The organism is Thermococcus sp. 4557 (assembly GCF_000221185.1).
GTDB lineage: Archaea > Methanobacteriota_B > Thermococci > Thermococcales > Thermococcaceae > Thermococcus.
Window position 1 is genome coordinate 224,791 of record NC_015865.1, and the last position, 221,342, is coordinate 446,132.

The window sequence follows — 221,342 nt, forward strand, 5'->3', positions numbered from 1 at the left end:
CCATCTGAGCGAGCCTGGCTTTATGGTACAGGTGCTTCCCAGGCCTTACAGGCACGACCCTGATGAGTCCCGCTCCCTGCGCTTTTTCCTTAGCCTGATGAACCTCAGCGGGGGTTTGGGGCTTGGACGGAAAGAGATAGACGATGCCGTCGCCATCTACGCGCGGGGCGAGGGAGGGGTTCACGAGCTGTTCATGTACCTCTACGTTTACCTGCTGGGCAGGGAACTCTTTCACGGCCTTTACAGGGGGTACTCGGAGGTTGAGGAGGAACTTCAGACGATACGGGGAAGGGTCCTTCTCTCCCGCCTGGCCAGGAGGCCCCCACTGGGTCGGGACGTTCCCGTGAGGCACGCGGTCCTCGACGTGGACACGCCCCTGAACAGGGTCCTGAGGGCGGCCCTGGAGGTGGTCGTGGAGGTTTCGGCGTGGGAGGGTGTGGCGAGGTCGGCCGAGGCTCTGGTGAGGTACTTTGCCGACGTCGGTCCTCTCCGGCAGGACGACATTAAGCGTGTCTCGTTCAACCCCCTGAACGAGAGGTTCAGGCCGATATTTCACCTGGCCACGATGATACTGATGGGCTTTGGAAAGCTCCCCGGGAAAGGCCTGATGGTGCCGGGAATATTCATAGAGATGGACCGCCTGTTCGAGGACCTTGTTTATCACACCGTCCTTACCGCCATCTCCGGAAGGGGAAGGGTTCACAGGCAACACCCCCTGCCGCCCATCGTCAGGGACGCGGAGGAGATAGGGGCCCGGACCGGTGCCGTCTTCACCTTCGGCCCGCCAAGACCTGACATCTTCGTCCAGATGCCCGAGGGCCGGTGCATTCTGGAGGTGAAGTACCGGAACCTGAGTGTAAAGATGGGCGACACCTGGTGGCGCAAGCTCGTCAGAAGTAGTAGCGAACTCTACCAGGTTTACTCCTACTCCCGCATCTCCGGGGGAGGGGCGCTCCTAGTGTACCCTCGTCTTATGGGCCAGTACAACGGGTGGCTTCCGGACATGTTTGATGAGAGCATCGAGACCTTCAGCTTCTTTGACGGCACTCCCTTGGGGATAGTGGGCTACGAGCTGTCGCGCATTGGCAGGGAGGTGCTCATAGCGCGCAGGGGAGTAGTCATCGACGGAAAAATCGCGGGGAACGTTAGGAGCCTCCTAGAGTCGGTATGCGCGTTGAAGGGGGAAAGGGTTTAAAGTTTGGCACGTTAGTTTCCTCTGATGGACATGGACCAGCGGAAAACCTCCGCGCTCATCATGCTCACCCTCATGGTTACCTTCGCCCTCATCCAGTCCTCAACCGTCCACGGCGGCACGACGGCCCTTAACTTCGAGTGGTACTTCTTCCTCTCCGCACTCTTCCTCTTCGGTGCCGCAGGTTACATCGTCAAGCTGGCCATCGAGGGCCGTCTCAACACCCGCAGCGCGAGGAAGGGGAAGAGAAACATCTTCGCAGACATGATAACGTTCCTGGCGCTGATGGTCGCGGTTTATCTGCTCTTCTTCAACAGGAGGCCTGAGAAGCTGGTGGAGGGCAAAGAAGTGGGTAGGACCCTCGAGGGGGTCTGGTACAACGTCACATCGGGCGATTTCGTGGTGGTGTGGAGGCAGTTCCCGGGCTGGGCCTACCTGATTCCAGTCCTTCTCTTCGTGGCCATAGTCCTCACGGCCAGACATGTCAAGAAAAAGCGGCCCGTTCCGGAGGTCAAGTTCGAGCCTGAGCTTACCTACGACGCCATCGAGGGAACGCCCGCTGAGAAGGTTATTCGAATGTACAAGAACGTTGTCGAGGGCCTCGTGGAAAAGGGATATCCCTACCGGAAGAGCTGGACCCACTGGGAGCACGAGGAGAAGCTGAGGGAGATATTCCCCGACCTCAAGGACCTGGACGTTCTTACCCGGCTCTTCGAGAAAGCCAGATACGCCGAAAGATTGAGTGATGGGGACGTCGCTGTCGCCCGCGAGAGCTACGACAGACTCATGGAGTTCCTCAGGTAGCGGGTAGCTTTAAAAGGGGCCGCGGTTAGAACCACCTAACTGAAAAGTGAGGGTGATGCTGATGCCGATATTTGAGACCCAGGAGGAGACCCCGAAAATAAAGGAGCGCCTTCACCGCGTCGGGATTACCAACCTGCGGAGCGTTGCGAAGATAAACTGGAAGGGAAAGGTTTACACGTTCCTCCCGCTCTTCGAGATAACCATCGACGTCCCGGAGGAGAAGAAGGGAATCCACATGAGCCGGCTGGTCGAGAGCATAACCGAGGCCATGAGCGAGGCCGTTGAGGAGGAGGTCATGGAGGCCCATCCCTCGCTCGAGGAGCTCGGGAAGGCGATAATCGGCCGCCTGGAGGGCAAGCACCCGCACAAGCGCGCCGAGGTCTGGATAAGAACCCACCTCATCATCCCGCGGGAAACCCCTGCGAGCGGAAGGACCACCTACGAGCCCTACGACGTCGAAGTCGGCGTCATAAAGCACTACGACGGCTCCTTCGAGAAGGTCCTCCGCGTCAAGGTCATCGGAAACACCGCCTGCCCCCACGCGATGGCCAACAACAACGGGAAGACCCACATACAGAGGGCCGTAGGCGAGCTTGAGGTCAGGACTGCTTTTGATGAGGAGATAGCGCTGGAGGACATGATTGACGTTGTCGAGAGTTCGTTCAGCCATCCGACCTACACCCTGCTGAAGACGATAGACGAGAATGCAGTGGTCCAGGGAATGCACGCCAACCCGAAGTTCGTCGAGGACGTCGCGCGCGAGATATTCGCCAAGGCCAAGGAGCGCTTCAACGGGAGGATACACGTGAGGGTCATCAGCAACGAGAGCATCCACAAGCACGATGTGATAGCGGAGACGTGGAGCTAGGTCCGAAATTTATTTATCGTCCATCCCCCTAAATTTTGATGGTGAGAGAATGGGTGTGACGCTCATAGATTTGCTCCATCGCATCGACGAAATAGAAAAGTTTCTGAAAGATCTCGTGGAGGTCAACCTCCAGCTTATTGAAGAGACCGAGCCGGAGGAGTGGGAAAAAGAGGCCATCAAAGAACGTAGAACTGACGAGTTCCTTGAGTGGGACGTGGTAAAGGATGGGCTTTGAGAACAGGTTCTGATAAGCAAGAAAGCCCTGAAAGAACTCCAGGGTATCCCACAACACGGGAAGGAGTTGATAAAGGACAGGATATCCAAGCTGTCTTTCTTCCCTCTGGCCCGACTGGATGTTCAAAAGCTCAAGGGATATGGGAACGTTTACCGCCTGCGCGTTGGACAGTATCGAGTAATCTTCGAGTACCTGAAAGAAGATAGAGTTGTCAAAATCCTAAAAGTAGGCAAGAGGGAGAACGTTTACGGGGATGACCTATAGAAGAAGACGTGGAGCTGAAGGTTCGAAATTCAATATCGGTTTCCCATTTTTCGGGAGCCGAACTTCTTCCGAAATGATAAAACATTTTGTTAAACAATTTCGCCAATCATGGTATAACTCGGTTATTAACTTGAAGTAATTCGCTCCCTTATTTGCACTATGTCTCTTCTATGTTCATCATGGTCGATTTTTTGAAATCTGCACCTTAACTTCGAAGTAAAAGTTAAATATTAGTTGGAGGTATTATCGATCGCCCGGTTGGGTGTATTGACTGCCCCTCGGGCAGGAGGGTCGGCAAACCCCTGCCACAGGGTAATTTTGATAACCACCCCTTAAAATTTTTGCGCTTCTTCTTGGAGTACAGCGGCCCATAACGGGACAGAACAGGTTTTAGTGGGGGGTAACCCCTGAGGGCTACCCCCCGGCCCGGGATAGAGGCCGGCCCGTATCGGCCGGCAGGGTGCGTATCGCCGCCACGTTTATTAATCTTTCGATTCTATAGCCTCCGTGGTCAAAATGAAAGTAATACGGGACACGATTCACGGAGACATATCACTGGATGGTTTCACACTGAGGCTCGTCGATACCCCCGAGTTCCAGAGACTCCGGAGAATAACCCAGCTCGGCTTAGCTTTCCTCGCATACCCCTCGGCCAGGCACACGCGCTTCGAGCACTCGCTGGGAACTTTCTATCTTGCGAAAAGGATAGCCGAGCACAACCCCGAAATCGAGGAAGGCGCCGTTTACGCGGCCCTGCTCCACGACCTCGGCCACTATCCCTTCAGCCACACGCTCGAGGCCCTCTACCCGCGGCACGAGGAGAATACGAAGTGGTTCATAAGGCATGGTGAAATCGGGGACGTGATCGGGGAGCACTATTCCGTGGGGGAGTTCTTCAAGCTCCTCAAGCACCCCCTCGTGAGCGGAGACATAGACGCCGACAGGATGGATTACCTGGTGCGGGACGCATACTACACCGGCGTGGCCTACGGGTTGGTTGACCTCGACAGGCTCGTGAGGAATCTGCTGTGGAGGGACGGCATGCTCGTCGTTGGGGAGAAGGGTGTAATGGCCGCCCAGAGCCTTCTCCTGGCGAGGAGCATGATGTATCCCACCGTTTACCAGCACCACGTCTCGAAGATAGCGAGTGCCATGCTCGTAACGGCCGTTGAGCTCGAGGGGATTCCCTTCGAGGAAATACGCACCATGGACGAGGTTGATCTGATGGCAAGGCTCAGGGCGAGTGAGAGGGCGGAGGTTCGGGAGCTCGTTCGGGCGGTGGACGACAGGAGGCTCTACAAGCGCGTTCTCTACAGCGCCAGCGACCCCGGGGTGGACTCTGTCGCCGAACTCCGGAGGGAGCTTGGGGCCGAGTTTGGACACCTCGCCATCGTTGACTATCCCCCCAAACCCAAGTTCGAGGAGAAGAACGCCTTCGTGGAGACCGAAACCGGACTGAAGCGCCTCAGTGAGGTCTCGCCTCTCGTCCGTTCCCTCGTTGAACTGAAGGACACCCACTGGCGCTGGGGAGTCTACGCGAGGACGGACGTGAGGGAGGAGGTTGAAAGGTTTCTGGGGGCTTTCTTTGATTGAGAGTGATTTTTTCATCCAAAACCCTTAAGTAGTTTGAACGTATCCTCGAGCCGCCGCTTCTCAACCGGGAAAAGCTTTATAACCGCACCTTTTAAGTGAGAGGTGAACAAGCTCATCAGGTTAGAAGGTGGTGTAAATGGGAAGAAGGGAAGAGATGGTTGCGAAGATTAAAGAGCTCATGACCCAGCCCGAGAGGATCAGGAACATGGGTATTGCCGCTCACATTGACCACGGTAAGACGACGCTGAGCGACAACCTGCTCGCCGGCGCTGGAATGATTAGCGAGGAGCTCGCCGGAAAGCAGCTCGTCCTCGATTTCGACGAGCAGGAGCAGGCGAGAGGTATCACCATCAACGCGGCCAACGTTTCGATGGTTCACAACTACGAGGGCCAGGACTACCTCATCAACCTCATCGACACCCCGGGTCACGTTGACTTCGGTGGTGACGTTACCAGGGCCATGCGTGCCATCGACGGTGCCATCATCGTCGTTGACGCCGTTGAGGGTGTCATGCCCCAGACCGAGACCGTTCTCAGGCAGGCCCTGAGGGAGTATGTCAAGCCGGTTCTCTTCATCAACAAGGTTGACCGTCTCATCAAGGAGCTCAAGCTCGGTCCGAACGACATCCTCCAGAGGTTCGCCAAGATCATCACCGACGTCAACAGGCTCATCAAGAAGTACGCCCCGGACGAGTTCAAGAACCAGTGGTTCGTCAAGGTCGAGGACGGTAGCGTTGCCTTCGGTAGCGCTTACTACAACTGGGCCCTCAGCGTCCCCTACATGAAGAAGACCGGCGTTTCCTTCAAGGACATCGTCGAGCTCACCAACAGCGGCGACCTCAAGACCCTCAGGCAGAAGGCCCCGCTCCACGTCGTCGTCCTCGATATGGTCGTCAAGCACCTGCCGAACCCGCTCGAAGCCCAGAAGTACAGGATCCCGCACCTCTGGAGGGGCGACGTCGAGAGCGAGGTCGGCCAGGCCATGATGAAGTGCGACCCGAAGGGCAAGATGGTCATGGTCGTCACCAAGATCATCCTCGACAAGCACGCCGGTGAGGTTTCAACCGGCCGTGTCTGGAGCGGTACGGTTAAGACCGGCCAGGAGGTCTACCTCATCAACGCCAAGAGGAAGGCCAGGATCCAGCAGGTCGGTATCTACATGGGTCCCGAGAGGGTCAACATGGAGGCCGTTCCGGCCGGTAACATCGTCGCCGTCACCGGACTGCGCGACGCCATGGCCGGTGAGACCGTCTCCCAGGAGCAGATCGAGCCGTTTGAGGCCCTCCACTACGCCAGCGAGCCGGTCGTTACCGTCGCCATCGAGGCCAAGAACGTCAAGGACCTTCCGAAGCTCATCGAGGCGCTCAGGCAGCTCGCCAAGGAGGACCCGACCCTCCACGTCAAGATCGACGAGGAGACCGGCCAGCACCTCCTCAGCGGTATGGGTGAGCTCCACCTCGAGGTCAAGCTCGTCAAGCTCAAGGAGGACTGGAAGCTCGACGTCGATGTCAGCCCGCCGATCGTCGTCTACCGCGAGAGCGTCAGCAAGATCAGCCCGATAGTCGAAGGAAAGAGCCCGAACAAGCACAACAGGTTCTACATCACCGTGGAGCCGCTTCCGGACCAGATATACGAGGCCATCCACGAGGGACTTATCCCCGAGGGCAGGCCGAAGGACCCGAAGGCCGTCGCCAAGAAGCTCGCCGAGCTCGGCATGGACTACGAGGTCGCCAAGGGTATAGTTGACATATACCACGGCAACATATTCCTCGACAACACCAAGGGTATCCAGTACCTCAACGAGGTCATGGACCTCCTCGTCGACGGATTCCACCAGGCCATGGACGAGGGTCCGCTCGCCAAGGAGCCGGTCATGAAGGTTATGGTCAGGCTCCACGACGCCAAGATCCACGAGGACAACGTCCACCGCGGTCCGGCCCAGATATACCCGGCCATCAGGAGTGCCATCCAGTGCGCCATGATGAAGGCCCAGCCGATCCTCTACGAGCCCTACCAGAAGGTCATCATCAACGTGCCCTACGAGTACATGGGCGCCGTCAGCAGGGAGATCAACCAGAGGCGCGGCCAGCTCATCGACATGAGGCAGGAGGGCGAGGTCATGATCATCATCTCGGAGGCCCCGGTCGCCGAGATGTTCGGATTCGCCGGAGCCATCCGTGGCGCCACCAGCGGAAGGGCCCTCTGGAGCACCGAGCACGCCGGCTTCAAGAGGGTTCCGGGAGAGCTGGCCACCAACATCATCAGGCAGATCAGGCAGAGGAAGGGTCTCGACCCGAACCCGCCGAGGGAGCAGGACGTCTGCCCGCAGCAGTGAGGGCTTTCCGCCCTCTGAACTTTTCTCTTGTCTTGCATTGGACTTTTGGAAGGCTGATTGGTCTTTTCCAAGATGCACATCACTTTCGGCGTTTTTCGCGAAACTCTTAAATAGTTGAAGCACGAGTATTATACTCATGAGTAGACAAACTTTCGTGGACCGGAAGCGGGAGCTCGAGTTTCTGGAGAAGAGATACCGCAGTGACAAAGCCGAACTGCTCATTATATACGGCCGCAGGAGAATTGGAAAGACCGAGCTGCTCCTCCAGTTCGCCCGGGACAAACCCCATGTTTATTTCCTCGCAACAGAAAAGCCGTACCATGAGAATCTCCGAGAGCTTCAAAAGCTCCTCGCGGAATTCCTCGGCGATGAATTATTCAGCAGAATCTCTTTCCACGATATTGACGAGCTTCTGATGGCCTTCGCCGAGAGGGTACGTGATGAACGCGTTGTCCTGGTGATTGACGAGTTTCCCCTGCTTATAGAACGCTACCGGCCGGTTCTCTCGCTCCTTCAGAGGACATGGGACTTGAAGCTCTCGAAGGGCAGAATAATGCTGATTCTCTGCGGTTCGAGTGTTTCGGCAATGGAAACGGAGGTTTTGGGTTACAAAAGCCCACTCTACGGAAGACGGACCGGGCAGTGGCGCTTAACGGAGATTCCCTTCTTCCACATCGGTGAGTTTCTTCCTGGCTATTCGATCGAAGACCTCGTGAAGGTCTGGGGTGTGGTGGGAGGGATTCCGGCTTACCTCCTGAAGTTTGAGCCTGAAAAGGGCTTTAACGAAAACGTCGTTGACAACGTCCTCTCAAAGGGTGCCTTTCTCTACGAAGAGGCCGAGATACTCCTGAGGGAAGAGCTCAGGGAGCCGGCCAACTACTTCGCGATACTCGAGGCGATAGCGGGTGGGAGGAACAGATTTGGGGAGATTGTGAACGCAACTGGGCTCGATAAAAGCCTCGTCTCCAAGTACCTGAGCGTCCTTCAGAGGCTTGGAATAGTCCGGAGGGAAGTTTCCGTCACCTCAACTGCCAAAGAAGCAAGCAAAAGAGGACTCTATTCCATAGACGACAACTACTTCTCCTTCTGGTTCAGGTATGTCCTCCCGAACAGGAGCTACCTTGAGGCCGGACTGGCGGAGGACGTCTGGGAGCGTTCGCTGAAGGATTTCAACGCCTATATGGGTTCGGCCTTCGAACGACTTATTGGAAGTCCGGAGGTTTTCATCGAGCTCACTGGCTTCCACTTCACGAAACTCGGTCGCTGGTGGCACAGGGGAGAGGAGATTGACCTCCTCGCGTTGAACGAGCGTGAGAAAAAGGCTTTGTTCGTTGAGGTGAAGTGGAAAAACCTTAGCGAGAGGGAAGCGCGGGGGATTTTGAAGGACCTGGAGAGGAAGGGTGAGTTGGTTGGCCTCGAAGACTGGAAAAAGCACTGGGGGCTGGTTGCCAGGAAAGTTGACGGAAAGGAAAGGTTAAACGCCGAAGGCTGGCGGGTTTGGGATTTGGGTGATTTTGAAGTGCATTCCCGAAAATTAACAAATTCCCGTCCAAAACCCATTAGTTAAGTTTTTAAACCCGCTTCGTAAGTTAAGCACGGAACTCGTGAGGCCTCCCCGATAAACGGCGGGTTTCCCGCCCGAGGGGGCCGAGGTTCGAAAGATTTAAAAAGCCATCCTAGTCAATCGGACTAGACCAAAGTTTGGAGGTGTATGGAAATGGCTAAGGAGAAGCCGCACATTAACATTGTCTTTATCGGACACGTCGACCACGGAAAGAGCACCACCGTTGGAAGGCTCCTGTTCGACAGCCAGAACATCCCGGAGAACATCATCCAGAAGTTCGAGCAGATGGGTGAGAAGGGTAAGTCCTTCAAGTTCGCTTGGGTCATGGACAGGCTCAAGGAGGAGCGCGAGAGGGGTATCACCATCGACGTCGCCCACACCAAGTTCGAGACCCCGCACAGGTACATCACCATCATCGACGCTCCGGGTCACAGGGACTTCGTTAAGAACATGATCACCGGTGCCAGCCAGGCTGACGCCGCCGTTCTCGTCGTCGCCGTCACCGACGGTGTCATGCCGCAGACCAAGGAGCACGCCTTCCTCGCCAAGACCCTCGGTATCAACCACGTCATCGTCTCCATCAACAAGATGGACATGGTCAACTACGACGAGAAGAAGTTCAAGCAGGTCGCCGAGCAGGTTAAGAAGCTCCTCATGATGCTCGGCTACAAGAACGTCCAGGTCATCCCGACCAGCGCTTGGGAGGGCGACAACATCGTCAAGAAGAGCGACAAGATGCCCTGGTACAACGGCCCGACCCTCTTCGAGGCCCTCGACCAGATACCGGAGCCGCCGAAGCCGACCGACAAGCCGCTCCGCATCCCGATCCAGGACGTCTACTCCATTAAGGGTGTCGGTACCGTCCCGGTCGGCCGTGTCGAGACCGGTGTCCTCAAGGTCGGTGACGTCGTCATCTTCGAGCCGGCCAGCACCATCTTCCACAAGGCCATCCAGGGTGAGGTCAAGAGCATCGAGATGCACCACGAGTCCATGCAGGAGGCCCTTCCGGGTGACAACATCGGTTTCAACGTCCGTGGCGTTGGTAAGAACGACATAAAGCGCGGTGACGTTGCCGGACACACCAACAACCCGCCGACCGTCGTCAGGCCGAAGGACACCTTCAAGGCCCAGATCATCGTCCTCAACCACCCGACCGCCATCACCGTCGGCTACACCCCGGTCCTCCACGCTCACACCCTCCAGGTCGCCGTCAGGTTCGAGCAGCTCCTCGCCAAGCTCGACCCGAGGACCGGTAACATCGTCGAGGAGAACCCGCAGTTCATCAAGACCGGTGACTCCGCCATCGTCATCCTCAGGCCGACCAAGCCGATGGTCATCGAGCCGGTCAAGGAGATCCCGCAGATGGGCAGGTTCGCCATCCGTGACATGGGCCAGACCGTCGCTGCCGGTATGGTCATCTCCGTTCAGAAGGCCGAGTGAAGGCCTTCCCTGACCTTTCCTTTACTTCCTTAAGCCTTAGGAGGGACGGAAATGCAGAAGGCAAGGATTAAGCTCGCGAGCACGGACATTAAGGCCCTCAACGAGGTCACCGACCAGATCAAGCAGATCGCCGAGAGGACCGGCGTCAGGATGAGCGGACCTATCCCGCTCCCGACCAAGAGGATAAGGATCACCACCAGGAAGAGCCCGGACGGAGAGGGCACCGCCACCTTTGACAGGTTCGAGCTCCGCGTTCACAAGAGGCTCGTTGACATTGAGGCCGACGAAAGGGCCATGCGCCAGATCATGCGCATCCGCGTCCCTGAGGACGTCACCATCGAGATCGAGCTCATCTCCTGATTCCTCTCCTTTATGCGCCGGGGTAGCCTAGCCTGGGAAGGCGCTGGCCTGGAGAGCCAGTGGGCTCTGCCCACCAGGGTTCAAATCCCTGCCCCGGCGCCACCAAACTTTGCCTGCGCAAAGTTTGATCAAAGTTTGTATGTCCCTTTTGAACCCGTAATTCTTCAAGTGTTTTCAATTCAAATTGCCGTTTCCCATGTTTCACTGCCCTCGCGCTCTTCGAGCGCCTAAAATTGAGAAACCCGCTAAAAATGCAAAATTCTCCACTGAAAACCTACATTAGTGAGCCAATTTAAAGGACATACTAACTCATCCATACTCGTTTTCTAAAAGTTGTTCCCCGACAAATTTTGCTCTCTTAAAACTGGTTCGTCTAAACCTCTCTAAGCTTTTTCCACACCTCGTTGTACTGGAGTGCTAGCCAGTACTCTCTCAGTTTTCTCTGAGCACGTATGTAATCTGGATAATAGTCCCTCACAAGCGCCCAAAATGCTCGGGAGTGCTTTTGGAACCTGAGGTGGGCCACCTCGTGGATTATGATGTAGTCCCTGAGCTCCTCCGGCAACGCCATAAGCATAAGGTTAAAGCTTAGATTTCCCTTCTCGGAGCAGCTCGCCCACTTCGTCTTCTGGAAGCGGATGTAGATTTTCCGGTACTTTACCCCAAAGACTGATGAGAAGAGTCTCACCTTGAATTCCAGCTCTTCTTTCAGCTGACTTTTCAGCCATCTTTTTAGGGTTCCCAAATCGTTGTTTGGCAAGAGAACCACGTGAAACTTTGGATTAACCCAGAACTCCTTCGACTCGATGAGTTCGTAGAACTCACCGTCGAGTAGGAGCTTATTGGAAAGCGGAAGGAACTTTATCTTGGCTTCTTCGATTTCCCTTAGCTTCTTCTCTATCCACTCTCTCTTTCTCTTCATCAGATCCTCGACATCTGCGTTTGGTGGGATTACTACCTTAACCTCCCCAAGGGGGCTTATCTCGATGCGGGGATACTTAACATCCCTCAGAATCACGCGATACTCTATCCCCACCTTTTGAGCACCTCTAGGAGCTCGTTGCGCGTCTTGATGATATCGTCACATTTTCCCTTATATTCCCCTACGATAAATAGCATAATTCTCCGCGAGATTTCGCTGACGATCTCAGTTTTCTCCGTCCAACGGGTGAACCTAAGCGCCTCCGTCTCCTTGAGCAACTTTCTGACCCCTTCGATAAGCTCTCGGGTGTTGCCCTTTACGTGCCTCTTGAGCACCATCAGGAGGGCGTATTCGAGCTCGTTCAAACCGAGCTCTCTCTGCTCCTGTGAGCGCTTTTCTATTTCCTCGGCTATTCCAAGGAGCTCATCATAGAGCTTCTCGATTTCTTCCTTCTTGTGCCTCCAGGCTTCGATTATCCTTTCAACTTGTTCAATCAGATCCTCGCTTAAAGGCCCCTTGTGGGTGTTTACGTAGTGTCTGACTGAGAACAGGAGGTTAGTAAACGCCTTCCGCTTATCCCTCTCCCTCATTACTTTCCTGAGGAACTCCTCGTCAATTTCGATTACTGGGAAGTCGGCCTTTATCTCCTCTATGTCAACGGTCTCCTGTATGAATCTGAGCGCCTCCTCGAAGAATTCGTCGGCTTTGAGTTCAACTTCCGGCGGGATACCGTCAACCTTCGATCTGTATGCATAGTAGACCTCCGTGAGCCATTTGAAGGCCTCCCTGAACTCATCTCTGTCCTCCCTGAGGAGCTTGTAGTGGTGCCTTATCTCCCTGTACAGCCTCTGGAACTCCTCGCCCTTGTTGTTTCTGAACAGCGTCTCGACTGCGTTCATTATGGTCCCCCTATCCCGCCTCGGCTCAAGATCATCAAAGTACCCCATGGCCTTGGCGATCTTTTTCCCGAGCTCTTTCTTTATCTTCTCGACGCTGTAGGCGGCCCCTTCGATATCAACCTCGTCGTAGATTTCCAGCGCTCTCTTCAACTCCTTGAATATGCCCACGTAATCTATAACGAGGCCGAAGGGCTTGATGTTCTCACCGTTCTTGATGAAGGGCCTGTTGGTCCTCGCTATCGCCTGAAGGAGTCTGTGCTCCTTGAGGGGCTTGTCTAGATACATGGTTTGAAGAATCGGGGCGTCAAAGCCCGTGAGGAGCATATCGGTAACTATCAGAATCTTTGGGATTTCCTTGTTCCTGAAATCCTCACGAATCCTCTCGCGGATTTCGGCCATATCTTTTCCGGGAAAGCGCTCTTCAAGCTCTTTTTGATATTCCTTGATAACCTTGTCATCGTCCCGATTGAAAGTCATCACGACCTCGGTGTATTCCCTTGGCAAATACTTGTCGAGAGCACGCTTGTATAAGACGCAGGACTCCCTATCAACCGCTACCACCATTGCCTTAAACGGCTCCACGCTCTCCTTGTAGTGCCTTGCTATGTCCTCGGCTATCATTTCGATCCTCTTCGGGTTTTTCAGGAACACCTTTATCGCGTTGAGCCTCTTCTTGAGCTTCTCCTCAACCCTCCCGCGGTACTCCTCCGGGATTTCCTCCAGCTTCGATGAGAGAAACGCCTCAAGGAGCTCCCTCTTTAGGTGAACGTCCTCCTCAAGCCTCGCCTGATAGGCTATCTTCACGGTAAATCCGTCCTCTATGGACTGCGTTATGAAGTACCTGTCGAGGTAGGGCCTGTCCTTATGGCCGAAGGTGGCATAGGTGTCGCGCCCTTTCTTCGCTATTGGCGTTCCTGTAAAGGCGAAGAAGGACGCGCTTTTGAGTATCGAGCGCATGGTTGAAGCGAGCTCGCCGTACTGGGTTCTGTGGCCTTCATCTATCAGAACCACGACGTCCCTGCGGTTCATTATCGTCTTTCTTCTCCGGCTTTCCCTCTTGAGTCCCTCCAGCACGTCGTTGAGGTCCTCAGCGCGGAACTTGTGGATGAGCGTGATGAATATTCCCCTCTTCCCATCGGCGTGGGTTAGGACTTCCTTGAGCTTCTCGATTGAACCTACCACTTCAAAGCTCAGGCCCACGGCCTTAAGCTCGCCGCTCAGCTGTCTCTCAAGTTCCCTCCTGTCAACGACGAAGAAAATCGTGGGATTGCCGAGCAGGCGCTTGATTTTATATGCGGAGAATATCATGGTCAGCGTCTTCCCGCTTCCCTGCCAGTGCCAGATTAAACCCCTGTTCCTCTCGGTTTCCCCCTTAGCGTAGCCGACGGCGATGTTTACTATCTCCCTGACTGCTCTGTACTGCATGTACCTCGGCAGAACCTTCGTGAAGGCTCCGCCGCTCTCACGGTAGAAGGTGAAGTATCGGAGGACGTCAAGGAGAGTCCCAGGTTTTAAAAGCTCAACCAGGTTATCCAATTCGTCAAAGCTCTCTCCCTTCCATTCGTATACCGGGACGCTCCCGAGCCACGGTACTATGGGGAAATAGACGGGTTTATCTCCAACCGCGATGCCGATCTGCACGTACTTGAAGAGCTCGGGCATTTCCCTCTCGTAGTTCTTAATCTGCTCGTAGGCCTTTTTCCAGCTCACGTCCAGCCTTTTGCACTCGATTATAACCAGCGGGATGCCGTTGACGTAGAGGATTAGGTCGGGTATCTTGGTCTTAAACGGATAGCCGACCTGGTTGGCGACGAGGAACTCGTTGTTTCCGAGATTTTCGTAGTCTATGAGCATCAACCTTTTAGGCTCGCCCGTTTCTTCATCCTTCACGGGGACGCCGTTTTTGAGATAGTCGAGAACCCTGCGGGAACCTTCAACGCCAAAGTGAGCAGTCTTAAGGAGGTTTATTGCCTCCTCCGCTTCCCTTTCGCTAACTCCGTTTATCCTCACTATCGCATTCTTTGCCCTTGAGATTAAGAGGGGCTCGTTTTCGTCTTCGAGGACCTCGATGCCCCTCTTATACTTCCAGCCCTTCGATTCCAGCCGCTTGATGATGGGCTTTTCGCACTGAAGATATTCGGGGGTTTCATTCAATGAAAGGCACCTCCCGGGCGAACTCTCCAATCAGCACGGGGGCAAGTTCATAGCTTAGCCCCCACAGTGAGAGGAACTCCTTGAACTTATAGACCGAGCCAATGGGCACGAGGACAACTCCTGGAGCGAGCTCCATTGAGTTCGTCTGCTTTAGCAACCCCAGGTTTCCATTTCTGCCCCGATACGCGTAGAGGAAACGCATCTTTTCGCTCTGGGGAAGGGACGAGTAGGAGAATCTGAAAAGAAAGTAGCCATTGGCGTTGAGACGTTCATGAAGAAACTTGCCGTTGAGTAGAGAGTACCCCTCGACCAGGAGGGCAAAGCCAACGAGGTTGTTCTCGTCAAAAAGCTCCTCAAGAAGAAAGCCCTTTACATCCACCTCTTCAGGCGAAAAACCGTTCTCCTCCAGAAGGCGCTTAAACTCGAAGGAAATCTCAAAGGGATTGCCCTTTTTTACGATTACAGCAATATCCACATCGTTTGGTTTTTCTTTTCCTTTAACCGAAGAGCCGTAAAGAAGGATATCCCAGACGTCTGGATTTTCGGAAGCAAACTCCTTCGCTATCTCACTCAACCTTTTCCTTAAGTCTGATAACATCGCTCTTCACCGCTATCAGAAGCCTGTCATCGACCCGCCTCGTGTATGTGTCCCTGTAATATGGGAAGTAATGACTCAGAACGCTGTACAGGTCGGGATAGCGCAGTTTTAGCAGTCTAAACCTCTCCCTGTGGTTGTCCGGCAGAACCCTGAGGTCACGCCAGAGGATGTAATCGCATATTGCCACGAGGGATTTAAAGTACATCATGAACGCGGCGTTGGTGAGGCCTTCCTTAAACAGCAACTCGGCGCTCTGAAAATACTCATCGATGTTATCTTTTAGATCTTCAAGTCTTCCCATACTATCACGTTTATGGATAAACGCGGAAGGGCTATAAAAGGCTTTTTGTTTATCGATAAACAGAAAAGCCGAGAAAAAGCTGATTTGTTTATCGATAAACAAAACCGGCATGAAAGCCTTGATTTTGAAACAGTGTCTATATAAACATGAGGAGCATCAGCATCGGATGGTGATGCCTGTGATAAGCATGGGGACGAACCTCTTGGGGTTGGGGATACTGGTAGCCGTGGGCATAATATTCCTGAGTAGGATTCTCGATTTGTTGAAGGATTATGCTGGAGTTATCGTGGCGCTGGTTGGTTTGGCCATGATATTCGCTCCTGAGTTTCTGATGTCGCAGAGTTTGATTGTGGGTGTGTTTTTGGTAATTGCCGGGATTGCGTTGGCTACTAGTTAGTACTTTACTCTCCTCCTTCCTGTCAGCAAATCCCTCATCAGCCCGCGCTTAACGCGCTCAAGCTTCTCCCTTCTCCGCCTGAGGAGTTCGAGCTTTCTGTCAACTGTGGAGAGGATTTCGGCGATTTGTTTTTGTTCGGAGAGAGGTGGGAGGGGGAGTTTAAGTCTCTTTATGGTTCCTGCATAGAGTGCGGGTAATGTGGTGCTAGAACGTGCTGCGTTTATCTGCCATGGGATAATCTTAGAATCGTTGATAATACGTTCAAGGTACTCAGGCCAGAGTATCTCTGGGTTAACTCTTATTATTGCAAGATTTGTGTGAATAATGCCTTTTTCTACCCCCTCAGGAACTACTATTGCCTTCCCAACGGTTCCACGTATTGTTAATAGAATATCACCTGGCTTAACTTCCATACTCTTTAGCTGTTTGAATTTTTCTGGGGAGATGTAAATGTTGCCGAGCGAAAAGTCTCTCCTTAGAACATTATCTTGGGTGTATACTTTGATCCCTCTATCTGTCAACTCACTTTTTCTAAGTTGGCTTCCAAAGGGCCCAGTTTTTATCTTCTGGGCAATCTCCCCCAACCTAACAACCTGCCACTCTTCCGGAATCTCGCCCAGCTCGGTCTTCTTGAACCGCTCGTGCTTGATGCCCTTCGTTAAAAGCCTCTGCATGAGGCCATTCTTTAGGCGCTCCGTCCGCTCGATGGCTTCGTCGGTTTTCTCGATGGCATTGTCAACGGTGCGCAAAATCTCGGCGATTTTCTTCTGCTCGGGGAGGGGTGGGAGAAACAATAGTAATCGTTTCAGTTCGCTGTTTTTTATTCCCCCAATCATGCCATGGAATGCTTGTTGAATCTGTACTTGAGCAAATGGGGAGTACATAAAATAAAATAAGAACAAGTTATGAAGTGTATTGAAGTCTTTTGGCCTCAGAAGATAGACATGTTCATTTATGGCAACCTCTGAGTAACCTTTTATGTCCTCAACGAACGCGACTTTACCTGTTGTTGCTCCATCCTTAACAAGTAAGATATCCCCAACTTTGACCTTTCCTTTTCTAAGCTGAGCAAAGAACTCCTTGGGAATGAATTTCATATTTTCCCATTTAATTCTGCCATCAGAACCAATGTGTTCTCCACCAATGCTTGGAACTTCTCCCGCTTCTTGGCCTCCGCCTTTTGGTCGTTTTCCGCTTTCAAAGTGGACTACTTCTCCAAGCCCCACAACCACCCAATCCTCAGGAATCTCGCCGATTGGAGTTTTCTTGAACTTGATTTCAGCATTCATTTTAGTCACCATATATGTTTTCAATTTCTGACTTTAGGAGGTTTTTCAACGTGTCCAACAACATACGGGCGTCGCCTTTGTTAATAGGTCTTGCATGATGGATAAGGTCATTTCGTTTGCCATTTAGGTTTTTAATAGTGTTATATATATTCCCCTCAATAATGCCATGGAGTTCAAGTACCTCTAGTTTTTTATGTAGTTCCCACTGATCTAACTTCTCTTTACGATTCTTTGAGAGTTTTTTGTCTACCCATAACCTTCTCCAAAATCTAGAAATAAGTCGTTCTAGTCCTACCCATCCCATAATAAAAGACTGATTAAACTCTGATTCGAGATAGTGGGAATATGCTTCAAGAAAGAGGATAAGGATTGTAGTCAAATCTTCATCCGTATAAACTGTTTCTGCATAACCAACTGCCTTTTTAATTGCATCAACCCCAAGGATAGGTCGCGTGTGTGGAGCTGAAATAATTGATCGGTGAATATACTTATAAATTGGCTGTGATTCATCAGATGGAATATATGACCTGAAAATGTAAAACCTTGGGGGCTTTCTGGGATAGTACACCTCTTTTAGGTCGGAATATCGTGTTGCAAAAAAATTTGCATTTCCTACAAAGATGGTTAATAAACTGGTAATCAGATTTATTACCTTCCTCGCTTCCTCTCGTGATCGTGTTAGGACTAAAATCATTCCATTGTTTTTAATTTCAATCTCTATCTCTCCAATTTTGAATTTCTCGCTAGGGCTTGGAGAGATTATTGGTTTCAATAGCACGTGTTCGTGAAAGTTTCTCATTGGCTTCTCAAACACCCAGACTGGTGGATATAAGTATGCTGCATATCCAACAATTTCAATGCTGTCAGAAAAAGATCTGGACTCTTTGTTGTTCTCCTTTGGAGCTGTTTTAGCCAGTGACATGGCACTATCAAGGAGTTCTCTAAGTTCTTCAAGAAGCTTTTTTTGATCCAATTCTGCAATATTGCCAAAGAAGACATCAATTTGGCCATCAGGGGGCAAGAATACTGTACGTTTTGTGAAGTACATCCCAACAGTGAAAGGTTCCACCATAACGGTTCCAAAAAGAGGCGAATAACGGTAGCTATATAAAAATAGGCTAAGAAACTTAGCAAATACATCAGCATATGTTAAATTTTCACCATCTGAAAAACCTATGTTGGTCCCAGCGGGTAGTTCTTCAACTGTGAAAATGTCAAATTTTTTGAGATAATCCTTGAAGTCACTTGGAAATTCTTTTTTCCACCATCCCTCACTATTTAGTACTTCGTTTATTCTATATAAGAACTCATGACCTAAGTAGGGGCCATGAACTATTACCTCCTTGTCATCTCTCTCTGGATCATGGGTAGTTACTATTATTTGCCACTCACAGGGTTTGCTCATCCAGAACACCTCTATTTGGCAGGGATACCTGAATGGTTCAAGATATACTAGCTTCATTAGATTAAGTGGATCTTCTAAATCCTCTTTCTTGATGTCGTCTAAGTTCTTAATGCTGTTTAACATGGGATATTCTTCTCTTACAGAATCAATGAGGGAGATGAACCATTCTTTTACTTGGTTTAGTTCTTTTTCATAGGATGATTTTTCCATCGTACCACCTCAATACCCCAGCTCCCTCAAATACCCCTCAATCTTCTCATCCACCTTGGCCAGCTCCTCGTTAATCCCCTTCAGCTCTTCCCACTCGGCCTTAACGTCAATCTCCTCCTCCTCTTCCATCGGGAAGACGTAGAGGGTGACGTTGAGGTTGTAGTCGTTCTCCTTTATCTCGTCCAGCTCAACGACGCGGGCAAAGCCGTCAGCGTCCTCGAACTTCTCAAAAGCTTTGACGATTTTCCTGATGTGCTCCTCGCCGAGGCGGTTGAGCTTCCTAACCTCCGGGTGCTTTTCGTATTCCTGGGATGCGTTGATGAAGAGGACTTTATTCTTTCTGTTCTCTGGCTTGTTCCTGTTGAATACCATTATCGCACCCGGCGCGCCGGTGTTGTAGAACAGCTTTTCGGGGAGGAGAATAACGGCCTCAAGCAGGTCGTCCTTGAGTATCTTCGCCCTTATCTTCTTCTCGGCCCCGCCCCTGAAGAGCGCGCCGTTGTCTATGACGATGCCGACCCTTCCATCATCTTTGGCGCTCGCGAGCATATGCTGGATCCACGCCCAGTCCGCGGAGTTGTTGGGCGGATAGCCGTACTTGAAGCGCTCCTCCTTAAACTCGGCCTTCTTGAGGGTCGCCTCGCCGTAGCCGTCCTGATTCCAGGGCGGGTTGGCTATAACCACATCGAAGCGTTTGAGCCTTTCGCCCTCCTTAAACTGTGGTCTCAGAAGTGTATCACCAACGGCAAGCTTCGGCGACTTAATGCCGTGGAGTATCATGTTCATCTCGGCTAAAGCGTAGGTGGTCGGGTTTACCTCCTGGCCGTAGAGGAAGAGCTTTTTGGCCTCATCCGCTCCTCGATGCTCCTTGACGTAGAGATAAGCCCCGATGAGCATGCCTCCGGAGCCCATCGCGGGGTCGTAAACCTCCTCGCCTGGTTCGGGCTTAAGGATCTCAACGAGGAGCCTGATGACTTCTCTTGGAGTGTAAACCTCGCCCTCCTTGGCCTTCTGCGGGGCAAAGTAGCGGAGAATCCACTCGTAGGCGTCACCAAGAACATCGGGGGAGGCGTTCTTTAAGTCAAGCCCGCTGAAGAGCTCGAAGAGCTGCCTGAGTATCTCGGCATTGTCCCTGTGGAGCATGAACTCCATGAAGTCGAACCTGTCAACGACTCCCCTGAGGTTGGGGTTCAGCTCGGCGAGCTTCTTGAGGGCCTGCGAGAGGTTCTGGGGAAGGCTCTCGATGTCCTTCTCGCGGAGCTTCCTCCAGAGGTATTCGGGTGGATAGTTGATGGTGTACGCTTCCCTGTCCTTGAGGGCAAGCTCTTCGGCGGTCTTCCTGTCCAAGCCTTCGTTCATGAGCTTCTGGGTATATTCCTCAAACTCCTTCTCCCACTCGTCGCTTAGTCTCTTCAAGAACAGCAGGAGGAGGATGTACTTGTAATCCACGCGTGTTCTGATTAAATCCGCGGCCTTCTTAAGAACCCTCTCAAGCTCCTCGCGGGTCAGACCTTTGTTTTCTTGAGCTGGTGAGTTGATAAAATCCGTGAGCTTCCTCTCCATGATTCACACCAACGGGAGGATACTCTCCCAGGTTCTTATATTTAACTCCTGGAAGAAGCAAAGAAAAGAGGGGCCTCAAACCCCAGCCCCGATGTCCTCCGCGATGTCCGGGAGGTCGAGGGCCATGAGCTTGGCCTTGGTCGGGATTCCGTCCCTGCTCCAGCCGCGGGCCTGATAGTACTCGTCGAGCATCCTGTCGAGCTCCCAGGGCGGGACGTGGAGGCCCTTGCTGACGCCCTCCGGAATCGGCTCCCACATGATTCTGTACGGCAGGGTGTCGTCCTTCCTGCTGAAGCCCTCGCGGACGTTGAAGGCCCTGGCGATGTTCATTATCCTCTCGCCGATGACCATCAGCTCGGCCTCGCCGATGTTCATGCCGGTGATGGCCTCGACGAGCGGCGGGAAGCCTTCGAGGAAGTACATGTGCCTTGAGAACTTGCACGTTCCGGTGGCGTCGTAGACCGCCATGAGGTTCTCGTGGAAGGCAATCTCGAATCCCTTGTTCTCGCCCTTGGTTCTGTCAACGCCGTCGAACTTCCACCACTTGCCGACCAGCTCGGTTCCGTAGGCGCCGCTGGTGAGGTGGTCGGCACCGCGGACGTTCACGGCGAAGGCGAGGGCCATTCCCTTTATACCGCGGACGTCGTAGGCGGGCGGCTCCATGCCCTTGACGTGCATGGCGAACTTCTCGCTGCCCTTGCCGAGCCTCTCGCTGGCCCTCTTGACACCGTCGGCGAGGAGCTTTCCGAGGTTGCCCTCGCGGTAGGCCATCTTCCTGAGGGCCTCGACGGCGGCCTCGCCGTTGCCGAAGGTGAGCTCGATGCCGTCGGTATCCTCCTTGGTGAGCAATCCGCGCTCGTAGGCCTCCATGGCCCAGGCGATGGTGACACCGGCTGAGATGGTGTCGAGGCCGAGCTGGTCGGCGAGGTAGTTGAGGTAGGCAACGGTCTCGAAGTCGTCGAGCTCAAGGACGCCGCCGAAGGAGTAGAGGGTCTCGTACTCGGGACCGTCCACCATGAAGGTGCCCCACTTCTCGCTCTCCACCCTGACGTACTGGCTGCACGGCTTGTTGCACATCGGGCACGGCTTCCTTCCCGCGCGGTACTTCGGCGCCCAGAAGTACGGGTCGATTCCGATGTGCTCCCTGCCCTCCTCCTTGGCCTTCTCGTAGGCCTTCTTGAAGAAGCCCATCTGCCAGTTCCTGGTCGGGAAGGTACCGCGCTCGCGGTTCATCCAGTCGAGGAACTCACCGCTTCCGTAGTCCATGTCCGCCTTGGTGGCCGGGTGGTCCTTGAAGACGAGGGCCCACTCCTTCAGGAGCTCGCGGAACTTCTCGGGGCTGGCTATCGGAGCCTTCTTGCTGCCCTTCACAAGGATACCCTTGAGCTTCTTGCTTCCGAGGACGGCACCGGGTCCTCCACGGGCAGCCTGCCTGTCATCGGTCTCGATCGTCGAGATGAGGCTGAGTCTCTCGCCCGCGGGGCCGATGAACGCGGTCGCATAGCCGGGGTACTCCTCCTTGGCCTTGGACCTTGCCTCGCCGGTGGTGAGGCCCCAGTAGCCGTCGGCGGGAACGATCTTGACTTCATCGTCGTTGATGATGAGCATGACGGGTTCGTCGCTCTTGCCCTCGATGATGAGCATGTCGTAGCCTGCCCTCTTGAGCTGGACGCCCATCTCGGCACCGGCCATGGCCCTTCCGTAGCCGCCGGTGAGCGGGCTCTTGAAGTTGAATGCGGTCTTGGAGCCGGTTCCAATGCCGGTATCAACGAACAGACCGGGCGTGATTATCATCTTGTTCTCGGGCCCGAGGGGGTCCGCGCCCGCAGGGACCTCGTCGTAGAGAACCCTGGTTCCAAAGCCAACGCCGCCGAGGTACTTCCTCGGGAACTCCTCGGGGAGGGGCTCAACCTTGACCTCCTTTGTGGTCAGGTTGACCCTCAGAATCCTGCCCCAGTAGCCACCTTTTGCCTCCATCTCAGAATCACCTCGAAAGATTTTCGGGTTGGAGGATATAAGGTCTTCGCAAAAGGAAGCGTTTCACAGTATATGTTAAGTTAAGTTCAATTGTTAACCACCGGCGAACCGCCTCCGACACAACGGACCAAAAGTTTGTCCGATGGAACAGGAAGTTCCATGAATGGACTTAAATGGGCGGGGTTTAAACGGTCGATGGAACGCCACCGTTCGGTTGGGCAGGACATTTCAACGGGAACGCAGAAGAGGGGGTTCACTTCTTGAAGACCCTCACGTCAACGACGACGTGCCAGACCCCGGGGGCGTAGCGCTTGATGACCAGCTCGTTGAGCTTCTCGGCCTCGTAGCCGTGCTCTCTCGCGATTTCCCTGAACGTCCTGAATGGCTCCTCCGGCATCAGCCTCTCGGGCACCGTGTTGTGGTAGTGGATCACCGCCTCGTCTTTGGCTATGCTCAAGGCCTTGGGGATGAACTCGTGGGTCGTGACGACGTAGCCCATCAGAATCCTGTCCGCTATGTTCTCCCCCGGAAAGTCGCGGTTGTCGATGTTGTATGCCGTCATCCTGTCCTGGACTCTGTTCAGCTCGATGTTCTCTACGAGGAACTGGAACGTGTACGGGCTCTTCTCTATTGCGATGACCCTGGCTTTCCCGTGGACTGCCATCGGGAGGCTGAGGTGTCCGATCCCGGCGAACATGTCCACCACGAGCTCGCCGGGCCTCGCGACCTTCGCCATTCTAACGCGCTCCTTGACGTTGGCCGGGGAGAACATGACCTTGGCAACGTCGAGCTTGTATCTGATTCCGTTCTCAACGTGCACCGTCACCGTATCGCTCCCGTAGAGAACCTCGTAGTTCGTCTCGCGGAACTCGCCGCCGATCCTGCCCTTCCTCAGGACGGTTTTGACCCCGATTACCTGGGCATAGACCTCGGCGATGCGGTGCTTGTACGGCTCAAGCTCCTGCCTGAGCGGCAGAATGAGCACATCGCCTATCTGGACCCAGTGCTTGGGGAGCATCTCAACTAACTCCTCGGGGAGTTCGCGGGACAGAATCTCCCTGATGCGGGGTTTTATGAGTCTGGTGCTTCTCATCGCCCTTACTCAGCAGGGAAACCTTAAAAAGCCTTCTCCCGTCATTTCGGCAAAAAGCGAGGAGAAAGCCTTAAAAAGCGGAACGACGAATTTAACACGAGAAATCCTCCGGAGGTAGATGAGGAGTATGGATGAAGAACCTTCAAGTAGTTGGTTCTCCCGCCTGTTTAAGTCACGTGAGAAACCCGTATTTCTTGAGCAGAAGCTCAGCAGGGAGGCATACGAGAACTACAGGGAGCTTTTGATGAAGGCCAGGCCCGAAGTGAACGGCTCGAAGCTCACCCTGAGGCTGTCCAACGGAACGGTTGAGCTCGAGGACGGCGTTCTGAGGGTGAAGGCCAGGAACAAAAAGACCGCAGAGAAGATACTGAGGAACCTCCACCACTACGAGCAGCCGCCAAGCATCTGGCCGGCGTACGGGCTGAGCTACTCGCTCAAGAGGAAGAGGGGCACCGTACTCTGATTTCCTTCTCCCCTTGTTCGACCTTCTTTCCCCAAAGATTTAAATGTCTGGTTAGCCTTAACCCTCCAAGCGGATGACGACCCTTGCCCAGTCTGATGGGTGATGACGTCGGTATTAGCTGACGCAGGGGCGGAGAGGTTCGCGGGCCGATGACCCGCCCCCCTTCCTGGAGGGAACGGAATGGCCGGAAATGATGGAAGCAACGGGAACGATGGTCTCATCGAGTTCTACGCCAGCGAGGCCTTAACCTGCCCGAGGAGGATATACTTCAGGCTCAAGGGCTACCCCGAGAGGTGGCCGGAGTTCGTAAAGGTGAGGCTGAACCAGGGTATAAACACCCACAACGTCCTCGGTGAGATTCTGCAGAAACGCTTCGGCTTCGAGCTTGAGAAGCACCTCGTTCTCAGGTCCAGGAGGCTCGGTTTCGAGATACACGGCAGGATAGACGCCATAGGGGATTTCCCGATAGAGATAAAGGGCAAGACCAGCCTCCCCAGCAAACCCTACGACTATCACATGGCCCAGCTCAACATCTACATGCGCTGGGCCGAGGCGGAGTATGGCTACCTCTACTACATAAAGCTCCACGAGGAGCCGATGAAGGTCATAAGCAAGATCGACTTCTCGCGGTTCCCCATAGTAAAGGGGCCGAACTTCAGGGCCTTCGAAGTTCCCTACGACGGCAAGCTCTTCCGCGAGACCCTCAGGCACTTCTACTCCGTCAAGAAGGCCTACGAAAGGGGAAAGCCCCCCAGGGGGGAGTACTCCTACCTGTGCAGGTTCTGTCCCTACCGCTACCTGTGCTATCCCGACGAGGAGTGAGCCCTTTGTGATTGGGAACCGCAAAGGTTGTGGAAATTTTGTGGTTACTAACCACAAAAATTTGGGGGATATTTGGGGTTGAAGACCACAAAGCTATCCCCTTTTCACCGCCCACTTGAGCCCCCCATCCACGGCGGCCTCTATCTCTCCCCTGTTGTATAGCTCCGCTATGAAGGCCCTGACCGGGACGAGGTTGAGGGCGAGCTTCTGGGGCGTTATTTCGACGCCGTAGTGCCTCATTATCCTGAAGGCCAGCTCGTCCATTGAGGCCGGTTTTTTCAGGAGCTCTAAAATGAGGGACTCGGTTTCCTCCACCCGCCCGAGGTTAAACTCAAGCAGTTCCTCCGCTTCTTCCCCTTCAACCGGCCTGCCGTGCGATGGGATCAGCAGGTAGCCTTTTTCTACGTAATTCTGTAGTTCTTTAATTGAAGCTTTGAATAGGTCCGGGTCGACCAGGTAGGGCAGGCCGACCGAGGTTATGACCCGCTCTCCGAAGAAGGCGTCCCCCGCGTAGAGGACACCGCCCGCTTCGTCCGCAAAACCCGTCATGCCGGGGGAATGTCCGTTCAGCTTCACAGACTTGAGACCGAAGGGCTCGTCACCCCACTCGAAAACCGCGTGAACCTTGACCTCCTCTGGGAACTGGAAGACGAGGAACCCGTTCGGAGCCTTTGAGCCGAAGGTGAGCAGTTCCCTGTTCAGCGGACTCTCGGCTATCGAGAACTCGAAGCGGTGCATGAACAGGGGAGCGTCGATCCTCGGCGCAACCGATATGTGGTCCGCGTGGCCGTGCGTCGCGAGCTGGGCCTTTATTTCGACCCCGAGCTTTCGGGCTTCTCTTTTCAGGTCCTTGTGCCTGCCCTTTCCGTGGCCGGGGTCGATCAGAAGGGCCCCATCCTCGAGAACCTTTATCAGGGTGGATGGACTGCCCGGGTACAGGTAGAGGGAATCTCCGAGCTTCCTCAGGGCCATGTTACCACCGCGGAAGTTAGGAAGGGGAGAATAAAAGGCCATCGATGGAATGGAAAAAGCAGGAAAAGGGAGAGGCCTCAGACGTGCCTCGGGTAGAGGGTCTTCTTGCCCTCGTCCTTGGCCCTCTTGACGGCCTTCTCAACGAGGGTCTTGATCTCGGCCTCAAGGGCCTCGTAGAACTCCGGGTTGACCCTCATCTCGGGGTCGATGGCCTTAATGGCCTCCTTAACCTTGCTCTTAACAATCATCTCAGCCATTTCATACACCTCCTTTCAACGGGGCCGCTTTGGGCGGCCGCCAATAATCATACCTCCTTGGGGTTTATAACCCTTCCTGCGGTTCCCAGGGTGGTGTACCTATCCCCTCCGGAGAGGTGCCACCGGGTGCACACTCCAAAATGTTAAATGCTCTATGGAGATAGTGGTTACGGTGGTGGCATGAAAAATCGAAGGCTCGTCCTCATCGACGGCGAGCACTATCCAGACGTTACCGCGTGGGCTGTGGAAAGGCTCGGCGGCGTCTGCTGCGCCGTCTTTCTGGGCGGAAGCGAGAAGATTGGGGACGTTCGGGACATCGAGGAGAGGCTCGGGATTCCGGTGTACTACGCGGGGGACTATCTTTCTGCCCTCGCCAGGGCTCTCAGGGAGAACGACGTTTGCGAGGTCGTTGACCTGAGCGACGAGCCCGTTCTGAACTACGAGGACAGGTTCAGGATTGCATCCCTGTGCATGCTCCACGGTGTGACCTACAGGGGAGCGGACTTCACGTTCACCCCCAGACCGCTGAAGAGGACCAGAAAGCCGAGCCTTGCAGTCATAGGGACGGGGAAGAGGGTCGGCAAGACCGCGGTCAGCGGCTTCATAGCCAGGACCCTCAAGGAGATAGCCAACCCCGTCATAGTCACGATGGGCCGCGGGGGCCCCGAGGAGCCGGAGCTTATAGAGGGGGACAGGTTCGAGATAACCCCCGAGTTCCTGGTCAAGCTGGCGGGGGAGGGGAAGCACGCCGCCTCTGACCACTTTGAGAACGCGCTCACCTCACGCGTGGTGACCATAGGGTGCCGCCGCTGCGGGGGAGGCATGGCGGGGTTTTCCTTCTTCGATGTTGTGGACGAGGGGGTTAAGCTGGCCGAGAGCCTGCCGAACGACCTCATAATCCTCGAGGGCAGCGGGGCAACGTTTCCAGCCTACCGTGCGGATGGGTACGTCCTCATGGTCAGCGCCACCCAGAAGCCCGACTTCATAGGCGGCTACTTCGGCCCCTTCAGGCTCTCCCTGGCGGACATAGTCGTCGTCACGATGGCCGACTTGGTACCCCCGGAGCGGCTGAGGGAGCTTGAGGGGATCATCAGGGAGACGAACACCGACGCGGACGTGCATCTGACCGCGTTCAGACCGAGGCCCCTGAGGGACGTTTCCGGGAAGAGGCTGGCCCTCGTGATGACATCTGCGCTGGCCCTCGAAGGGGCGAGGAGGTACATCGAGGACATGGGGGCGGACGTTGTCCACACCTCTGACAACCTGTCGAGGAGACCGGCACTGAGAAAGGACCTGGAGGGATTCGCGGGCATCGACGCGGTGGCCGTCGAGCTCAAGGCCGCCGCCGTGGATGTTGTTACTAGGTGGGCACTTGAGAGGGGAATCGAGGTTATCTACCTGGACAACGAGCCGGTCAACATCGATGGGAAGGACCTGAGAGGTGCCGTTTTGAGGCTCGGCCGCTCGGTACTGGAGGGGAGAGGATGATAATCGTAACCGACCCCGAGAGCAGGGCCAGGCTCCCTTTCTCGAGGGGAATTCTCACGCGTTCCATAACCCTCGCAGGCGTTGATGTTGGTATCGCCTACAGTATAGCCACGGAGGTTCAGAAGGAGCTGAATTCCAGGAAGGCCAAGTTCGTCACCACGGAGGAGATACGGGAACTGACGTACAGGAGGCTCATTGACCACGGCCTTAAAGAAGCGGCGAAGCGCTACCTGTTCTGGCGCCAGCTCCGCCGCCTGAAGGTGCCGATAACAATTCTCCTCGGCGGGGCAACGGGCGTCGGGAAGTCAACGATAGCGACCGAACTGGCGTTCCGCCTCGGCATAAGGAGCGTCATAGGAACGGACACGATAAGGGAGGTCATGAGGAAGATAATAGCGCCGGAACTTCTCCCGGATCTACACACGTCGTCCTTCCTCGCATGGAAGGCCGCCGGCAGGGTGAAGGGAAAGGACTCTCCCCTGATCAGAGGCTTCGAGGAGCAGGTTCGTCACGTTTCCGTTGGTCTCAAGGCGGTTCTTGAGAGGGCCCACAAGGAGGGCTTCAACACGGTCATCGAGGGCATACACCTGGTTCCCGGCTACGTGGAGCTCAACGACAGGGACTTCATGTACGTGATAACTGTGGGGGGCAAGCGGGACCTGGAGGCCAGATTCTACGAAAGGGCGCGCTACAGCAAGAGGCCGGCCGAGTACTACCTCGAGCACATAGACGCCATCATGGAGATACAGGACTTCATCGTGGAGATGGCGAGGGAGCACGGTGTCCGGGTGATAAACAACGTCGAGCTGGAGCACACTGTGGACGTTATAATGGAGGATATAATGGAGCGGCTGATGAGGAAGGTGGGAAAGGACGTCAGCGGGTGAACGGCCCCTTTATCTTCCATATTCCAAGGAGCCTTCCGCTCCCCCACGTGGCCTGAACCTCAAAGACGACTATCATTCCGGGATATACGTCTATAAGGTTGAAGCTGTTCCCGAAGGGGTTTCTGTGGAGCTCCCAGCTTATCGAGCCCGCGTTGACCACAGGTGTTTTCTCAACCTTGACCGCGAAGGAGTTGCCCCCGTGGCCGGTCAGCACGAGGTTGGCTTCTCCGTGCGTTAAGGTTCTCAGCACGTCGCCGGCGTCTTCTAGGAATCCCACCTCCCTGCTCCGCGGAATCGGGATGATGTTGTGGTGCAGAACGACCACCGTAAAGCTCTCGCGATACTCCTCGAGGTGCCTCGCTATTTTCCGCTGGCCTATCCGCCCGACGACCCCTATGGGAGTCTCGTACTGGGCGCTTATCACGGGAAGGAACGTGAAGCCCTTCATCTCCACGATTTCCGGTTCGCCGAAGTACTCCAGGAACAGGTCGTAGCCGAGGTAGGTTATGTCGTTGTGGCCGGGAACTACGAGCGTTTCCGCCCTGATCTTCTCGTAGAACTCGTAGGCCTTCTCGTAGTAGCGCTCTATCCCCATATCCACGACGTCGCCGTTGTGGATCACTATATCAGGCCTCAGCTTTTCGTTTATTGTGCGCACCGCGTTTTTGAGTACCTTTCTCCTGAAGTACATCCTGTCCGAGACGTTGCTCTCGCTCATCTGGACTATCCTGAGCAGGCGCTCCCCGCGGGGCACGAATATCTTCGGCTTTATGGGCCTGTGCTCCTTCCGCACCTCATCCCCTGTCACGCGTTTTATCGTAACCTCAATCCTGCCGTCGTCGTGGATGGTGATGATGTTGTAGCTGTTCACGTCCCCCTTCCTCGTCTTCCTGCAGGATGTGCACCCCGCGTTGTCAACCACCATATCCTCTATGCGGTAGACGTTGGGCACGTGCTTGTGGCCGCAGGTGTAGAGGCTGACCTCGTGCCGAAGGAGGAGGTCGAGGACGTCGCCGGCGTTGTACAGAACGTTTCTCTCCCTCCCGGTGTCGGGCAGCGGGACGAGGTGATGGTGCGCGGCGACGATTTTGAACTTCTTCTCGGAGTATTCCTCGAGCTTCGCCTTGAGCCACCGGAACTTGTGACCTCCCACCCTGCCGTCGCTCAGGTCGGGTATGGTCGAGTCAACCCAGATAACGACCCCGTCGCGAAACTCGTAAACGCCGTTCAGCGGCCCTATGAACTTCTCAAACAGTTCATAGCCAACGTTCCTGACATCGTGGTTGCCGGGGATGACGACGAGCGGCTTCTTTATTTTTCCAAGCTCGTACGATGCCCGCTCATACTCCTCGCGGAGGCCCTGGTTGGTCACGTCGCCGGTGTGTATCACGAAGTCGAAGTCCCCGCGGTTCACGTCGTTGACTATGAGGTCGTAGGCGTAGCCCTTGTAGGCGCTCTCGCCGGTTATGTGTGTGTCGCTTATGTGCGCTATCCGTATCATAACCATCACTCGGCCGCTATTGCTGTCTCAAGTCTTCTCCTGCTGGCGGTGAGGAGGTCGCTCAGGCTGAATATGCCGACTATCTCCCCGTTCTCCCTGATGAGCATGTGCTTGACCCCTTTCTTGGCCATCAGGTCGAGGACGTCCCTCACGGGTGTGTTCGCGTCAACGGTTATCAGCTCCCGGCTCATTATCTCCCTGACGGGGGTGCCGTTCGACAGCCCCGGGATGACGACACGTCGGATTATGTCGCTCTTCGTGAAGAACCCGACCACCCTGTTCTCTTCGACGACAACGAGGGAGCCTATGTCGAACTCCACCATTACCTCGCAGGCCCGCTTTACGCTGTCGTTCGGAGAAACGCCTATCAGCTTCCTTGTCATGTAAACCTTAATCGGGGCATCCCCCTCTACCATATTCCCACCCAAAATAAAAGTGGGACGGCATCGTATATAACGTTTCACAGGTGAACGGTCTCAACGTCGAAGCCGTCCTCACCAAGCCTGACGTAGAACGCGGTTCCGTTTGGGATTACCCGGTAGTCCGCGGGGTGGTACAGCTCGAAGGTTGAGGACGTCACCGCGAAGAGGTCCTCACCTTCAATGAGGAGCAGCCTGCCGTAGTCGTAGTTCAGCTGGTTCTCGGCATATTTCTCGCTCATGCTGGCGGTTATGAACGCGGAGAAGCTTCCCCCGGAATCCTGAAACAGGGTGACGGTGTTAAAGAGGGACTTCATCGTCCCGTTGATGATCCGGTACTGCTCCAGAACGTCCTCGAGCGACGGGCTGGGGAGCCTCCTGCACAGGTAGGTGGCGAAGGCGTAGGTGTCGGAAACGTTCCCCAGCTCCTTCCCGTCCAGTTCGGCGAGCTCCATAATTCTCTCCTTGTCAAGGTCGCCGTTGTGAAGCAGCCAGAACGTGAAGCCGTGTCTGGACGAGAATGCAAACGGGTGGACGTTGAAAAGGTTCCTGGCCCCCTGACTGGCCGCCCTCGTGTGAGCCATCAGCACGGTGAAGCCCTCAAGCTCCTCCCTAAGGGAGCCTATGGCGGCGGCGTCTTCAAATATGGGCCTCAGCGAGCGGTAGTGCTTCACCGAACCGTCCTTCAGGAGGACGTATCCCCATCCATCCCTGTGCTGCCTCCCCCTTCCCCTCCGCTCCTTGTACGGGTCATGCTCCGAAGACTTGACCAGGGCATCCAGCAGCGGACGAATCCGCTTCCCGTCACCTGCTGCAAACATTACGCGGCACATAGTCCCACCGGAGCAACTTGAACCCACCGCCCAAAAGCTTTTAGGTCCGGGAGAAGAGCACTAAAGAGGTCGGGGGTATGGGCATGGAGGGGCTTACCAAGGCCGTGGCCAGCGTCAGGAGGAAAATTCGTTCACACAGGGAACTCTACGCCAAGAACGAGGAGGCTGTGAAGCAGCACCTCATAGGGGAGGTCTTTCAGGCACTGGGATGGGACTGGAACAACCCCGAGGAGGTCAGGCCTGAGGAGCGGACGGAGGACGGGAGGGCGGACTACGCGCTCATCCTCAACGGCGAGGTCTTTGCCTACGTCGAGGCCAAGAACCTCGGGGTCAACATAATCAAGCGGGACGAGCCCCTCCGCCAGCTGGCGCGCTACTGCTTCAACTCCGGCGTTAAATACGGCATCCTCACGAACGGTGCCGTGTGGATAGCGGTGAAGGCCTTTGAAGAGGGCTCACGCCTGAGGGACAGGGTCCTCGTCACCGTCAACATCGAGGAGGAGCCCCTTGAGAAGGCCGTGCTGAAGCTGTCCATTCTCTCGAAGTCCAGGATAACCGAGATGGAGAGGGTGGCCTCCCTTCTGAGGGCGCTTGAGCTGAGCTTTCTGGGGCTCAGAGGGGAGGGCTACCCCGAGGATATGCTGATCGAGTACCTGACGTCGCGGGAGGGCATGAACACGGTTCCCGTTGGGGAGCTGAAGGGGGACGAGACGCCCAAAGCGGCCTATGTCTATGACGGCGGATGGAAGCTCCTTCCCCTCCAGGAGAGGAGCATCAAGGGGGTTCTTCTCTCCGTCCTGCTGTACCTCGAGAAGCGCGCCCAGGGGTACGAGCGGGAGGAGATACGGAGGGCCTACGAGCACATCAAGAGGATGTCGCTCAGCCCCGAGACCGCCCTGGGTGTGCTCAAAAAGCTCGAGGAAGAGGAAAAGCTGAGGATATCGGTTGAGATTTGATGGGCTCAGACCACCTTCCAGAGCTCGTCGCTCTCGGGTCTCTCGAGGGGCCTCTCTTCGCCGTTCTCAACGATGACCCTGACGCCGGGGTCTTCCACGAACTCCCCTATGACTGAGGCGTTTATGCCCTTCTCTCCAAGGGCGTTCAGGATCTCATCCACGCCATCCCTCGGGGCGGCTATCATCAGGGCCCCGGAGCTTATCAGGGCGAGGGGGTTTAGGCCGTAGAACTCGCAGATTTTCAGTGTTTCCTCCCTTATCGGAATCCGCTCCGCGTAAACACGGAAGCCTATCCCCGCGGCATCCGCCATCTCGTGAAGGCCGTTCGCTATTCCCCCCTCCGTCGGGTCGTGCATGGCGTGAACGCCGACCTCGTTGGCCGTGAGGGCATCCTCCACGACGCTTATCATCTCGATGAACCCCTTTGCCCTCTCGACGAACTCCCTTCCGAAGGCCCTCTCAAGCTCCCCCGCCCTCTCGCTCGCTATTATCGACGTTCCCTCGAGGCCGGCCCACTTGGTGAGTATTATCGCGTCCCCGGGCTTCGAGCCGTTCGACGTCACGAGCTTTTCCCTCGGCACCTCCCCGAGCATCGTTCCGACGACTATCGGCCTGTCGAGGTCCGGCGTCACCTCCGTGTGGCCGCCCACTATGGCGACGCCGAGTTTTGCGGCGCTCCTGTGGAGCTCCCCCATTATTCCAGAGAGTATGGACTCGTCGGAGTTCTCTGGGAGGAGGATTGAAACGAGGAACCACTTCGGCCTGGCCCCGAAGGTGGCCACGTCGTTGGCGTTGACGTGAACCGCGTAGAAGCCTATACCCTCCCCGGCACCGGTTATGGGGTCGGTCGATGCAACTAGAACCGTCTCTCCGAAGTCTATCGCGGCCGCATCCACCCCGAGGTCGGCCCCGATTATCACCCTCTCTCCCTCGGCCCCGAGGCGGTTAAAAACAAGCTCTCTGAGCTTTTCCGGTGGAATTTTACCCGCAGGCAGCATCTTGATCCCCCTGAATTCCGCTGTGTCTGTACGACATAACAGGTGAATGCTTAAAGACTTTGCCCGGGGATGCGTGGTTTCAGAACACGCGGATTGTCGGGTGAAGCAGTGAGAATATGAAAGAACGGGAAGGCAGCCCTCACGGCTGCCAGCGTCCGGCACGGTCCGGGAAAAGGATGTGCTCCCTGAACTTGCCTTTTCCGTGGGCGTACATCTGGAGCAGCTCCTGCCTGATCTGTGCCATCAGGGCATCGATAACATCGTATTCCTTGTTCTCGATGGCGGTTCTGAGCTGGTCAACGAGGGTCTCTATCTTGGTGACGTTCATTCCCGACTTCTCCATGATCCTGAGCTGTATCTCCACGCGGTGCAGGAACACCCTCGCCATCACAGCGGTGTCGATCCTCACCCTGTTCTGCCACTCCTTCGAGGCCATCCTTATGACGAACTCAGCGTGCGCCTTTGCGGCCGTCGCCTGCCCGTAGGCCTTTCCGTACTCACCGTCGTCATAGGCTTCCCTTGCTCTCTCAAGCTCCCTCTTGGAGAGGTCCAGCATCTTCTCAGCGACCCGGTCTATCTGGGGCGGCAGGGTAACGTTCGCGAGCAGCTCCTCGGCGGAGGCAATGCGCTCCTCGCTCATGTTGATGGCCTCCATCGCCATCTCAGGGGTTATATTTACATCGACCTCTGTGACGTTGGCCCCGACGCGGTTCTCGAACCTCTCCCTGAGCCTCTCTGCCATCTCCCTCATGACGTGGCTCCTTATGATGGTCATGTTCTTGGGGTGGGCCTCTATCTTCATCATGACCCTGGTTATGTTGGTGGTGTCGTTGGCGAAGATTATCACCCCGTGAACCTTCACGGCCTTCCTGAGGGCGACCTTGATCGCGGCGGTGTCGTTGCCGGGAACCACTATCACGTTGTTCTCAAACTTTATCCTGAGCTTGGCGGTTGCGTTTCCCATGACCGCCAGGTTGGTCTCGTACCTGTTCCTGCCCCACCAGCGCTCGACGGTGATGTTGAGCTCTCCGAGGTCATCCAGGTACCTATCGACGACGGCATCGGGTCCGCCTATTATTATAACATTATCCGGGCCGTAGCTCATCACGCTCGCCGTGACGTTCGGGTCATAGACCCCCCAGGGAGTCGTCACAACCACCGCGCCGGTTATGTTGGCGAGGTACTGGGCCAGTGTGCAGTCAGCCTCGTTGTCACTGACTAGTATGACTGTCACGCTGGTATCTGCGGCCGACACGTGGCCGAAGGAGGCGGTCGTCGCCACCATCATCAAACCAAAGAGCAATGCAATAGCTTTTTTCCACACCATGGGGCTTCACCTCGCTTTTCTTTTTGAAGACTGTCGTATTTAAGCTTTTTTCACGAAATCGTAGTCTTAGATTCATGTTTGTTCAGCATAGTCCCTCTTTACGGGCTTTTTCATAGTTTATCGTTAAACAACGTTAGCCAACGTTTATTTAAGTTTACAGAGGTACAAAAGCCGGTGGTTTTGGCTGTGGGGGGTGTGGAGGAGAATAAACAGAAAAAAGAATCACGGGGCGACGTAGTAGTACTCGCCCATCTCCTTCTGCTCCCTGTCCTTGACGCTGTTCTCCTTGTTGGCCCTGGGCCTGCCTGTGTCCGGGTCGCGTCTGAAGGTTATGCCGACCCCCGCGAGGAAGCGGTTCATTCCCTCGCGCATCCCGGTGGGCGGCAGTGCCTTACCGTGCTTTCCAGGTTCGCCCTCGAAGACCATAAGCCTGTCGCTGATGTAGTCTATCATGAGAACGTCGTGCTCGACGACGAGGGCGGTCTTGCCCTCTTTCTCCATCAGGTGCCTTATCGCCCTCGAAACCGCCAGCCTCTGTTCGACGTCGAGGTAGGCGGAGGGCTCGTCGAGCAGGTACAGGTCCGCGTCGCGGATGAGGGCCGCGGTTATTGCAACCCTCTGAAGCTCACCGCCCGACAGCTCGTTCACCTGCTTGTCGTAGAGGTCCGGAACGCCGAGCGGGTTCAGGAGCTCGGTCTTGTAGAAGCTGTTGAGGAGCTTCCCGGCGTTTATCTTGCTCAGGAGATCGTAAACGGTTCCCTCGTAGTCGACCTTGATGTACTGCGGCTTGTAGGAGACCTTCAGCTCCCAGTCGACCTCCCCCTCTGTGGGCTTCTCGACGCCCGCGAGCATCTTCACGAAGGTGGTCTTACCGATTCCGTTGGGGCCGACGATGCTCACGACTTCGCCCATGTAGAGCGTTCCGGGCTCGGCCTCGAGCCTGAAGCCGCCGTAGTCCTTCACCAGCCTCGGGTACTCAACCAGTATCTCGCCCTCCTGGCTCTTCCTCTCGCTGGATTTGGTGAACCTTATCTCCTGGGGCCTGAAGCGGACGTTTTCGTCCTTCAGGTAGCCGCGCAGGAACTCGTTTATTCCGTTGCGCGTACCCTTCGGCTGGGAGAATATACCGTAGGCGCCGGGCTTACCGTAGACGACGTGGATGACGTCGCTGAGGTAATCCAGGACCGCCAGGTCGTGCTCAACGGTGAGAACCGCCTTGCCCGAATCGGCCAGCTTCCTGATTATCCTGGCCACTTTGAGCCTCTGCTTTATATCGAGGTAGCTGGACGGCTCATCGAAGAAGTAGAAGTGCGCGTCCCTGAGTATCGCCGCGGCTATGGCCACGCGCTGAAGCTCACCGCCGGAGAGGTGTTTTATGTCCCTGTCGAGGACGTTCTCCAGCTCGAGCTCCCTTACGACCTCCTCGAACTTGCCCGCCTCGTCGGCCCTCTTGAGCAGGTCCCGAACCTTGCCCTTAACGGCCTTGGGGATTAAGTCCACGTACTGGGGCTTGACCACAGGTTTAATCTGCCGGTTCTTGAGCTTTTCGAAGTAGTTCTGGAGCTCGTTGCCGCGGAATGCCCTGATAACGTTGTCCCAGTCCTCGTTGTCGCCGCACAGGTTCGGCAGGAGCTGGCCGGCGAGTATCTTAACCGCGGTGGTCTTACCGGTTCCGTTCGGTCCGAGGATACCGACCACCATGCCGTCCTTGACGACCGGGAGCCTGTAGAGGACGAAGGCGTTTACACCGTAGCGGTGGACGCAGCCCTCCTCAAGCTCCTCCGGGAGGTTCACAATGGTTATCGCGTTGAACGGACACTTGTGGACACAGATTCCGCAGCCGGTACAGCTCGCCTCCTGGATCACCGGACGGTAGCTCTCCTCGTCTATGATTATCGCCTCCCCGCCCATTCGATTGACCGGGCAGACGCGCTCGCACAGGAAGTTGCCGCATTTGTCCGGATTACACCTGTCGTAATCGATGACCGCTATCCTCATCACTCACCACCGGGTTAGGCTGAGGGAGAGGGTTTTAAAGGGTTGCGGGATGGTGACCCTCCTGTCGTTCGCCCCATCTTATCCAGTGGGTAGGAGTTTCATAACGGTGGACATGCCCGCTACTTTTTTAGCCGTTCTTTCCAATTTATCTCCATGTCCCTCTTCGAGACGCTCAAGCCCCTCAAGTCCGAGATAGCGAGGGTTCACGTTTTTCCTCCCGCGGAGGGCGAGTTCGGGGATTTTCGGTTCAGCAACCCCGAGGTAAACGCCCTCCTCGAAGAACTCGGCTTCACCTTATACCGTCATCAGGTCGAGGCCCTCGAGAGGCTCTACTCGGGAAAAAACGTCGTCGTGACGACGCCAACGGCCAGCGGCAAGAGCGAGATCTTCAGGCTGGCCATCTTTGACTCCTACCTCTCCAACCCCCGCGCGACGTACCTGCTCATATACCCCACGAGGGCCCTCATAAACAACCAGCTCGAAAAGTTCTCGCTCCAAAACCTTGTCTTCTACCGCCTCACCGGAAAGCACGTGAGCGCGAGAATCCTGACCGGAGACGTCCCCTGGGAGGAGAGGAGGGAGCTCCTCCGCGAGAAGCCGAGGGTTATCTTCACGACCCCGGACATGCTCCACTACAACATTCTGCGGAGATGGCGGGACTACGAGTGGCTCCTCAGGAACCTCCGCTACCTGGTCGTTGACGAGCTCCACGTTTACAGGGGCGTCTTCGGGAGCAACGCGGCCTATCTCTTCCGCCGCCTAGACTTCAGGCTCAGGCGCCTCGGGGCGAAGCCCCAGATCATAGCGCTCTCGGCAACGCTGAGGAACCCAAAGGAGTTCGCGGAGAAGCTCTTCAGGAAGGAATTCGAGCCGGTAAGCGGTGCCACGAATCCGTTCCCACGGAGGTACCTGGTCCTCTTCGAGCCGAGGAACCTCGACGAGAGGCAGCTGATAAGGAGTGCCATCGAGAGACTCGTCGGTGAGAACATCAAGACGCTGGTCTTCTTCGACAGCAGAAGGGGGACCGAAAAGCTCCTTCGCTTCCTTCTCAGCTCGCCGGTCTTTCACAGAACGAGCACCTACAAGGGGACCCTGCCCAAGAACGTCCGCTGGGAGATAGAGCGGGACTTCAAGGAGGGCAAACTGCTTGTCCTGCTTACAACCAACGCCCTCGAGCTCGGCATAGACATCGGCGACCTCGATGCCGTCATCAACTACGGCATCCCTCCCGACGGGCTTTTCTCCCTCATCCAGCGCTTCGGCCGGGCCGGAAGGAAGGCCGACAGGGAGGCCCTCAACGCCATAGTCCTCAGAAAGAACGGCCTCGACTACTATTACAGGGAGCACTTCGACGAGCTCGTTGAGAGGCTCGAGCGGGGAATAATCGAGTACATGCCCGTTAACCTGGAGAACGACCGCATAGCCGAGAAGCACATCCACTACCTCCTCACCGAGCTGGGAATAGTAGACTGGGACGAGCTTGACGAATTCGAGAGGAAGATAGCCGAGAGGCTCGTCATCGAGAGGAAGGCAGACCTGAAGAACAATCCGCTCACCTGCAAGCTCGAGATTCGCCTGAGGAAGCCGGCCTTCAGCTACTCGTCACTGAGGACGGCGAGCGATGAGACGTTCTTCCTCGTCAAGGACGAGCCCTGGATACGGGGCAAGCTGATGGAGAAGTCCTCGCTCAGGGAGTTGCTCAACTTCATCAACTGGCTCAAGCTCAAGGGCTACATCATCGAGGAGGTCGATGCCGACGAGTACCACCGCTCGCTCCTCCCGGGGATGGCTTACTTCTCACGGGGAGAGCTCTACATGGCCAGGGACAGGCTCTCCCTCGGAAAGTTCCACTTCGTCTTCGCAAGGCAACTTAACCGCTTCTGGGACGTGGAAACCTTCGTGGCCAAGAGGGAGGAAGTCGAGATACTGGAGAGCAGGGAGGAGAAAACCTACAGGGGAGTCGAGATAGGCCTCGGTCGGCTGAGGGTCAGGCACGTCTACACCGGATTCGCCGTCAAAGGGGCCGATACTGGGAACTACGTCGGTGAGCTGATCAGGTTGAAGGAGGACGGCATCCTGCGCGGCGAGATACACTCCCCGATGACAGGCGAGAGGATCGAGGCCGAGGAGGACTTCTCGATCCTCAACTGGGAGAAGTTCGCGAAGGTCGAGTTCGAGGAACCCTACATCAGGGAGTTTGAGACCGATGGAATATGGCTCGTTTTCCCAGATTCGATAAGGGAAGTCACGAGCGAGGAGTTCAGGGAGTTCTTCGATGTGGCCGCCGAGAAGGGCTTTGAGGACCCTGCCTTTACCCTTTACACCAACCTCGACCGGAGGAAGCTCTTCCCGCTCTACCTCGGGACGACCACCCACGTCATAAGGAAGGCCATCGGTGACGCCCTCCAGAGGCTCGGAATCAGCGATGAAGAGCTGGCCTTCGCGGTGAAGAAGATGGTCGACAGCAAGGACGGAATCGGCTCGGCGCTCCACGCGATAGAGCACAATCTCATAAAGATAGCCCCCATCTTCACCTACGTGGATTCGAGGGAGCTCGGCGGCTACAGCTACGCGAGCTTCCCGGGCTTACCCCACGTCGGAAGGCCGGTCGTGTTCATCTACGACGGCAACGAAGGGGGAGCAGGCCTCGCACCGATAATCTACGAGAACGTCGAGAGGCTGATGGAGAAAAGCCTTGAGCATCTCCGCTCCTGTCCCTGCCAGGACGGCTGTCCCGTTTGCACGCTCTCCCCGAAGTGCGGGACCTTCAACGAGTTTCTTGACAAATGGGCCGCGATAAGGGTCTGGGAGAGGGTTCTGGGAGGGTCTCCCTCTGGGAGCAGGGATGACTGACTTGGATTTTTACATGGGATGTAATTTACACCCCGTGTAATTTACATGGTATGTAAAAACTCAGAGGCTCCCATCAAACGAACTCATGAAGAGCCTCCTGAGCCGGACCCTTCCCCTCGTCCTCTCCGTCAAGAGCCCCATCAGCCCCTCGGCTTCGCCTTTCCTCGTTTCGACGGTGAACATCACTAGCTCGCCGTAGTCCTCTCCAACGACTTTTCCTCCGGAATTCTCAACGGTCTCCCTGACGAGGTGAAAGAGGCCGTAGGGGAAGGTGACCTGGAAGTGCTCCGTCTCGTAGACTTCAATAATTCCTGCATTTTCAATGGCCAGACTGGCGGCGTCGCTGTAGGCCTTAACCAGACCGCCGTAGCCGAGCTTTATGCCGCCGAAGTAGCGGGTAACAACGACGACAACGTTGCTTAATCCCCTGTTCTGGATAACCTTGAGTACTGGCTTTCCCGCACTGCCCTTTGGCTCCCCGTCGTCATCGTAGCGAACCGCGAAGCTCTTTCCGTCGTTGATGAGGTAAGCCGAAACGTTGTGCGTCGCGTCGCTGTGATGGGCCTTGATTTTTGCGATGAACTCCTTGGCCTCTTCCTCCGTCTTCGCCGGCGAGGCGTAGCCTATGAAGACCGACTTTTTAATCACCAGCTCAGCAGTTCCGACTCCCTTAAGCGTTCTGTAGTCCATAGCTCACCCTCTGAGCGTAGCTATGAGCTTTTTTTCGTCGAGGAGCATGCCTATGGCGTCCTTAACGTCCCTTACCACCACATCGCTGGCGAGAAGGGCGTCGGTTGTCGCTCCCTCCGGCCCTATCACGCAGAAAGCCAGCTCCGCGCTCTCAAGCATGGCCACGTCGTTGTTTCCGTTGCCAACCGCTATGTAGGGTTCGTAGCCCCTCGCGATTTCTGCCTTCTCGGCACCGCTCGAAACCCTCTCTATCCTCACGGGAAGCCCTTCAAACTCCTCCTCCAGCGTCCCAAAGGTATCCGCGCTCAGAACTACGACCGTGTACTTGTCCGCGAGCCTTTCGAGGAGGTGTTTAACTTCGTCGTCGATCCTTCCGCCCTCCGCCAGGGTGCCGTTCAGGTCAAAAAGTACCGCATTTATCTCCAGGTTCCTGTAGTTCGGAATCTCCATACCTTTTCACCATCACAGGTTGGAGTGTAAGGTTTTTAAGGCTTGGAGTCAAACTTGGAGTGTTCAAGAAGGTGGAGTTAAAGGCTTGACTACTTGGGGGTAGAAGTTATGAACATGCTCCAGCGGCGCCTTGAAGACCCAGAGGTGCTCGTAAGGCTGAACGCGTTCTTCCTCAGCTACTTTGGATGGGTTGCCTTCGGCGTTCTGTACGGTATCATCGGGCGCTGGAGCCTGGACCTAACACCACAGTTTCTCCGGCTCCCCCTCACGTCGCGGGATCTGGTCGTCGGCCTGGTGGAGTTCACAAAGAGCCTCCCACCCCTCTATGCACTCTTCACCGTCGTGTACTATCTCGGCTTTGCCGGTTCCATAGCCCTTATCGTCGCATATCTCCTTCTGTATCTGAGGGATTTGGAGGCGTCCGACCGGCTACTTGCCAGGTACCTGATGGCGTATGCCGTCGCGGGCTCGATATACCTGATAGCCCACATCTACGCCCCGCATATAGTCTACAACCTGCCGGGTTACATATCGGATAACACCCTGCTCACGAGGCAGGAGTTCGTCCTTCCTTCCCTTCACAACACGTTCATTATGATAAACATAATAACCCTGTGGAAATACAGGAAGCGCCTCGGGGCGAGGGCCGTAATCCTCGTGAACGCCCTCATTCCTTTCGCAACGGTGTTCCTGGGGCACCATTGGGTCTACGATGTCCTTGCGGGCTTCCTCCTCGGCGTTGCAGTGTCAAAGGTCTCCTGGGAATGGAGCGCAAGGATATCAGAGGTCATATACCGGTGGGAGGTTTCCTCGCTCCAGAGGGTCACGGTCTTCAACTTCCTCCTCGCGGTCATAGTCCTGATAGTCGCGGCCGATCCCGCCAGGGCCCTGGCCATCTTCGGGGGGCTCCTCGGTGCCCCCTGAGAAAAGCTTATAAACTCCCCGCTGGTCTTTAACATCGGGTGCCGGGGTAGCCTAGCTCGGCAGGGCGGCGGACTCGTAATCCGCAGGTCGCGGGTTCAAATCCCGCTCCCGGCTCCACAATGCTCCTTCCCGTTTCTCCGGCCAGTTCTTGAGTGAACGCCTTGCCAAAATAGCGTCCTCAATAAAACGGCTCCTATTATACGTTGCAGCCGGCGAGATCATAACGGTCAAGCCCTGACAGAGCCCGATCATCCAGAGGGTCACCACAGAACCAGGCCGCTCTTTACCGTAATTGAGACCCTGGTCTGTTGAGTGCCGGGGGCCGGGACCAGCACCAGGTAGAGCGGGCCCTTCTCAGGGAATCTCCAGATCTTCTCGATGCTGGTTGTGTCCTCCGCTCTGAAGAAGCACAGAGGACTTTCTCCGGATTTAAGCATTTCAACGCCTGTTTCATCGGTAATGCAGATCGTCACCGGTTGTGTGGATTTTATCGAAAAGTATATGGTGCTCCACTGGTGGCCACTGAGCGTGTAGAGATAATACTCCCCCGGATTCAGCATGACGTCCCCCTGAAACCCGTGAGAGCCCCCCCACACCGCGGCGACCATAAGCACAGCTGCCACGATCATGAGGGAGAAACCGAGGGCTTCCATTTTTTTCAGGGTCGGGGGCCTCACGGTTATCGCGGCCATCCTCATTCCCCCACATTTATAAATAGCTGCGGCCCTATTTAAATATTGTGACTCAAAGTCTTAATTTTGACTAGTTTTGTTACTAATCCCCCCAACTTTTGCTGTTTTATCACGTACTTGGACAAAATCCAGGATGTTGGAGCACCACAGCTGGAGTATTGCCACCAGCGGTCGGCTTCAGGTGCCACTGTGAGGTTTATAAAGCCGGAGAACCAAAACTTGGGTATGCGGCGCGAAGCTCTGGGGACCGCCCTGGCGCTCTCGGGGATGGTGATATACGGACTTGAGCCGGTTGTTATAAAATCCAACCCAACCAGTCCGATCAGCTTCGCCGCTCTCTCTGCCATGGTTGCGTCTCTCGTTCTCTGGATAGCGGTCGGCTGGAGTGGGGGGCTGGATGAGATCCGTGAAAATCCCTCGGGAATAAAACCGGCGTTTCTGGTGGGGTTCTTCGGAACTGCGCTCGCCTATCTTGCGTACTCCTTTGGCGCCCGGATGAGCACCGCAATAAACGCCGCCCTCATAACGAGGAGCGAGGTGCTGTGGTCGTTCCTTCTCGCGTGGCTCCTCCTGGGGGAGAGGATAACGAAGCGCCTTGTGGCGTATTCCTTCGTTATCCTGGCGGGCCTGGTTCTTATCATGGTTCCTGGACATTCGGTTGAGCTCAGGCTGGGCGACCTTCTGCTTCTCCTCGTGCCCCTCTTCTGGCAGCTGGGCCACGTTATAGCCAAGAGGCTTCCCTACAGCCCTCAGACCATAGCGGCCCTGCGCAACACCTTCGGCTTCCTCCTTCTCCTGCCCCTGGCGGCTGCGTCTGGACTTGAGTTCTCAGACTTTGTAATCGCCGAGGGTCTGGTGATAGCGGCTGGCCAGCTCGTGTGGTACGGATCGATAAAGCGCATCAACCTCTCCAAGGCAACGGCCATAATAACCCCGGCCCCTGCGGTTGCGATAGGCGTCAGTGTACTGCTGGGGGAGACGCTGACCTTCTATCACGTCGTTGGTTTCGCTCTCATAACCGCCGGAACCCTGGAGGCGATAAAGGTTAAAAGTGCAATCAAAACCGAAGGTACGCCCTGATGAAGCGGAACACGTCCCTGACCCCGAAGCGGCCCTCCCTCGAGGGGTCGTATATCATGCCCACAGGAACTTCCTTTATCATGGCACCCATCTTTGCGGCCTTCAGGAGCATCTCCGTCTCGACCTCGTAGCGGTCGCTCTCTATTTCCGGAAGGAACTCCCGTCTGTAGGCCCTGAACCCGCTCTGGGTGTCGTAGACATAGCGCCCCAGTTTGAGGCGTATAAGCCGTGTCGTCAGGATGTTGCTGATTCTCCTGTGCAGCGGCCTTTTTCCAGCCTCCTCGACCTTCCTTGCCCCTATCACCAGATCGGCCTCACCGCGGACTATGGGCTCGACGAGCTTTATTATCTCCTCCGGCCTGTGCTGTCCGTCGGCGTCGATGAAAACTATCACGTCCCCCGAGGCCTCCTCAACGCCCCTTCTCATTGCGCAGCCCTTGCCGCAGTTCCTCTCGAGTCTGATCGCCTTTATCCTGGGGTCCTTCTCGGAAAACGCCCGTGCTACATTGTAAGTCCCATCGCTTGAGCCGTCGTCCACGACCACTACCTCGTCGATAAAGTCTGGCATCCTATCTAAAACGCTGGGAAGGCGCTTTTCTTCGTTGTACGCTGGAATCACAACGCTTACCCGTTTTCCATCCAGCATTCAATCCTCCTCTCTCAGTTTCTCAAGGGCACGTGCGGCCTTTTTCCTGAAGTCGTCCTTATCGAGGAACTCCCAGTAGTGCTCCCTGCCCGGAAACGCGCCGCCCTTAACCTCCTCCAGGTAGTTCTCAATAGCAAGGCGCATCATCCCGCCGATGTCGGCGTACTTCTTGACGAAGGGTGGGGTCTCTTCGTAGATGCCGAGAAGGTCATGCCAGACGAGAACCTGGCCGTCTACCCACGGTCCGGCGCCAATGCCGATCGTGGGGATTGATATCTCCTCGGTCACGAGTTTCGCCACGTCCGCCAGGGTGAACTCGAGGACAACCGCGAAAGCCCCAGCCCTCTCCAGCGCCTTGGCGTCGCGGAGTATCTCCTCAATCTCCTCCTCGGTCTCTCCCATCAGCCTGTATCCTCCGAACCTCAGATAGCGTTGCGGGGTAAGCCCGGTGTGCCCCATGACGGGTATCCCCATGCGCACGAGCTTTCTGACGAGCTTCCTGTGGTCGTAGCCGCCCTCAATCTTGACGGCATCCGCACCGGCCTGTACCAGTCTAACCGCGTTCCTCAGGCCCTCGTCGGTGTCTATCTCGTAGCTCGCAAAGGGCATGTCCGCCAGAACGAGCGCCCTCTTGACTGCCTTCGAGACCGCCCTGGTGTGGAAGACCATCTGCTCCATAGAAACGTTCAGCGTGTTCCCCTCGCCGTAAACGACCATTCCGAGGGAATCGCCGATGAAGATGATGTCCATCCCTGCCCTGTCTGCTATCAGTGCGGACGGGTAATCGTAGGCGGTTATCATCGCGATCTTTTCCTTCCCCTTCATCTCGATAATCCTTCGCGCCGTTATCTCCCTCATGTTCTCCACCTCTGAAGGGTTGGACTGCGGTCTAATTAACGGTTTCGTTTCGATGGGTGGATTTATTAAGCACCCCGGCAACCTTAATAATGAGAGAGTATGGTGAAAGTGGGATATGATTTTGAGCCGGTGAAGGTTGGAGGAAAGCCAGCTTCCGAGCTAATCAGGGAGATGAGAGACGAGAGGGAAAGGCTGCTCATGGGAATGGAGGTGAACGATATGAGAACTTGGGAGCACTACGAGCACACGGCGGACGTGGGCATCCGCGGCTACGGTGAGAGCCTTGAGGAAGCCTTCGAGGCCGTCGCGCTGGCGCTCTTTGACGTGATGGTTGATGTGAGAAAGGTCGAGAGCAGAGAATGCCGTGAGGTCGAGGCCGATGGTGAGGACCTGATGGCGCTCCTCTACAACTTCCTTGAGGAGCTTCTCGTGCTCCACGACATGGAGGGTCTGGTCTTTGGAGACGTTGACGTTGAGATAGAGAATGCTGGAGAAGGCTACCGGCTCAGGGCGAAGGCCTGCGGCGAGGTTCTCGATTACGAGAAGCACGAACCGAAGGAAGAGGTGAAGGCGATAACCTACCACGAGATGAAGATAGAGCAGCTGCCAGATGGGAGATGGATGGCGCAGCTGGTTCCGGATATCTGAGGTGGTTCCATGAGCGCGAGGGACAGAGTTAAGGAGACCAATCCGGCCTTTTACGAGCGCTATTCGATGCTCGAAGACACGGACGAGTTCTGGGAGTTCATAATCCGACCCCTGCGGCAGAGCATAAGGGTGAACACCCTCAAGGCTCCGCTTGATGTGGTCGTTGAGAGGCTTGAGGAGGAGTTCGAGCTTGAACCGGTTCCCTGGGTCCGCGAGGGCTTCTTCATCAACGTTGACAACCTCGCGAAGGTACCAGAGCACAGTCTTGGCCTGATCTTCGGCCAGGAAGCGAGCTCCATGATACCCCCTGTTGTCCTCAACCCCAAACCGGGCGAGCTGGTTCTCGACATGGCCGCGGCCCCGGGCTCGAAGACGGGTCAGATGGCCCAGTATATGGAAAACGAAGGCTGCATAATTGCCAACGACCCCAAAATAAGCAGGGCGAACGTCCTCATAGCGAACCTCAACAGGATGGGGGTTTTGAACACCCGCGTGAGTGTGAAGGACGGCGTTTACTTTGCCCGCTTTGAGAATCTCTTTGACAGGGTCCTGCTGGACGCCCCGTGCTCTTCGGTCGGAATGATACGGAAGAAATGGAGGTTCCTGACGGAGTGGCGCATGAAGGAGGTTGTCAGATACATGAACATCCAGAAGAGGCTCATCATGGCGGCTTACAGGGCGCTCAAGCCCGGCGGAACGCTGGTTTACTCCACCTGCACCATAGACCCCATGGAGAACGAGGAGGTCGTCGATTACCTGCTCAGGAAAACCGACGCGAGGCTCGAGCCGATAGATTTGCCGGTGAAAACCAGCGAGCCGGTCCTTGAGTGGGAGGGGAGAACCTACTCCGAGGAGCTGAGAAAGGCCCTCCGCATACACCCCAACGACAACGACACCGAGGCCTTCTTCATCGCGAAGATAGTCAAGCCGGAGGGAGGGGCATGAGTGACAATCCGAGGGCGGAGATAGGGCAGACGAATGACGCCGAACTCGTCAAAAGGCTTCTCATCGAAAACTATGGGTATGCACCGGAGCTTGTCTATGAGATACGAGGGAGGTATCACAAGGTCTACGCATGGAAGCCCTGCCCCATTGAACTCAGGGGCCCCGATAGAAACGGGGTGTACTTCGGCAGGGTGGAGAGCGACGGGATAAGGCTGAGCATCGAGGGTTCCTTCCTCGTTGGCCCAAATGCCACGAAGAACGTCGTTGAGCTGGACGACGAGAGGGCGAAGCGGTATCTGTCCGGCGAGAGCGTGGAGATCGGTGATAAGGAGCTCCATGGGTGGGTGATAGTCAAGTGGCGCTCCTACTACCTCGGCTCGGCCAAGGCCAAGGAGGGCAGGCTCATCAACTACGTGCCGAAGGAGAGGCGGTTAAGGATTGAGTAACATTTCCGTTCCTCGAAAGCTTAAAATAATTTTAGGCCCACCTAAGGAGGGGGTGAGAGGATGGTTCCGCTGAAGAGGATTGACAAAATCCGGTGGGAGATTCCCAAGTTCGACAAGCGCATGAGAGTTCCGGGCAGGGTTTACGCTGACGACCAGCTCATCGAGAAGATGCGCGGGGACAGGACGCTGGAGCAGGCCGCGAACGTCGCAATGCTCCCCGGCATCTACAAGTACTCCATCGTCATGCCCGACGGCCATCAGGGCTATGGCTTCCCGATTGGAGGAGTAGCGGCCTTCGACGTGAAGGAGGGTGTGATAAGCCCCGGAGGGGTCGGATACGACATTAACTGCCTTGCTCCTGGCTCAAAAGTCCTCACGGAGCATGGATACTGGGTTAAAGTCGAGGAGATGCCCGGGAAGTTCAAGCTCCAGGGGCTGAGGGTCTACGACGTTGATGAGGGACACAACGATTTCTCAGAGGTCGCCTTCGTTGCCGAGAGGGACGTTGAAGAGAACGAGCTCGCGGTGAGAATCGTCACCGAGTCAGGGAAGGTCATCGAGGGCAGCGAGGACCACCCGGTTTTAACTCCACAGGGATACGTCTATCTCGGCAACGTCAGGGAGGGCGACGAAGTTCTCGTTTACCCGTTCGAAGGTGTTGAGTTCGAGGAGAGAAGAGGTGTTCTCCTGAGCGAGGAGGATTTTGAGGACGAGGACGGGCAAATAGTGAAGTTCCTGCGCGAGAAAAATCTACTACCGCTCCGCTGGGAGGACCCGAGGATAGGAACCCTCGCGAGAATCCTCGGCTTCGCTTTCGGCGACGGCCACCTCGGCGAGATGGACGGCAGGCTCTACCTGAGCTTCTACGGGAAGGAAGGAACGCTGAGGGAGCTGAAGAAGGACCTTGAGAGGCTCGGCGTAAACGCCAACCTCTACGTGCGCGAGAGGGACTACCGCATCGAGACGGTGAGCGGTGAGTATGAGGGCAGGAGCGTCTCGGCCGAGCTGAGGGTCACCTCAAGGAGCTTTGCCCTGCTCATGGAGAAGCTCGGAATGCCGAGGGGTAAGAAGGCGGATAAGGCTTACAGCGTCCCCGAGTGGATTAAGAGCGCTCCGCTCTGGGTGAAAAGGAACTTCCTTGTCGGACTCTTCGCGGCTGATGGAAGCATCGTCGAGTTCAAGGGCAACACCCCTCTACCGATAAACCTCACCCAGTCGAAAGCAGAAAAGCTTGAGGAAAACCTCAGGGAGTTCATGAATGAGGTAACCGAACTCCTCGCAGAGTTCGGTGTCAAGACGACGGTTTACATGGTCAAGTCGAGGAAGGGCGTAACCTACAGACTAGCCCTCGTTGGCGAGGAGAGCATCAGGAACTTCCTCGGGAGGATAAACTACGAGTACGACCTCGAGAAGAAGGCCAAAGGCTTAGTTGCATACGCCTACCTGAAGTTTAAGGAGCGCGTTAGGGCCGAGAGGAAGAGAGCGGCCGAGGTAGCAAGGAAAGTTTACGCGGAAACTGGAAGCGTGACGAAGGCCCACGAGGCTGTCAAGGACGTTGTCAACAAACGCTTCGTCGAGAGGGCAATTTACGAGGGCGATAAAGAACCGCGCGTTCCCAAGGATTTCCCGACCTTCGAGGAGTTCGCGCGCGAGAGGGGCTACGAGGGAGGCTTCGTCGCTGAGAAGGTCCTCAAGGTCGAGAGTGTCAGGCCGGGTTATGAGAAGTTCTACGACATCGGTGTCTACCACAGAGCTCATAACTTCATAGCCAACGGCGTCGTAGTTCACAACTGCGGCGTTCGCCTTATCCGCACGAACCTCACCGAGAAGGAAGTGAGGCCGAGGATAAAGGAGCTCGTTGACACGCTCTTCAAGAACGTGCCGAGCGGGCTGGGAAGCAAGGGCCGTGTGAGACTCCACTGGACTCAGCTTGACGATGTTCTCGCCGACGGTGCCAAGTGGGCCGTCGATAACGGCTACGGCTGGAAGGAGGATTTAGAACACCTCGAAGAAGGCGGGAGAATGGAGGGCGCCGACCCAAACGCGGTCAGCCAGAAGGCGAAGCAGAGGGGTGCCCCGCAGCTCGGCTCCCTCGGCTCCGGAAACCACTTCCTTGAGGTCCAGGTCGTCGATAAGGTCTTTGATGAGAAGATAGCGGAAGCGTATGGCCTCTACGAAGGGCAGGTCGTCGTCATGGTTCACACCGGAAGCAGGGGACTCGGCCACCAGGTGGCGAGCGACTACCTCAGGATAATGGAGAAGGCCAACAGGAAGTACGGGGTGCCGTGGCCCGACCGTGAGCTCGTGAGTGTTCCCTTCCAGACAGAGGAGGGACAGAGGTACTTCAGCGCGATGAAAGCGGCCGCCAACTTTGCCTGGGCTAACAGGCAGATGATAACCCACTGGGTCAGGGAGTCCTTTGAAGAGGTCTTCAAGAGGAAGGCCGAAGACATGGAGATGAGCATCGTCTACGACGTCGCCCACAACATAGCCAAGGTCGAGGAGCACGAGGTTGATGGGAAGAAGGTCAAGGTGGTCGTCCACAGGAAGGGAGCGACGAGGGCGTTCCCAGCAGGCCATCCGGACGTGCCGAGGGCCTACCGTGACGTCGGCCAGCCGGTTCTGATTCCGGGCTCGATGGGAACGGCGAGCTACGTCCTGGCCGGTGCGGAGGGTTCAATGAAGGAGACCTTCGGCAGCTCCTGCCACGGTGCGGGGAGGCTGATGAGCAGGCACGCCGCAACCAGGCAGTACCGCGGCGATAGGCTTAGAAATGAGCTCCTCCAGAGGGGAATCTACGTCCGTGCGGCCTCGCTCCGTGTCGTTGCCGAGGAGGCTCCGGGAGCCTACAAGAGCGTTGACAACGTCGTCAACGTCGTCCACCAGGCTGGCATAGCGAACCTCGTGGCGAGAATGCGCCCGATGGGCGTCGCCAAGGGCTGATTTCGATTTTCTCAATTTTCCCGGTTCTTTCAATTTACAAAATAAAAAAGCAAAAGTCAATTGATGTCACTGGTCATGAACCTGACGTAGGCGAAAGCGAAGGGCAGGAAGAGCATGACCAGCAGTATCGCCAGGTTGTTGAAGCCGTAGGTGAAGGAGTCCCCCAGGGGGAGGTAGTAGTTGAGGAATCTGTCGCCGCCGAAGATGTACTGGACAAGCTGGGTGTAGTGGTGTGCTGGGTTCAGGAAGTGGAGTCTCGTCATCCATGTGATCACCGTTTCCCGCCAGACCTCGTGGGCACTCGTTCCCCACGGCGGCTCGGGCCCCGCGAACTTGGGCGCCACAATCTCCACCACGATGCCGTAGAAAACCGTCAGGAAAATCGCCAGACCGACAGCGGCAAGCATCGAGGTCTCGGGCTTTTTGAAGAGCGTTGAGAACAGCACTCCAATTGACAGGAATACCAGCGTGTAAAGCATCGTTGCCAGAATCGCCAGGGATCCCCTGAGGAGCGAGTCCCCGTCAATGGGTATTCCCAGTATGAGCATCACGGCGATGATGGCAACGTAGACCACCAGGTTGGTCAGTACTATCAGGGTTCCCATTCCAAGGAACTTGCCGTTGATGACCTCGTCCCTGTAAACTGGATGGCCGAGGAGAACCTTGGCCGTTCCGGTTTCAATCTCCCTGTTTATTGCGTCTGATCCGAGGGCGGCGCCGAGAACAGCCCCGATGACGGTGATTATCATCATGTTTACCATGAAAAGCATCGCGAGGGGGGTCATGTAAACCTCCCCCTTGGCCCCCCACAGGCCGAGCTCGTTGGATTCGACGCCTGGAACGCCCATCTGGATCAGGTAGTCCTTTATGCCGTAAACCGCGAGGCCAAAAATGAGGAGGTAGAGGCCCATGATGACGATGAACCTCTTGCTCTTCACCGAGGTGTAGAGCTCCTTGAGGGCTATGTTCCAGGCGGGGTTCATCTCCTACCAACCCTCCTCATCAGCCATATCACGATTCCGAAGACGACCACGAGCAGGAGGATTCCGAGATAAGCGCTGCTTGAGCCCTGCGTAACCCTGACCGTTATCACGGTTTCTGCCTTTGCTTGGTCGCCGGTGGCGGTTACGGTTATGGTGTACGTTCCTGCGGGGGCGGATTTGGGGACCTTGATCCTCAGCTCAAACTGGCTGGGTCCTTCGCTGATCACCATGTTGCTTTCCCGGATGGGACCGAGGCGGGGTATCGTGTCGGGAACCGCCTCAACTTCCCAGCCGCTGGGCGCCTGGGCGGTTATCTTGATGTTGGTGACCGTGGTCCCCATGCTGTCAATCCACACCGTGGTGGCCGTTGAGCCTCCTGCCTTGACCGTGAGCGTGGGGTAATCAGCGTTGAGGGAGAGTGCGGCGGGGTTCTCGACTTTGATCACAACTGGAATTTCAACCCGGGTTCCCTTCCCGGTGATGATGAGTTTGGCGTTTATTTCGCCGGATACTACGTTGAACGGGGCGATAACAACGAGGTACGCGCTGGTGCTTCCGCCGGGTTCTGCCTTCAGGGTTCCGATGGGGGTTGCGCCGCTGGGGTCCTGGCTGATCACGTAGCTCCATTCGGGTTCGAGGCCCTCCAGCGTGACACGGTACTCGTCCTCTTTGGAGCCGAGGTTGGTTATCGTGATCTCCGTACTGGCACTCGCCCCTGCTGTCACGGTAAGAACGTCGTTCTGGAGCTTGGCCTCGAAGTAGTAGGGCGCCTTTGTTAGGGCTATATTGAGGGTTTTCTCCTCGCCATCGCCGAGCTTGACATTTTCGACCTTCGAAACGGCTCCCGGGGCGCCGGCAATGAGCCTGTAGTCCCCTGCGGGGAGCTCAATCATCATGCTGCCTGTGGAGGATGTTGTAACGTTCTTTCCGCCGATGCTCACCCATCCCTTCAGGGGGTTTCCGCTCTCGTCGGTCAGGATCACCGTCAGTTTTGCGGGCTGGCCGAGGTACGTCTTGTATACGTGAACCGTCAGGCCGTATTCCCTTCCGTTTATGGTGAAGCTCAGCCTGTGGTCGCCGAGGGTCGCGTTCCTCGGTATCTCGATGAGCAGGGTGGCGCTGAAGGTTCCCGAAACGGTAAAGCTCCTGAGTCTGTACTGACCGTCCGTCAGATACATCGTCCACCCTGCCGGGAGGGCCATCTGCTGGAACTCCACGGTGCCGCTCCCCGTGAATGTTATCGGAATCGTGAGTTTCTGCCCCGCCTCCACGTCCAAGCTTAGATATGGAACCGAGATGTCAACGCCGGCGGTCTCTATCTGGACGCTTCCCGGGAAATCCCCAATGCAAAATCTGAGGGTTCCACTGCCTGCAGGCTCGATGTGAAGGCTGACCGGTACCGAACCCTTCGGGGGAAGCGTTATCTCCTCGACCTCGACTCCCCCGTACAGGAAGCTCGCCCTCCACCCTTCCGGCATCGAGGTAACCTTGAGGCTCAGGCGGAGCTCCGAGTTTGAGGAGCTCGTTATCGTTATCGGTACATCAACGGGCCCGGAGACCCTTATCTTTCCGTAGGGGTAAAACACCGAGTACTCCATGCTGACCGTTTCCGAGGCGGGTTCCGCGGCGTACACCTTTATCTCCTTTCCGTCGTACTCCAGGGCTATAAGGTCGACGACGGCGCTTCCGTTCACTTCCAGGGTTCTCGCAACGCCGTTTACGGAGACGTCGACGGTCTTGTTGCCCACCGCGGTAACGAGGACAACGTTCCCATCAAAGACTGCCTTGGCACCTACCTTGGGCTTTAGAGATGTAACGAAGTCGGGCTTAACTGATACGATTATGAAGCCGCCCTGTGCGGTGTAGCTCCCGATGAGTATCTTGATGCCGTCGCGCTCTATTTCGGTTCCAAATGCGAAGGGTTTCAGCTCCAGTATCCTGCTCCCGTTCCTCAGCATCAGGTAGTAGCTCCCGTCGGCGGCCTGGACCACCGTTATCGTGTAGTTCCCAACCGAGATCATCTGTCCCGCGGAGATCCTGTCCTCGAACACGGTCACGTAAGGCTGAGCCGCAACGAGTGAGGACAGAAGGACGAACGAAAGCAGAACCACCAGGAGTTTTCTCATTCCCCATCCCTCCCGTAGATGGTCCGGAGGAAAACGTCCTCCAGGCTGGGTTCTTCAATATCAAGCTTCAGGATCGTGAGGCCTTTTTCGGAGAGGTATCTGGAGAGGTCTTCCCTTATGTCGGTTCTGGCGAATATTATCGCCCTGTTCGGCTGAATCACCTCCACCCTCGTGATCTCGGGATGCTCTATCTCCGGCAGCGGCTCCTTGGTCTCAACCTTTATCTCGTAGCCCTCAAGCTCCATGAACTGCCTCTTTATCTCCCCGAGGGTTCCGACGGCCTTCAGCTTCCCCTTCACTATTATACCGACCCTGTCGCTGAGCTCCTCGACCTCGCTGAGCACGTGGGATGAAAAGAAGACGGTCCTGCCCTCGGCTTTTGCCTCCCTGATGAGCCTCTTGACGAGGTGAGCCCCCTCCGGGTCGAGGCCGCTCGTCGGCTCGTCGAGGATGAGCAGTTCGGGGTCGTTTATGAAGGTCTGGGCTATCAGGAGTCTCTGTTTCATGCCCTTGGAGAAGGTCTTCGCCTTTCTGTAGCGGACATCCCAGAGACCGACCATTTTCAGGAGCTCGGTTATCCGTTTCTCCTTCTCCGCGTTCGACATCCTGTAAAAGTTGGCGAAGAACTCTAGGTTTTTCCACGCGGTGAGTTCACCGTACACCGTTGCGTTCTCCGGGAGGTATCCTATGCGCTCTTTTATCCCGATGGGATTCTTGGACATGTCGATTCCCAGTATCTCCACCCTTCCTGTATCTGGGATTTTCATGCCCAGCATGCTGAGTATTGTGGTCGTTTTTCCGGCACCGTTCGGCCCTAAAAAGCCGAACACCTCCCCTCGTTGAACCTCAAAACTTAGACCATCAACCGCCCGGAACTTCCCGTACGATTTGGTAAGGTTCTCAACCAGTATCGCCTGAGTGGGCATATTGAGCACCCCTTTTAGGAGTAAGATCCTGATAATCCCAAGTGTAAGTGGGGGTCATGGTTTTAAACTTTATCGTCCTTCATGGAATGGGGATTCACATGGGTGAGCTGACGCACGTTGATGAAAAGGGTGTTAAGATGGTGGAGGTTGGCCATAAGACGGAAGTTTTTAGGAAGGCCACCGCCAGGGGCAGGATAAAGCTGAAGCCCGAAACCATCGAGCTGATAAAATCCGGGAAGACGAAGAAGGGCAACGTTATAGCCACCGCCCAGATAGCGGGAATCCTGGCCGTTAAGAAAACGCCCGAGCTGATTCCGCTCTGCCACCCGATACCCCTCACGGGGGTTGATATATCCTTCGAGTTCGGCGATGACTACATAGAGGCGACCTGCGAGGTTCGCGCCACCTACAAGACGGGGGTTGAGATGGAGGCCCTCACCGGTGTTACCGTCGCCCTGCTGACGATATGGGACATGGTCAAGGCCGTTGAGAAGGACGAGAACGGCCAGTACCCGTTCACGAGGATCGAGGGCATTCACGTGGTCGAGAAGGTAAAGGGGGCAGGTTAGTCCCTGCAGTAGCCCAGGACGAAGTACTCCAGCACCTTCGAGAGGTCATCGAGGAGGAAACCGAGGAAGAACAGCAGGAACGTTCCGAGCGGGTATTCCTCGAAGTAGTTCCAGACGAGCCACCACACGGCACCCCAGATGATGATGCGGGGCACCTCTATAACCACCATCGATTTCCTGGAGACCTCCCTCAGAAGGAAGCGCTTGAGCCCGTTCTCATCGCGGGCGATGTAACACCCTGTATCCGACCATTTCTTTTCATGGAGCCTTTTGGTGTGCCTTGCCAGGAACAGCCGCCTCTTCGGAAACTTCAGCACGTAAACGTAGTCCCCGTAGCTCGAGGCTATGAACGACTCTATGGCGAGTTCGATATCGATGTCCCTCTGAAACTCCGAGACGTATGCCCCTTTCCGGCGGAACCCATCAACTATATCTTCCGGTTTGAACTTGTCGAGTTTGAGGACCCTTATGTGATAGCTCGGGCTCAGGAGCCTATCGATCATCGCTATTCTCACCTACAGACATTGTTGTAATATTACTTCACAAATTTATAAATTTTGCCGTTTTCGAGCTTCAGGTAACTTTTTTAGTCCTTTGCCCATTTCCTTAGCGATGACGCTCAAGCTGAACCCCGAGGCTAAAGCGATATACCGCTCAATCCGGGAGGAGATAAAGAGACGGTTAGTCCTTCCAGGGAGTTCGGCCTTTCTCGAGGGATTCGAACCTACCTCCGAGGAGAAGGAGATTCTCCGCAGGCAGGACTATTTTCGGAAAAACCTCCCCAAAATCCGGCCCGAGCTGAGGGAGCAGATAGCTAAAGTCAAGCCGATAAAGTTCCGCCGCGACTACCTCCACGACAGGATTCTCATAGTTGACGAAAGCGAGCTCGAAAGGGCCCAGAGCCTGGGGCTCTGCGAGGTCTCGACAAGTTTGGAAGAGGGGGAGGGCTACGCCCTGGTGCTCAGCACCGTCGGCTACGGGATTGACGTCGAGCTAACGCCGTCCCAGATAGCCCCGGAGCTCTACATCATGCCCCTATGGGAGAATCGGGAAACGCTTGAGGCCCTATCTAAAATCGGCGAGCTAACCGGAGAGGGCAGCGTCGCCTCGGAGATACTCCATGGGCTGAACGAACTCGGAGAGGTCATGAAAAAGCAGAAGCTCCTCGACGGTCTTGAGGAGCTGGTTGCAGAGAAAGAGCACGAGCTTAACGAGGAAATAGCAGAGAAACTTGAAAAGTTCAGCCTGACGTTGAGTGGGAAAGAGTTGCTCGACTTCCTCGGGGAGCTCAAGGCCGGGAATTATGAGGCGATATTCAGGCACTTCGGCGAGGTCGAGGGCGAGATTCTGGATTTAATAAACGCGGCCGAAAACGAGCTGAGCGAAAAGCTTGGCATCACCGTTGAGCTCTTCTCCCGGGAGGAGCTGTATCCGGTGACCGTGCCCCCGGAGAGGATAGAGATGCTCCGCGAGGAGCTCGAAAGGGAGCTTAAGGTCGAGCTGTACCTCAGAAGCAGGGAAGTGCTTGAGAGAATCATGCCCCTCCTCCCCAAGCTCAAGGAGGAACTCGGCCGCGTCCACGAGCTTGACTTCCTGCTGGCCGTGAGGAACTTCACCGAGGGCTTTTCCTTCCCGGAGCTCTGGAAGGGCGGAATAGCATTCGTCAACGGGCGGCATCTCGTCATTGAAAACCCCCAGCCGGTCAGCTATGCAGTCGGGAAAAGGCCCGATGGGTTCCCAGTACCGGGAGCCGAAGATATACACGGCGAGAGTGTGGTCATCCTCACCGGTGCCAACAGCGGTGGAAAGACCAGCCTCTTGGAACTGATGACGCAGATAACCGTTCTCGCCCACATGGGATTCCCTGTTCCTGCCGAAAAGGCCTGGATCGAGCCTCTTGATGAGCTGTTCTTCTTCAGGAGGAAGAGGAGTGCCTACGGTGCCGGTGCCTTTGAGACGGCCCTGCGCTCCTTTGTCAGGGCCCTTCGCGGAGAGGGTAGAAAGCTCATCCTTATAGACGAGTTCGAGGCCATAACCGAGCCCGGCGCAGCTGTCAAGATAATTGGCGAACTTTTGAAGATAGCCCATGAAAAGGGCTTCTACGTTGTCATAGTGTCGCACCTGGGAGAGGACCTCAGGAAGGAGCTTCCCTTCGCCAGGGTCGATGGAATAGAGGCCAAAGGCCTGGACGAGAAGCTCAACCTCATTGTCGACCGGCAGCCCGTCTTCGGAAAGCTCGGCAGGAGCACGCCGGAGCTCATCGTTGAAAGCCTTTCGAGAAAGAAGCGCGGAAAGGAGAGGGAGATATTCGAGAGGGTTCTATGGGCATTCAGGCAGGAGTGAGTTCTGCACTTTGTCCTACCCGACCCAGCTCCGCTCCCGGTACCTTCCCCTGCTCTCGATTTCTTCTATCTTCACCCTGATTTCTTCCGCCCTCTCCTCGCCCCTGACCTCGGCGTAGCCTTCCAAAACCGCCTCAAACCCTTTCTCGAACCACGTGTAGTGCGTGCTCTCCATGGCGCGCCTGAGTAGGTGCAGGTCAACGCCCTGGGCCTCCAGGGTGGGGTCGAAGTCCGCCAAACCAAAGTCTATCAGGTAAACCTTTCCGCCTCTGAGTATCATGTTGCTGGTGGTAAGGTCGCCGTGCACTACCCCCGCCTCGTGAAGCTTTCCAATCTGCCTCCCAATCTCGCGGCAGAGGGGAAGCCTCTCCTCCATCGGCAGCCTCTCCAGAAGCTCCTTCAGTCTCTCACCATCGATGAACTCCATGGCTATCTTCATGTCCCTTGTATCAACCTCATAGACGTGGGGGCAGTTCACACCGAACTCCTTCGCCCGGTGGAGAACCCTGGCTTCCCTAACCGTTCTCTCCTTTCTCAGCCGTTCGTCTATCTCCTTTATCCGGTAGCGCTTTGGAATTCTGTGCTTGATGATCACCGTTTCACCGGGAAGGAGTTCCGCCCCGAAATACTCGCCGAATCCTGAGATGTATATCTTGGCCTCCGCGCCCTGCTTTATCATCCTCACCTCGTCCACCCGCCCTCAGTTGTGCGCGGAGGTTTTAGGCCTTTCCCCCATTTCAAGGACACATTTTTGTCATTTCTTCAAAATTTTCTGTGTTAATTGAAATTTTTGACCCAAAAACTTATATGCAGTGCTGACGAAGCGTTTCTGCAAAAAGGAATTTGATAGGAGGAATGTCAAATGGCACAGCTTAGCGGACAGCCGGTTGTTATTCTGCCTGAGGGAACCCAGAGGTACGTTGGTAGGGATGCTCAGAGGCTCAACATTCTGGCTGCTAGGATAATCGCGGAGACCGTCAGGACCACCCTCGGTCCGAAGGGTATGGACAAGATGCTCGTCGACAGCCTCGGTGACGTCGTTGTCACCAACGATGGAGCCACTATTCTTGACAGGATAGACCTCCAGCACCCGGCTGCGAAGATGATGGTTGAGGTTGCGAAGACTCAGGACAAGGAGGCTGGCGATGGAACCACCACCGCCGTCGTCATCGCTGGTGAGCTTCTCAGGAAGGCCGAGGAGCTTCTTGACCAGAACATTCACCCCAGCATCATCGTTAAGGGTTACACCATGGCCGCCGAGAAGGCCCAGGAGATACTCGAGGACATCGCCATAGAGGTCACCCCTGACGACGAGGAGACCCTCATGAAGATAGCCATGACCTCAATCACCGGCAAGAACGCCGAGAGCCACAAGGAGCTCTTTGCGAAGCTCGCCGTTGACGCCGTCAGGCAGGTCGCCGAGAAGAAGGACGGGAAGTTCACCGTGGACATCGACAACATCAAGATCGAGAAGAAGGCCGGCGAGAGCGTTGAGGAGAGCGAGCTCGTTCGCGGCGTTGTTATCGACAAGGAGCGCGTCCACCCCAGGATGCCGAAGAGGGTCGAGGGTGCCAAGATCGCCCTCATCAACGAGGCCCTTGAGGTCAAGAAGACCGAGACCGACGCCAAGATAAACATCACCAGCCCGGACCAGCTCATGAGCTTCCTCGAGCAGGAGGAGAAGATGCTCAAGGAGATGGTGGACAAGATCGCCGCCACCGGTGCGAACGTTCTCTTCGTCCAGAAGGGCATCGATGACCTTGCCCAGCACTACCTTGCCAAGTACGGCATCCTCGCCGTCAGGCGCGTCAAGAAGAGCGACATGGAGAAGCTCGCCAAGGCCACCGGCGCCAAGGTCGTTACCAACGTTAAGGACCTCACCGCCGAGGACCTCGGCCACGCCGACCTCGTTGAGGAGCGCAAGATAGCCGGCGAGAGCATGATTTTCGTCGAGGGCTGCAAGAACCCGAAGGCCGTCACCATACTCATCAGGGGCGGCACCGAGCACGTCATCGACGAGGTTGAGCGCGCCCTTGAGGACGCCATCAAGGTCGTCAAGGACGTCATGGAGGACGGCTACGTTCTTCCGGCCGGTGGTGCTCCGGAGATCGAGCTGAGCATCAGGCTAGACGAGTACGCTAAGGAAGTCGGCGGCAAGGAGGCCCTCGCCATCGAGAACTTCGCCGAGGCCCTCAAGATAATCCCGAAGACCCTCGCCGAGAACGCTGGTCTCGACACCGTCGAGATGCTCGTTAAAGTCATCAGCGAGCACAAGAACAAGGGTAAGGCCATAGGCATCGACGTCTTTGAGGGAGAGCCGGCTGACATGCTCGCCAATGGTATCATCGAGCCGCTCCGCGTCAAGAAGCAGGCCATCAAGAGCGCCAGTGAGGCTGCCATAATGATCCTCAGGATCGACGACGTCATCGCCGCCAAGGTCAGCAAGCCCGAGGGCGGCCAGGGCGGCGGAATGCCCGGTATGGGCGGAATGGGCGGCATGGACATGGGCATGTGATGCCCTCTATTCTCTTTCCTTATACTCAATCTTGTACCAAAAGGTTTTATTTGTAGATTCGCCTCTCCTTATGGGAGTGAGAGTTCACCGGAGGTGAGAGAATGGGGCTTGGTTTGTGGCTCAGAACTGGTCTGCTGATGGCCGCCCTGACCGGGTTACTGATGGCCATCGGCTACGCTTTTGGGGGCCCCAGTGCGGCTTTCATGATGTTCCTGTTCTCGCTGGCGTTCAACTTCATCACCTACTGGTACAGCGATAAAATAGTGCTTAGCTGGTACCGCGCGAGGATAGTTGACGAGTTTGAGGCCCCTGAGCTCTACGCTATAGTCAAAAAGCTCGCCGAGAACGCGGGCCTGCCGATGCCGAGGGTTGCCATAATCCCCAGCGAGACGCCCAACGCGTTCGCCACTGGGAGAGACCCTAAGCACGCGGTCGTCGCCGTGACCACTGGCCTGCTCAGAATCCTCGACAGGGACGAGCTTGAGGGAGTAATCGGCCACGAGCTTACTCATATAAAGAACCGGGACATGCTCATCGGAACCTTCGCGGCAGCACTCGCCGGTGCCATCGTCCAGCTCGCCTACTGGGCCCGCTGGATAGCCATCTTCGGCGGCTTCGGAAGGGACGAGGACGACGCGGGCAACGTGCTCACTGCGATACTCATAGCCGTCCTCGCCCCGATAGCGGCGATGCTCATCCAGGCCGCCGTGAGCCGGTCGAGGGAGTTCCTCGCTGACGAGGGCGGAGCGAAGATAAGCGGCAAGCCCTGGGCGCTCGCGAGCGCGCTGATGAAGATAGAGCGCGCCGTCAGCTATCGGCCGATGAGGGAAGGAAACCCGGCGACGGCCCACATGTTCATAGTGAACCCGTTCAAGGGGACGAGCATAGCGAGCCTGTTCTCCACTCACCCGCCCACCGAGGCGAGGATCGAGAGGCTCAGGAAAATAGCGGAGGAGATGGGCTACGCCCCCACTTTCTGATTTAATTTTTGCATAATTGCCTAATCCTGCAATTCTCTATTTATGTGATCGACCCTGTTGATAACTGTCGGTTGCACTTCTCAATCAGCAAGCATTTAAACGTTAGTGCACACTTCTTAACGGTGATGGATATGAAAGCCGTAAAGGCAACCCTTCTCTACGACGGTCTGGGGAACATTCTGAAGGACGTCTACGTCGTTTTTGATAAGGACATCGTGGACGTAACGAAGGATAAGCCAAAGGGAGCGGAGATAATAGCCGAAGGTGTTGTTACTCCCGCCTTCATAGACGGCCACAGCCACATAGGAATGGACAGGTATGGGGAACCCTACCAGGAGGGCGAGGCCAACGAGGAGATGGACGCGGTTCTGCCGCTCGTCGATGCGCTCTACTCCATCTACATGGACGACAAGGCATTCAGGCACTCCATCGAGTTCGGCGTGCTCTACTCCTCCGTCCTGCCGGGGAGCGGGAACATCATCGGCGGAAAAGCAGTTTTCATAAAGAACTACGGGCGCGACATAGAGGACGCCTTCATCCAGTACGCGGGCGTTAAGGCGGCCTTCGGCTACAACCCGCGCTCGACCACGAGCTGGAAGGGAACCAGGCCGAGTACTAGGATGGGTGCCATAGGAATCCTTCTCAACTGGCTCATCAAGACCCAGAAGACAATAAAGCTCATCGAGAAGGGCAAGAAGGAACCTGAGGAAGTCGAACCCACCGTTGAAGCCCTGATTCCGGTTCTCAAGGGAGAACTCCCGCTCCGCGTCCACGTCCACAAGGAGGACGACATAGCGGCTTTGCTTATGATAAAGCGGAAGTTCGGACTCAGGATAACCATCGAGCACGCAGGAGATGTCCACAGCAGGGAGACCTTCGAGAAGATTAAAGCCGAGGGCGTTCCTGTGATTTATGGTCCCTTCGACAGCCACCCCTACAAGGTCGAGCTGAAGCACGAGGACTGGAAGAACGCCCGCTATCTGCTTGAGGTCAGGCCCCTCTTCGGCCTCATGAGCGACCACCCCGTTACGCTCCAGGCGAATCTCTACTTACAGCTCCGGCACTTCATAAGGCTCGGCATGAGCAAGGCAGAGGCGATAAAGGTCATAACCCACAACAACGCGAAAATCCTCGGCGTTGACGACAGGCTTGGAAGCATAGAGAAGGGCAAGTGGGCCTCGCTCGTTGTCTGGAACGGGGACCCGTTCAACCTTGAAAACTACCCGACGCACGTCTTCGCGGAGGGAGAGCTGATTCACGAGGCGGATTGGTGATTTGAAGGTTTTTCCAGTTTTTGTTTTTACTGGTTTATTGTTCTTTCAGAGGTTAACACCCCTCGTCATCGCGCCATCTATGACAACTGTCGAGCCGAGCATGTACTCCGCCTCTTCGCTCAGGAGGAAGGCCACCAGAGAGCCGAGTTCGCTCCACCTCCCGGTTCTGTGAAGGGGCGTTCTGCCAAGCACCTCCCGCTTCCAGGTCTCCTCGAAGGGTTCTCCCCTCGCCTTGGCAACTGCCTTAAGGTTCTCCCTCGCGCCGGGCGTGTCGAAGCTGCCGAGCAGAACGCTGTATGCCCTTATCCCCCTCTTCCCGTAGGTTCTCGAAACGCTCTTCGCCAGCTGAACCAGGCCGGCCCTCGTGACGTCCGCCAGAATCAGCGGCGGCATTGGCTCCTTTATCGAGACGGAGTTGAGATAGATGAGGACACCCTTCATCTTCCTCTCAAGCCACGCCTGGACGAGGAGCGTCGTTAGATATCCCGGGGCGACCGTGTGGAGGGCGGAAGCCTCTATCCAGTCGATGTAGCTCGCCTCGTGCAGGAGGCAGGGTTCACAGCGGACGTTCCCCGCGTTCCAGACGAGGGCATCAACCCCTCCAAGGAGCTCCCAGCTCTCCTTCACGAGGTTTTCAATGTCGCGCTGGTCAAAAAGGTTGGTTCTAACTGAATAAACCTCACCATAGCTTGAAAGCTCATCCAGAGCCTTCTTCAGGTTCTCCTCACTCCGGGAGCTTATAACGACCCTCGCGTTCCTCTTCAGCAGCTCCTTTGCAACGTTGAAGCCTATGCCGCGGGATGATGCTGTGACGATGACGCCGAGGCCGTTCAGGTCTATCTTCACCTGCATGTGGGAGAGTTGGGGCTGAAGAATAAAACGCTTTCCCAAAACTTTATACGTCCACCTTCGAAGTGCCAACCATGACGGAGCCAAAGAACATTGTGCTGAAGGAGAGCGAAGAGGTTGAGGGAACTCCAATTGAAGGCCCCTGGCTGGACGAGGTCTCAAGCCTTGAGGAAGTTCTCGACTACTACGAGCGCATAGGCTTCCAGGCAACGCACCTAGGGAAGGCAATAGAAATCTGGCGGAAGGTCGAGGAGAAGCGCGCCAGCGGCGAGGAAGTCCGCGTTTTCCTCGGCTACACCTCCAACATTATCTCCTCGGGCCTGCGCGAGCTGGTCGCGTGGCTTGTAAAGGAAGGCAAGGTTGACGTCATAGTGACAACCGCGGGAGGAATCGAGGAGGACTTCATAAAAGCCCTCAAGCCCTTTATCCTGGGCGACTGGCAGGTGAACGACGCCCTGATGCGCGAGAAGGGCATAAACAGGATTGGCAACATCTTCGTGCCCAACGACCGCTACATAGAGTTCGAGAAGTACATGATTCCCTTCTTCGAGCGGGTTCTTGAGATGGAGCGCGAAGCTGGAAAGCCCCTAACGGCGAGCGAGTTCATCTACGAGATGGGCCGCTACATGGACGAGAAGCTGGGGAAGGAGAAGGAGCGCTCGGTTATTTACTGGGCCTACAAGCGGAACGTCCCGATTTTCTGCCCGGCCATCACCGACGGCTCGATAGGTGACATGCTCTACTTCTTCAAGGAGGAGCGCGGAGATAGAGAGCTGATAATTGACATAGCCAACGACATCGTGAAGCTCAACAACTTAGCGGTTACCGCCAAGGAGACCGCCTCGATAATCCTCGGCGGCTCTCTGCCGAAGCACGCGATAATAAACGCCAACCTCTTCCGCGGAGGGACCGACTACGCGATTTACGTCACGACGGCAATTCCGTGGGACGGCTCACTGAGCGGTGCGCCGCCGAGCGAGGGTGTAAGCTGGGGCAAGATAAGGGCGAAGGCCGATTACGTAGAGATTTGGGCAGATGCTACGCTCGTCTTCCCGCTGCTGGTGTGGAAGGTGATGAGGGGCTGATGCTCTTTTCTTTCCAATCTCTCTGACCTTCCTTCTTGTCTGTGCTGTGCTCCTCAAGTGCTGCAAAATGCTTTTATTTGTGCATGCAGTATGTGCATCAGGGGTGGAATCTTGACGCTGACGTTTGATGAAGTCCTTAAGCGCCCCAAAAGGGGCAGCGTTGGTGAAGCCATCGCCGAACTTAAAAATCTTCTCGGGGACAAGGTTTCGACCAAGCCGGCTGACCTCTTTTCGTACAGCCACGACTACTGGCTCATAACCTTCCACTGGCTGCTGAAGGGTAAAGTTCCAGCGCTTCCCGATGCGGTGGTGTTTCCGGAGAGCGAGGAAGACGTTGTGAAAGCAGTTAGAGTGGCTCACGAAAAGGGCGTTCCTCTCTACCCATACGGCGGCGGCTCTGGAGTTCTGGGGGGAACAGTGCCTGAGTACGGGGGCATAGTGGTTGACCTGAAGCGTCTTAGGGGCCTGAGGCTTTATGGGGATGACCTTATGGTCGAGGCTGGGGCTGGAGTCAACGGCTATTACATCGAGGAGTACCTCAACAGACGGGGCTACACACTCGGCCACTTTCCGCAGTCGCTCTATCCCTCAACAGTGGGCGGCTGGGTTGCCACCAAGGCTATAGGCCAGTTCTCGACCAGATACGGCGGCATCGAGGATATGGTGCTTGGCCTGAGGGCGGTAATTCCGCCGGGAAAGCTCATCGAGCTCAAACCACACCCAAGGACGGCAACGGGCCCGGACCTGCGGAAGCTCTTCGTTGGGAGCGAGGGAATATTCGGCATCGTGACGAGGGTGTGGCTCAAAGTTCGTCCCTACCCTGAGGAGCGCTTTCTGCTCTCCTTTGCATCGGAGAGCCTTGAGGAGGCTCTGGACTCCGTCAGGCGGATACTCCACCGCGGTGCGAGGCCGGCAGTGGTGAGGATATACGACCGGGTCGAAACGAAGAGGCACTTCTACAAATTCGAAGAGCTGTACGGAAAGATAGGGACGATCATCATAGTCGAGGGGGACTCCAGGCTGGCAAGGACCGAGAAGGAAATCGTCGAGGGGGAGTTCAAAGGGGTGCCTGCCGGGGAGGAACCCGTGAGGCACTGGCTGGAAACGAGGTTCAACGTGAAGGAGATATCCGAGTTCGCGCCGATCGGAGTGGTCATAGACACGATAGAGGTTGCGGTAAACTGGGGCAGGGCTGCGGAACTTTATGAGAACGTCATCAGGGCCATGAAGTCCGTGAAGGGCACGCTGATGGCTTCCGCCCACGCTTCGCACTTTTACGACCAGGGGGTCTGCTTCTACTTCACCTTTGCGGGCGTTCCCCCGAGGGGCAGAAGCGCGGGGGAGTTCTACAACGCGGTCTGGGATGCCGCAATGAGGGCCACGCTCGATAGCGGGGGCACTATAAGCCACCACCACGGGATAGGCCGTCACAGGCGAGGATGGCTCGCGGAGGAGCTGGGAGATGCCTACGAGGTGCTGAGGAAGGTTAAGCTCGCGATAGATGAGAAGGATGTTATGAACCCCGGCAATATGGTGATGTGAATGCCCGGAAAGTGGGACTGGCTCAAGGACGAAATCGGCCTCTCGAACCTTCTTACAGGCGGGAGGATGATCTTCAAGGTTGTTCAGGGGAAGCTCTCGGCGGATGACCTGACCAAGTGCGCCCTCTGTCCCAACATGTGCCGCCACGCCTGTCCAGTTTCGATAGTTGAAGGGCGCGAAACGACCTCCCCCGCGGGAAAGGCGCGGATCGCGCTCATGATACGCGAGGGACGGCTCGAACTGAACCTCGACAACCTGGAGCCCCTGTACACCTGCCTCGGCTGCGACCTGTGCACCCTCTACTGTCCGTTTGAATTCTCGGTCGCCGACCTCATCCGGCCGGTGAAGGAAGAGGCCGTGAGTAGGGGTGTGGTGTTCGAAGAGTTCAGGAAAGTTTTTGAAAACCTCGAAACGTCGGGGGACGTCTACGGGAACGCTGATTCGGGTGCTGACGGTTCAGGGAAAGTCCTCTACTTCAGGGGCTGCACCGTGAGGAACGAGAGGCCGGAACTGGCCGAAAAGACCCTGACCCTCCTCGATAAGCTCGGTTATGAAGCCTTCACCATAAGCGAGACCTGCTGCGGCCTCCCGGCGTACAACCTTGGCAATACGGAGCTGTTTAAGAAGGTCGCCGAGAGAACCGCGGAGAGGCTCAACGCAACCGGTGCAGAGCTGATAGTCACCTCGTGCCCCTCTTGTGCCTACACCTTCCGCGTCCTCTACCCCAAATACGGGATAAAGCTCAAACCTCGGGTTCTACACATAACGGAGCTCCTTGGCGAGGTCATCGGCGGTCTGAAGCTGAAAGGGGCTGAAGCCGTGACCTACCACAACCCCTGCAAGCTCGCGATGCATCTCGGGCGGAGAGGGCTCCTCAAGAGCCTGCTGGAGAATGTGGAAGGGCTTGAAATCAGAGAGCCGCGCAGGGAGCTCTTCTGCTGCGGTCACGGTGGGAGTGCCGTCTCAAGACTGAAGCCGGAGCTCGCCGAGGAAATTGCCGCGGAGAGGAGGGAGCAGCTCAGGGACGGCGCGGCCAGAGTCGTGACGGCCTGCCCGAGCTGTGAGCTGGCTCTCAACGGTGATGGTCTGGAGGTTCTCGATATAGTCGAGTTCCTGCTGGAGATGATGGAAGAATGAGCCTCGAATCAAAGGTTCGGAAGGTCCTTGGGAGGTTTCCTTACAGAATCACCTTCGAGATCAGGGACGGCGTGGTCTTTCTCGACGGGGAAGTGGAGGCTTACGAGGAATGGGTCGAGATCGGGCTTGCAGTGGGGAGCATTAAGGGCGTTGAGGGCGTGGTGAACAGGATAAAATGGAAGGACTACCCGGAGGAGGAGCTCAGGCGTAAGGAAGAGCGGAGGAGGAAACTCTACGAGGAAAACAAGGGTAGAATTATCGGCGAGTACGACGTCGTCATAATCGGGGGCGGTGTTACCGGGACGGCGATAGCGAGGGAGCTCTCAAAGTACCGTCTGAAGGTCGCCCTCCTCGAAAAGGCCACCGACGTTTCTGTGGGGGCATCAAAGGCGAACAACGGGATGATACACCCCGGAGTGGCCCCGAAGCGCGGCACGCTGAAGGCCAAACTCAACGTCAGGGGAAACGCGATGTATGACGAGCTTGCAAGGGATTTGGGGGTCAAGTTCAAGCGTGTCGAAAGCCTCTGGCTGATAACCCCGCGGACACTCCAGAAGTACAGGAGATACCTCCCGGGGCCGTTCTACAAATTCGTCTCGGCCTACATCTTCCCGTACCTCGTGAAGCTCAAGGGCATGCTGAACGGCGTTAAAGGAATACGCATAATCAGAGGCGAGGAGATATGGAAACTGGAACCCAAGGCCACGAGGGAGGCCTGGGCCGCGGTTTACGTGCCGTCAACGGGAATACTTGACCCCTATGACCTCGTCGTGGCCCTGGCGGAAAACGCGATTGCCAACGGGGTTGAAATACACCTCGAGACAGAGGTGGTGGGCTTCATCAGGGAGGGGGAGACCATTAAGGGCGTCGTTACGAACAGGGGGACTTTTCTAGCTAGGTACGTCGTGAACGCCGCCGGCGTTTTCGCTGATGAGATAGCCGAGCTTGCAGGCTCGAGGGAGTACACCATACACCCGAGGAAGGGCGTGATCCTTCTCTTCGACAAAGAGCTTGAGGGATGGGTGAACCACTGCGTCACCGAGCTCAGGTTTCCTGCGCCGGCCCACACCAAGGGCGGTGGCATAAACCCCACCGTTCACGGAAACATCCTCTGGGGGCCGACTGCAGTGGAGGTGCCAGATAAAACCGACACGTCAGTCCATCCCGAGGAGATCGAAGAGATACTCGAGCGCTACAGGGAGATATACCCGGACTTTCCGAGGCACAGGATAATTCGCTACTTTGCCGGGGTCAGGGCGCCGACCTTCACTGAGGACTTCATAATAAGGCCCGCCAAGTGGGTGAAGAACCTCCTCCACGTCGCTGGGATACAGTCTCCCGGACTCGCGTCAGCACCTGCGATAGCGGAGTACGCCGTCGAGCAGCTGCGCTCGATGGGACTCATTCTGGAGCCGAAGCCCGACTTCAACCCGCACAGGGAACCGATCCCTCGTGCGAGCGAGATGAGCCTTGAGGAACTCGATAGGAGGATAAAGGAAGATCCGCGCTGGGGCAACATCGTGTGCACCTGCGAGATGGTCTCAGAGGCTGAAATAGTGGAGGCGATACGCCGGGGCGCGAGAACCCTTGACGCCATCAAGAGACGTACGAGGCTCGGAATGGGAACGTGCCAGGGCGGTTACTGCACGCTGAGAGCGGCGGAGATACTGTCAAGGGAGCTGGGAGTTCCGATTTCCCAGGTCGTCAAGGAGAACAGTGGAAGGCTCTTCAACGGCACCGTTAGGGGTGAGGAACCGTGAAGGACGTCGTTGTGATCGGCGGAGGGCCGAGCGGGATGGCCGCGGCGGTTAAGCTCGCCGGTAAGGGCTACGATGTCGCGCTCATCGAACGAAAGGAAGAACTTGGAGGTATCCTCGACCAGTGCATCCACGACGGCTTCGGGACCAAAATATTTGGAAAGGCCCTCTCCGGACCGGAGTTTGCGGGCCACTTTATGGATGAAGTTAGCAAACTTGACCTTGAGGTCCACCTGAACACGTACGTCAAATCCGTAAACGCCGGGGGAGACGTCAAGGAGCTTGTGACGGTGAGCCCGCGAGGTGTCGAGCGCATAAAGGCCCGCTCGATAGTGTACGCCATAGGCTGCAGGGAGAGGCACCCCTTCGAGATAAAGGTCGGTGGGACGAGGCCCGCTGGTATTTACACGGCCGGAATGGTGCAGAGGCTTGTGAACCTCTACGGAATCCTGCCCGGGAAGAAGGTCCTCATGGTCGGCGGCGGGGACGTTGGCATGATCGTCGCCAGGCATCTTTACCTGGAGGGGGTTGAGTCTATAACCGTCGTCTTTCCGGAGGAGTTCTTCGTTGGGCTCCCGAGAAACGTCCAGCAGTGCATCCTCGACTTCAACATACCTTTCAGGCCCAGGACTGTGGTGAAGGAGATAGTTGGGAAGGAGCGCGTTGAGGGAGCTATCCTTGTGAAAGTGGACGAGAACTGGAGGCCCATACCCGGCACCGAGGAGTTCTACCCCTGCGACACGGTGATATTCTCCATTGGCCTCGTACCCTATGCCAAGAAGATGAGGGCAATTGGGGCCGAGATAGACCCGAGAACCAGAGGTCCGGTCGTGAACGAGTTCTTCGAGACGACCGTGCAGGGAGTCTTTGCCGCCGGCAACCTCGTCCAGATATTTGACTACGTTGACGACGCCGTTGAGAGCGCTTACATCGCGGCAGACGGCGTTGAGAAGTACCTGGCGGGCGGGGGACGGCTTGATAATCCAGTACCTTTCAAGCCCGGGAGCAACGTCCGGACGCTGACACCCCACCGGCTGGAATGGGAGGACGAGAGACCGGTGGTTGCTTTTCTCAGGCCTGCTGTCGAAGGCCGCGCGTGGATAATCGTCAGGGGCGGGAATGGAGAGATCCTGAAGAAGGAGTTCCGGCAGTATGTGAGGCCCTCAACGCTTGAGCGGATTGAGATCCCCCGGGAAGCTATCAGCGGGGCGGAAGAGGTGTATGTGGATGTCGCGAGAGTATGAGGTTCTCTGCATTCGGTGCCCCAAGGGGTGCAGGCTGAGGATCACGGTCGAGGGGAACGAGGTCCACGTCTCGGGCTTCGCCTGCCTTGAGGGAAAGAGGTTCGGGGAGGAGGAAGTGAGGAACCCGAGGCGGGTTGTCACGACGACCGTTAGGATACTCAACGCCCGCTATCCACGCCTTCCGGTGAGAACGGCAGAACCCGTGCCCAAGGACAGAATTCGAGACGTTATAGATGCCCTCAAAGGGCTCGTTGTGGAGGCCCCGGTGAGGCGCGGTCAGGTTATCGTGAAGGATGTTGCTGGAACCGGTGTTGATGTGATAGCGGAGAGGGATATGGAGGCGGTTGGATGAATTACTACCTCATCCTCGACGTTGGGACGACGAACGTTAAGGCCTACGCTTTTTCTGAGGAGGGGGAGAAGCTCCTGGAGAAGAGCATGAGAACGCGGCCCGTTTATCCAGAACCTGGCTGGGCCGAACTCGACCCCGAAGAGCTCATTGAAACGGTCAGGCGGCTCATAGACGGGGTTACTTCTTCCCTTGGGATGCCAGGGGGAATGGCCATCACCAACCAGCGGAGCTCCACCGTCGTGTGGGACGACGAAGGAGCGCTCCACAACATGATAACCTGGCAGGACACGAGGACCAGAGATATCGTGGAGGCCTTTTCCCGCAACTTCCTCGTTCGCTTTGGTAGGGCTATCGGAAAGGTCTTCTACGGACTCTCCCGCATCGTTCCCGGAATAGCCAGCCTACCAAAGGGAGCCTATATAATCACCCTGGCCCATGTGGGCTTCGGCACTTCCCACTCCTCGATGCACCTACGCTGGCTAATGGACAACGTCCTCGAGGTTCGGAGAGCCCTGGAACGCGGTGAAGCGAAGTTCGGCACGATGGACAGCTGGATAGCGTGGAACCTGACGGGGAAGCACGTGACGGACTACACGAACGCATCCGCGACAGGCCTCTTTGACCCATTCTACCTCAAGTGGAGCGACAACATCATGGGCATCGTGGGAATTCCCAAGAAAATCCTTCCCGCCCTCCAGCCGAACGACCTCCCAGTGGGGGAAACGGACTACGGTGTGCCCCTCCTCACGATGGTGGCGGATCAGCAGGCGGCCCTTTACCGTGCGGGCGTTGAGCCGGGGAGCGCGAAGATGACCCACGGAACAGGGACCTTCGTCGATCTGAACGTTGGAGAGAAACCCAAACCCGCATCGCCTGGCCTCTACCCAATGGTCGCCCTTAAAACCCGGGAAAAGACGCTCTACCTCCTTGAGGGAATAATAAACGCCTCCGGTTCGGCCGTTGACTGGCTGCTGAAAGTGGGGCTCGTCGAGGACTACTCCGAGATCAGCGGTGCGTTTAAAGACCCCGCCCTTCCAAGGGTGCTTTTCATACCTGCCTTCGCCGGCCTCTCGACGCCCTATCTGAGGCCTGACTTCAGGGGAGCGCTCCTCAACCTGTCGTTCAGCGTAAGGAAGGAAGACATCATCAAGGCGCTCATAGCGGGGATAGCGATGAGGGTCGCGGAGGTTATAGCCGCCATGGAATCGGGAACCCGGGTTGAGATTGGCTCCCTGACCTCCGACGGGGGTGCTTCGCAGATCGACCCGCTCCTGCAGCTGATAGCCGACTTCAGCGGGAAGAGAATAGTCCGACCGGTGGAGCTCAACGGCTCCGCGCAGGGAACCTTCATGATAGCACGGGCGGTTGCGGAGGGAAGGGACGTTCTGAGCGCGTGGGAGAAACCTATGGTGGAGAGGGTCTTCGAACCGAGCGGGGAGAAACACGAGGACTTCAGAAGGCTGTGGGAGGAGTTCATGGGAAGGCTGCTTTGAGGGTTCTGTTTTGATTTATGAGGGAATAGTTTGTGCTCCTACTGCAAACTATTTTTAAATCTCTTTGCAGTAAGAGTGCAAAATCTTTATAAATATCTTTGCACTATAAATGCACATGCTTGAGGTACAGAACCCATGGTGGATTGGTGAACCCGACAGGGACTGGGAGCTCTTTGAAAAGCTCACCTACAGAATCAGGCCGAAATGGCTCGACGGGCTCTCATTGGAGCCTTTTTCTGTCAACTTCGTTGTCGGCCCGAGAAGGGTCGGGAAGACCATGGGAATAAAGCTCCTCATTAGGGAACTCCTCAAAAAAGTCCACACTCCCTACGCCGTCTTTTACTTCAGCTGTGACGTGCTTGAGGGCTACAAAGAGCTTTTGGAGGTTCTAAAAGACTATCTAAGGCTGAAGAGACGAAAAAGCGTTAAAACGGCCTTTATATTCCTCGACGAGGTCAGCCTCGTGGATGACTGGTGGCGTGCCTTGAAGTTCCTCATAGACAGAGGCGAGTTGAGGAGCGACGTCATCACGGTGACCGGCTCGATTTCCCTGACGGTAGGCAGGCATTTTGAGACCTTCGGCGGCAGAAGGGGGAACGGAAGAACGATTGAGGTCATGCCGCTGAGTTTTCACGAATACTACAACCTTTTCTACGACGAGTTCTTCCCCTCAAAGGGGGAAGAGGTCTTCGAGAACTACATTGAGACCGGAGGATACTTGGCATACCTGAACGGAACGCTGAAAGTCGAGGAGCTCGTGGGCTTCCTGAAGGCCGACTTGAAAGCTTTAGACCGCTCGACCGACCTTGCGAGGGACGTTATGGGTGCGATACTTGATAAGGCTCCCTCACCCACATCCTTCAACGCGATAGCGAAGGTAGTTGGAATCTCCCCCCACACCACGAGGGATTACGTTGAGCTCTTCGAGGCCTTCCACGTCCTTCTGCAGGTTCTCTACCTCGGCGGCGACGGGAAGGTCTACCCTCGGAAGGAAAGGAAGCTGATTCTCCGCGACCCGCTCATCGTGAGGGCCATGGAGCTATGGACGAGAAGGAGGGTTGATAAAGCGGTTCTCTACGAGTGGCTCGTCCAGGAGCACCTGTACAGGAAGTTCGGGGAGGTTTACTACTACAGGAACTCCTACGAGGTTGATGCAATCGCTGGAAACCTGAAGGTCGAGGTGAAATCGGGGGAGAGAAGGGGGAGGTATCCGAGGGACGTTAGAGTCCTGAATGGCCCGGAGGTTCCGGGGTTCCTCTACCACCTCCGCTGATTATGCAGATGACTGCCAGCGATTTAATGATGGCCCGGCATGTACTTCCTCTTTCTTGCCTCGACGGCCTTCCTCCCGAGGAATTCCCTCTCCACCCACTCAAGAATTGCCCGATGCTTAGCGATTATTCCGACGGGCTCGTCCCCTACTCCTCCGTATATGGATCCGGCGAACCTATTCACCGTACCGCACACTCCCACCCCTCAAACTTCACCCTCAAAAGAAATAAGCCTTTCGAAGTCCTCTAAATCCCATACCAGCCAGCCTTCGGCACTCAAAGCTTCCTTCCCGTTTACCTTCTTTGCCACAAGACCGTAGCTCTTCTCGTAGTCCTTTAAACCAACGAGCTCTGCTTTCCTCTCCAGATCTTTTAAAATGCCCCTCGCCTCTCTTTTGCTCAGCTCTTTCCATTTTGCCTCAACAAAGAGCGCCTTTCTTTCCCGCTCGTTCAAAGCCACGAGGTCAATTTCCTCTCCCTTCCTCCACCATTTTCCAACCTTTGTGAACTTGAAGGGCAGCTTTTCCGCCCGGTTCAGCTCAATTAGGAACTGTCTTGCAATTTTCTCAAAAATTGGGCCAAGGTAGTGGTTATATGCCCCTCGTATCTCATTCACGTCAAATATGCCCTCCTCCATGAGTGAGAGGTTCGGGTAAACAAAGCGGAACCAGAAGGCGAGAAAGTTGTCCGCAACGTAGTAGCGGCCCAGCTTGGAGTTTGGTTTTTCCGTGATGGGAACTTCCCTCACTACTAACCCGGTCTCGATTAAGTTCCTGAGGTATGGGGTTATCTCCGAGTGCTTCATCCCCGTGAAGTCCCTTATCTCCTTCGGCGTCGTTTTGCCGAGGGCTATTGCCTCAAGTATCCTCCTGTACGTCCTCGTCTCCGTGAACTCGTACCTCAGCAGGAAATCCACCTCGTCGCGGAAGAAGCTCACTGGGTTCTTCAGCTCCCCCTCAAGCCACTCCCAGAAGGGAAGCCTGACCTGAGCTATGTAGAAGGGAATCCCGTCCGTCATGCCGTAGACCTCTACAAGCTCCTTCCAACTGGCATTCGGGAAGAATTCTCTTAGGTGAAAGAACTTTAGGGGTTTGAGCTTCATTGAACCAGTTCTCCTGCCATAGAGGGGACTCTTGTAGCTGAGAACCTTCTCGGTCATTATGCTCACCGAAGAGCCAAGGAGAATTAGCTTCGTGTTTGAATTCGAAAGATCTGTATCAATAACTCTCTGAAACTCGCTTAGAACTCTAGGGTCTTCTTTTATCAAGTTCGGAAACTCGTCAATGACGATGACCTTCCCTCTTAGGGTGTGGAGGAGGGCCTCCCAGCTTCCACGGGCGTATCTCGCCTCTGGAAAAACCCTCTCTGCGGTCTCCTGAAAGTGCCTCAGGTTATCTCCTTCAATGGCCAAGTAGTAAACGTGGGGAACGTCTTTCACTGCTTCGAGGACAAGACGGGTCTTCCCAACGCGCCTTCTTCCATAGATGACGATTAGCTCGAAATTCTCGCTTGAGAGCCGTTCTCTCAGTGCCTTAAGCTCCTCATTCCTATTTACGAACTTGGTCATGTGATAATCACCGTTATGATAATGGTAATTATCACTTTAAGCCTTTCGTTTACAGGAGTTCTAAAACCCTCTCTTCCCCACCCGGCAGCACCAGCGGCCTCGACAGGTGCTTTCTCGCGTCGGGCGGCACTTCGTAGATTTTCCTCTCCAGCTCGCGCGGGACTTCAACCGGGATGAGCTTCTTCGGCATTCTATAACCACAGCGCTTGCATTTCAGGTAGTCGCCCTTGCTCTTCATCGTTCCACCACAGCGCGGACACTTAGGCTTCTGGTACTCGATTTTGGGGACGAGCTTTACCGGGTAGAACTTTTCGAGGTTGAGCGTCAGAACGCCATCGTGCTCCTTAACTCCCCCGGCCGCGATGATTTCATCGCCGGGCAGGAGCTTCCTCACGTAGTTCCTGAACTTCTTGGTCGGCTCGAAGGCAGCAACGCGTATCTTCCCTGTCTCGTCCTCAAGCTCAAAGAACACGTGCCTCCCGCGCTCCCAGTAGGGCTTAACCACCGTTCCCCTAACCACCGCGCTGTCGTATAGCTTCAGCTCACCGATTTTTTTGTATGTAAGATGGTCGTCGGTGTTCTGGTTCGTTTTGAATAGCTGGTAAAACGCAACCGGCTCCCCAAACTCGACCCGCTCGAAGGTCTGGAGAACTTTCCCTCTGTCAATCCCCCTGATGCCAACCAGAACGGGATCCTTGCCGTGGGGTGTTATGAGGACGCTCCTCTTGTGGGGGTCAACATTGTCGTAGGTGAAGGGATAGCTCCAGCGGTCGGCGGTGAAAACACTCTTCGAATCGACCTTTCTCGGAGTTCCCCAATTGTCTGGCTCCCTGTAAGCCAGCAGTTCGTAGGTGAAGCGTTCAAGGGGATAGCCTATCGCCGCGAGGGAGCCTATTATGCCCCTCCCGACCTTGAACTTGAAGTACTCTGCCCCAACTTCCTTTGCGACCCTTTCAGCCTCCTCGATCGTAACGTGCTCCCTCAAAGCCCTCAACGAGAACTCGCGGAGCTCTTCTGGAATATCCCCTTCGAAGAAGACAACGCCGGGGTTAGTGTTCTCGTGAGTGAAGTCAGAAAGCTGGTTTACGTAGAAAAGGACGGTATCTTTGATTTCGGGGATAACTTTCTCATCGACTTCAAAGGTTATCGCCACTGCCCCATTGCCGCGGGTCTTGTACGGGATATTTGGGTTGAGCCTGATCAAGCGGGGAAGGTCTATGGGCTCCGCTAGGCGGGAAAGCTCGCGGTATAGGAGGGCACCGAGGTACGTGGTGCACATGCCGTTGGGTGAGTCGGTGTCGTCGATTCCGATGTGAAGGAGCATGGTTGAAGAAAAGGGAATGGGGTTTAAAAATCAACCGCCGAAGAGCCAGAGCACCGCATCCGGGAAGCGCCTCGACCAGTAGTACTCGTTGTGTGTGGCTCCCTCGTCCTCGATGACGAGAAGGTTTTCGCCCTCCACGTAGCCCCTTTCCTTCAGTGCCTCCACCATCTTTCTGTTGGTCTCTATCATCTCGCTCGGGTCGCCCCCCTCGAGGGTTCCCCAGTCGATGTAGATTTTCTCCGGGCCCTTCGGGGCGTTCCTCACGAAGTCATAGATCTCCGGGTTGAACCAGAAGGCTGAACTCATGGCTCCAACGTAGCGGAAGGTCTCAGGGTATTTGAAGCCGGCGTATATCGAGATGAGTCCTCCGAGGGAGGAGCCCATTATCCCTGTCTCGTTCGGGAGGGTTCTGTAATGGGAGTCGATGTAGGGCTTAAGCGTTTCGACGATGAAGCGGACGTAGGCGTCTCCTTCCCCGCCCCCTCCGTAGGCCTCGTTCCTCCACGGCGAGTACTCGTCTATCCTCCTCTCGCCGCCATTGTCTATGCCGACAACTATGATCGAGAAGTTTCTCTCCCGGAAGAGTTTCTCCAGGGTCTCGTCCACCCTCCATTCGCCGGCAAAGGAGGTCGCCCGGTCAAAGAGGTTCTGGCCGTCGTGCATGTAGAGGACGGGGTATCTCCTGTCGCTCTTTCCGTAGTCTGGAGGCAGATAGACCCATATCCTCCTCGTCCTGTTGAGCTGGGGCATGAACATCTTGAAAGTCGTCACGTTCCCGACTATCGTGTGCGTGCCGACTCCGGCTTCCTCCACGTAATCGCGCCAGTGGTAAACCGTGAACTCGTACCTCCCGCTTTCCTCCAGCACCATGGCCCTGTTCGGAAGCTCCTCGCCGTTTCTGCCCTTCTCAACGGTCTCCCACGAGCCGCGGGTGAACTTGAACTCGATCTTGGTTCCTCTCCTGAACGCCAGCGTTATCTCCCACTTCCCGTCGTCGCGCTTTCTGAGCCTGTAGTTTTCGTCACCCGGATTCCAGCCGTTGAAGTCACCTGCGATATACACCGCGTCATTTTCCGGCGTGTAGTCGGGAACCGAGACGATGAACGTGACCGTGACCACATTGGGGGTTTCCGCAGCGGGGGAGGTCGTTTCGTTGTCCCCCTCGGGTACTTCAGTGCTTGGTGTTTCTGTTGTTGAAGTGGAGTTCGTTGACGTCGGAGTGCTCCGGGGAGAATCGGTGGTCTCGCGGGTATGGAAAGTGGTGCTTTCGTTGGACTGTTCTGAGGTCGTCTGCGTGGCTCCGCCGCCGTTGAGACATCCCACGGAGAGGACGAGCATTCCAGCTAGCAGCACAACGAGGAGTCTGGTTGGACCTTCCGTTACCACCAGTTTCACCCTCAGGATGGTGGGTGGGGCGTCCTTATATCCTTACCGAACTGTTAGGGTTAAATAGGTGCGGTTTTCTCAGCGAGGGCGAGATGACGATCGTGCCGGGGGATGGAGCACTGTCCCAAGGCCCTCGAACCTTCGTACGTCCTGATGTTCGAGCCTGCGGAGCTGAGGAGCAAGGGAGATTGATCAGCTAAAGCAGTCCGGAGAAGAAAAATATCAAACCCGAATCAAACGGGTTCTCCTCCCTAGGTTTTACTGTTCGTTGGACTTTCATCTATTGAACCCTGTTCCCTGAACCGCTCGTACATCAGCACATCAACGAAGCCTTCTCCCGGGACGTACTGGTGCTTCCTCCAGCGGCCGGCGAGGGTGAAGCCGTTCTTCTCGAGGACCCTTATCGATGCGATGTTTGTCTCGAAGACGTGGGCGTAGACCTTCCGCAGGTTGAGCCAGTCGAAGGCGTATTCAAGGGCGAGCTTTACGGCCTCGCTGGCATAGCCATGGCCCCAGTGCCTCTTGGCCAGGAAGTATCCCAGCTCCGCCCTGCCGTTGTGGTGGTCTATCCTGTGCAGCCCCACAAGTCCCACGAGGGAGCGCGAGGAGTTCTCCATGATCGCGAATACCTTTTCGTGCTTCTTCTCCCGCCTCAGAGCCTCGTACCACTCCAGTTCGTCCTCGTAGAAAAATATCTCCTCCGGGAACGAGAGGTACTTCCTGACGTCGCGGTCGTTGTACCAGAGCCAGACCTGCCGCAGGTCGTCCTTCAGAAGCATGCCTATCGACACGAGACTCCCCCTGAGTATGATCGGCCTCATAGCGACACCTTAACTTTATATAAGCCGTTTGCGTATTTAAGGGTGATGGACAGGGAAAGGCTCATACGGACGGTTGAGGCGATACTCAGGGGCACGGGGTACAAAACGGCGCGTATGGAGTTTAAGGGCTCGTGCTTTGACATAGTGGCGAGCAGGTTATTCCTCCTGCTCTTCATAAAGGTGGCCACCAACATAGATGCCGTCACCGGGGAGCAGGCGGAGGATTTAAAGAGGCTGGCCCGCTTCTTCAAGGCTTCGCCCCTGATCGTCGGCCTAAAGACGAAAAACGCCGAGCTTGAGGAGGGTGTCGTTTACGAGAGGTTTGGAATATACGCCCTCAGACCCGAGACCCTCTACGATGTTCTTGTCGAGAACGAGATGCCGGCCATATTCGCCGAGCGCGGCGGCTTTTATGTGAGGATAAACGGCGGCCTATTGAGGAAGCTGAGGGAGAAGTACGGGTACTCAATAAACGAGCTGGCGCAGCTCCTCGGCGTCTCCAGAAAGAGCCTCACCAACTACGAGCGCGGTGAGCAGGCGGTCTCGCTTGAGGTCGCCATCCGCCTTGAGGAGCTCTTTGACGAGCCCCTTGCGGAGCCCATCGACGTTCTCCACTCAACAGTTGAGGCCAACCTCGACGTTACCCCGGAGACACCGCTTGAGAGGGAGATATTCGACCGCCTCAAGGAGCTGGGCCTCGGCGTTGTCAAGGTCAAGAAGGCCCCATTCAACGCCGTCTCGAGGGAGGACGAGTTCAGGATCCTGACTGGCATAGACGAGCGCAAGACCCGCTCCACAGTCAAGCGCGCCGAGATGGTGGCGGAGGTTGGCAGGATAATAAACAGCGACGGTGTTTTCATACTCGAGAAGACCCGGACCGAGGTCGTTGGGGAGGTTCCCCTTATTCCGAAGGAAAGCCTCGACGAGGTGAGGGACGCCGACGAGCTCATAGACCTCATAGAGGAGCTGAAGAAGGAAATAAAGAAGCAGCTCTTCGGCTGATCGCGTTCCGGTGTCCCTTCAGCTGAACAGCACCTTTCTCCAGGTCTCCCGCAGTTTGGGCACGTACTCCCCCGGTGATGCTATGAGGACGGCCCAGCGCGGCGTCTGGCGCCTCTTCAGGGCGTTGGCCAGGGGCGTAACCCGGGTCAGTGGCTGGATGCTTCCGTCGTCCAGGAGGACGTTTATCTCCGTTGCCTTAAGCCTCGGTTCACTGAGCATGAGGTCAGCTATGCTGAACTCCAGGATGACCTCGCCCTCCCTCGCGCCAACCGCATCGGCGAGTGCCCTTTCTATCTCCTGCCTCCTTTTGACGTTCCTGTACGCTGTCAGCAGCTCCCTCTTTTCCTCGGTACTCAGTTCGTCGGCGTTTGCCAGAACCGCGGCCTTGTAAAGCTCCCTGTACTTCACGCGCCGCACCATCTCCGCGGGGAAGCCCTCGAGATCCTCCAGCTCCACAAGAACGCGGCAGTCGGTCATCCTCCAGAAGTCCCAGAGGTGGCCCTCCTCCAGGGCGAACTCCAGAGCTCTGGTGAGCATACCTTCAGCTATCTTCACGGTGTGGTGGAAGTAAACGCGGGAGTACATGAGGGAGCGGGCGACCATCATGCCCTCAACAGCCTCGATGCCCTTCTCATCGACAACGAGCTCGCCCTCGTGGATCCGGAGAACCTTCATGAGCCTCTCCAGGTCGATTATGCCGTGGGCGACGCCGGTGTAGTGCGCGTCCCTGACAAGGTAGTCGAGCTGATCAACGTCAACATCTCCGTGCAGCATCTGGCCGAGATAGCGCTTTTCGTGTTTGCCGAGGATGAGGTTAGCCACGTCCGCAGGTTCGAAGTCGTAGCCGTAATCCTCGATTATCTCGGGAATCCGGCCGCCGTTCTCGCTCTCGGTTATGTTAACCTTGCCGAGAACTATATCCTGTCCGAGTCGCATGTGGTCGTGCTCTTTAACGTAGTGCTTGTATATGCTCTCAAATGTGTGGCTGAAGGGCCCGTGCCCGATGTCGTGAAGCAGGGCCCCGACCTGGAGGAGCATGCTTTCATCCTCGCTTAGGCTAACTTCCGCGGCGAGTCTTCGGGCTATGCTCCACGCGCCGAGGGAGTGCTCGAACCTGCTGTGGTTGGCACCTGGGTAAACGAGGTACGCGAGGCCGAGCTGTCTTATATTCCTAAGGCGCTGGAACTCGGGGGTTTTAACGAGGTCAAGGATGAGTCCCGTGAGCTTCATGCTGCCATGGATACCGTCGTGAATAATTTTTCCATTCATCGCTATCACCGCTGAAGATTTGAGAACAGGCTTAAATAAATTTTCGGCATTGTGACAACGATGGAATAAAATAGTGGAAGGGGGCGCTCAGAGGTCTTTTCCAACTATGTATATTCTCTTGGTTTTTCCGAGCCTCCTCGGGAGGTCCGCCCTGAGCTTCTCCAGCGGAACCGCCACTATCTCCAGTTCCGCCTGCCGGGACTCTTCCACCTCGTACCGAACGGGATTGTTGGCCTCGTAGAGCAGTTCTCTGACTTCGTCCTCTATCCCCGCGGGCTTCTTCTCCCCATATGCGATGCGTATCGTGGCCTTTGGTTTCGGGTTCTCCGGTGAGAGCGGGTGGTAGATTATCACGAAGTCGAGGAGGTCCGGATGGTCGTACACTATTTCCATCACCTGATCGATGTGGAGCTTCGCTCCAGCGAGGGTCACGACGTCCTTGATACGGATGATGTTCCTGACCTCGCCGTTCTCTATCCTCGCCAGGTCGCCGATGTCATAGTTGAAGAGCGGCAGTCCGGTGAGTTCACCGTCCCGCATCACCTTGGTTATGTAGATGCGCTTGTAGTCATCGTAGCTGTCCCCGTTGTCCTTGAGGACCACTATGGATTCCCCGAAGCTGAACTTCGTGGCCTTCTTCTTTGTGATGACGCGGTAGCCGGTTACCGCATCCTCCGTTGAACCGAAGTTGTCTATTATCACCGCGTTCTCAAACAGTTCCAGAGTTGCCCTTGCGAGCTCGGGGGTCAGGGTTTCGCCGCCAACGACTATGGTCTGTATGTCCTTCTTTATGGACTCGGGCAGGGTAAGGCCAAGGTTGTATGCCGTCGCTGTGAGGCAGAAGAGGGAGGTTGGCTTTATGTCCTGAAGCTCGCGCAGGAGCATCTCCCTGTCCAGGAGGTACTGGATGGGCACCTGGTAGTAGGCGGTTTTTGCATTGATGGCCTCGAACCCGCCAAAAGCAAACATGCCGGATGACGAGGGGAGCGGAGGGAAGAACGACGCGATTCTGTCGCCCCTATCCATGTACTCCCTTATCCACGGCTCGAGCTGGCGCCCGCTCCTCATACGGTCGTCCCGGGTGTAGGGCACCCTCTTGGGACGGCCAGTGGTTCCGCTGGTTCTCATCACGGTGTAGAAAATCTTGGGATCCTGAATGTAGTCGGGCCATATCTCGGAGGTTCGGTAAAGGTCGTGGGGTTCGATGGTCACCCGGTCCGTCAATTCCGCCAGGTCTTCGGGCGTTATTTCCTCCGCGTTCACCCCCAAGAACTTTTCTTTCCAAAATTTCGTCGTTTCCAGGGCCTTCTCCAGGGTGTACCTGAGGTCCTCTACCCCACTCCTGTCAACCCTGCCAACTATTAATCCCATTTAACATCCACCCAATTACACGTGCACTTTTTCCTATTTAATGTTTGGCATTTATTTAATTACATTGAGACGGCATTGGATTTGAAAAAGCTTTTATACTGTTTGGTTAAAACATTCAGCATGAACTATGAAATCCTGTTGGAGAACCTACAGGAACACCCACTAGGTGTTAAGGAAACTTGGATGAGGGAATACCTGAGGGAGATATTTGAGTTTCATTTTGAGAGAACTGCCTACTGGAGGAACGTTGCTGAAAGGCTGAAGCCAGACCTCGATGAGATATTCCAGGGAACCATAGCGGAGGCCTTTGAGAGGATATTCAATCTGGGCCTCGCGGTGGATGAGGACTACCTCCGCGCCAACTGGCTTGAATTCGTTCCCGAGGGATACAGCGGCAGGATACGCTTCTACCAGTCCTCCGGGACCACCCGTGAGAGGGCCATCGGGCACTGGGACGCCCGCTACACGGATGCCCTTCACGCGTACCTGCGTGCGGCCCTGGATGAGATCTACGGGCTGGCGGACGTTTACCGTGGTGACCACCAGATGCGCGCCATCTCCCACGGCCCCTACGGCTGGTACCAGGATGAGATAAGCCAGCTCGTCTGGAGCTACGGAGGAGTCCTCTACTTCATAGGCATGGAAACCGATGGTCTGAAAAAGGTCCTCCGCGAGAAGGGGCAGGAGGCCGTGCTGAAGATCCTGGATCCCCTGGTAAGGTACACAAAGCGCGTCATGGAAGCGGACAGGATAAATACTGTTCGCTCGGCCCCGCCGTTGATGTCCCTCTTTGAGCCATACAGCGAGTCCATTGAGACCGCGATAATAAGCGGAGTTGGGATAAACAGGGATTTCTTCGAGTACCTCTCGAACACCTTCGACGGCACAAAACTCATTCCCCTCTACGGCTACTACCTCTTTGGTGACCTCGTTGGAATCTTCCGACGCGGGGAGTTCTGGTACTACCCCAACTACCCCACAACCATAGTGTTTCCCATGAAAGTGGTGGACGGAACGCACAGGATAGTCCGGTACGGGGAGAGGGGAAGGGTAGCATTTATAATCGCCAGACCTGAAGTTTTAGTTGTCAAATTTGAGGATGAGACAGCACTCCGCGTTCCACCTGAGAGACCGTTTAGATGGGACGGGTTCGGTGAGCCCAGCAGATAGATGGGGTGAGGTTGTTGGATGGCATCCATACACTCCTGCTCGTAGAGGCCGCACTGGTGCTGATCGCGGACGCCGTGGCCGTAACATGGATATTCAAGATATACCTGCGCAACAGGAGAAAATCTGCCCTGGCGTTCTCGATAGCGTGGGTATTCGATTTCTTAACGATCCTCTTTACCGTGCAGCAGAGCGTTACCATCCAGCTGGCTGGACTCCTGTGCCTCTCGACGTTCGCGGGCTTCATTTTCTACGGCTCCGTGAAGTTCCTTGAGGAGGAGTCCATAAACGCCAGACACAAAACCCTCGCTGTCCTTTCCGCCATGCCCGTCGCGTTTATGGTGTACATCCTCGGTGTGTACGCATACACAGGGGACGCCTTCTGGACGGCCACGACCGCAGCGGCGCTTGGGATAAGTGGGGTCTTCGTGGTGGCGGGCGGACTGCTGCTGATGGAAGTTGAGGAGATTTACAAGAGCGCCATCAAATACCTCTCCATCAGCATAATTCTGTTTGGGATTCACCTCATCCCTGCGGCCCTCTTCGGCCTTTACACCTGGTACGAAGCGATAGGCTTCACGTTCTCGTCCATACTGATAGTCTTCATGGTATGGGCAATGGTCAAGCTGACATCATCCAAGACGTTCCTGCCCTCAAAAGAAACGGTTCCCCAGCAGCCCGACCTTAAACCCGGCACCCTCCTTGTGGGGATCAACGAATACAAGAAGCTCAAGGAGAAACTCCGCGAGATGCCCGTGCTCGCCTTCGTCAGGGACGTCTCGGATATACCGGAGGGGTGGGAGTGCTACTTCGTGACCACCATCCCATTCCAGGGCACCTTCAAGAACACAATAAATCCCACCAACCTCGCGAGGATGACCGAGATCTCCTACCAGTACCTTGAGACCTTCGCGAGGTCAGGGAAGCACGGCGTCATAGTGATCGACTGCTTTGAGTACCTTACAGTGTACAACTCTTGGGAGAGCCTCATGAAGTTCATCTCCAAACTGAGGGACTTCACCATCGTGAACAACGGCACCCTGGTGGTTGTCCTGGAGAAGGAAAGCCTAGAACCGAGGCTTTACTTCCAGCTGCGGAAGCTGATAGAGTGAGGCAGCTTTATATACCCTCTTTTTCAACTTATCAATGCCCCCGCGCGAGGACCCTCCAGAACAGTGATGGTGGGTGCGATGCGGGGGCTACAGCCCGGTCTTACAGCGAGGTCCCCGCGGGAGGGCCTTCCGCGTTACGGAGCACGATGGCCGCGGGAAACCCAGACCGGGCACAGACGGCCCGCCTGGGTTAGCCCGCCTGAGCCCGCCGTCTGGCATCGATGAGGGCGGGAGTTACGGGCGGGCCATAGCATCGTAACATCCCGTGGAGTAAGGTTTATTAGGTTCTTGTGGTAGTTCTACGGGGGATATGTGTGGCAGATCAGAAGAAAAACCCCGGGGACGAAGAGGAAGAAAAAATCAGGGACGTTCTCCCGTGGGGAAAATCGAATTTTCTGAGTGATGTTATTGCGGAACGGAAAAGGGAGCGCAGCGAGGCCATTGAGATAGTGGAGAACCTCGTTGATCCAAACGGCCTCCCCGATGAGGTTAAGCCCATAATAAAAAAGCCGGATAAAAAGGAGCTGATTGGGGAGTGAGGGCTTTCAGTACAGCACCACTTCGATGGTCTCCCCCTCGAGATACCCCTCGCTGTCCTCGGGGATTTCGATATACCCGTTGCTCTCCACGAGCGAGCTTATTATCCCGCTGCCCTTCTTCTTGATGGGTCTGGCTTCCCCGTTCTCGTACCACACCTTCACGAACTCGTAGCGCCCGAGCTGGCTCGAAACGCGCTCGGTGAGCCTCGCCCGGATCCTGACCTCATAGTTCCTGGCCCCAACCAGCTTCGCGAGGGCGTGCTTGACGTAGAGATGGAACTGGGCGAAGACGGCTACCGGATAACCGCTCATGATGAAGACCCTCTCGCCGTAGCCCACCGGCCTCCCGGGCTTTATCGTCGTGCCGTGGAAGAGCAGCTTGACGAAGCGGTGGGCGAAGTCCTTATCCCCGAAGGCGGAGCCGCCCGTGACGAGGACGAGGTCGCACTCTCCCCTTGCCCGTTCTATCGCAGATCTGATGGCATCTTCATCGTCCGGGACGACGCCGTAGAAAACCGGCTCGCCGAAGTACTGCCGCACCAGTCCTGTGAGCATGACCGAGTTGCTCTCAACAATCTTCCCAGCCTTCAGTGCGTCTTCATCGAACTCCTCGATGAGCTCGTCGCCCGTAATTATTATCCCGACGCGGGGCTTTCTCTTGACCTTCACGCTCCTGAAGCCGATGCTCTTGAGGAGCGCCAGGTCCTGGGGCCTTAAAACCTGTCCCTTTTGGAGGACAACCTCCCCCTTCCTCACGTCCTCGCCGGCGAAGGCCACGTTCTGTCCCGGAGCGACAGGTCTGAGAACCCTTATGACGTTCCCATCGCGCTCCGCCATCTCCTGCATAAGAACCGCGTTGGCCCCCTCAGGCATCTTCGAGCCGGTCATGAGCTTCACAGCCGTTCCGGGCTCAACTTTCGCCCCGCTCTCCTCCCCCGCGACTATCTCGTCCACGACGCTGAGTTCAACCGGGCTGTACTCCCTTGCCGGGAACGTGTCCTCCGCCCGGAGGGCATAGCCGTCGACGGCCGAGCGGTCGAAGGGCGGGCTGTCTATGGGGGAAACGACGTCTTCAGCCAGAACCCGTCCGAGGGCCTCGGAGAGGGGAACCTTCTCGGTTTCATAAATCTCGCTCAGGTCGTCGAGGAGGAGCTTTAATGCCTCTCTGTAGGGAGTGAGAGTCTTGAACTCCTTCATTTTCATACCCCCACTGTTTCTAGAAACTCAACACGCTTGAAGTCTGAATCAAATGTAGCTATCCTCTGGATGCCATAGCTTTTACAGGTCAGAGTTATTTGGGCATCGGAGGGCAGAAGATTGTATTTTTCCATGATGACCCTAAGTTCCCTTGTCTGCTGAACGTCTTGGAGTATCACAATGCCCACTTCGCTGAGAAGGCCATCGAGCACGTTCAGAACTGGCTCAAAGGGTTTCCATCCATTTTTTCTAATGAACTTTCGTAGACTGTGCTTGCCCTTTATTCCAAACTTTTCACGTCCGAATGCCATTGCGAGGGCTCCAAGAGATTCCCTGTATACGAGCATTGAGGTAACCTTGGTATCTCCGCTCAAAAGAATCATCTCGGCCGCGTCAGCATCTTTCCCGTTGAGGATGTACTCGACGATGACAGAAGTGTCGATGAAGATGACGTCTTTCAAAGCTCTTCAGCCTCCGCAATGGCCCATTTTATCGTTTTCTCCTCAAACGTTCCAAGTGCACCCCTAAAGTGCCTTAGCCTCTCAAGTTTTTTGGCCTCCGTTTGCATTGGTTGTTTCCCTGGCTCGTTGAGATTTTCCATCTTCATCACCACCCATTATCTTTGTATGATCGAATATTAACCTTACTCCCTCCCGTGCTTGAGTACGTGGCCGGCCTCTTTGAGGATGATTTTGATCCCAGTCCTTGCCGCGCCGAGACTGCCGGGCAGGCAGAAGACGGCCATGGTTCTGCCGGAGCTCCTGATTATTCCCGCGGTTGCCCTCGTCATGACCGCGGCTGTGCCTATCTCCTCGTAGCTGAGGAGTCTAAAAACCTCGCCGAAGCCCGTCAGTTCCTTATCGAGGAGGGGCCTGATGCTCTCTATCGTCACGTCCCTGCTTGTTATTCCGGTTCCGCCGGAGGTTACCAGGACCTCCGCCCCCGCTCTGAAGGCCTCGACAACGGCACCGATTATCGCCATCTTCTCGTCGGGAACGACCGCGTAGTAAACCTTCTCATGTCCAGCCTTCTCCAGCTCCTCCACGAGGAACTTCCCGCTCTTGTCCTCCTTCTCACCCCTGCTCGCGGTGTCGCTGACCGTTATGACCGCGAACTTAAACTTCTTTGGAGCCTTTCTCTTGTGTTCCTCCGCTCCCATATTACCACCCGATTAAGCTTGTTCCTGAACTTAATAACCTTTCAGCAAACGGAAGCGTTTAACGGGAAGGGTTATATCTTGAGAGGCTGAGGAGGAAGTCATGGAGTTCAAACACTTCATCCAGCCATTCGACGAGCCGCTGCTGGCATTAAGCAACGCACCCCACAGAGGGGGCCTAACGAAAGCAAATGGTTTCTTTTTCATGATGGTTCACAAGAACTACTCCGGCGACTACAAAGCCGACTGCCTCGCCTTCGAGCGGGAGAGCGGCCTAAAGAACTTCGTTGGCTTTATGACGGCCGCGGAGGTGGGTAAGGTTCTCTCTGTTGCAAGGAGCGGGAGTGTTACGGCCTATGTCACGGCCGGGATAACAAACCCTGCGATAGCCGGCGATGTGCCGCCTCCCTGGAAGCCGGGGACGATAAACATCGCCCTCGTCATCCGGGAAGGCCTGACCGTCGGCGCGATGGCGAACGCAATAATGACTGCCACCGAGGCGAAGACGTACACCCTGCTGAGCCTCGGATACAACGCCACCGGAACGACGAGCGACGGCATCGGCGTCTTCGCTTTTGAAGGGGAGAAGGAGTGGGCGGGAACGGCGACGGAGCTTGGAATGGGCATAGGAAAAGCGGTAAGGGAAGCCCTCGCTGAGAGTCTGAGGAAGTGGGAGAGGACGAGAAGCGTTAAATAGTCTCGCTTCCTATTAGGAGCGGTGAGAGAATGGAGGACGTTGAGAGCCAGGTCGAGAGGCTGTTCCTTGACGCACAGAACCTCCTGTTGAAAATGAAGCTGAAGGAGATTCGGAAGGGCAGGGTTACCCTTGAGGAGGTAGAAAAAGTTGTTCAGGAGGAGCTGAAGGTCGAAGAGGACGTAGAGGATATAACGGAGATAATCCGCCAGATGAGGGAGAGAGACTATGAGTTCGAGTACTGACGTAGTGCTGGACACAAGCGTCCTCGTTAAGGGATTTCTACCGCCGTTGCGCCGAAAACACGATGAGATTTACTACAGGCAACTTTCCGTTCATCTGAAAGCCAAGGAACTGCTGAAGAAAGCTCAGAACGGAGAGTTCATACTTCATGAACCCGTCATAGCGCTCGTAGAAACTTCAACTGTGTTGTGGAGGCTCTCAAAAAGTGAAAGAATAGTCGACGTTGGCGTTGAGTTCCTCGAAACTTACTCAATCTTCTACTCCGACGTTTACCTCATGGAAGACGCGATGAAACTGGGCAGAGAAACCGGGGCCAGCGGTTTCGACGTTCTCTTCCTCGCCTGCGCGAAGAAGGTAAACGCCAAACTGATAACCGACGACAAAAAGATGTACGAGAAGGCCGTAAAAGCGGGAATAGAAGCGGAACTCCTCAGGGAGCTCACTTCATCTCCATGAGCCTTCTGTACAGCTCCTCCACTTTTTCGCTAACGTCCTCCGGCGAGAATCCGGCCTTTATTGCCAGCCACGTGGCTCCTCCAGCCCCTACTCCCTCCTTAACGTAACCGCGCTCATAGTCCCTCAGTCCTTTAAACTCGCTCTTCGAGAAGTCCAAATCGGCGGCGTAGCTTATAATCCCGATTTCCTTTGCAGTCTCGATGAAGGTCGCGCTCTTGTCATTCACGACCCACTTGGTTGTGGCAATCATGAACCTGCTCAAGTCCTCGCCGAGGGCCTTCAAGAGCGCTGAAACGGCCAGCATCTGAGTTCCACCTGCTAAAACGATGTCCCTCCTAAAGCCGAGCGCGATACCGATTACCGTCGCCATCATCGGGTCGCCGAACTGCCTGAGGGCTTCGAGGGGGTTGTCCCTCAGCTGACCCCTTTCGATTCCGGCCCTACTGAAGGCTTCACCGATTACCTTCTCCTTCAAACTCTGCGGGTTGTCCGGAGATGCGGAGCTGGTCTTGGCGTCGTAGCCGAGCGCCCAGAGAACCGCTTGAGCTGTCGTCGTTCCTCCTGGCGTGGACTCCCCGATTACGAGTTCCTTTATTGGGGTTTTGTTCAGCTCCTCGCCGAAGAGCTTGGCGCGCTTGATTATCTCCCCGAACTCCGGCAGTGCAGGTTCTTTTCTGAAGTCCTTCCCAACGGCGTCGCTGATGTGGACGTGAGGGAGGAGTGGAGCTAAATACGTTCCTCCCCTGACGATTAGGATGGGAAAGTCTGCGAGCTCTTTGGCTGCTTTCGTGATTATAGCCGGCGTGGGATGCCCTTCCGGTGTTACGGGGATTACGTCAATCGTCAGGGGCTTCTCGTGGAAGAGGTATTCGGCATCGGCCACCGGCGTGAGCTTCGTCAGTTCTGGCGTCGCTCCGGCAACGCTTATCCCCGGAACGGTGCTTATCTCAGTATTTCCCAAAACGAGGAGGAAGAGGCTCTCCATTCCAACCACCGCTGGAGTTTTTATCCAGGGGTTTATATGCCCTTCGGGTCACCAGCGTCCTTCCCATTCCTCATACTGCCACGGCTCTTCAAGCTCCTTTGGCTCCTTTCTGCGTTTTCCCTTTATCCATCCCACGACCGCCATAATGATTATCAGGGGCACTATGACGACCAGCAGTGCTGCGGAGAACACCAGAATGCCCAGTATAACCAGGACGACGATTATCATGATCGCTAGGAACGCCAGAATACCAACTATCGACGAGCCTATTCCCGGCCCGTCTCCACCAGTTTTCATGCTATCACCGTTGGAACTACTCCCCTTTCCTTAAATCTCTTTTCGTTTCTTGGGCCTTAAAATCCGTGCCATTCTCTCGGCCAGCTCAATCTCCTCCCGCGTGTTCACGTTCAGAGCCAAGAGCGGGTTGCTCAGCTCGAAGAAGCGCTCTCCCTCTACCCCAACGGCGTTCAAACCGACTATTGCATATCCCTTATACACCACAGGATTCAGGTCGCGCGGGATTTTTTCGATGGACAGAACCCCGGTCAGGCTCGTCCTTCCATCGAAGGCCCCTGAGATCTGCGCTATGTCGCCCGCCTTCACGAAGGGCAGGTCTGCGGAGACGCTGACGAAGGGCCCGAACTCGTGGAGGAGCCACCCAACGTCTTCAACATAACCCTTTCCCGGTGTTTCTACGAAGGGAATTCCCTCGCGGAGGCACAGCTCCTTAGTCTTCGGCGTGTTCCGGGAGAGGGCAACGGTTGTTTCACCGACATTTTCCGCCTCATGGTAGATGCGGAGGATCATTGGCACTCCGCCGACCATTAAAACTGGTTTTTCTCGTCCCATTCTGCTCGAACGCCCACCGGCCATGATGACTATCATCGGAACCCCCTCTTAACTCATCTGCCAGACCACCACAATTCCCAGGAGCGCTCCAGCCCGCGTTATCTCCGCCACAGCCCCAATGCAGTCACCGTTAAGCCCGCCAAAGTTCTTCAGCGAGATGTGAATAACGTAAGCCCCAGTCAAGGGGCCAGTGAGGGACGCTAAGGAGCGTGGTTCGGTGTAAGCTATTGGGATGAGCAAGAGGAAGTAAAGGGCCGTTCCAAGAACCAGTTGCTTTCGATTCACCCGCTCCATGAAGTACGCTCCGAGTCCCTGACCGAGGGGCTTCTTCGTCGCTAGAGCGAGGAGCATGGCGAACTTGGAGTTCAGCTCCGCCAGGAAGAGGGCATAGAAAGGAACGAGCTGGAGGGAATAGACCTGGAGGAAAAGAACCATCACGACCGCAAAAACTCCCGCTATCCCGGTGTTCAGATCCTTCATTGCCTTAATCTTCCTCTCGCGGTCGCCCTTGGCCATTATCCCGTCCGCCCAGTCCGCCAGGCCGTCGAGGTGGAGGAGCCCTATCGTGAAGTATAGAGCAAGAAGGGCCAAAACGTTCCCGAGGGGAAGGTTAAGGTAGAGAACCGCGGTTGGAAGGGCCGAGCTTAGGAGGGCAACCAGTGGGAGTGCCCAGAGCTCTCCCCGGGCCTTCTCGAAGTCTCCCCTAACCGGCAGTCTGGTGAAAAAGGGAACGAGGTTCTTCATGGCTGCTCCCCCTCTGATTCGAAGAGTCTCGTCATACAGCCCGCTATGAAGCCGCCGACCGCGTCGTCGAGGAACGGTGGGAGCTCCGCCAAAATCCCCGGTTTCCGCGTGTCGTAGTAGAAGAAGTTGAAGAGAGCCATCTTGCCGCCGATTAGCTCGGCTATGGAAATCCCAATCAGCTCGTCGGCCACTAAATTGACCGGATCGCCCTCAACCTTGAAGTTCTCCTCAAGCAGGAACGCCGCCGTTAGGAGTGCCTGGACGTTGATGTCACCAAGATAGTGGAGCATCAGCTCCCTAAGTTTCTCCCGAACTTCTTCTCGTTCGTCACCGATGTAAAGTTCCAGCGCGGTGTCGAGCATCGCGTCGAGTGTTATCCCCTTTGATTCGAGAATCTGAAAGAACTCCACCATACCCTTTTCCACCGTTTCAGTCTTCAACCACCAAACCTATAAACCCTCTGGACTTTTTATCCATTATGCTCTTAAGGCTGGAGAACCTCAAAAGGGTGGGCGAGCTTTACATAAACCCGACCAACCTCAAGGTCGCCCCGTTAGCCCTTCGCGACTGGAGGGACTTTCTAAGTCTGGATGAGAGGACCTACGGGGTCTATGCGAGAACGATATACAACCCCCAGGAGCGTTTTCTGGTGGTAAATTCAGATGATATGGGCCCTTTAATGAGACTGGAGGCTCTCTACTGGGAGTTTCTGATGGAGGCGGAGTACTTTTGCGGCACCGAGAATCTGGACTATCAGCTCCGGATCGGGGAGTTTGATGGCCTTCCCTTCGCCAACGGCTGGGTCGGTTCGGGAGTGGTGCTCGTAGGGGAGGCACCGGGAAGGAGGGGCTGCGGGAAGACGGGGATATGCTTCTACCGCGACGCATCGGGAATGCTCCTGAGGAAGACCCTCTTCAGCCTCGGCATTAACCCCGACTTCCTCTACATAACCAACGTCCTCAAGTGTAACCCTCCGCAAAACAGGCTCCGTGGAGTCCCTGAGGGGGCCTATGAACTGCTCGCAATGGAGATCGAGGCGATTAAGCCAGGGGCCATCTTCGCCATTGGCAGAACCGCCGAGAAGACCCTCAAAGAGCTTGGATTCGAGGTTGAGTACTTAAAACACCCGGCCTGGTACGTGCGCCGGGGCCTGAGGGAACCGAGTGAGGAGATACTCGCCGAGTACGCTAAAATCAGGGAGGCCATGGGAGAATGGAGGTCCTAATCGTTTTTCTCCTTGCGCTCCTCTGGGACCTGCTCCTCGGCGAGCCGCCGGCGTTAGTCCACCCCGTCGTCTGGTTCGGACGGTTAGTGGGGTTTTTTGACGGACGCTGGGAGCGAAAAGGTCCTCTTCCCGACTTCTTAGCCGGAACACTGGCCGCTCTGGTCGCCCTCCTCTTTGCCATTGCCCTCTCGCTCCTTCCGTTCTACCTACCCTTCCCGCTCAACTATGCTTTGGCCGTTTACCTCCTCAAGAGCTCCTTTGCGATAAAGAGCCTCCACGAGCACGTTTCGAGAACCGTAACTGAGAACATCGAGGAAAAGAGGAATGCCGTCTCGATGATAGTGAGCAGGGATACAAAGAGCCTTGACGAGGCGCACCTCAACTCGGCAGCGATAGAGAGCCTCGCCGAGAACCTGAACGACTCTGTTGTGGCTCCCCTTTTCTACTTCCTCCTCTTTGGCCTCCCGGGAGCTCTGCTCTACCGTGCCGCTAACACGCTCGACGCGATGCTCGGTTACCGGAACGAGCGCTACGAGTTCTTCGGCAAGTTCTCGGCGAGGTTCGACGACCTCCTCAACTTCGTCCCGGCCCGCTTGACGGTTCTCCTCTACCTCCCGTTCGGCGGACGGAGGGTTTTGAAGTATTACCGCCTCGCGAGGTTCAAGCTCAACTCCGACAAGCCGATGGCTGCCATGAGCGCCCTCCTCGGCGTCTGGCTAGAGAAGCCCGGCGTGTATCATTTTCCCGGCAGAGCTCCGGAGAACAACGATATACGGAAGGCCCTGAAGGTTTACTGGTTAGTCGTTGCCGAATGGGTGATTATCGTCTCTCTACTCCTTGCAACGGAGGTGTTTCCATGCTTGAACCCGTGAAGTTCTCAACTTACCACGGCGGGAGCAGGGAAGAAGGTCTGCTCGACTTCTCGGCCTCGCTGAATCCCTATCCGCCCGAGTGGCTCGAGGAGATGTTCCGGAGGGCAAAGGAGATAAGCACCCGCTACTCCTACTATGAGAGGCTTGAGAAGGAACTGGCCGAGCTAGTCGGTGAACCCCTGACGGTAACGGCTGGAATCACCGAGGCGCTCTACCTCCTCGGAATACTCGCGCTCCGTGGGAGGAAGGTGGTAATCCCCCGCCATACATACGGCGAGTACGAGAGGGCTGCGAGGATTTTTGGAGCGGAGGTCATTAAAGGCCCGAACGAGCCTGAAAAGCTCGCGGAGCTTGTTGGGAGAGACTCGGTGGTTTTCTTCTGCAACCCCAACAACCCCGACGGGAGGTTTTATAGAATTAAGGAGCTCAAACCCCTCCTCGATGCGGTTGAGGAGGGAAAAGCCCTCCTTGTCCTCGATGAGGCTTTCATAGACTTTGTGGAGAGACCTGAAAGCCCGGAAGGAGGAAACATCGTCAGGCTTAGAACCTTCACCAAGAGCTACGGTCTGCCGGGAATAAGGGTCGGCTACGTCCTGGGCTTTCCAGAGGCGTTTAGGAGTGTTAGAATGCCGTGGAGCATAGGTTCAGTGGGTCTGGCCTTCCTTGAATTCCTAATCAAGGACGGCTTCGAACACCTGAGGAAAACGATGCCCCAAATCTGGCGTGAGAAGAAAAGGCTGGAACAGGCCCTCGACGTGAAAAGCGACGCCAACTTCTTCATCAAGCGCGTTGGTGATGCAGGGGAAGCCGTGGAGAGACTTAAAGAACGTGGAATCCTCGTCAGGAGCTGTGAGAGCTTCGGCCTGCCCGAGTTCGTTCGCTTTTCGGTTAGAAAGCCGGAGGAGAATGATATTTTAATTGCAGGGTTCAGGCGTGTTTTAAACGGCCTTTGACAGTGCGTGCTGTGGAAACACGAGGGCAACGGTTAAATAATTCTGTGGACTATGTAGGATACGGGACACAACAAAGAATGGTGTCTCCGTTGAGAAAATACATATCCTCCGCGCTGATCCTCCTGCTCACCCTGCTCCTGATAGCATCGATAAACCAGATACCTACAAGGCTTTACGGCACCCCTGAAAGGATCTCTGCAGGCAATGGCTCCGGAATCGCCGGCGTTGAGAACCTTTTGGGGGTGAGCACTCCCGAGCAGTCCACAGAGAAATCGGCGATGAAAAACGGTACCCTTGACCTCTCCCGGTTCTACCCATGGCTGAACGGCAGTTCCCGTGGGGCATCCCCGAGAAACGTCTCCTTCAATCTTAGTAATGAGTACAACAACATGAGCTATCCTTTCAACTCCAGCGGCACGGGTATTCTCACAGAGCCCGAGTCCATAGATCTCCGCAGGAACAGCTTCTGCAGGGGAGACACCAAGAGAATCGTCATGACCGTGAGCGGGGCAGCCCACACCGCGTACCTCAGGGGCGGTGTCTATGCCACGTACCTGAACGGAACGTGGTATCGCCTGAACGAGACCCCCGTGACTGAAAACCGGGGCGTGCTGCCGCTCCCCACCGTAGAGCACACGAAGGTGTCTGACAACATCACGGTGGTTCTGGCGTCCCCGATAATCACGGGCAACCTTCTGACCGCCCTTTATACTGAAGAAGTAAGCGCGCCGGGTGATCTGAGATACTACCCTGAAAGCCACCTGTTCGGAACCTCCGGGGTCGTCTGGAACTATTCCTTCAAGACCGTGCATTATATATTCCCGGATACCGCCCTGGAGGGAGCGAAAACCACTGTTTCTACTCAGTACCTCCAGACTCCGAACGTGAGTGAGAGGGTCTTGGAGCTAGCCCGCAACATAACCGAGGGAATCGAAGGTGACTACCTGAAGGCGAGGGCGATAGAGAGCTATCTTCGCACGCACTACGAATTTGACATGAACGCGCCCCCCGCCCCCGAAGGTATCGACCCCCTCGAATGGTTTCTGTTTCATTCGAAGAGAGGGGTCTGCATTGACTTCAACACGGCCTTCGTGGTTCTGGCCAGACTGAACGGAATCCCCGCGAGGCTGGTTACGGGATATCTGATAAAAGAAACCCCCGCCGAGCAGGCTGTGCATCCGATACAGGCCCACGCGTGGGCGGAGGTGCCCTTTGAGGGTATTGGATGGGTTACGTTTGATGCCACTGCACCCGCGGGCGGCCTCTTGGGACAGGGCAACGAAACCGCGGGGGTGGGCGAATCGCAGAAACCGGAGAACCAGAGCCTTCCCGGTCCGGATTTCGACATCCTGATCAAGCCGGACCCCGTTGTCACCGATGTCAACAGGTCTTTTCAGGTCTACGTCACCGTGATTCCTCGTGGCCTTGGAGAAGTAAACGGTTGCAAACCGGAACTTAGCGTCAAAATTAGCATGGATGGATTGTATTCGGTCAGCTCCACGATTGCGCCGAACATCACGAAACCATTCCGCATGAGTGGAATTCCAGAGCCGGGCACGTATCATCCAACGGTCAAAGTCACCCTCTCGTACTGCGGTACCGTGAGCGGGACGAAATCGAAAACGTTCACCGTTATAGTTCGGGGCGGGAAGTTCTCACTGACGGCAGAACCTGAAAACCTCACCCTCGTGACGGGGGAGCTCGGCAGGTTAAAGATATACGTCACGGGAGACGGGTACTTTGGGAGGGTTGACCTGAACGTCGAGTATCCAGGCAGGTACAGGCTCCTGAAGGAGTCGGGAATCCCCGACTTTGAATCCGACCTCCTCTTAACGGCACCCTCGAGGCCAGGTGACTACACCGTCAAAATAACCGGAACCTCAGGCGACACAGCGGTCGTCCTTCAGGTCCCACTGCGAGTTCTCGGGCGCACCCGGACAAGGATAACGGATTATCCGGTTGAGATACTAAAGAACCAGCCCTTCTGGGTGAACGGAACCGTAACCGACGAGAACGGAGGGCCCGTTGACGGCCCGGTGTACGTGACCCTCAACGAGAGCAAGGCCTCCCCAGGTGTGGTGGTCGGTAGGGGCGCCTCTGTAAACGGACGCTTCAGCATTGAGTGCTCCGCTCCTTATGACCTTCCCCCTGGAAACTATCAGATAGTGGCCCACTTCGAGGGAAACGATTACTACCTCCCGTCCAACAGCGACCCTGGGGTAATCGTCAGGGACAGAACAGCTATTCAGGTTGAGGGGCAGATAGTGACGAAGACCGGGAAGTTCGAACTCGGGGGAAAGCTCGTTGATTCCGCAGGGAACGGCGTTCCCAACGCCACGATTGGGGTCAGCCTGGATGGAACCTTTCACATCAACGTTACCACAGATTCCGCAGGCGTCTTCACGGTCCCCCTGCTTCTGGAAACGCCTGGGGAACATCATGTTCTAATATCGTACGGGGGAAGCAGGTACTATCTGGGTGCGGAGGCGACGGTAAACATCACCGCGGTCGAGCTCAATGCAACCGTTCCTGATAGGTGGATAATAGGCTGGAACGTCACGATCAACGGCTCGATTCTGGGCGTCGACTCCGGCAGCGTGTCCCTTTCGACCCCCATGGGCCGTTTCACCAGTGTCCTGAAAGGGGGACGCTTTAACTTTACAGTTCCAGTAAACGTTTCCCCGGGGATTTACAACGTTTTCTTTGCCTACGAAGACGTTCTTCTGGAGAACATCCCCGTGACAATTGCCTCCCCCACCAACATAACCGTGGAATTCGGCGAGATGCGGGAGGGGGAGAACGCCACGATCGCGGTCAGGCTCGTGGATGCGTTCGGCAATCCTGTCCCTGGAAGGATTGTCACCCTCAACCTCTTCGGCAACCACAGCGCCAGGACGGACATGAACGGCACTGCCCGCTTCACGGTTCGGCCGAGTGAAAGCGGGGGGCATAGGGCCAGTGCGGTCTTTGAAGGGGACAAGTTTTACCTTCCATCTACCGCTGAGTTCGAGGTTTCCGTGGCCGGACGGCCGCCTTACACCCTTATCCTCACGGGACTCATCATGCTGCCCGTCGGAGTGCTCGTCTACCGGAGGCGGGAGGATATCGCGGCGCTTAAGATTGGAATTACCTCCGCACTCAGGGGGCTGAAAAAAAGGCGCTACTCCCCAATCCTTCATCCCGACAGAAGGCCGCCGGTTTACGGCGAGGGCGAGAAAATCACCGTCACGAGCGATGTTCCCGTTGAGCTTTTCGTCGACGGCAAGCCCGCTGGAACTGGGAATAGATTCGAACTGGTGTTGCCCCGGGGGGTTCACGAACTTCTCGCAAAGGGGGAGAGAGTTAAGGGATGGCTCAAAGTGTGGGTTGTGGACTACAGGGAGGAGATAATGAGGCTCTACGACAGATGCTTCCTCGAACTCGCCAGGAGAAAGGGACTGGGAGGCAGGGACCTCGCCCCGGAGGAACTCGCCCACAGACTGCGGGGCGAATACGACTGGAACGACTTGAAGACCGTCACGTACCTTTTCGAGGTCGCCAGGTACAGCCTCTACCCTGTTGGAATGAGGGAGTTCATGGAGTTCTACCGGTCTCTGTCCCGACTGGTGGGAGGTGACTGCTATGAGAAAGATTGATACCTCTCTGATTCTCTATCCCATCCTCATGGTGCTCGTCTATGCCCTTTCGGGATATCCCCTCCTGAGCGGATACCTGGGGGACTTTGTGGCAAGCATCGAGGTGCTCCTGCTGTTTTTCCTCCTCTCCCGGCTCTCGCTTCTGCTCCCCGATTACGGGGAAGTTGCCTCCAAACTCTTTAAGGGGGCGGGTTTTGCACTCGCGTTCTATCTCCTCCCCTCCGAACCGTACACCAGCTGGGAATTTCAGCTCCCCCTGGCCCTTCTCGCCGCGGGGATTACCATGGCCAGCGTTGCGCCGGAGCTCCCGGAGATCCTGGGGCTTCTAACCCGGGGCTTTGGGGTGGCCATCGCCTTCTACGCCCTCTACACCTTCAGCGGTCAGCTGGTCAGGGGGTACATTATAGCCCCCGCGTTCCTCTATGCCGCGGCGGCATCGGTGGTCGTGTACGCACTCGTTGCCGTTGAACGCTCCGGCCTGATAGGAAGCCGTTTCGTGGAGAGAAACGCCGCCGGAATCATACTGCTCTTTGTACTCCTGGGGCTGTACGCCGGGCTCAGGCCCTACATGCTTGAGAACTACCCAAGGTACGTGTTTTACCTGGAGTGGGGGACGATAGGCTTCGCAACCCTGCTGGCAGCGATGGCCGTGCAGAACCACCTCTCTGCGGCGAACCTCGAGAACTATCTAGTGGGAGAATGGAAAAAGCACAGTATGGAGATATCCATAGCCGGGGACGAGGAGTTCGAGCGTGTGAAGGGGGCGGTGGAGGACTTCGTTCTCCGTAAAAAGAAGGGTCCGCTCGTGACGTTCCTGACCTACTACGGTATAAAAGCCCTGGGAAACATTGAAGCAGTTAGAGAACTCACCGAGCCCATCGTGGAGTACGAGGAGGAGTGCTACTCGGTGTTCACCCCAAGCTGGCTGGTCAGGAAGAGGGAGAGGGAGCGCCTCCAAAGGCGCCTTCAGCTTGTTAAATCTGCCATCGAAAAGATTGAAGAGTATATGGGGGGTAAAAGATGAACGCGGAGTCCTACGCAACCCTCTGTGATGAAGTCGTCTCGGTTGTTTCGAAGGTTTACATCGGCAACGAGGAGGTTGTGAGGAAAACGCTGGCGGCAGCCCTCGTAAATGGAAACGTACTCTTTGAAGACCATCCGGGTCTGGGGAAAACCCTACTTGCTAAGGCCTTCGGCCGCGCCCTCGGCCTGGAGTACCGCAGGGTTCAGTTCACGCCCGACCTGCTGCCGAGCGATATCATAGGGACCAAAGTCTGGAGGCAGAACCTTGGAACGTTTGAGCTCATTAAAGGCCCAATCTTCACCCACGTTCTCCTGGCGGACGAGATCAACCGCGCTCCACCAAAGACCCAGTCCGCGCTACTCGAGGCGATGGAGGAACGCCAAGTGACCATAGAGGGCGACACCATGAAGCTTGAGATGCCTTTCTTCGTGATAGCCACCCAGAATCCCATCGAGTACGAGGGAACCTATCCCCTCCCGGAGGCCCAGCTCGACAGATTCCTCCTCAGAATGAGCGTGGGTTATCCTAAGAGCCTGGATGACGAAGTTGGAATCCTCAAGGCAAGGATATCATGGGGCAAGGACGACCCAACCGCTGACATGGAGCCGGTCATGGACAGGGGCACGTTCCTGGAGATGCAGGCGTTCGTTGAGCACGAGGTGTTCATACACGACGAGGTTCTCAAATACATCGCGGGAATCGTCAGGGAGGTCAGAAAGGACGAAAGGGTTGAGGCGGGCCCGAGTCCCAGAGGCGCTCTGGCGCTGCTGAAGGTTTCCAAGGCGAACGCCATGATGAACGGCAGGGATTTCGTTGTTCCAGATGATGTCAAGAGATACGTCATAGATGCACTGGCCCACAGAATCGTTCTCGGGGCTGAGTACGCCTTTGAGGGAGTGAGCGGTCGGGAGGTCGTCGAGGCGGCGGTTAAGAGGGTTCCGGTTCCCAAAGAGTTCGAGCGTGAGGAGTAATGACCGCAGCCCGCTCCTTCATCTCCACCGCCCTCTGGTTCATCGCAGCCGGGATAATCTTCTCCATGCCGGGACTGGCGTACCTGGCGATAATTCCCATGACGGTGCTGGCGGTGGGGCTTTTGGTGGATCCCCCGGAGGGGATATCGGTTGAGAGGAAGCTCGTCAAAACGAACCTTCGGGTGGGGGAAGAACTGAGGGTCAGCGTGCGTCTCAAGGTCAGGCACGGCCTCGGCTTCGTGGTGATAAGGGACGCCCTCCCGGAGGAGTTCTCGCTGGTGGATGGGAGCAACGTCCGGGCGTTTTTCAAGGGGCCCAGGGAACTGGTGGTGGAGTACGAGTACGTCATCAAACCCGCGAAGAGGGGCAGGTACCGCATCGGCCGCAGTGAGGTGCTGGGCTACCACGTCTTTGGGCTCAAACCGAGCAGGTGGGGCGTTTTTGGTGAAGAAACCTACCTATCGGTGCTGCCGCGCGTAAGCCTTCCGAAGAGGACCAGAACGCCCGTTACAAAGTCCCAGATTCCCATCCCCGTGACGAGCGTCTCCATCAGGGGCGTGGCCTCCACGGACTTCAGGGAGATAAGGGAGTACCGCGCGGGCGACCCCGTCCGCTTCATAAACTGGAAGGCGTCCGCCAGGAAGGGTGAGGTTCTGGTAAACGAGTTCGAGAAGGAGGGCAAAAAAACGGTGCTTTTCATCATAGACGCAACGGGCTCCAAAGTTGGCTCCTCCGTGGAAAACCCCCTGGAATACAGCATCCAGCTCGTCTCTTCCCTGGCGTACTACTTCACAAAGAGGAACTACAACGTTGGCCTCTACGTAGTGGGCCACGGAAAGCTCATCCTTCCCGCCACCGGGTCAAAGCAGCTGTATATCCTGGTTAAAACGCTCCTGGAGCTTGAAGAGGTTGAGGTTGAAAAGGAGGACTTCGTTCGCGCCGTGGAAGGCCTCAAGCACGTGCTTATCCGCTACACACCCCTTGTGATTTACGTCTCAAACCTGCTCCCCGAAAGACTGGCTGAGATTAGGGAGGGCATAAGAAGGCTTCGTCCGATATACCGGGATAAACGGCTTCCAATGCTCGTGTTCGATGTATCCACGTACTCGCTTTTGGAGAGGGACGTCAGCTCGCTGATACTGCTGGAGAAGCGGGCCCTCCGGCACGACCTTCTAAGGGCGGGGGTGTACTCAATCCTCTGGGACCCGACCAGGGAAGACGTGACCTCCGTCGTTACAAAAACAGTGAGGCTGATAAGATGAGAACTGATCACGTCCTGACCGCACTGAGGCTGGCAGTTTTGGTGCCAATGATACTCATAGTTTCCGACATGCTGGCCTCGATAGCCCCCCTGACGGCGTTTCTTGGTGGACTCGGAATCGCAGCTCCAGAAACGCTGATCCGCCTCGGCGTGGCCGCGTTGGTGGGGTTTATAGTTCTCAACGGTGAGTCTCCCGGATGGCTGATATCCCTCGCCTACTTCGCGAACATGCTGTACCTGATAATGAGGGTCTCCCCCCTGGTCGAAATAGCTTTCCCGACCCTGTACCCACCTCTGATGGATGCGTTGGAGAAAAACGTGCTGCTCCCAACTTCACGGGCGTTCTTCTACATCCCCGTCCTCGTCATTGCCTCGATAGTTGATGACTACATCGGGGAGCTGATTGAGAAGGAGAGGATTATGAGTGAGTGGGAAATTCCCGATGGGGACGTTGCGGGCGTCGTTTACCCCTCTCTCCTGGTGATGGCCGTGGCAACGGTAACATCCGCCCTGGTGTTCCTGTGGGCGATTGATTACCTCACAGGGAGAGGGGTGGATTTTGGGGAGCTGTACTACCTGGCCCCTCCGCTTCTCCTGCTCGCGCTTGGGGTGTCGTTCAGCATGGGCATCTTCGGACGTGGGAAGGCCAGGCGCAACGTGCTTGTAATCAAAGCCAGAATACCGGTGGGCAGGAGCTATTCGTGGGAAATCGAGGGAGAAGAGAACCTCGTCGTGACCGTGCTGACCAGAGGTGGTGAAATGCGGGAACGAGAGGTGAGGATAGAAACGGAGGTCAAAGAACCGCTGAAGAGGGTGATCCTTTACGTTAAGACCTTGGGGGCGGGAGAGGGGGAGGATTCCACAAAGAGGGTGCCGGTTAGGAAGGTTAAGGAGAGCACCGACGGGGATACGGGGTTTCTGCTGTACACCAACATGTGGCCCGTTGAGTTCTGAGCGCCGAAAATCTTTTGTTTGAAAATATATCCATATTTCTGGTGGTATCATGCACGAACTCTACACAGTTCTTGCAGAGTACTACGATGCGATTTACAGGCGGAGGGTCGAGCGAATTGGGAAAGAGATAGACTTCGTGGAGGGGCTCTTCGAGAATGAAGCCGAGCGAGAGGTACGGAAAATCTTGGACCTTGCCTGCGGAACAGGAATTCCAACGCTCGAACTCGCGAGGAGGGGATACAAGGTTACCGGCCTCGACCTCCACGGGGAGATGCTGACCGTCGCGAGAAGAAAGGCCGAAGGGGAAGGACTGAAAATAGAATTCATTCGAGGAGACGCGCTCGAAATTGATTTTGAGGAGAAATTTGACGCCGTGACGATGTTCTTCTCGTCCATTATGTACTTCGATGATTCTGCAATTCAGCAATTGTTTAATTCTGTAAAACGGGCGCTGAAACCGGGCGGAATTTTCATCGCCGACTTCCCGTGCTGGTACTACGGCGGAAGGGACGGCCCGATAGTGTGGGACGAGCGGAAGGGCGACGAGCGGTTAATCATGACCGACTGGCGCGAGGTGGAGCCGGCGACACAAAAGCTCCACTTCAAGAGGCTCGTGCAGATAGTGAGGCCCGACGGGAGCGTTATGGCCTTCATGGTGGACGACGAGCTCAACATTTACACACCAAGGGAGATGAGGCTCTTGGCCGAGAAGCACTTCAGGCGGGTCAAAATCTACGGGGACCTCCACGAGCTGAGGCCCAACGACAGGAGGTACTGGCTTGTGGCGGTGAAGTAACCCCAAACTTTTTAAACCTCAGGCTCATTTCTATACCCTGGTGGTGCCTATCGTCCACCGTAACGCTGATTTCAACCTTTGAATCCCATGCGTTCCGCGCTTCTTGGTTAGCCCGTACTCCGGCACCACCGGCGTTGCTAAGATTTTTAAGCCGCCCTTCTGAGGGTAACCCATCTTCAAAAAACCGAAAAGGTGATGCCCATGCTTCCTAAGACCTACGACCCGAACGAGATTGAACCGAAGTGGCAGAAGTTCTGGCTGGATGAGAAAATCTACAAGTACGAGCTCGACGAGAAGAGGCCGAGCTACGCGATTGACACTCCGCCCCCGTTCACTAGCGGAACCCTCCACCTCGGTCACGTGCTCAGCCACACCTGGATCGACATCATAGCGCGCTATAAGAGAATGACCGGCTACAACGTGCTCTTCCCGCAGGGCTTCGACAACCACGGTCTCCCGACCGAGCTCAAGGTGGAAAAGGAGTTCGGAATAAGCAAAGACCAGCCCGAGCTCTTCCTCAAGAAGTGCGTTGAGTGGACCTGGCAGGCCATCGAGGCCATGCGCAACCAGTTCATTAGGATAGGATACTCCGCCGACTGGGACCTGGAGTACCACACGATGGATGAGTGGTACAGGGCCGCCGTTCAGAAGTCCCTCCTTGAGTTCTACGAGAAAGGTATGCTCTACCGCGACAAGCACCCGGTCTACTGGTGCCCGCGCTGCAGGACGAGTCTAGCTAAAGCCGAGGTCGGCTACGTCGAGGAGGATGGTTATCTTTACTACATCAAGCTCCCGCTCGCCGATGGAAGCGGCTACGTCCCCATAGCCACCACGAGGCCCGAGCTTATGCCCGCCTGTGTTGCCGTCTTCGTCCACCCGGAGGACGAGCGCTACAAGGACGTTGTGGGCAAGAAGGTGAAGCTCCCGATATTCGAGAGGGAAGTGCCAGTTATAGCCGATGAGGACGTTGACCCCGAATTCGGAACCGGTGCGGTCTACAACTGTACCTACGGCGACGAGCAGGATGTCGTCTGGCAGAAGCGCTACAACCTGCCGGTTATCATAGCGATCAACGAGGACGGCACCATGAACGAGAACGCCGGACCTTACGCCGGCCTCAAGACCGAGGAGGCGAGAGAGAAGATAGCGGAGGACCTCGAGAAGATGGGCCTCCTCTACGACAGAAAGAAGGTCCGCCACCGCGTGCTGAGGCACACCGAGAGGAGCTCATGTATGGCACCCATCGAGCTGCTCCCCAAGACCCAGTGGTTCATCAAGGTGAGGGACTTCACGGACGAGATAGTGAAGGTCGCGGAGGAGATCAACTGGTACCCGAGCGACATGTTCCTCCGCCTGAAGGACTGGGCAGACTCAATGGACTGGGACTGGGTTATAAGCAGGCAGAGGGTCTTTGGAACGACGCTCCCGTTCTGGGTCTGCAAGAACGGTCACGTGGTTCCTGCCAAGGAGGAAGACCTGCCGGTCGATCCGCGCTTCGACAAGCCGCCCGTGGAGAAATGTCCGGTCTGCGGTGCCGAGCTCGAGCCCGTAACGGACGTCCTCGACTGCTGGATAGACTCCAGCATAACCCCGCTCATCATAACCCGGTGGCACGAGGCCATCAAGGGCGACGAAGAGGCCAAGCGCTGGTTCAAGCACAACTTCCCGACCGCGCTCAGGCCGCAGGGAACGGACATCATAAGGACGTGGGCCTTCTACACGATATTCAGAACCCACGTCCTCACCGGCAAGAAGCCCTGGGACGATGTCCTCATCAACGGAATGGTGGCCGGGCCTGACGGCAGGAAGATGAGCAAGAGCTACGGCAACGTCGTAGCGCCGGACGAGGTCATTCCGAAGTACGGCGCCGATGCGCTCCGCCTCTGGACCGCCCTCGCTCCGCCCGGAGAGGACCACCCGTTCAAGTGGGAGACCGTCGACTACAACTACCGCTTCCTCCAGAAGGTCTGGAACATCTACCGCTTCGCCGAGAGGCATCTGAGCGATTTCGACCCGAGCAGCGCTCCGGGGGAGCTTGAGCCGATTGACAGGTGGATACTCTCAAGGCTGCACCGCGTCATCAAGTTCGCCACCGAGGAGATGGAGCGCTACCGCTTCAACCTGCTCACCAGAGAGCTCATGACCTTCGTCTGGCACGAGGTGGCCGATGATTACCTCGAAATGATCAAGCACCGCCTCTACGGCGACGATGAGGAGAGCAAGCTGAAGGCAAAGGCCGCCCTCTACGAGCTGCTCTACAACATAATGCTCCTCCTCGCGCCGCTGGCCCCGCACATAACCGAGGAGCTCTACCAAGAGATGTTCAAGGGCCACGTCGGTGCCAAGAGCGTGCACCTCCTTGAGTGGCCGAAGTACGGCGAGGGCAGGATAAGCGAGGAAGCCGAGAGGCTCGGAGAGCTCGCCCGCGAGATAGTCGGCGCCATGAGGCGCTACAAGAACAGCCACGGCTTAGCTCTCAACGCCAAGCTGAAGCACGTGGCCATCTACGCCACCGACTCCTACGAGGCCCTGAAGGCCATCGAGAAGGACATCGCGGGAACCATGAACATCGAGAGGCTGGAGATAATCCAGGGCGAGCCGGCCCTGGAGGAGCGCATCACCGAGATAAAGCCCAACTTCAGAACCGTCGGGCCAAAATACGGAAAGCTCGTGCCGAAGATCACTGCCTACCTAAAGGAGAATGCCAAGGAAGTCGCTAAGGCCCTCAAGGAGGCCGGAAAGATCGAGTTTGAGGTGGAGGGCCAGAAGGTCGAGCTGAGCAAGGAAGACATCGTGCTCAGGAAGGCCGTCTTCAGCGAGGGCGAAGAGGTCGAGACGGCGGTTGTTGGGGACGCCGTTGTGGTGTTCTTCTGAGTCCTTTCTTTTCATTCTCCGATTTCTACACAGGATAAAAGAAAGCCTCAACAGTTATAGCACAGCATCGCGGCCTTCTTGAGGAGAATCACGCGGTAAGTCTTTCCGTTTATTACCCTTGGGTTGGAGATCTTGTTGAGGTGGTGTATCCTCTTCCTCTCGAGGGCTATCAGGTCAGGCTCCCTCAGCACCTTCACGAAGTCCTCCCAGCGGATTTTGAGCCACCTGGAGTACTCATCGAACAGCTCCTTCTCGACCACCCTGTAGGTCTTGCCGTTCACTTTGTATCTGATCGCACGCTTGGGGAGCTCCTTCCTCAGGCGCCAGCGGGCATGGAGAGGTTCCTGGAACTCGTAAACCGCTTCATCCATGGACTTTCCTTCCACCATCATCTTGAGGATTATGCCGAGGATGCGGTTTATCCTGTCGGGGACGCCAACGACGTCGCCTTTGAGAACGATCTTCCTCCTGCGTACCCTTATTCCTGCCCTCTCAAGCTCCTCGCCTATCTTGGGCGTGGTCTTCTTTTTGTTCCCGCCCGTGTCCACGATGCCGCCGATTATAAAGGCCCCGACGTCGAAATCCTTCTCGCTCAGAACCTCCTCCGCCCAGGGGTCGAGGAGAACCACCTCGTTAATGCCGTTCTTCTCCAAAAACTCCGCCGTCGGGCCGGCGTAGGGGGTTATCCTGTCGATAGGCCCCTTGAACATCCTCTTGAACTCGTCGTTCGCCCACGTTACGGCGAGCTCCCTTCCGGTGAAGTAGTCCCTCAGCAGGCCGTAGCTCTGACTCACCTGCAGGCAGACCTTGCCTTTCTCCTTCTGCGTGTGCTTGTCCCAGTGGTAGAGGTCGATTATGAAGTAGGGCCACTCTGGGAGCTTTGAGCGGAGCTCTTCGGGCGTCAGAACCGGCTCGAACTTCTCCATCATGCACAGCGGGGCGTAGGCGTAATGAGCGCCCTCAACGCGGTTGCCGTTCAGGTCCCAGGCCACTAGGGTTTTCTCAGGAACGCGGAATACTGCCCCCTTTCCGTTGATTATCTCCACTGCCACGTCCTGGAGCTTGTTCTTTGACTTTCTGAACCTCTTGGAGAGCACCCCAAAGCTCTCGATCCCCTTCTCCCTCAGTGCTTCCCTGAAAACATCGGCGAGTGTCTTCATGGCCATCGGTTGAGGGTCGGACGCAGGTTTAAAAAGTTTGCCGAGGGAAAGCTCTCCTCAGACGAAAGATTTTTAAACGCTCGCCCTTCCCTAATATCGAGCCCCGGTGGTGTAGCCCGGTCAAACATGCGGGCCTTTCGAGCCCGCGCCCCGGGTTCAAATCCCGGCCGGGGCACCAGAATTCTCCCAAACGCTTTTCTAAAAGCAGCTTCACAGTTATAGAAGGCTCATCCCCAAAGAGAGCCCACCTCAACAGGCTGTTAATAAAACGAGACCTTACGACATCCAAAGGACTTTATGATATCCGCCATATCGAAGAAGATGGTCACTTCAGCTATCAACACCATTTCAGTTTTCGGAGCCTTAATTGCTGCCTCCATAGCAAGAATCAACAGTTCTTGTTCATATAACGAAACCTTCTTATAACATAATAATCATATTGTAAAATGTTAAACCGGAGGTTGTTTGCATGACTCGTCGCACGGTTCCCCTTCTTTTGATACTCGTTATTGTGTTGTCTGCAACCATTGCTACAGGTTGTATTGGTGGTTCAACTCCAACAACGACATTCACGGAGAGTTATCCCACCGATACATTTTCCGAGGCCTCATCCATAGACAACTCCCACCCGACGAGCTCTGGAAAGAACATTCCAACAGACGCAATTAAGGTCTACGTAATCAAGGTCATAGATGGAGATACAATCGACATTGCATTCCCCAATGGAACAACTGACAGGGTCCGTTTCCTCGGCGTGGACACTCCAGAAACTTCAGCTTCTCGGAACAAGCCCAATGAGTACGACCACATCACGGACCTAAAGTGTCTAGCCAGTTGGGGCGTTGAGGCCAAGTTTTTCACTAGGGACTATCTTCTCAACAGAGTCATTTACATACAGTTTGACCCCGATGCCGGGAAGAGGGGTTATTACGGCCGACTATTGGCCTACATTTACCTTGAGAACGGCACGGACTTCACTGCCCTTCTCGTGAAGAAGGGCTATGCTCGGGTTTACACCGAAGGTAAATTCCAGAAGGAGCATGAGTACTTATCGTACCAGCGCACTGCCGAGTCCAAGAAGCTTGGACTGTGGGGGTGTGAAATTGGCCAGTATGCTGATACTTCGACAGTTACGCATGTAGCCACCACTGGAGAGATAGCCATTGTGAAGATCCATTATGATGCAGGTGGCCCAAACGTAAGGGATACGGAAGTTCTAAACGATGAATATGTGGTTCTGAAAAACAAAGGATCAAAGGCTGTGGATCTTAAGGGGTGGGTCATTATGGATGAAGCTAACCACAAGTACTACTTTCCCTCGGTGATCCTTCAGCCAGGGCAGGAGATTGTCCTCCACACGGGCAGAGGTAGCAACACGTCTCACGATCTTTATTGGGGCTCAAAACGGGCGATATGGAATAACGATCACGACACAGCTTATCTCTATGATGCTCAGGGCAGACTGGTTGATAAGTTCAGTTGGTGATCTTTAGAGCAAAAATCTGTGGTTGTCGTGAGAGAAAACCTTTATGAAACGGTGGGCGTGTATAGGCACTATCCGTACAGCCCGTCGAGTGGTGATCCTGGCAGGCCCTTATGAAACAGGGGACATAACCCTGAGAGGGGCTTTTTATAGCATCCTCTTTTCCGCAATTCTTTATTGAGGGTATTTGATTTGAATAGCAAAAATCTTTTTGAAGTAGCTCGTTGTGTAGTGGGTGAGTCAAAGCCTTTATGGTGAACAGCATGCTCGCAGTCAAAGTCCCCAAGCGAGAGGCCGAAAAAATCCGCAGGAAATTAATCGAACTCGGCGTCCTGGCTAAAGGATACGCCGTCAGGCGGGAGGGTGAGTTTATACTCTTCCCTGTCACAGAGCCAGTAGAGGGCTTTGAGCTCGTTGAAGCAGACTTCGAGAGGCTTGAGAGAAAACCCCACAGCTACCGCGAGGTCGTCAGGGTTCCGGACGAAGTTAGACCGCTCCTCCCGAGCTCCTTCGACATAATCGGTGAGGTTGCGATAATCGAGCTCCCCGACGAGCTGATGCCCCACGGAAAAGCGATCGGAGAGGCCATCCTCCGGGTTCACCGTCACATAAAGGCCGTCTTCGCCAAAGGGGGCAAGGTTTCCGGAGAGTACCGCGTGAGAGAGCTGATTCACCTAGCCGGCGAGAGAAGGACTGAAACCATCCACCGCGAGAACGGGATAAGGTTGAAGCTCGATGTTGCCAAGGTTTACTTCTCCCCCCGCCTGGCCACGGAGCGGATGAGGATTTTCGAGAAGACGCGCCCGGGGGAGGTTATCTTCGACATGTTCGCCGGCGTCGGGCCGTACGCGGTGCTTCTGGCCAAGAAGGCAAAGCTCGTCTTTGCCTGCGACATCAACCCCTGGGCGGTTCGCTACCTTGAGGAGAACATCAGGCTGAACAAGGCTGACAACGTCGTGCCTATCCTCGGGGACGTGCGGAAGGTGGCCGGCAGGGTTGAGGCCGACCGTGTGATAATGAACCTCCCCAAGTTCGCAGATCGCTTTCTCAGGGAGGCCATGCTGAGCGTTAGAGACGGTGGGGTAGTCCACTACTACGGCTTCGGTCCGGAGGAAGACCTGTTCTCCGAGCACGAGGCAAAGATTAAAGCCGTTGCTCGGGAGCTGGGCTTTGGGGTTGAGTTCTTGGAGGAAAGAAAAGTCCGCCCCTACGCGCCGAGGCAGTTCAACATCGCGATTGACTTCCGGGTTTGGAAGATGTGATGATTCTATCGACCCGTGCCTGTGATAAATGTTATAAAAGAGATGATATTATCGTTCCAGGGTGTCCACTGTGAACCTTCGAGTGTTTGATTCTCTAAGACCGTTTACGTACAAGCGCTCCACTAAGTACCTGGTGGCCGAACTGGAGTTCAGGGACTCTAAGCTTCCGGTATATCTCACCGGGAAGAACGGGAAAGCCCTGGCGGAGATGGTATCGCGCGATGCCTCAAAGATGGAAGCGCTGAGGCACGCACTCTACAGGCTCTTTGACAGCCCTGAGGTGGAGGTTCTTCTCGATAGGGTTTCTGAGTATGGCAACCTGGAGTTCATCAACATCAACCTCGGCAAGGAGAGTGCAAAATTCTCGGGTTTCAGCGGGGACCTCGGAGCGGGGTCACTCTACGGGGGCTGGAACCTTAATCTTGTAAGGAACTGGCTCAGGCTGACCTTCCCTCTCGACAGGAGAGTGCCAATGAAATATCTAGAAGCCCAAGACATATTGAGCGGAATTCACTCCGCTGGTAGAGATTTGGATTTACTGGTTCGGGAAGCCTCGGAGTGGAAAAATGGGGGAAGATAGTCACTTCCCCGCTATCTTCACGTTCTCAAACTTCACGAAGGGCGTTATGATGGTCGTCATGAAGGGCATTACGGCCTGCTCCTTCGAAACTTCACTCGCCCCCTTCAGCAGTTCGTAGACGTTGCCCGCAACGAGGAAGACGCTCGCCCCCTTAACCTCTCCGTCCTCGATGAGGAACGCCGGGTTCGCAGTTACCGCGAAGTTTCCATTGTCGGGGTTGCTTGAGTGGGCGCCCTGGAAGCCGTCGACGAAGTAGCCGTGCTCGATTTCAGATATCATATCCTCCAGCGAGCGCTTTCCGTTCTCGATAACCATACTGTGGAACCCTATGTTTATTCCCCCGCTGTTCAGGTCGCGCTTTCCGTTTCCGGTGCTCTCGGTGCCGTGGACCTTCGCCCAGTAGTTGTCCCAGACGAAGCCCCTGAAGGTTCCGTTCTCGAGGAGGACGTTCTTCCTCGTCGGGACTCCCTCTCCGTCGGCTATAACCGGCTGTATGGAGAGTTCGTGGAACGGGTCGTCGTACATCGTGAGCACGTCGCTGGCTATCTTCTCCCCGACCTTTCCTGCAAGGGGCGTCGTCTCCTTGACCAAGCGCTCACCGCTGAAGGCCGGGAAGAGGGCATAGCTGAAGAGCCCCGCTATCGCCCAGGGGCCGAGTATTATCGGAACCTCCTCGTTTTTGCTTGCCTTGACATCGTACGCCCACTTGACCTTCTGAACCGCCCTCTCGACGACCCCGTCAACGTCCAGCTTGAGGTCCCTTCTGGCATCGAAGTCGAAGATTCCGGGGGTGACGGTGCCCTCCTTCCTTCCAACCAGCTCGAGGAAGAAAAATGCAGCACCGCCTTCCTGGAAGACGTCTATTCCGTGGGAGTTGGCGATGTGGCGCTCCTCCCACGAAACGCCGCCCTCTCCTCCTGCCACGATGACGTTCTCGTCCTTCTCACGGGCGAGCTTTATGCCGCGGACGAGCATCTCAACGAGCTGATCCGGGGAGGCATCCTTCAGCTCGTAGTTGGGCTTCGGCTTCTCCAGGTATTTACCCGGCTCGGGCAGGGAGACCCACTTCTCGTCCCTGCTGTTCAGCTTTGCCATCTTTGCGGCCTGCTCTATAGCCTCCCTTATTCTGGCAGGCTCGTCGCTGTCTATTATGGCCAGCCCGAGGCGCTTGTCCTTTATCCCGCGTAGTATCGTAACCGCCCCGCTCCTCGTGGAGGCCATTGAAATCTCGTTGAGCTCGACGTTGGCGCTCACATCCTTGGAGCGGTAAACGGCAATCTCAAGCTCGTCGAAAAACTTCTCGCCGTACCTTATGAGTTCCTCCATCTTCACCACCTCACCCGATGAGGATTCCTCCGTCAAAGCGCATGTGCGGACCGCCTGAGCTGACGAAGGCCGTCTGTCCCTTTCCGCAGAAGCCGACCTCAAGGCCGAAGTCCTTGCCGACAGCGCTTATCTTCTTCAGAGCCTCGATGGCAACTCCTGTGATTGAAGTGTCCCTTATCGACTCGGCGATTTCACCGTTCCTGATGACGTAGCCCTCCTGAACGCCGACCTGGAAGGCGCTGTTGAGCTGGGCCTGGCCGCCGCGGAAGTCAACGACGTAGTAGCCGAACTTGATGTCCTCGATGAGCTCCTCGAAGCTGTGGTCTCCGGGCTCGAAAATAGTGTTTCTCATCCTGATTATAGGCGGGTAGCGGTAGCTCTCGGCCCTCGCGTGGCCGTTCGGCTCCATGCCCCACTTTGCCGCGTACTCGCGGTTGAGCATTATCTCCTTGAGAATTCCGTTCTCGATGATGCGTATGTCCCTCACCGGAACACCCTCGTCGTCGTACTTGTCGTTTCCAAAGCCGCCCTCAACGTAGCGTTCGCTCATCGTGACGTACTCCGGGGCTATCTGCTTGCCTATGAGGTCCTTGAAGGGTGAGTTTATGGTTAAGTCAGCCTCCGCGAGGTGGCCCAAAGCTTCGTGGGCGATTATGCCGACGACTATCGGGCCCGCAACGATTGGGAACTCGCCGCGCTTTGGGGCAACACCCTTCAGCTGGCTGTGCATTTTCCTGAGAAGTCTCTCCGTCACTTTCTCATTCGGCTCGTGCTCCGTCATGAGCTCCCAGCCGTAGTCCACCGCTCCGATGCTATCCCTGGCCATGGCCAGCTTTCCGTCGGCCTTTCCGGTGACGTAGGTTCCCTGATAGAGGTAGTTGTAGTCCCACTCTATGCGCGTTCCCTCATTGGTGAGGAGGATTTTTTGCCCGCCGCCATCCTCGTAGCGAACCTGGACGCTCTTAACGGCCTCATCCTCTTTGAGGAGCCTCTCCAGCTCCCTGAGGTGCGCGACCTTCTCCTCTATGTCAACCTCTCCCGGCTTGACCTTCATTTTGCTCTTCACGAAGTCCTCGACCGGCTTTATCTCGGCCAGCTCTATCTTTTCGCTCTTGGTCTCGGCGGCCGCTTTAGCCAGCTTGTAGGCCTCCTCGATTTTCCTCTCGAGGTTTGAGAGGTCGCTGGTTGAGGCAAACCCCCATGCTCCATCGGCCAAGACCCTGATGGCAACGCCCCTGTTCAGCTTCCCTGTAAAGCTGGTAAAAACGCCGTCTTTGAGGGCAAGCGTCGTCTTTTTGAGGTCTTCATAGCGGAGTTCCACGTAGTCCGCTTTCAGGTTCTCCTCCGCCCAGCGGAGGGCTTTTTCCAACGCTTCCATGGTCACCACCGTTTCTATTTGTTCACTGATGAATCGCAGGCCGGGTATAAAAGCCTTTTGAGCCTTTCGATGGGGGTCGAAAGGATAAAGCTTTTCAACCTTGGGTGCCATTTATTCGGGGGATGGGGCATGAAGGCCGAAATCAAAAACCTCATAGACAGGGGCACCTACCGGAAGCTTCCGCTCTTCGAGGGCGAACTGCCCGAGGGCTCATACGCACAGATAGTGGAGGTCAAGCCCGGGCAGACCGTCGGGAAGCACTACCATCTCCACCAGTATGAGCTGTTCTACATAATGAGCGGCGAAGCAAGGCTCGGCATCGGCGATACTGAATACCTCGCAAAGCCCGGCGACATCTTCCTGGTAAAGCCCAAAACCATCCACTGGGTGGTCAACGAGCAGGATGAGCCGTTCAGGCTCTTCGTGGTGAAGCTGAACTACCACGGGGATGACTCCGTTTGGCTGGAGGAGTGAAGATGGAGAGGGTCATCGGCATCCTCGGAGGCATGGGGCCTCTGGCGACCGCCGACCTCTTCAGAAGGATAGTCGAGAAGACCCCCGCGAAGAGGGACCAGGACCACCCCAGGATAATCATCTACAACGACCCCAAAATCCCGGACAGAACCGCATTTATCCTGGGGAACGGGGGAGACCCGAGACCGGCCCTGGTGGAAGGGGCGAGAAAGCTCGAAAGCTGGGGGGCGGACTTCATCATAATGCCCTGCAACACCGCACACTTCTTCGCCGAGACCATCCAGAGAGCGGTAAAGATTCCGCTCGTCAGCATGATCGAGGCGACGGCAGAGGAGATAGAAAACCTCGGCTTGCGCAGGGTCGGCCTCCTGGCAACGGACGGCACCATAAAGGGACTGGTCTACCACCGCGCGCTCCTCGGCAGGGGCGTTGGAATAGCTGTCCCAGGAAAGAACGACCAGGAGAAAGTTATGCGGGCGATCTACAGGGGAGTGAAGGCGGGGAACCTTGAGCTTGGAAGGAGGCTTTTCTTGGAGGTGGTCAGGAGGCTCGAACGCAGGGTTGATGGAATCATAGCAGGCTGCACGGAGGTCAGCGTCGCCCTGAAACCGGAGGACCTGAGCGTCCCACTGATCGATCCGCTTGACGTGATAGCCGAGAAGGCCGTGAGGCTCGCCCTCGGCCTTGAGGAGCTCTAAATCCATCCTTTTCTCCTGAAGTAGGCGAGCATGCCGAGGGCGATTCCGAGCATGACCATCAGAACCGCGGGGTAGCTGTAGCGCCAGGCCAGCTCCGGCATGTAGCGGAAGTTCATTCCGTAGAGGCCGGTTATGAAGGTCAGCGGGATGAATATCGTCGAGACGACCGTGAGGATTCTGATGATGTCGTTCGTTTTCATGGAGAGTGTGGAGTAGTAGAGCTCGACGAGGCTGTTGGCGAGTTCGCGCTGTCCCTCGAGGATTTCGAGAACTTCGAGGACGTGGTCGTGGAGTTCGTCTATGAAGGGCTTGGTGTCCTCGCTGAAGAAATCCCCACCCTCGAGCCTCAGCTTCCTGAACGCCTCCAGGAGGGGAAATATCGTGCGGCGCATGAAGAGTATCTCCCGTCTTATTCCGTGTATCCTGCGCAGAACTCCCTCGTCCGCCCTCGAAAGTATCCGCGCCTCGAGCTCCTCCATCTGGGAGCTTATGCGCTCGATTATCGGCACGTAGTTTTCGACTATCGCCTCAAGAATCGCGAAGAGCAGAAAATCGGCACCGTGTTCGCGGAGGAGTCCCTCACCCTTGCGGATGCCTTCCCGTATCGGGTCGAAAACGTCCCCCGGGGTCTCCTGGATGGTTATCACGAGGTTGCCCTTCAGGATGATGCCCATCCTCTCCCTCTTCAGCCCGCCGTCTATCTCGTAGACCTGGTGGAGAAGGAGAAAGAGGTAGTCCGGGAACACCACCACCCTAGCCCTGCCGCTCGCCCGCCTTAGGGTCTTCATCTGCGTTTCGTGGATTCCCAGTGCCTCCCTCAGTTCGGGCACGATGGAGACTGTGTCCACGTTCACCCACACAACATCATAGCCGCTTACGGAGAGGGCCTCCTTGATGCTTTCCACCTTTCTGCTGAGGAACTTGTCCCTTGAATACGCGATGACCGTTATCCTGGGCTTTTCCCCGGCTTCATCGGCCATGGTCTCACCTCAGAACTCCATGACCATTCCGGAGTGCAGCTTGTGGAAGCGCTCGCCGTAGGTCTCCAGGAAGGCCGCCTCTGCCCTCAGCCCGGTGCAGTGTCCGGTGTAGACCTCCTCCACCCCGAGCTCCTGGAACTCCCTCACGGTTCTTTCGATGCGTTCGTCACCCGAGTCTATGAGGTGGAAGCCGCCTATGACCGCGCGGACGCGCCTCTCCCCGGTCATCCGTATCGCATGCTTTACTATGCTCACTATGCCCGCGTGGCTGCAGCCGCTCACGATAACCAGGCCCTCCGACGTTTTAGCCACGAGGCTCATGTCGTCCATAATGGTGTCCTCCATTACCTGGCCGTCCCTCAGGGTGTAAACCCCGATATGCCCCTGCTCGAAGTTCTCGCGGTTGCGGATTTCACCTGTGGAGTACAGGCCCTCAACTATTTCGAGAGGCTTTGGGGCAAGGTATAGGTCAGCGAGTTCCTCAACCTCCTCCCTCCTGAAGGGAATCCCAACGTCCCTGAGGTAGGGCTTCATAACGAAGTGCCTTCTGAAGATACTCGGGTGCGCTATAACCGGAACCCGCCTTCCGATGGCCCTTAGAATGCCCAGAAGCCCTCCCGTGTGGTCGTAGTGGCAGTGGCTCAGGAAGATGTAATCAATGTGTGAACTCGGATCGAGGCCGAGGAGCCTCATGTTGTGGAGTATAGGCTCGGCGCTCTGGCCGGTGTCGAAGAGGATTCCCTTTCCGGCCTTCTCTATCAGGAAGCTTACGCCGTGCTGGGCCAGAAAGGGGCTTTCGTAGCCGGAATAGTCCTCGACAAGGACGTATATTCGCATGGGTTTCACCGGAGGAATTAGGAAAAAGGTGGAGTTATAGTTTTCGGGGGTATTTGGTTATCCCCTCCTCTTCCCTTTCGTGATGTAGAGTGCCAGCAGAACCACGCCCGCTCCAAGGACAAACGCCGGAATGATTATGGGCATCCGGGATTTGTGTCTCAGGCTTACCCTGACTATCCTCTGTCTTTCGGCCAACACTGTGACGTTGGCGGTGTAAGCCTCATAGCCTTCTTTGATCACTTCAAGCTCATGGGTTCCCTGGAGTATGCTTATGAAGAGGGGCGTTTTACCCCTGTTCTTTCCATCGACTATCACGGTCGCACCTGGGGGATCGCTGGTAACGTTGAGGAAACCAAAGGCGGGCCTCAGGCGTATTTCCCCCAGGGTTATGGACGGGGCCGTTAGGTTGAGATTTTCGGTGTAGTTGAGGTACCCCCATCTTCCCGCCGTTAGGAGGTATTCTCCAGGCGGCAGTTCAATCCTCAGCTCGTTGTTCCTTATCTCGCCGTAGTAGGTGCCGTTGATGTAAACCTTCGTCCCCGGGACGTTTGAGATGAGGTACAGCACGGCCACGGGCTCGAGGGTGACGTTTAGATGGACCGTGTGAAAGGGCTCAACGGTGATGTTCGTTACGAAATCCCGATAGCCGTCAAGCCATACCCTTACCGTGTGGTTGCCCGCATCCACGGTGATGTTTGCCGTTGAATTGGCGGGGATGTTCTTCATGGCCTCCCCATCAACGTAGACCGTGGCGTAAGGGGTTCCGCTCACAAGAAGCCAGCCGCGGTACCACTCAAGTGGGGCCTCAACGAAGATAGTTTTTCCGGGGACAACCCGCACAGTCCCTTCGTAGCGGTAGGCGGGCCAGTTGTACGCGACCGCGGTGAGGTTATAAACGCCCGCGGGAAGGGTGACTTTCACCGAACCGTTGCCCATATGCTCCCCGTTGATGTAGACATTGGCGTCGAGGGGATTGGGCCATATCTCGAGGGTGCCCTCCGCCCTCCTGAGCTTTCCACGCAACCCGACCCCAATGTTCCCGAGTCCACGCAGGGTTTTGGGAGTTACAATCTCGGAGGTCACGTTTAAACTAAGAACCCTGATTTCCGAGGCTCTCGATTGGGACAGGAAGCTGTCCAGAGTGGCCACGTACATGGTTCCGTTTCCGCCACCGCCGAGAATGTCCCCAGATATTGCTACCAGCGGCCTTCCCCCTGTGTAGAGGAGTGCTTTGCTCCCATGGACCTTCACAACGGCCCCCCTGGGGCCTTTAACCCCGACGAGCAGGAGGTCATCACCGTTTGCTTCCACATCGAAGAGACTTACCCCCTCAAAAAAGACCGCCCTCCCTTCCCAGGGCAGGATCACGTACGTGCCGTTTAACATTCCAATCAGGAGGATGGGCTCTCCAACATAGGCCACCCTTACAACCGCGTCCCCTGTGGCGGTGATGGGAAAGCGGAGGGCCCTTACTGGACGTCCCTCAGGGGACACTTCGAGAAGTATGGGGGAGCCGTTTCGATCAACACCCCCGGCGTATATGAGCCTGCCGTCGGTGGCAAGGGATGATAGTGTGAGATTGGGAAACGCTATGAGTTCCTTGGGAAGTCCCGTGCCCAGAATCACGAGGGAGGAGCCGAGTAGCGGGTGGAAGACCAGTGAGTAAACGGTGTCGTTGAGCACCACGGGGCTTGCCAGCAGTCCTGCGTGGGCGGTTCCCAGGTATCCGAAGGAACCGTTTACGAAGACGTGCCACGACTGAGCGATTTCCGGTTTCATGCTGTCACATTCCGAGCCCGCAAGGAGGAGCGTGCTCCTGACCTTCTCCATCCCAAACCCGGGCCACAGCTCAACGTCGGTGCTGATGTTCGGCAGGAGCGTCCAGTTCTGAAGTTTGCCATCCTCGGATATGACGATGAGGCTTACATAGCCATCGCAGGCGTAACCCGAGCTGGATGCCACCACAAGCGCGTATATCGTGCCGTTTATTTCCGTCAGGTCGACCACATAGGATTCGTCCATTAGACCATCGAGCTCAATCTCAAAGGCCCCTGCTCCGCTGGTGGAAGCTATGAGGATGAGTGCCAGCAGAACCAGGAGAGCTCTTCCCATTCAACCACCGACCTTAATACGATTGTCCGGAATAAATATCTTTCGTTCTTAAGTTCCTTCCTCGACCGCAACCCCTTAAAACCCTCGCGCGAATTTAGCCCGGTGGTGAGCATGGAGATAGGTGTTGTTGGAAAGCCAAACGTTGGGAAATCAACCTTTTTCTCGGCCGCTACGCTTGTTGACGTTGACATCGCCAATTATCCGTTCACTACGATAGACGCGAACGTTGGGGTCACCTACGCGATAACGGATCACCCCTGCAAAGAACTCGGCTGTAAACCAAACCCCCAGAACTACGAGTACCGTGATGGGAAGGCGCTCATCCCGATAAAGATGATAGACGTTGCCGGGCTGGTTCCTGGAGCTCATGAGGGACGCGGGCTGGGCAACAAGTTCCTCGATGACCTCAGAATGGCCTCGGCTTTAATCCACGTCGTTGATGTTACCGGAAAGACCGACGCAGAGGGGCAGCCGACCGACCACCACGATCCCGTGGAGGACATAGAGTTCCTCGAGAGGGAGATAGACTACTGGATCTACGGCATCCTCCACAAGAACTGGGAGAAGTTCGCGAAGAGGATAAAGCTCCAGCACCTCAAGCTCGCCCAGGCCATTGCCGACCAGCTGACGGGAATCGGGGTGAGCGAGGAGGATGCCTTCGAGGCCATCCACAAGCTCGGCCTGGACAACGACCCGACCAAGTGGAGCGACGAGGATCTGCTGGCCTTCGTCCGCGAGCTGAGGAAGATAAACAAGCCGATTATCATAGCGGCCAACAAGGCGGACGCGGCGGCCGACGCTCAGATAGAGCGCCTGATAAAGAAGGGGAAGAACAGGGGGTATATAGTCGTCCCGACGAGTGCGGCGGCGGAGCTGACGCTGAGAAAGGCCGCCAAGGCGGGATTCATAGACTACGTGCCCGGTTCTAGCGACTTCAAAATCCTCAAGCCGATGAGCGGAAAGCAGGAAAAGGCGCTTATGCTCATAAAGGAGAAGGTCCTCGACCGCTTCGGCTCCACGGGAGTCCAGGAGGTAATAAACCGGGCAACGTTTGAGCTCCTGAAGCTCATCCCCGCCTACCCCGTGGAGGACGAGCACAAGCTCACGGACCAGTTCGGAAACGTCCTGCCCCACGTCCACCTGCTTCCGAAGGGTTCAACACCCCGGGCCCTGGCGTACAAGGTGCACACCGACCTCGGGAAGACCTTCCTCTACGCGGTGAACGCGAGAACCCACAGGCGCGTTGGGGAAGACTACGAGCTGGAGTTCAACGACATCATCAAAATCGTGGCCACGGCACGCTGATTTTGAGCTTGCCGTTTTATTTTCCCCTAACTTCCCGGATCAGTTCCTGGTAGAGCCTCGGCTCAACGTCATCCTCCGTGAGGCCGAGCCTTCCCGCGATTTCCCATATCCTGCGCTTGGCTTCCTCCACGTTGTCCGAGATTACCTCGATGTCCAGAAAAGCCCCCAGTCCTTCCACTTCGTTCAGCTCGAAGGTAACGCCATCCAGCCGATAAACGAGGCGGCGTTTCCTGATCCAGATATCCTCCCTGAACCCGAGGCGCTTCAGGATCTCAACGGTCCTGTCGAAGTCTGAAACCTCCACTTCGATCTCGTCGAACTCCTCGTTTCGCCCCGGGTCGGCTATGCGCTTGTACGTCAAGAAGGACCTTCCGAGGTTCGAGATTCTCCGAACCCGAAGAAGCTCATGGGGAGGAAGGGAGAAATAGAGATCCTCCTGGAGCTCCTCCCGCACGAAGTCCGCACCGAGGGATTCTATCGCGGCCCTGGCCTGATTGAAGTCGATGCGGAACTTTACCTCTATCTCCATCAGACACCCACCAGGAAGCCCACAAGGCCTTTACCCTTGCCGAATTCGTCTATCGGGATGACCTCGACCCTCTTGAGCGTTGGAAGAACCTTGATGGTTTCATCGACAAAGCGGTTCAGTTTCTCGGGGCTCTCCTCGCCGACAAGGGCAACGACACCGTCCTTGCCGCTCCTGGCAACGGTCAGGACATTGGGGAGGAGTGAGAGCGTTTTCATTATATGCCGGATATATCTCTCCAGGAAATCCTCGATTATGGGAGTTTCAGCCTGTATGTAAACGATCGCCAGGGCTTTCGGCTGAAGGTCCTCTCCGAGAACGATTGTGTATTTGCCTATAATGCCGCGCTCCTGGAGCTTTTTAATCCTGAAGTGGATGGTGGATTCCGGCCTGTTCAGTCTCTCAGCTATCTCGGAGATGGTCAGCCTGGCATCTTCCTTCAGGATGCGGAGGATTGCCCTGTCAAGGTCATCGAGCTGAACCATGTTAACTCCTCCACCGGGGGTATACATCGTTCTCAATGCTAAGAAGGTCTAAGATTTTTCCAATTATAAAGTTTACCATATCGTCTAAAGTTTTGGGCTTTGTGTAAAATCCTGGGGAGGCTGGCATAATTATCCCGCCAGCTTGAGTAACGCGCACCATGTTTTGCAGATGTATCAAATTCAACGGCGTCTCCCTGACGAGCAGGATGAGCTTCCTCCTCTCCTTCAGCGCCACGTCCGCGGCCCGGGCGATCAGATTGTCAGCGTAGCCGTTCGCGATTGCCGAAAGGGTCTTCATGGAGCACGGGGCTATCACCACGGCGTCGAAGGGATGTGAGCCGGACGCTATGGGGGCGAAGAGGTCGTCATCCATGTAGTCCGGCTTGAAATCCGCACCGGTCTCGTGCCGGAGCACCGCGAGGCCCGTCTTTGAGGCAACGGTGATGACCTCATGTCCCGTTTCCCTCAGCACATCGATGAGCCTGAGCCCATATATCGCGCCGCTGGCCCCTGTTATCGCGACTACCACCTTCATTTCTTACACCAATGAGACTACGTGCTGCCTGTTTTAACGTTTTCTGGACGCCCACGGGCGGTAAGTTTTTATGTCCTCACGAATATCCCAAGACGGTTGGTGAGCATGGGGCGGGAGATTCCTGAGGTTTTAATAAACAGCGCGATAGGGATTGTGCGGGAGCTTGGGGGCAAGGCCCTCGTTATTCTCGAGGATATCGACCCAGAGAGGCTTCGGGATGCGGGCGTTACAATAGTCATAGTCGGTTCCTCATTCGACGTTGAAGAGGAGACGGTCAAGCGGGTCTCGATACCCCAGAACCTCGACCTTAACAACATCCTGAACCTCATATCCGCGTTTCTTATAGAACACGACATCCTCGGGGAGGGCGACTCCTTCGTCTACGTCACCCGGGAGATGATAGGGATAAAGACCGTTAAAAAGAGCATATCCGCCATGAGGGGATTCTTTGCCCAGAACCAGAGCGTGCTCCAGCGGCTGCTTGAGATAACCATAGAGTTGAGCGTGGAAGGCCGAGAGGGAACGCCCGTTGGAACGATATTCGTCATCGGCGACACCAGGCGCGTTCTCAGGCACTCCCACCAGCTCATCCCGAACCCGTTCAAGGGGCACAGGGTCAACGTTCTGGACAGGGACAGCAAGGAGATAATCAAGGAGTTCGCCCAGCTGGACGGGGCGTTCATAGTCCGCGACGACGGCAGGATCGCGGCCGCCGGCCGCTACCTGGAGGTCGAGCCGAAGGTCATAGACCTCATGCTTCCACCGGGCCTGGGGAGCAGGCACATAGCGGCCGCGGGAATAACGAAGCTCACCAAGGCGATGGCGATAAGCCTCTCCGAGAGCGGCACGATAAGGATATTCAAAAACGGCCTCATGCTCCTGGAGTACAACCCAAGGATAAGGTACTGATTCGTTTCCATCACGCTGATTCTTCTCTTTTCTGAATTTCCGGGCAGGTTATGTCGTTTTATCCAGAACAAACCTTCGTATGGGTCCGGGAATCCAGTTCTTGCAGTTCCGAAAATGTAACATCAGGTAATCCCGACACTTTTTTAATATGACGAATTTTCTTCGAATTTCGGGGCGGAGACATTAGGACGCTGGCTTGAACTGTTCCTCCATGAAAATCGGCTCTTCTTGAAAATGTGGGCATTCAAAATGGCTGCGGCCGATTTAACGGGCTGTGTGGGGTCAGGAAGTCTCCGGCACATACACTGCCCCCAGTAACAGGGTGCTGTGATGCGTTTTCTGCCCGTATTCATCCCGCAGCGGCCGCGCTTCTTGGAGACCTGATTGAGGGACCCAAAGGGGGGCTTTCTGCAAAAAGGTTTTATATCGAGGCGCCCATTAAACTCCATTAGGAGAACGGGGCAAAAAACCGCCCTGTTGCAATAAGACTCTAGGAGAATTGAAAGTGGGCTTAGCGATAAGCCAAAGCGGTATTTTCGTATGTTGCAATAAGACTCTAGGAGAATTGAAAGTGAGGATGAGTCCACCGGCTATGATTATCTTAGTCCGGGTTGCAATAAGACTCTAGGAGAATTGAAAGAAAACGCAGCTGTGCCCTTGTTGAGGTACTCTGTGAACGTTGCAATAAGACTCTAGGAGAATTGAAAGTCCGCCGGGGGGTGGGCCTCTTTGCGGGTTCTCCCCTGTTGCAATAAGACTCTAGGAGAATTGAAAGGGTCGGGCAGGCTGGTGAGGGCCAGGTTCTATTATGCGTTGCAATAAGACTCTAGGAGAATTGAAAGTATGCTCCTCTATACTTTCCTTTCCATGCTCATGCTTGTTGCAATAAGACTCTAGGAGAATTGAAAGGCCCGATACGGGCTACTGGAGGATTCTGCTTTAATTGTTGCAATAAGACTCTAGGAGAATTGAAAGTCATCACGAAGAGGGAGAGGGTTATCACCCTCGAAGTTGCAATAAGACTCTAGGAGAATTGAAAGCGTATTCGTCGTCCCTGTGCGGTGGCGTCTTAAAGTGGTTGCAATAAGACTCTAGGAGAATTGAAAGGTGAGCTCGTACTCTGCAAGATCGTTCAGTTCAATCGTTGCAATAAGACTCTAGGAGAATTGAAAGTCGGCTGGGTTGGCGGGTTTATACGCGCGTGGTCAAAAGTTGCAATAAGACTCTAGGAGAATTGAAACTTGGCAACCATGTAAGCCACAATCATTCCAAACAGTATGGTTGCAATAAGACCCCCATGAACCCAGAAACAAAATCAAAGGGAGCTCACTCCCACTCCCCCATATCGAAGGGATACTTGGTTTTCAGCACCACTATCGTCATCAGACCCGCGCCTATGTACTCCATTATGATGTCCCGAATCTTGTTGTTTATCGGTCGTCCACGTGGGGCAGTATGGTGAGCGAGGCTACGAGCTCTATAAACTCCCACAGGACGCCGATTACGAGGAGCGCCGCCATCGAGTATTTGACGATTGTCTTCGCGCTCCAGCCCTTGTTGTTGATCTTGGAGTATTCCAGGGCCATCTTGGCGAATATCGTCCACATCATCAGGCCGCCGAGGGAGTGCCTATGATGTCGCCGTTCTCGTAGACGTTGTAGAGGTCAACGTTGAGTATCGGGACGTTGAGGAGCGTCACGTGGAAGAGGAAGAACACCGCGACGATTATCATGACGCCGTTGTCATATATCGGGCTTATCCAGGGCCATATCTTCCTGCTCGGGTTGGGTAGAACTTCCTGACGGAGAGGGCGAACAGCATGACGATCAGGGCGAATATCGAGGTTCTGAGCTGGGTGTCGCTGTTGTGCACGATGGCATTGACAAAGTCCAGAAAAACCACGAATATTGCCAGCGCCAGTACAACGTCTTCCCGGCAGCTCAGCTTCCTCTCCTTGTAGAATTCCGACATGGGCTTTCACCTTTGATTAAGTAGCGGGTTCGGAGATAAAAAAGTTAATGGCCGAATGTAGAGAAGGAAAGTGTGGAAAAAGAACTCAGAAGAGCCACTGGTTCTCTATGCACTCGTCGCAGGGCGGCTTTTCTCCCGCTATGGCCTTGAACTTCTTGTAGATACACTCCGGCAGGCCGAGCGGGCAGCGGTCCGGGGTGACGCCGGGCCTCACCTTGGTCGGGTCGAGCTTTATCTTGATGTACGCCTCGTACTCCTCGACCTTCTTCCACGGCAGCACCTTGGCGCCGTAGATGACCAGGTTGTCGTAAATCTTGGCGTAGTCGCCGACGACCGCGGTCTCCTTGAGTATAACGTTCTTTCCAACGACGACGCCCTCTCCGAGGATGCTGTCCTTTATCTCGGAGCGCTCCTTGACGATGTCGTTGCCTATGAGTATGGCGCGCTTGAAGTAGGCCCTGTCCTCGACAACGGTGTTCGGACCTATGTACGTGTAGGCCTTTATCTTGACGCCGTGGCCTATCTTGACACCCTCGTCGATGTAAACCGGTCCCTGTATCTCAACGTCCTCCGGGACTTCGGCGCCCTCTTTGATGACGAAGTAGCCGTTCTCCTTGGCTATCTCATCCATCGCGACCTGGTGGGCGTAGAAGAGGTCGTCAGGGGTTCCGAGGTCGATCCAGTAGTACTCACGCGGTATCTTGTGGGCGTAAACAAGTCCCCTGGTCACGTACTTCGGAAGAACCTCGCGCTCGAAGTAGACTTCCTTGTTCTTCGGAATCTCCTCCAGAACCTTCTTGTTCACCATGTATATGCCCGCATCGACGAGGTTGGTGTGGGGCCTGTGGGGCTTCTCCTCGAAGTGGGTGACCCGGTTTCCGTCGTCCAGCTCGACGACTCCGTACTTCTCAGGGTCATAGACCTTGGTAACCGCGACAGTTATGAGGCCGTCGTTCTCTTTGTGGGCCTTGATGAGCTCTTTAAAGTCGAAGTTCGTGAAAACGTCACCGTAGATGACAAGGAAGTCGTCGTCCACGTAATCTTCCACGTTCTTGAGCGCTCCGCCGGTCTCGAGCGGCATCGGGTCATTAACGAACCGTATCGTTTTGGGGTAGTCGGCCATCCTTTCGTCGATGAACTCCCTTATCTCTCCCCTCATGTAGTGGACGGACAGGATTATCTCATCGATCTCCTGGATTTTCTCCAGGCTCTCGAGGAGGTACTGAAGGTTCGGCTTGCCAAGAACCGGAACCATGGGCTTGGGTCGGGTCGATGAAAGCGGCCTTAACCTCGTTCCAAAACCGCCAGCAAGAATAACTGCCTTCATGGTATCACCGTTTACCCTTTCAACAAAGGGTTTTATATGTTTTACGGCCATAAAATATATAACCGACGGTGGCAGATTTAACTGGCGGTGAAAAGTTCGAAAAATCCGCGTTTAGGCCCCCACATGAGTGTTTTGCCCCAAAAATCGGGGTTTAACCGCGGAAAAAAGATAAGTTCTGCAGGGGACCATCACGGTTTCGATGCACCGCTCTTTCCATCGAGCCTGAACTCCGAGAGCTGATACACCCTCCCCTTGAAGCGGAAGCAGGCGCCGGGGCAGACGCTCTTAAGGGGGCAGGTGGCGCAGGCGCTCTCCCCCGCCTCCACCCGCTCCAGGTAGCCGAGGTCGGCCAGCACCTCCATGGCGCCGACGACCTCGTCCCTCGGAACGTTCAGCTCCCGGGCTATCTCGTCTATGCTTCTCCCTTCCTCCAGCAGTTCCAGGATCCTCTCCAGCATTCCAACACCTCAGTAGCCCAGCGCCGTCCCCACGTTCCATATCAGGATTCCAACGAGCGACGCGAGGGCAATCATGTAAACCACAGTGAAGGCGGCCCATTTCCAGCTGCCCTCGGCCCTAACTGCACCTATCGTGGCTATGCATGGGACGTAGAGGGTGGTGACCATGCCGAGCACGTAGGCTTGGAGCGGCGTCATTGCCCCCACTATGGCCTCCTCGCTTCCGTAGATTATTCCGTAGGTTGATATGACGTTCTCCTTGGCGATTATCCCGAACAGCAGGCTAACCGCCGCCTTCCAGTCGAGGCCCATGAGACGCATGTACGGCTCGAAAAACATGCCAAGCCTCTCCGCGTAGCTTCCCCCTGTGCCCATCTGCACTGGATAGCTGCTGAGGTACCAGATGGCCATCGAGCCGAGCAGGATTATGGTTCCCGCCTTCTTTATGAACTCCTTGCTCCTCTCCCACGAGTGGAGCGTCACCGTCTTCCACGACGGGATGAGGTACTCCGGCAGCTCGATGATGAACGGGCTCTCCTCGCCCCTGATAACAAACCTGCTCAGGAGCCAGGCCACGAGGAGGGCAAGCAGCACCGCCGTGGCGTAGATGCTCACCGCGACGAGCGCCTGGTGGCCGGCGAAGAAAGCCCCCGCCAGGAAGCTTATGACGCTCAGCCTGGCACTACAGGGTATCAGCGGGTTGACGAGCATGGTCAGCAGTCTGTCCCTCTCGTCATCGAGCGTTCTGGTGGCCATCACGGCGGGGACGTTGCATCCGAAGGCGAGCACCAGCGGAATGAAGCTCTTGCCCGGCAGGCCGAACTTCCGCATTATGCGCTCCATGACCACGGCCGCCCTGGCCATGTATCCAACGTCCTCCAAGACGGAGAGTGCCAGGAACAGCAGGAAGACGAGCGGGAAGAAGCTGAGCACAGAGCCAACGCCCGCTATGATTCCATCGACCAGGAGGCCTCTCAGAGCCTCGTTTGCTACATGTGGCGCGAGCCATTCCCCGAAAGCCGTGAAAGCCTCGTCGAGGTATCCCTGGAGGGGCAGCCCGACGGCAAACACGAATTTGAACATGAGGTAGAAGACGCCGAAGAGCACGAGGAGGCCATAGACGGGGTGGGTGAGGAACCTGTCGAGCTGGTCGCTGAAGCTCTCGCCCTCCACCTTCGTGTACCTCACAAAGCGGTGCATGAGCCTGTCGATGAACTCGTACTTCTGGCTGGCGATTATAAGGTCCATCGCGCGCTTGTAGCGCTCTTCAACCTCCGCTATGTGGCCCATAATCTCGTCGAGCTTCTCACTCCCGAGGTGCCGGAGGATGAGCTTTATGACCCCATCGTCGCGCTGAAGGAGCTTTATCGCGAGCCAGCGGAGGTTGTACTCCTCCCCCAGCTCGGTGCCCTCGAGAACCGCGGTTATGTGCTCTATCTCCCTCTCGACCTCCGGGTCGTACTGGGGAATAACTGGCCTCTCCTTCAGCATCCCGTTGGCCATCTGGTGTATCTTATCCTTCAGCTCGTCGATGCCGGCGCCATCCTTTGCGCTCATCGCCACGACCGGAACGCCGAGAACCTCCTCCATCCTCTTCACGTTTATCTCGATGCCGTGCTTCTCGGCCAGGTCTATCTTGTTGAGGGCTATGATGACGTTGTTGAGGCCCATCTCGAGTATCTCCATGGTGAGGAAGAGGTTTCGCATGAGGGCAGTTGCGTCGATGACGTTCACGACCACATCGGCGCTCCCCTTCAGGAGGAAGTCCCTCGCGACGAGTTCGTCGACGGAGTGAGCCGTGAGGGAGTACGTGCCCGGGAGGTCAACCACGAGAAACTTCTGCCCCTTGTACTCCAGGATTCCCTCCTTCTTCTCGACCGTGACGCCGGGCCAGTTGCCGACGTGCTGCCTCAGCCCGGTCAGCGCGTTGAATATGGTCGTTTTTCCGACGTTGGGGTTTCCTGCCAGTGCAATGACCTTCATCATGAGGGCCACCTCACAGTTTTCGTATCATGACCTTCGCTGCCATTCCCCTGCCGATGGCGAAGCGCACGCCGCCGACTGAGATGATTATCGGGCCGTACTGGTGGGACTCGATTATTTGAACCGTAGCTCCGGGGGTGAGGCCCATGCCCACAAGCCGCTGCCTTGCGGTGGGGCCGCCGAGGATGTTCACCACGATCCCCCTGTCCCCGGGTCTGAGTGCGTTTAAAGGTACAATCATGAGCATCACCGTTAGGCTTTCCTAATTCGATATTCAAATCCCTCGATGGCCTTAAAAAGCTTTGGTGGGCCTAACAAAATCAGAGAGTTCGAAATCAGAAATCCACGGGTTCTGAGACGCTCCGGAAAGGTGTTCCAGGAGGATACTGAATTTAAAACTTCGGAAAGGTATTTAAGGGATTGAGGAGAATATAAGGAGTTGAATTTCGGAGGTGTGTTATCATGGAGGAGACTCCGCCTGAAGAACCCAAGAAGACGTCCCTTGGCATGGATGAGAACATCGAGGGGTTGCTTGCCTATCTTCTTGGTGCCCTGACAGGGATAATCTTCCTGCTACTCGAGAAGGAGAGCGATTTCGTCCGTTTCCACGCGATGCAGTCGACGATAACCTTTATAGGCATCTGGGTGCTCCAGATAATCTTCAGCGTGATACCATACATTGGGGGCATCCTCGCCTGGCTTCTGGGAATTATAGGCTTCGTCCTCTGGATTCTCGGCATGGTGAAAGCCTACCAGGGCGAACGCTACAAGTTCCCCATCGTCGGCAACCTGGCCGAGGAGTGGATGGGGAAGGTCAACGTCTGAGGCTTAGCTTTTTAAGCCTCCTTTTTTACCTCACCCCATGAGAGACATCGAGAGCGTTGTTGAGGAGACGGCGAGATTCTCCGAGGAACACGGGCTGTATGAAAAACGCATACTCGTCATGTTCTCTGGCGGAAAGGACAGTTCACTGACCCTTCACATCCTCAAGGAGGTGGGTCTTGAGGTCTCCGCGCTGACCTTCTTCCACCGCTGGAGCTGGAGGGAAACGCTCAACTGGGCGATGGGATTCACCAAAAAACTCGGAGTTGAGCACTACATCGTTGATATCACCGACGGCCTTCTCCGCGAGGCGGCAGGAAGAAAGGGGCCGATATGCATCAACTGCAAGAAGGTCATGCTCTGGAACGCCAAATGGTTCGCCCTCAACAACGGCTTTGACGTCCTTGCCAAGGGAGACAACGCCAACGACAAGATAATAGGCGCCCTGCTCGACCAGTGCGAGGGGGACATAAGGCTCTGCGGGCTCCCGAAGGTGGGAGTGCCCTTTTTCAGGCCCCTCATAAAGTACACCGCAGAGGAGGTTGAGGCACTCGCGGACGAGGCAGGGATAAGACCCTACCGCATGTACGAGCACGCGCGGCGGCGGCAGTGGAGGGAGGGCTGTCCGCTCCAGTACATCGACCGTGAGGAGGTCGTCACTAAGGAGCTCATGGATCTGGCCTTCAGGGTGAACTACGAGGTGAGCAAAATCGCCCGGGCGAGGAAGGTCCGCGTGAGCGTCCGGGTGCCGAGCTTCGAGATAATGTGCTGGGACTGCGACGAGGGGACCCTCCGGGAGGTGGAGAGGGTTACCTCGATGTTTGGGGGGAAGGAAAAATGAGGCTTCCGCTGGGGAAGATACGAAACGACGTCCTGCACGATGCTGTATTCCCAAACCTGGGTGTGGAGGACATGAAGGTGGTATACGGGCCCAGGGAGGGCTTTGACTCTGCGGTCCTCGAATACGACCGCGACCACTACCTCGTGGTCGCCACCGACCCAACCCTCGGCGTTCCCGGGGAAACCTTCGGATTCTTCTCGTATCACTTCGCGGCCAGCGACGTGGCGGTTTTCGGGGCGAGGCCGAGGTGGCTGGTGGTTGATATCCTCCTCCCCCCTGGAAGCGAGAAGGGTTTTCTCGAAAAGACGATGCGCGACTTGAACGCGGAGTGCCGGAAGTACGGGAGCGCGATAATCGGGGGCCACACTGGCGTTTATCCGAGCGTAGCCGAGCCCACCTCAACGACCACCGCGATGGGTCTTGTGAAGAAAGACCTGCTGAGGCTTCCACTCGCAAAGCCCGGCGACAGAATAGTCGTGACCGGCAAGGTCGGTCTTGAGTTCGCGGTCTCCGCGGCGTACTTCCGGGAGGACGAGCTCAGAAAGCTCCTCTCTTTCCGGGAAATTCAGCTCCTCAGGGGACTCTACCGCTTCGAAACCGCTGTTCCCGATGCCCTCGCGGCCAGACCCTTTGTTCGGGGCATGCACGATGCCACCGAGGGCGGTTTAACTGCCCTCCACGAGATAGCCGACAACTCCGGGGTCGGCTTCACGATTCACGCCGAGAAGCTCTACCTAGACCCCCTCGTGGGGAAGGTCCTCGACTTCTACGGCCTTGATCCGTGGGGCGTTTCGTCCACCGGCACGGTGATAGCGATAGTTCCCCCAGGGAACGTCGGTTCCTTGATTACAGAATTAAACAAAAATGGAATTATTGCATTTGAACTCGGCGAGTTCACCGCCGATAAGAAGCGCATCCTAATCGAAAACGGGGAAGAAAGGGAGTTCCCAACGTTTAAGAGCGACCCCTACGTGGAGCTGTACAACAAACGATAAATACCAGGAGAGCGCATTACCAACCATGAGCCGAGAGATTATCCGGGATGTGATTCTCAGGGTATTGCGGGAGCTTGGTCTTGGGGTAGATGATATAATCCTCTTCGGTTCCCGAGCAAGGGGCGATTTTAGGGCCGACAGTGATTGGGACGTTTTGGTGATTCTGTCCAGACCATTAGAGAGGAAGGTGGAGCTGGAGGCATACAAGAAGATACACAGGGAGCTCCTGTTAAAAGGAATCAAGGTGGATATTCTCTTTATCTCCGAGGATGAGCTCGAAAAGGTCAAGGACGATACGGGTTTTGTTTACTACTACGCTCTCAGGGAGGGTGTGAAGATTTGAGCTACAGGGAATGGCTCGAGAAGGCTGAAAAAGACCTTGTGCTGGCCAAAAACAGCCTTTCTCTCGATTTCTATGACTATGCGACGTTCCACGCTCAGCAGTGCGCCGAAAAGGCTTTAAAAGCGTTTTTGGTATCGAAGGGAAAACCTATCAAACGAACCCACGACGTTGGCGAACTCATACTCCTATGTGCCGATGTGGATTCCGAATTCTTAAAACTCTTTGATGACGATGTGGATCTTCTAACCGCCTACGCCGTGGAGGCGAGGTATCCAACCATCCATGAGCCGGATAAAGAGGAGGCAGAGAACGCAATAAAACTGGCCGAGCTCGTCCTCGCATTTGTGCAGTCCAAACTCACTTCACCCTGAACCTCAGCAGCGCCGCCAGGCCTCCGAGGGCCTTCAGCTTGTCGCCTCCCTCGTGCTCCGAGCTTACCACGACCACCTCGCCGCGGGAGTAGCGAACCGCGTCCATGAGCTCCTCTATCTTCTCCCTGTGCTCCCCCTTCAGGAGCTCGTCGAGAACCAGGAGCGTCTCGACAGCCCCGTAGTTCACGGCCTCCTCGACCTCTTTAAGACCGTAAGCGGCCAGGCCGTTGTTCCTCGCGATGTTCTCAAGCACTTTCTCGACGAGCTGAACCTCTTTAGCAACGCGGTTCTCGTGGTAGACCTTGTCGACCGTTCCGCGTTTGATGACCTCGTAGATGCCAGTCCTTCCGGTCACGCTCGTGTCCTCTATGGCAACCTTCTTTGCCAGCTCCCCGTAGTTCTCGCGCAGGAACTTGTAGAAGTCCTCCTTGACGAAGCCGGGGCCGGCAACTATCGCCCTCTCTATGCCCTCGCGGTTTATTATCTCCTCCATGCTCTTCGCCACGTCGTGGAAGAACTTCTTCTCCTCGCTCTCGCGGTTGGTGTTGTACCTCTTCCCGCCGAGGTTGTAGCGTATCCCCTTGAGTATCTCAACGCCGTACTCCCTGATTATCGCCATGTCGGCCTCGCCGTCGTCTATGACGACTATCATGACCCTTGCCCTCTTGGAAGCCTCGACGGCCTCCTTGAGGCGCTCGATGTGGTGCTCCTTCCAGCGGGGCTTCTGAATGGTCACCACGGTTCCTTCTTCGATGGCTATCGTATGGTACTTACCGATGGGGACGTCGTCCCTGCTGGCGTAGACGATCGGGCCGGTAACGCGGACCTGGTTGGCGAACTTGTGGAAGTTTATCTTCTCCGCCTTAACGCCGAGAAAGACGGGAATCACCTCAACCTTCTCCGCCCTGAGGGAATCGGCGCGCTGGCTCTGCTTCCTGAGGGTTTTGGCGTAAACAACATCGCCCGGGTCGATGATGTGGTACAGGTGCCAGAGGTCGTCGAGCGTCTCTGCCTTGACCTTTATCTTGCCCTCCTTGACGTCCTGGTGGATTATCTGCACTCTCTCACCCCCGAGAAAAGTTAGCCGATGGCCTTTAAAAAGTTGTTAGGAGGGGCCTAAATCAGCTCCCTCTCGGTCTTGGTGAGCCTCTCGGCGCCGTTCTCCGTGATGAGGATGGTGTCCTCGATGCGGACGCCGCCGAACTTGGGCAGGTATATTCCGGGCTCGATGGTTATGACCATTCCCGGTTTGAGTTCCGTCTCATCGAACTGGCTCACGCGAGGCCACTCGTGTATCTCGAGGCCGACGCCGTGGCCGGTTGAGTGTATGAAGTGGTCGCCGTAGCCGTACTCTTTGATGACGTCCCTGACGAGGGTGTCGAGCTCTTTGGCCGTCATACCTGGCCTGGCCGCCTCGACGCCTTTCCTCTGGGCCTCGAGGACGATTTCGTATATCTCTTTCTGCTTCGCGTTGGGTGAACCGACGACTATGGTACGCGTCATGTCCGAGTGGTAGTGCCTGTAAAGCGCTCCTTCGTCAATGACAACCAGGTCTCCCTTCTCTATCCTCTTGTCGCTGGCCAGACCGTGCGGCAGGGCGGCGCGCCAGCCGCTGGCTATTATCGTGTCGAAGGCCGGCTTCTCGGCACCGTTCATCTTCATGACGTACTCCATCTTCGCCGCTATCTCCCTCTCGCGCTTGCCCTCGCTTATCTCCTCAAGCGCCGCCATCATGGCCATGTCCGCTATCCTGCAGGCGGCCTTTATGACCTCAATCTCCTCGGGGGTCTTGATTATGCGGAGCTCCTTCACCACGTCATCGACCGGGACGAAATCCGCGGCGCCCACCTTCTCCTTAAGCGTCTGGATGGTCGAGAAGCTCGTTCTGCCCTCTATGCCGAGCTTCTTCAGCTTGAAGGAGGAAAGCCTCTCGTAAAGCTCCTTTCCTGTCTTGAACTTCTCGACGGGGACTCTGGAGGTTTCTTTAGCTTCCTCGTACTCGAGCTCGGGAACAATGAAAACGGCATCGTCAGGTGTGACGACGAGGTAGCCGCCGAGAACCGGGGAGCTGCCGGTGAAGTAGAAGAGGTTCTCTTTCGCGGTAATCAGAACCCCATCGAGCTCGTTTTCGGATATGAACTTCTTAAGCCTGTCAATCCTCATCTTTTAATCACCGGGCATTTGTAATCGCCAGTGCAATAAAACCCTTTCGGCAGACCAACGGCGAAAATCGAAGTTCCCCGTTTCAAGAAAAAGTTATAATCCTGAGGGAGTACTAGGTGTATGGCGGTTTATCTATTTGACTTCGACGGGACCCTCGTGGACAGCACGGGCGCGGTTGAGAAGGCCCTCCGCATAGCCATCGAAAAGACAGTCCCCGCGGTCATTGAGAGCGACCTGTACGAGGACTACTACAAGGCCCTCGCCCTTTTCATCAAGGGGAAGCTGACCTACCAGTACCTCGGTGTTATACACGAGCTGGTGGCACAGGGGACCATACACGAGTACTACAAGCTCATGCCCAGATACATCAAGGACTTCCCCCACTCCCGGAACGTCATCCGAACGCTGAGAAAGCGCGGGCGCTACGTCATCAGCTTCTCCGGCGAGCACACCTACCCCGGCGGAAAGGTCATCTTCATGAAGAAGACGAACTGGTACGACGAGTTCGATGAGGTAATAACCTTCAGGGGCACCAAGGACATGCTGAAGAAGTTCGAGAACCTGAGGGAGCTTTACCCTGACGAGCCCTTCGTCTGGGTGGACGACAGCCCGAGCAGGTTCACTTACATACTGGATGAGAACACGCTTCTCGTTCAGAAGGCTTCCCCATACAAGAGCGACGTTGCACTGCTCTTCGAGAGGCAGAACTTCCTCAAGATCAAGTCCCTCCGGGAAATCCTGGAGATAGACAATGGGCTCTCAGCCTTCGTCGGAGGGGATAAAACTTAAAAATACCGCCGGGCGAACCCCCTCCGGTGGAGGTGGGGACGATGGCCAGGGGAAAGGCTCTCGTCCTTGCCTACGCCGGGACCAAGGAGCACCAGGACAACCACCACATGATTCTGAAGCCCCTCGGCATCGACGACAGGAACGCGGCTTCAAGGCTCATAGGCAGGAAGGTCGTCTGGAGGACGCCGACCGGCAGGAAGATGTTTGGCAAGATTCTCAAACCACACGGCAACAGGGGCGAGGTCAAGGCCTACTTCAAGCCAGGCCTGCCGGGACAGGCGGTCGGTGACTACGTCGAAATCCTTTGAGCGCAACCCTTTAAACCTCCCAACCTTTTCTTTCTCCGGTGAGAGGATGGAGTTCGTTGAGGTGCGCGAGGGTCTTGCAAGAATCCTTGTACCGAAGGCGGAGAGAATATACGACGCCCCCGTCTTCTACAACCCGGTAATGGCATTAAACCGGGATATAAGCGTCCTGGCCGTTGGAGTGCTCAAACCGAGGACCGTTCTCGATGCACTCTCTGCAACAGGAATCCGGGGCATCCGCTACGCCCTCGAAACCCCCGTCGAGGAGGTCTGGCTCAACGACATAAGCGAAGATGCCTTCAACCTGATCCTGGAAAACGTCCGGCTGAACCTCGGCGTCAATGGGGAGAGGATAGGCGAGAAGAGGTTCTCATTCGAGGGAGAGAAGAAGGTTATAGCCAACCTCGACGACGCCAACAGACTCATGGCCGAGAAGTTCCGGTACTTTGACTTCCTCGACCTCGACCCCTTCGGCTCGCCGGTTGAGTTCCTCGATACGGCACTGAGGAGCGTCAGGAGAAAGGGAATTTTAGCGGTCACCGCCACCGACACCGGTGTCCTATGCGGCGCCTACCGGCACGCCTGCCGCAGGAAATACCTGGCGGAGCCGATAAGGGGCGAGCTCTGCCACGAGGCGGGTTTGAGGATTCTCATCGGAACCGTTGTCAGGTACGCGGCCAAATACGACCTCGGCGTCGAGGTTCTCCTGGCGTACTACCGCGACCACTACTTTAGGGCCTTTCTGAGGCTCAAGAGCGGCGCGAGGAAGGCCGACGGGAGCATTGAACGGCTCGGCTACCTGTGGCAGGATGAAAACGGCAGATTCGGGTACGAGAACTCCTTCCTGCCCAAAAGACCCGGCGCATACGGCCCCCTCTGGCTAGGTCCGCTGAAGAGCCAGGAGTTCGTTGACGAGGTGCTGAAGCTGGCCTGGGAGCACCCCCTCGCCCACAAGAAGACGCTGCCCTTCTTAGAACTCCTCAGCGGGGAGCTGGACATCCCGTTCCACTACGACACCCACGCTCTGGCCAGAAGAAACAACCTCCAGGTCGGGAAGCTCGCGGATATTATCGAGGCCCTCCACGGGAAAGGTTACTCTGCAACGAGAACACATTTCTCCCCAATGGCCATTAAGACGGACGCGCCCTTCGAGGAGGTGCTGGAGGCGCTGAGGAGCCTCCGATGACCGACATCCATTTAACCTCGGCCGCCGTTCTTTCCAGGGGGTGAGGGGATGGACGAGATGCTGGAGCTGGCGAGGGGCTTCTACAAGGACGAGTACGCCGACTCGGTTCTCTACGCCCAGCTCGCAAAGATTGAAAAAGACGAGGAGATAAGGAAGGAATTTCTGCGGCTCTCGAATATAGAGTCAAAACACGCCAAGTTCTGGCACGACTTCATAAAGCGGCATGGGGGAGAGGTTCCAAAGCCTTCGGTTAGGAGGCTCACGATATTCAGCGTCAAGCTCCTCAGGAGACTCCTTGGACCGGGCTCGGTCGCTTCACTCCTTGAGATGGGCGAGAACAGTGCGATACAAAAGTACTTCAAATACCTCACGACCTACGCGGACAGGTTCAGCGAGGACGAGCTGGGGGAGATAAAGGACGTCATACTGGACGAGCTTGAGCACGAGAAGTTCTTCTACGAGAGCAAGGAGCGCTTCCACGTCGAGAACACCCGCGACCTCGTTCTGGGCATGAACGACGGGCTGGTTGAAATCCTCGGTGCCGTCACGGGTCTCTCCGCGGTGTACCCGAGCAGCCCGCAGCTTGTTGGAATAAGCGGCCTCATAGTCGGCGTAGCCGGTGCGCTCTCGATGGCCATAGGCACCTTCGTCTCGGTCCGCTCCCAGAGGCAGATTAAGGAATCCATCCGCGACAGGATGGAGGTCCTCTTCAGAGTTTCGCCGGAAAGGGCGGCCGAAGAGCTCGTGGAGAAGTTCGTCGAGGGAGGAATGCCCGAGGAGGTCGCAAGGGACGTGGCAAGGGAGCTCGCCGACAACAGCGATGCGATAATGCAGCTCCTCCTTCCGGAGGCGGAGGAGAACGAGATAAGGGCGGCTCTCTACACGGGTTTCGCTTACCTCCTGGGTGTTGCCTTCCCTGTCACGCCGTACTTCCTCGCGTCCAGCTCGCTGACGGCCCTTCCCTTCTCGATACTGCTGGCTGGCTCTGCCCTGGCGATAGTGGCGACCATGATATCGCTCCTCTCCGGAATCTCGATCAGAAAGAAGGTCGCCGAGATGGTGGCGACCGGCCTGGGTGCGGCATTCCTGAGCTATCTCTTCGGCCGGCTCATGGAGGTTCTCTTCAACGTCTCGGCGCTTTGATCCGTTTTTACACCTTCACGTATTTCCACTTCCCCCTCTTGAACGCCCACCAGAAGAGGGCCGCGGTTGTGAACGTTTCGAGGCTCATCGCTATCCACGCGGCTATGACGCCCAGTCCCTCAAAGTGTATTGGACCGATTGTAAAGCCGAATCCAAGGATGTACGCGGGCACTATGCGGAAGAGGAGCTTGCTGACGGCGGTGATGTACATCGGCGTCTTGGTGTCTCCCGCCCCCCTAAGTGCACCGCCGAGAACGAAGAGCCAGCCGAGGGGGATCTCGCTTATTCCGACTATTATGAGGTATATGCTCGCCAGCCTCATGACCTCACCGTAGTTCGGGTCGCTCGGGCTTATGAAGGGCATGACGAGGTAGCGCGGGAAGACGATAAGGATGAATGCCATCACCGCCATAAACGCGCCGACCATCTTGAGGGCCTCGTAGACGGTCCTCTCGGCCTTCTCGGGTTTTCCCTCACCGAGGCTCTGGCCCACGAGGGCGGATGTGGCGACGTTAAAGCCGAAGGCAGGCATGTAGGCTATGCTCTCCACGCGGAGGCCAACCTGATGGGAGGCAAGGGCCACGGTCCCAAAGCGCGTGACTATGCTCATGTATATGAAGTTGTAAAAGCTGAATATCCCGCGCTCGACCATGGTGGGGATTCCTATACGGAGTATCCTTCCCGCCATGTCCGGGTGGAAGCTCCAGCTCGGCCGGAACCTCAGCACGAGCCTCCCGCTCCAGAGGAGATAGAGTCCGATGAGGAACGAGGTGGTGATTCCTATGCCCGACGCCCATGCGGCACCCACGGGACCAAGCTCGGGAAAACCTAGCTTTCCGAATATGAGGAGGTAATCGAGAACCGCGTTTACCACGTTCATAAGGATGCCGAGCTTCATGGGTGTCTTCGTGTCCCCGGCGCCTCTGAGGGCCGAGAAGGCTGTAAAGCCTGCGAATCGAATCGGATAGAAAGCGAAGAGCACCTTAATGTACCTGTAGCCCAGGGCAACGACGTCGGGTTTTGCCCCCATTATCCTCAGGATATCGTCGCCGAAGACCCACCCGAAGAGCATGACGGGGATTCCCAGGAGAAACGCCAGATAGAGGCTCTGCTCCAGTGCAAGAACGGCGCTCTCCTCGTCCTTCGCCCCAACGAACCTCGCCACCAGCGCGAGGGTTCCAGTTGCGACCGCCGCCATGATGGGCATCATGAACCAGCTCACCTGACCACCGAGGCCGACGGCGGCCAGAGCTAAAGCACCCAGCTGACCGACCATCATCATGTCCACTAGGTTGAGAAGCGTCTGGGAGATGTTGCCCATTATCGCCGGCCACGCCAGCTTCCAGAGACGGCGCTGGTTCTCGTTGAAGCGCAACATTAAGACGTCCCTCTAAACGGTAAAGCTAACGTTGAAGTTAATAAGGATTGCGGTGACCTGCCCGGAACACATGTCGCAAAAAACCATGTGACTGCTAAAGTGGAGAAAATAAAAGGAGGTTCAGTAGGCGAGGTTCCTCTTCTTCTTCCACTTGTGGGACCAGCTGTACTTCCTCATGCGCCTGCTCCTGCCGAAGCCGCAAGCGGCGCAGTAGCCCTTCTGGACGTTGAAGGCGCGCCTTCCGCAGCGCCTGCATCTGATGTGAGTTGGAGTGTGGTTCCTCCTGCCCTTTGGTTCGGTTCCCGCTCCCATGGTATCACCTCGCTAAGCCACGACTTCACTCAAGCTCAACCGGGGAGATGGCGAGAACGTTGTCTCCCCTGATGACGATTTTACCGTACCTCTTAACTTCCTCACCCTCCTGGATGAGGGCGGCGTCCGCAAGGACGACGTTCAGGTGGATGTCGTAACCGATGAGCCTGCCCCTGAACTCCGAACCCCTCTTGAGGAGCACGAGGACATCCTTGTCGAGGGACTTGTGGATAACGTCGAGTGGTCTTTCCGCCATTTTCACGCACCTCCAAATAATCAAAGCTCGTAACGATAACGAGGGAAACGGTTTATAACTCTTTCCGTCCGCTGGCGGGGCGTTGGCGATTAGACAACGACACTCCCAAAAGGTTTTTATGAAAGTCCCCGACTCGGTTTTCAGGTGGTGAGTAATGGGAGAGAAGCCCGACAGATACGAGATTCTTCAGGATTTGATGAGGAGAAGGGGCTTTGCATGGGGCAGCTTTGAAATCTACGGCGGCTCACGCGGATTCTACGACTACGGTCCGCTCGGTGCGACGATAAAGAGGAAAATCGAGCGGAAGATACGCGAGGCCTTCCAGAGGGAGGGCTTCTTCGAGCTGGAAACACCGGATATAACCCCCGAGAGGGTCTTTATCGCGAGCGGTCACGTTGAAAAGTTCGTTGACCCGCTGGTCGAGTGTAAGAAGTGCGGCGCAAGGTTTAGGGCCGACCACATAGTGGAGGAGGCCCTTGGAATAGACACCGAGGGTATGAGCGCCGAGCACCTAACTGAACTCATCCGCGAGCACGGGATAAAGTGCCCCGAGTGCGGCGGTGAGCTCGGCGAGGTCTGGTACTTCAACCTCATGTTCGAAACCAAGATCGGCCCCTACGGCGACCAGAAGGGCTACCTGAGGCCCGAGACCGCCCAGGGCATCTTCGTGAACTTCAAAAGGCTGAACGCTTTCGCCAGGAACAAGCTCCCCTTCGGCGTTTTCCAGATAGGCAAAGCCTACCGCAACGAGATTTCACCGAGGCAGGGCATGCTCCGTCTGAGGGAGTTCACCCAGGCGGAGGCGGAGATATTCTTCAACCCGAAGGAAACGGAGCATCCTCACTTCGATGAGGTTAAGGACGAGGTTCTCCGCCTCTATCCAATAGAGCACCAGCTCAAGAACCTCGGCACGATTGAGATAACCGCCGAGGAGGCCGTGGAGAAGGGCTACATCATGAACACCTTCTTCGCCTACTACATGGTCATGGTCAAGCGCGTCCTCCTCGACATCGGCATCCCCGAGGACAAGATACGCTTCCGCCAGCAGCTGCCCGAGGAGCGCGCCCACTACTCGCGCGACACCTGGGATGCCGAGATTCACAGCGAGCGCTTCGGCTGGGTGGAGTGCGTTGGAATAGCCAACCGCGGCGACTACGACCTGAGCAAGCATCTGAAGATGAGCGGCGCGGACATGACCGTCCTCATCCACTACGATGAGCCCAGGATAGTCAGGCGCCTCAAAGTGAGCCTCAACATGAAGCGCGTCGGACCGAAGCTGAAGAAGGACGCCAAGAGGATAAACGAGCTCATCCAGGGCTGGGACGAGGAGAAGCTGAGGAGCCTGGTTGAAGTCCTGGAGAGGGACGGCAAAATCACCATCGAGGGCTACGAGCTGGAGAAGGACGACTTCATAATCAAGGAGGTCGAGGAGAAGGTCACCGGCGAGAAGATAGTGCCCCACGTCCTTGAGCCGAGCTTTGGAATAGACAGGCCGTTCTACCTGCTCCTTGAGAACAGCCTCGTCATCGAGGAGGACAGAACCTACCTCAAACTGAAGAAGGACATGGCCCCGATTGAGGTCGCAGTCCTGCCTCTCGTCGCCAAAGAGCCGCTGAAGAGCATAGCCTACGACGTCTTCAGGACGCTCCAGAAGGCAGGCTTCATAGCGGTCTACGACGAGAAGGACACCGTTGGGAGGAGATACCTCCGCTACGACGAGATAGGAACGCCCTACTGCGTGACCATCGACAACCAGACGCCCGAGGACAGCACCGTTACGATCCGCGACCGCGACACGAAGGAGCAGGTGAGGATTAGCATCGAGGAGCTGCCGTCAAAGCTCAGGGAGCTGATTTTCGGGGAGTGAAGTGCTGTCCCCGCTTTTTCAACTACTCTTTTTGCTGGTGTTTCCCATGAAAATCCACCTCATCTACCGGAGGATTCCGAACCGGGTTCTCGAGCGGGACGACGAGGTTATAGCCGATTTAGGTGAGGTAGTGGTTGCCAAAGCTAAGTTCGAGGGCATGCTCGCCCCCCTCAGGGTGAACGGCGTTGAGGTCATCAAAAACGGCTACCGCATGCTCTATTTCGCCTTCGTTGGAGAGAACTACGACATCCTGAAGGTCTACGACGAAAACGGCAAGTTCAAGGGGCTTTACATCGACGTTCTCGCCTACACGAGGCGCGAAGGAAACACCCTTGAGATGCTCGACCTCTTCCTCGACATCTTCGTCTTCCCGGACGGGGAAGCTTTCCTCATCGACGAGGACGAGCTTGAGATGGCCCTCAACTACGGGCTGATTGACAGGAAAACCTCTGATTTGGCCTACCGCGTTGCGAGGGAAATCCTCGAAAAGCTTAAACGCGGAGAGTTCCCGCCCGATATCGTGTGGGAGTACGACTGGAGGGATTAAGAATGAGCGCGAAGTTCCTGAAGGAGACCAAGGATGGAACGCTTCTCCTGGTATATGTCCAGCCGAAGGCGAAGAAGAACGAGATTGAGGGGATAGACGAGTGGCGCGGAAGGCTGAAGGTCAAGATAAAGGCCCCGCCGGTTGAGGGGAAGGCAAACAAAGAGCTGGTGAAGTTCCTCTCGAAGCTCCTCGGTGCGGAGGTTGAGCTCGTCAGAGGGGAGACGAGCAGGGAGAAGGATTTGCTTGTTAGGGGATTGAGGGTAGAAGAAGTGAAAGAAAAACTAGAAGGGACCCTACTCAGAACGTGAGTTAGGGCTTGGAAATACTATAACAAAGTTAAACCCCTTCTCTGCTCTAACTTTACATATTGTAAATGAGGTCCCTACTAAAAGAATTGGGTCGTAATCGTTTAGATTTTCCAGTAATCTCCTTAGCTTATCGCTAGAATTTATCAGCTGTAGTCTATCTAGACACCTTTCATACTCTCTAGCAAATATGTTAACCCGGAGATAGTGGTTATACGAGCTAAGCGATTTCTTTGTTGATACTGTAAGACGGTTTACTTCGTTCAAGACTGTGGATAGCCTACTAGTAGTCAGATATATCTTCCAGCGAGGATTGTTTCTAATAAACTCTGAAAGAATAGTCCACAACACAAAATTAGACATACTAGTTACCCACACTCTAATTTCACGCTGAGTGAATACTCCCGCTATACCATCGGACTCCGTAAATGGTCCACTGCATATGTACAACGGGCTATTACCTTCTTCTTGGGATTCGCGTGGGACCGGATTAGGCAATGTTCCCCTGTTTATCCGTAGTAACAATATGGGAGAGACATCCTCTGAATCTACAGACTGGGCAATCTTGACTTCTAAATCTCTTAAAGCGGATGTGATTTCCGTTTCTAATAACCCTCTAAATTCTCTGAACACGTTCATTAATGATTTGAACTTGTTCTCAAACTCCACAGAATAACTATCAATAGTGTTTAGAAAGTCTTCCCGGTTAGATTGCCCAATCGTTTCATTTCTTGGTAACTCATTAACGAATTTCACATAGAACCTTGCAAAATCCTGTAGTTCTTTTTGATATTTGCTCTGGGTGTCTATTATAAGTTCTTTGAGCCTATCCTCTTTCTTAAGGGGCTCATATAACGCTTCCTTTACAGTAGAGCATATTATATGCTTGTCAATTGCAACTTCTCTGTTTTCCTCAAAACGTCTAATGGCCTCTCTAATTGGCTCCACTTTAAAATACAAACCTGTTATCTCCATGTCGTTCACCGACATAAATGTAATAGAAAAAGGCTTAAAACTTTTTCCGTTGGGATGTCCACATTAACTTAATTATGCTAAAAAGTAATGTGGAAAACATAAAGGCCTCTTACTTCAAAATCCCCAGGCTCTCGTTCGTCTTCCTTATGCTCTCCCACTTCTCCGCCATCTCGAACATCGCCCTTATCGCGTCGATGTTCTCCGGAACCACGTCGCTCTCCTGATGAACGGCCTGAATGTAGAACAACCTGTTTCCGCGGACGCTGATGCTCTCTTTCCAGACGGCTATCTCGTAGAGGTTGTTCCACTCGCGGTGCAGGTCGCGGGCGAACTCTATGAGCTGGGCCGTGCTGTCGAAGCCCTTCCCCTTCTCGAAGAGGAGAACGCGCGTGGTGTTCTCGAAGATGTCCACAACGTCCTTGGCCTCGACCGGCTTCTTCAGCTCGACCATGATGCTGTGAACGTGCATGAGCGTGGTCGGAACGACGAAGGCTGAGGTCTCGATGTTAATTGGGATAACAGTCTGGACGTCCGGGCCGTGGTGGGACGGGACGGTAACGCTCGGGGTTATGGCGTTGACCGGGCCGCGCTTGGCGTCGTTCGGGTCAGCCGCGCGGCGAATCATGACCGCGTAGACGTAGTCGATGTACTCCCCAATCGCCGAGAGGGTTCTGGTAAGGCCTGTGGTGTTGCAGGAGACGACGCGGACGTAGTCCTTTCCGAGGGCCTTCTCGTAGTTGGCCTGGGCCACGAAGGAAACATCCGCGGTGGTGGCCTTCTCACCGCCCTGGAAAATCGCCTTAACGCCGGCCTTCTCGTAGAGGGCCTTGTTTTTAGCTCCCATCCCTCCCGGGGTGGCGTCGACGATGACGTCAACCTCATTGAGAAGGTCACTGAGAGTTCCGGCGACCTCAAAGCCGGCCTTCTCGAACCTCTGCAGGAACTCCTCGCTGGCGGCGTAGACAGGGATTCCGAGCTCCTTCGCGCGATACGCTTCAAAGTCCGGCTTCGTCTTGGTGACGCCTATGAGCTTCATATCGTCCTGCTTCGTGACCGCGTAGGCGACGCGCTTTCCAATTGTTCCGTATCCATTGACTCCAACCTTCACCTTCATGCTACCACCGGAGAATTTTACCGCGATAAAATACTTAAACGTTGTTTTCACTCGTGGTGAAAACTGCCCTTCAAGTCACCGGATTTTTACATCTTCGTGCAAAGGGCTCCCGCTGGGGTTATAAGCCAGTCTGCCGGATAGTCTACCGGTGGTTGAGATGTTCGCCGAGATACTCACGATAGGCGACGAACTGCTCACGGGAAACACCGTGGACAGCAACTCCGCATTTATTGCCCAGAAGCTCACCGAGAGGGGGTACTGGGTGAGGAGAAAGACGACCGTTGGCGACGACATTGAGGAAATCAAGACCGCCATTCGGGAAATCCTCGCGAGAAAGCCTGAGGTTCTGGTCATCTCCGGCGGCCTCGGGCCTACTCACGACGACGTTACAATGCTGGCCGTTGCCGAGGCCCTGGGCAAAAAGTTCGTCCTCTGCGAGCCGTGCCTTGAGAGGATCAGGGAGTTCTACCGCGAGCTCTACGAAAAGGGTCTGATAGACGACCCCGAGCTCAACGAGGGGAGGAAGAAGATGGCCTACCTGCCGGAGGGCGCGGAGCCCCTTGAGAACACCGAAGGGGCCGCCCCAGGAGCGTACATCGAGCACGAAGGGGTAAAGATATTCGTCCTTCCCGGAATGCCGCGTGAGATGAAGGCAATGCTTGAGCGGGAAGTTCTGCCGAGGCTCGGCGAGAGGAAGTTCATCCAGAGGAAGCTGCTGGCTGAGATAACCGACGAGAGCAAGCTGGCGCCGATTCTAATCGAGGCACTCAAAAGGTTCCGCGTGAGAATACACTCATCGCCGAAGGGTTTCGGCAGGTACATCGGCATCATAATCTTCGGCGAGAGCGAGGATGAGATAGAGAGGGCCAAGGCCTTCATGGAGGAGCTGGGGGTTCGCTTCGAGGAGGGCTGGTAGCGAAACGCTGATAAGGGTTCGAGAGACAAAATGAACATGGTGGAAAGATGCCGGTAGTGATAGATGTTCCCAAGGACATAGAACCCCTCGTGAGGGAGATACTCAAAGCCGTTCGGAAGGGCAGGAGAGAGAAGGCTCTAAAAGACCTTGAAAACGTTATTCAGGCCGTTAATCAAAATACTCCCGAGGAAATTCCTGATACCCTTGAACTGCTTGAGGAGCTGAGGGAAAGATGATAGTGACAGATGCGTCTTTTGTAGTTGATGCCCTTGTCGTCCCTCGAAGGAAGAAAAAAGATGAGACGTATCTGAGGCAGTTGAAACGCCACCGGCGCTCTAAAGAGTTGCTGTCGTTCTTTTTGGAAGAGGGCTTCCAGCTTTACATACCCTTTCTTGGCCTTGTGGAGGTTTCTTCTCTTCTTGTCAGGAAACTCGGAAAAAGAGCCAACATTGATACTGCCTTAGAGTTTTTGGATGAATACTTCTTCGTGGTCTCTGAAAAAGACTTGGAGGAATTCATACTGGAAATCGCAAGAGAGACAGGTTCAAGGGCCGCGGATATCTACTACATTTCCCTAGCGAAGATGAAAGGCGCGGTCCTTGTAACCGTAGACAGGAAAATGGCTGAGATTTCAAAAGACGTGGGTGTCAAGGTGATTTTAGTGGAGTGATGCCCATGCTTCCCCCAGAGGTTCGTTCAATCATTGAGGAGATGAGGGCCGAGAGGATCAGGGGCGCCAGCTGGCTGGCCAGAAGGGGCGCTGAGGCATACCTCGTCCTTTCAGAACTCATTGAGGGAGAAGAGCTTGAGAGCGCCCTGAGGGAGATGAAGAGGGAAATCCCGGCCGTCAACGGCACGATGGCCTCGCTCTACAACCTCGCGAGGTTCATTCCGATAACCGGAGACCCCGACGTGGTGAGAACGAAGGCCGAGGAGTTCATCAGGCTCGGGGAGGAGGCGAAGCGCGAGATAGGCAATATCGGGAGCGAGCTGATAGACGAAAACGAGGTTGTAATCACGCACTCATTCTCCTCGGCAGTTCTTGAGATATTCAGGGCCGCGTGGAGGAAGGAAAAGCACTTCAGGGTCATCCTAACCGAGAGCGCGCCTGACTACGAGGGAATAGCCCTCGCGAGGGAGCTTGATTCCATCGGGGTTCCATTCGAGGTGATAACGGACGCCCAGCTCGGCCTTTTCGCGAGGAAGGCCACCCTTGCCCTGGTCGGTGCCGACAACGTTACCCGCGACGGGGCCGCGGTGAACAAGGCCGGAACATACCTCCTCGCCCTCGCCTGCCACGACAACGGCGTTCCCTTCTATGTCGCCGCCGAGAGCTTCAAGCTTCATCCAGAGCTGAGCTCGGGTGAGGTTGAAATCGTCGAGAGGCCCTACGTGAGGCAGGGTTACCGGGTCAGGAACATGCTCTTCGACGTTACCCCCTGGCGGTACGTCAGGGGCATCATAACGGAGTTTGGGGTTCTGGTTCCCCCGAAGGAAATCTAAAAAGTCAACACAGAAAACAGAAATGAGAGAAAAGGGGCTCACTCCTGGTGAGCCAGCCAGAGGAGGGCACCTTTGATGAAGGGCCAGCTGCTCTTGATGTATTTCTGGTAGTAGTCGTCGCTGAGGGCCTTGCTTGAGCCGTAGGCGACTATTCTGCCGGTGCCGAGATCAACGGCAGCCGCTATAACTGGGTTGGTGCCAGGTATCCTGACGACGTTTCCATCGGCATCGACTGAGTAGCTGGTGTCGTAGCCTTTGATGAGCCACACCGCGGTGCCGCCTATTGTGAGGGTGTCGCCGTTGTAGTACATCGTCCAGTCGTCGGGCACGAACTTCATGACTGGGTGTGCCTTGTTGTATATCCCGACGAACGGGTAGTAGGGCCTGCCGCCGTTCTGGTCGTCGTCCATGAGCTCGTCCGGGTTGAATGTTATCCCGTAGTCACCGACTATCTCGTTGAAGTTCTCGACGTTGGCGTACTTGTACCATTCGCCAGTTATTAACAGACCTCCGCCGTTCTCGATGTACTCTTTGATGCTCTCAATCTCGGCGGGGGTGAAGTCATCCTTCGGGTCGGTGAGTATCACAACGTCGTACTCCTTGAGGAGGTCGTATGTGAGCGGGAGCTGGTTTATCTCCACTTCCCAGCCGAGCTCGTTCTCTATCTTGTCCACGAGGTAGCTGACGCCGACCTTGTTGATGTAGTACTGTCCGTGGGCGGCGTCGATGAGAACGCGGGTCACGTGGATGGTGACGTTGGTTGTGGGGGTGGTGTTGGTTTCAGGGATGGTTCCAGTCTCGTTGCCCGGAGCCGTTTCGGTTTCGTTTGAGGGGGCCGGCGGGTGGCAGATGGGCTCGACCTGGGCCAGCACCGCCTGGAGCTTTGGAAGGACATCGTTGATCTCCTCGGTCACGTCCCTGCCGAGCATCGCGGCCTTCCTTATGTGGACCATCACAGGGTAGTAGTACGAGTTCCTGTACGGGTTCTGCTGGACGAGGAGGCCCTTGAGAGCATCGTAGAGCTGGTACTGCCTCTGTATCTCCTCCATGCTGTCCTCTATCCACTGAACCTTAGGGGCGAGATCGCCGAGGTCCACACCGCAGGAAGTGAGCTCTTCAACGACCCTGGTGAAGTTTTCGTACAGGGGGGTTACGTTTGCCATCTCCTTGGTGTAGAGCCTCTCGTAGTACGGGGTGAGGCCGTATGCAACGACGTTGGGGTTCGGAACGACCTTGTAGTCGTAAACCCTTTCATCAACCAGGCCCCAGTCCTCCGCAAAGACCTGTATGTCAATTGAAAGCCCTCCCAGCTCCACCGGAAGGTATGAAAGTTCGTAGGTTGCGCTTCCGCCGGTCTCTATCTCGTGTGTGGCATTCCCCACCTTGGCCCCGTTGGCGTAGAGAACCACAGTTACGTTGTCCGCCACTTCCCCGTTGTTGACGACCGTGATCTTGAACCTCATCGGGACGCCCTTGATGGCGTAGTCCGGCCTGGCCACGTGCGAGATGCCAACGGACGGGATGTAGAGTTCGTAGTCCGTTGGATAAACCTCGATAATCTTGTATTTGTAGCCGATTCCCTCAACGTATTTCAGAATTTTACCCTGGGTGACGTCCATTATTTCATAGTAGTCGTAGAGAACCAGCGTTCCGGTGTCGTCAGCGACGGTGATGCTGCTCCCATCAACCTCGGTAATCCTGACCCACTCCAGCCTGACGCGCATGCTCTGGTATGCGTCGCTCATGTTGGCCACATTAATCACAACTGGCTCCGGGAGCTCGGAGGTCCCAACCACCTTGTAGGTGGGGTTCTTTATCTCGTAGAGTCCGTTGTATGCGGCGGTCGTCCCGTTAACCTGAACGATATCTCCGGGCTTAACGTCTTTCGTGAATGACTTACCCACGTATATGTAAATTCCGCTGTTCGGCTCGGTGCCGTTCTGGATGAAGAAGCCGGTGCTGCGGGTGCCTATGACTATTCCGCTGGTGACGACCTGCTTGCCGCTCTCCCAGTTCTCCCTTATCTCCCTGATGGGCTGATACTTCGGGCCCTCCGGGACGTAATAGACCACCTCAAGGTAGGGATATTTCCCGTGGCTGCTCTCCTTGGAGTTGTAGCTTATGCTCTCCGTGACCTTATCCTCAACGTCGGATATGAGGACGAAGCTGACGACCTTGTCTCCGGAGAATTCGCCCTTAACGAAGTCCGTCACGTTCCAGGTGGACCAGTGGCGCCCATCTGTATCAACGAGGTCCTTATCGAGAAGCTCCCCTGCGGAGGGCTTGATGTTCCAGGTTATCGAGTCCTCGGTCCAGGAATCATCGGAAACGGCATAGGCGCTTATGTTAACAGGGGTTGAGTAAGCCCCGCTGTAGGTATAAGCGCGCAGCACTGCGCTGACTATCACCGCATTGTCGGGGATGCTGGAGAGATCGAACTTGAGGTATGCCCTCTCGTTCGCGTGGTCCCTGTAGTAGGTTCCGACGTAAAGACTGCCGTAGGAGCCATAGTTTGAGTCAGGAGCGCTGTCTTTAACGTATGCATCATCCGTGGGGTTTATTTGAACCGTCGTCGTTGCTGCTGAAACCGCGTGGAACGCGACATTCGGCACAATGCTTAACACCAATAGGGCCATTAAAACGATGCTCCACCGCTTCATAGGAATCACCTGAGAAAAAACGGTATCAATGTATAAATAAGTTTTTCCACCAGTTCCTTGTGTCAATTATCACCTAAGGTATTCACCAGCGCCCATAAAAGCTAAAAACTGAAAGGCTGCCAATTAAAAAGGTGGTCAAAATGTCCATCACTACAAAAACGGGGGATAAGGGTCTAACCGGTCTCTTCACCGGCGACCGCGTGGCGAAGTGCTCGCCGATAATGGAGGCAAATGGAAACATAGACGAGCTCGACAGCTTCCTGGGGGAGGCCAAGCATTATGTGCCCACGGAGATGGCCGAGATTCTCGAGAGGATACAGGTTCATCTTTACGACCTGATGGCGGAGATAGCGAGCAAGGGGAAGTACGCGAAGGTTGGCAATGAGGAGGTTGAATGGCTTGAGGGACTTATTCATAAATATGAAGAGGAAGTCCAGCTCCGGGCCTTCGTTCTTCCAGGTTCAACCATTGCGAGTGCCAAACTCGACGTCTGCCGGGCGGTGACCAGGAGAACCGAGAGGAGCGTTGCGAGGCTCGTTCTTGACTACGGCTTTGGCCAGAACGCTCTCGTCTACCTAAACAGGCTCAGCGATCTGCTCTTCATAATGGCGAGGACGATAGAGAAGAGGGAGGGGAAGCTGAAGGAGGTCAAGTAACCCCTTCACTCTCCCCGTATTTCTGCTCCTTGAGAAGAACCTCCCGATGTCTGGCCCAGAAATATGCGACGACGGCAGCCATGCCTGCCCATATGACCACGGTGACCTCCCAGGCGGGGAATCTGTCGAGGAGCGGTCCGACGGCGATCAGGCCGAGCGGGCTTGAGAGGTGCATCAGCACGGCCATGGCAGACATAACCCTGCCCCTGAGCTCGCTCGGTATCGCGCGCTGTATTTTCGAATTGAGGGGCACGTCTATGAAGGCCTCTATGCTGCCCCACAGGATGTTTATCCCCGCGAGGAAAAAGAACGCCCCGTTTCTCCCCAGGCCGGAGAAGGGGCTTATCGCCCACGTAAAGGCGAGTATCATCACCCCGTCCAGGAGGAGGGTGTGGAAAAGGTACCTCCCGGCTCTCTTCCCGAATTTAATCGCTATCAGGCCGTTTCCGATGAGCGCCCCTCCCATGAAGGCACTCTCCAGAAGACCGAACTGGTAGCTCGAGAACTTCAGCACCTCCCTGTAGGAGTACGGCATAATAACTGCCCCAAAGGGCTGGCCGAGGGCTATCATAAAGAGGGCGAAGAACATGAGGGTCGAGAGGTATCTGTTGGAGCGGAGAAATCCGATGCCCTCTTTAAGGTCCTCGATAACCTGGGAAAAGCTCTCCAATTCCTTCGTACGCCACTCGTACTTTATCAGCATCTCAAACAGGCCAGAGCCGAAGAAGCTGACCGCATTTATGAGGATGGCCAGCTTGATACCTCCGACGGCGTAGATGAACCCTCCGAGGGCAGGACCGACGAGACGGGCGAGTATGGTGAATGACGAGACCGTGGAATTGGCCTTCTCGAGCTCATCGGGTTCCACGAGGTCAGGGAACATCGCCCCGGTCCCGGCCGAGAAGAACGCTCCCATGACGGCCATTATCACCTGGACGACCAGAAGCTGGTAGATGCCCAGGAGGTCGAAAGCGATGACGCCGAAGAGAAGGACTCCCCTCGCAAGATCAAAGCCGACCATCAGGTGCTTTCGGTTGTAGCGGTCGCCCACCACACCGGCGAAGGGCATGATTATGAGAACGGGTATCATCTCGGCGAGGATGAAGGCAGTCATCATCGAGCCGCTGTGGGTCTGGTCAAGGACGTAGAGGGGCAGTGCAACGTCCTGCACCGCCCAGCCGAGCTGGGAAACGAACCTCCCCACTGCGAAGAGCCAGAAGTTCCTGTTGAGGCTCACGGCACCACCTCCGCGTTTTCTGAGCCGATGTTTATAACGGTTTCCCTGAAGCGGAGGTAATAATACAGGGTTATCAGCACGCTCGGGACGGTGAGGGCGAGGATTATCACCGTTGTTCCCGCGACGTCGATGAGGGGTCCAACGAGGGCCATGCCCAGCGGGGTCGTTGCCATCATCACCGTCTCAAAAGCCGTGAAAAATCTGGAGCGGACCTCATCTGGGACTGCCTTCTGGAGCTTCGTGAAGAGCGGGATGTTGACCAGGGTGTTGAAGAGCCCTATCAGGCCGATTATCCCCAGCAGGGACGGATAGGCCAGCTCTCCAAGGATGGAGCGCGTCACGAAGGCAAGGCCCGTCAGGCAGAGGAGCTGGGCAAACAGCGCTCCAAAGAGGAAGTCCTCGGATTTCTCGCCGAGCTTCAATGCAATGAGCATGTTTCCGGCCAGCGCCCCTAGGGTCGCCGCCGTCTCGACGCTGCCGAACTTGACGGCGGAGAGGCCCAGTTCAATCCTGGCGAGATAGGGAAGGACCACCGTGAACACCGGGTTGAGGAGGGTGTTGAGCAGTATCCCGAAGCTCACTAGCACCATGAGGTTCTTTGAGCTCTTCATGAAGCGGAAGCCTTCGAGCATGTCGTCCCAGACCTCGTGGAGGCTTGAGAGCTCCCGCGTTTCCCTGCGGTACTCGATCAGGATTTCAAACAGTCCCGAGCCAAAGAAGCTCACAGCGTTCACCAGGAGGGCCAGTTTGATTCCGCCGAGGGCGTAGATTAGCCCGCCGAGGATGGGGCCGAGTATCCTTAGTATCTGGCCACCGCTCTGCAGTATCGAGTTCGCCCTCGCAAGCTGCTCCCTCTCCACCAGGTCGGGAAACATCCCGACTATGCCGGCCGAGAAGAACGCCCCCATAACGCTCATCGCCATCTGAACGGCCAGGAGCTGGTATATTCCCAGCAGGTTGAACCCTATGACCGCGAAGAGGAGGACTCCCCTCGCTATGTCGAGGCCGTACATGAGCTTCTTCCTGTCGTAGCGGTCACCGATAACCCCGGCTATCGGGTTCACGAGCAACCTCGGAATTAGCTCGGCCATTATGAAGAGGCTCATCATCGCCCCGCTGCCGGTCTGGTCGAGCACATAGAGCGGAACGGCAACGTCCTGCACGACCCATCCGGCCTGTGATATCCACCTGCCCACGGTGTAGAGCCAGAAGTTCCGGCCCATCCTCCGGAAGTCCTCGAACATCCCCGCTAACCCCCATGCATCTCTCACTTAATTGTCGAATTAAGTAATTGAAGAATTAAAGAATCAAATAAGCTCGACCCTCACGTCGCCGTTCACAGTGCTGGCCCGGACCTCGAACTCACCCGTCCCTATAACGGGGTCGTCCGGGTCTATGCCGACCAGTTTGACGTCTCCATTGACCCTTTTGCTGACTATCCTGGCATCGCAGAACTCGGTCAGGCGAAGCACGATGTCACCGTTGACGCAGCTTACCTCAACGTCCCCCTCGAGCTCCTCGATGGTAAGTTCGATTTCACCGTTCACGGTGGAGGCCTTCAGGGGGCCAGCAACCGTTAGGTGAGCCCTTATCTCGCCGTTCACCGTGCTGAGCTTTTCGGCCTCGCAGTCCTTCAGGCCTATCTCGCCGTTAACCGTCGTGACTTCCTCAAAGCGCACGCCCCTGGCCTTAAGCTCGCCGTTCACGTTCTTCGCGCTCACCGGGACGCTCCGGGGAACCTTCACCTCTATCTCAGCCCAACCGTTCTCCCTGAGCAGGTTCAGGAACTTTTTCTTCGGCTCCTCCTTGATGACGAGCCTGCTTCCCTTTTGCTCGACTTCAACGTTTACCTCGCCGTGTACGGTGTAGTTCACCTCAACGTAGTCGTTTTCCCATCCCTCGATCTCGATCTGGCCGTTGGTGGCCTTTATATCAACTTCCCGGACGTTTTCAAATATCATATCAAACCCTCCAGCGGATGAAATTCAAAATCGAAAAGGGGCCTCTCGTGCCCCGTCTTCTTTTCGCAACATTCCTCCCGCCCATCGGCGATTGTGATGGTATCGGGAGCCGTTGAGATTGCCGCGGTCTCCATCCCGCTCACCCCAGGTAGGCGGTCAGCTCGTCGAGGAGCTCCTTCACGCGCCTGTTGAGCAGGGTTCTGTCTATGCCAAGTCCCTCTATCAGCTCGGCGCTCTGCTCCTCCACTATCTCCTTCGCCTTCCTGACCACCAGCCTGTAGGCGTCGCCGTTCTCTATGGTGTACGCTTTGCCCCCCGTCCTTATGCGCACCGTGCCGTCTCTGGCGGAGATTACGACGTCCTCGATGCGTATCTTGGCCCGTCCCCTGCCGACGCTGACCGAGACGTCACCCGAGCGCAGGGATACCGTCTCACCAAGGCTGAGGCTCTCGCTTCCGCTCCTGTATACGACCCTCTCACCGTCGACCTCGATGGAGTACTCGTCGGTCTGGACCTTCAGCCTCTCGCCGACCTTGGTGAGCTGGAAGCCGTTGCGGAGCTCCTTGATGGTTAGCATGTCCTCAGGGGGCATCTCAGGGTTGCCCTCGCGGAACCTCATCGGGCCTATCTTGACCTCTTCACCGCTGGGCGTCTCTATGACCTCAATGAAGGGCAGCTTCACGTACTCGAAGCCCTCGCCCTCGTAGACCTTGATGAATCCCAGATCAATCACGCTGTCCTTCTTGCCCTTCCGATAGAGCCTGTCGGGGTTCACGAGGTCGTTCACCCTTGAGACGAAGCCTGGATCCGCGGAAGTTTTCCGCCCGGCTATCTTCTCCTCGGTCCACACGATGACCGGGCTGAGGAGCCTCTTCGTCACCCTACCGAGAGGTGTATCGGCCTCGACCGTGACCTCCCCGTCCACGACCCAGCCGACCTTCTTCCTTCCGAACTTCACGGGATAGGCCTTGCCGGTTCCCTTGAGCCTCACCCCGCCGAAATCGGCGCCTTCGAACTCGTATGCCTTGCCTTCAACTTTGATGTCGAGCCTCCTCTCATCGAACTTCGCCAGCAGAATTCCCGCTATGACGAGGACGACAGCGTAAGCGAAGGCCGTTCCCGCGTAGTCGTGGAGCGCCTCGGACATTCCCAGCCACCCTCCGAAAAACAGGAAGACGCTCGTCCAGAAGAAGCCCTTGGCTAGAGCGAAGACTATTCCGCTTATCGTCACCCCGAACCACTTGCCAACCGAGAGCAGCTCGAAGGCGAACAGGAGCGCCACGATGGCGTAGACCAGCTGGTCGTTGTAGGCCTCAAGCCTCAGCGGCCCCTTGAACAGCCATGCGATGAGCAGTATCGCTGTGAGGGCTTTGATGTACTCCGCTATCCTGAACCTTGGGCCTTCATGAGGAACGGCCCGATACTTCCAACCAAAACTCATTCTTCCACCTCCTCAAGGGCAGTTATTATCTCAAGCAAGCGCAAAAAGAGACGTCCGTCGGGCGATATTTCGTACCTTTCTCCCTTTCTCACCATCCGGGTTTTCACCAGGAGCTTCAGGTGGTGGGAAACGGTGGGGCTTTCCACCCCAAGGGCATCCTTTATCTCCTTGAAGCCCATCGGCCCCTCGGAAAGCATCTTCAGGATCCTTATCCTGTCCGGGTTGGCGAGGGCCTTGAGGGTTTTCGCAGCTCTCTCCTCGTCTATCTCGGGCAGGCTTCCGCCTTCGAGCTTTCTCCTGAGGCGGGCCTTTATCGAGAGCATGACCTCATCAACGGGGTCAATGCTTTCCTCCAGCACCTCCAGCCTCTTCTTCAGCTCTTCGAGCTGAACCTTCAGGTCGTTCTCCATGGTACCACCAGGTACAGATTTTTGTAGTACAATTTTCTGTACTCAACTAGTGCGCTAGGTATATAAAAGTTTATCGGTTGGTGGCCCCACGAGATAAGTGCCGTCCTAAATATCCGGAAGAGTGGGGAAGAGAAAAGCAAGGAAATCAATTCTCTGCCGAAAGTTCGGCCTCTATGGTATTTATTTCCTCGTCCAGGATGTCGCGTATCTTCTTAAGGAGTTCCAGATACTCAATCACGGTCTCCCTGTCCATGGCCTTTTTCTCCCCCATCTCCTCAAGTTTTCTATTCAGGGCTTCGTGATAGTTGATGGAGGTGTACAGAACCCGAAGGGCCAGTTCGTTGGAAGTTTTTAAATAATCGAGACCCTTTTCAGTCAGGCGGTATTTCACACGCCTCACCCTGCCCCGGTACTCCTCGCGGGGCTCCAGGAGGCCTTCCTCGACCATCTTGTTGAGGAGTGTGTAGAGGTTGCTGTGGCTGGGCTTCCAGAGACCGATGGCCAGTTTCTCAAGCTCTTTCAGTATCTCGTAGCCATGTGCCTCTCCCTTCAGGCCAACTATGACGAGTATTATGTCCTTCAGCGGGACCGTGAAGAGCCCCTTGATTATCCTCCTCTCTATGTCTCTTCCCATTGTCACCACCTATAGTCAAAGGTTGAACCGTAATCCTTATAAACGCTTCTCTCAACGACATGCCAAACTTTGACATGTTTGAATTCATCATGTTGATAAGCGACAATGGTGGTGAAGATGGCTTGGAATGAATGGATAGTGAAGCACGCAAAGGCCATTGTGGCCCTCTGGATTATCGTGGTCATAGCCGCGATGCCCCTTGCAGCAGAGCTGAACGACCTCACCAACTACAGCACGGACCAGTTCCTGCCCAAGGACGTGGAATCCGTCAAGGTGCAGGAAACACTCACGGAAGAGTTCCCGGAGTTCGCGACCAGCGACAACCAGACGTACATGATAGTGAACGGGGTGGACGTGAACGACCCCGCGACGCGGGATGCCTATGAGCGCTTTAAGGCTGAGGCAGGGCCCTACGGTTCGAATTTCACCTCCTACTACGATGCCGTTGATATGCTCCACAACAAATCCTACGAGATAGCTCTCAACCTCACAAAAACGACCGCCAACCTGACCGGAATCTTCTACGGCTCGGCCCTCAACGCCAGCAGCACTTACGGAACCCTTCTCATTCAGATTGAGAACCTCAGCGACCAGGTCGAGACCCTCAACGGGACCGTCCCCCAGCTTGCAGGGGCATACCTCGCGCTCGATGCCAACCTGAGCGTCCTCTACAACCAGAGTCTAGCCCTCAGGGGAGCACTCAACCAGACGGATTTGGCCTACGTTGAACTCCACGGAAACCTCACCAGCGCAAGCGAGCAGTTGGGAACGCTGAACTCAACGATAGCGGCCCTCAACGTCGGCCTCTACAACCTGAGCGACGGTTACGCCAGAACCTACCTCGGAGTTCTCGGAACCTACGGAGCCCTCGTTCAGGCAGGGGCTTACCAGAGCGGACTCAACGAAATGACGGCTCAAGCCATAGCCACCCAGCTAGGCGTTCCCGTTGAGTTTGTCTACGCCGTCTACAACGCCACCTACCCTGCCTACTCCGCCTATGGATCAACAGCCATAACCGACGCGCTCCTCGCCAACGTCACGAGAGCGATGGTTCTAAGTCAGATAGATGACCCGATGCAGAAGAACCTCACGGAGGCGTACTCCGTAGCTTTCTATCAGGGCGTCGTAGCGTTCGACGAACAGGCTGGCAGTGACTACGCCCTCATTCAGCTCGGCGAGAACGCGGTTAAACCCGTCGAGGAGATAGCGGGCAACGCCCTGAAGAACCTCCCGCTCATTATTGAGAAGGCTGAAGGGACCTTTGAAGTTCCCGGCTTCGGCGAGGTTCCCGCGAAGACACTCGCATACACCGTCAACGTCTCCATAAGCCTCGGAGAGAACCCAAGTGCTCCCGCCGTTGAGAACGCCACAATCGAGGTCGCGAAGGCACTCATGACTGGCAGTCCGCTCCTCGAGATGCCAAACGCCAACGAGGTACTGAGAACGCTCCTCGTCTACGGCCCGACCAGGGAGCTCGAAATTAACCTCCTCACCGGGGCGCTGGTCGAGAAGCTCCCAGCCGAGCAGAAGTCCCTGGCCAAGCCGATAGCGAAGACCGTCGTTGCCTTCGACGCCAAAGCAACAGGCGTTCTGGCGAAGAACCCCGAGACCTTGAAGAAGGCAACCGTTTCACTGCTCGCAGAGCTCATGAAGGAGAGAGGCGTTGAGCTCCCCGAGAACATAATAAGCGAGGTCTACGACTCAAACGGAAACGTCTTTCCAATTGCAAGGGAGATTCTGATTCAAAAGACCTCCGAGGAGGTCGGAGACGAGAAAACCGCCAGAATTATCGTCGATGCGGCTCTTAAGAACCCCGAGGAACTGGCCGGTGGAGCTGGCGTTAAAGAGACCGTCAAGGAGATAATCACGAGCCTGGCCGGAGACGTCCCGATAGACCTCGGCAGGGCTGTGGACGATGTTTACGCCGGCAAGAATCCGGAGGAGATAGCCTACAGTCTGTTCAAGCAGGGCGTCGATGAGAAGCTCGCCAACGTCAGCGCGCCGGAGGACGTCAAGGGGACGCTGAAAGAGATTATGCTCGCAGTCGCGAAGAACTACCCGATGAGCGAGTCCCAGATTGAGGTCCTCGTCAAGGAGAAGACCGCAAAGCTCGTCGAGAAGTTCGTGAAGGAGATAAACCTCGGAGTCGAGCTCCACATCAACGCCACCCAGCTCGTTGATATAGCCTTCCAGTTCAGGGACGACCCGAGCAGGATAACCAGGGAAGACGTCAAGCAGATAGAGGGGGAGATTTACCCGTCCATCTACAGCCTCGCCAAGGACTACATCGGCATGCTCAAGAGCCCGGACAACAGGACGATGCTCATCCTGTTTACCCCCAAGGGAATTGAGGGCGTCAGCGACATTGAAAAGCAGAGCAGGGTTCAGTACGAGAACTCGCTGAAGGCCAAAGAGGTCGCCCTGAAGGAGTTCGGAGCGGTCTCGCCGAAAGTTGAGGTGTACGTAACGGGAACGCCCATTCAGACATACGAGGCCATTAAATACGGCAAAGAAGACAACGACAAGACCACGAAGTTCAGCATAGCCGGGGCGCTTCTCGTGCTCCTTATCCTAATGGGCGCGGCTTTACTCGCAACGCTCCTGCCCTTCACCGGTGTCGCGACGGCAACGCTCACCGCGCTGGGAATCCTCTACCTGCTCGCGAAGGGCGACTACCTCGACGTCGGGAGCTGGGCCCAGATGCTGACCGTCACGACGGCACTTGGTCTCGGTATAGACTACTCGACCTACTACCTCCACCGCTTCAAGGAGTACCTGGCGGAGGGCTACGACCACAACAGGGCGGCGAGTGAGGCGCTGAAGAGGGCAAAGGACGCGGTTTTAGCGAGTGCATCAACCGACATCATAGCCTTCGCGAGCTTCATCCTGGCCTGGGAGTTCCCGATATTCAAGACCATTGGCATGATAGCACCCCTGGCGGTCATCGTGGTCCTCCTCGCCAGCCTGACGTTCATTCCGGCGATAACCGTCCTCATAGGCGACAAGCCGATATTCTGGTGGCCGAGGCACATAAAGCACCACATCGAGAGTGTGGACCTCCACGAGAGGAGCAGAATCGCGGAGTGGGCCGTCAGGCACGCCAAGGTAGTTGTCCTCATAGCGCTCCTCGTGGCGGTTCCCGCGGCCTACAACTTCGTCAACTTCAACGGAACCCATGACATAAAGCTCTTCATCCCCAAGGACAGCGAGACCTACAACTTCCTCCAGCTCAGCGAGAACACGGTCGGTGCCGGAGTTACATCCCCGACCTACATCGTAATCGACCTCGGGCACCCGGTCGGCGACGGCGACCTCAGGACCATCAACGACCTCGCGGACAGGATTTCGAAGGTCTCGGGTGCGAAGTACGTTTACACCCTTACCCGGCCCTACGGAAAGCCCGTGAACGCGAGTGTGGACGAACTGAAGAGCCTTGGCGGAAACCGCTACATCTCTGAAGACGGTACCAAAGTGCTTATCCAGGTCACCGGAGAGTACGGGGCCACCGACGACCGCTCCAAGGACATGGTGAGGACGATAAGGGAGGTAGTGAAGGACGAGGAGGAGTCGGGAGCGATAAAGTCGGGAATGGTCGGCGGAAGCACCGCACTGGCGCTCGACCTCAGCGACCTCATCAACGACGTCTTCTGGCACAGACTCTTCCCGGTGGCGCTCCTGCTCATGTTCCTCTCACTGATACCGACGCTCAAGGGACTGCCCGCGGTAATAACCACCATAGGTACCATAGGCACCGGCGTGCTCCTCAGCATAACCGTCTCCAGCTGGCTCTTTGAGCGGGTCTTTGGCCAGCAGGTCATGTGGTTCCTGCCGATGCTCGTCTTCATAGTGCTCCTGGGAGTCGGCATTGACTACAACAGCTTCTACCTCGTCAAGGCCAGGGACGAGTTCGAGCGCAGGAGCGCGAAGGATGCACTGGTGGTCGCCGCGGGAACGATGGACACGCTGGTCGTCGGGCTTGCAGCGGTGCTCGCCGCCACATACGGCTCGCTGATGACGGGTGCAACGTGGGGAATAAGGGAGATAGGCTTTGCACTGGCAGTCGGAGTGTTGCTGACTGCCACGGCGGCGGTCTATCTGATAGGTCCGGCCACGATGGCCCTCTTCGGCGAGAAGGCCTGGTGGCCACTGCACAAGGGCGGAAAGAAGGACGAGAGGAAGTGAAGCCCCAACCCCCTTCTTTTTTCTTTCCATTCGGCAGACTTTTAAACGCTAAGCCAGAGCTTTTATCATGAACATCGCCGAGATGCTCGCCCTCATAGCGGTCGGCTACGTCCTCAAGAGGCTGGTTAAATCGGAGAGGCCCTTTGACTACCTCCGAATTATTGTGAACGACTTTCTCCTTGCGCTTTTCATCTTTGGGAACGTTGCGAGTAAGGATTTGAACTATCTGCTGGGCATCAAAACAGTCTTTCTCTACGTTTTTATCATCGTGGGACTAAGTCTCTCGACCTCCTACCTTTACGGGCGCTTTAAGCTCAAAAACGACCCCTGGGCCGGCGCGCTGATGGTTCTCTCGGTCTACCCCAACACGGCAGCGCTTGGTTTTCCCATAGCGAGCCTCTTCCTCGACGATATAACACCCGCGATACTATACTCCACGACCAACTCGATGATAGTCATCCCAATCGTCACCTTCATAGCGGCCCACTACTCCAGCGGCGGCGCGAGCGTTAAGGACAGCTTCATCAAGGCCCTCAAGTTCCCGCCGACGGTGGCGAACCTCTTCGCCCTTGCACTCGTCATAGGCGGCGTTCATCTTCCTGCCCAAATCCTTGAGCCGGTAAAAACCGTCGGCTGGCTCAGCATACCCCTGCTCATCATCTACTTCGGCTCCCGGATAACGCTGAGGAGTTTCGACTGGCGCAAGCTCGCTGAAGTTGGGGCCTTCAGGATAGCGATTCCATTCACCTTTGTTTTCCTCACCCTCCGGTGGGCGAGACCCGAGGTCTTCTACTCGATCCTCGTCGAGGCCTCGATGCCGCCGGCGATAGCGGCCAACGCGATTCTGGCCCAGTACCGCCTGAAGGCCGAGGAAGCGATAAGCGTCACCTTCGTGCTGACCCTGCTCGTCATAGGGCTCTTCATGGTTCTCAGCGCGCTGACGGGCTGAGACCGATGCCCTTTTTAACCCTTCGACCTTTCTTTTAACGGTGGTCACGATGGAAAGGATGATTGAGATTCTCAGGGAAATTTTAGAGATACCGTCCCCGACGGGCTACACTAAGGAAGTTCTCGCACACATCGAGAAGAAACTGAACGAGGCAGGGATAAAGACCCGCTACACCAATAAGGGAGCTCTTTTAGCCTACAACCATCCGGAGCCGGAGCTCGTCATAGCGGCCCACGTTGACACCCTCGGCGCGATGGTTACGGGAATCCTGCCGAACGGGCACCTGAGCTTCACGAGGGTAGGCGGCCTCCACCTTCCGGCCTTCGAGGGCGAGTACTGCACGATAATCACCCGCTCGGGGAAGAAGTACCGTGGAACGCTTCTCCTCAAGAACCCCAGCGTCCACGTCAACAAGGAGGCCGGAAAGAAGGAGCGCAAGGAGGAGAACATGTACATCCGCCTGGACGAGCTCGTCGAGAAGAAGGAAGATACAGAGAAGCTCGGCATAAGGCCCGGCGACTTCATAGCCTTCGATCCGAAGTTCGAGTACGTCAACGGCTTCGTTAAAGCTCACTTCCTCGACGACAAGGCGAGCGTCGCAGTGATGATCGACCTGATGCTTGATTTAGGTGCCAAGACCCTCGAAAAGCTCCCTGTGGCGTTCTTCTTCTCGCCCTACGAGGAGGTCGGGCACGGCGGTTCGGCAGGCTATCCAGGGAGCATAAAGGAGCTCCTCGTCGTTGACATGGGCGTCGTTGGAGAGGGCGTCGCGGGGAAGGAAACCGCGGTATCGATAGCGGCCAAGGACTCGAGCGGTCCGTACGACTACGAGATGACGACGAAACTCATCGAGCTGGCCGAGAAGCATGAGATTCCCCACGTCGTTGACGTATTCCCCTACTACGGCTCTGACGGTTCCGCCGCCCTCAGAGCCGGCTGGGACGTTAAGGTCGCCCTCATCGGCCAGGGAGTGCACGCGAGCCACGGCATGGAGAGAACGCACGTCAAGGGCATGCTCGCGACGAAGGACCTCATCAGGGTCTACATTGAGGAGAAGTGGAGGGTCTGATGCTTTCCCCATATTTTTAAACTCAGGGAAATGGGAAAGCCAACGGCTTCATCTTTTCCATCTCATCAGGATCATCAGTACCAGTATCAAAAGGCCCGCCAGGCCAATTGCATGTATGAGCGAGGTGTTGGTGGCCGTTTGGTGTCCTTCCGGCCCGCCGGTTGGTTCCTGGGTAGATGGCGTTGGAACCGATGCCGGGGAGGGAATCGAAGATACTCCTCCAAATGCCCTCAGCTCCAGGTACAGGTTCCTCGGCTCGCACTTCTCGATGTAAAACGGCCCGTTGCTTATGAAGGCGTGGCCCCTTTCCCCAATCCACGCCACCGCCCGCTCGTAGCCCTCCGTCGGGTCGTCCACGTCCCCTGCTATTGCACTAGGAACTTCTTTCCTCCCCTCCAGAAGCTCGAGTACCCTCTTCAGATCCATCGCGTGCTCCCTCTCCAGGAGGTTGAGGCACAGGGGCCCTCTGCTGAACGAGTAATCCCTGACTATCCCGTACTCGCCCGGCCTGGCAACAAGCTCTCCCATGGCGTGGTACAGTTCCCAGGGGAACGTGGGGTAGTGGAGGTAGTGCCTGGCCGTTACGTCATCGGCAAAGGGGTGGGCGTAGGTACCGTAGACCACGTAACCGTTGCCGGTGAACTCGAAGCTCAGGACATCTGAGAGCGATTCGGCCGTGTCTTCCAGGTTCTCGTCGTAGTAGGGGTCGTCCGGACCGTCCCTGTAGGCCCAGGTGTAGAGGAACGCCAGGTAGTACTTGAAATCCGCACCTCTAAGCTCCACACCGTCGTGCCACATCACCGGGCGGCAGGTAAAGGTCACCCTGACGACGGCCGTCTCCCCGGCGTGGGGACTCACCCAGCCCAGGGTCTGGTTGTAGACGACGGCATCTTCCGGAACCGTGAAGTTGCCCCTCTCGACCGTCCAGTTGCACCCGTAGGGTTCATAGAGTCCGCCACTTCCAACACGGCCGCCGGGGGCATGGACGAAGCCCCAGAGGCTGACCGGGACGATGGGGCTGTCAAAACCATCGACGGGATTGAAGGCGCCGCAGAGTCCGCAGGTGGGGACGAAGTACGCCACCCTGAGCACTCCGTCCGGGGTACTCGCCCCCAGCAGGCTCCAGCGGTTGAGGATTCCGGTGGTCGAATCGGGGGCTACGCCCCTAACCCGCTCCCTGTTCACGGGCGAGAGTTCCCACTCCTCGACGAGGAAAACCCTGGCGCTTTCCATTATTCCGATGCCAACCGCCAGCTTCTGCAGGTCCCAGTACTGGCCGGCGCTGGTTATCGCGTAGCTCTCGCCGTTCACCTCGGCGCTGAGGTTATAGAGAAGCCTTGTCAGCTCCTCCTCCGTCCAGTTGAGCATCTCCCCTAGCTCCGAGGCCCTGCCGTAGTACTCGGCACCGATTGCCTCCAGCCCCCTGTCAGGGTTGCCGTTGCCGACTTCCCTGAGGAAATCCAGGACCGTGACGGTGTTCCTGTGCTCCGGCCCAACTCTTCCGGGAAGGTAACTGTACCATGCCGAGTAGAACCAGGCGGCGTAGTCGTCCATCCAGAGGCCGGAGCTTTTATCGGCGAACCAGCGGCCGGTGTAAACGTTCCACTCGTAGTCGCTCGGAGGCTCGTTGAATATGACCTTGCTGGCCTTTTGCCTGTCGAGGTAAACCATCTCCACGGCGAAGCCGGCTTTTCTGAGCTGTTCGGCGATGTATACGCCCAGTTTTGCCCTCTCGTCCTCGGTGCGGACGGCGAGCTTGACGGTTACCGGCCGGCCATCGAAGTGCCAGGTGCCGTTTACCTTTTCCAGCCTGTGGCCGTACCTGGCGATCTCCCCCGCGGCTTCCTTCATCGCAGTCTCAATCACCTGGAGGGCGAGTTCCTCGTTCCCCCCGGCCGTGAAGTTCATGGCGGCGTAGACGGGCTCGATGTACCCGCTGGCCGGGTGGCTGGGCCTCACACAGCCGAACATCGGTGCAGCATTGCCTCCGTAAATCTCCCCGGCGACGTGCTCCCTGCTCACGAGGTAGTTCATCGCAAACCTGACTTCCCGGATGGCGAAGGGATTAAGGTAGGTCTCGTCCCCCCGGGTGACGATTGGGGCCTCCTTGTCGGGGTCGTGATAGGTGTTGAAGGTCAGGTCCACGTACGAGACGACGGTCTTGTAAAGCTCGAGGTTTTCGAGGAGGTCCTTACTCAGACCGAGGTAATCCCCGGCCGGAAGGGAGAAGAGTCCGACGTCGTATTCACCGCTGGCCACCTGTTGAAGGGCAGTCTCGCGGGTCTGAATCCCCTGGAATTCGATTACCTCCACGGGGACCCACTCCCCGGCCTCCGCTAACGGTGCCAGAAGAACGAGGACGAGCAGGGAAAGGACGATTGTTGACCGCATAATCTACCACCGCAACGTTACCATGTGATGTAAAGCCGACAGAACAATGTATCCTCTGGAACTATATAAATCTTACCACTTCAAGGAAAAAAGAAAAAGGGAACTCACTCAACCTTAGCACCGCAGACGGGGCAGAACTTCGCCCCTTCCGGAACTATGTGTCCGTTGGGACAGCGCTTTATCTCATGGCCGCAGTAGGGGCAGAACCTCGCCCCCGGAGGGATGGGCTTACCGCAATAAGGACATATCTCCTGTTGCTGCGCCGCAGGAGCAGCTGGCTGGGCCGGTTGCTGGTAGCCCGCCGGGGGAACGCCCCCACCGGCGTAGGGCTGAGCCGGCTGAGCTGGTTGGGCGGGCTGCTGGAGGAGCTGGGGCATTATAACCATACCTGTGCCCATCGCAGCCCCCTCGCTCTTTCCAAGCTCGGCTGCAACCTGCTTCGCCGTGTCCATCTGCATGACGGCCTGAGCGTTGCCGGTCTGCATTATCCAGAAGAGCCTCTGGCGCCACTCGTCGGTGGTGTTGACGCCCTCAATCTTGACATCGACCAGCTCGAGACCGAGCCTGCGGAAATCCTCGATGAGCTTGACCTTGACCTGCGTGCTGACCATGTCGAGGTTCTGGAAGAGGTCGACTATCGAGTAAGCGCTGAGGTGTTTCATCATGCCCTCGTTGAAGTATGCCCTGATGAACTTGGTGACGTCGCTCGTGTCGTAGAGGCTCTGGCCGCCGACAACCTCGGTGATGAAGAGAACCGGGTCCGCGACCTTGAACCAGTAAACCCCGTAGTACTTGACCGGTGCCAGCTCCCTCGTCTGCGTCTCCCCACCGTAGCGTCCCTGGAACTGCTTCATGCTGACGAAGATTACGGTGGCTTTAAATGGACTGTTTGAACCGCCAACGAGCTTGTAGAGGAGCGGTAAGTTCTGCGTAGTCAGCGTGTGCCGTCCGGGCCCGAGAACGTCGTAGATTTTGCCGTCGCGCATAAACACAGCGACTTCGTACTCGTGGACTATCAGCTGGGCACCCCACTTTATGACCTCGTTGGGGTAGCGCCAGATTATTTCGTCTTCTCCGGGGTTAACCCACTCGATTACCTGAACCATCTCACTCACCCGCCGCAAAGCTCATCCTCTTGCCGAGGACTTCCTCAAAGTTTATCAGCTTGTCATCAAGGTTCAGAACCGCCATGCCGAGGGCCTGTGGGTCCGCTATCTGGCCGTTCAGGGCCTTGACCTCGTTGAGTATCTCCTCCGCCAGCTCTATCATCCTGGCGTCGTACTCTAGGAGCCTGTTTAGCTCCTCCTCCTTGAACTTCACCCTGTCGAAGTAGCCGCGGTAACCGGCTTCCGCGTGCCTTACCCTGCTCTCAAGGGCCATGAGCTTCTTCCTCATCGTGTCCAGCGCCATCAGCTGAGCGCAGTTCACCATGGCGCACCTCTGGATTGCCCTCTCCATCTCGCGCCTGGCCTGGGCGAGTATGTCGGCAACCTTTCCGCGGACGAGCCTGTCGTCCTCCCTAATCATCTCCTTCTTCTTGTAGCCGTGGAAGCCGGGTATCACAAGCTCAAGCTTCTCAACTATCGAAGTTTCCTTCCCCATAAGCAACACCTCACATAGGCTTGAAATACAGGTTGCCCTTGTTGAGCCTCATAACCTCGCTGACCTTTCTCTTCTTAACGGCGCCTTTCCGGAATATGCCGAAGGCCCCGGCACCTCCGGGGATGAGCCCGCCTATGAGCCCCCAGGCGCTTCCGTATGCACCTGCCGCGGCTATTCCGATTATCAAGCCGGCCGCCAGAACACCGACACCCAGGAAGGTGGCCTTCTTTCTGGCACCGCTCATGAGCGGGTACTCCGCCTGGACAACCCTTCCATCGGTTCCATCAACGTATCCCGCGAAGCTCTGCCCCCCGTATTCGTAGTGAACCTCCCAGAGGGGGTAGTGCACCAGCCCCTGGTACTTCACCTCTATCTCAACGCCGCCGAGGGACTTGTCCTCCTGGCTCGCCTCGCTTCTGAGGGCGCTCTCCATGATGCTCCTTGCCATTGCTTCGGCTTCCTCCTTGGACATTTTGGGCTCGTAGTATTTGCCCTTTCCGACAACTGCCTCATCGAAGAAGCGCTTGCCCCTTATCGGGAACGGGTAATCCTTGAGCATCCCCTGGAAGGGTGAGCCTGCAGGGATTCCGACGAAGCGAACCTCCTCTATCGTTGACCAGCGTGTGCTCCTACCGTGGAGATAGAAGAAGTAAACCGGCACCCAGTAGAGCTCCTTTTTCGCTATCTTCGCCCCGGTTATGTCCGCCGGAGCGCCATACTGCCTGGAGAGAAACTTGAGCAGAACCCCCCCGGCGTCCTTCCTCATCGGCGGGAAGAAGAAGTGTTCGCCTACTTCCTCCCTCGTTTCGAGCTTGAAGGTCGTTCCGCAGTAGGGGCACGTTGCCACGCTCACGGTGTCTGGAACCTTAAACTTGGCCGAGCAGGTTGGACATTGAACCTCCATGGCGATCACCTCTTAAACGCCCCCGTGAAGTGCCCCATGATGCCGGTGCTCCTCTCGGTTCTCTGTCCCTCCAGAACCAGCGACCCGAAGTAGCCGCTGGTGCCAGCTCCAAGTATCAGAGAGAGCACCGAAACCAGAGCTGAGCCGTTTGCACCGCCGTAGGCGGCTCCAGCAGCGCCTATGATGACTCCGAGGACGACGCCGGCCATGTACTGGGCGCGCCTCCAGATGGGCATGGGCTCTGTGGCGGCAACGTCCCTTCCGTCCCAGCCGGCGAAGACGGCATGGAATATCGAGTTCTCATGCTTGTAATAGACGGTCCACATCGGCAGGAGAATCAGAGAAACGTTCTGAGGCTCATCGGCGGTTATATCAAAGCGCTCTATTCTGTCTGCCTTGGCGGAGTAGCGGTCCCTTATGACGTCTATCGCATCCTCGCGCATTATCATCTTCGCTTGAGTCTCGTCTATTTCAGTATTGAGTATCTCCAGCTTTATCTTTCCCCACTGATCCTCGTCCAGCTCAAGGAGCTTTTTCCCCTCGGGCTTTGCCCTCGAGTAGTGGACGATAATGTCATCAACGCCGAAGCTCTTGACCTGCCTCCTTGCTGAGCCGATGAGGCTCAAAACCTCGTCAACGTAGTCGTGGTAGTGTCTCTCGACGGTGTGGCAGTGGGTTTCGCCCTCCGAGTCCGTGTGGCACTCCTCCTCGCGCACCATGTACTCGACGTCACCCTCAACGTGAACGTTGCCCACCCAGTACGGGGCGTAGTGACCTTCGATGTCAACTATCTCAATCTGCTCCTTCATGCGCTTGAGGTCGAAGTCCCTGCTGACGCGGTCCCAGAAGGCCTTGGCTATGGCGTTTTTATCAATGGTCGGGACGATGTAGATGTTCTCCGTCTTCAGGTTTCCGCTTACGTGGTTAGGAAAACCGCAGTATGGACAGATTGCGACTATGGTTTCCGGGGATACTTCGAGGGGCGCACCGCACCTCTCACATTTAAATCCAACGGCCTCCATGAATCACCACAGTGCACATAACTACCTTGGAGTATTTAAGAGTGCCGGAGATTTTTATGAACCGTGGTAATATTGGAGGGCCTACAGCATTTCTCTTACCAGTTCCACTAGCTCCCAGAGGCTTTCCACGTAGTAGTCGGCACCCTCGATTTTCCCGAAGCGAGTTACGTTAACCACCTTCATGCCGGCGCGCTTTCCTGCGAGCACATCGTGACGGCTGTCGCCAACCATCAGCGCTTCCTCCGGCTCCAGACCCAGGGTGTCAAGGGCTTTTTCAACGAGGTATGGGCTTGGCTTGACACCGTCCAGGTTTGAATAGTCCTTTCCGTAAACAACCTCGAAGTATCTCCTCAAATCGAAGAGGTTCAAAACGAACTCCGTGCACTCCTGGGAGGCGTTGCTCACTGCGGCGAGCTTCAGGCCCATCGCCTTCAGCTCTCCAAGAGCATCAACGTCTGAGAAGGGCCGTATCTTTCCCCGCTCGGCCATCCACCGGCGGTACTGGAGGTTCACACTGTCGACGATTCTCCAGAACTCCACGTGGTCTATGCCAAAGCTCTCAATGTAACTCCTCGGAAGCTCGCCGGTTACGGTCTTTCTGTATGTCTCGTAATCCAGCTCGATGCCTCGCTCTCGAAGGGCGGGCATAACCCACTTCTCGTACCATTCCCTGTGGTCGTAGCCCTCGTAGTAAACCAGGGTTTCATCAACGTCGAATATCAATCCTTTGAGCATGCCTCGGCCTCCTGGACTGGTCATCATCCTTCAGCCGGTTGATCCTTCGTCATCGGCGTAGAAAGTAGGAAAAGGGAGTTAAAAACCTTCAGAACAGCTCCTCAAGCTTGACGTCGATCTTGTCCGGGTTGAAGGGTAGGACGTGCCTGGTGGTCTTCGGAGAGTAGACCTCACCGCGCTTGACGAGCTCCATGACCTCTTCTTTGCTCGGGGCCTTCCTGATGAAGACGTAGTCGATCTCGCCCTTGCCCATGTCCTCCCTCGCGTCCTCCTTGAGGCCGTAGTAGATGAGCTCGATTTTACCCTCGACGCTCATCTCGTCGAGGACCTTGCTGACCTTCTTCTGCTCATCAAGCCCGCCCGGAACGGCGAAGACCTTCTCACCAACGATGGCGAAGGCAATCTCGCCTCTCTCGGCCTTCTCCTCGGCCTCTGGATCTTCTATGACCTCGAGCCCCTCGGCCTTGAGCCTCTCGAGAACTTCCTCAAGGTTCCCCTTGAAGGCCGGGTACCAGGTGTAGACCTTGACGTCGTCGCTGAAGTAGTCGAGGATGACTGACGGAGCCTTCTTGGCGCCGAGCTTCTGGAGGCCGGCCCAGCGGTGGTGACCGTCGACGATGAGGTACATGTCTTCACCGGGAACCTTGGCGAGGAGCATGGGCTTCCAGAAGAGGCCGGAACCGGTGACGCTCTCGATGAAGGCCTCGAGCTCCTTCTGGACGAGCTGCTCGTGGGGCTTCATCTTGTCGAGCTCGATAAAAACGTAGTCAACCTTAACGGTCGGGATGTCGTACTTCGGAACCTTTTCAACTCCCATTTTCACAACCTCCGTGAGATTGAATCCGCGGCCTAAAATCGGAGGCAGGGAATAAAAAGGCTTCCCTTTCATATGAATATGGACTTCCGGTTATCCTCCGGCAGGTTGAACCAAAAAGTGAGGATTTTGAGGGACAACGATTAAAACACCAAAAGACCTAAACAACTCAGATGAGAAACATAGCGGATTTGCCCCTCCACGGCGGCCACGTTCCGGCGTGGCTGGCCCGGAGAATGAGGAAGCTCACCCGGTTAGTGTTAATTCTGGCGGTCGAGGAGTACGGAACGAAGGGTCTCCTCGAGAGGCTCTCCGACCCGGTCTGGTTTCAGGCCTTCAACAACGTCATCGGGATGGACTGGGACTCCTCGGGCTCAACCACCGTGACGGCTGGCATGATAAAGGACGCCCTCTGGAGGGAGGAGCTGGGGGTTAAAGCTGCCGGGGGCAAGGGAAAGAAGAGCCGGGCAACACCGGAGGAGCTGAAAACCATAGCAGAACTCTACGAACTCGACCCCGAGCCCTACGTAAGAACTTCACGGCTGGTCGCCAAGGTTGACACGGTTGCGCTCCAGACCGGCTACCAGCTCTACCACCACGTCTTCTTCCTCGATGAGGAGGGCCACTGGGCGGTGATACAGCAGGGTATGAACGAGAGGGAGAGGATGGCGAGGCGCTTCCACTGGTTCGACGCCGAGACCTTCACCCTCGACCCCCACAAGGCCATCTCCGGGCTCAGGAGGGAGTTCGCCCTCAACACTGTCTCGAAGGAGTCGAGGGAGTATCAGAAGACGCTCCTCGATGTGGTTCAAGAGAACCCGGTTAAGATAGAGCGCGAGCTGGAGAGCCTGAAAGCTATAGCCAAGGGCTACCGTCCGCTCGTTTACTACAAGCCCCGCGACCTCGATGAGGTTTCCATCCTGAGGCGCTACGAGAGCCTCGGAAGGTTTGAGCTGAACAAGAGGGCTCTGGAGTTTGCCCGGGAGCTGAGCGTGAATAACTACGAGGAGTTCCTCCTTCTGAAGGGCCTCGGGCCGAGCACGCTTAGGGCCCTGTCGCTCGTTCTGGAGCTCGTCTACGACGTCCACCCGAGCTGGAAGGATCCAGTAACTCACCCGCCCGACCCCTTCAAGTTCACATACGCCGTCGGAGGCAAGGACCGCGTTCCCTTCCCGATAGACAAGCCCGCCTACGATGAACTCATCTCCTTCCTCGAGGAGCTCGTCTCAAGGCATCCAGAGGAGAAAGCCCTCGTGAGGAACGTGACGAAGATAACCAAAAACTGGAAGTTCCCGGAGGGGGAGAAGAGGGCGACGTAAGGAACGTTTTGGAATCTCAGTCATATTGGACTTGGCATTGGGCATTGTTAGACGGATTAAATTTGGCTGTTGCATTGTTATTGTAAGTTACTGAAATAGTGTCAACCGTTATGATTTTAGGGGATTATACATTATCAAAATTCTTATGATAGTTACTCAGAATGAAAGGTTTCTAGGCATCTACATTGAAAAATTGCCAAATCAAGACAGAGCAGAAGTTACAAAGTCACCATCAAGAAAAAAGTTAAGAAAAAAGCTTTTTGAAAGTTCGCCGAAAAAACATAAGGGGGTACCGCATGAAGGCTTGCCGCCGTTCTCATGCGTTGTATGAGGACACTTGGGGTATCAAAGCGTGTAAAATGAAGAGCGGATTTACCCACCATGGATTCTGGGGCTTAGTGTAGGACAGAGGGGCATGTAATACGGAGATTCGGAGGACAAAATTCTGTCAACATTAGTGTTTGAGAAGACACAACCATTAATGTTCTTTTGGGAAGATTAGTACGGGCTAATGGTATAGAGTTATGAAATTTGTTTGGGAATGGATACTAGACTATACTTTGGAATGTGTTATTATGAAAATGTGTCTAGAAACATCATAATGTTATAGAAACGCAATACTTATATATGCTCGGAAGAATACAAATGAGGAGTACCGATCCCACTGGATAGGGGGTGGAAGAATGTCCCTTGCAGAGGCAGTTGTGGGTTCTTTTATCGGAGTTGGATTAGGTTTTCTTTTTGGAATTGTCGTGTTGGTATATGGTGCAGCAAAGAAGCAACTTGGTAGGGGTCTCGTGGGCTTCCTACTGAGTATTGTTGGTGGTTTGTTTTTGGGCATGGCACATGTTGTTCTGGCCATTTTTGGACCAATAGTGATTACAGCAATGCTGATTCGGTGGATTGCCGGAAAATCTGAAGGATCAGAACCTGGGAGTTCCGAAACTGGAACAGAGGGCAAAAGGAAGTCCAAGTATCTCAAGTATATAGCCGGCGCTGTTGGGGTGTTGATAATATTAATGCTATTAGTTGGTAGCGGTGCGAATAGTAATTCTGGTGCTAAGTACCACTACACATGCCCTGCAGATAAGTACCTGCTTGCCAACGAGGACTTCGATGAAAGTGGCTGGAAGGTCAGGGATGTAAGTGAAAGTGACGTAGACGTGTATCTTTCCAAGTATGGAGAACTGAACAACTATGAGTGTAGGGCTACAGGAAGGGTCTTTGATTTGAGTATTAGTTTTGCACCAGCCACATACAACTATGGTATTTATGTATTTAACAACGAAGAACAAGCACAAATGGAGTTTAATAACCTGAAACAGATGTATCTCAAAGAGGGTTCAATAGATACCTGCTCACTAGGTGATAATTGCTTTAGTTATACGCTAATGTCTGGTGGATGGATATGGATACAAGAAAACAACGTAATTGTGGGTATATTTGGAGCAGGCCTTGGATCTGATGAGTCCAGTACCTTGGACTTTGGTAAGAGAGTTTTGGACAAGATGCACAGAATAGGGTGATATTTTGATTTCGTTCTCTTTCAATATTTAACGCCAAGTGGGGGATTATAATGCCGGAAATGGCATGGGCAATAGTAGGATTTTTGGTTGTCTTATTATTTATATTGTGGCTCAGGCTAGGAAAAATATCAAGACAGTACTATGAATTGAAGGCCCAGATGGAGAGTAGAGCACAAGAACTTTTTGAAAAGTGAAGGAGTGAAGAATTGGAAACTCAAAAACGGGTTCTGGAAGAGGCAATTAGGAAAAATATGAGGCAGAGTTCCAAAGATGGAGACAAGAAGAGGAAAAGAAAATCAGGCAAGATGCCGTAAGTAAGAGTAGGGCTGTGATAATGGGGCAAGTTGCCGAACACTTTATTCCGTACCTTCCAGGTTTCCGATATAATCCCAAAGACGCCAAGTTTCTTGGAAAACCTATAGATTTTATTGTATTCGATGGTATGAGTGAGGGAAATCTCAGGAAAATCGTCTTTATTGAGGTGAAAACAGGAAGATATAGCAAGTTATCACAAACAGAAAAACAGGTTAAAAAAATTGTAGAACAAAAAGAGATCTATTGGGAGGAAGTGCGTTATATACCTGATGATGAGGTGAATATAGGAAACTTAAATGATTAATGGATTTGAAGTATATACCAGCAAAAAATGATAAATGAAGGTTTTCGAGAAAGTTATATTGGCAAAAGGGCAGGTGGTTATTATGGTTGACCCAGTGAGCATTTTTCAGAGTATTGGAGCAATAGCAGGTGTCGTCTCTTTAGGATTGCATTGGAAAAAACTGAAAAAAGAAGAACCAAACATTGAGGTTCATGTAGTCAGAGGTTCATTCAAGGTAGAAGAAAAGACTGAACATGGAAAATACAATATCTCCGTTGAAATGGACGTTCTATTCAGGAATATGGGGAATGCACGTGGATCTGTTACTGACTTGATTGCGATGATAAGGTACTCTACGCAGGCATTTAAGTTGTACCCGTGGATCTAGGGACAATAAAAAGGCCTGTGATGAGTTCTCGCCCTGAGAATTATTCAGAAATATTTCCCATTGAGATATCTCCATATGGTGCAAAGAAGGTTCATCTCCTGGTGAAATTTGAGGGGGTATATTTAGACTTCTTAGATAGATGCTGGGTTTCCATAAATCCATTAAACCCTAAGAAGTGGGAGTGGCAGGATTTGCCTATTGTAGTTAACTTAGCAATAGATACAACAAATAAGAGACTTGATGAGAACACTGTGTGCATATTTAGAGAAGATTTGGAAGAAAGTAATGAAATAGTAGGCACATATGGACTTCTTGGGGAATTTGAGGCTATCCAAAAGTTCTCGCCTAAAATTGACTTCGAAAAGCTATTGGAGGGGAAATAATGAGTCAGCTGGGAGTAAAACGAAAGATGAGTAGTAGCAAAAGCAAAAATGGAGTTAAGTACCCTGTTTTGAGACTGCCCAGAGAATATGAGTGGCTAGTTGGAATGGAAGTCGAAATTGAATTTAGAGTTGTCGATGGTCGAAAAGCACTTGTGCTTTATGTGGATGACAATACCCAAGTTGTACAACAGGTTGTACAACTCAATAATGACTCGAATGATATTGAAAGGAGGATACGAGAGCTTGAGGATAGGATAATGTCGTTGGAGGCTATTCTGAAAAAAGGGGACCGTTTTGAGTGGTTTCGGCTGTTGTGGTGGGCCCGCGGGGATTCGAACCCCGGACCTCCACCTTGTAAGGGTGGCGTCATAACCATCTAGACCACGGGCCCGCCCGAAATAGGAGAAGGAGGGAGGGTTATAAAATTTTCTACTTCTCGACGCCCCTGCGAACCTTCACAGCCAGTCCGCTCTGGAAGACCTTCAGTTCCTCACCGCTCAGGAGCGTCTGTCCGGTGGCCAAAAGCTCGTCCCTCTCGTTCACGATCAGAACCTCGTCGTAAGGCCGTATAGCCGGGTCGGCATCGACCACGAACTTGGCGAAGACGTTCTTGCCCTTCCTCGCGAAGGGCTCCGCGTCCTCATTGACCACAACGCGCATCCTTGGGAACGGCAGAACCTCGTGGAGCCTCTTTGCACCTTCAATGCCGAGAGTCAGAAGGCCGTCCTCGGCCCTGAAGGTCGCGAGGTGTTTACCTTTGGCCTTTATCTGCCTCGGCATGCCGGTCTTTCTTGAAAGTTCGACGAAGGCATCCCTGAACGCTTCCCCGGCACCTTCACCGAACTGGTACTCCGCTATGGCCATGATGTAGCTCCTCGCCTCTCCCTTGGCGGGCTTGGTTATGGTGAAGTCCTCCTCTCCCTCGCTCTGGGCGAAGGGATAGCTGAGGCTGAGGTACTTTGGAATCTCTCCGAAGATTGGGTGGTTTACTCTCTCCGGGAACTTCTTGGCGACCCTTTCAGCCCTCTCCTTCGCGCGCTGGACGATCGGCCAGCTCATCGCTTCCTCGCTCACCTTGAAGAAGGCACTCGCCTTGGTCACCGGCTCGTTCCTCTCAAGGTAGTCCCTGTACTCCAGCAGTCTCTTGTAGGCGGCGAACATCTTGGGGTGGGAGCGGGCACGCTCATCGACGAGCTCCCAGAGGGTTCCCTCCTTTATCGCCTGCTTGACCCGGTTGAGCTCCTCGCGGATTACCCAGAGGTTGTGAAGAGCCAGGAGCCTCGTCCTCTCTTCCTTAGGCATCTCGCGGAGCTCCTGCGGAGTGTAGCGGGAGCACACCGGGCAGGAGCAGGGGAAGTATTCCAGCTCTTCAAGCCTCTTGGTGCCCTCGGGCGTCAGGTAGCGGTCGTCCTTCGCGTAGAGAGCATAGCTTGCCGAATCGAAGAGGTCGATTCCCATCGCGACCGCTAAAGCAAAAATCATCGGGTGACCTGCGCCGAAGAGGTGAACCGGTCTGTCGGGCCTTAAACCGAGCTTTGAGGCTATTACCACATCAACAAGGTCCTTGTAGCGGTAGCTCTCCATCAGGGGGACGACCGCCCCTACCGGGTGAATCTCGAAGTTCATCTTGCTAAGCTCCCTCGCGGCGTGAGTTCTCAGGTCCGGGTACGTTGAACCCTGAACGGCGGCGTTCATCGCGATGTTCTTGACCTCTTCGGCTTCCTTCGCCCTTTCGAGAGTTATCCTGAGGTCTTCCTCTGCTTTTTCCCTCGGAGCATCGGGCGGTGTCGGAATGTCGAGGAAGGTGCCGATGTCAACACCTATCCTCTCCTGGAACTCGATTATCTCCCTGTTCGTAACGTCCACGCCGCCGTAGCGCATGAGCTGGAAGGAGCCGGAGTCAACCTCGATAATGCCGTCGTAGTCGAGGAGCCTGTGGATGCCCACATCGAGGGCCTTCTCCCTGAGCTCGGGCGTCTTGTAGATGATGTACGAGTTGGTGATCACCATTCCAAAGCCCATCTCCTTGAGTTCCCTCGGCGTCACTATCAGCTGCTTCGGGTTGATGACCGGCATTATCGCCGGTGTCTCTATCGTTTTTCCGTTAACGGTCAGCTTTCCTATCCTTCCAGCGGCGTCTCTCGCCTTGACCTCGAACTTAAACTCGACCATCTCTCAACACCGCTAAGCCCTTCGGTGGGGGGTTTAAAAGCCTAAGCCAGAAACGTTATGAGAACGTAGGATATCGCACCCGCGAAAACCGGCGCTATTACCCAGCCCTTCACGATTCCCACGAGGAGTTTGAGGTTCACGTGCTCGCCCTTGTAAAGGCCCAGGCCGCTTATGGCCCCAACTATGGCCTGACCCGAGCTGACGGGCAGACCTATCAGGTTGGCCGAGCTGACGGCCAGAGATGCCCCGAACTGGCTCGAAAAGGCCGAGGTTGGCCCGAGAGGCGAGATGTCCCTCCCGACCGTCATCATCACGTCGTAACTGAAGGTCAGCGCTCCCAGGGTTAGGGTGAGCGCCAGGAGGAGCTTAAACGGACCGTCTATTCCGAGGCCTTCCATCAGCCCGGCGACGTTGGAGAGCTCGTTGGCGCCGAGGTTGAAGGCCGAAAATGCCGCCGCGGTGAAGACGAGCCACTTTTGGGTCAGCTCGAGGTTCCGCAGACACTTTATCCTTCTCAGCAGGGGCTTATAGAGCCTGTAGACAGCCACCGCGAAGAGAGCGGCGACGATCGGTGAGAGAACCCACGCCGATGCTATTCTGCCGACCGTTCCCCAGTCAACCGGCAGTCCGAGTGCGAGGGAAGCCCCGACGAGACCGCCTATTATTGACTGGGTCGTTGAGATTGGCCTTCCCCAGAGGCTCGCTACGGTTACGGCAGAGGCGGCGCTGAAGAGGACGAGCCCGACCTCGTCCGCGGACATGCCCTTGGCTAGCCCGGAGACCGTTCCGGAAACGCCAGAACCTCCAAGAAGAACGCCCAGAGTGGTGAATATCCCTATGAGCAGCACCGCCCTCTTGAAGCCCAGTACGCCTGAACCAACGGCCGTTCCAACGGCCTTTGCGCTGTCGTTTGCACCTATCGCCCACGCCATGAAGAGCGCCGTTATCATCGTCATCACTATAGTCTATTTGTTGCACCATAATCTATATAGTCTATGTAGTACGGAAGTGAGCACTTAAAAGGGTTTCGCCCGGTATCCCTCATACCTTCCCGAGGAGCACCGAGAGATAGCCGTAGACGTGGAGAGTGAGGTAAAAGGCCGCCCAGAACCAGACTATAACCGGGAACAGGAGGGCGTTTATCAGCCTTCCGCCCTCGAAGAGGGTCGGCAAAAGCATCGTGAAGGTCTCGAAGAACCACCAGAGGGCAAAGAGCTCGAACTGGCCTGTGAGCAGGAGAAGCGGGGGAACAATCACATCTAAAAGCGCCACAACGTCGGAGAGGAGCAGAAAGGTCAAATCCTTCGTGAAGCCTCCCCCGAGGTTTTTCAAATCTCCCAAAAACCAGCGCTTCCTCTGGCGCCAGAGGACGGCAAGGCTCTTGGGCATCTTCGTCCATACCCTCGCGCGGGGGGCGTAGACAACTTTTCCAAACTCCTTAACGGCCTTTGTGGTTGCGTAGTCCTCGACGATATCCTCGACGAAGCCGCCGATCCTCTCAAGGGCCTCCCTGCGGAAGGCCGCTATCGGGCCCGGGGCGAGGCTCAGGTCGTCCAGCTCCTTCGCCCTGCGGAACATGGCTATCCGAAGATGCTCCGCGTCCTGCGCCATCTCAAGGAAAGAGCCTCCGGAGACGCGAACCTGGCCGCCAACGCCGAGGACTTCATCCGAGTAGAAGCGCCTCACGAGCTCCTTAACCGCATCGGGTTCGAGACGGCTGTCTGCGTCGGTCGTCACTACAACCTCGCCGGAAGCCTTTGAGAGGCCGAAGTTCAAAGCCCTCGCCTTTCCACCGTGCTCCACCCTGTAAACCTTCAACCTGGCGTTTTTGAGGGATGAAGCGGCCCCAAAGGTCTCATCCTCGCTCCCGTCGTCGACAACTATGACCTCGAAGTCAGGGTAATCCTGGGCAAGGGCGGATTCTATGGCGTTAAGAACCCTCCTCCCCTCGTTGTATGCGGGGATTATTATGGAGACCCTGGGCTTCCATTCCCGAATTCTGTAATTCCTGAAAAGGCTAATTATGTAATTAAAGAAAAAGTAGCCATCCCAGAGGAAGATGACGACGAGACCGAGGAGGAGCGGGTTCATGGGGGTAAATCTGAGATGGAACTTTTTAATCATGTCGGCTTCAATCCATCTGCCAAAAGGACTAAATAGGATGTTTCCCAAAGTCCAATGGGAGAACCATGGGCATCGAGATTAAAGGAGACGAAATAGTAATCAACCGCGAGCTCAGTGAGCTTGACAGGTTTGTGCTCGACGTTATAGATGTAGTTGAGAAGCATGCCCGTTACGTCATAGTCAGCGGATACGTTACGATCCTTTTCGGCCGTTCCCGAGGTACCGAAGATGTGGACTTCGTTATTGAGTGCATCCCCAAGGAGAGATTCCTGCGTATGTGTGGAGAAGCCCAGAAAGCAGGCTTTGAGTTTCTGAATCCAGAGGACTGTGGAGGACTCTACGAAATGCTGGCCGAGAGGCTCGGGATAAGGATGGTCAGAAAAGGCGAGATAATCCCGAACGCTGAGATAAAGTTCCCCAAGGATGATTTCCACAGAGAGGCACTTGAAAACAGTATCCCCGTCCGGTTTAACGATCGCCTGATTTATATATCGCCGATAGAACTCCAGATAGCCTACAAGCTCTATCTTGGAACAGACAAGGATGTGGAAGATGCGTTTTTCCTCTATGAGCTTTTCAAGGAAAGGATAGATGGGAGGGCACTAAATGACTACGCGAAAAGGCTCGGCGTTGAGGTTCCGTTCTAATCGTGACATGGAAGAGAGGCTCGCCTTCATCAAGCTCTACGTCAAAAGGCTGAAGGAGAACCCGGACGAGGTCTTTAGGCAACAGGTAAAGCTCGTGAACTCATTCCTCGCCTCGGCAAGAGACTTTCCGCTGAGCAGGAAGGATTACCTGAGGATGAAGGGGGAACTAAGGGAAGGGAATTAAACAGAAGCCCTGCAGTCTTTTATCGTTCTAACCATTCCCCTATTCGGAGAGTTTTATCCCACGCAGCTTGGATTTCCCGATCCTGTACCTCACCACATATCTGCCGTGCTCGAACTCGTCTTCCTCGGCCTCCAAAACCTCCACGGGCTCAATTTCCAGGCCGAAGTCCATGGCCTCCCATTTGATGTCGTCGAAGTAGTCGTAGAGCCCGCACGTGGCGCAGAAGGAGCCGGAGAACTCGATGCTGATCTCGTCCCCCCGAACCTCCAGCACCCTAGCCGTGGCCTCGCTTCCGTGGAGTTTGTTGAACTCATCTATGGCTCTCTCCAGCGCCCCAATATAATCCCGCACGCTTATCACCAGAAAGGGCTTTCGGAATGATTACAGCGGATGTTTTAATCGGGGACGTGGCTTTTAATGCTCACGGCAGGGATACCATACGGTCGTGATACACGACCATACCGTGGTCGGTTATCTCGTACTGCCGGATTGCGTCGTCGAAACCACTACCTCTGAGCTTGGTTATCCGTATTCCCCTCGAGAGCCTGCCGCCCACTTCAAACACTTTAAGCTCGATAACCCCGTTCACAAGGTACTCCTCTATATCCGTCCTTTCCAGTTCGGAAGTGAGCAGAACTGTGGTTTTTAACCGTATCATGCTTTTAACGAAGCTCAGGAACGCCTTGCGGTAGTCCACCTCTTTCGTTGCGGTCATCTTGAGCATTGTGATGGGGTCTATGACTATTCTGGTATAACGTCTCTCCTGGAACTGGCGTTTGATGGCGTCCGCCATTTTCTCGATGTTCGCCGCGAACTCCTCAAAGAAGTCGCTTATCAGCACGTAGCGCTCTGCCGTGGGAGTTGCATCGATGAGGGTAAACCGCGGATCGCGGAGGTTGAAGCCCATACGGGTCATATCCACCTTCAGGTTCTCGGCGGGCTCCTCCAGGGTAACGTAGAGGACGTTTTCACCATTGGCAACGCCCGCCATTGCAAAGTGCATGGCTAGGGTGGTTTTACCGGTTCCGGGGGCCCCTTTGACAAGATAGACCCTGCCGGGTATAAGCCCCCCTGAAGCATGGAGTCCAGTCCAGGGATTCCCGTTGAGATTTTTGATATGTCCATGGTTTACCCCAAACGTTGTTATCCTCCCCAGATATAAGAACTTTTCGAGGCATGGTCCCATGAAGAACGAAGTTCAGCGGACATTTTTTAGTGGAAAATAAAAAAGATGTTAGAGACCCAGGGTCTTAATCACAAAAGCCGCCAGATCCGTCAGCTCCCTCGCCCTCGTTTCGGGTGATGCACCCATGTGGCCGCTCTTCGTCTCGACGCGGAGGTAAACGGGCGCACCTATCTCCCTCAGCTTCATGAAGAACTTGAGGGCGTGTGCGGGATGCACGCGGTCGTCGTGGAGGCCCGTGTAGATGAGCGTCGGGGGATAGCTCTTCTCGGGGTCAACGTTGTGGTAAGGGCTGTACTTCAGCAGAAACTCCCTGTCCTTCGGGTCGTCGGGGTTTCCGTACTCAGGGATCCAAACGCTGCCGATGTAGAGCTTGTGGAAGCGCATCATGTCTATGACAGGATAGCCTATCAGCGCCGCGTCCATAACGTCCGGCCGCTGGGTGAGTGTGGCAGAAACCAAAAGCCCGCCGTTGCTCCTGCCCCAGGCGGCAACCCTGTAGCCCTCGGCCTTGAGCTTGCCGAGAACGGCTATGAAGTCGTCGAAGACGTTCCCCTTGTTCTCCCTCATTCCGGCGCGATGCCACTCCTCGCCGTACTCAGAACCCCCGCGCAGATTGGCCATCACGAAGGTCCCGCCGCGCTTTATGAACGGAATCACCTGCGGGAAGAAGCGGGGCGTCAGTGAAATGTTGAAGCCACCGTAGCCGAAGACCCAGGCCTTCTTTTCGTCCCTCTCGCCTTTGACCATGAAGTAATGAACCTTCGTGCCGTCCTTTGAGGCGGCGAAGTCTTCACTTATCGTGAACTCACCCCCGACTTCATTTCCGTCGAGGAGGTTAAGCCCGCCGTCGAACTCGTAGAGCCTGTACGGAACCGTGAAGCTCTCGTACCTTATGAGCACTTTCTTTCCATCGGCGTCCGTCGGGTAGGCGCTTCCCAGACGGTCAAAGGTTATCTCCTCAAGCTTTTCACCGTCCAGGGAGTAGACCTCAAGGCGGTAGCTCGCGTGGACGAGCCTGCCGGCGAGGATTTTGCCGTCAGCGATAACTGCCCATTCAAGGGGGAACTCATCCTCTGGAATGACCTCAGTGACGTTCTCGCCCTCTACTGCAATCACCTTTCCACGGCCGGTTCCTTCCCTGGTGAGAACGTAGAGCCTGCCGTTGATGATGTCTATGGGCTCGACCGGCACTTCGGCGGAGTAGACTTTCTGCCATCTTTCTGGCTCTTCAATGGGGCCGATGTAGATATCCGCCCTGTTCCAGCCGAAGGTCACCGTAACCATCGCCCACTTCCCGTCGGTGTTCTTCCTCAGCCCGATGAAGTAGCCGGAGCCGAGGCCCTCGCCGAAGACCATCCTTTCCCCGTTCGCATCCTTCCGGAAGAGCCTCACCGCCGGAGCCTTAACGCCGTCGGGTGTTTCACCGTGCCGGTAGAAGCGGGAGAAGTAGTATCCGTCCTCAAGGAATGTAACGTTCCAGACAGAAGGCTTCATCTCATCGATGAGTTCTCCGGTTTCAAGGTCTATGATTCTCGTTATCCCCTCGTCGGCGCCTCCGATGGAGAAGCTGTAGGCTAGGAACCTTCCCTTTCCGTCGGCTGTGAAGCCCTGTAGCAGAACCTCGTCGTTGAGCTCCTCCTCAAGCCTCTTTGAATCAACTATGGCCTCCCCATCGAGCCATCTGATGAGCTGTCTCTCCCTCTCCTTGTACAGTGCTATGATGCCCTTCTCGGTGAGCTTCGCACCGTAGAGCGTCGGCATCGAGTAGTACTCCCAGACCTCCGGAAACAGTTCGTCGCTCAGCTCTCCAATGAACTCCCTAAAGCGCTTGTTCTCCTCATCGACCACCTTTAAAACGCGCTCATCTTCGAGGTTTTCCATCCAGATGTACGGGTCTCCCATGAGAATCACCATTAAGATGGTGGCCTTAGCGCTAATAAGGATATCGGTGAAGCCCGAAAAGCGGTGTGTCAGAACGACAGAAATGGGCGGGGGTAAGTTGTCCATTTTGCCGTTGTTACAGGATTTCATGGAAAAAAGTTATATTGAGCCGCGGTCTTTCTTGACTGTCGCATTGAGGTGTCAAAAATGGACGCGATATGGACGACAATAGCGATCTACATGGGAGCGATGCTAGCGATATCAGCGTACGCGCGGAAGTATATCAAAACCTCGGCCGACTTCCTGCTTGCCGGAAGGAGGCTGGGACTGGGACTCAGCGTAGGAACCCTTGCAGCCACTCACTATGGTGGTGGCTTTCATCCTGGGCGGAGCTAGCTGGGGAGCAACGTATGGGTTAGGTGGAATTTGGTACGGCTTCGCCTGCGGCCTGGGGCTTCTGGTTCTCGGTCTGACCCTTGCGAGGCCCATGCGCGCGCTGGCACTTTACACCGTGCCGGACGTTCTGGAGATGCGCTATAGGAGCAAGACCATCCGTTTACTCGCCGCCCTGCTGTCGCTCCTGGCGCTCGTCGGAATACTGGGAGCGCAGGTCTGGGCAGCCTCTGCGATCTTCGAGGCGATTGGACTGCCCAGCACGGCTGGGGCGGTGCTTGCGACGCTGGTCTTCATAGTCTACACTGCCTTTTCAGGACTGTGGGCGGTGGCGCTTACGGATTTCGTTCAGGTAATCATTGGAAGCGTTGGAATCTTCGTGGCCGTGGTTCTCGGCCTCATAAAGGTGGGGGGAATAAACGGTCTGAGGGGTGCACTGGAGGGCATCCAGGGCCTTCCCCAGCCGGCCTCAAGCTACTTCAGCCTCACCTCGCTGGGAGCATCTCTCCTGGCCCTGACGCTCCTGGCCACGGTGATGTACACCCTCATTGGCCAGGACTTTTATCAGAGGCTGTTCGCAGCGAAGGACGAGAAGACGGCAAGGAGAGGCGCGATATACGCCGGCGCTCTGCTCATGGCACTCTCGTTCCTGCCGGCGCTTGCGGGAATGCTCGCCATAGCCATCTCAGGCAACCCGGAGTCAATAATAAACTCACCGAAGACCGCCGTGCCCGCGCTGGTCATCACGGTCTTCGGGAGTGGTGTGGGAGCAATATTCGTGGCGGCCGTTCTGGCCGCGGTGATGAGCACCGCCGATTCCCTCCTATCCGCGGCAACATCCCACGTGGTGAGGGACCTCTACGCCAGCTTCATCAATCCCAACGCCGATGAAAAGAAGCTGCTGAACCTTTCGGTGATAACCACCGTCGCCATCGGCCTGCTGTCCCTGGCGGCGGCGCTCACCATCCAGGGAATCGTGGAGCTGCTGATATACTCTTACGATGTGTACACCTCGGGCGTCTTCATACCCCTCGTGCTCGGCATTTACTGGAGACGGGCCACGAAGGAGGGCGCTTTGGCGGGTATGGCAGCAGGTTCCCTGACCGCGGTGCTCGGAATAACCGGTGTCGTGTCCTTCCAGTACTGGGAGTACATCTACGTCAGCGGGGCGCTGGTGTCTGCCGTGGTTATGGTGCTCGTGAGCCTCGCCACCAGGGCAGAGCCGCTTGAAGAAGAGTTAGAAAAAGTCTTTTCGGTCAGGGGCTGACGGCCAGTCCCCAACCGTTTTCTTTTCTCAGTATTCCTATTGCGAGCACCTTGTTTCCAAATGGGAGCTCCATAACTTTGTACGCAAGCTCCTGGGCGGTAGTGAACTGTGGGAACTCTATCTCCGCGAAGCCAAGATTGTACGTCGCTGTGACGAAGGCCTTCCCTTCCCTCAGAGTTAGTTCTTTTACCCAGAACTCGTCCCTTCCAGCGAAGCCGAGCCACCCTCTGCCGTTTCTCCCCACGATGCCCGCTATCCTCGGCGTGCTGTAGGAGTCTCTCTCGTAGTCGAGGGCATCAAGAACGTGGATTAGGGCCTTTTTCGGGCTTTCCCATTCGAGGGCCTGGGCAATGAAGTCCGTCTGGAGGCCGTTCGTGACGACGGCGTATTCGCTGAGGAGCCTCATGACCGGGTAGCTGACGTAGGGGTTGTCGGTCTCCGTGAGGTTCTCGATGTAGACGGCGTTTTCCCTCACGATTGCCCTCCTCCTTGGGAAGGAGCGGGAGCAGAGGAGGTAGAAGGCGAAGGGCCTGCCGTTCATCAGTCCGACCCCGAGGGTTCTGCCCGTGTAGGTCATGTTACCACCTCCTCAAGCCGGTCTTCATCGAGGGCGAGCTTAATCTCGCGCGCTATCCTCTCGCCCATAAACATCGGCCTCTCCCAGTAGAGGGCCGGGTACCAGTGTCCGGCATTGCTACCGCCGTCTATGCGCGAGGCGAAGCCTATGCAGCGGAATTCACCATCGTAGGCGAAGTGGAGGGCGAAGGGACCTATGATGCCGGGAGGTTCAAGCTCCTCCATGGCCTCGACGAATGCCAAGCCGTAGCTGTACAGCTCGGGCAGGAGCGACTCCCTCAGCGCTACGGCCTTGTTTCCCGCTATGGTGTAGGGAAGGGTCCTGAAGGGCCGCCTCTTGTTTGCGTCCGCGATGACCAGGCGCTCATCAACGCCAAAGAGCTCCAGACGGTTTAAAATCGGCGAATAGAAGAAGTGGACGTAGAGGTAAACGCCGTCTGTGAAGCGTTCAATCCTGTAGGGTTCGCCCAGGCCTTTGATCTTCTCCTCCAGTTCATAACCGTAAGCCAAGAAGTGCCCACTTCCGCCCCTCGGTCCCTCAAGGCGGACAAAGTAAAGCTCGTCTGGCTTGGCCTCTTCGGGCTCGATGACTTCAACCGCCGGAATGCCGGCCTTTTCAAGGGCCCTATCCTGGAGCTCAAAGCTGGTTTCCCACTTGAGGAAACGCCTGTTGCCGAAGAACTTAGTCTCTGCTTTCTCGATGGCCTCTATGCCGAGGTATGCCACGAAAGAGCCGTGGGGTACGACGATGCCGTCATCACCGAGTACTTCCCTCATGTTTTCCGTTACGACGATTTCATCGACGAGCGGGATGGAGGAGTAGAAGGCCTTTCTATTCGGTTTGACGTAGAGCCTCGTTCTGAAGCCCTCTTTCTTTGCCCCCAGGAGTATCTGAAGGGAGGAATGGGAAGCTATGGTGGAGATTATCATTCTACCACCTCCAGGAGCTCTTCCTGGCTCAAAAGCCTTCCACCTTTCATAACGCGCATCGTGTCGCCGCTGAGCTCGTCTATCACCAGGAGCTCCCCATTCAGCCTGCCAAACTCCAGCTTGAAGTCTATCAGCTCAAGCCCCTTTGCGGAGAAGAACCCCGCCAGGATTTCGGCGACCCGTTTTGTTACCTCCTTCATCTCCTCCAGCTCGCCTTCGCTCGCTATACCGAGCCGTAATATTGCTTCTTCGGTTATGAGAGGGTCGCCGAGCGAGTCGTCCTTGAGGGTGAACTCAACTATTCCCAGCTCTTGGAGGGACTCCACCCATCCGCTGTATCTCCTGAGGAAGCTTCCGTAAGCCTTGAGGCGGTATATAGTCTCCAGCGGAATCCTCTCTGCCTTCAGAAAGCGCGCCCTCCTCTCGTCAATCCGCTCGACGAAGTGGGTCTTTACGCCGTTTCTCTCAAGGAGGCGGAAGAAGAACTCCGTCTGCTTGAGAACTGCACTCCCCTTGCCAGGTCTCTCGCCTATCACCTCGTTGCCACCCGTGTCCTCTCTGCCGTCTTCGCCCAGCAGGGAGTCCTTGAAGTAAAAGACCAGATACGGGCCGTCCTCGTAGACGTCCTTCGTCTTGCCGGAATAGATGAGCCTCAAGCTCTCACCCCTTCCTCAGCATGTCGTTGATGAGCTTTATCGCGCAGAGGTCACCGCACATGGAGCAGGCCTCTGTTTTAGTCGGCCTTTCTTTCCTTATCTCGATGAACCTGTCCTTGTCCTGGCTCAGTTCGAACTGCTTCGCCCAATTCAGTCTTCCCCTTGCCAGGCTCATGAGGTAATCCTTCTTAAAATCGGCCTCGAAGCGCGTTAGATTGACTGCGTGAGCGGCTATCCTGGCAGCTATAACCCCCTCCCTCACGTGCTCGGGGGTTGGGAGGCCGAGGTGCTCCGCTGGGGTGACGTAGCAGAGGAAGTCAGCCCCGTTTAGAGCGGCTATTGCTCCGCCTATGGCCGCCGTGATGTGGTCGTAGCCTGGGAAGACGTCGGTAACTATCGGACCCAACACATAGAAAGGAGCGTTATCCGTGGCGATCTTGGCCAGCTTCACCTGGGCTGCTATCTGATCTATCGGAACGTGGCCGGGCCCTTCGCCCATGGTCTGACCCCCTGCCTCTCTGGCTCTCCTAACGAGCCTTCCGAGGGTGTAAAGCTCGGCTATCTGCAGTTCGTCGCCGGCATCGGGCAGTCCGCCGGGCCTCAGCCCGTCGCCGAGGCTTAGGACGACGTCATACTCCCCGGCGAGCTCAAGGAGGTAGTCGTAGTCTCTGTAGAACGGGTTCTCCTCGCCCCAGTGGAGTATCCACGCCGCGAGGAAGGTTCCTCCGCGCGAGACCATGCCGACGACGCGCTTAACGCGCTTCATTTTCTCGACGACTTCCTTGGTCACTCCAACGTGAATGGTAGTATAGTCAACGCCGTCCCTGAAGTGCTTCTCGACGGCTTTCCACATGTCGTCCTCGCCCATCTCGATGATGGCCTTTCCCTTAGCCAGCATCTCCTCTGCAGCCTGGTATATTGGAACGGTTCCGATGGGCACGTCAACGGCGTGCATGATGGCCTTCCTTATCGAATCGAGGTCGCCACCAGTTGAGAGGTCCATTATCGTGTCGGCACCGTATTTGACGGCAACCTTCGCCTTCTCTATCTCCGCTTTGACGTCAACGATGTCGCGGGATGTTCCAATGTTGGCGTTGACCTTAACACGGACGACGTCGCCGACCGCGACGGGCTTAACCCAGTCGTGGCGGACGTTGCGGAAGATGACGGTGTGGCCCTTGGCCACGCTTCTCCTGAGCTTTTCAGGCTCTATTCCCTCCCCCTCGGCGATGAACTTCATCTCCTCCGTGATTATCCCGCGTTTGGCCTCCTCAAGCTGGGTCATTCCCATCACCCGGTTTTAAAACCCGTTTATAACAAAGTTTTTAAATTCCAAAACTTAGTTTTGAGCGGGACTTAAAAGGTTTTGGGTGGTGGAGATGCTAAGGGAGATTGAGATAAGCAGGGCGATAATAGAGGCTTACACTGCCGAGCTTCTCGAAAGCCTGAGCCTCGATGTCGCCATAGTAGGTGCCGGCCCCTCCGGAATGGTTGCCGGCTACTACTTGGTCAAGAACGGTGCGAAAGTGGCAATCTTCGAGAAGAAGCTCTCAATCGGGGGCGGAATCTGGGGCGGTGCGATGGGGTTCAATAAAGTCGTCGTTCAGGAGGAGGCGAGAGAAATCCTCGACGAGTTCGGGATAGATTACAGGCCCTTTAAAAACGGCCTCTACGTCGCTGACGCAATCGAGACGGCAACGACGATAGCGAGCAGAGCCGTAAATGCCGGCGTGAGGTTCTTCAACATGATTGAGGTGGAGGATTTGGTTCTCAAGGACAACCGCGTCGCTGGGATCGTTATTAACTGGACGCCGGTCATGATGACGGGCCTTCACGTTGACCCGCTCACAGTTGAGGCCAGGTTCGTGGTTGACTCGACCGGCCACGGGGCGCAGGTGAGCCAACACCTTGTGAGGCGCGGCCTCCTCCAGGTTCCGGGCGAGGGTCCGATGTGGGCGGAGAAGGGTGAGGAGCTGACGGTGAAGCACACGAGGGAGGTCTTTCCTGGACTCTACGTCACCGGCATGGCGGCAAACGCGCTGGCAGGAGCGCCGAGGATGGGGCCGATATTCGGCGGAATGTTCCTGAGCGGGAGGAAAGCGGCCCTCGAAATCCTTGAGAAGCTGGGGTGATGGAATGGCCGTCCTGATTGTAGCGGGCCTCGACACGGGTGGCGGGGCCGGTTTAAAGGCCGACATCGAGACGGTCTCCGCTCTGGGCGAGCATCCGCTCCCGGTTCTGACGGCGGTGACCTACCAGAACCCCTCGGAGGTGGGGGGCTACCACACCCTTCCGCCCGAAGTCGTGAGGGAGGGGATACGGGCCGTTAAGGACGGCTTTGAGGTTAAAGCGGTCAAAATCGGGATGCTCGGGAGCGGTGAGGTTGCCCGGGTCGTGAGGGAAGAGACTGAAGGCCTAACCCGGGTTTTCGACCCCGTGATTGCCTCAAGCACCGGAAGAAAGCTCATTGACGACGTCAAAGTGCTCAAAGCTCTCATTCCCGGCTCGATAGTCACGCCAAACGTCCACGAGGCCGAAGCGCTGACCGGCATCGAAATCCGCTCGGCTGAAGATATGGGAAAAGCCGCAAAGGTTCTCGTGGAGAACCTTGGCGCCGAGGGCGCGGTCGTAACGGGGGGACACCTAAACTTTACCGACGTCCTCTACTGGAGAGGGAAGCTCTACGAGTTTCCGGGAGAAAAGGCCGAGGGCTTCACCCACGGAACCGGTTGTGCCTTCTCCTCCGCCCTGGCAACGTTTTTGGCCAAGGGGTTTGAGCTTCCGAAAGCCGTCGAGATGGCGAAGCGCTTCGTTGAAAACTCCATCAGGTTTTCGAAGGCGGAATCCAGGGCCGTAAACCCCCTCTGGGTGCTGGAGAGAAACTCTTATCGCTGGAGGGCCAGGGGAGAGCTTGAAAAAGCGGTTAAAGAGCTGGTGGCCTTTGGAGAGAGGCTCAACCCGCACGTTCCCGAGGTGGGAACGAACTTCGCCCTCGCGACGCCCTTTGGAGAAGTCTTTGCCGTCAAGGGCAGAATCGTCCGCTACGGGAAGACCGTAAAGCCCGTCGGCCCCGTTGAGCTCAACGCCAGCGACCACCTGAAGAGAGCCCTCCTCAAGATGCGCGACTTCTATCCAGAGCTTAAGGCGGTTCTGAACCTCCGCTACTCGGAGGAGCTGATAGAGAAGGCGGAGGAACTCGGCCTCGTCGTTTCGTTCTACGACAGACGGGAGGAGCCGGAGGATGTAAAGAGAGCCGAGAGGGGAACTATGGAATGGGGTATCGAGACCGCCGTGAAGAGGGCGGGAAGAAGGCCCGATTTGATCTACCACCTCGGCGACTGGGGCAAGGAGCCGATGACCCTAATCTTTGGAAGGGATGCGCGGGAGGTGGTGGAGAGGGTTAAGGCTATTCTTTCCCCCTCTCCTCGATGAAGACCCTCACGTGCTCCGGCGCCTTCTCCTTTATTTCCTCGGCCAGCTCCGGCCGCTCGAAATAGATTTTGAGGAGAACCTCACCCCTGCGCCACCGGTTTTCGATATTCTCGGCCATCTTTAGCGCGGCCTCGTGCAGTCCCGAGTTGATGAGTGCCACGGCGGCGGAGTGATACGCTTCATAGCTCCCTAGCTCCCTGGCCAGTTCCAGTCCGCTGTCGTAGAGTCCTCCCCAGGTAATCCTGTAAACCAGATGGGCCATTGCCTTCTCCCGGTATTCGTCTGGAAGACGGCGGTAAAATTCCTCCACCACATTGAATGGCACTTCGGAGCCTATCTCAAGGACCGCCGTGAGGAAGTGGTTTGGATTCCTGAGGGTCGAGATTACCTCCAGCGCGCCATCAACGTTGTCCCTGGTCAGAAGCATGGAGGTGAGCCGGGAGATTTCTTCCACCTCCCACGGGGCGTAAGCGGGAGGTAAGGCGTCGACGTCGAGGGGATAAGCGTCGAGCAGGAGGCGCAGTAGAGCTTTGGCCCTGCCGAGGGTTCGGGGGTAGTTTGAGTAGCCGAAGCGGAGGAGGGTTTCCATCATCGCCTCCATGTCCCTGACTGACATCGCGATGAATCTAACCGTGCCGTCGAGCCACTCATCAACCGGAACCTCATCGTACACCCACTGGTGCGGGCCGTACCATTCCAGCGAGAGGACGTGGATTCTCTCGCCGTCTGGGACGAGGTGGAGGTCTATGAAGGGGTCGTAAGATCCAAGGCCAAGCACGGGATGCTCGTCGAAAAACGGCTCGAGGTTTCCTCCTGTGAGGGCGCGGAGGTAGGGTGAATCATCAACGCGCCCCGTCCGGAGTTCGACCGGCTTGACGGGTCCCCTGATTCCAAGTATGGAGAAATTAAACGCCGCCAGCTCCTCAATGGCCCTGAGAATACCGCAGTCTGCCGAGAAGAGTGGGACTTCTCTGCTAATCAGGAGGTAATCCCTATCCTGCAAAATCGATGAGCGGTAATATTCAATGTCTCCACTCTCCAGGAGTTCCTTAAGATTATAAAGGAGTGTCCCCCTGTCAATCCCAAACTTCCAGTTTACTTTCATAGCCGACCACCTTGAGGAGAAGCCTGACCGGGGCTGTATTGCGCAGGAACCCCCGCTCCAGTCCTGGTGGGGAGTATCTCTCCCACAGCTCCCGCATATTCCACGGGAACGGTCCGAGGAGGAAGTCCTCTATTTCCCCCCGTACCTCGCTGGCCGGGATCTCCCTTCTGTCGCCGTCCCCAACCGCAACGAGAACACCGTCCTTGACCTCAAAGGCCGTCCCGTCTCCAGTACCGAACTCGTGAACGAGCCTTCCTCCTCTGACTCTGCCGGAGAGCTTTACACCTGTGATGTTGGCTATCTCCTGCGCGTCTCTGAACCTCCCGTCAATCCACGCGAGGAGGCAGAGCAGGCCCTCAACGAAGCCGAGGTAATCGGCCCGGCCCTTCACCACGACCCACCTACCGAGGGAGAACTCGACCTCCGCCTTCGGCCTGGCACATTCCCTGAGCCTATAATTCAATCCCGGTGAGAAGAGCTTTCCCACGAAGTCGCTCTCGTCCCTCGTCGCCTCGTCCACGAGGGCCTCCAGTGCGGCCTTCTTTATGCACTCTTCAAGATTGTCATCGATTAGAGACGCTCTAATTTCCACATCCATACGATTTGGGGTTGGAATGAACTTTTTAAAGATTGCGGTTACAGGGGAATCCCTGGCAGTGGGCCGTGGACGAGCCTCAGTAGCCCCACGAGCACCGGCTGGGGGAGGGGGGAAATAACCAGCGTGTGCCTGCCCGCGAAGGTTATAAAGTGGACCACGGGGCTCTGCGGCAGGGAAAGATGCATTTTTCTTGTTCCTCCGGGATAGAAAACGCTCCCCGCGACCATTCCCATGAGGTACACTCCAAACCATGGAAAAATCGGGAAGTAATCAGGGGCGAAGTAGTTCTCGGGCGTGATGCCCAGGGGAAGGAGCCAGAGGCCGTCGTGGAGGCCGTTCACCAGGAGATGGCCAAAGAGGAAAAAGAAGACCCAAAAGACGTTCTTCCTACCAAAGCGATAGAAAGGAACCGCCAGCAAGGTGGCCACGCCGAGGAAGTGGAGGATTCCAAAGTGAATCGTCATTTCGCCCGGGAGAAGGAAGGTGACGAGGGTTATGAGCATACCGAGGCCGAAGAGCTTGAGAAAGCGCCGGAAATACTTCCTGTACGGTCGGGGGTTTCTCTTTACCGTTCGGGAATAGCTTATCCAGAATGAGAGCCCCGATGTGAAGACGAATATCGAGGCGGTGGCAACCGCGAAGGAGAACCAGAATGTACGGTGTTCGGCATAGCCCAGGAAGAGCCAGAGGTCCGTGACGAAGTTTGAGACCACCATCATCGTTATTCCGATACCGCGCAGGAGGTCAACCTCCCAGTACCGGCCCTTCAGGTACACTTCGGCGCCGAGCATAAGGTCTCTTGGGGTCCATCCCTAATAGCAGTTTCGCCCTCCGGCCTACAGGAGGACACACAGGACGTCGAAGAGCACCGAACCGAGCCAGTGGAGGAGAAAGCTGGGAAGGAAGCTCCCGGCCCGAAGGTCGAGCTTGGCGAAGACTATCCCCGCCACGAACGAATAGGGAACCTCTATGCCAGGCTTTCCAATGTGGACGAGGGCGTAGGGAACGTCCTGCGCCAGAATCCCGAGCCACTCGTTCCTCTTTGCGAGGGGGAAGAGTATTATTCCCCTGTAAAACGCCTCGTGGGCGAACATTATGGCCCCAACGGCCAGCTCCTTGACGATGAAATCAAGCGGTCCCGAGTATTCGAATATCGGATAGTACTCCTTCATCGATGGAATCGTCGTGCCGTAGAGGCTCAGCGGAATGGTGGCAATGAAAAGGAAGAGGGCCCACCGATACTCGGAAAGCCTGCCCGCCTGAACCCCCAGCTCCCTCCGCTCGAAACCGAGGGCATACGCTAGGACCAGGGGAAGGACAAAGTAAAACAGGACGTTGTAGCCCGCCCAGAGGAAGAGCCCGCCGCCGCTGTAGCGGACCGCGATGATAAATGGTAGGGAGAGTGCATAGAGAACGTACGGGTTGCGTCTGAATTTCATGGAGAAAAGTTGGGGGAGGAGAATAAAAGCTTTTCACTCCTCCTTGGACTCGCCCTTCTTCTCCTCGGCCGCCTTAGTCTTCTTCTTGCTGGTGGTCTTCTTGGTCGTCGTTCTCCTGGTCTTCCTGCCCTTGGTGCTCTTTCTGGAGGTGCTCTTCCTGGTGGTCTTCTTTCTGGTCTTCTTCTCGGTCTCTTCCTTCTTCTCGGCCGTCTCGGCTTCCTCAGCAGGAGCCTCTTCGGCCTTTTCACTGGCGGGCTCCTCGGCTTCCTTTACCTCTTCCTTCTCCTTTTCCTCGACCTTGGTCTCGCTCTCCTCGGTCTTCTCAACGAGGGGCTCGCTGACCTCTTCCTCGAGCTCTACGACCTCAGTTTCCTCCTCTGAGGTCTCCTCTGGCGGCTTGAGGAGCTCGTCAACACCAGGCTTGAAGTTGACCTCCTCGTAGCCGATGAACTTGAGGTCGCTCTCGAGGAGTATCTCTCCGAGGACAAGGGTGTTCTTGTCAAGTCCGGCGTTGCTGAAGTCCACGGTAACGTCCTTCTCGCCGACCTCGATGATGACCTTCTCGGTATCCACTCTCGGCATGCGGAGCTCCATCAGGGCTTTGACCTTCTCTATCGGATCATCTATCTTCTCGACGACCTCGACCTCGTAGATGAGGTGCTTGCCTGCGTAGGGGTGGTTGAAATCAACCCTGACACGGCCGCCGCTGACGGTGAGGACGCGGCCCTTGAGCTTCCTGCCGCCCTCGGTCTCGATCTCAATGGGCATTCCCGGGAACGGGTAGATGCCCTGCCTCCTGAACTGGCCGAGGGTGAAGGTCTTTATGAGCTTGGGGTCGCGCTTTCCAAAGCCCTTCTCGGGCGGGACGATTATCTCGTACTTCTTCCCGACCTCGAGGCCCTCGAGCTGCTCGTCGAGGCCGCCGAGGACGTGACCGGCGCCGACGGCTATCGGAACCGGGCCGTAGATACCGTTCTCGTTGTAGATTCCGGCTTCCTTGGCAACCTCCTCGTAGGTGGTGTCAAAGACCTCGCCGGTCTCCTTGACCTTTCCGGTGTAGTGAAGCCTTATGACGTCTCCCTTCTGAACCTTCATCATCGTAACCTCCTTTCTCCTGCTCTACCCCGGATTGAGAGGGTTGCTTTTTAAGCTTTTGCCGGCGGCCCTGCACACACACTCCCAGACTTTCAAAAAAGAGCGGGCCGCGTACACAAATCTGGCCATAATGAAGGCGATAACCTAATAAAAGGGCTTTACAAAGTTCCCCCGGTGGTGAGAAGATGGCCATAAGAGTGTACAACACCCTGACGAAGCAGAAGGAAGAGTTCAGGCCTTTGAGAGACGGGGAGGTCAGGATGTACGTCTGTGGGCCAACGGTTTACGATTATACTCACCTCGGCCACGCCAGAACCTACGTGGCCTTCGACGTTATCCGGAGATACCTTGAGCACCGCGGCTACAGCGTTCTCATGGTTATGAACTTCACCGACATCGACGATAAAATCATCCGCAGGGCGAATGAAACCGGTGAAGACCCCAAGGAGCTCGCCGAGAGGTTCCTCCGCCTCTTCCTTGAGGACATGGAGGCCCTGAAGGTCAAGCCCGCAGATGTCTATCCGCGCGTCACCGAGCACATGGACGACATTATAGAGTTCGTGAGGAAGCTCCAGGAGAAGGGCTACGCCTACGAGGGAAGCGACGGCGTTTACTTTGAGGTTCAGAGGTTTAAGGACTACGGAAAGCTCAGCGGAATAAAGCTCGAGGAGCTCAGGAAGGGCGCTCGCGTTGAGCCCGGTGAGGGCAAGAAGAACCCGGAAGACTTCGCCCTCTGGAAGAAGGCCAAGCCGGGGGAGCCCAAATGGGAAAGCCCCTGGGGCGAGGGAAGACCGGGCTGGCACATAGAGTGCTCCACGATGAGCACCAAGTACCTCGGCGAGAGCTTCGACATCCACGGCGGTGGCAACGACCTGATATTCCCTCACCACGAGAACGAGATAGCCCAGACCGAAGCCTGCACAGGACACGAATGGGTTCACTACTGGCTCCACACCGGCTTCCTGATGGTGAACGGGGAAAAGATGAGCAAGAGCCTCGGCAACTTCGTGACTATCAGAGAAATGCTGGAGCGCTACAACCCAGAGGTTATAAGGCTCTTCATCCTCCAGAGGCACTACCGCTCGCCGCTTGACTACACTGAGGAAGGTATGGAGCACGCCAAGAACAACCTCGAGAGGCTCTACAACACCCTCGAGAACATCCGTGTGGCCATGGAGAGGGCCGATATAGCATTCAAATGGGGTCCGGAAGAGTTCGAGGCCTACGAGGCGATAAGAAACGCAAGGGAGAAGTTCCACGAGGCGATGGACGACGACTTCAACACCGCCGAAGCGTTAAAGGCCGTGTTCGAGGCGAGCAACGCGGTCAACAGGTACCTCACCGTGGTTGAGAAGCCGAAGGAGAGCATCCTCCGCAAGGCGCTGGAGTTCTTCAGGATGGTCAGCGAGGTCTTCGGCATCTTCGAGGACTACTTCAGGGAGCAGAGGGCCGGCGAGGAGGAGGCCCTTATTCAGCTCCTCATTGACGTCCGCGCCCAGCTCAGGAAGGAGAAGAACTTCGCCCTGGCGGACAAGATAAGGGCCGAGCTCAGGGAGATGGGTATTCAGCTCGAGGACACCCCGCAGGGAACGGTTTGGAAGAGAGTTAAGGTCTGATTTCGACCTTTTTTATCATCTCCCAATCAAGGCCAGGGAGCAAAACACTTAAATACACCCTTCCCTCCGCTCAATTAAGGGAAATCCAATGAAGAAGTTTCCAGCTTATCTCGCTTCTTGGGACGACATAGAAAGATGGGCAAAGGAAGGTGCCTGGAAGATTCTCGAAGACGGCTGGAAGCCCGATGTCGTGGTCGGGCTCGCCAGAGGAGGCTGGGTTGCAGCGAGGCTCTACTGCGACTACCTCGGCATCAAGGACCTGGTCAGCCTCAAAGTCGAACACTGGGGCGTCACAGCAACTCCGGACGGGAAGGCAAAGCTCAAGTACGGCACCAGCTACGACCTGAGCGGCAAGAAGGTTCTCATCGTCGACGACATCAGCGACACCGGTGAGAGCCTGACGCTCGCCAAGAACTACATCGAGGGCAAGGGGCCGGCAGAGATAAGGGTCGCCACGCTCCTCACCATCAGGGGTTCGCGCTTTAAGCCCGACTACTACGGCGAGGAGATCGATTGGGCGTGGATAGTCTTCCCGTGGAACTTCGTTGAGGACATGATAAACCTCGTTGGCAACCTCTTTGAGGAGAAGGAAGCCCTAACCACCGACGAAATCATCGACCTGTTCAGGGAGCTCCACGGGATGGAAGTCCCGAAGGGCAAGCTTGAGGAAGCCCTCAGAATGGCGGAGCGCAGGAAGGTTTTTAAGTTCCGCGAGGGAGCCTGGCGCAAAGCCTGAGGGTGTGATAGCTTGGACCGGGAAAAGAGGGTTCAGGAAATCAGAAACCACAGTGTTTACGCCAGGGAAATCTATGAAATGCACAGCGAGAGCATAGACGAGGTGCTCGAGAACTACGACGGTCTCAAGGAGGACTACCTCAACGACCACTCCAGGGCGAGAATCGTGAGGATCGTCTTCAACGAGGACAACGGTCTTCCGCTGGCGATTGAGTTCAACAGGAAGGACGACAGCTTCAAGGGCTTCACCATAGCCATCGGCAAACCCCACATCAAGAGCAACGGAAACGGAAAGGAAGGGGAGAAATCCCCTCAGGAAGACGCCAGCGGCTGAACGTAGAAGCCCATCTCTATTCCCTTTTCACTCCATATTTCGTAGCTGCTCAGGTAGTAGGTCGGGTTCTGGAAGAGGGCCGTCAGGTTCCTGTTCTCCCCCGCCACCCAGACGATGTAGTTCCCCGGGTTGTATGGGTTCCTCACGGCCATTATTACGGCAGTTCCTGTGATGTTCCCAAGCTCCCCCGTGATAACGGGGTCTTCATCGTTCTCCGTTAGAACGTAGGAGTAAACCTCTCGGTCAGGGTTCTTCTCGAGGACCCAGTGGCCGTCTCCCACGGGCACGAAGCGGAGCGGAAAGTTATCGTCCAGCTCATCGACGAGCGAGTTTGAGTAGGGTCCTCCGACCAGCACCAGGTTCGATTCCATGTCCCCGTCGGTGACGTTCACGTCCGCCTTGATCGAAACCTCCACCGTCCCGTTCCACTGGGAGTAAAAGACCCTGAGATTCTCTGCTATGGCCTCGGCCGTCTCCCTGTCCCTCTCGACACCCGCGGGGTCGGGGTTCTGGGTTCCGTAAACTACCACCACCCTACCTTCCACCGCACCCCTGTCGAAGGCCCTCAGCGGGGTTACGGGCACGCGCTCGCTGTAGAGCTTCCTGGCCTCCTCCTGCGGAACCATCTCCCTCAGGTCAACGAGCATCTCGTCCACGTAGTCGTCAAGGGGAACGGAGTTCTGGACGCTCATTGCGGTGTACTTGCCGTAGAGCTGGAGCACCTCGTCTATCCAGAACTCGCCCCAGGCCCTCTGGAGCCACACCGCCAGGGCCGCGTAGTCGGGGTCCACGCTGGAGAGCGCGAAGTCCAGCCAGCCGTCGGCGAAGCCCTCGTATATCATTCCCGTCCTGTCCCAGAAGTGAATGTCGTAGCGGGCGAGGTAGGGCATGTCCTCCTCTATGGTGTCCTCCAGGTAGGCCAGCGAATAGGTGTCGCCGTAGTTGGCGTAGAGGCCCGGCAGGGTGATGTCGTGGCCCAGCTCGTGGTAGACGAAGCCCAGGTAGACAAGCTCGTCGAGGCCGGTGTTGTTCACGTAGTCCCCGTTGAGGGGCAGGCCGAACATAGTGTCCCTCGCCGTCCTGTAGCTCCAGACCGTCCTCTGGGGGTCGCGCCTCACGAGCGGCACCATTCCACCGGCACCGTACACCTGGACGCCGTCCCTGACGGGGTTGAAGCTGTGGCCGTGTATTGCCACCAGGAACGGGTGCTGGAACTCGAAGCGGACGCTGGAAACGTCAGTGTAGCGCCCCATGAACCCGTCCGGCGGGAGGAGCGAGAGGGCGTTCTCGTATATCCCGAGATCCTCCAGGTAGTAATCCCGGTGGGTTCTGTAAAAGGTCGTGAAGTCGCTCTCCCTCGCGAAGTCCCTGAGGGCCTCGACGAATTCGAGGGTCCAGGGGTCGTCGATGTTCCCCCAGGGCTGTAGTTCTGGGGGTTCCGTGCAGAGGAGGAGGTAGTACTCGATGTAGAACAGCCTCATATCCCTCTCCGAGATGGAAGCGGCCTTTTCAAGGTGCTCCCGCAGCATCTGAACCGCGCGGTGGTTCCTGTAGGGGACGAAGTACGAATCAACCTCATCGAGGTAGCCGCCGCGGTCTATGACGAAGGGGTCGCCCCGTCCAAAGGCGAGGTAGTAAACGACGCTCAGCAGCTCGGAGTTGGGGCTTATCTCGACGCTCACCCGTTCGGTCACATCGTAGCCGGTCGCCTGCGGCGCGGCCGCTCCGATGAAGAGCGTAAGGATTATTAAAACCCACAGTCGCCTCATCACGACACCCGGTGGTATTTCGGCGGGGGATATTTAAAGCTTCCGAGGGCTTTTTAAATCGATTTCAGAAAAAGAGTTCGGGTGACCGAAAATGAGGGCGAGAGGATTGATTATCACACTCATCTTACTAACTGCGGCCGCAGGGCTCATCCCCTTCGCCGGAGCCTCCCCAGAGAAACTCCTGGTAGTGGCCACCATAGCCCCGATTGCCTCAATAGTTCAGGACGCCTTCGGGGACTCCGTGGATGTGGTTTACATAATTCCCCCCGGCGCGGATCCCCACGAGTACCAGCTGACCGCGAGCCAGATCGAACTCCTGAGGAAAGCCGACGTGATAGTAACCACCGGCGGCCACCTGCCCGTGGAGAAGAAGATAGCCGAGCTGAAGGAGGAGGGGACGATAACGGGGGAGGCACTTTTCCTCGACGACTACAAGCGCGAGGGCTTCCGCTATCTCCCCGAATACTGGTACAACGACAAGGACAACCCCCACGGCGTCTGGCTGGACCCGACCAACGCCCTGGCCATAGCGAGGGCTACCGAGAAGGCGCTCGAGAGGACCAACCCCGCGGAGGCCGGGCTTTACAGAGCGAGGTACAGGGACTTCGAGAGCAGGGTTGGGGCGATAGTGGAGGCATACAGGGCGCTGGTTGAGGGCAACAAAACCGCCGTCATCCAGATGCCGCCCGACGAGTACGCCATCGAGTGGCTTGGAATAAAGGCAATCGCCGCCATAAAGCCCGAGGAGGAAGTTCCCGCCATAGGCATCGACGAGCTCCTCGGAACCGCCGAAGGAACCGACCTCGTGGTCTACGCCCTCGACAGCCCCGACCAGATGAAGGACGCGGCGAAGGAGCTCGCCGCCAAGAGCGGGAAGCCGCTCGCCGAGATAACGGTCTTCTGGAGCGACAGGCCTTACACAGAGGTTCTAATCGAGAACAGCGCGGCCATTCTCAAGGCGCTGGGCGGAGAAAAGCCCAAAACCGAACCGGTTCAGAGGGACGACGTGGGGAGGTACGTGGCAATCTCTCTGGTTGTCGGCATCGTCCTTGGCGTCGCCCTCGGGGTCATACTCAAGAAATGATTCGCTCTTCTTTTTCCATTAGACCTATTTTGCCATCTGAGTGGATAAAAAGCAGAGAAAAGAAATGGTCACTCCCTCTTGTATGGCCTTCCGTCCCACTTCGGCGGCCTTGCCTTGCCTATGATGCCCGCCACGATGATGAGGGTCATTATGTAGGGCAGCATCAGGATGAACTGCCCGGGGATTATGTGCTTCGGGGCGAGCCAGGCGGCGAGGGCGTCAAAGAATCCGAAGAGCCAGCCGCCGATGAGGGAGACGAGCGGGTTCCAGCCGCTGAAGACCATGTTGGCGAGGGCTATGAAACCCCTGCCTCCTGACATGGTCTTGTGCACGAGGCCGAGCCAGTCAACGCTCATGAAGGCGCCGCCGAGGCCGGCCAGGGCGTGCCCGTAAACCGCTGACCAGAACCTGTACTTCTCGACGTTTATGCCCAATGCATCGGCCGCCTCAGGGTTCTCACCGACGGAGCGCACGCGGAGGCCGAGCGGGGTCTTGAAGAGCACCCACCAGGTGACCAGCGCGATGAGGATGGTCACCGGAACCATTGGGCTGAGCTCGCCGTAGGGCGTCCTCCAGTGCCACATCTGGGCATCGTGCGGGAGCTGGTGCTGGCCGGCGGTTCCCCAGTAGGCGAGGATGCCGAAGGGAACGACACCCATGGCGAGCAGGTTGATGCCTATACCGGGGATAACGTGGTCTCCCTTGAGGTAGACGGTGAGGGCACCGTGCAGCATGCCCAGGAGTATTCCAATGAAAACGCCACCAAGCAGTCCCACAACCGCGTTGCTGGTCAGTTCGGCGAATATCGCACCGAAGAAGGCGCTCATCAGGAGGACACCCTCGTAGCCGATGCTGACCACACCGGCGCGCTCGCTCCACGCGGCACCAACGCTCGTGAGCACTATGGGCACCATGGCCATTAGGGAGGTTATCAGGATGGAGAGCACGGATCCAACGTCCATCAGGCAGCCCCCCTGTGGATTGCTTTCTTAACCAGGTCGTACAGGCTCGGGATGGCGACGGTTATGACGATGATTCCCTGGATGACCTTGATGATCTCCAGCGGGACGTGGGCCTGAGCCTGCATCAGGGCGGTTCCAGCGCGGAGCATTCCGAAGAATATTGCCGACAGGATTATGCCCAGCGGGTGGTTCCTTCCGACGAGGGCAACGCCTATTCCGTCGAAACCGAAGCCGTAGATGTTCGCACCGCCCTGGCTGATGGCGTAGCCCGGTCCCTCTCCCATGATCTTCATGGCACCGCCGAGGCCGCTGAGGAGACCACCGATGAGGAAAGACCACATGACCGCCATCTTTGGATTCATTCCGGCGTAGCGTGCGGCTTTCTGGTTTATTCCGCTGGCGCGCATGCCGAATCCCATCGTGGTGTGCCAGAGCAGGAAGTACGTCAGCAGCGCGGCAATGACCGCGATGATTATCGCTATCGAAAGTCCGTAGCCGATGATGGGAAGCCTCGCATCAACGGGTATCCTGATGGTCTTGTTGGGGTCGTTGGGGTTGGCGTAGGGGCCGACTATGAGCCAGAGAACGAAGAACCAGCCAATCCAGTTGAGCATGATTGTCGAGATGACCTCGTGGACGCCGCGGTAGACCTTGAGCACCGCCGCTGGGAGGGCCCAGAGGGCGCCGAAGAGCATGCCCATGGCGAGGCCGAACCACATGTTGTCCCAGATGTTGGTGAATATCACCGCGGCTATGGCGCCGAAGTAGAAGGAGCTTTCGGCACCGATGTTGAAGATTCCGGTCCTCGTGCCGATTGCGAACGTGAGCGCCGTGAGCATTATTGGTGTCGCGTACTTGAGCGTGGACGCTATTCCGTACGTGGATCCAAGGGCGCCCTGGAAGAGCCAGTAGTACGCGGACCACGGGTTGTAGCCGAAGGCCAGGAGGACTATCGCACCGATGATGAAACCCACGAGTATGGCTATGAGGCTCTCAACGAAGGGGCGGAGGTTTATTGACTTCAGGGACTCACTTCCTGATTTCTTCATAGCGGATACCTCCCATCATCATTCCTATCTCTTCCGTGTTCACTTCCTCGGGCTTCACAACGCCCATGAACTCGCCCTCGTAGATGATTCCCATCCTGTCGCTGAGCTGAAGAACCTCGTCCAGATCGGCCGAGACCAGAAGGACGGCCTTCCCCTCGTTTCTGAGCTTGACGAGGTAGTTCCTAATGTACTCCGTCGAGGCGACATCGACACCGCGCGTCGGCTGGGCCGCGATGATGAATATGGGCTCCTTGCTGACCTCCCTTGCAACGATGAGCTTCTGCTGGTTTCCGCCGCTGAGGGACTTAACCGGTGCCTCAGTGCCCGGGGCGGAGATGTCAAACTGCTCTATGAGCGACCTGGCGTGTTCTCTGGCCTTGCTCCAGTTTATAACGCCCTTGAAGCGCTGGAACTTGGGATGCCAGTGGAGGCCTAGGACGGAGTTTTCGGTCACAGTCATGTCCAGGATGAGCCCCATGTGGGTTCTGTCCTCCGGCACGTGGGCCATTCCGAGGTCGTAGAGCTCCCTCGGCCCCTTGCCCGTGATGTCCTTGCCCTGAAGATATATCCTGCCGCTCTCCACTTTCCGGAGACCGGAAATTGCCTCAATCAGCTCAGTCTGGCCGTTGCCCTCGACGCCCGCTATTCCAAATATCTCACCGGCGCGGACATCGAACGAGAGGCCGTTGACGGCAACCTCGCCACGGTCGCCCATAACCTTGAGGTTCTCAACGCGGAGAATCGGCTCGCCGGGCTCCTTTGGCGGCTTCTCTATCTTCAGGACAACGTCCCTGCCAACCATCATCTTGGCAAGGAGCTGGGGCGTTGCCTCGCTCGTGTTGACCGTTCCGATGACCTCTCCCTTCCTGATGACTGTGACGCGGTCGGTGAGGTCCATGACCTCGTTGAGCTTGTGGCTGATGAAGATGATGGTCTTGCCCTCCGCCTTGAGCTGCCTCAGGACGCGGAAGAGCTCCTCGACCTCTATGGGCGTGAGAACCGCAGTGGGCTCATCGAGGATGAGGACATCGACGTCGCGGTAGAGCATCTTGAGGATCTCTATCCTCTGCTGAACACCAACGGGGAGGTCCTCGACGGGAATTTCGAGGGGCACCTGGAAGTTCAGGTCGTCCATGAGCTTCTGGAGCCTTTCCCTTGCCCTGTCAACGTCTATCTTAGAAAACGCCCCGTGGCCCTCCATTCCGAGTATTATGTTGTGAAGGGCATCAAAAACTTCAACGAGCGTGAAGTGCTGGTGAACCATACCGATGCCGTGGGCGATGGCATCGGAGGGGCTCTTAAAGCGAACCTCTTCGCCCCTGATGAGAATTTTACCCGATGTGGGATGGAGCATCCCGAAGAGGATCTTCATGAGGGTGGTCTTTCCTGCACCGTTCTCACCGAGGAGACCCAAAATCTCGCCTTTATTAACCGTGAGATCAACACCTTTGAGGGCCTTCGTGCCGTCCGGATAAACCTTGACGATTCCCTTCATCTCGATTATTGGCCTTCTCTCCATTGCCGCACCCCCCTTTGAAAGTAGAGAAAAGAAAATTAAAGGGTCACTTGGCGAGTTCCATCATTTCCTGCCAGGTCTTGGCGTTCCTGACTTCTGTGATTCCGTCCTTGTCCATGGGAGCCGGAACCTTGATCACGCCGGTGGTGATCTTGCCCTGAAGCTCCTTGATGGCGTCCCAGACCCAGTCGGGAACCTGCTTCCTGGTGTCCTCGAGGTACTGCTTCAGCTCGTCCCTGCTGTTGAAGCCGAGGTCCTTGAGCTTCTGCTGCTGGGTGTCCTCCGGAAGGGAGTCGAACATGGCCATAACGTCGTCAACGGTGCTGAGGCCAACACCGTCCTCCTTGAGGCCAAGCTCGACAACTCCACCCTTGAAGTTGCCGTTAACTGCATCCTCAACAGCCTTGTAAACACCGACGTCAACGCGCTTCATCATGCTGGCGATTATGACGCCCGGCTTGATCCAGTCCTGGGCCGAGTCAACACCGATGGCGAACGGCGGACCCATCTTCTTGCCCTGGGAGTCGAGGACCTCTCCAACCGCGTCAAAGACACCGAGTCCGGTTCCGCCGGCGACCTGGTAGATGACCCAGGCACCCTGGGCGAGCTGGGCCCTGGCCGCGGCCTTACCCTTGGCGGCGTCGCCGAAGCTTCCTGTGTACTGGTAGAGGACGTCTATGGTAACGTCCTTGCCCTCCTTCTGCTTGTAGTAGTCCTCGGCCCACTTAACACCGAAGCGGTAGCCGGCTTCGAACTTGTAGAGAACCGGTATCTCCATTCCGAGAACGATGCCGACCTTGTCCTTGCCGTCGTTGGCCGCTATGAGGCCAGCGAGTGCACCGGCAAGGGCCGAGCCCTCGTTCTCCTTGAAGAGGATGCTCATGACGTTGTCCTTGTCAGGGATGTAACCGTCAATGATGGCGAACTTCTGGTCGGGATACTCGTCCGCGACCTGCTTAACGGCGTCGGTCATCATGAAGCCGACGGCTATGATAACGAGGTACTTCTTCTGGGCGGCAAGGGTCTCGAGGTTCTTGACGTAGTCGTCCTCGCTGTTGCTCTGGAGCTCAACGAGGTCGAGGTTGAAGTCCTTCGCCGCCTTGCTGGCACCGAGGTACGCCATGTCGTTGAAGCTCAGGTCACCCCTTCCGCCGACATCATAGACGATGGCAATGGTGCCTTTAGTGGATTCCTCTCCACCTGAGGATATACAGCCACTGGCCACGACGCTGAGGGCCATAATGCCTATTAAAAACAGGCTTAACCATTTCTTCATGTTAACACCCCGCGAGTTTTCAAAGGTATAACTCCGGACGGAATATATAGTTTGCGGTCACAGAAAGACCGAAAATTTGGGAAAGAATTTTAACCACCGGGTAAAAGTTTTTTGTGATGACCATGCTGAAGAAAATAGCCGAACTTAACGCGGGAGCGGTTTTAATAACGGGAGACGGGAAGAGACTTGCGAAAATATACATCAATGCCTGGAGCAAGGACGGCAGGCGCGTGCTTGCTGAATACATTCCATTCCAGGTGAACGGTGACGTCTACATCGGCCCACCGTTTGAGAGCGACGACTTCGATGTGTACCTGATAGTGAACCCCCTCTCGCGCTCCAAGGCGGAGAGGGAAAAGCTCCGGGAGTGGCTGGGGGAACACAGAGACAAGCTCATTCTGCTGTACGAGCACAAGTACGTGAAGGATTCGATAACGCGCTACAGAATCAGGGAATTCATTGACTACCTAATCGCATACAAGAGGGAGACCGTCGGTTTCGAGAGGGTCGATGTGATGCGTCTGGAGAACGGACGAATAGTCGAGAGCAAAACCTACGTCAGGAGGTACTGAAGGGGCACGTGCGGTTTATAAACCCTGGGGATGAGACACTCCCGCCCGATGACGAGTGGCTTCGGGTCTGAGGTGTGATGACACCAGCTATCGCCGAGGGCGTTCATAACTATTATATAGGAAATAGCCTCCCGCTAATCAGGTGGTGGAGATGTTTGGGAAGCTCAGGGAAAAGCTCAAGAAGTTCACAAAGACCGTTGAGGAGAAGATAGAAGAGGAAGAGAAAGCCCTCGAAAAGGAGGCCCCCGAAGAAAAGAAGGGGTTCATTGAAAAGCTCCTCCAGGTGGAGATAAAGGAGAAGGATGTTGAAGAGGCTTTGGACGAGCTGGAGATTGAGCTTCTTGAGGCAGACGTGGCTTTGGAGACTGTGGAGGCCCTTCGTGAAAAAATCAAGGAAAAGCTCGTCGGTAAGAAGGTCCGCATAGGCACGAACAAGGGCAGACTCATAGAGGAAGCGCTCCGTGAGGCCGTTCTTGATGTCCTGACACCCGAGAAGAAGATAGACCTCCTCGAACTGATAAAGTCCAAGGAGGAAAAGCCCTTCGTCATAGCCTTTGTGGGCTTCAACGGCTCCGGAAAGACAACGACCATAGCCAAGCTGGCCAACTGGCTCAAGAAGAACGGTCTCGGCGTCGTCATAGCCGCGAGCGACACCTTCAGGGCTGGAGCGATAGAGCAGGTCGAGGAGCACGCAAAGCGCGTCGGCGTCAAGGTCATCAAGCACTCCTACGGTGCCGATCCGGCTGCGGTTGCCTACGACGCGATCCAGCACGCCAAGGCCAGGGGACTGGATGTCGTCCTCATAGACACCGCCGGAAGGAACGAGCTGAACAGGAACCTCATGGACGAGATGAAGAAGATAGCGCGCGTAACCAAGCCCGACCTGGTGATATTCGTCGGCGATTCCCTCGGAGGAAACTCCGTCGTCGAGCAGGCGAAGCAGTTCAACGAGGCGGTGAAGATCGACGGCGTAATCCTCACCAAGCTGGACGCGGACGCCCGTGGCGGTGCCGCTTTGAGCATAAGCCACGCCATCGGGGCGCCGATACTCTTCGTCGGCGTTGGACAGGGCTACGACGACCTCAGGCCCTTCGATGAGAAGTGGTTCGTGGACAGGATTTTCGGGGAGGGGTGAAACGTTTCATACCGAGACGGATGTTCCACCCCAGGCCATAATGCAGAGGATAAACGAGACTATGAGTGACGTGGCTATCCATACCAGCCTTTCCGCTCTTTTTATAGGGCCGTCCAGTCTTATACATGGGAGGCTATACAGAACCACCGAGACTGTTGCAGGCACGAAAAAAGAAATCCATGACTTTTCGAAGAGGTACAGGAGAAGAAGCGTTACCAAGACAACAGCGAGCGAAGGGATCCCAAATGCTACGAGTTCACTCCATTCCTTCCAGAGGCCAAGGATAATTGAGATTAAGAACGGTGCCGTCACGAGGAGGACAAAAGTTGCAGATGGGCTGAAGTAAAAGCCGCAGATTGGGTATGGGCGAATCTGAAGGCAGGAAGCCCCTACATAGTAGTCTGACGGGAGCAGAATCATTAGCAGGAACTCCCATGCAGGGAAGAGGAAAAGATAGGAGAGCGAGCGAAGCCTCACGGATTCACCTCCCCTAAGACAATCTTAACTCGCCCTCTTGGATATATTCCCCAATTCCCAAAGAACCTTTCGTTTAACGGAGATGTTTAAAAAATCCATAAACACTCAATCTGAGTACCCATAACACAATGGACCATCAAAGGGCGAATTTAGGGACCCAAAAGTTCGCGGAGCCCCTCAAAATCCACCCTCGCCGTCATGTCTATGTTTATCGGGGTCACACTGACTTTTCTCCCCACCTTCAGGGCGTAGGCATCTGTTCCGGGCTCGAACTCCCTGCATTTCCTGCCGACTATCCAGTAGTACGGGTTGCCCTTGGGGTCTATGCGCTCCTCGACCGTCGGCCGGTACATCCTGTGGGCAAGCCTCGTGACCGCTATTCTGGTTTCCTCGGTGGCATCGTCCGGAACGTTCACGTTGAGCATGTCGACGCCTTCGGGAAGGCCGCCCCTCAGAACGGCCCGCGCCACCCTCCTCAGGAAGTGAGAGGCTGTGGAGAAGTCAACCTCGCTTCCCTCGCCGAATTTGTACTTCTCCCTCCTGACCTCAAGGCTTATCGCTATGCTCGGAATCCCGTTCGTCGCCGCCTCTATGGCCGCGGAAGCAGTTCCCGAAACGGTTATCTCGGTGCTCAGGTTCTCACCGAGGTTTATCCCGCTTATAGCGAGGTCGAAGTCTGTGAAGCGCGCGAGGGCAAAGATCACGCAGTCCGTCGGCATTCCGTCTATGCCGTAGGCTATCTTCGCCCCGGGGACGTCAACAAGCTTGGCCCTGAGGGGACGGTGAAGGGTCATGGCCCTTCCGCTGGCACTCCTCTGAAAGAGCGGCGCGACCACGTAAACCTCACCAAGGTCTTTCACGGCCTCGACAGCGGCCCGCAGCCCTTTGGAATAAATCCCGTCATCGTTAGTGATGAGTATCCTTGGCATGGTTCTGGTTAATCCCTCACCTTTAAAAACCCTAACTCCCAGCGAGGCTTAGGTGAGAGAATGACATACTGGACGAGCGAGGACAACGTCGCCGGGAAGCCCGGAACGGCACTTTTCATAATCCTGCCCACGATAGGCTGCTACCGCTTCAGGATCAACCAGGCCTGCTACATGTGCGCCTACCCAACGGCCGCGCCAAAGGTGAAGTGGAGCCAGGACGCCATAGTGGACTACGTCAAAGAGGCCCTCAAGAAAATCGAGGGTAAAAAGGGGCCCTTCGCGGTCAGAATGTTCACCTCGGGCTCTTTCCTTGACAACGGAGAGCTTAAGCCCGAGACGAGGAGGAGAATCTTTGAGATTCTGGCCGCTCTGGAGGAGGTCAGGGAGATAGTCATCGAGAGCAGGAGCGAGCTGGTTCGCTATGATGCAGTGAAGGAGCTGGCCGAGATAGTCCCTGACAAGCACTTCGAGGTTGCCATAGGCCTTGAAACGGCCAACGACGATATAGCCGATGTTTCAATCAACAAGGGCAACACCTTTGAGGACTTCGTTAGGGCCGCGGAGACAACTCACAAAGCCGGGGCGAAGGTCAAGACCTACCTCCTGCTGAAGCCGATTTTCCTGGGCGAACGCGACGGCATAGAGGACGCCAAGGAGAGCATAATAAAGGCCGAGCCATACACCGACACCTTCTCGATAAACATCACCGACATCCAGAAGGGAACGCTCTACGAGCGGCTGTGGGAGAAGAAGGAGTACCGCCCACCGTGGCTCTGGAGCGCGGTTGAGGTCCTCATCTGGGCGAAGAAGCGCTTCCCGGATAAGAGAATCCTGAGCGACCCGGTTGGGGCCGGCTCGAAGCGCGGACCGCACAACTGCCTCACGGACTACGACAGAACCATAGGAAGGGCGATAAAGAAGTTCTCGGCGACCCAGGATTTAAGCCACATCGAGAACCTCAAGCCGGAGTGCCGCGAGAGGTGGGGGTACATAGTTGAGAACGGCCTCCTCGACTGGCAGCTGCTGACGTGGTGAAGTTATTTCGTTTTTGAAATGATTTTCATACCTCCTTTTCGTTCTCCTTATAACGCCCCTCGTGATTCTTTGATGCCCATTTATGGGCACCCACGAAAGCTTTAAATGTTGACAAACGTAAACGGGGTTAGCAAATCGCGGGTGATGATTATGGCAGATGTCGAAGGGAAAACCGTTGTCGTGAAGGAGAACTACCTCGTTACCGGCAAGGCCGAAGGCGTCGTTGAAATCGACGTCGACACTTTTCTCTGCAAGGGCTGCGGCGTTTGCGTCGAAATGTGCCCAAGAAAGGTCTTTGAATGGAGCGAGGAGCTCAGCGAAAAGGGTGTCCACTACCCGGTTCCTGTTAACGCCGAGAAGTGCGTCAAGTGCAAGCTCTGCGAGCTTCTCTGCCCGGACTTTGCCATCGCGGTTAGGTGGTGACCATGATTATTCGTGGAAACGAGCCTGAACAGCTCAGGCTCCTTAGAAAGCTCTACAAACCGGGCAACTACTTCATGCAGGGCAACGAGGCGGTAGCCTACGGCGCCCTCTTCGCCGGGTGCCGCTTCTACGCGGGTTATCCGATAACCCCCTCCAGCGAGATAGCGGAGACGATGGCTCGCGAACTGCCGAAGCTCGGCGGCTACTACCTCCAGATGGAGGACGAGATAGGGAGCATAGCCGCGATGGTCGGCGCCTCATGGACCGGGTTCAAGGTTATGACCGCTACTGCCGGACCCGGGTTCAGCCTCATGCAGGAGAACCTAGGCTACGCCGTGATGACCGAGACCCCGCTCGTTCTGGTCGACGTCCAGAGGAGCGGCCCCTCAACGGGACAGGCCACGAAGGGAGCGCAGGGCGACTTCTTCCAGGCCAGGTGGGGAACGCACGGAGACCATCCGATCGTTGCCGTTTCTCCGACGAGCGGGCAGGACGCCTTCTGGGAGACTATAAGGGCCTTTAACATTGCCGAAAAGCTGAGAACCCCCGTTGTGGTGCTCTTCGATGGAGTGCTCGCCCACACTAGGGAGCAGATAAAGATTCCGGACGTTTCGGAAGTCGAGATAACCTACCGCAAGCTTCCGGAGAATGAGGAGGAGGCGAGGCTTCCCTTCGGCGACCCCCACGGGGACGGCGTTCCGCCGATGCCGCTCTTCGGTCACGGCTACTTTACCCACGTCACCGGTTCGACTCACAAGGAGACCGGCCTGAGGGACGTTTACACCCCTGAGGTTCACGATAGGCTCGTGAGGAGAATACACCGCAAGATCGAGAAGAACCGCGAAGTTTACGAGAAGTACGAGGAGCACTTCACGGACGACGCCGAGATACTCGTCGTCAGCTGGGGCGTTACCGCGAGACCGGCCCTCGGAGCGGTTCTCCGGGCTAGGGAGGAGGGGATAAAGGCCGGCCTCTTCGTGCCGAAGACCGTCCACCCGTTCCCGGCCGAGAGAATGAGGGAGCTTGGAAAGCGCGCTAGAGCGATACTCGTCGCAGAGATGAACCTCGGCCAGATGATAATAGAGGTCGAGCGCTACGTTAACGACGACGTCCTCCTCAAGGGCGTGAACAAAATCGGCGGAGTGCCTCTGACCGTTGAGGAGATCCTCCGCGAGATAAGGGGTGTTGCCTGATGGCGAAGAAGATATACTCCACCTACCCGATGGTTAAGTACCTCCGCAAGGAGGCATTACCCACAGCCCTCTGCCCCGGCTGCGGCGGCGGAACCGTCCTCAACGCCTTCGCGAACGCGATCGACGGCCTCAAGATAGACCCGAAGGACCTCGTGGTCGTCAGCGGTATAGGCTGCTCCGCCTGGATAGCCTCACCGTACTTCCTCGCGGACACACTCCACACGACCCACGGGAGGGCGATAGCCTTCGCCACCGGCGTCAAGGTGGGCCTTCCCGACAAGAAGGTCGTCGTCATAAGCGGTGACGGTGATCTGGCGAGCATAGGCGGCAACCATCTGCTCCACGCCGCGAGGAGGAACATAGACATAACCGTAATCCTCGTCAACAACTTCATCTACGGAATGACCGGCGGCCAGGTCGCCCCCACGACGCCCTTCGGCGCTAAAACTACCACCAGCCCGTACAGGAACATAGAGCACCCGCTTAAGATTTCCGAGACTGTTGCCGCCGCCGGAGCGAGCTACGTTGCCAGGTGGACCACCGCCCACGTCTACCAGCTCATCGAGAGCATAAAGAAAGCCCTTCAGGTTAAGGGCTTCTCGCTCGTCGAGGTCATCTCCCAGTGCCCGGTCCAGTTCGGAAGACGGAACAAGATGAAGGAACCGGCCGAGATGCTCAGGTGGTTCCTCAAGAACTCGGTCCCGATCAGCAGGGCGAGAAACATGAGCCCGGAGGAGCTTGAGGGCAAGTTCGTCATAGGGGAGTTCGTAAACAGAGAGAGGCCGGAGTTCACCACGGAGCTTAACAAGCTCATAGACGAGGTTCAGGAGCATTTCGGCCTCAAGGAGGAGTGAGAGCCATGCAGGTTAGGTTCGCAGGCATAGGAGGCCAGGGTGTTGTCCTGGCCGGTGTCATACTCGGCGAGGCCGCCGCCATAGAGGGGCTGAACGTCGTCCAGACCCAGGACTACAGCTCCGCGAGCAGGGGCGGCCACTCCATAGCGGACGTGATAATATCCAAGGAGCCGATTTACGACGTCATAGTCACCGAGGCGGACGTTCTCGTCGCACTCGCCCAGCTCGGCTACGACACCGTCAAGGACGAGCTGAGGGAGGATGGGCTGTTGATCATAGACACCGACCTGGTTAAGCCCGATAGGGACTACATTGGTGCCCCATTCACGCGCCTGGCTGAGGAGAGCACCGGTCTGGCGCTCACCGTTAACATGGTCGCCCTCGGCTACCTCGTGGCGAAAACCGGTGTTGTGAAGAAGGAAAACGTCGAGGAGGCCATAAGGAGGAGGGTTCCCAAGGGAACCGAGGATATAAACATCAAAGCCTTCAGGGTCGGTTACGAGGAGGGATGCAGATGAGATACCCTTTTCCGGTCGGTAAGAGCGATTTCATTCAGGGTGATGAGGCGATAGCAAGGGCGGCGATCCTCGGGGGATGCCGCTTCTACGCGGGCTATCCAATCACGCCCGCGAGCGAGATATTCGAGGCCATGGCCCTCTACATGCCGCTGGTGGACGGTGTAAGTATACAGATGGAAGACGAGCTGGCGAGCATGGCGGCGATAATAGGGGCTTCATGGGCCGGGGCCAAGGCCATGACCGCAACGAGCGGCCCGGGATTCAGCCTCATGCAGGAGAACCTAGGCTATGCAGTCATGACGGAAACCCCTGTCGTTGTCGTGGACGTCCAGCGCGGCGGTCCATCAACGGGTCAGCCGACCCTCGCGGCCCAGGGCGACATAATGCAGGCCATCTGGGGAACCCACGGCGACCATTCACTCATAGTCCTCAGCCCCTCGACCGTCCAGGAGGCCTTTGACTTCACCATAAGGGCCTTCAACCTGGCCGAGAAGTACAGGACGCCGGTGGTTCTTCTCACCGACGCGGAAATAGCCCACATGCGCGAGCGCGTTTACATCCCCAATCCGGGAGAGGTCGAGATAATCGACCGCAAGCTTCCGGAGAACGAGGAGGAGGCGAGGCTTCCCTTCGGCGACCCCCACGGGGACGGCGTTCCGCCGATGCCGATATTCGGCAGGGGGTACAGAACATACGTCACCGGCCTCACCCACGACGAGAGGGGACGGCCCAAGACTGTGGACGCCGAGGTTCACGAGAAGCTCATACGGAGAATAATCGAGAAGCTGGAGCGCAACAGGGAGGACATAATCTCCTACGACGCCTTTGAGCTCGACGACGCTGAAGTAGCGATAGTGAGCACTGGCATAGTCTCCCGCTCGGCGGTAAGGGCCGTTAAGATACTCCGCGAGAAGGGCGTTAAGGCTGGCCTTCTCAAGCTCAACACGATATGGCCCTTCGACTTCGACATGATCGAGGAGCTCGCCGGGCAGGTGAATAAGATATACGTCCCGGAGATGAACCTCGGACAGCTCTACCACCTCGTCAAAGAGGGTGCCAACGGAAAGGCGGAGGTCGAGCTCATAGCAAAGATAGGCGGCGAGGTTCACACTCCGATGGAGATAGTCGAGAGGGTGGTGGGCTGAATGTACCTGAAATCCGCTTACGAGATTCGCGACAAGTACCTGAGAAAGGACATGCTCCCGACGATATTCTGTCCGGGCTGTGGAATAGGCTCGGCGCTCCAGTACACGCTCCGCGCGATAGACGACCTCGGCCTCAACCAAGACGAGATAGTCTGGGTCAGCGGAATAGGCTGTTCCTCCCGTGTTCCGGGCTTCGTCAACTTCGACGGCCTCCACACGACCCACGGAAGGGCATTAGCCTTTGCCACCGGCATAAAGCTCGCCAATCCGGACCTCAAGATAATCGCCTTCATGGGCGACGGAGATGCCGCGGCCATAGGAGGAAACCACCTCATCCACGCCATCAGGAGGAACCTCGACATAACTGTGATACTCATCAACAACTTCACCTACGGAATGACCGGCGGACAGGTCGCGCCGACCGCCCTGAAGGGCCTGCGCGGAACTACCGCTCCCTACGGCCAGTTCGAGAACCCCTTCGATATAGCCGACCTCGCGGTCTCGGCAGGGGCCAACTACGTGGCCAGGTGGAGCGTCTTCAACTACCTCCAGGGAATCAACAGCATCAAGAAGGCCCTCAGCAAGGAAGGCTTTACCCTCGTCGAGTTCCTCTCGCCGTGCCCGATAAGCTTCGGAAGGAGGAACAGGATGAAGACCGCTCCGGAACTGCTCCGCTGGTATCAGAAGATAACCGTCCCGCTCGCGAAGGCCAAGAAGATGCCGCCGGAGGAGCTCGAGGGCAAGATAGTCATCGGAGAGTTTGCCGACAGGGACAGGCCGGGTCTCGTGAGGGAGTACGAGGCGTACAAGAAGCGCGCCAAGAAGATGATGGGGTGGGAGGAATGAGAAAGGAAGTCCTCTTCAGCGGCTTCGGCGGCCAGGGAGTCATCCTGGCGAGCGTCATCCTCGGGAGGGCCGCGGCGGTCTACGAGGGACTCTACGCCGTTCAGACACAGGCCTACGGGCCGGAGTCTAGAGGTGGAGCGAGCAAGGCGGAGGTGGTCATAAGCGACGAGCCCATAGACTACCCCAAGACCCTCAATCCCGACTGTGCCGTCTTCTTCTCCCAGGAGGCATACAACAAGTACCTCCACACCGTCAGGAAGGGTGCCCGCATAATAGTCGAGGAGGAGCTCGTTCCGCACAGGGACACCGAGTTCGAGAAGGGGCTTGAGGTAGTCTCGCTGCCGCTCACGGAGATAGCCGAGGAAACCACCGGACTGAGCCTCACCATGAACATCCTCACCCTCGGAATCCTGACGGCGTGGACTGGAGTCGTGAGCAGGGAGGCCATAGAGAAGGCCGTTCTGGATGCGGTTCCCAAGGGCACCGAGGAGATAAACCTCAAGGCGCTTCACAAGGGTTTCGAGCTCGGGGAGAAGGCAAAGGCCGGAGACCTCTAATTCCCTTTCTTTCCCAAAACCTTATCAACTTGCATTTCTATTTCTTACCATGCTCGTCAACGAGACCAAGGAGCGAACGTGGCACGGGCCTGTGAAGGTAGCGGACAGCTTCTTTAAGCGCTTCAGGGGATTAATGCTGGTTAGAAATATCAACTATGCCCTGGTCTTCATTCTTCCGGCGGAAACCAAGGCCAACGCGTCAATCCACACCTTCTTCATGCTGAGCGATATAGACGTAATCTGGCTGGACTCCGCGAGACGGGTGGTGGACTTTAAAACTGCCCGGAAATGGCGGTTCTACGCTCCGAAAGAGCCGGCCAAGTACATAATAGAGGGGCCGGTGGGCCTGATAAAAACGCTCGACGTTGAGGAAGGCGATTTGATAAGCTGGACCCCAAGTGAGGAGAAGGAAAGGGCCGTGCCGGTGAAGGTGTCGCTGCCCGATGGTCTCTCCTTCGACAAGGGGAGCAACGGAATGGCGCTCACAGAGAGCGTGCGGGAAGTTAAGGTGAAGGGGAGTTAGCCATGCATTTTAACGGTTTTCCTGCCAGAACTCCACGGGGACAAGCTTAATAACGCCCCTCACAGGGCCAAAATCTTTGTCGAGGGTGGCGAGCTTATCACAGTTGTACTCCAAGGCGGTGGCGAGGATTCTAGCGTCGTGGGGCATTAAGCCGAATTCTTTAACATGGTAGGCAACTTTTGTCCAGTTTGAAGAATCCGGCACGATTACAACGTTCTGAGCGCTGAGAAAGCCCAGTATTCCACTCAAATACTTAACCGCCATCTTTCTGAACTCACTACTGTTCTTAAGCTCCTTCCTTATCTTCCACGGGGAGCCTGCGTCTCTCTTCAAGAGGGCAAACCACACCTCGTCAATCACGGTCTCAGAAGTTATTCGCGGTTCTTCCAATTTAAAGGCTTGGGCGGCATACCCAGTAAGTTCGGTCACCACAAGCGCGTTGTACAGAACGCTTGAGTCTATGAATATCAACCCTCATACACCTCAAGCTTCGCCTTAAAAAAGTCCTCAGCCTTACCCTTTCCAAACATTCCAATATGCGCGGTTTTTTTGGCCTCTTCCACCATCATTAGGAACTCCTCTTCAGCCAGTAATTCGCGTAAAAGCCTTTCTTTGAGGGCTGAAGGGGGATTCTCAGCAACGTTCTCCACTACACTCACCAATGGTTCTTAGGGGTATCATGAATAAAAAAGTTTCTCAAAACTCAAACTCCACCCCGTTCTCTTCCCCTTCCCAGAGGGTTACCCTCTGAAGTCTCACTCCTTCCGGGAGCCTTTTCTTCACCTCTCCCGCTATCCACAGGGCTACGTTTTCGGTCGTCGGGTTTTCGAAGAGAGCGTTTAGGTTCCGGTGGTCGAGCTTCCCAATGATTTCATTCACAATTCTCCTAAGCTCAAGGAAGTCCATCACGTAGCCGTTCTTCAGGGGGCCTTCCACAGCCACTTCAAGCCTGAAGGTGTGGCCGTGTATCTCCTCGGACTCTCCGTTGATCCGAACGGCATGAGCCGCCTCGAATTTGAAGCGCTCGATGATTCTGGCTTTCATGATACCCACCACCGGTCGTGGATGTCATCCAAACTAAAACCTTTGGTCCAGGGATATGCATAATCCAACATATTTTAGCCATTTAAAAATAACCCACCGTAATGTTTAAAACCCGCAGGTCTTATAAGGGGCTAAATCCATTGCCGGGACGGTGGTTAAAATGGTCAGGTACATGGTAACCTCCGCACTCCCTTACGCTAACGGTCCGATTCACGCGGGACACCTGGCAGGGGCGTACCTTCCGGCGGACATCTTCGTGCGCTACCTGAGGCTCAAGGGAGAGGAAGTGCTCTTCGTCTGTGGAACCGATGAACATGGAACCCCCATAACCTTCCGCGCACTCAAAGAGAACAGGAGCGCCAGGGAGATCGTCGACGAGTTCCACGAGCACATAAAGACGACCTTCGAGAGGGCCAAGATAAGCTTCGACTACTTCGGCAGGACCGAGCTGCCGGTTCACTACCGCATAAGTCAGGAGTTCTTTCTCAAGGCTCTGGAGAACGGACATCTCGTCAAGAAGGTCACCAAGCAAGCCTACTGCGAGCACGATAAGATGTTCCTGCCCGACAGGTACGTCATAGGCACCTGCCCCTACTGCGGTGCCGAGGATCAGCGCGGCGACCAGTGTGAGGTCTGCGGTCATCCACTGACGCCGGAGAAGCTTATCAACCCGCGCTGTAACATCTGCGGCAACCCGATAACTTTCAAGGACTCAGCTCACTATTACATCCGGATGCAGGACTTCGAGGAGCGGCTGAAGGAGTGGGTTCTCAGCCAGGAGCACTGGAAGCCGAACGTCAGGAACACCGTTCTTGGCTGGATTAACGAGGGCCTCGAAGAGAGGGCCATGACGAGGGACCTCAACTGGGGAATACCCGTTCCCCTCGACGACGAGGACGTTAAAGGAAAGGTGCTCTACGTCTGGTTCGAGGCCCCGATAGGCTATATCTCGATCACCATCGAGCACCTGAAGCGGGAGGGAAGGGAGAACGAGTGGAAGAAGTTCTGGCTCAACCTCGACGGCGAGACCAAGGTCATCCACTTCATCGGCAAGGACAACGTGCCCTTCCACGCGATATTCTGGCCGGCCTTCCTGATGGCTTACGGCAAGTACAGGGATGAGGAAGTCGAGGCCGAGTGGAACCTGCCCTATGACATCCCGGCCAACGAGTACCTCAACCTTGAGGGCAAGAAGTTCTCAACGAGCAGGAACTGGGCCATCTGGGTCCACGAGTTCCTAGACGCCTTCCCTGCAGACTACCTGCGCTACTACCTCACCGCCATAATGCCCGAAACTCGCGATAGCGACTTCAGCTTCGCCGACTTCAAGAGCAAGATAAACGAGGAGCTCGTCAACAACCTCGGAAACTTCGTTCACAGGGCGATGACCTTCGCCAACCGCTACTTCGACGGTGTCGTTCCGGAGAGGGGCGAGCTGGACGACCTCGACAGGCAGGCCTTCGAGGAGATTGAGAGGGCCTTCGAGGAGACCGGGGAGCTGATAGCCAGGTATAAGTTCAAGGACGCGTTAAAGCGAGTCATGGAGCTCGCCATCTTCGGCAACCGCTACTTCGACTATCAGAAGCCCTGGAAGACCGCCAAAACCGACCGCGTGAGGACTGCAACCACCGTGAACATATCCCTCCAGATAGTCAAGGCCCTTGGAATCCTCCTTGAACCATTCCTCCCAGATGCGAGCGAGAAGATATGGCACCTCCTCAACCTTGAGGAGCTGAAGAGCTGGGAGTTCACCGAGATTCCGGCCGGGCACCGCGTCAGGAAGGCCACCCCGATGTTCAAGAAGGTAACCGACGAGGACATAATCTACTTCATCGTGAACTACATGGCGAGGGGCAACCCCAAGAGCGCCAGACTGCTCCTCGATAAGTATTACAAGCGGGACGATGTGATGAAGGTTGCCCTCGAGCGCTTCGGGGATGCCAAACGGGAAGAGGCGATGGCAATCCTTAAGAGCATCTACGGTGATGAAATCGGAGTCAAATCCGAAAAGCCCGGAAAGGCCTCGAAGAAGGAGAAGGTGAAGAGAAAGGGGAAAGGTGGTGAAAGCATGGGATACATCAGCTTTGATGACTTCATGAAGGTCGACCTGAGGGTTGGAAAGATAATCGAGGTCAAGGACCACCCGAACGCCGACAGGCTCTACGTGGTCAAGGTCGATCTCGGAGACGAGGTCAGGCAGCTCGTGGCGGGGCTGAAGAAGTACTACAAGCCGGAAGAGCTGCTCAACCACTACGTCGTCATCATAGCCAACCTCGAGCCCAAGAAGCTCAGGGGAGTAGAGAGCCAGGGAATGCTCCTCGCTGCTGACGACGGAGAGAACGTGGCTTTACTCATGCCGGACAAGGAGATAAAACTGGGAGCAGGGATAAGGTGAGGCTTTTCTTTCCATTCTCGGTTTTTGCATTTTCCCAATAATTCTGGAGAGTTGTGAAAAGCTCTTGAAATGTTGCAGTGCCCGTTGATAAACTTAGGGTCATAGTGTCGTAAAAGCAAGACTCGGCGAAATTCTTAAAAAGTTATAGGTCGAGTATTATACTATGTCAATAACTTTCATTGACAGGGAGCGGGAACTTGAGTTCCTCAAGAGGCTCTGGAAGAAGGGAAATTCGTTCCTCCCCGTTTACGGAAGGAGGAGGGTCGGCAAAACAAGACTGCTCAAGGAGTTTATAGCCGATAAGCCCTCCGTTTACTACCTCGCCCGGAACAGCACCTACTCAGACAATCTGAGGGAGTTTTCAAGAACGGTGCTTGGGAGGTTTCCATCCACTTTCCTAAGCGAGACATCGTTTTCAAGCTTTTCCGACGTTTTCAAGTATCTATCGGAGAAGGGGAAGATAGTGGTCGTTATAGACGAGTTCCCATACCTCATCCAGTCCGACAAAAGGGTTCTCAGCGAGTTCCAGTACATAGTGGATGAGATAGTGAGGGCATCCCGTCTCCACCTAATCCTCGTCGGTTCCTCCGTTGGCATGATGGAGGAGCACGTCCTGAGCCAGAAGAGTCCCCTCTACGGCAGAAGAGACGGCCAGATAAAACTCTCTCCGTTAGGATTCTTCGACTCATGGAAGCTCCTCGGGGTCGACGTTGAAGAGGCCGTTCGGATATACGGGGTAACCGGCGGAATTCCGGCTTACCTCGAGCTCTTTGAAAGGTTTGAGGATGTTAGACAGGTTGCGTTTGACAAGAGGGGCTTTCTCTACGCTGAGGCGGACTTCCTCATGTCGAGCGAGCTGAGGGAGCCGAGGGTTTACAAGCTCATCCTCAAGGCGGTCGCCGAAGGAAAGCGGAGATTCAACGAGATAAGCACCCACACCGGAATACCACGCTCGAACCTCTTCAAATACGTCGAAGTTCTTGAGAGGCTCGGCTTCCTTAGACGAGAAATTCCCGTAACGGCGAAGCCGAAGACGAAAAACACCCTGTACAAGATTGATGACAACTATCTGGCGTTCTACTTCCGCTTTGTTGAGCGTTACCGGAATGAGGTGGAGTTTGAGAACTTCAACTTCTGGGACGAGTTCCTTGAGGAGTACAACCATTATCTGGGAGACGTTTTTGAGGACGTGGCGAGGGAATTCCTCATCGAGCTCGACAGAGGGGGGAGGCTTCCGCTCCATCCCACCAAAATCGGCCGCTGGTGGAGAAAAAACGAGGAGATCGACCTCCTTGCACTCGACGAACGGAATAAGAAAGCGCTGTTCGTTGAGGTCAAGTGGAAGGACCTCAGAGAACGGGAAGCCGGGGGGATTCTGAAGGACGTGAAAAGGAAGGCCGGGCTTGTTGGTTTGAATGGATGGGAAGAGAACTATGGGATAGTGGCAAGGAGAATCGAGGGGAAAGACAGTCTTAGGGATAAGGGCTACTTTGCTTGGGACTTGGAGGATTTCAGAAGAATCGCTTCCCTCGGGAACAAAGATTGAAATATGCTGGTACAAAAGAAAAATCCCCAACAAAAGACCGTTTTAAAACTTGAGCTCCACCCAGTTCTCCTTCTTCCCCTTCAGTATCCTCACGAGGCCCTTTCTCTCAAGGCGCTTGAACATCCTCCATGCGGTGGTCTTCGGCAGACCTATCGCCTCCCTGACCTCGGCCTGGCTGGCCTTCCCGCCTTTGTCGAAGATGTAGAGCAGCGCGCGCTTCTCCTCCTCGTTGAGGTCGAGGTTCTCAAGTCTGGCCTGGAACTCCTCGCGGGTTAGCATTGATTTTCCACCTTTTTTCCTCCTCCAAAGTACGTAGGCGAATCCACCTATCACCACAAGACCCCCAAGGAGAGCGAGATACAGCAAACTGCCTGCCCCGCTCTCCCCTCCAGCACCTCTGCCGTTGAGCGTGTAGGAAACGCTCTGGTTTCCGGGGGGCATGGTTATCGAGTTCCCCGCTATCTCAAGCGGTATGTCGCTCAGGTCAACCACTATGGCGTTTTCGGGTAGCACAACAGTGAAGGAATCATTGGTTGCAACGTGAAGCGTCCACACCATGCCCTCCTTCGCGGTCAGGTCGGGGGTGTAGTAGGAGACCTTGACTATCCCGGCATCCCCGGAATAGATGAGGAGACTTCCGTTCTCAAGCAGGAAGTTCAGGGGATTTCCGTCCTCGTCCTCAACGATGACGTTTTCGTAATGGTCTCCTAGGAGGGGAAGTTCAATCTGAGAGGAGTACTCCGCGGGCAGGAGTTCATATTCAACCTTGACGTAGCCGTCATCGTAAACCGTCAAAACCAGAGACGAGACGGTATACGCACTAACCCAAGGCAGAAGGATGAGCGTTGCCATCAGGAAGACTGCAACTTGCCTGAGTCTCATTTAAGCATCCCTCCGTAATGAAAAAGGAAAGGTCAAGAGTGGGCGAGTATGAACTCGTCAACGCGGTGAACCATGTCCAGCGCCACCGCAAAGTGCGCCCTTGCCTGTGCTGGCTTTTGAGCCCTGAGCAACCCCACGCCTATCCTGAGCTCCTGCGCGGCTACCTTCAGCTGGCCCTCCGCCCTGCGGGTGTCGATGCCCTCGCGCTTGAGCTCGTGGAGCGCCTTCCTATCCTTCTGAATCCTGTCGTTCATCTCCCTGAGGAAAGCGCGGACGTCTTTCAGCTTTTCATCGAGCTCCCTCTCGCGAGCCTTCCTAAGTACGAACTCAACGGCTCTGTGGAACTCAGCTATGGTTTCCCTGTTGTCCTTCATGACAGTCAGAGCGTCCTCCCACTTGCCCTCGTCCGCGAGAGCCTTGACCTGATCGTAAACCTCCGAGAAAGCATCGAGCCTCTCCTGGAGCTCCGTCACGTTGTAACCGTTCTGCTCCCCGACTTCGATTGCCTTCTGAGCTATCTCCATTCCCTTCTCGCCCTTGATCAGGAAGTCCTTGACGATCTTGTCGGCGTTTGCATAGGCGAGCTCCTCGCGGACCTTTCTCAGCTCCTCGTCGAGGAGAGCTTTCTTCTCCTTGGCGGCGTCATAGTCTGCCTTCGCCTTTTCGTAGTCCCCGGCCTTAAGGTCATCCAGTACAACCTTGTAGGCATCTCTGGTCTCGTTGTAGAGTGCGGTGAGGTTGCTCACGTCTATCCCCTGGTTCTGGGCGATGTTTATTGTCTTCTCAACGAACCTGAAGTACTCCGTCATGCGCTCGATTTCCATCTTAATGCGTTCCCTCACATCCTGGACATTCTCTTTGGCCTCCTTAAGCGCTGAGAGGGCAACCTTGTAGTGGTGCATGGCAGTGAGGCTGTCCAGTATCGAGTTGTAGTAGTCGCCGGCCTCGTATTCACTCACTGCCTTTTCCTTGTAGTCCTCTGCGAGCTCGTAGTGGGTTAATATCGTCGAGTTCTCGGGCAGCTTGTCCTTTATGGGTTCTATCTTATCTTCGGCGAACTTGCTAAGGCGCTGGAGCTTCTCAACGAGGTTGCCCGCTATCACCATCTCCCTGGTGCCGTTGTCCATTGCTCCCGTGTAGGTGGTGCCGCTGGTCGCTGTTCCGTTGCTATCGGCCAGTCCAAGCGGTATCAAACTTCCAAACAGCAGCACTGCCAGGGCCAGTGCAAAGCCCTTCATTCCCTTCATGGGCATCACCGATAAAGGCTAGGCGCCCAACCTATTTGAGGACTCCGACGGAACGAACGTTTCAGAGCGTTCCATTCTTCTCAAGCTCCCTTATATGGAGGGCTGTGGCACATATTCCCTCCACCACGTCCGTAAAATGCGGAATCTCGCCGAACTGGGCGTACAGGCTTCCGTAGTTCGGGTGCCACGCATCGACCTGCTCGCGTCCCTTGGCAGTGATGATGTACACCACCCATCCCCTATCCTTGAGGGTCTCAACGAGCTTCCACGCGTTCGTCATGTCGTTTTCATCCTCTATCACGATCCCGTACTCGGCCTTGATTTTCTCGAAAAGTTCCGACATCTTTCTCACCGGGAAAGATTGGGGCCGAACGTTAAAAACCTTTGAGTGCCCTGATGAGGAGCCTCACCGCGACCAGTATCAGGAGCACGGAGAACAGTATCTTAAACCGCCTTGGATGAAGCCTCGGAACCAGCCTGGCCCCCGCGGCGGCCCCTATTATGAGGCCGGGGGAGAGCAGGAGCGCCGTTTGAAGGTCCACCTGACCCAGCGTGAGGTGGGTGGCCGTTCCCACCAGGGCCGTAAAGAACAGGGCGAGGCTGGACGTTCCGACGGCGTAGATCACGGGGAGGCCCGCGAGGGTGTGGAAGAGGGGGACGTTCAGTACGCCCCCGCTGACTCCGAGCAGTCCGGAGGTCAGTCCGGAGAGGGCACCGATCAGCGGAACCTTCCTGTAGTTTATCCTCAGTATCTCCCCGCGGTTTCGTACATCGTTCCTTTTGACGAAGACGTAGGCAACGTAGATTAGGAGAAGGCCGAACACCGCCTCCAGGACGTTTGAATTCAGCATTCCCGAGAGGTACGCGCCTATCATCGCGGCTGGGATTGAAAAGACCTCCTTCAGAAAGGCCACCCGGTAGAGAACCCTGCCGGCCCGGATGTGGGCGTAGGCGGAGGAGAGGGAGCTTATCGTTATGCACGCAAGGCTGGTTCCGATAGCCACATGGATGGGCAGTCCGAGGAACACCAGCGAGGGAACGATGAGGAACCCGCCTCCGACCCCAAAAAGGCCCGCTATCGTGCCTATGAGGGCGCCGATTAAAACTGCCATTGCCGGGTCAATCATTTTGCATCGGCCCGGTATCCCCGGGAGGGTTTATATAATTTAGCCGGAGGATTACAACTTCGCCCAAAAAATTTTTGAACTTTGAAGGCGTAGGAATACGGATGAAAATGGGGTGGAAAAAGTACTGGCTGATGGTGCTTCTCGTATTTGTGATAACCCAACCGGGCTCGATAACCTTCGCCAACTGGGACGCACCCTACGGCTTTTACAAGGACCTCTCGGTCTGGCTCGGCTCTGCGGCGGGAGGACTGCTGCTGGTGCTCGCCTACGGCCTGTACGAGTGGAGGAATGGGAAGCTGAGCTCCGTGAATCTTCTTCTGGCGGGGGTTGTCCTCCTTTCAACTGCCATAATCGGGTATCGCGCCGAGCTTGCGCTCGGGGGTGAGATGGGCTACGGAAGCGGAAACATGGTGCTTTTCGTAATCGGAAGCCTCATTGGGTTCACATTGTCCGTAATGCTACTCCCAGTCTCGTTACCATACATCCCGACGGGGAGGCTCTACTATCCCTACGACCGGCCTCTGGTTATTGCGTGGCTGGTGATGATAGCCGTGACGCTCCTCCTTGGGGCGGCCTACGTGAAGGAAAGAAGAGAAAGGCTCACGGAACCGGAAGGCCGAGACCCTTCAGAATCATCCTCAGGGCCAAGAGGGCCATGACGACCGCGAAGGCCTTCTTCAGACTGTTCGCCCTCGTTCTCTTGGCTATCCTCGCACCGAGCTGTGCTCCGATTATAAGGCCTGGCACGAGGAGGACGAGCCACTGGGTCTCCACGTTGCCCATGGCGTAGTGCTTGAGCGCTCCGGCCGTTGCTGTGAAAACTATCGCAAAGCTTGAAGTCGCCACCGCGTAGTGTATGGGCAGGCCGAGGTAGGTAAGGAAGGGCACGTTGATTATGCCCCCTCCCACGCCGAGGAGGCCGCTGGCAATTCCGGCGAAAAAACCACCGACCGGCACCAGCTTATAGTTGACCTCCACTTCCTCGAGCCTGACCTCACTCGGCTCTGCGGTTTTCTTGCGGTATATCCTGACGGCGACTACCACAAGGGCGAGACCGAAGATGACCTTCAGCCCGGCGGCACTTATAAAAGAGGTCATCCACGCGCCGATGTAGGCACCGATTACGGCCGTTGAGGCCAGCAGAAGGCCGGCCTTGTAGTGTATCCTCCTCTGCCTTGAGTACGCTATCGCCGAGCTGAGGGAGGTAAAGACGACAGCCGCGCTCGATGTGCCCACCGCGTGGTGTATCTCGACGCCGAGGAAGTTCAGCGTCGGAACTATCAGGAATCCACCCCCGAGGCCGAACATGGCCGCAAGGATTCCTATGAAGACACCGACTGCAAAGTAGCCGGGGTATTTCAGCATTAGCCATCCCTCAAGATGCGTCTTATAGCTTCGCTTATGCTCCACACGTCAATAATGCCTGCTTTGGAGACTTTCTCAAAGTGCTTGTCGTTGGTAACGAGGATTGCCCTGCTTTTCAGGCACGTTGCCGCGTGGACTGCATCCGCGAGCTGGGTTTCGGGAAAATACGGGAGAATGCGAAGCACCTCTTCCCTGCTGGGATTCACAATCGCGACCCGTCTGCTGATGAAGTTATAAAAGTCCAACGCGTT

Annotated in this window: 223 protein-coding genes, 4 tRNA genes and 1 CRISPR repeat array (2 of these 228 only partly in view); of the genes, 113 read left to right on the forward strand and 114 right to left on the reverse strand. The window is 55.9% G+C overall.

Translation table 11 applies throughout. The features are described from left to right. The 11 genes from GQS_RS01055 to GQS_RS01105 form a co-directional block, all read left to right on the forward strand. Positions 1-1,195: the 3' portion of a restriction endonuclease gene (locus tag GQS_RS01055; protein ID WP_014011806.1), read on the forward strand. 209 nt of this gene lie to the left of the window's left edge; the window shows 1,195 of its 1,404 coding nt (coding positions 210-1,404); its start codon lies beyond the left edge, outside the window; the stop codon is at positions 1,193-1,195. 24 nt (positions 1,196-1,219) lie between these two features. After that, positions 1,220-1,996: a DUF4129 domain-containing protein gene (locus GQS_RS01060; protein WP_014011807.1), complete on the forward strand. Its 777-nt coding sequence runs from the start codon at positions 1,220-1,222 to the stop codon at positions 1,994-1,996. Between the two features lie 61 nt (positions 1,997-2,057). Then, positions 2,058-2,864: a GTP cyclohydrolase IV gene (locus tag GQS_RS01065; RefSeq protein ID WP_014011808.1), complete on the forward strand. Its 807-nt coding sequence runs from the start codon at positions 2,058-2,060 to the stop codon at positions 2,862-2,864. Between the two features lie 49 nt (positions 2,865-2,913). Further along, entirely contained in the window at positions 2,914-3,099 is a 186-nt protein-coding gene (locus GQS_RS01070; protein ID WP_014011809.1) for a hypothetical protein, read from the forward strand. Positions 3,100-3,165: 66 nt separating this feature from the next. Further along, on the forward strand, positions 3,166-3,363 hold the full coding sequence (locus GQS_RS01075; RefSeq protein WP_014011810.1) for a type II toxin-antitoxin system RelE/ParE family toxin: 198 nt from the start codon (positions 3,166-3,168) through the stop codon (positions 3,361-3,363). Between the two features lie 516 nt (positions 3,364-3,879). Continuing rightward, the gene (locus GQS_RS01080) at positions 3,880-4,956 is read left to right on the forward strand and encodes an HD domain-containing protein (protein WP_014011811.1); all 1,077 of its coding nucleotides are present in this window, start codon (positions 3,880-3,882) and stop codon (positions 4,954-4,956) included. Between the two features lie 136 nt (positions 4,957-5,092). Then, positions 5,093-7,291 (forward strand): elongation factor EF-2, encoded by a 2,199-nt coding sequence (locus GQS_RS01085; RefSeq protein ID WP_014011812.1) that lies wholly within the window; start codon positions 5,093-5,095, stop codon positions 7,289-7,291. A 136-nt stretch (positions 7,292-7,427) separates the two neighbouring features. Next, a complete protein-coding gene (locus GQS_RS01090) occupies positions 7,428-8,858 on the forward strand; it encodes an ATP-binding protein (RefSeq protein WP_048056500.1) in 1,431 nt (476 codons plus the stop codon). Positions 8,859-9,008: 150 nt separating this feature from the next. Beyond that, positions 9,009-10,295, forward strand: a complete 1,287-nt coding sequence (tuf, locus tag GQS_RS01095) for a translation elongation factor EF-1 subunit alpha (RefSeq protein ID WP_014011814.1) — start codon at positions 9,009-9,011, stop codon at positions 10,293-10,295. A gap of 51 nt (positions 10,296-10,346) precedes the next feature. Further along, positions 10,347-10,655 carry a 30S ribosomal protein S10 gene (rpsJ, locus tag GQS_RS01100; protein WP_014011815.1) on the forward strand — a complete coding sequence of 103 codons (309 nt, stop codon included), beginning with the start codon at positions 10,347-10,349 and terminating at the stop codon, positions 10,653-10,655. A 16-nt stretch (positions 10,656-10,671) separates the two neighbouring features. Further along, a tRNA-Ser gene (locus tag GQS_RS01105) sits at positions 10,672-10,757 on the forward strand. 271 nt (positions 10,758-11,028) lie between these two features. Here GQS_RS01105 and GQS_RS01110 read toward each other — a convergent pair. From GQS_RS01110 to GQS_RS01125, 4 genes are read right to left on the reverse strand one after another with little or no spacing between them, the layout of a single operon-like run. Beyond that, complete coding sequence (locus GQS_RS01110) at positions 11,029-11,691, reverse strand: M48 family metallopeptidase (protein WP_014011816.1); 663 nt, start codon at positions 11,689-11,691, stop codon at positions 11,029-11,031. After that, positions 11,682-14,630, reverse strand: coding sequence for a type I restriction endonuclease subunit R (locus tag GQS_RS01115; RefSeq protein ID WP_014011817.1), 2,949 nt, complete (start codon positions 14,628-14,630; stop codon positions 11,682-11,684). Before GQS_RS01115 ends, GQS_RS01110 begins: the two co-directional genes overlap by 10 nt. Further along, positions 14,623-15,204: a nucleotidyltransferase domain-containing protein gene (locus tag GQS_RS01120; RefSeq protein ID WP_158306487.1), complete on the reverse strand. Its 582-nt coding sequence runs from the start codon at positions 15,202-15,204 to the stop codon at positions 14,623-14,625. Before GQS_RS01120 ends, GQS_RS01115 begins: the two co-directional genes overlap by 8 nt. Continuing rightward, positions 15,197-15,529, reverse strand: a complete 333-nt coding sequence (locus GQS_RS01125; protein WP_014011819.1) for a hypothetical protein — start codon at positions 15,527-15,529, stop codon at positions 15,197-15,199. The genes GQS_RS01120 and GQS_RS01125 overlap by 8 nt, the downstream gene beginning before the upstream one ends. Positions 15,530-15,695: 166 nt before the next feature. On the opposite strand from GQS_RS01125, the gene GQS_RS01130 reads away from it, so the two are divergent. Continuing rightward, a complete protein-coding gene (locus GQS_RS01130) occupies positions 15,696-15,926 on the forward strand; it encodes a hypothetical protein (protein WP_148236345.1) in 231 nt (76 codons plus the stop codon). Here GQS_RS01130 and GQS_RS01135 read toward each other — a convergent pair. From GQS_RS01135 to GQS_RS01155, 5 genes are all read right to left on the reverse strand, one after another. Further along, a complete protein-coding gene (locus GQS_RS01135; RefSeq protein ID WP_014011821.1) occupies positions 15,923-17,215 on the reverse strand; it encodes a restriction endonuclease subunit S in 1,293 nt (430 codons plus the stop codon). The two genes, GQS_RS01130 and GQS_RS01135, sit on opposite strands and share 4 nt — an antisense overlap. Position 17,216: 1 nt before the next feature. Then, a complete protein-coding gene (locus GQS_RS01140; RefSeq protein WP_014011822.1) occupies positions 17,217-18,830 on the reverse strand; it encodes a hypothetical protein in 1,614 nt (537 codons plus the stop codon). 9 nt (positions 18,831-18,839) lie between these two features. After that, positions 18,840-20,393: an N-6 DNA methylase gene (locus GQS_RS01145; RefSeq protein WP_014011823.1), complete on the reverse strand. Its 1,554-nt coding sequence runs from the start codon at positions 20,391-20,393 to the stop codon at positions 18,840-18,842. A gap of 75 nt (positions 20,394-20,468) precedes the next feature. Next, on the reverse strand, positions 20,469-22,370 hold the full coding sequence (locus tag GQS_RS01150; protein ID WP_014011824.1) for an aldehyde ferredoxin oxidoreductase family protein: 1,902 nt from the start codon (positions 22,368-22,370) through the stop codon (positions 20,469-20,471). Positions 22,371-22,623: 253 nt separating this feature from the next. Then, positions 22,624-23,463: a class I SAM-dependent methyltransferase family protein gene (locus GQS_RS01155; RefSeq protein WP_014011825.1), complete on the reverse strand. Its 840-nt coding sequence runs from the start codon at positions 23,461-23,463 to the stop codon at positions 22,624-22,626. 127 nt (positions 23,464-23,590) lie between these two features. On the opposite strand from GQS_RS01155, the gene GQS_RS01160 reads away from it, so the two are divergent. Both GQS_RS01160 and cas4 read left to right on the forward strand, forming a co-directional pair. Continuing rightward, positions 23,591-23,926 (forward strand): hypothetical protein, encoded by a 336-nt coding sequence (locus tag GQS_RS01160; protein WP_014011826.1) that lies wholly within the window; start codon positions 23,591-23,593, stop codon positions 23,924-23,926. Positions 23,927-24,106: 180 nt separating this feature from the next. Next, positions 24,107-24,748: a CRISPR-associated protein Cas4 gene (cas4, locus tag GQS_RS01165; protein WP_014011827.1), complete on the forward strand. Its 642-nt coding sequence runs from the start codon at positions 24,107-24,109 to the stop codon at positions 24,746-24,748. A gap of 93 nt (positions 24,749-24,841) precedes the next feature. Here the strand turns inward: cas4 and GQS_RS01170 are convergent, their stop codons facing one another. Continuing rightward, entirely contained in the window at positions 24,842-25,720 is an 879-nt protein-coding gene (locus GQS_RS01170; protein ID WP_014011828.1) for an MBL fold metallo-hydrolase, read from the reverse strand. Positions 25,721-25,797: 77 nt separating this feature from the next. Beyond that, positions 25,798-25,977 (reverse strand): hypothetical protein, encoded by a 180-nt coding sequence (locus GQS_RS01175; protein WP_014011829.1) that lies wholly within the window; start codon positions 25,975-25,977, stop codon positions 25,798-25,800. A 180-nt stretch (positions 25,978-26,157) separates the two neighbouring features. On the opposite strand from GQS_RS01175, the gene GQS_RS01180 reads away from it, so the two are divergent. Beyond that, entirely contained in the window at positions 26,158-27,465 is a 1,308-nt protein-coding gene (locus GQS_RS01180) for a 2,3-phosphoglycerate synthetase (RefSeq protein ID WP_014011830.1), read from the forward strand. Then, entirely contained in the window at positions 27,462-28,352 is an 891-nt protein-coding gene (locus GQS_RS01185; RefSeq protein ID WP_014011831.1) for a 2-phosphoglycerate kinase, read from the forward strand. Before GQS_RS01180 ends, GQS_RS01185 begins: the two co-directional genes overlap by 4 nt. On the opposite strand, the gene GQS_RS01190 is transcribed toward GQS_RS01185, so the two are convergent. Genes GQS_RS01190 through GQS_RS01200 form a run of 3 tightly spaced genes read right to left on the reverse strand, consistent with a single transcriptional unit; the run spans position 28,342 to position 31,105 of the window. Continuing rightward, positions 28,342-29,853: a metallophosphoesterase gene (locus GQS_RS01190; protein ID WP_014011832.1), complete on the reverse strand. Its 1,512-nt coding sequence runs from the start codon at positions 29,851-29,853 to the stop codon at positions 28,342-28,344. The two genes, GQS_RS01185 and GQS_RS01190, sit on opposite strands and share 11 nt — an antisense overlap. A gap of 5 nt (positions 29,854-29,858) precedes the next feature. Beyond that, positions 29,859-30,269 carry a cyclic nucleotide-binding/CBS domain-containing protein gene (locus GQS_RS01195; RefSeq protein ID WP_014011833.1) on the reverse strand — a complete coding sequence of 137 codons (411 nt, stop codon included), beginning with the start codon at positions 30,267-30,269 and terminating at the stop codon, positions 29,859-29,861. Between the two features lie 44 nt (positions 30,270-30,313). Then, the gene (locus GQS_RS01200) at positions 30,314-31,105 is read right to left on the reverse strand and encodes a class II glutamine amidotransferase (protein ID WP_048056501.1); all 792 of its coding nucleotides are present in this window, start codon (positions 31,103-31,105) and stop codon (positions 30,314-30,316) included. Between the two features lie 83 nt (positions 31,106-31,188). Here GQS_RS01200 and GQS_RS01205 point away from each other — a divergent pair, with 83 nt between their 5' ends. Then, a complete protein-coding gene (locus GQS_RS01205; protein ID WP_014011835.1) occupies positions 31,189-32,061 on the forward strand; it encodes a type I restriction endonuclease in 873 nt (290 codons plus the stop codon). A 5-nt stretch (positions 32,062-32,066) separates the two neighbouring features. Here the strand turns inward: GQS_RS01205 and GQS_RS01210 are convergent, their stop codons facing one another. From GQS_RS01210 to GQS_RS01220, 3 genes are all read right to left on the reverse strand, one after another. Continuing rightward, positions 32,067-33,059, reverse strand: a complete 993-nt coding sequence (locus tag GQS_RS01210; RefSeq protein ID WP_014011836.1) for an AIR synthase family protein — start codon at positions 33,057-33,059, stop codon at positions 32,067-32,069. Positions 33,060-33,198: 139 nt separating this feature from the next. Continuing rightward, a complete protein-coding gene (locus GQS_RS01215; protein WP_014011837.1) occupies positions 33,199-34,386 on the reverse strand; it encodes a cell wall-binding repeat-containing protein in 1,188 nt (395 codons plus the stop codon). Positions 34,387-34,608: 222 nt separating this feature from the next. Then, complete coding sequence (locus GQS_RS01220) at positions 34,609-36,384, reverse strand: ribosome biogenesis/translation initiation ATPase RLI (RefSeq protein WP_014011838.1); 1,776 nt, start codon at positions 36,382-36,384, stop codon at positions 34,609-34,611. A 153-nt stretch (positions 36,385-36,537) separates the two neighbouring features. Here GQS_RS01220 and GQS_RS01225 point away from each other — a divergent pair, with 153 nt between their 5' ends. Further along, on the forward strand, positions 36,538-39,237 hold the full coding sequence (locus GQS_RS01225; RefSeq protein ID WP_014011839.1) for a DEAD/DEAH box helicase: 2,700 nt from the start codon (positions 36,538-36,540) through the stop codon (positions 39,235-39,237). 60 nt (positions 39,238-39,297) lie between these two features. Here GQS_RS01225 and GQS_RS01230 read toward each other — a convergent pair whose 3' ends face one another. Next, positions 39,298-39,927 (reverse strand): YigZ family protein, encoded by a 630-nt coding sequence (locus GQS_RS01230; protein ID WP_014011840.1) that lies wholly within the window; start codon positions 39,925-39,927, stop codon positions 39,298-39,300. A gap of 3 nt (positions 39,928-39,930) precedes the next feature. Further along, positions 39,931-40,377, reverse strand: coding sequence for an HAD family hydrolase (locus GQS_RS01235; protein ID WP_014011841.1), 447 nt, complete (start codon positions 40,375-40,377; stop codon positions 39,931-39,933). A 108-nt stretch (positions 40,378-40,485) separates the two neighbouring features. On the opposite strand from GQS_RS01235, the gene GQS_RS01240 reads away from it, so the two are divergent. Both GQS_RS01240 and GQS_RS01245 read left to right on the forward strand, forming a co-directional pair. Continuing rightward, the gene (locus GQS_RS01240) at positions 40,486-41,301 is read left to right on the forward strand and encodes a phosphatase PAP2 family protein (RefSeq protein WP_014011842.1); all 816 of its coding nucleotides are present in this window, start codon (positions 40,486-40,488) and stop codon (positions 41,299-41,301) included. A gap of 40 nt (positions 41,302-41,341) precedes the next feature. Next, positions 41,342-41,418: transfer RNA gene (locus tag GQS_RS01245), tRNA-Thr, on the forward strand. A gap of 143 nt (positions 41,419-41,561) precedes the next feature. On the opposite strand, the gene GQS_RS01250 is transcribed toward GQS_RS01245, so the two are convergent. Beyond that, complete coding sequence (locus GQS_RS01250; protein WP_238515789.1) at positions 41,562-41,999, reverse strand: hypothetical protein; 438 nt, start codon at positions 41,997-41,999, stop codon at positions 41,562-41,564. Positions 42,000-42,218: 219 nt separating this feature from the next. On the opposite strand from GQS_RS01250, the gene GQS_RS01255 reads away from it, so the two are divergent. Further along, positions 42,219-43,073: a DMT family transporter gene (locus GQS_RS01255; RefSeq protein WP_014011844.1), complete on the forward strand. Its 855-nt coding sequence runs from the start codon at positions 42,219-42,221 to the stop codon at positions 43,071-43,073. Here GQS_RS01255 and GQS_RS01260 read toward each other — a convergent pair. Beyond that, complete coding sequence (locus GQS_RS01260; RefSeq protein ID WP_014011845.1) at positions 43,051-43,719, reverse strand: glycosyltransferase family 2 protein; 669 nt, start codon at positions 43,717-43,719, stop codon at positions 43,051-43,053. The two genes, GQS_RS01255 and GQS_RS01260, sit on opposite strands and share 23 nt — an antisense overlap. Continuing rightward, entirely contained in the window at positions 43,720-44,577 is an 858-nt protein-coding gene (gene panB, locus GQS_RS01265) for a 3-methyl-2-oxobutanoate hydroxymethyltransferase (RefSeq protein ID WP_014011846.1), read from the reverse strand. Between the two features lie 219 nt (positions 44,578-44,796). On the opposite strand from panB, the gene GQS_RS01270 reads away from it, so the two are divergent. Genes GQS_RS01270 through GQS_RS01285 form a run of 4 tightly spaced genes read left to right on the forward strand, consistent with a single transcriptional unit; the run spans position 44,797 to position 49,559 of the window. Continuing rightward, positions 44,797-45,225, forward strand: a complete 429-nt coding sequence (locus GQS_RS01270) for an archease (protein WP_048056609.1) — start codon at positions 44,797-44,799, stop codon at positions 45,223-45,225. A gap of 9 nt (positions 45,226-45,234) precedes the next feature. Continuing rightward, positions 45,235-46,170 (forward strand): tRNA (cytosine(49)-C(5))-methyltransferase, encoded by a 936-nt coding sequence (locus GQS_RS01275; RefSeq protein ID WP_014011848.1) that lies wholly within the window; start codon positions 45,235-45,237, stop codon positions 46,168-46,170. Continuing rightward, positions 46,167-46,616 (forward strand): hypothetical protein, encoded by a 450-nt coding sequence (locus tag GQS_RS01280; RefSeq protein WP_014011849.1) that lies wholly within the window; start codon positions 46,167-46,169, stop codon positions 46,614-46,616. The genes GQS_RS01275 and GQS_RS01280 overlap by 4 nt, the downstream gene beginning before the upstream one ends. 60 nt (positions 46,617-46,676) lie before the next feature. Next, complete coding sequence (locus GQS_RS01285; protein WP_014011850.1) at positions 46,677-49,559, forward strand: intein-containing RctB family protein; 2,883 nt, start codon at positions 46,677-46,679, stop codon at positions 49,557-49,559. A gap of 56 nt (positions 49,560-49,615) precedes the next feature. Here GQS_RS01285 and GQS_RS01290 read toward each other — a convergent pair whose 3' ends face one another. Genes GQS_RS01290 through GQS_RS01300 form a run of 3 tightly spaced genes read right to left on the reverse strand, consistent with a single transcriptional unit; the run spans position 49,616 to position 53,594 of the window. Further along, the gene (locus GQS_RS01290) at positions 49,616-50,542 is read right to left on the reverse strand and encodes an ABC transporter permease (protein WP_014011851.1); all 927 of its coding nucleotides are present in this window, start codon (positions 50,540-50,542) and stop codon (positions 49,616-49,618) included. Continuing rightward, positions 50,539-52,668, reverse strand: a complete 2,130-nt coding sequence (locus tag GQS_RS01295) for an NEW3 domain-containing protein (protein WP_014011852.1) — start codon at positions 52,666-52,668, stop codon at positions 50,539-50,541. Before GQS_RS01295 ends, GQS_RS01290 begins: the two co-directional genes overlap by 4 nt. Continuing rightward, positions 52,665-53,594, reverse strand: coding sequence for an ABC transporter ATP-binding protein (locus tag GQS_RS01300; RefSeq protein WP_014011853.1), 930 nt, complete (start codon positions 53,592-53,594; stop codon positions 52,665-52,667). Before GQS_RS01300 ends, GQS_RS01295 begins: the two co-directional genes overlap by 4 nt. A gap of 98 nt (positions 53,595-53,692) precedes the next feature. Here GQS_RS01300 and moaC point away from each other — a divergent pair, with 98 nt between their 5' ends. Next, positions 53,693-54,163 (forward strand): cyclic pyranopterin monophosphate synthase MoaC, encoded by a 471-nt coding sequence (gene moaC, locus GQS_RS01305; protein WP_014011854.1) that lies wholly within the window; start codon positions 53,693-53,695, stop codon positions 54,161-54,163. On the opposite strand, the gene GQS_RS01310 is transcribed toward moaC, so the two are convergent. Further along, positions 54,160-54,678: a hypothetical protein gene (locus GQS_RS01310; protein ID WP_148236346.1), complete on the reverse strand. Its 519-nt coding sequence runs from the start codon at positions 54,676-54,678 to the stop codon at positions 54,160-54,162. The two genes, moaC and GQS_RS01310, sit on opposite strands and share 4 nt — an antisense overlap. A 97-nt stretch (positions 54,679-54,775) precedes the next feature. Here GQS_RS01310 and GQS_RS01315 point away from each other — a divergent pair, with 97 nt between their 5' ends. Beyond that, the gene (locus tag GQS_RS01315; protein WP_014011856.1) at positions 54,776-56,506 is read left to right on the forward strand and encodes a DNA mismatch repair protein; all 1,731 of its coding nucleotides are present in this window, start codon (positions 54,776-54,778) and stop codon (positions 56,504-56,506) included. A 15-nt stretch (positions 56,507-56,521) separates the two neighbouring features. Here GQS_RS01315 and GQS_RS01320 read toward each other — a convergent pair whose 3' ends face one another. Further along, on the reverse strand, positions 56,522-57,190 hold the full coding sequence (locus GQS_RS01320; protein ID WP_014011857.1) for a Kae1-associated kinase Bud32: 669 nt from the start codon (positions 57,188-57,190) through the stop codon (positions 56,522-56,524). Between the two features lie 177 nt (positions 57,191-57,367). Between GQS_RS01320 and thsB the strand changes: the two genes are divergently transcribed. The 3 genes from thsB to GQS_RS01335 all read left to right on the forward strand — a co-directional run bounded on the left by thsB (position 57,368) and on the right by GQS_RS01335 (position 61,274). Beyond that, positions 57,368-59,020: a thermosome subunit beta gene (gene thsB, locus GQS_RS01325; protein ID WP_014011858.1), complete on the forward strand. Its 1,653-nt coding sequence runs from the start codon at positions 57,368-57,370 to the stop codon at positions 59,018-59,020. Between the two features lie 101 nt (positions 59,021-59,121). Next, on the forward strand, positions 59,122-60,000 hold the full coding sequence (locus GQS_RS01330; RefSeq protein ID WP_014011859.1) for a zinc metalloprotease HtpX: 879 nt from the start codon (positions 59,122-59,124) through the stop codon (positions 59,998-60,000). Between the two features lie 131 nt (positions 60,001-60,131). Further along, positions 60,132-61,274, forward strand: coding sequence for an amidohydrolase (locus GQS_RS01335; protein ID WP_014011860.1), 1,143 nt, complete (start codon positions 60,132-60,134; stop codon positions 61,272-61,274). 45 nt (positions 61,275-61,319) lie between these two features. Here GQS_RS01335 and GQS_RS01340 read toward each other — a convergent pair whose 3' ends face one another. Next, positions 61,320-62,126, reverse strand: a complete 807-nt coding sequence (locus tag GQS_RS01340) for an SDR family oxidoreductase (RefSeq protein ID WP_048056610.1) — start codon at positions 62,124-62,126, stop codon at positions 61,320-61,322. 71 nt (positions 62,127-62,197) lie between these two features. On the opposite strand from GQS_RS01340, the gene GQS_RS01345 reads away from it, so the two are divergent. The 8 genes from GQS_RS01345 (at position 62,198) to GQS_RS01380 (ending at position 72,006) form a co-directional block, all read left to right on the forward strand. After that, complete coding sequence (locus tag GQS_RS01345) at positions 62,198-63,208, forward strand: deoxyhypusine synthase (protein WP_014011862.1); 1,011 nt, start codon at positions 62,198-62,200, stop codon at positions 63,206-63,208. Between the two features lie 111 nt (positions 63,209-63,319). After that, positions 63,320-64,750: an FAD-binding oxidoreductase gene (locus tag GQS_RS01350; protein WP_014011863.1), complete on the forward strand. Its 1,431-nt coding sequence runs from the start codon at positions 63,320-63,322 to the stop codon at positions 64,748-64,750. Continuing rightward, on the forward strand, positions 64,751-65,887 hold the full coding sequence (locus GQS_RS01355; protein ID WP_014011864.1) for a (Fe-S)-binding protein: 1,137 nt from the start codon (positions 64,751-64,753) through the stop codon (positions 65,885-65,887). Next, a complete protein-coding gene (locus tag GQS_RS01360; protein WP_014011865.1) occupies positions 65,884-67,647 on the forward strand; it encodes an FAD-dependent oxidoreductase in 1,764 nt (587 codons plus the stop codon). The genes GQS_RS01355 and GQS_RS01360 overlap by 4 nt, the downstream gene beginning before the upstream one ends. Further along, the gene (locus GQS_RS01365) at positions 67,644-68,888 is read left to right on the forward strand and encodes an NAD(P)/FAD-dependent oxidoreductase (protein ID WP_014011866.1); all 1,245 of its coding nucleotides are present in this window, start codon (positions 67,644-67,646) and stop codon (positions 68,886-68,888) included. Before GQS_RS01360 ends, GQS_RS01365 begins: the two co-directional genes overlap by 4 nt. After that, positions 68,872-69,240, forward strand: coding sequence for a DUF1667 domain-containing protein (locus tag GQS_RS01370; protein WP_014011867.1), 369 nt, complete (start codon positions 68,872-68,874; stop codon positions 69,238-69,240). The genes GQS_RS01365 and GQS_RS01370 overlap by 17 nt, the downstream gene beginning before the upstream one ends. Continuing rightward, complete coding sequence (locus tag GQS_RS01375; RefSeq protein ID WP_014011868.1) at positions 69,237-70,733, forward strand: FGGY family carbohydrate kinase; 1,497 nt, start codon at positions 69,237-69,239, stop codon at positions 70,731-70,733. Before GQS_RS01370 ends, GQS_RS01375 begins: the two co-directional genes overlap by 4 nt. A 115-nt stretch (positions 70,734-70,848) precedes the next feature. Then, positions 70,849-72,006: an ATP-binding protein gene (locus GQS_RS01380; protein WP_014011869.1), complete on the forward strand. Its 1,158-nt coding sequence runs from the start codon at positions 70,849-70,851 to the stop codon at positions 72,004-72,006. A 23-nt stretch (positions 72,007-72,029) separates the two neighbouring features. Here GQS_RS01380 and GQS_RS10930 read toward each other — a convergent pair whose 3' ends face one another. The 5 genes from GQS_RS10930 to GQS_RS01400 all read right to left on the reverse strand — a co-directional run bounded on the left by GQS_RS10930 (position 72,030) and on the right by GQS_RS01400 (position 77,102). After that, the gene (locus GQS_RS10930) at positions 72,030-72,188 is read right to left on the reverse strand and encodes a hypothetical protein (RefSeq protein ID WP_014011870.1); all 159 of its coding nucleotides are present in this window, start codon (positions 72,186-72,188) and stop codon (positions 72,030-72,032) included. 21 nt (positions 72,189-72,209) lie between these two features. Continuing rightward, complete coding sequence (locus GQS_RS01385; protein WP_014011871.1) at positions 72,210-73,571, reverse strand: ATP-binding protein; 1,362 nt, start codon at positions 73,569-73,571, stop codon at positions 72,210-72,212. 49 nt (positions 73,572-73,620) lie between these two features. Further along, the gene (gene tiaS, locus GQS_RS01390; RefSeq protein WP_014011872.1) at positions 73,621-74,895 is read right to left on the reverse strand and encodes a tRNA(Ile2) 2-agmatinylcytidine synthetase TiaS; all 1,275 of its coding nucleotides are present in this window, start codon (positions 74,893-74,895) and stop codon (positions 73,621-73,623) included. Positions 74,896-74,925: 30 nt separating this feature from the next. Beyond that, positions 74,926-76,281 (reverse strand): alpha/beta hydrolase-fold protein, encoded by a 1,356-nt coding sequence (locus GQS_RS01395; protein WP_238515791.1) that lies wholly within the window; start codon positions 76,279-76,281, stop codon positions 74,926-74,928. 251 nt (positions 76,282-76,532) lie between these two features. Further along, a complete protein-coding gene (locus GQS_RS01400; protein WP_014011874.1) occupies positions 76,533-77,102 on the reverse strand; it encodes a GNAT family N-acetyltransferase in 570 nt (189 codons plus the stop codon). Positions 77,103-77,147: 45 nt separating this feature from the next. On the opposite strand from GQS_RS01400, the gene GQS_RS01405 reads away from it, so the two are divergent. After that, entirely contained in the window at positions 77,148-78,104 is a 957-nt protein-coding gene (locus GQS_RS01405; protein WP_014011875.1) for a transcriptional regulator, read from the forward strand. An 18-nt stretch (positions 78,105-78,122) separates the two neighbouring features. Here the strand turns inward: GQS_RS01405 and GQS_RS01410 are convergent, their stop codons facing one another. Together GQS_RS01410 and GQS_RS01415 are read right to left on the reverse strand one after the other, a co-directional pair. After that, positions 78,123-79,373, reverse strand: a complete 1,251-nt coding sequence (locus GQS_RS01410; protein WP_014011876.1) for an HD domain-containing protein — start codon at positions 79,371-79,373, stop codon at positions 78,123-78,125. Positions 79,374-79,460: 87 nt separating this feature from the next. Next, the gene (locus tag GQS_RS01415; protein ID WP_014011877.1) at positions 79,461-80,744 is read right to left on the reverse strand and encodes a phenylacetate--CoA ligase family protein; all 1,284 of its coding nucleotides are present in this window, start codon (positions 80,742-80,744) and stop codon (positions 79,461-79,463) included. 120 nt (positions 80,745-80,864) lie between these two features. Between GQS_RS01415 and GQS_RS01420 the strand changes: the two genes are divergently transcribed. The 3 genes from GQS_RS01420 to GQS_RS01430 all read left to right on the forward strand — a co-directional run bounded on the left by GQS_RS01420 (position 80,865) and on the right by GQS_RS01430 (position 83,562). Beyond that, on the forward strand, positions 80,865-81,914 hold the full coding sequence (locus tag GQS_RS01420) for a hypothetical protein (protein ID WP_048056502.1): 1,050 nt from the start codon (positions 80,865-80,867) through the stop codon (positions 81,912-81,914). 5 nt (positions 81,915-81,919) lie between these two features. Next, positions 81,920-83,023, forward strand: a complete 1,104-nt coding sequence (locus GQS_RS01425; protein WP_238515793.1) for a DUF835 domain-containing protein — start codon at positions 81,920-81,922, stop codon at positions 83,021-83,023. Between the two features lie 314 nt (positions 83,024-83,337). Next, complete coding sequence (locus GQS_RS01430) at positions 83,338-83,562, forward strand: hypothetical protein (RefSeq protein WP_014011880.1); 225 nt, start codon at positions 83,338-83,340, stop codon at positions 83,560-83,562. Between the two features lie 6 nt (positions 83,563-83,568). On the opposite strand, the gene glp is transcribed toward GQS_RS01430, so the two are convergent. From glp to GQS_RS01445, 4 genes are read right to left on the reverse strand one after another with little or no spacing between them, the layout of a single operon-like run. Beyond that, positions 83,569-84,759 (reverse strand): gephyrin-like molybdotransferase Glp, encoded by a 1,191-nt coding sequence (gene glp / locus GQS_RS01435; RefSeq protein WP_014011881.1) that lies wholly within the window; start codon positions 84,757-84,759, stop codon positions 83,569-83,571. A 2-nt stretch (positions 84,760-84,761) separates the two neighbouring features. Beyond that, positions 84,762-85,220: a PIN domain-containing protein gene (locus tag GQS_RS01440; RefSeq protein ID WP_014011882.1), complete on the reverse strand. Its 459-nt coding sequence runs from the start codon at positions 85,218-85,220 to the stop codon at positions 84,762-84,764. Continuing rightward, positions 85,217-85,369, reverse strand: a complete 153-nt coding sequence (locus GQS_RS10935) for a hypothetical protein (RefSeq protein ID WP_158306488.1) — start codon at positions 85,367-85,369, stop codon at positions 85,217-85,219. The genes GQS_RS01440 and GQS_RS10935 overlap by 4 nt, the downstream gene beginning before the upstream one ends. A gap of 33 nt (positions 85,370-85,402) precedes the next feature. After that, the gene (locus tag GQS_RS01445; protein ID WP_014011884.1) at positions 85,403-85,918 is read right to left on the reverse strand and encodes a molybdenum cofactor biosynthesis protein B; all 516 of its coding nucleotides are present in this window, start codon (positions 85,916-85,918) and stop codon (positions 85,403-85,405) included. Positions 85,919-86,018: 100 nt separating this feature from the next. Between GQS_RS01445 and GQS_RS01450 the strand changes: the two genes are divergently transcribed. The 3 genes from GQS_RS01450 to GQS_RS10805 are packed head-to-tail and all read left to right on the forward strand — an operon-like array spanning position 86,019 to position 87,308. Further along, positions 86,019-86,612 carry an adenosylcobinamide amidohydrolase gene (locus tag GQS_RS01450; RefSeq protein WP_014011885.1) on the forward strand — a complete coding sequence of 198 codons (594 nt, stop codon included), beginning with the start codon at positions 86,019-86,021 and terminating at the stop codon, positions 86,610-86,612. Positions 86,613-86,641: 29 nt separating this feature from the next. After that, a complete protein-coding gene (locus tag GQS_RS01455) occupies positions 86,642-86,854 on the forward strand; it encodes a hypothetical protein (RefSeq protein WP_014011886.1) in 213 nt (70 codons plus the stop codon). Further along, positions 86,838-87,308: a type II toxin-antitoxin system VapC family toxin gene (locus tag GQS_RS10805; RefSeq protein WP_014011887.1), complete on the forward strand. Its 471-nt coding sequence runs from the start codon at positions 86,838-86,840 to the stop codon at positions 87,306-87,308. The genes GQS_RS01455 and GQS_RS10805 overlap by 17 nt, the downstream gene beginning before the upstream one ends. Here the strand turns inward: GQS_RS10805 and cobT are convergent. From cobT to cobZ, 5 genes are read right to left on the reverse strand one after another with little or no spacing between them, the layout of a single operon-like run. Beyond that, positions 87,292-88,293: a nicotinate mononucleotide-dependent phosphoribosyltransferase CobT gene (gene cobT / locus GQS_RS01465; RefSeq protein ID WP_014011888.1), complete on the reverse strand. Its 1,002-nt coding sequence runs from the start codon at positions 88,291-88,293 to the stop codon at positions 87,292-87,294. The two genes, GQS_RS10805 and cobT, sit on opposite strands and share 17 nt — an antisense overlap. 48 nt (positions 88,294-88,341) lie before the next feature. Beyond that, a complete protein-coding gene (locus GQS_RS01470; protein ID WP_014011889.1) occupies positions 88,342-88,590 on the reverse strand; it encodes a hypothetical protein in 249 nt (82 codons plus the stop codon). A gap of 30 nt (positions 88,591-88,620) precedes the next feature. Continuing rightward, the gene (locus GQS_RS01475) at positions 88,621-89,178 is read right to left on the reverse strand and encodes an NTP transferase domain-containing protein (protein WP_014011890.1); all 558 of its coding nucleotides are present in this window, start codon (positions 89,176-89,178) and stop codon (positions 88,621-88,623) included. A 12-nt stretch (positions 89,179-89,190) separates the two neighbouring features. Beyond that, positions 89,191-89,886: an adenosylcobinamide-GDP ribazoletransferase gene (gene cobS, locus GQS_RS01480; protein ID WP_014011891.1), complete on the reverse strand. Its 696-nt coding sequence runs from the start codon at positions 89,884-89,886 to the stop codon at positions 89,191-89,193. Further along, entirely contained in the window at positions 89,883-90,299 is a 417-nt protein-coding gene (gene cobZ / locus GQS_RS01485; RefSeq protein ID WP_014011892.1) for an alpha-ribazole phosphatase CobZ, read from the reverse strand. The genes cobS and cobZ overlap by 4 nt, the downstream gene beginning before the upstream one ends. A 65-nt stretch (positions 90,300-90,364) precedes the next feature. Between cobZ and GQS_RS01490 the strand changes: the two genes are divergently transcribed. The 10 genes from GQS_RS01490 (at position 90,365) to GQS_RS01535 (ending at position 104,451) form a co-directional block, all read left to right on the forward strand. Beyond that, a complete protein-coding gene (locus tag GQS_RS01490) occupies positions 90,365-91,111 on the forward strand; it encodes a uracil-DNA glycosylase family protein (protein ID WP_014011893.1) in 747 nt (248 codons plus the stop codon). Further along, a complete protein-coding gene (gene cbiB, locus GQS_RS01495; protein WP_014011894.1) occupies positions 91,099-91,983 on the forward strand; it encodes an adenosylcobinamide-phosphate synthase CbiB in 885 nt (294 codons plus the stop codon). The genes GQS_RS01490 and cbiB overlap by 13 nt, the downstream gene beginning before the upstream one ends. Continuing rightward, positions 91,968-92,936 (forward strand): aminotransferase class I/II-fold pyridoxal phosphate-dependent enzyme, encoded by a 969-nt coding sequence (locus GQS_RS01500; RefSeq protein ID WP_014011895.1) that lies wholly within the window; start codon positions 91,968-91,970, stop codon positions 92,934-92,936. Before cbiB ends, GQS_RS01500 begins: the two co-directional genes overlap by 16 nt. An 89-nt stretch (positions 92,937-93,025) precedes the next feature. After that, complete coding sequence (locus GQS_RS01505; RefSeq protein ID WP_014011896.1) at positions 93,026-96,571, forward strand: transglutaminase domain-containing protein; 3,546 nt, start codon at positions 93,026-93,028, stop codon at positions 96,569-96,571. After that, the gene (locus tag GQS_RS01510) at positions 96,558-97,595 is read left to right on the forward strand and encodes a hypothetical protein (RefSeq protein ID WP_014011897.1); all 1,038 of its coding nucleotides are present in this window, start codon (positions 96,558-96,560) and stop codon (positions 97,593-97,595) included. Before GQS_RS01505 ends, GQS_RS01510 begins: the two co-directional genes overlap by 14 nt. Further along, positions 97,592-98,566, forward strand: coding sequence for a MoxR family ATPase (locus GQS_RS01515; RefSeq protein ID WP_014011898.1), 975 nt, complete (start codon positions 97,592-97,594; stop codon positions 98,564-98,566). Before GQS_RS01510 ends, GQS_RS01515 begins: the two co-directional genes overlap by 4 nt. After that, positions 98,566-99,828, forward strand: coding sequence for a DUF58 domain-containing protein (locus tag GQS_RS01520; protein WP_014011899.1), 1,263 nt, complete (start codon positions 98,566-98,568; stop codon positions 99,826-99,828). The genes GQS_RS01515 and GQS_RS01520 overlap by 1 nt, the downstream gene beginning before the upstream one ends. Continuing rightward, entirely contained in the window at positions 99,825-100,781 is a 957-nt protein-coding gene (locus GQS_RS01525) for a hypothetical protein (RefSeq protein ID WP_014011900.1), read from the forward strand. The genes GQS_RS01520 and GQS_RS01525 overlap by 4 nt, the downstream gene beginning before the upstream one ends. 49 nt (positions 100,782-100,830) lie before the next feature. Then, entirely contained in the window at positions 100,831-101,577 is a 747-nt protein-coding gene (locus GQS_RS01530) for a class I SAM-dependent methyltransferase (RefSeq protein WP_014011901.1), read from the forward strand. A 201-nt stretch (positions 101,578-101,778) separates the two neighbouring features. Beyond that, positions 101,779-104,451: a valine--tRNA ligase gene (locus GQS_RS01535; protein ID WP_014011902.1), complete on the forward strand. Its 2,673-nt coding sequence runs from the start codon at positions 101,779-101,781 to the stop codon at positions 104,449-104,451. Positions 104,452-104,498: 47 nt separating this feature from the next. Here GQS_RS01535 and trm10 read toward each other — a convergent pair whose 3' ends face one another. Further along, entirely contained in the window at positions 104,499-105,611 is a 1,113-nt protein-coding gene (gene trm10, locus GQS_RS01540; RefSeq protein WP_014011903.1) for a tRNA (guanine(9)-/adenine(9)-N1)-methyltransferase, read from the reverse strand. A 100-nt stretch (positions 105,612-105,711) separates the two neighbouring features. Between trm10 and GQS_RS01545 the strand changes: the two genes are divergently transcribed. From GQS_RS01545 to GQS_RS01560, 4 genes are all read left to right on the forward strand, one after another. Then, positions 105,712-105,789 (forward strand) — tRNA-Glu (locus GQS_RS01545). Positions 105,790-106,080: 291 nt separating this feature from the next. Next, positions 106,081-107,097: a lamin tail domain-containing protein gene (locus tag GQS_RS01550; RefSeq protein ID WP_014011905.1), complete on the forward strand. Its 1,017-nt coding sequence runs from the start codon at positions 106,081-106,083 to the stop codon at positions 107,095-107,097. A 260-nt stretch (positions 107,098-107,357) separates the two neighbouring features. Further along, on the forward strand, positions 107,358-108,356 hold the full coding sequence (locus tag GQS_RS01555; RefSeq protein WP_014011906.1) for a class I SAM-dependent methyltransferase family protein: 999 nt from the start codon (positions 107,358-107,360) through the stop codon (positions 108,354-108,356). A 61-nt stretch (positions 108,357-108,417) separates the two neighbouring features. Beyond that, positions 108,418-108,936, forward strand: coding sequence for a hypothetical protein (locus GQS_RS01560; RefSeq protein WP_148236349.1), 519 nt, complete (start codon positions 108,418-108,420; stop codon positions 108,934-108,936). Here the strand turns inward: GQS_RS01560 and GQS_RS01565 are convergent, their stop codons facing one another. Both GQS_RS01565 and GQS_RS01570 read right to left on the reverse strand, forming a co-directional pair. Then, positions 108,937-110,262, reverse strand: a complete 1,326-nt coding sequence (locus GQS_RS01565) for a TldD/PmbA family protein (RefSeq protein ID WP_014011908.1) — start codon at positions 110,260-110,262, stop codon at positions 108,937-108,939. A gap of 10 nt (positions 110,263-110,272) precedes the next feature. After that, positions 110,273-111,640: a TldD/PmbA family protein gene (locus GQS_RS01570; RefSeq protein WP_014011909.1), complete on the reverse strand. Its 1,368-nt coding sequence runs from the start codon at positions 111,638-111,640 to the stop codon at positions 110,273-110,275. Between the two features lie 129 nt (positions 111,641-111,769). Between GQS_RS01570 and GQS_RS01575 the strand changes: the two genes are divergently transcribed. Then, positions 111,770-112,114, forward strand: coding sequence for a cupin domain-containing protein (locus GQS_RS01575; RefSeq protein ID WP_014011910.1), 345 nt, complete (start codon positions 111,770-111,772; stop codon positions 112,112-112,114). A gap of 2 nt (positions 112,115-112,116) precedes the next feature. Next, positions 112,117-112,812: an amino acid racemase gene (locus GQS_RS01580; protein ID WP_014011911.1), complete on the forward strand. Its 696-nt coding sequence runs from the start codon at positions 112,117-112,119 to the stop codon at positions 112,810-112,812. Here GQS_RS01580 and corA read toward each other — a convergent pair. From corA to GQS_RS01595, 3 genes are read right to left on the reverse strand one after another with little or no spacing between them, the layout of a single operon-like run. Beyond that, complete coding sequence (gene corA / locus GQS_RS01585; RefSeq protein ID WP_014011912.1) at positions 112,809-113,792, reverse strand: magnesium/cobalt transporter CorA; 984 nt, start codon at positions 113,790-113,792, stop codon at positions 112,809-112,811. The genes GQS_RS01580 and corA overlap by 4 nt on opposite strands. Before the next feature lie 9 nt (positions 113,793-113,801). Continuing rightward, positions 113,802-114,629 (reverse strand): MBL fold metallo-hydrolase, encoded by an 828-nt coding sequence (locus GQS_RS01590; RefSeq protein ID WP_014011913.1) that lies wholly within the window; start codon positions 114,627-114,629, stop codon positions 113,802-113,804. Between the two features lie 57 nt (positions 114,630-114,686). After that, a complete protein-coding gene (locus GQS_RS01595; protein ID WP_014011914.1) occupies positions 114,687-116,741 on the reverse strand; it encodes a PEGA domain-containing protein in 2,055 nt (684 codons plus the stop codon). Between the two features lie 111 nt (positions 116,742-116,852). On the opposite strand from GQS_RS01595, the gene GQS_RS01600 reads away from it, so the two are divergent. Beyond that, positions 116,853-118,046, forward strand: coding sequence for a redox-regulated ATPase YchF (locus tag GQS_RS01600; RefSeq protein WP_014011915.1), 1,194 nt, complete (start codon positions 116,853-116,855; stop codon positions 118,044-118,046). A gap of 16 nt (positions 118,047-118,062) precedes the next feature. On the opposite strand, the gene cyaB is transcribed toward GQS_RS01600, so the two are convergent. From cyaB to GQS_RS01615, 3 genes are read right to left on the reverse strand one after another with little or no spacing between them, the layout of a single operon-like run. Then, the gene (cyaB, locus tag GQS_RS01605; protein WP_014011916.1) at positions 118,063-118,575 is read right to left on the reverse strand and encodes a class IV adenylate cyclase; all 513 of its coding nucleotides are present in this window, start codon (positions 118,573-118,575) and stop codon (positions 118,063-118,065) included. Then, positions 118,575-119,057, reverse strand: a complete 483-nt coding sequence (locus GQS_RS01610) for an Lrp/AsnC family transcriptional regulator (RefSeq protein ID WP_014011917.1) — start codon at positions 119,055-119,057, stop codon at positions 118,575-118,577. The genes cyaB and GQS_RS01610 overlap by 1 nt, the downstream gene beginning before the upstream one ends. A 1-nt stretch (position 119,058) precedes the next feature. Continuing rightward, positions 119,059-119,592: a UbiX family flavin prenyltransferase gene (locus GQS_RS01615; protein ID WP_014011918.1), complete on the reverse strand. Its 534-nt coding sequence runs from the start codon at positions 119,590-119,592 to the stop codon at positions 119,059-119,061. Positions 119,593-119,697: 105 nt separating this feature from the next. On the opposite strand from GQS_RS01615, the gene GQS_RS01620 reads away from it, so the two are divergent. Continuing rightward, entirely contained in the window at positions 119,698-120,501 is an 804-nt protein-coding gene (locus GQS_RS01620) for a diadenylate cyclase (protein ID WP_014011919.1), read from the forward strand. 476 nt (positions 120,502-120,977) lie between these two features. Further along, positions 120,978-121,811: a CRISPR direct-repeat array (repeat unit 30 nt; unit sequence GTTGCAATAAGACTCTAGGAGAATTGAAAG). Positions 121,812-121,931: 120 nt separating this feature from the next. Here GQS_RS01620 and GQS_RS01625 read toward each other — a convergent pair. The 7 genes from GQS_RS01625 to GQS_RS01650 all read right to left on the reverse strand — a co-directional run bounded on the left by GQS_RS01625 (position 121,932) and on the right by GQS_RS01650 (position 126,481). Next, entirely contained in the window at positions 121,932-122,111 is a 180-nt protein-coding gene (locus GQS_RS01625) for a hypothetical protein (protein WP_014011920.1), read from the reverse strand. Beyond that, positions 122,111-122,233, reverse strand: coding sequence for a hypothetical protein (locus tag GQS_RS11110; RefSeq protein WP_014011921.1), 123 nt, complete (start codon positions 122,231-122,233; stop codon positions 122,111-122,113). Before GQS_RS11110 ends, GQS_RS01625 begins: the two co-directional genes overlap by 1 nt. A 23-nt stretch (positions 122,234-122,256) precedes the next feature. Further along, positions 122,257-122,472, reverse strand: a complete 216-nt coding sequence (locus GQS_RS01630; protein ID WP_014011922.1) for a hypothetical protein — start codon at positions 122,470-122,472, stop codon at positions 122,257-122,259. Between the two features lie 85 nt (positions 122,473-122,557). Then, positions 122,558-123,799 carry a sugar phosphate nucleotidyltransferase gene (locus GQS_RS01635; protein WP_014011923.1) on the reverse strand — a complete coding sequence of 414 codons (1,242 nt, stop codon included), beginning with the start codon at positions 123,797-123,799 and terminating at the stop codon, positions 122,558-122,560. 188 nt (positions 123,800-123,987) lie between these two features. After that, positions 123,988-124,257 (reverse strand): helix-turn-helix domain-containing protein, encoded by a 270-nt coding sequence (locus GQS_RS01640; protein WP_014011924.1) that lies wholly within the window; start codon positions 124,255-124,257, stop codon positions 123,988-123,990. A gap of 9 nt (positions 124,258-124,266) precedes the next feature. Further along, positions 124,267-126,243 (reverse strand): ferrous iron transport protein B, encoded by a 1,977-nt coding sequence (gene feoB, locus GQS_RS01645; RefSeq protein ID WP_014011925.1) that lies wholly within the window; start codon positions 126,241-126,243, stop codon positions 124,267-124,269. Positions 126,244-126,253: 10 nt separating this feature from the next. Then, positions 126,254-126,481 (reverse strand): FeoA family protein, encoded by a 228-nt coding sequence (locus GQS_RS01650; RefSeq protein WP_014011926.1) that lies wholly within the window; start codon positions 126,479-126,481, stop codon positions 126,254-126,256. A gap of 221 nt (positions 126,482-126,702) precedes the next feature. On the opposite strand from GQS_RS01650, the gene GQS_RS01655 reads away from it, so the two are divergent. Genes GQS_RS01655 through GQS_RS01675 form a run of 5 tightly spaced genes read left to right on the forward strand, consistent with a single transcriptional unit; the run spans position 126,703 to position 129,612 of the window. Then, positions 126,703-127,065, forward strand: a complete 363-nt coding sequence (locus GQS_RS01655) for a DUF4870 domain-containing protein (RefSeq protein WP_014011927.1) — start codon at positions 126,703-126,705, stop codon at positions 127,063-127,065. 37 nt (positions 127,066-127,102) lie between these two features. Continuing rightward, positions 127,103-127,903: a 7-cyano-7-deazaguanine synthase gene (locus GQS_RS01660; RefSeq protein WP_014011928.1), complete on the forward strand. Its 801-nt coding sequence runs from the start codon at positions 127,103-127,105 to the stop codon at positions 127,901-127,903. Then, complete coding sequence (locus tag GQS_RS01665) at positions 127,900-128,898, forward strand: AIR synthase family protein (RefSeq protein ID WP_014011929.1); 999 nt, start codon at positions 127,900-127,902, stop codon at positions 128,896-128,898. Before GQS_RS01660 ends, GQS_RS01665 begins: the two co-directional genes overlap by 4 nt. Positions 128,899-128,923: 25 nt before the next feature. Continuing rightward, positions 128,924-129,241 carry a nucleotidyltransferase domain-containing protein gene (locus GQS_RS01670; RefSeq protein WP_014011930.1) on the forward strand — a complete coding sequence of 106 codons (318 nt, stop codon included), beginning with the start codon at positions 128,924-128,926 and terminating at the stop codon, positions 129,239-129,241. Further along, positions 129,238-129,612: a HEPN domain-containing protein gene (locus tag GQS_RS01675; RefSeq protein WP_014011931.1), complete on the forward strand. Its 375-nt coding sequence runs from the start codon at positions 129,238-129,240 to the stop codon at positions 129,610-129,612. Before GQS_RS01670 ends, GQS_RS01675 begins: the two co-directional genes overlap by 4 nt. Here GQS_RS01675 and GQS_RS01680 read toward each other — a convergent pair. Beyond that, positions 129,599-130,672: an mRNA surveillance protein pelota gene (locus GQS_RS01680; protein ID WP_014011932.1), complete on the reverse strand. Its 1,074-nt coding sequence runs from the start codon at positions 130,670-130,672 to the stop codon at positions 129,599-129,601. The genes GQS_RS01675 and GQS_RS01680 overlap by 14 nt on opposite strands. A 56-nt stretch (positions 130,673-130,728) precedes the next feature. After that, entirely contained in the window at positions 130,729-131,775 is a 1,047-nt protein-coding gene (gene pepQ, locus GQS_RS01685) for a Xaa-Pro dipeptidase PepQ (RefSeq protein WP_014011933.1), read from the reverse strand. Between the two features lie 120 nt (positions 131,776-131,895). On the opposite strand from pepQ, the gene GQS_RS01690 reads away from it, so the two are divergent. The 4 genes from GQS_RS01690 to GQS_RS01705 are packed head-to-tail and all read left to right on the forward strand — an operon-like array spanning position 131,896 to position 135,198. Next, a complete protein-coding gene (locus GQS_RS01690; protein WP_014011934.1) occupies positions 131,896-132,564 on the forward strand; it encodes an HAD family hydrolase in 669 nt (222 codons plus the stop codon). Positions 132,565-132,605: 41 nt separating this feature from the next. Next, positions 132,606-132,872 carry a 50S ribosomal protein L35ae gene (locus GQS_RS01695; protein ID WP_014011935.1) on the forward strand — a complete coding sequence of 89 codons (267 nt, stop codon included), beginning with the start codon at positions 132,606-132,608 and terminating at the stop codon, positions 132,870-132,872. 46 nt (positions 132,873-132,918) lie between these two features. Then, the gene (locus GQS_RS01700; RefSeq protein WP_014011936.1) at positions 132,919-134,055 is read left to right on the forward strand and encodes a tRNA (guanine(10)-N(2))-dimethyltransferase; all 1,137 of its coding nucleotides are present in this window, start codon (positions 132,919-132,921) and stop codon (positions 134,053-134,055) included. 48 nt (positions 134,056-134,103) lie between these two features. Continuing rightward, a complete protein-coding gene (locus GQS_RS01705) occupies positions 134,104-135,198 on the forward strand; it encodes a VIT1/CCC1 transporter family protein (protein ID WP_014011937.1) in 1,095 nt (364 codons plus the stop codon). Positions 135,199-135,205: 7 nt separating this feature from the next. Here the strand turns inward: GQS_RS01705 and GQS_RS01710 are convergent, their stop codons facing one another. The 3 genes from GQS_RS01710 to GQS_RS01720 all read right to left on the reverse strand — a co-directional run bounded on the left by GQS_RS01710 (position 135,206) and on the right by GQS_RS01720 (position 137,144). Then, positions 135,206-136,576, reverse strand: coding sequence for an MATE family efflux transporter (locus GQS_RS01710; protein ID WP_014011938.1), 1,371 nt, complete (start codon positions 136,574-136,576; stop codon positions 135,206-135,208). Between the two features lie 120 nt (positions 136,577-136,696). Then, positions 136,697-136,888 (reverse strand): 50S ribosomal protein L37e, encoded by a 192-nt coding sequence (locus GQS_RS01715; protein ID WP_014011939.1) that lies wholly within the window; start codon positions 136,886-136,888, stop codon positions 136,697-136,699. A gap of 25 nt (positions 136,889-136,913) precedes the next feature. Beyond that, on the reverse strand, positions 136,914-137,144 hold the full coding sequence (locus tag GQS_RS01720; RefSeq protein ID WP_014011940.1) for an LSm family protein: 231 nt from the start codon (positions 137,142-137,144) through the stop codon (positions 136,914-136,916). Between the two features lie 154 nt (positions 137,145-137,298). Between GQS_RS01720 and glyS the strand changes: the two genes are divergently transcribed. Genes glyS through GQS_RS01735 form a run of 3 tightly spaced genes read left to right on the forward strand, consistent with a single transcriptional unit; the run spans position 137,299 to position 139,866 of the window. Further along, positions 137,299-139,011, forward strand: coding sequence for a glycine--tRNA ligase (gene glyS / locus GQS_RS01725; RefSeq protein ID WP_014011941.1), 1,713 nt, complete (start codon positions 137,299-137,301; stop codon positions 139,009-139,011). Between the two features lie 46 nt (positions 139,012-139,057). Continuing rightward, positions 139,058-139,558: a DUF402 domain-containing protein gene (locus GQS_RS01730; protein ID WP_014011942.1), complete on the forward strand. Its 501-nt coding sequence runs from the start codon at positions 139,058-139,060 to the stop codon at positions 139,556-139,558. A gap of 2 nt (positions 139,559-139,560) precedes the next feature. Further along, positions 139,561-139,866, forward strand: a complete 306-nt coding sequence (locus GQS_RS01735; protein ID WP_014011943.1) for a DUF167 domain-containing protein — start codon at positions 139,561-139,563, stop codon at positions 139,864-139,866. On the opposite strand, the gene GQS_RS01740 is transcribed toward GQS_RS01735, so the two are convergent. After that, a complete protein-coding gene (locus GQS_RS01740) occupies positions 139,852-140,847 on the reverse strand; it encodes a hypothetical protein (protein WP_148236350.1) in 996 nt (331 codons plus the stop codon). The two genes, GQS_RS01735 and GQS_RS01740, sit on opposite strands and share 15 nt — an antisense overlap. Before the next feature lie 100 nt (positions 140,848-140,947). Continuing rightward, positions 140,948-141,952, reverse strand: coding sequence for a phosphorylating glyceraldehyde-3-phosphate dehydrogenase (locus GQS_RS01745; RefSeq protein WP_014011945.1), 1,005 nt, complete (start codon positions 141,950-141,952; stop codon positions 140,948-140,950). Positions 141,953-142,109: 157 nt separating this feature from the next. On the opposite strand from GQS_RS01745, the gene GQS_RS01750 reads away from it, so the two are divergent. From GQS_RS01750 to GQS_RS01765, 4 genes are read left to right on the forward strand one after another with little or no spacing between them, the layout of a single operon-like run. Continuing rightward, on the forward strand, positions 142,110-142,868 hold the full coding sequence (locus GQS_RS01750; RefSeq protein WP_014011946.1) for a molybdopterin-binding protein: 759 nt from the start codon (positions 142,110-142,112) through the stop codon (positions 142,866-142,868). Positions 142,869-142,915: 47 nt separating this feature from the next. Continuing rightward, entirely contained in the window at positions 142,916-143,104 is a 189-nt protein-coding gene (locus tag GQS_RS01755; RefSeq protein WP_014011947.1) for a hypothetical protein, read from the forward strand. Beyond that, positions 143,101-143,538 carry a type II toxin-antitoxin system VapC family toxin gene (locus tag GQS_RS01760; protein WP_014011948.1) on the forward strand — a complete coding sequence of 146 codons (438 nt, stop codon included), beginning with the start codon at positions 143,101-143,103 and terminating at the stop codon, positions 143,536-143,538. The genes GQS_RS01755 and GQS_RS01760 overlap by 4 nt, the downstream gene beginning before the upstream one ends. Positions 143,539-143,543: 5 nt before the next feature. Further along, entirely contained in the window at positions 143,544-144,371 is an 828-nt protein-coding gene (locus tag GQS_RS01765; RefSeq protein ID WP_014011949.1) for a translation initiation factor IF-2, read from the forward strand. Positions 144,372-144,409: 38 nt separating this feature from the next. Here the strand turns inward: GQS_RS01765 and GQS_RS01770 are convergent, their stop codons facing one another. Then, positions 144,410-146,983, reverse strand: coding sequence for a DNRLRE domain-containing protein (locus GQS_RS01770; protein WP_014011950.1), 2,574 nt, complete (start codon positions 146,981-146,983; stop codon positions 144,410-144,412). A 188-nt stretch (positions 146,984-147,171) separates the two neighbouring features. Between GQS_RS01770 and GQS_RS01775 the strand changes: the two genes are divergently transcribed. Next, a complete protein-coding gene (locus tag GQS_RS01775) occupies positions 147,172-147,687 on the forward strand; it encodes a cob(I)yrinic acid a,c-diamide adenosyltransferase (protein ID WP_014011951.1) in 516 nt (171 codons plus the stop codon). Here GQS_RS01775 and GQS_RS01780 read toward each other — a convergent pair. The 7 genes from GQS_RS01780 to GQS_RS01805 form a co-directional block, all read right to left on the reverse strand. Then, the gene (locus GQS_RS01780) at positions 147,680-148,924 is read right to left on the reverse strand and encodes an MFS transporter (RefSeq protein ID WP_014011952.1); all 1,245 of its coding nucleotides are present in this window, start codon (positions 148,922-148,924) and stop codon (positions 147,680-147,682) included. The genes GQS_RS01775 and GQS_RS01780 overlap by 8 nt on opposite strands. Next, a complete protein-coding gene (locus tag GQS_RS01785; protein WP_014011953.1) occupies positions 148,921-150,168 on the reverse strand; it encodes an MFS transporter in 1,248 nt (415 codons plus the stop codon). Before GQS_RS01785 ends, GQS_RS01780 begins: the two co-directional genes overlap by 4 nt. A 63-nt stretch (positions 150,169-150,231) precedes the next feature. Beyond that, positions 150,232-150,885, reverse strand: a complete 654-nt coding sequence (locus tag GQS_RS01790; RefSeq protein ID WP_014011954.1) for a DUF4097 family beta strand repeat-containing protein — start codon at positions 150,883-150,885, stop codon at positions 150,232-150,234. Next, a complete protein-coding gene (locus GQS_RS10940) occupies positions 150,882-151,019 on the reverse strand; it encodes a hypothetical protein (protein WP_014011955.1) in 138 nt (45 codons plus the stop codon). Before GQS_RS10940 ends, GQS_RS01790 begins: the two co-directional genes overlap by 4 nt. A gap of 5 nt (positions 151,020-151,024) precedes the next feature. Beyond that, positions 151,025-152,326 carry a hypothetical protein gene (locus GQS_RS01795; RefSeq protein ID WP_014011956.1) on the reverse strand — a complete coding sequence of 434 codons (1,302 nt, stop codon included), beginning with the start codon at positions 152,324-152,326 and terminating at the stop codon, positions 151,025-151,027. Beyond that, a complete protein-coding gene (locus GQS_RS01800; protein ID WP_014011957.1) occupies positions 152,323-152,736 on the reverse strand; it encodes a helix-turn-helix transcriptional regulator in 414 nt (137 codons plus the stop codon). Before GQS_RS01800 ends, GQS_RS01795 begins: the two co-directional genes overlap by 4 nt. A gap of 145 nt (positions 152,737-152,881) precedes the next feature. Next, entirely contained in the window at positions 152,882-153,370 is a 489-nt protein-coding gene (locus GQS_RS01805) for a PadR family transcriptional regulator (protein ID WP_014011958.1), read from the reverse strand. A gap of 117 nt (positions 153,371-153,487) precedes the next feature. Between GQS_RS01805 and GQS_RS01810 the strand changes: the two genes are divergently transcribed. From GQS_RS01810 to GQS_RS01820, 3 genes are all read left to right on the forward strand, one after another. Next, positions 153,488-157,552 (forward strand): MMPL family transporter, encoded by a 4,065-nt coding sequence (locus GQS_RS01810; protein ID WP_014011959.1) that lies wholly within the window; start codon positions 153,488-153,490, stop codon positions 157,550-157,552. 67 nt (positions 157,553-157,619) lie between these two features. Further along, positions 157,620-158,501: an AEC family transporter gene (locus tag GQS_RS01815; protein ID WP_014011960.1), complete on the forward strand. Its 882-nt coding sequence runs from the start codon at positions 157,620-157,622 to the stop codon at positions 158,499-158,501. 49 nt (positions 158,502-158,550) lie between these two features. Beyond that, a complete protein-coding gene (locus GQS_RS01820; protein WP_014011961.1) occupies positions 158,551-159,570 on the forward strand; it encodes a M42 family metallopeptidase in 1,020 nt (339 codons plus the stop codon). A 48-nt stretch (positions 159,571-159,618) separates the two neighbouring features. On the opposite strand, the gene GQS_RS01825 is transcribed toward GQS_RS01820, so the two are convergent. The 7 genes from GQS_RS01825 to serK all read right to left on the reverse strand — a co-directional run bounded on the left by GQS_RS01825 (position 159,619) and on the right by serK (position 167,041). After that, entirely contained in the window at positions 159,619-161,961 is a 2,343-nt protein-coding gene (locus tag GQS_RS01825) for an ABC transporter substrate-binding protein (RefSeq protein WP_014011962.1), read from the reverse strand. 104 nt (positions 161,962-162,065) lie between these two features. Beyond that, positions 162,066-163,067, reverse strand: a complete 1,002-nt coding sequence (locus tag GQS_RS01830; RefSeq protein ID WP_014011963.1) for an SPFH domain-containing protein — start codon at positions 163,065-163,067, stop codon at positions 162,066-162,068. Position 163,068: 1 nt separating this feature from the next. Next, complete coding sequence (locus GQS_RS01835) at positions 163,069-163,563, reverse strand: hypothetical protein (RefSeq protein WP_014011964.1); 495 nt, start codon at positions 163,561-163,563, stop codon at positions 163,069-163,071. 10 nt (positions 163,564-163,573) lie between these two features. Next, positions 163,574-164,467, reverse strand: coding sequence for a hypothetical protein (locus tag GQS_RS01840; protein ID WP_014011965.1), 894 nt, complete (start codon positions 164,465-164,467; stop codon positions 163,574-163,576). Positions 164,468-164,472: 5 nt separating this feature from the next. Continuing rightward, positions 164,473-165,489: a membrane protein gene (locus GQS_RS01845; RefSeq protein WP_014011966.1), complete on the reverse strand. Its 1,017-nt coding sequence runs from the start codon at positions 165,487-165,489 to the stop codon at positions 164,473-164,475. Between the two features lie 81 nt (positions 165,490-165,570). After that, the gene (locus tag GQS_RS01850) at positions 165,571-166,224 is read right to left on the reverse strand and encodes an HAD family hydrolase (protein ID WP_014011967.1); all 654 of its coding nucleotides are present in this window, start codon (positions 166,222-166,224) and stop codon (positions 165,571-165,573) included. An 88-nt stretch (positions 166,225-166,312) separates the two neighbouring features. Further along, complete coding sequence (serK, locus tag GQS_RS01855; protein WP_014011968.1) at positions 166,313-167,041, reverse strand: L-serine kinase SerK; 729 nt, start codon at positions 167,039-167,041, stop codon at positions 166,313-166,315. Between the two features lie 170 nt (positions 167,042-167,211). On the opposite strand from serK, the gene GQS_RS01860 reads away from it, so the two are divergent. The 6 genes from GQS_RS01860 (at position 167,212) to GQS_RS01880 (ending at position 171,252) form a co-directional block, all read left to right on the forward strand. Further along, positions 167,212-168,357 carry a DUF763 domain-containing protein gene (locus tag GQS_RS01860; RefSeq protein ID WP_048056504.1) on the forward strand — a complete coding sequence of 382 codons (1,146 nt, stop codon included), beginning with the start codon at positions 167,212-167,214 and terminating at the stop codon, positions 168,355-168,357. Between the two features lie 683 nt (positions 168,358-169,040). Further along, the gene (locus GQS_RS01865; RefSeq protein WP_014011970.1) at positions 169,041-169,883 is read left to right on the forward strand and encodes a hypothetical protein; all 843 of its coding nucleotides are present in this window, start codon (positions 169,041-169,043) and stop codon (positions 169,881-169,883) included. Between the two features lie 50 nt (positions 169,884-169,933). Then, positions 169,934-170,077 carry a hypothetical protein gene (locus GQS_RS11040; protein ID WP_014011971.1) on the forward strand — a complete coding sequence of 48 codons (144 nt, stop codon included), beginning with the start codon at positions 169,934-169,936 and terminating at the stop codon, positions 170,075-170,077. Between the two features lie 101 nt (positions 170,078-170,178). Further along, complete coding sequence (locus GQS_RS10810) at positions 170,179-170,502, forward strand: Holliday junction resolvase-like protein (protein ID WP_238515833.1); 324 nt, start codon at positions 170,179-170,181, stop codon at positions 170,500-170,502. Between the two features lie 34 nt (positions 170,503-170,536). Further along, positions 170,537-170,869 carry a hypothetical protein gene (locus tag GQS_RS01875; RefSeq protein WP_148236351.1) on the forward strand — a complete coding sequence of 111 codons (333 nt, stop codon included), beginning with the start codon at positions 170,537-170,539 and terminating at the stop codon, positions 170,867-170,869. Further along, a complete protein-coding gene (locus GQS_RS01880; RefSeq protein WP_014011974.1) occupies positions 170,860-171,252 on the forward strand; it encodes a hypothetical protein in 393 nt (130 codons plus the stop codon). Before GQS_RS01875 ends, GQS_RS01880 begins: the two co-directional genes overlap by 10 nt. Before the next feature lie 314 nt (positions 171,253-171,566). On the opposite strand, the gene GQS_RS01890 is transcribed toward GQS_RS01880, so the two are convergent. From GQS_RS01890 to GQS_RS01905, 4 genes are all read right to left on the reverse strand, one after another. Next, positions 171,567-171,643: transfer RNA gene (locus tag GQS_RS01890), tRNA-Val, on the reverse strand. A gap of 38 nt (positions 171,644-171,681) precedes the next feature. Next, positions 171,682-173,424, reverse strand: coding sequence for a tRNA guanosine(15) transglycosylase TgtA (tgtA, locus tag GQS_RS01895; RefSeq protein ID WP_014011975.1), 1,743 nt, complete (start codon positions 173,422-173,424; stop codon positions 171,682-171,684). 41 nt (positions 173,425-173,465) lie between these two features. Continuing rightward, positions 173,466-174,374: an inorganic phosphate transporter gene (locus GQS_RS01900; RefSeq protein ID WP_014011976.1), complete on the reverse strand. Its 909-nt coding sequence runs from the start codon at positions 174,372-174,374 to the stop codon at positions 173,466-173,468. Positions 174,375-174,465: 91 nt separating this feature from the next. Next, positions 174,466-175,515 carry a glycosyltransferase family 2 protein gene (locus GQS_RS01905; protein ID WP_048056617.1) on the reverse strand — a complete coding sequence of 350 codons (1,050 nt, stop codon included), beginning with the start codon at positions 175,513-175,515 and terminating at the stop codon, positions 174,466-174,468. A 98-nt stretch (positions 175,516-175,613) separates the two neighbouring features. Between GQS_RS01905 and GQS_RS01910 the strand changes: the two genes are divergently transcribed. Continuing rightward, positions 175,614-176,195 (forward strand): hypothetical protein, encoded by a 582-nt coding sequence (locus tag GQS_RS01910; protein WP_014011978.1) that lies wholly within the window; start codon positions 175,614-175,616, stop codon positions 176,193-176,195. A gap of 7 nt (positions 176,196-176,202) precedes the next feature. Beyond that, positions 176,203-176,379: a hypothetical protein gene (locus GQS_RS10990; protein ID WP_014011979.1), complete on the forward strand. Its 177-nt coding sequence runs from the start codon at positions 176,203-176,205 to the stop codon at positions 176,377-176,379. A 39-nt stretch (positions 176,380-176,418) separates the two neighbouring features. On the opposite strand, the gene GQS_RS01920 is transcribed toward GQS_RS10990, so the two are convergent. The 3 genes from GQS_RS01920 to GQS_RS01930 form a co-directional block, all read right to left on the reverse strand. Further along, the gene (locus GQS_RS01920) at positions 176,419-176,730 is read right to left on the reverse strand and encodes a hypothetical protein (protein ID WP_014011980.1); all 312 of its coding nucleotides are present in this window, start codon (positions 176,728-176,730) and stop codon (positions 176,419-176,421) included. Positions 176,731-176,800: 70 nt separating this feature from the next. Continuing rightward, a complete protein-coding gene (locus tag GQS_RS01925) occupies positions 176,801-177,565 on the reverse strand; it encodes an ATPase domain-containing protein (RefSeq protein ID WP_083818273.1) in 765 nt (254 codons plus the stop codon). A gap of 48 nt (positions 177,566-177,613) precedes the next feature. Next, positions 177,614-179,467, reverse strand: coding sequence for a prolyl oligopeptidase family serine peptidase (locus GQS_RS01930; RefSeq protein WP_014011982.1), 1,854 nt, complete (start codon positions 179,465-179,467; stop codon positions 177,614-177,616). A gap of 186 nt (positions 179,468-179,653) precedes the next feature. On the opposite strand from GQS_RS01930, the gene GQS_RS01935 reads away from it, so the two are divergent. Both GQS_RS01935 and GQS_RS01940 read left to right on the forward strand, forming a co-directional pair. Continuing rightward, entirely contained in the window at positions 179,654-179,842 is a 189-nt protein-coding gene (locus tag GQS_RS01935) for a hypothetical protein (protein ID WP_014011983.1), read from the forward strand. Further along, positions 179,811-181,106 carry a sodium:solute symporter gene (locus tag GQS_RS01940; RefSeq protein WP_083818274.1) on the forward strand — a complete coding sequence of 432 codons (1,296 nt, stop codon included), beginning with the start codon at positions 179,811-179,813 and terminating at the stop codon, positions 181,104-181,106. The genes GQS_RS01935 and GQS_RS01940 overlap by 32 nt, the downstream gene beginning before the upstream one ends. Here the strand turns inward: GQS_RS01940 and GQS_RS01945 are convergent. Genes GQS_RS01945 through thiC form a run of 4 tightly spaced genes read right to left on the reverse strand, consistent with a single transcriptional unit; the run spans position 181,096 to position 184,553 of the window. Beyond that, positions 181,096-181,683 (reverse strand): IMP cyclohydrolase, encoded by a 588-nt coding sequence (locus GQS_RS01945; protein WP_014011985.1) that lies wholly within the window; start codon positions 181,681-181,683, stop codon positions 181,096-181,098. The genes GQS_RS01940 and GQS_RS01945 overlap by 11 nt on opposite strands. Next, positions 181,680-182,612, reverse strand: coding sequence for a formate--phosphoribosylaminoimidazolecarboxamide ligase (locus GQS_RS01950; RefSeq protein WP_014011986.1), 933 nt, complete (start codon positions 182,610-182,612; stop codon positions 181,680-181,682). The genes GQS_RS01945 and GQS_RS01950 overlap by 4 nt, the downstream gene beginning before the upstream one ends. Continuing rightward, positions 182,609-183,268: a phosphoribosylaminoimidazolesuccinocarboxamide synthase gene (locus GQS_RS01955; protein ID WP_014011987.1), complete on the reverse strand. Its 660-nt coding sequence runs from the start codon at positions 183,266-183,268 to the stop codon at positions 182,609-182,611. Before GQS_RS01955 ends, GQS_RS01950 begins: the two co-directional genes overlap by 4 nt. Positions 183,269-183,272: 4 nt before the next feature. After that, the gene (thiC, locus tag GQS_RS01960; RefSeq protein WP_014011988.1) at positions 183,273-184,553 is read right to left on the reverse strand and encodes a phosphomethylpyrimidine synthase ThiC; all 1,281 of its coding nucleotides are present in this window, start codon (positions 184,551-184,553) and stop codon (positions 183,273-183,275) included. Between the two features lie 94 nt (positions 184,554-184,647). Here thiC and GQS_RS01965 point away from each other — a divergent pair, with 94 nt between their 5' ends. Both GQS_RS01965 and GQS_RS01970 read left to right on the forward strand, forming a co-directional pair. Next, a complete protein-coding gene (locus GQS_RS01965) occupies positions 184,648-185,400 on the forward strand; it encodes a sulfide-dependent adenosine diphosphate thiazole synthase (RefSeq protein WP_014011989.1) in 753 nt (250 codons plus the stop codon). A 4-nt stretch (positions 185,401-185,404) separates the two neighbouring features. Beyond that, the gene (locus GQS_RS01970) at positions 185,405-186,700 is read left to right on the forward strand and encodes a PfkB family carbohydrate kinase (RefSeq protein WP_014011990.1); all 1,296 of its coding nucleotides are present in this window, start codon (positions 185,405-185,407) and stop codon (positions 186,698-186,700) included. On the opposite strand, the gene GQS_RS01975 is transcribed toward GQS_RS01970, so the two are convergent. The 5 genes from GQS_RS01975 to GQS_RS01995 are packed head-to-tail and all read right to left on the reverse strand — an operon-like array spanning position 186,675 to position 190,940. Then, a complete protein-coding gene (locus GQS_RS01975; protein ID WP_014011991.1) occupies positions 186,675-187,805 on the reverse strand; it encodes a hypothetical protein in 1,131 nt (376 codons plus the stop codon). The two genes, GQS_RS01970 and GQS_RS01975, sit on opposite strands and share 26 nt — an antisense overlap. Continuing rightward, the gene (locus tag GQS_RS01980; protein ID WP_148236352.1) at positions 187,777-188,403 is read right to left on the reverse strand and encodes a hypothetical protein; all 627 of its coding nucleotides are present in this window, start codon (positions 188,401-188,403) and stop codon (positions 187,777-187,779) included. Before GQS_RS01980 ends, GQS_RS01975 begins: the two co-directional genes overlap by 29 nt. 38 nt (positions 188,404-188,441) lie before the next feature. Continuing rightward, positions 188,442-189,194 carry a heparan-alpha-glucosaminide N-acetyltransferase gene (locus tag GQS_RS01985; RefSeq protein WP_014011993.1) on the reverse strand — a complete coding sequence of 251 codons (753 nt, stop codon included), beginning with the start codon at positions 189,192-189,194 and terminating at the stop codon, positions 188,442-188,444. Between the two features lie 45 nt (positions 189,195-189,239). Next, positions 189,240-189,842 carry a CPBP family archaeomyxosortase MrtA gene (gene mrtA / locus GQS_RS01990; protein ID WP_014011994.1) on the reverse strand — a complete coding sequence of 201 codons (603 nt, stop codon included), beginning with the start codon at positions 189,840-189,842 and terminating at the stop codon, positions 189,240-189,242. Positions 189,843-189,875: 33 nt separating this feature from the next. Beyond that, positions 189,876-190,940 (reverse strand): peptidylprolyl isomerase, encoded by a 1,065-nt coding sequence (locus GQS_RS01995; RefSeq protein WP_014011995.1) that lies wholly within the window; start codon positions 190,938-190,940, stop codon positions 189,876-189,878. A gap of 182 nt (positions 190,941-191,122) precedes the next feature. Here GQS_RS01995 and cysS point away from each other — a divergent pair, with 182 nt between their 5' ends. From cysS to GQS_RS02010, 3 genes are all read left to right on the forward strand, one after another. Next, a complete protein-coding gene (cysS, locus tag GQS_RS02000; protein ID WP_014011996.1) occupies positions 191,123-192,553 on the forward strand; it encodes a cysteine--tRNA ligase in 1,431 nt (476 codons plus the stop codon). 88 nt (positions 192,554-192,641) lie between these two features. Continuing rightward, positions 192,642-193,289: a phosphoribosyltransferase gene (locus GQS_RS02005; protein WP_014011997.1), complete on the forward strand. Its 648-nt coding sequence runs from the start codon at positions 192,642-192,644 to the stop codon at positions 193,287-193,289. A 12-nt stretch (positions 193,290-193,301) separates the two neighbouring features. After that, a complete protein-coding gene (locus tag GQS_RS02010; RefSeq protein WP_014011998.1) occupies positions 193,302-193,622 on the forward strand; it encodes a hypothetical protein in 321 nt (106 codons plus the stop codon). On the opposite strand, the gene GQS_RS02015 is transcribed toward GQS_RS02010, so the two are convergent. Next, on the reverse strand, positions 193,601-195,391 hold the full coding sequence (locus GQS_RS02015) for a DUF4932 domain-containing protein (protein ID WP_014011999.1): 1,791 nt from the start codon (positions 195,389-195,391) through the stop codon (positions 193,601-193,603). The genes GQS_RS02010 and GQS_RS02015 overlap by 22 nt on opposite strands. A gap of 91 nt (positions 195,392-195,482) precedes the next feature. On the opposite strand from GQS_RS02015, the gene GQS_RS02020 reads away from it, so the two are divergent. Further along, on the forward strand, positions 195,483-196,475 hold the full coding sequence (locus tag GQS_RS02020) for a metal ABC transporter solute-binding protein, Zn/Mn family (protein WP_014012000.1): 993 nt from the start codon (positions 195,483-195,485) through the stop codon (positions 196,473-196,475). A 68-nt stretch (positions 196,476-196,543) separates the two neighbouring features. Here the strand turns inward: GQS_RS02020 and GQS_RS02025 are convergent, their stop codons facing one another. From GQS_RS02025 to GQS_RS02040, 4 genes are read right to left on the reverse strand one after another with little or no spacing between them, the layout of a single operon-like run. Beyond that, entirely contained in the window at positions 196,544-197,437 is an 894-nt protein-coding gene (locus tag GQS_RS02025; protein WP_014012001.1) for an ABC transporter permease, read from the reverse strand. Then, positions 197,437-198,486: an ABC transporter permease gene (locus GQS_RS02030; RefSeq protein WP_014012002.1), complete on the reverse strand. Its 1,050-nt coding sequence runs from the start codon at positions 198,484-198,486 to the stop codon at positions 197,437-197,439. The genes GQS_RS02025 and GQS_RS02030 overlap by 1 nt, the downstream gene beginning before the upstream one ends. Next, positions 198,467-200,005: an ABC transporter ATP-binding protein gene (locus tag GQS_RS02035; RefSeq protein ID WP_014012003.1), complete on the reverse strand. Its 1,539-nt coding sequence runs from the start codon at positions 200,003-200,005 to the stop codon at positions 198,467-198,469. The genes GQS_RS02030 and GQS_RS02035 overlap by 20 nt, the downstream gene beginning before the upstream one ends. Positions 200,006-200,048: 43 nt before the next feature. Beyond that, entirely contained in the window at positions 200,049-201,278 is a 1,230-nt protein-coding gene (locus tag GQS_RS02040) for a BMP family protein (protein ID WP_014012004.1), read from the reverse strand. Positions 201,279-201,400: 122 nt separating this feature from the next. Here GQS_RS02040 and GQS_RS02045 point away from each other — a divergent pair, with 122 nt between their 5' ends. Then, complete coding sequence (locus tag GQS_RS02045; RefSeq protein ID WP_014012005.1) at positions 201,401-201,850, forward strand: hypothetical protein; 450 nt, start codon at positions 201,401-201,403, stop codon at positions 201,848-201,850. Positions 201,851-202,001: 151 nt separating this feature from the next. Further along, a complete protein-coding gene (ftsY, locus tag GQS_RS02050; RefSeq protein ID WP_014012006.1) occupies positions 202,002-202,985 on the forward strand; it encodes a signal recognition particle-docking protein FtsY in 984 nt (327 codons plus the stop codon). Between the two features lie 6 nt (positions 202,986-202,991). On the opposite strand, the gene GQS_RS02055 is transcribed toward ftsY, so the two are convergent. Together GQS_RS02055 and surE are read right to left on the reverse strand one after the other, a co-directional pair. Beyond that, positions 202,992-203,462, reverse strand: a complete 471-nt coding sequence (locus GQS_RS02055) for a hypothetical protein (RefSeq protein ID WP_014012007.1) — start codon at positions 203,460-203,462, stop codon at positions 202,992-202,994. Positions 203,463-203,611: 149 nt separating this feature from the next. After that, positions 203,612-204,391: a 5'/3'-nucleotidase SurE gene (gene surE / locus GQS_RS02060; protein ID WP_014012008.1), complete on the reverse strand. Its 780-nt coding sequence runs from the start codon at positions 204,389-204,391 to the stop codon at positions 203,612-203,614. Positions 204,392-204,451: 60 nt separating this feature from the next. Between surE and GQS_RS02065 the strand changes: the two genes are divergently transcribed. The 9 genes from GQS_RS02065 (at position 204,452) to GQS_RS02105 (ending at position 211,485) form a co-directional block, all read left to right on the forward strand. Beyond that, positions 204,452-205,426, forward strand: a complete 975-nt coding sequence (locus tag GQS_RS02065) for an archaeosine biosynthesis radical SAM protein RaSEA (protein ID WP_014012009.1) — start codon at positions 204,452-204,454, stop codon at positions 205,424-205,426. Positions 205,427-205,576: 150 nt separating this feature from the next. Next, entirely contained in the window at positions 205,577-205,849 is a 273-nt protein-coding gene (locus GQS_RS02070) for a 2-oxoglutarate ferredoxin oxidoreductase subunit delta (protein ID WP_014012010.1), read from the forward strand. 2 nt (positions 205,850-205,851) lie between these two features. Continuing rightward, positions 205,852-207,042 (forward strand): 2-oxoacid:acceptor oxidoreductase subunit alpha, encoded by a 1,191-nt coding sequence (locus GQS_RS02075; RefSeq protein WP_014012011.1) that lies wholly within the window; start codon positions 205,852-205,854, stop codon positions 207,040-207,042. Beyond that, positions 207,042-207,896, forward strand: coding sequence for a 2-oxoacid:ferredoxin oxidoreductase subunit beta (locus tag GQS_RS02080; protein ID WP_014012012.1), 855 nt, complete (start codon positions 207,042-207,044; stop codon positions 207,894-207,896). Before GQS_RS02075 ends, GQS_RS02080 begins: the two co-directional genes overlap by 1 nt. Before the next feature lie 5 nt (positions 207,897-207,901). Then, positions 207,902-208,414: a 2-oxoacid:ferredoxin oxidoreductase subunit gamma gene (locus tag GQS_RS02085; protein WP_014012013.1), complete on the forward strand. Its 513-nt coding sequence runs from the start codon at positions 207,902-207,904 to the stop codon at positions 208,412-208,414. Further along, entirely contained in the window at positions 208,411-209,559 is a 1,149-nt protein-coding gene (locus GQS_RS02090) for a 2-oxoacid:acceptor oxidoreductase subunit alpha (protein WP_014012014.1), read from the forward strand. Before GQS_RS02085 ends, GQS_RS02090 begins: the two co-directional genes overlap by 4 nt. Continuing rightward, the gene (locus GQS_RS02095) at positions 209,560-210,405 is read left to right on the forward strand and encodes a 2-oxoacid:ferredoxin oxidoreductase subunit beta (RefSeq protein ID WP_014012015.1); all 846 of its coding nucleotides are present in this window, start codon (positions 209,560-209,562) and stop codon (positions 210,403-210,405) included. It begins immediately after the preceding gene. Beyond that, positions 210,402-210,962 carry a 2-oxoacid:ferredoxin oxidoreductase subunit gamma gene (locus GQS_RS02100; protein ID WP_014012016.1) on the forward strand — a complete coding sequence of 187 codons (561 nt, stop codon included), beginning with the start codon at positions 210,402-210,404 and terminating at the stop codon, positions 210,960-210,962. Before GQS_RS02095 ends, GQS_RS02100 begins: the two co-directional genes overlap by 4 nt. 49 nt (positions 210,963-211,011) lie before the next feature. Then, complete coding sequence (locus tag GQS_RS02105) at positions 211,012-211,485, forward strand: DUF192 domain-containing protein (RefSeq protein WP_048056507.1); 474 nt, start codon at positions 211,012-211,014, stop codon at positions 211,483-211,485. A gap of 9 nt (positions 211,486-211,494) precedes the next feature. Here the strand turns inward: GQS_RS02105 and GQS_RS02110 are convergent, their stop codons facing one another. Genes GQS_RS02110 through GQS_RS02120 form a run of 3 tightly spaced genes read right to left on the reverse strand, consistent with a single transcriptional unit; the run spans position 211,495 to position 212,529 of the window. After that, positions 211,495-211,956, reverse strand: a complete 462-nt coding sequence (locus GQS_RS02110; protein WP_014012018.1) for a PIN domain-containing protein — start codon at positions 211,954-211,956, stop codon at positions 211,495-211,497. After that, positions 211,953-212,144, reverse strand: coding sequence for a hypothetical protein (locus tag GQS_RS02115; RefSeq protein WP_148236353.1), 192 nt, complete (start codon positions 212,142-212,144; stop codon positions 211,953-211,955). The genes GQS_RS02110 and GQS_RS02115 overlap by 4 nt, the downstream gene beginning before the upstream one ends. 37 nt (positions 212,145-212,181) lie before the next feature. After that, on the reverse strand, positions 212,182-212,529 hold the full coding sequence (locus GQS_RS02120) for a 6-carboxytetrahydropterin synthase (RefSeq protein WP_014012020.1): 348 nt from the start codon (positions 212,527-212,529) through the stop codon (positions 212,182-212,184). Between the two features lie 160 nt (positions 212,530-212,689). On the opposite strand from GQS_RS02120, the gene metG reads away from it, so the two are divergent. Continuing rightward, positions 212,690-214,924 carry a methionine--tRNA ligase gene (metG, locus tag GQS_RS02125; RefSeq protein WP_014012021.1) on the forward strand — a complete coding sequence of 745 codons (2,235 nt, stop codon included), beginning with the start codon at positions 212,690-212,692 and terminating at the stop codon, positions 214,922-214,924. Positions 214,925-215,087: 163 nt separating this feature from the next. After that, entirely contained in the window at positions 215,088-216,470 is a 1,383-nt protein-coding gene (locus GQS_RS02130; protein WP_014012022.1) for an ATP-binding protein, read from the forward strand. 42 nt (positions 216,471-216,512) lie between these two features. On the opposite strand, the gene GQS_RS02135 is transcribed toward GQS_RS02130, so the two are convergent. Genes GQS_RS02135 through GQS_RS02150 form a run of 4 tightly spaced genes read right to left on the reverse strand, consistent with a single transcriptional unit; the run spans position 216,513 to position 219,726 of the window. Then, positions 216,513-217,352 (reverse strand): helix-turn-helix domain-containing protein, encoded by an 840-nt coding sequence (locus GQS_RS02135; protein ID WP_014012023.1) that lies wholly within the window; start codon positions 217,350-217,352, stop codon positions 216,513-216,515. Positions 217,353-217,384: 32 nt separating this feature from the next. Beyond that, positions 217,385-218,605, reverse strand: a complete 1,221-nt coding sequence (locus GQS_RS02140) for a hypothetical protein (protein WP_238515798.1) — start codon at positions 218,603-218,605, stop codon at positions 217,385-217,387. A 55-nt stretch (positions 218,606-218,660) separates the two neighbouring features. After that, entirely contained in the window at positions 218,661-218,942 is a 282-nt protein-coding gene (locus GQS_RS02145) for a hypothetical protein (RefSeq protein WP_014012025.1), read from the reverse strand. Between the two features lie 31 nt (positions 218,943-218,973). Beyond that, positions 218,974-219,726: a sulfite exporter TauE/SafE family protein gene (locus GQS_RS02150; RefSeq protein WP_014012026.1), complete on the reverse strand. Its 753-nt coding sequence runs from the start codon at positions 219,724-219,726 to the stop codon at positions 218,974-218,976. A 107-nt stretch (positions 219,727-219,833) separates the two neighbouring features. Between GQS_RS02150 and GQS_RS02155 the strand changes: the two genes are divergently transcribed. After that, positions 219,834-220,385 carry a hypothetical protein gene (locus GQS_RS02155; RefSeq protein ID WP_048056618.1) on the forward strand — a complete coding sequence of 184 codons (552 nt, stop codon included), beginning with the start codon at positions 219,834-219,836 and terminating at the stop codon, positions 220,383-220,385. Here GQS_RS02155 and GQS_RS02160 read toward each other — a convergent pair. Together GQS_RS02160 and GQS_RS02165 are read right to left on the reverse strand one after the other, a co-directional pair. Continuing rightward, positions 220,327-221,091, reverse strand: a complete 765-nt coding sequence (locus GQS_RS02160; RefSeq protein WP_014012028.1) for a sulfite exporter TauE/SafE family protein — start codon at positions 221,089-221,091, stop codon at positions 220,327-220,329. The genes GQS_RS02155 and GQS_RS02160 overlap by 59 nt on opposite strands. Then, a protein-coding gene (locus tag GQS_RS02165) for a type II toxin-antitoxin system VapC family toxin (RefSeq protein ID WP_369782827.1) crosses the window boundary here: on the reverse strand, positions 221,091-221,342 show its 3' portion. It continues 213 nt past the right edge of the window; only the last 252 of its 465 coding nucleotides appear in the window; its start codon lies off the right edge, out of view — the gene reads right to left on this strand; it ends in the stop codon at positions 221,091-221,093. Before GQS_RS02165 ends, GQS_RS02160 begins: the two co-directional genes overlap by 1 nt.

What these genes read in the sequence shown, in the direction of transcription:
- GQS_RS01060 (WP_014011807.1), top strand. Translation starts at nt 1,220, where the DNA reads ATGGACATGGACCAGCGGAAAACCTCCGCGCTCATCATGCTCACCCTC.
- GQS_RS01065 (WP_014011808.1), top strand. Translation starts at nt 2,058, where the DNA reads ATGCCGATATTTGAGACCCAGGAGGAGACCCCGAAAATAAAGGAGCGC.
- GQS_RS01070 (WP_014011809.1), top strand. Translation starts at nt 2,914, where the DNA reads ATGGGTGTGACGCTCATAGATTTGCTCCATCGCATCGACGAAATAGAA.
- GQS_RS01080 (WP_014011811.1), top strand. Translation starts at nt 3,880, where the DNA reads ATGAAAGTAATACGGGACACGATTCACGGAGACATATCACTGGATGGT.
- GQS_RS01085 (WP_014011812.1), top strand. Translation starts at nt 5,093, where the DNA reads ATGGGAAGAAGGGAAGAGATGGTTGCGAAGATTAAAGAGCTCATGACC.
- GQS_RS01090 (WP_048056500.1), top strand. Translation starts at nt 7,428, where the DNA reads ATGAGTAGACAAACTTTCGTGGACCGGAAGCGGGAGCTCGAGTTTCTG.
- tuf (WP_014011814.1), top strand. Translation starts at nt 9,009, where the DNA reads ATGGCTAAGGAGAAGCCGCACATTAACATTGTCTTTATCGGACACGTC.
- rpsJ (WP_014011815.1), top strand. Translation starts at nt 10,347, where the DNA reads ATGCAGAAGGCAAGGATTAAGCTCGCGAGCACGGACATTAAGGCCCTC.
- GQS_RS01125 (WP_014011819.1), bottom strand. Translation starts at nt 15,529, where the DNA reads ATGGGAAGACTTGAAGATCTAAAAGATAACATCGATGAGTATTTTCAG.
- GQS_RS01130 (WP_148236345.1), top strand. Translation starts at nt 15,696, where the DNA reads ATGGTGATGCCTGTGATAAGCATGGGGACGAACCTCTTGGGGTTGGGG.
- GQS_RS01135 (WP_014011821.1), bottom strand. Translation starts at nt 17,215, where the DNA reads ATGAATGCTGAAATCAAGTTCAAGAAAACTCCAATCGGCGAGATTCCT.
- GQS_RS01140 (WP_014011822.1), bottom strand. Translation starts at nt 18,830, where the DNA reads ATGGAAAAATCATCCTATGAAAAAGAACTAAACCAAGTAAAAGAATGG.
- GQS_RS01145 (WP_014011823.1), bottom strand. Translation starts at nt 20,393, where the DNA reads ATGGAGAGGAAGCTCACGGATTTTATCAACTCACCAGCTCAAGAAAAC.
- GQS_RS01150 (WP_014011824.1), bottom strand. Translation starts at nt 22,370, where the DNA reads ATGGAGGCAAAAGGTGGCTACTGGGGCAGGATTCTGAGGGTCAACCTG.
- GQS_RS01155 (WP_014011825.1), bottom strand. Translation starts at nt 23,463, where the DNA reads ATGAGAAGCACCAGACTCATAAAACCCCGCATCAGGGAGATTCTGTCC.
- GQS_RS01160 (WP_014011826.1), top strand. Translation starts at nt 23,591, where the DNA reads ATGGATGAAGAACCTTCAAGTAGTTGGTTCTCCCGCCTGTTTAAGTCA.
- cas4 (WP_014011827.1), top strand. Translation starts at nt 24,107, where the DNA reads ATGGCCGGAAATGATGGAAGCAACGGGAACGATGGTCTCATCGAGTTC.
- GQS_RS01170 (WP_014011828.1), bottom strand. Translation starts at nt 25,720, where the DNA reads ATGGCCCTGAGGAAGCTCGGAGATTCCCTCTACCTGTACCCGGGCAGT.
- GQS_RS01175 (WP_014011829.1), bottom strand. Translation starts at nt 25,977, where the DNA reads ATGGCTGAGATGATTGTTAAGAGCAAGGTTAAGGAGGCCATTAAGGCC.
- GQS_RS01180 (WP_014011830.1), top strand. Translation starts at nt 26,158, where the DNA reads ATGAAAAATCGAAGGCTCGTCCTCATCGACGGCGAGCACTATCCAGAC.
- GQS_RS01185 (WP_014011831.1), top strand. Translation starts at nt 27,462, where the DNA reads ATGATAATCGTAACCGACCCCGAGAGCAGGGCCAGGCTCCCTTTCTCG.
- GQS_RS01190 (WP_014011832.1), bottom strand. Translation starts at nt 29,853, where the DNA reads ATGATACGGATAGCGCACATAAGCGACACACACATAACCGGCGAGAGC.
- GQS_RS01195 (WP_014011833.1), bottom strand. Translation starts at nt 30,269, where the DNA reads ATGGTAGAGGGGGATGCCCCGATTAAGGTTTACATGACAAGGAAGCTG.
- GQS_RS01200 (WP_048056501.1), bottom strand. Translation starts at nt 31,105, where the DNA reads ATGTGCCGCGTAATGTTTGCAGCAGGTGACGGGAAGCGGATTCGTCCG.
- GQS_RS01205 (WP_014011835.1), top strand. Translation starts at nt 31,189, where the DNA reads ATGGAGGGGCTTACCAAGGCCGTGGCCAGCGTCAGGAGGAAAATTCGT.
- GQS_RS01210 (WP_014011836.1), bottom strand. Translation starts at nt 33,059, where the DNA reads ATGCTGCCTGCGGGTAAAATTCCACCGGAAAAGCTCAGAGAGCTTGTT.
- GQS_RS01215 (WP_014011837.1), bottom strand. Translation starts at nt 34,386, where the DNA reads ATGGTGTGGAAAAAAGCTATTGCATTGCTCTTTGGTTTGATGATGGTG.
- GQS_RS01220 (WP_014011838.1), bottom strand. Translation starts at nt 36,384, where the DNA reads ATGAGGATAGCGGTCATCGATTACGACAGGTGTAATCCGGACAAATGC.
- GQS_RS01225 (WP_014011839.1), top strand. Translation starts at nt 36,538, where the DNA reads ATGTCCCTCTTCGAGACGCTCAAGCCCCTCAAGTCCGAGATAGCGAGG.
- GQS_RS01230 (WP_014011840.1), bottom strand. Translation starts at nt 39,927, where the DNA reads ATGGACTACAGAACGCTTAAGGGAGTCGGAACTGCTGAGCTGGTGATT.
- GQS_RS01235 (WP_014011841.1), bottom strand. Translation starts at nt 40,377, where the DNA reads ATGGAGATTCCGAACTACAGGAACCTGGAGATAAATGCGGTACTTTTT.
- GQS_RS01240 (WP_014011842.1), top strand. Translation starts at nt 40,486, where the DNA reads ATGAACATGCTCCAGCGGCGCCTTGAAGACCCAGAGGTGCTCGTAAGG.
- GQS_RS01250 (WP_238515789.1), bottom strand. Translation starts at nt 41,999, where the DNA reads ATGAGGATGGCCGCGATAACCGTGAGGCCCCCGACCCTGAAAAAAATG.
- GQS_RS01255 (WP_014011844.1), top strand. Translation starts at nt 42,219, where the DNA reads ATGCGGCGCGAAGCTCTGGGGACCGCCCTGGCGCTCTCGGGGATGGTG.
- GQS_RS01260 (WP_014011845.1), bottom strand. Translation starts at nt 43,719, where the DNA reads ATGCTGGATGGAAAACGGGTAAGCGTTGTGATTCCAGCGTACAACGAA.
- panB (WP_014011846.1), bottom strand. Translation starts at nt 44,577, where the DNA reads ATGAGGGAGATAACGGCGCGAAGGATTATCGAGATGAAGGGGAAGGAA.
- GQS_RS01270 (WP_048056609.1), top strand. Translation starts at nt 44,797, where the DNA reads ATGAGAACTTGGGAGCACTACGAGCACACGGCGGACGTGGGCATCCGC.
- GQS_RS01275 (WP_014011848.1), top strand. Translation starts at nt 45,235, where the DNA reads ATGAGCGCGAGGGACAGAGTTAAGGAGACCAATCCGGCCTTTTACGAG.
- GQS_RS01280 (WP_014011849.1), top strand. Translation starts at nt 46,167, where the DNA reads ATGAGTGACAATCCGAGGGCGGAGATAGGGCAGACGAATGACGCCGAA.
- GQS_RS01285 (WP_014011850.1), top strand. Translation starts at nt 46,677, where the DNA reads ATGGTTCCGCTGAAGAGGATTGACAAAATCCGGTGGGAGATTCCCAAG.
- GQS_RS01290 (WP_014011851.1), bottom strand. Translation starts at nt 50,542, where the DNA reads ATGAACCCCGCCTGGAACATAGCCCTCAAGGAGCTCTACACCTCGGTG.
- GQS_RS01295 (WP_014011852.1), bottom strand. Translation starts at nt 52,668, where the DNA reads ATGAGAAAACTCCTGGTGGTTCTGCTTTCGTTCGTCCTTCTGTCCTCA.
- GQS_RS01300 (WP_014011853.1), bottom strand. Translation starts at nt 53,594, where the DNA reads ATGCCCACTCAGGCGATACTGGTTGAGAACCTTACCAAATCGTACGGG.
- moaC (WP_014011854.1), top strand. Translation starts at nt 53,693, where the DNA reads ATGGGTGAGCTGACGCACGTTGATGAAAAGGGTGTTAAGATGGTGGAG.
- GQS_RS01315 (WP_014011856.1), top strand. Translation starts at nt 54,776, where the DNA reads ATGACGCTCAAGCTGAACCCCGAGGCTAAAGCGATATACCGCTCAATC.
- thsB (WP_014011858.1), top strand. Translation starts at nt 57,368, where the DNA reads ATGGCACAGCTTAGCGGACAGCCGGTTGTTATTCTGCCTGAGGGAACC.
- GQS_RS01330 (WP_014011859.1), top strand. Translation starts at nt 59,122, where the DNA reads ATGGGGCTTGGTTTGTGGCTCAGAACTGGTCTGCTGATGGCCGCCCTG.
- GQS_RS01335 (WP_014011860.1), top strand. Translation starts at nt 60,132, where the DNA reads ATGAAAGCCGTAAAGGCAACCCTTCTCTACGACGGTCTGGGGAACATT.
- GQS_RS01340 (WP_048056610.1), bottom strand. Translation starts at nt 62,126, where the DNA reads ATGCAGGTGAAGATAGACCTGAACGGCCTCGGCGTCATCGTCACAGCA.
- GQS_RS01345 (WP_014011862.1), top strand. Translation starts at nt 62,198, where the DNA reads ATGACGGAGCCAAAGAACATTGTGCTGAAGGAGAGCGAAGAGGTTGAG.
- GQS_RS01355 (WP_014011864.1), top strand. Translation starts at nt 64,751, where the DNA reads ATGCCCGGAAAGTGGGACTGGCTCAAGGACGAAATCGGCCTCTCGAAC.
- GQS_RS01360 (WP_014011865.1), top strand. Translation starts at nt 65,884, where the DNA reads ATGAGCCTCGAATCAAAGGTTCGGAAGGTCCTTGGGAGGTTTCCTTAC.
- GQS_RS01370 (WP_014011867.1), top strand. Translation starts at nt 68,872, where the DNA reads ATGTCGCGAGAGTATGAGGTTCTCTGCATTCGGTGCCCCAAGGGGTGC.
- GQS_RS01375 (WP_014011868.1), top strand. Translation starts at nt 69,237, where the DNA reads ATGAATTACTACCTCATCCTCGACGTTGGGACGACGAACGTTAAGGCC.
- GQS_RS01380 (WP_014011869.1), top strand. Translation starts at nt 70,849, where the DNA reads ATGCTTGAGGTACAGAACCCATGGTGGATTGGTGAACCCGACAGGGAC.
- GQS_RS01385 (WP_014011871.1), bottom strand. Translation starts at nt 73,571, where the DNA reads ATGACCAAGTTCGTAAATAGGAATGAGGAGCTTAAGGCACTGAGAGAA.
- tiaS (WP_014011872.1), bottom strand. Translation starts at nt 74,895, where the DNA reads ATGCTCCTTCACATCGGAATCGACGACACCGACTCACCCAACGGCATG.
- GQS_RS01400 (WP_014011874.1), bottom strand. Translation starts at nt 77,102, where the DNA reads ATGAGGCCGATCATACTCAGGGGGAGTCTCGTGTCGATAGGCATGCTT.
- GQS_RS01405 (WP_014011875.1), top strand. Translation starts at nt 77,148, where the DNA reads ATGGACAGGGAAAGGCTCATACGGACGGTTGAGGCGATACTCAGGGGC.
- GQS_RS01410 (WP_014011876.1), bottom strand. Translation starts at nt 79,373, where the DNA reads ATGAATGGAAAAATTATTCACGACGGTATCCATGGCAGCATGAAGCTC.
- GQS_RS01415 (WP_014011877.1), bottom strand. Translation starts at nt 80,744, where the DNA reads ATGGGATTAATAGTTGGCAGGGTTGACAGGAGTGGGGTAGAGGACCTC.
- GQS_RS01420 (WP_048056502.1), top strand. Translation starts at nt 80,865, where the DNA reads ATGAACTATGAAATCCTGTTGGAGAACCTACAGGAACACCCACTAGGT.
- glp (WP_014011881.1), bottom strand. Translation starts at nt 84,759, where the DNA reads ATGAAGGAGTTCAAGACTCTCACTCCCTACAGAGAGGCATTAAAGCTC.
- GQS_RS01445 (WP_014011884.1), bottom strand. Translation starts at nt 85,918, where the DNA reads ATGGGAGCGGAGGAACACAAGAGAAAGGCTCCAAAGAAGTTTAAGTTC.
- GQS_RS01450 (WP_014011885.1), top strand. Translation starts at nt 86,019, where the DNA reads ATGGAGTTCAAACACTTCATCCAGCCATTCGACGAGCCGCTGCTGGCA.
- GQS_RS01455 (WP_014011886.1), top strand. Translation starts at nt 86,642, where the DNA reads ATGGAGGACGTTGAGAGCCAGGTCGAGAGGCTGTTCCTTGACGCACAG.
- GQS_RS10805 (WP_014011887.1), top strand. Translation starts at nt 86,838, where the DNA reads ATGAGTTCGAGTACTGACGTAGTGCTGGACACAAGCGTCCTCGTTAAG.
- cobT (WP_014011888.1), bottom strand. Translation starts at nt 88,293, where the DNA reads ATGGAGAGCCTCTTCCTCCTCGTTTTGGGAAATACTGAGATAAGCACC.
- GQS_RS01470 (WP_014011889.1), bottom strand. Translation starts at nt 88,590, where the DNA reads ATGAAAACTGGTGGAGACGGGCCGGGAATAGGCTCGTCGATAGTTGGT.
- GQS_RS01475 (WP_014011890.1), bottom strand. Translation starts at nt 89,178, where the DNA reads ATGATAGTCATCATGGCCGGTGGGCGTTCGAGCAGAATGGGACGAGAA.
- cobS (WP_014011891.1), bottom strand. Translation starts at nt 89,886, where the DNA reads ATGAAGAACCTCGTTCCCTTTTTCACCAGACTGCCGGTTAGGGGAGAC.
- cobZ (WP_014011892.1), bottom strand. Translation starts at nt 90,299, where the DNA reads ATGGTGGAGTTCTTTCAGATTCTCGAATCAAAGGGGATAACACTCGAC.
- GQS_RS01490 (WP_014011893.1), top strand. Translation starts at nt 90,365, where the DNA reads ATGCTCTTAAGGCTGGAGAACCTCAAAAGGGTGGGCGAGCTTTACATA.
- cbiB (WP_014011894.1), top strand. Translation starts at nt 91,099, where the DNA reads ATGGAGGTCCTAATCGTTTTTCTCCTTGCGCTCCTCTGGGACCTGCTC.
- GQS_RS01500 (WP_014011895.1), top strand. Translation starts at nt 91,968, where the DNA reads ATGCTTGAACCCGTGAAGTTCTCAACTTACCACGGCGGGAGCAGGGAA.
- GQS_RS01510 (WP_014011897.1), top strand. Translation starts at nt 96,558, where the DNA reads ATGAGAAAGATTGATACCTCTCTGATTCTCTATCCCATCCTCATGGTG.
- GQS_RS01515 (WP_014011898.1), top strand. Translation starts at nt 97,592, where the DNA reads ATGAACGCGGAGTCCTACGCAACCCTCTGTGATGAAGTCGTCTCGGTT.
- GQS_RS01520 (WP_014011899.1), top strand. Translation starts at nt 98,566, where the DNA reads ATGACCGCAGCCCGCTCCTTCATCTCCACCGCCCTCTGGTTCATCGCA.
- GQS_RS01525 (WP_014011900.1), top strand. Translation starts at nt 99,825, where the DNA reads ATGAGAACTGATCACGTCCTGACCGCACTGAGGCTGGCAGTTTTGGTG.
- GQS_RS01530 (WP_014011901.1), top strand. Translation starts at nt 100,831, where the DNA reads ATGCACGAACTCTACACAGTTCTTGCAGAGTACTACGATGCGATTTAC.
- GQS_RS01535 (WP_014011902.1), top strand. Translation starts at nt 101,779, where the DNA reads ATGCTTCCTAAGACCTACGACCCGAACGAGATTGAACCGAAGTGGCAG.
- trm10 (WP_014011903.1), bottom strand. Translation starts at nt 105,611, where the DNA reads ATGAAGACACTCGCCGATGTTTTCAGGGAAGCACTGAGGGAGAAGGGG.
- GQS_RS01550 (WP_014011905.1), top strand. Translation starts at nt 106,081, where the DNA reads ATGACTCGTCGCACGGTTCCCCTTCTTTTGATACTCGTTATTGTGTTG.
- GQS_RS01555 (WP_014011906.1), top strand. Translation starts at nt 107,358, where the DNA reads ATGCTCGCAGTCAAAGTCCCCAAGCGAGAGGCCGAAAAAATCCGCAGG.
- GQS_RS01565 (WP_014011908.1), bottom strand. Translation starts at nt 110,262, where the DNA reads ATGGAGGAACTCATAAGGTACGGCGAGAAGTTTTTCGACGAGCTTGAG.
- GQS_RS01570 (WP_014011909.1), bottom strand. Translation starts at nt 111,640, where the DNA reads ATGGAAGCGTTGGAAAAAGCCCTCCGCTGGGCGGAGGAGAACCTGAAA.
- GQS_RS01575 (WP_014011910.1), top strand. Translation starts at nt 111,770, where the DNA reads ATGAAGGCCGAAATCAAAAACCTCATAGACAGGGGCACCTACCGGAAG.
- GQS_RS01580 (WP_014011911.1), top strand. Translation starts at nt 112,117, where the DNA reads ATGGAGAGGGTCATCGGCATCCTCGGAGGCATGGGGCCTCTGGCGACC.
- corA (WP_014011912.1), bottom strand. Translation starts at nt 113,792, where the DNA reads ATGGCCGATGAAGCCGGGGAAAAGCCCAGGATAACGGTCATCGCGTAT.
- GQS_RS01590 (WP_014011913.1), bottom strand. Translation starts at nt 114,629, where the DNA reads ATGCGAATATACGTCCTTGTCGAGGACTATTCCGGCTACGAAAGCCCC.
- GQS_RS01595 (WP_014011914.1), bottom strand. Translation starts at nt 116,741, where the DNA reads ATGGGAAGAGCTCTCCTGGTTCTGCTGGCACTCATCCTCATAGCTTCC.
- GQS_RS01600 (WP_014011915.1), top strand. Translation starts at nt 116,853, where the DNA reads ATGGAGATAGGTGTTGTTGGAAAGCCAAACGTTGGGAAATCAACCTTT.
- cyaB (WP_014011916.1), bottom strand. Translation starts at nt 118,575, where the DNA reads ATGGAGATAGAGGTAAAGTTCCGCATCGACTTCAATCAGGCCAGGGCC.
- GQS_RS01610 (WP_014011917.1), bottom strand. Translation starts at nt 119,057, where the DNA reads ATGGTTCAGCTCGATGACCTTGACAGGGCAATCCTCCGCATCCTGAAG.
- GQS_RS01615 (WP_014011918.1), bottom strand. Translation starts at nt 119,592, where the DNA reads ATGAAGGTGGTAGTCGCGATAACAGGGGCCAGCGGCGCGATATATGGG.
- GQS_RS01620 (WP_014011919.1), top strand. Translation starts at nt 119,698, where the DNA reads ATGGGGCGGGAGATTCCTGAGGTTTTAATAAACAGCGCGATAGGGATT.
- GQS_RS01625 (WP_014011920.1), bottom strand. Translation starts at nt 122,111, where the DNA reads ATGATGTGGACGATATTCGCCAAGATGGCCCTGGAATACTCCAAGATC.
- GQS_RS11110 (WP_014011921.1), bottom strand. Translation starts at nt 122,233, where the DNA reads ATGATAATCGTCGCGGTGTTCTTCCTCTTCCACGTGACGCTCCTCAAC.
- GQS_RS01630 (WP_014011922.1), bottom strand. Translation starts at nt 122,472, where the DNA reads ATGTCGGAATTCTACAAGGAGAGGAAGCTGAGCTGCCGGGAAGACGTT.
- GQS_RS01635 (WP_014011923.1), bottom strand. Translation starts at nt 123,799, where the DNA reads ATGAAGGCAGTTATTCTTGCTGGCGGTTTTGGAACGAGGTTAAGGCCG.
- GQS_RS01640 (WP_014011924.1), bottom strand. Translation starts at nt 124,257, where the DNA reads ATGCTGGAGAGGATCCTGGAACTGCTGGAGGAAGGGAGAAGCATAGAC.
- feoB (WP_014011925.1), bottom strand. Translation starts at nt 126,243, where the DNA reads ATGATGAAGGTCATTGCACTGGCAGGAAACCCCAACGTCGGAAAAACG.
- GQS_RS01650 (WP_014011926.1), bottom strand. Translation starts at nt 126,481, where the DNA reads ATGATTGTACCTTTAAACGCACTCAGACCCGGGGACAGGGGGATCGTG.
- GQS_RS01655 (WP_014011927.1), top strand. Translation starts at nt 126,703, where the DNA reads ATGGAGGAGACTCCGCCTGAAGAACCCAAGAAGACGTCCCTTGGCATG.
- GQS_RS01660 (WP_014011928.1), top strand. Translation starts at nt 127,103, where the DNA reads ATGAGAGACATCGAGAGCGTTGTTGAGGAGACGGCGAGATTCTCCGAG.
- GQS_RS01665 (WP_014011929.1), top strand. Translation starts at nt 127,900, where the DNA reads ATGAGGCTTCCGCTGGGGAAGATACGAAACGACGTCCTGCACGATGCT.
- GQS_RS01670 (WP_014011930.1), top strand. Translation starts at nt 128,924, where the DNA reads ATGAGCCGAGAGATTATCCGGGATGTGATTCTCAGGGTATTGCGGGAG.
- pepQ (WP_014011933.1), bottom strand. Translation starts at nt 131,775, where the DNA reads ATGAGGATTGACAGGCTTAAGAAGTTCATATCCGAAAACGAGCTCGAT.
- GQS_RS01690 (WP_014011934.1), top strand. Translation starts at nt 131,896, where the DNA reads ATGGCGGTTTATCTATTTGACTTCGACGGGACCCTCGTGGACAGCACG.
- GQS_RS01695 (WP_014011935.1), top strand. Translation starts at nt 132,606, where the DNA reads ATGGCCAGGGGAAAGGCTCTCGTCCTTGCCTACGCCGGGACCAAGGAG.
- GQS_RS01700 (WP_014011936.1), top strand. Translation starts at nt 132,919, where the DNA reads ATGGAGTTCGTTGAGGTGCGCGAGGGTCTTGCAAGAATCCTTGTACCG.
- GQS_RS01705 (WP_014011937.1), top strand. Translation starts at nt 134,104, where the DNA reads ATGGACGAGATGCTGGAGCTGGCGAGGGGCTTCTACAAGGACGAGTAC.
- GQS_RS01710 (WP_014011938.1), bottom strand. Translation starts at nt 136,576, where the DNA reads ATGTTGCGCTTCAACGAGAACCAGCGCCGTCTCTGGAAGCTGGCGTGG.
- GQS_RS01715 (WP_014011939.1), bottom strand. Translation starts at nt 136,888, where the DNA reads ATGGGAGCGGGAACCGAACCAAAGGGCAGGAGGAACCACACTCCAACT.
- GQS_RS01720 (WP_014011940.1), bottom strand. Translation starts at nt 137,144, where the DNA reads ATGGCGGAAAGACCACTCGACGTTATCCACAAGTCCCTCGACAAGGAT.
- glyS (WP_014011941.1), top strand. Translation starts at nt 137,299, where the DNA reads ATGGGAGAGAAGCCCGACAGATACGAGATTCTTCAGGATTTGATGAGG.
- GQS_RS01730 (WP_014011942.1), top strand. Translation starts at nt 139,058, where the DNA reads ATGAAAATCCACCTCATCTACCGGAGGATTCCGAACCGGGTTCTCGAG.
- GQS_RS01735 (WP_014011943.1), top strand. Translation starts at nt 139,561, where the DNA reads ATGAGCGCGAAGTTCCTGAAGGAGACCAAGGATGGAACGCTTCTCCTG.
- GQS_RS01745 (WP_014011945.1), bottom strand. Translation starts at nt 141,952, where the DNA reads ATGAAGGTGAAGGTTGGAGTCAATGGATACGGAACAATTGGAAAGCGC.
- GQS_RS01750 (WP_014011946.1), top strand. Translation starts at nt 142,110, where the DNA reads ATGTTCGCCGAGATACTCACGATAGGCGACGAACTGCTCACGGGAAAC.
- GQS_RS01755 (WP_014011947.1), top strand. Translation starts at nt 142,916, where the DNA reads ATGCCGGTAGTGATAGATGTTCCCAAGGACATAGAACCCCTCGTGAGG.
- GQS_RS01760 (WP_014011948.1), top strand. Translation starts at nt 143,101, where the DNA reads ATGATAGTGACAGATGCGTCTTTTGTAGTTGATGCCCTTGTCGTCCCT.
- GQS_RS01765 (WP_014011949.1), top strand. Translation starts at nt 143,544, where the DNA reads ATGCTTCCCCCAGAGGTTCGTTCAATCATTGAGGAGATGAGGGCCGAG.
- GQS_RS01775 (WP_014011951.1), top strand. Translation starts at nt 147,172, where the DNA reads ATGTCCATCACTACAAAAACGGGGGATAAGGGTCTAACCGGTCTCTTC.
- GQS_RS01785 (WP_014011953.1), bottom strand. Translation starts at nt 150,168, where the DNA reads ATGTTCGAGGACTTCCGGAGGATGGGCCGGAACTTCTGGCTCTACACC.
- GQS_RS01790 (WP_014011954.1), bottom strand. Translation starts at nt 150,885, where the DNA reads ATGATATTTGAAAACGTCCGGGAAGTTGATATAAAGGCCACCAACGGC.
- GQS_RS10940 (WP_014011955.1), bottom strand. Translation starts at nt 151,019, where the DNA reads ATGGAGACCGCGGCAATCTCAACGGCTCCCGATACCATCACAATCGCC.
- GQS_RS01795 (WP_014011956.1), bottom strand. Translation starts at nt 152,326, where the DNA reads ATGAGTTTTGGTTGGAAGTATCGGGCCGTTCCTCATGAAGGCCCAAGG.
- GQS_RS01800 (WP_014011957.1), bottom strand. Translation starts at nt 152,736, where the DNA reads ATGGAGAACGACCTGAAGGTTCAGCTCGAAGAGCTGAAGAAGAGGCTG.
- GQS_RS01805 (WP_014011958.1), bottom strand. Translation starts at nt 153,370, where the DNA reads ATGGGAAGAGACATAGAGAGGAGGATAATCAAGGGGCTCTTCACGGTC.
- GQS_RS01810 (WP_014011959.1), top strand. Translation starts at nt 153,488, where the DNA reads ATGGCTTGGAATGAATGGATAGTGAAGCACGCAAAGGCCATTGTGGCC.
- GQS_RS01815 (WP_014011960.1), top strand. Translation starts at nt 157,620, where the DNA reads ATGAACATCGCCGAGATGCTCGCCCTCATAGCGGTCGGCTACGTCCTC.
- GQS_RS01820 (WP_014011961.1), top strand. Translation starts at nt 158,551, where the DNA reads ATGGAAAGGATGATTGAGATTCTCAGGGAAATTTTAGAGATACCGTCC.
- GQS_RS01825 (WP_014011962.1), bottom strand. Translation starts at nt 161,961, where the DNA reads ATGCGGTCAACAATCGTCCTTTCCCTGCTCGTCCTCGTTCTTCTGGCA.
- GQS_RS01830 (WP_014011963.1), bottom strand. Translation starts at nt 163,067, where the DNA reads ATGGTTCAGGTAATCGAGTGGGTTAACCCCGGAGAAGACGAAATAATC.
- GQS_RS01835 (WP_014011964.1), bottom strand. Translation starts at nt 163,563, where the DNA reads ATGGGGAAGGAAACTTCGATAGTTGAGAAGCTTGAGCTTGTGATACCC.
- GQS_RS01840 (WP_014011965.1), bottom strand. Translation starts at nt 164,467, where the DNA reads ATGGAGGTTCAATGTCCAACCTGCTCGGCCAAGTTTAAGGTTCCAGAC.
- GQS_RS01845 (WP_014011966.1), bottom strand. Translation starts at nt 165,489, where the DNA reads ATGGAGGCCGTTGGATTTAAATGTGAGAGGTGCGGTGCGCCCCTCGAA.
- GQS_RS01850 (WP_014011967.1), bottom strand. Translation starts at nt 166,224, where the DNA reads ATGCTCAAAGGATTGATATTCGACGTTGATGAAACCCTGGTTTACTAC.
- serK (WP_014011968.1), bottom strand. Translation starts at nt 167,041, where the DNA reads ATGGGAGTTGAAAAGGTTCCGAAGTACGACATCCCGACCGTTAAGGTT.
- GQS_RS01860 (WP_048056504.1), top strand. Translation starts at nt 167,212, where the DNA reads ATGAGAAACATAGCGGATTTGCCCCTCCACGGCGGCCACGTTCCGGCG.
- GQS_RS01865 (WP_014011970.1), top strand. Translation starts at nt 169,041, where the DNA reads ATGTCCCTTGCAGAGGCAGTTGTGGGTTCTTTTATCGGAGTTGGATTA.
- GQS_RS11040 (WP_014011971.1), top strand. Translation starts at nt 169,934, where the DNA reads ATGCCGGAAATGGCATGGGCAATAGTAGGATTTTTGGTTGTCTTATTA.
- GQS_RS01875 (WP_148236351.1), top strand. Translation starts at nt 170,537, where the DNA reads ATGAAGGTTTTCGAGAAAGTTATATTGGCAAAAGGGCAGGTGGTTATT.
- tgtA (WP_014011975.1), bottom strand. Translation starts at nt 173,424, where the DNA reads ATGGTCGAGTTTAAGTTCGAGGTCAAGGCGAGAGACGCCGCTGGAAGG.
- GQS_RS01900 (WP_014011976.1), bottom strand. Translation starts at nt 174,374, where the DNA reads ATGATAACGGCGCTCTTCATGGCGTGGGCGATAGGTGCAAACGACAGC.
- GQS_RS01905 (WP_048056617.1), bottom strand. Translation starts at nt 175,515, where the DNA reads ATGAACCCGCTCCTCCTCGGTCTCGTCGTCATCTTCCTCTGGGATGGC.
- GQS_RS01910 (WP_014011978.1), top strand. Translation starts at nt 175,614, where the DNA reads ATGGGCATCGAGATTAAAGGAGACGAAATAGTAATCAACCGCGAGCTC.
- GQS_RS10990 (WP_014011979.1), top strand. Translation starts at nt 176,203, where the DNA reads ATGGAAGAGAGGCTCGCCTTCATCAAGCTCTACGTCAAAAGGCTGAAG.
- GQS_RS01925 (WP_083818273.1), bottom strand. Translation starts at nt 177,565, where the DNA reads ATGGGACCATGCCTCGAAAAGTTCTTATATCTGGGGAGGATAACAACG.
- GQS_RS01930 (WP_014011982.1), bottom strand. Translation starts at nt 179,467, where the DNA reads ATGGGAGACCCGTACATCTGGATGGAAAACCTCGAAGATGAGCGCGTT.
- GQS_RS01935 (WP_014011983.1), top strand. Translation starts at nt 179,654, where the DNA reads ATGGACGCGATATGGACGACAATAGCGATCTACATGGGAGCGATGCTA.
- GQS_RS01940 (WP_083818274.1), top strand. Translation starts at nt 179,811, where the DNA reads ATGGTGGTGGCTTTCATCCTGGGCGGAGCTAGCTGGGGAGCAACGTAT.
- GQS_RS01945 (WP_014011985.1), bottom strand. Translation starts at nt 181,683, where the DNA reads ATGACCTACACGGGCAGAACCCTCGGGGTCGGACTGATGAACGGCAGG.
- GQS_RS01950 (WP_014011986.1), bottom strand. Translation starts at nt 182,612, where the DNA reads ATGATAATCTCCACCATAGCTTCCCATTCCTCCCTTCAGATACTCCTG.
- thiC (WP_014011988.1), bottom strand. Translation starts at nt 184,553, where the DNA reads ATGACCCAGCTTGAGGAGGCCAAACGCGGGATAATCACGGAGGAGATG.
- GQS_RS01965 (WP_014011989.1), top strand. Translation starts at nt 184,648, where the DNA reads ATGCTAAGGGAGATTGAGATAAGCAGGGCGATAATAGAGGCTTACACT.
- GQS_RS01970 (WP_014011990.1), top strand. Translation starts at nt 185,405, where the DNA reads ATGGCCGTCCTGATTGTAGCGGGCCTCGACACGGGTGGCGGGGCCGGT.
- GQS_RS01975 (WP_014011991.1), bottom strand. Translation starts at nt 187,805, where the DNA reads ATGAAAGTAAACTGGAAGTTTGGGATTGACAGGGGGACACTCCTTTAT.
- GQS_RS01980 (WP_148236352.1), bottom strand. Translation starts at nt 188,403, where the DNA reads ATGGATGTGGAAATTAGAGCGTCTCTAATCGATGACAATCTTGAAGAG.
- GQS_RS01985 (WP_014011993.1), bottom strand. Translation starts at nt 189,194, where the DNA reads ATGCTCGGCGCCGAAGTGTACCTGAAGGGCCGGTACTGGGAGGTTGAC.
- mrtA (WP_014011994.1), bottom strand. Translation starts at nt 189,842, where the DNA reads ATGAAATTCAGACGCAACCCGTACGTTCTCTATGCACTCTCCCTACCA.
- GQS_RS01995 (WP_014011995.1), bottom strand. Translation starts at nt 190,940, where the DNA reads ATGATGAAGGTTCAGAAGGGAGACGTCATAAGGCTTCACTACACCGGA.
- cysS (WP_014011996.1), top strand. Translation starts at nt 191,123, where the DNA reads ATGGCCATAAGAGTGTACAACACCCTGACGAAGCAGAAGGAAGAGTTC.
- GQS_RS02005 (WP_014011997.1), top strand. Translation starts at nt 192,642, where the DNA reads ATGAAGAAGTTTCCAGCTTATCTCGCTTCTTGGGACGACATAGAAAGA.
- GQS_RS02015 (WP_014011999.1), bottom strand. Translation starts at nt 195,391, where the DNA reads ATGAGGCGACTGTGGGTTTTAATAATCCTTACGCTCTTCATCGGAGCG.
- GQS_RS02020 (WP_014012000.1), top strand. Translation starts at nt 195,483, where the DNA reads ATGAGGGCGAGAGGATTGATTATCACACTCATCTTACTAACTGCGGCC.
- GQS_RS02025 (WP_014012001.1), bottom strand. Translation starts at nt 197,437, where the DNA reads ATGGACGTTGGATCCGTGCTCTCCATCCTGATAACCTCCCTAATGGCC.
- GQS_RS02030 (WP_014012002.1), bottom strand. Translation starts at nt 198,486, where the DNA reads ATGAAGAAATCAGGAAGTGAGTCCCTGAAGTCAATAAACCTCCGCCCC.
- GQS_RS02035 (WP_014012003.1), bottom strand. Translation starts at nt 200,005, where the DNA reads ATGGAGAGAAGGCCAATAATCGAGATGAAGGGAATCGTCAAGGTTTAT.
- GQS_RS02040 (WP_014012004.1), bottom strand. Translation starts at nt 201,278, where the DNA reads ATGAAGAAATGGTTAAGCCTGTTTTTAATAGGCATTATGGCCCTCAGC.
- GQS_RS02045 (WP_014012005.1), top strand. Translation starts at nt 201,401, where the DNA reads ATGCTGAAGAAAATAGCCGAACTTAACGCGGGAGCGGTTTTAATAACG.
- ftsY (WP_014012006.1), top strand. Translation starts at nt 202,002, where the DNA reads ATGTTTGGGAAGCTCAGGGAAAAGCTCAAGAAGTTCACAAAGACCGTT.
- surE (WP_014012008.1), bottom strand. Translation starts at nt 204,391, where the DNA reads ATGCCAAGGATACTCATCACTAACGATGACGGGATTTATTCCAAAGGG.
- GQS_RS02065 (WP_014012009.1), top strand. Translation starts at nt 204,452, where the DNA reads ATGACATACTGGACGAGCGAGGACAACGTCGCCGGGAAGCCCGGAACG.
- GQS_RS02070 (WP_014012010.1), top strand. Translation starts at nt 205,577, where the DNA reads ATGGCAGATGTCGAAGGGAAAACCGTTGTCGTGAAGGAGAACTACCTC.
- GQS_RS02075 (WP_014012011.1), top strand. Translation starts at nt 205,852, where the DNA reads ATGATTATTCGTGGAAACGAGCCTGAACAGCTCAGGCTCCTTAGAAAG.
- GQS_RS02080 (WP_014012012.1), top strand. Translation starts at nt 207,042, where the DNA reads ATGGCGAAGAAGATATACTCCACCTACCCGATGGTTAAGTACCTCCGC.
- GQS_RS02085 (WP_014012013.1), top strand. Translation starts at nt 207,902, where the DNA reads ATGCAGGTTAGGTTCGCAGGCATAGGAGGCCAGGGTGTTGTCCTGGCC.
- GQS_RS02090 (WP_014012014.1), top strand. Translation starts at nt 208,411, where the DNA reads ATGAGATACCCTTTTCCGGTCGGTAAGAGCGATTTCATTCAGGGTGAT.
- GQS_RS02095 (WP_014012015.1), top strand. Translation starts at nt 209,560, where the DNA reads ATGTACCTGAAATCCGCTTACGAGATTCGCGACAAGTACCTGAGAAAG.
- GQS_RS02100 (WP_014012016.1), top strand. Translation starts at nt 210,402, where the DNA reads ATGAGAAAGGAAGTCCTCTTCAGCGGCTTCGGCGGCCAGGGAGTCATC.
- GQS_RS02105 (WP_048056507.1), top strand. Translation starts at nt 211,012, where the DNA reads ATGCTCGTCAACGAGACCAAGGAGCGAACGTGGCACGGGCCTGTGAAG.
- GQS_RS02120 (WP_014012020.1), bottom strand. Translation starts at nt 212,529, where the DNA reads ATGAAAGCCAGAATCATCGAGCGCTTCAAATTCGAGGCGGCTCATGCC.
- metG (WP_014012021.1), top strand. Translation starts at nt 212,690, where the DNA reads ATGGTCAGGTACATGGTAACCTCCGCACTCCCTTACGCTAACGGTCCG.
- GQS_RS02130 (WP_014012022.1), top strand. Translation starts at nt 215,088, where the DNA reads ATGTCAATAACTTTCATTGACAGGGAGCGGGAACTTGAGTTCCTCAAG.
- GQS_RS02135 (WP_014012023.1), bottom strand. Translation starts at nt 217,352, where the DNA reads ATGAGACTCAGGCAAGTTGCAGTCTTCCTGATGGCAACGCTCATCCTT.
- GQS_RS02140 (WP_238515798.1), bottom strand. Translation starts at nt 218,605, where the DNA reads ATGCCCATGAAGGGAATGAAGGGCTTTGCACTGGCCCTGGCAGTGCTG.
- GQS_RS02145 (WP_014012025.1), bottom strand. Translation starts at nt 218,942, where the DNA reads ATGTCGGAACTTTTCGAGAAAATCAAGGCCGAGTACGGGATCGTGATA.
- GQS_RS02150 (WP_014012026.1), bottom strand. Translation starts at nt 219,726, where the DNA reads ATGATTGACCCGGCAATGGCAGTTTTAATCGGCGCCCTCATAGGCACG.
- GQS_RS02155 (WP_048056618.1), top strand. Translation starts at nt 219,834, where the DNA reads ATGGGGTGGAAAAAGTACTGGCTGATGGTGCTTCTCGTATTTGTGATA.
- GQS_RS02160 (WP_014012028.1), bottom strand. Translation starts at nt 221,091, where the DNA reads ATGCTGAAATACCCCGGCTACTTTGCAGTCGGTGTCTTCATAGGAATC.